Annotated in this window: 197 protein-coding genes, 2 tRNA genes, 1 rRNA gene, 1 pseudogene and 2 riboswitches (1 of these 203 cut by a window edge); of the genes and pseudogenes, 88 read left to right on the top strand and 113 right to left on the bottom strand. The window is 70.3% G+C overall.

Annotated elements, in window-relative coordinates; translation table 11 throughout:
- Together O1W71_RS01005 and pyrR are read right to left on the bottom strand one after the other, a co-directional pair.
- A protein-coding gene (locus O1W71_RS01005) for an aspartate carbamoyltransferase catalytic subunit (RefSeq protein ID WP_112614878.1) crosses the window boundary here: on the bottom strand, positions 1-626 show its 5' portion. It extends 340 nt beyond the left edge of the window; the window shows 626 of its 966 coding nt (coding positions 1-626); its start codon is at positions 624-626; the stop codon falls past the left edge of the window.
- Entirely contained in the window at positions 623-1,153 is a 531-nt protein-coding gene (gene pyrR / locus O1W71_RS01000) for a bifunctional pyr operon transcriptional regulator/uracil phosphoribosyltransferase PyrR (protein WP_269266176.1), read from the bottom strand. The genes O1W71_RS01005 and pyrR overlap by 4 nt, the downstream gene beginning before the upstream one ends.
- A 143-nt stretch (positions 1,154-1,296) precedes the next feature.
- On the opposite strand from pyrR, the gene mvk reads away from it, so the two are divergent.
- From mvk to O1W71_RS00970, 6 genes are read left to right on the top strand one after another with little or no spacing between them, the layout of a single operon-like run.
- A complete protein-coding gene (gene mvk, locus O1W71_RS00995) occupies positions 1,297-2,301 on the top strand; it encodes a mevalonate kinase (protein WP_269266175.1) in 1,005 nt (334 codons plus the stop codon).
- A complete protein-coding gene (gene mvaD, locus O1W71_RS00990; protein WP_269266174.1) occupies positions 2,298-3,266 on the top strand; it encodes a diphosphomevalonate decarboxylase in 969 nt (322 codons plus the stop codon). The genes mvk and mvaD overlap by 4 nt, the downstream gene beginning before the upstream one ends.
- On the top strand, positions 3,263-4,411 hold the full coding sequence (locus O1W71_RS00985; RefSeq protein WP_269266173.1) for a phosphomevalonate kinase: 1,149 nt from the start codon (positions 3,263-3,265) through the stop codon (positions 4,409-4,411). The genes mvaD and O1W71_RS00985 overlap by 4 nt, the downstream gene beginning before the upstream one ends.
- Positions 4,401-5,480: a type 2 isopentenyl-diphosphate Delta-isomerase gene (gene fni, locus O1W71_RS00980; RefSeq protein ID WP_269266172.1), complete on the top strand. Its 1,080-nt coding sequence runs from the start codon at positions 4,401-4,403 to the stop codon at positions 5,478-5,480. Before O1W71_RS00985 ends, fni begins: the two co-directional genes overlap by 11 nt.
- Entirely contained in the window at positions 5,477-6,523 is a 1,047-nt protein-coding gene (locus O1W71_RS00975) for a hydroxymethylglutaryl-CoA reductase (RefSeq protein ID WP_269266171.1), read from the top strand. Before fni ends, O1W71_RS00975 begins: the two co-directional genes overlap by 4 nt.
- Positions 6,520-7,674 (top strand): hydroxymethylglutaryl-CoA synthase, encoded by a 1,155-nt coding sequence (locus tag O1W71_RS00970; RefSeq protein ID WP_112614892.1) that lies wholly within the window; start codon positions 6,520-6,522, stop codon positions 7,672-7,674. The genes O1W71_RS00975 and O1W71_RS00970 overlap by 4 nt, the downstream gene beginning before the upstream one ends.
- 148 nt (positions 7,675-7,822) lie before the next feature.
- Here the strand turns inward: O1W71_RS00970 and O1W71_RS00965 are convergent, their stop codons facing one another.
- Together O1W71_RS00965 and O1W71_RS00960 are read right to left on the bottom strand one after the other, a co-directional pair.
- On the bottom strand, positions 7,823-10,729 hold the full coding sequence (locus tag O1W71_RS00965; protein ID WP_269266170.1) for a UPF0182 family membrane protein: 2,907 nt from the start codon (positions 10,727-10,729) through the stop codon (positions 7,823-7,825).
- A gap of 41 nt (positions 10,730-10,770) precedes the next feature.
- Complete coding sequence (locus O1W71_RS00960) at positions 10,771-11,895, bottom strand: YlbL family protein (RefSeq protein WP_112614896.1); 1,125 nt, start codon at positions 11,893-11,895, stop codon at positions 10,771-10,773.
- Between the two features lie 125 nt (positions 11,896-12,020).
- Between O1W71_RS00960 and O1W71_RS00955 the strand changes: the two genes are divergently transcribed.
- Complete coding sequence (locus tag O1W71_RS00955) at positions 12,021-13,430, top strand: zinc-dependent metalloprotease (protein WP_112614898.1); 1,410 nt, start codon at positions 12,021-12,023, stop codon at positions 13,428-13,430.
- Between the two features lie 747 nt (positions 13,431-14,177).
- Here O1W71_RS00955 and O1W71_RS00950 read toward each other — a convergent pair.
- Together O1W71_RS00950 and nudC are read right to left on the bottom strand one after the other, a co-directional pair.
- Positions 14,178-15,947 carry an ATP-dependent helicase gene (locus O1W71_RS00950; RefSeq protein ID WP_442923539.1) on the bottom strand — a complete coding sequence of 590 codons (1,770 nt, stop codon included), beginning with the start codon at positions 15,945-15,947 and terminating at the stop codon, positions 14,178-14,180.
- Entirely contained in the window at positions 15,929-16,831 is a 903-nt protein-coding gene (gene nudC, locus O1W71_RS00945) for an NAD(+) diphosphatase (RefSeq protein WP_269266168.1), read from the bottom strand. The genes O1W71_RS00950 and nudC overlap by 19 nt, the downstream gene beginning before the upstream one ends.
- Positions 16,832-16,896: 65 nt before the next feature.
- Here nudC and O1W71_RS00940 point away from each other — a divergent pair, with 65 nt between their 5' ends.
- Positions 16,897-18,168, top strand: coding sequence for an aminoglycoside phosphotransferase (locus tag O1W71_RS00940; protein WP_114589524.1), 1,272 nt, complete (start codon positions 16,897-16,899; stop codon positions 18,166-18,168).
- A gap of 10 nt (positions 18,169-18,178) precedes the next feature.
- Here O1W71_RS00940 and O1W71_RS00935 read toward each other — a convergent pair whose 3' ends face one another.
- Both O1W71_RS00935 and O1W71_RS00930 read right to left on the bottom strand, forming a co-directional pair.
- Positions 18,179-21,460, bottom strand: coding sequence for an ATP-dependent DNA helicase (locus O1W71_RS00935; protein ID WP_269266167.1), 3,282 nt, complete (start codon positions 21,458-21,460; stop codon positions 18,179-18,181).
- Positions 21,457-24,528, bottom strand: a complete 3,072-nt coding sequence (locus tag O1W71_RS00930; RefSeq protein ID WP_269266166.1) for an ATP-dependent helicase — start codon at positions 24,526-24,528, stop codon at positions 21,457-21,459. The genes O1W71_RS00935 and O1W71_RS00930 overlap by 4 nt, the downstream gene beginning before the upstream one ends.
- 140 nt (positions 24,529-24,668) lie before the next feature.
- Between O1W71_RS00930 and O1W71_RS00925 the strand changes: the two genes are divergently transcribed.
- Positions 24,669-24,893 carry a DUF3107 domain-containing protein gene (locus O1W71_RS00925; RefSeq protein ID WP_064956528.1) on the top strand — a complete coding sequence of 75 codons (225 nt, stop codon included), beginning with the start codon at positions 24,669-24,671 and terminating at the stop codon, positions 24,891-24,893.
- 2 nt (positions 24,894-24,895) lie between these two features.
- Positions 24,896-25,186, top strand: coding sequence for a hypothetical protein (locus tag O1W71_RS00920; protein WP_114589527.1), 291 nt, complete (start codon positions 24,896-24,898; stop codon positions 25,184-25,186).
- A gap of 12 nt (positions 25,187-25,198) precedes the next feature.
- On the opposite strand, the gene O1W71_RS00915 is transcribed toward O1W71_RS00920, so the two are convergent.
- Positions 25,199-25,915 (bottom strand): ferritin-like fold-containing protein, encoded by a 717-nt coding sequence (locus O1W71_RS00915; RefSeq protein ID WP_023950553.1) that lies wholly within the window; start codon positions 25,913-25,915, stop codon positions 25,199-25,201.
- 130 nt (positions 25,916-26,045) lie between these two features.
- Between O1W71_RS00915 and O1W71_RS00910 the strand changes: the two genes are divergently transcribed.
- Positions 26,046-27,500, top strand: a complete 1,455-nt coding sequence (locus O1W71_RS00910; protein ID WP_269266165.1) for a DEAD/DEAH box helicase — start codon at positions 26,046-26,048, stop codon at positions 27,498-27,500.
- A gap of 30 nt (positions 27,501-27,530) precedes the next feature.
- Here the strand turns inward: O1W71_RS00910 and O1W71_RS00905 are convergent, their stop codons facing one another.
- Positions 27,531-28,409, bottom strand: coding sequence for a PHP domain-containing protein (locus tag O1W71_RS00905; protein ID WP_112614912.1), 879 nt, complete (start codon positions 28,407-28,409; stop codon positions 27,531-27,533).
- 58 nt (positions 28,410-28,467) lie between these two features.
- Between O1W71_RS00905 and O1W71_RS00900 the strand changes: the two genes are divergently transcribed.
- From O1W71_RS00900 to O1W71_RS00890, 3 genes are all read left to right on the top strand, one after another.
- The gene (locus tag O1W71_RS00900; RefSeq protein WP_269266164.1) at positions 28,468-29,487 is read left to right on the top strand and encodes an endonuclease/exonuclease/phosphatase family protein; all 1,020 of its coding nucleotides are present in this window, start codon (positions 28,468-28,470) and stop codon (positions 29,485-29,487) included.
- Positions 29,488-29,526: 39 nt separating this feature from the next.
- A complete protein-coding gene (locus O1W71_RS00895; RefSeq protein ID WP_269266163.1) occupies positions 29,527-30,963 on the top strand; it encodes an aminopeptidase P family protein in 1,437 nt (478 codons plus the stop codon).
- A gap of 62 nt (positions 30,964-31,025) precedes the next feature.
- A complete protein-coding gene (locus O1W71_RS00890) occupies positions 31,026-32,747 on the top strand; it encodes a gamma-glutamyltransferase family protein (RefSeq protein ID WP_269266754.1) in 1,722 nt (573 codons plus the stop codon).
- 16 nt (positions 32,748-32,763) lie between these two features.
- Here O1W71_RS00890 and O1W71_RS00885 read toward each other — a convergent pair whose 3' ends face one another.
- On the bottom strand, positions 32,764-33,423 hold the full coding sequence (locus O1W71_RS00885) for an alpha/beta hydrolase family protein (protein ID WP_269266162.1): 660 nt from the start codon (positions 33,421-33,423) through the stop codon (positions 32,764-32,766).
- Between the two features lie 8 nt (positions 33,424-33,431).
- On the bottom strand, positions 33,432-34,157 hold the full coding sequence (locus tag O1W71_RS00880; protein WP_269266161.1) for a general stress protein: 726 nt from the start codon (positions 34,155-34,157) through the stop codon (positions 33,432-33,434).
- A gap of 50 nt (positions 34,158-34,207) precedes the next feature.
- Here O1W71_RS00880 and O1W71_RS00875 point away from each other — a divergent pair, with 50 nt between their 5' ends.
- The 3 genes from O1W71_RS00875 to O1W71_RS00865 are packed head-to-tail and all read left to right on the top strand — an operon-like array spanning position 34,208 to position 37,145.
- Positions 34,208-35,479, top strand: coding sequence for a magnesium transporter MgtE N-terminal domain-containing protein (locus O1W71_RS00875; protein ID WP_112614920.1), 1,272 nt, complete (start codon positions 34,208-34,210; stop codon positions 35,477-35,479).
- Positions 35,479-36,012 (top strand): DUF1003 domain-containing protein, encoded by a 534-nt coding sequence (locus tag O1W71_RS00870; protein ID WP_112614922.1) that lies wholly within the window; start codon positions 35,479-35,481, stop codon positions 36,010-36,012. Before O1W71_RS00875 ends, O1W71_RS00870 begins: the two co-directional genes overlap by 1 nt.
- On the top strand, positions 36,009-37,145 hold the full coding sequence (locus O1W71_RS00865) for an Mrp/NBP35 family ATP-binding protein (RefSeq protein ID WP_269266160.1): 1,137 nt from the start codon (positions 36,009-36,011) through the stop codon (positions 37,143-37,145). The genes O1W71_RS00870 and O1W71_RS00865 overlap by 4 nt, the downstream gene beginning before the upstream one ends.
- Here the strand turns inward: O1W71_RS00865 and O1W71_RS00860 are convergent, their stop codons facing one another.
- Complete coding sequence (locus O1W71_RS00860; protein ID WP_240309858.1) at positions 37,146-37,541, bottom strand: Sec-independent protein translocase TatB; 396 nt, start codon at positions 37,539-37,541, stop codon at positions 37,146-37,148.
- Between the two features lie 71 nt (positions 37,542-37,612).
- Here O1W71_RS00860 and O1W71_RS00855 point away from each other — a divergent pair, with 71 nt between their 5' ends.
- On the top strand, positions 37,613-38,248 hold the full coding sequence (locus O1W71_RS00855) for an O-methyltransferase (protein WP_269266159.1): 636 nt from the start codon (positions 37,613-37,615) through the stop codon (positions 38,246-38,248).
- Positions 38,249-38,314: 66 nt separating this feature from the next.
- Here the strand turns inward: O1W71_RS00855 and O1W71_RS00850 are convergent, their stop codons facing one another.
- The 3 genes from O1W71_RS00850 to dapE form a co-directional block, all read right to left on the bottom strand.
- Positions 38,315-38,488, bottom strand: coding sequence for a DUF3117 domain-containing protein (locus tag O1W71_RS00850; RefSeq protein ID WP_023950528.1), 174 nt, complete (start codon positions 38,486-38,488; stop codon positions 38,315-38,317).
- 73 nt (positions 38,489-38,561) lie between these two features.
- On the bottom strand, positions 38,562-39,767 hold the full coding sequence (locus O1W71_RS00845) for a hypothetical protein (RefSeq protein ID WP_269266158.1): 1,206 nt from the start codon (positions 39,765-39,767) through the stop codon (positions 38,562-38,564).
- Between the two features lie 10 nt (positions 39,768-39,777).
- The gene (dapE, locus tag O1W71_RS00840) at positions 39,778-40,854 is read right to left on the bottom strand and encodes a succinyl-diaminopimelate desuccinylase (protein ID WP_269266157.1); all 1,077 of its coding nucleotides are present in this window, start codon (positions 40,852-40,854) and stop codon (positions 39,778-39,780) included.
- Between the two features lie 43 nt (positions 40,855-40,897).
- Between dapE and dapD the strand changes: the two genes are divergently transcribed.
- Positions 40,898-41,848 carry a 2,3,4,5-tetrahydropyridine-2,6-dicarboxylate N-succinyltransferase gene (gene dapD / locus O1W71_RS00835; RefSeq protein WP_114589533.1) on the top strand — a complete coding sequence of 317 codons (951 nt, stop codon included), beginning with the start codon at positions 40,898-40,900 and terminating at the stop codon, positions 41,846-41,848.
- Between the two features lie 25 nt (positions 41,849-41,873).
- Here the strand turns inward: dapD and O1W71_RS00830 are convergent, their stop codons facing one another.
- Entirely contained in the window at positions 41,874-43,481 is a 1,608-nt protein-coding gene (locus tag O1W71_RS00830) for an L-lactate permease (protein WP_269266156.1), read from the bottom strand.
- A 92-nt stretch (positions 43,482-43,573) separates the two neighbouring features.
- On the opposite strand from O1W71_RS00830, the gene ppk2 reads away from it, so the two are divergent.
- Entirely contained in the window at positions 43,574-44,374 is an 801-nt protein-coding gene (gene ppk2 / locus O1W71_RS00825) for a polyphosphate kinase 2 (protein ID WP_269266155.1), read from the top strand.
- Positions 44,375-44,501: 127 nt separating this feature from the next.
- Here ppk2 and O1W71_RS00820 read toward each other — a convergent pair whose 3' ends face one another.
- The 6 genes from O1W71_RS00820 to O1W71_RS00795 form a co-directional block, all read right to left on the bottom strand.
- Positions 44,502-45,794, bottom strand: a complete 1,293-nt coding sequence (locus O1W71_RS00820; protein ID WP_094261455.1) for a citrate synthase — start codon at positions 45,792-45,794, stop codon at positions 44,502-44,504.
- Positions 45,795-45,895: 101 nt separating this feature from the next.
- A complete protein-coding gene (dapC, locus tag O1W71_RS00815; protein ID WP_269266154.1) occupies positions 45,896-47,002 on the bottom strand; it encodes a succinyldiaminopimelate transaminase in 1,107 nt (368 codons plus the stop codon).
- Positions 46,999-47,325: a ferredoxin gene (fdxA, locus tag O1W71_RS00810; protein ID WP_023950512.1), complete on the bottom strand. Its 327-nt coding sequence runs from the start codon at positions 47,323-47,325 to the stop codon at positions 46,999-47,001. Before fdxA ends, dapC begins: the two co-directional genes overlap by 4 nt.
- 9 nt (positions 47,326-47,334) lie before the next feature.
- Positions 47,335-47,736 (bottom strand): histidinol dehydrogenase, encoded by a 402-nt coding sequence (locus O1W71_RS00805; RefSeq protein ID WP_114589536.1) that lies wholly within the window; start codon positions 47,734-47,736, stop codon positions 47,335-47,337.
- A 9-nt stretch (positions 47,737-47,745) separates the two neighbouring features.
- Positions 47,746-48,060 (bottom strand): AzlD domain-containing protein, encoded by a 315-nt coding sequence (locus O1W71_RS00800; protein WP_269266153.1) that lies wholly within the window; start codon positions 48,058-48,060, stop codon positions 47,746-47,748.
- Complete coding sequence (locus O1W71_RS00795; protein WP_269266152.1) at positions 48,057-48,779, bottom strand: AzlC family ABC transporter permease; 723 nt, start codon at positions 48,777-48,779, stop codon at positions 48,057-48,059. The genes O1W71_RS00800 and O1W71_RS00795 overlap by 4 nt, the downstream gene beginning before the upstream one ends.
- A gap of 49 nt (positions 48,780-48,828) precedes the next feature.
- Between O1W71_RS00795 and O1W71_RS00790 the strand changes: the two genes are divergently transcribed.
- Positions 48,829-49,170: a DUF2200 domain-containing protein gene (locus O1W71_RS00790; RefSeq protein WP_269266151.1), complete on the top strand. Its 342-nt coding sequence runs from the start codon at positions 48,829-48,831 to the stop codon at positions 49,168-49,170.
- 82 nt (positions 49,171-49,252) lie between these two features.
- On the opposite strand, the gene typA is transcribed toward O1W71_RS00790, so the two are convergent.
- From typA to O1W71_RS00740, 10 genes are all read right to left on the bottom strand, one after another.
- Positions 49,253-51,166 carry a translational GTPase TypA gene (gene typA, locus O1W71_RS00785; RefSeq protein ID WP_269266150.1) on the bottom strand — a complete coding sequence of 638 codons (1,914 nt, stop codon included), beginning with the start codon at positions 51,164-51,166 and terminating at the stop codon, positions 49,253-49,255.
- A 109-nt stretch (positions 51,167-51,275) separates the two neighbouring features.
- The gene (locus O1W71_RS00780; RefSeq protein WP_269266149.1) at positions 51,276-52,931 is read right to left on the bottom strand and encodes an ABC transporter ATP-binding protein; all 1,656 of its coding nucleotides are present in this window, start codon (positions 52,929-52,931) and stop codon (positions 51,276-51,278) included.
- Entirely contained in the window at positions 52,928-53,971 is a 1,044-nt protein-coding gene (locus tag O1W71_RS00775; RefSeq protein WP_269266148.1) for an ABC transporter permease, read from the bottom strand. Before O1W71_RS00775 ends, O1W71_RS00780 begins: the two co-directional genes overlap by 4 nt.
- Positions 53,968-55,488, bottom strand: a complete 1,521-nt coding sequence (locus tag O1W71_RS00770; RefSeq protein ID WP_269266147.1) for an ABC transporter permease — start codon at positions 55,486-55,488, stop codon at positions 53,968-53,970. The genes O1W71_RS00775 and O1W71_RS00770 overlap by 4 nt, the downstream gene beginning before the upstream one ends.
- A gap of 112 nt (positions 55,489-55,600) precedes the next feature.
- Entirely contained in the window at positions 55,601-57,325 is a 1,725-nt protein-coding gene (locus O1W71_RS00765) for an ABC transporter substrate-binding protein (protein ID WP_269266146.1), read from the bottom strand.
- 235 nt (positions 57,326-57,560) lie between these two features.
- Positions 57,561-58,115 (bottom strand): PH domain-containing protein, encoded by a 555-nt coding sequence (locus O1W71_RS00760; RefSeq protein WP_269266145.1) that lies wholly within the window; start codon positions 58,113-58,115, stop codon positions 57,561-57,563.
- Between the two features lie 11 nt (positions 58,116-58,126).
- Positions 58,127-59,851 (bottom strand): dipeptide ABC transporter ATP-binding protein, encoded by a 1,725-nt coding sequence (locus O1W71_RS00755; RefSeq protein ID WP_269266144.1) that lies wholly within the window; start codon positions 59,849-59,851, stop codon positions 58,127-58,129.
- Positions 59,848-60,798: an ABC transporter permease gene (locus O1W71_RS00750; protein WP_269266143.1), complete on the bottom strand. Its 951-nt coding sequence runs from the start codon at positions 60,796-60,798 to the stop codon at positions 59,848-59,850. The genes O1W71_RS00755 and O1W71_RS00750 overlap by 4 nt, the downstream gene beginning before the upstream one ends.
- Positions 60,788-61,717 (bottom strand): ABC transporter permease, encoded by a 930-nt coding sequence (locus O1W71_RS00745; RefSeq protein WP_269266142.1) that lies wholly within the window; start codon positions 61,715-61,717, stop codon positions 60,788-60,790. Before O1W71_RS00745 ends, O1W71_RS00750 begins: the two co-directional genes overlap by 11 nt.
- A gap of 115 nt (positions 61,718-61,832) precedes the next feature.
- Positions 61,833-63,443 (bottom strand): peptide ABC transporter substrate-binding protein, encoded by a 1,611-nt coding sequence (locus tag O1W71_RS00740; RefSeq protein WP_269266141.1) that lies wholly within the window; start codon positions 63,441-63,443, stop codon positions 61,833-61,835.
- 374 nt (positions 63,444-63,817) lie between these two features.
- Between O1W71_RS00740 and O1W71_RS00735 the strand changes: the two genes are divergently transcribed.
- The 4 genes from O1W71_RS00735 to O1W71_RS00720 are packed head-to-tail and all read left to right on the top strand — an operon-like array spanning position 63,818 to position 67,685.
- Complete coding sequence (locus O1W71_RS00735) at positions 63,818-64,978, top strand: M24 family metallopeptidase (RefSeq protein WP_269266140.1); 1,161 nt, start codon at positions 63,818-63,820, stop codon at positions 64,976-64,978.
- Positions 64,979-64,980: 2 nt separating this feature from the next.
- Complete coding sequence (locus tag O1W71_RS00730; RefSeq protein ID WP_269266139.1) at positions 64,981-66,345, top strand: M20/M25/M40 family metallo-hydrolase; 1,365 nt, start codon at positions 64,981-64,983, stop codon at positions 66,343-66,345.
- Positions 66,342-66,890 (top strand): Lrp/AsnC family transcriptional regulator, encoded by a 549-nt coding sequence (locus O1W71_RS00725; RefSeq protein WP_023950488.1) that lies wholly within the window; start codon positions 66,342-66,344, stop codon positions 66,888-66,890. Before O1W71_RS00730 ends, O1W71_RS00725 begins: the two co-directional genes overlap by 4 nt.
- 39 nt (positions 66,891-66,929) lie before the next feature.
- The gene (locus O1W71_RS00720) at positions 66,930-67,685 is read left to right on the top strand and encodes a CPBP family intramembrane glutamic endopeptidase (protein ID WP_442923533.1); all 756 of its coding nucleotides are present in this window, start codon (positions 66,930-66,932) and stop codon (positions 67,683-67,685) included.
- Positions 67,686-67,781: 96 nt separating this feature from the next.
- On the opposite strand, the gene gcvP is transcribed toward O1W71_RS00720, so the two are convergent.
- From gcvP to O1W71_RS00700, 4 genes are all read right to left on the bottom strand, one after another.
- Positions 67,782-70,661, bottom strand: a complete 2,880-nt coding sequence (gene gcvP / locus O1W71_RS00715) for an aminomethyl-transferring glycine dehydrogenase (protein WP_269266137.1) — start codon at positions 70,659-70,661, stop codon at positions 67,782-67,784.
- Positions 70,658-71,041, bottom strand: a complete 384-nt coding sequence (gene gcvH, locus O1W71_RS00710) for a glycine cleavage system protein GcvH (RefSeq protein ID WP_269266136.1) — start codon at positions 71,039-71,041, stop codon at positions 70,658-70,660. The genes gcvP and gcvH overlap by 4 nt, the downstream gene beginning before the upstream one ends.
- Positions 71,038-72,150 carry a glycine cleavage system aminomethyltransferase GcvT gene (gene gcvT, locus O1W71_RS00705; protein WP_269266135.1) on the bottom strand — a complete coding sequence of 371 codons (1,113 nt, stop codon included), beginning with the start codon at positions 72,148-72,150 and terminating at the stop codon, positions 71,038-71,040. Before gcvT ends, gcvH begins: the two co-directional genes overlap by 4 nt.
- Before the next feature lie 50 nt (positions 72,151-72,200).
- Positions 72,201-72,290: riboswitch (glycine riboswitch) on the bottom strand.
- A 1-nt stretch (position 72,291) separates the two neighbouring features.
- Positions 72,292-72,383: riboswitch (glycine riboswitch) on the bottom strand.
- A gap of 75 nt (positions 72,384-72,458) precedes the next feature.
- Positions 72,459-73,631, bottom strand: a complete 1,173-nt coding sequence (locus O1W71_RS00700; protein WP_269266134.1) for a MarP family serine protease — start codon at positions 73,629-73,631, stop codon at positions 72,459-72,461.
- A gap of 108 nt (positions 73,632-73,739) precedes the next feature.
- Between O1W71_RS00700 and O1W71_RS00695 the strand changes: the two genes are divergently transcribed.
- The 8 genes from O1W71_RS00695 to O1W71_RS00660 all read left to right on the top strand — a co-directional run bounded on the left by O1W71_RS00695 (position 73,740) and on the right by O1W71_RS00660 (position 82,777).
- Positions 73,740-74,435, top strand: coding sequence for an NUDIX hydrolase (locus O1W71_RS00695; RefSeq protein ID WP_269266133.1), 696 nt, complete (start codon positions 73,740-73,742; stop codon positions 74,433-74,435).
- A 10-nt stretch (positions 74,436-74,445) separates the two neighbouring features.
- Entirely contained in the window at positions 74,446-75,759 is a 1,314-nt protein-coding gene (nadA, locus tag O1W71_RS00690; protein WP_269266132.1) for a quinolinate synthase NadA, read from the top strand.
- Positions 75,756-77,333 carry an L-aspartate oxidase gene (gene nadB / locus O1W71_RS00685; RefSeq protein ID WP_269266131.1) on the top strand — a complete coding sequence of 526 codons (1,578 nt, stop codon included), beginning with the start codon at positions 75,756-75,758 and terminating at the stop codon, positions 77,331-77,333. Before nadA ends, nadB begins: the two co-directional genes overlap by 4 nt.
- Positions 77,333-78,190 (top strand): carboxylating nicotinate-nucleotide diphosphorylase, encoded by an 858-nt coding sequence (nadC, locus tag O1W71_RS00680; RefSeq protein WP_269266753.1) that lies wholly within the window; start codon positions 77,333-77,335, stop codon positions 78,188-78,190. Before nadB ends, nadC begins: the two co-directional genes overlap by 1 nt.
- Positions 78,190-79,320, top strand: coding sequence for a cysteine desulfurase family protein (locus O1W71_RS00675; RefSeq protein WP_269266130.1), 1,131 nt, complete (start codon positions 78,190-78,192; stop codon positions 79,318-79,320). The genes nadC and O1W71_RS00675 overlap by 1 nt, the downstream gene beginning before the upstream one ends.
- Positions 79,317-80,273 carry a glycosyltransferase family 2 protein gene (locus tag O1W71_RS00670; protein ID WP_269266129.1) on the top strand — a complete coding sequence of 319 codons (957 nt, stop codon included), beginning with the start codon at positions 79,317-79,319 and terminating at the stop codon, positions 80,271-80,273. Before O1W71_RS00675 ends, O1W71_RS00670 begins: the two co-directional genes overlap by 4 nt.
- A 144-nt stretch (positions 80,274-80,417) precedes the next feature.
- The gene (locus O1W71_RS00665; protein WP_269266128.1) at positions 80,418-81,926 is read left to right on the top strand and encodes a DHA2 family efflux MFS transporter permease subunit; all 1,509 of its coding nucleotides are present in this window, start codon (positions 80,418-80,420) and stop codon (positions 81,924-81,926) included.
- A gap of 302 nt (positions 81,927-82,228) precedes the next feature.
- Positions 82,229-82,777 (top strand): type 1 glutamine amidotransferase domain-containing protein, encoded by a 549-nt coding sequence (locus O1W71_RS00660; protein ID WP_269266127.1) that lies wholly within the window; start codon positions 82,229-82,231, stop codon positions 82,775-82,777.
- A gap of 49 nt (positions 82,778-82,826) precedes the next feature.
- On the opposite strand, the gene O1W71_RS00655 is transcribed toward O1W71_RS00660, so the two are convergent.
- The gene (locus O1W71_RS00655; RefSeq protein WP_269266126.1) at positions 82,827-83,741 is read right to left on the bottom strand and encodes an alcohol dehydrogenase catalytic domain-containing protein; all 915 of its coding nucleotides are present in this window, start codon (positions 83,739-83,741) and stop codon (positions 82,827-82,829) included.
- Positions 83,742-83,908: 167 nt separating this feature from the next.
- Here O1W71_RS00655 and O1W71_RS00650 point away from each other — a divergent pair, with 167 nt between their 5' ends.
- On the top strand, positions 83,909-84,307 hold the full coding sequence (locus tag O1W71_RS00650) for a glucose-6-phosphate dehydrogenase (protein WP_269266125.1): 399 nt from the start codon (positions 83,909-83,911) through the stop codon (positions 84,305-84,307).
- Between the two features lie 391 nt (positions 84,308-84,698).
- Here the strand turns inward: O1W71_RS00650 and O1W71_RS00645 are convergent, their stop codons facing one another.
- Entirely contained in the window at positions 84,699-84,959 is a 261-nt protein-coding gene (locus O1W71_RS00645; RefSeq protein WP_269266124.1) for a hypothetical protein, read from the bottom strand.
- Positions 84,960-85,151: 192 nt separating this feature from the next.
- Here O1W71_RS00645 and O1W71_RS00640 point away from each other — a divergent pair, with 192 nt between their 5' ends.
- Together O1W71_RS00640 and O1W71_RS00635 are read left to right on the top strand one after the other, a co-directional pair.
- On the top strand, positions 85,152-85,514 hold the full coding sequence (locus O1W71_RS00640; RefSeq protein ID WP_112614994.1) for a hypothetical protein: 363 nt from the start codon (positions 85,152-85,154) through the stop codon (positions 85,512-85,514).
- 66 nt (positions 85,515-85,580) lie between these two features.
- The gene (locus tag O1W71_RS00635) at positions 85,581-86,621 is read left to right on the top strand and encodes an alcohol dehydrogenase catalytic domain-containing protein (RefSeq protein WP_269266123.1); all 1,041 of its coding nucleotides are present in this window, start codon (positions 85,581-85,583) and stop codon (positions 86,619-86,621) included.
- Between the two features lie 87 nt (positions 86,622-86,708).
- On the opposite strand, the gene O1W71_RS00630 is transcribed toward O1W71_RS00635, so the two are convergent.
- The 3 genes from O1W71_RS00630 to ychF all read right to left on the bottom strand — a co-directional run bounded on the left by O1W71_RS00630 (position 86,709) and on the right by ychF (position 88,922).
- Complete coding sequence (locus O1W71_RS00630; protein ID WP_269266122.1) at positions 86,709-87,248, bottom strand: Dps family protein; 540 nt, start codon at positions 87,246-87,248, stop codon at positions 86,709-86,711.
- A 98-nt stretch (positions 87,249-87,346) separates the two neighbouring features.
- Entirely contained in the window at positions 87,347-87,790 is a 444-nt protein-coding gene (locus O1W71_RS00625; protein WP_269266121.1) for a hypothetical protein, read from the bottom strand.
- Between the two features lie 52 nt (positions 87,791-87,842).
- Positions 87,843-88,922: a redox-regulated ATPase YchF gene (gene ychF / locus O1W71_RS00620; protein ID WP_269266120.1), complete on the bottom strand. Its 1,080-nt coding sequence runs from the start codon at positions 88,920-88,922 to the stop codon at positions 87,843-87,845.
- 109 nt (positions 88,923-89,031) lie between these two features.
- Here ychF and O1W71_RS00615 point away from each other — a divergent pair, with 109 nt between their 5' ends.
- Complete coding sequence (locus O1W71_RS00615) at positions 89,032-89,628, top strand: exonuclease domain-containing protein (RefSeq protein WP_269266119.1); 597 nt, start codon at positions 89,032-89,034, stop codon at positions 89,626-89,628.
- A gap of 73 nt (positions 89,629-89,701) precedes the next feature.
- Complete coding sequence (locus O1W71_RS00610; protein ID WP_269266118.1) at positions 89,702-91,096, top strand: HNH endonuclease signature motif containing protein; 1,395 nt, start codon at positions 89,702-89,704, stop codon at positions 91,094-91,096.
- A 250-nt stretch (positions 91,097-91,346) separates the two neighbouring features.
- Here the strand turns inward: O1W71_RS00610 and O1W71_RS00605 are convergent, their stop codons facing one another.
- Positions 91,347-92,009, bottom strand: coding sequence for a DUF6226 family protein (locus O1W71_RS00605; RefSeq protein ID WP_269266117.1), 663 nt, complete (start codon positions 92,007-92,009; stop codon positions 91,347-91,349).
- Between the two features lie 99 nt (positions 92,010-92,108).
- On the opposite strand from O1W71_RS00605, the gene O1W71_RS00600 reads away from it, so the two are divergent.
- Positions 92,109-93,356: a DNA recombination protein RmuC gene (locus tag O1W71_RS00600; RefSeq protein WP_269266116.1), complete on the top strand. Its 1,248-nt coding sequence runs from the start codon at positions 92,109-92,111 to the stop codon at positions 93,354-93,356.
- A 39-nt stretch (positions 93,357-93,395) separates the two neighbouring features.
- Here O1W71_RS00600 and O1W71_RS00595 read toward each other — a convergent pair whose 3' ends face one another.
- Together O1W71_RS00595 and glpX are read right to left on the bottom strand one after the other, a co-directional pair.
- Positions 93,396-93,578 (bottom strand): UDP-N-acetylmuramyl pentapeptide phosphotransferase, encoded by a 183-nt coding sequence (locus tag O1W71_RS00595; protein ID WP_240309861.1) that lies wholly within the window; start codon positions 93,576-93,578, stop codon positions 93,396-93,398.
- Positions 93,579-93,709: 131 nt separating this feature from the next.
- Positions 93,710-94,699, bottom strand: a complete 990-nt coding sequence (glpX, locus tag O1W71_RS00590) for a class II fructose-bisphosphatase (protein ID WP_114589611.1) — start codon at positions 94,697-94,699, stop codon at positions 93,710-93,712.
- 210 nt (positions 94,700-94,909) lie between these two features.
- Here glpX and fbaA point away from each other — a divergent pair, with 210 nt between their 5' ends.
- Positions 94,910-95,938, top strand: a complete 1,029-nt coding sequence (gene fbaA, locus O1W71_RS00585; protein ID WP_269266115.1) for a class II fructose-bisphosphate aldolase — start codon at positions 94,910-94,912, stop codon at positions 95,936-95,938.
- A 71-nt stretch (positions 95,939-96,009) separates the two neighbouring features.
- Here fbaA and O1W71_RS00580 read toward each other — a convergent pair whose 3' ends face one another.
- Both O1W71_RS00580 and O1W71_RS00575 read right to left on the bottom strand, forming a co-directional pair.
- Entirely contained in the window at positions 96,010-96,591 is a 582-nt protein-coding gene (locus O1W71_RS00580) for a DUF6264 family protein (RefSeq protein ID WP_269266114.1), read from the bottom strand.
- A complete protein-coding gene (locus O1W71_RS00575; protein WP_269266113.1) occupies positions 96,588-97,649 on the bottom strand; it encodes a 4-hydroxy-3-methylbut-2-enyl diphosphate reductase in 1,062 nt (353 codons plus the stop codon). The genes O1W71_RS00580 and O1W71_RS00575 overlap by 4 nt, the downstream gene beginning before the upstream one ends.
- Before the next feature lie 58 nt (positions 97,650-97,707).
- On the opposite strand from O1W71_RS00575, the gene xseA reads away from it, so the two are divergent.
- The 7 genes from xseA to O1W71_RS00540 are packed head-to-tail and all read left to right on the top strand — an operon-like array spanning position 97,708 to position 103,636.
- On the top strand, positions 97,708-99,018 hold the full coding sequence (gene xseA, locus O1W71_RS00570; protein WP_269266112.1) for an exodeoxyribonuclease VII large subunit: 1,311 nt from the start codon (positions 97,708-97,710) through the stop codon (positions 99,016-99,018).
- Positions 99,019-99,028: 10 nt separating this feature from the next.
- On the top strand, positions 99,029-99,262 hold the full coding sequence (locus O1W71_RS00565) for an exodeoxyribonuclease VII small subunit (protein ID WP_023950420.1): 234 nt from the start codon (positions 99,029-99,031) through the stop codon (positions 99,260-99,262).
- Positions 99,262-99,903, top strand: a complete 642-nt coding sequence (locus O1W71_RS00560; protein WP_269266111.1) for a DUF4245 family protein — start codon at positions 99,262-99,264, stop codon at positions 99,901-99,903. Before O1W71_RS00565 ends, O1W71_RS00560 begins: the two co-directional genes overlap by 1 nt.
- The gene (locus O1W71_RS00555; protein WP_269266110.1) at positions 99,900-100,577 is read left to right on the top strand and encodes a carbonic anhydrase; all 678 of its coding nucleotides are present in this window, start codon (positions 99,900-99,902) and stop codon (positions 100,575-100,577) included. Before O1W71_RS00560 ends, O1W71_RS00555 begins: the two co-directional genes overlap by 4 nt.
- A gap of 29 nt (positions 100,578-100,606) precedes the next feature.
- A complete protein-coding gene (locus O1W71_RS00550; RefSeq protein WP_269266109.1) occupies positions 100,607-102,001 on the top strand; it encodes a class II fumarate hydratase in 1,395 nt (464 codons plus the stop codon).
- Positions 102,002-102,011: 10 nt separating this feature from the next.
- Entirely contained in the window at positions 102,012-102,986 is a 975-nt protein-coding gene (locus O1W71_RS00545) for a sensor histidine kinase (protein WP_269266108.1), read from the top strand.
- A complete protein-coding gene (locus tag O1W71_RS00540; protein ID WP_269266107.1) occupies positions 102,983-103,636 on the top strand; it encodes a response regulator transcription factor in 654 nt (217 codons plus the stop codon). Before O1W71_RS00545 ends, O1W71_RS00540 begins: the two co-directional genes overlap by 4 nt.
- 39 nt (positions 103,637-103,675) lie before the next feature.
- Here the strand turns inward: O1W71_RS00540 and O1W71_RS00535 are convergent, their stop codons facing one another.
- Together O1W71_RS00535 and O1W71_RS00530 are read right to left on the bottom strand one after the other, a co-directional pair.
- Positions 103,676-105,031, bottom strand: a complete 1,356-nt coding sequence (locus O1W71_RS00535; protein WP_378718814.1) for a PhoH family protein — start codon at positions 105,029-105,031, stop codon at positions 103,676-103,678.
- A 192-nt stretch (positions 105,032-105,223) separates the two neighbouring features.
- Positions 105,224-106,000, bottom strand: coding sequence for an isoprenyl transferase (locus tag O1W71_RS00530; RefSeq protein WP_112618024.1), 777 nt, complete (start codon positions 105,998-106,000; stop codon positions 105,224-105,226).
- Positions 106,001-106,096: 96 nt separating this feature from the next.
- Here O1W71_RS00530 and trhA point away from each other — a divergent pair, with 96 nt between their 5' ends.
- Positions 106,097-106,789 carry a PAQR family membrane homeostasis protein TrhA gene (gene trhA, locus O1W71_RS00525; protein ID WP_269266751.1) on the top strand — a complete coding sequence of 231 codons (693 nt, stop codon included), beginning with the start codon at positions 106,097-106,099 and terminating at the stop codon, positions 106,787-106,789.
- A gap of 34 nt (positions 106,790-106,823) precedes the next feature.
- Here the strand turns inward: trhA and O1W71_RS00520 are convergent, their stop codons facing one another.
- Positions 106,824-107,069: a hypothetical protein gene (locus tag O1W71_RS00520; RefSeq protein WP_269266106.1), complete on the bottom strand. Its 246-nt coding sequence runs from the start codon at positions 107,067-107,069 to the stop codon at positions 106,824-106,826.
- 80 nt (positions 107,070-107,149) lie between these two features.
- Between O1W71_RS00520 and O1W71_RS00515 the strand changes: the two genes are divergently transcribed.
- Both O1W71_RS00515 and greA read left to right on the top strand, forming a co-directional pair.
- Positions 107,150-107,545 (top strand): DUF4307 domain-containing protein, encoded by a 396-nt coding sequence (locus tag O1W71_RS00515; RefSeq protein ID WP_269266105.1) that lies wholly within the window; start codon positions 107,150-107,152, stop codon positions 107,543-107,545.
- 84 nt (positions 107,546-107,629) lie between these two features.
- Positions 107,630-108,121, top strand: coding sequence for a transcription elongation factor GreA (greA, locus tag O1W71_RS00510; protein ID WP_112618021.1), 492 nt, complete (start codon positions 107,630-107,632; stop codon positions 108,119-108,121).
- A gap of 25 nt (positions 108,122-108,146) precedes the next feature.
- Here greA and ilvA read toward each other — a convergent pair whose 3' ends face one another.
- The 4 genes from ilvA to O1W71_RS00490 all read right to left on the bottom strand — a co-directional run bounded on the left by ilvA (position 108,147) and on the right by O1W71_RS00490 (position 111,740).
- Entirely contained in the window at positions 108,147-109,373 is a 1,227-nt protein-coding gene (ilvA, locus tag O1W71_RS00505; RefSeq protein ID WP_269266104.1) for a threonine ammonia-lyase, read from the bottom strand.
- Positions 109,370-110,551, bottom strand: coding sequence for an AI-2E family transporter (locus O1W71_RS00500; RefSeq protein WP_269266103.1), 1,182 nt, complete (start codon positions 110,549-110,551; stop codon positions 109,370-109,372). The genes ilvA and O1W71_RS00500 overlap by 4 nt, the downstream gene beginning before the upstream one ends.
- A gap of 64 nt (positions 110,552-110,615) precedes the next feature.
- Positions 110,616-111,182 (bottom strand): LemA family protein, encoded by a 567-nt coding sequence (locus O1W71_RS00495; protein ID WP_112618018.1) that lies wholly within the window; start codon positions 111,180-111,182, stop codon positions 110,616-110,618.
- A 78-nt stretch (positions 111,183-111,260) separates the two neighbouring features.
- Entirely contained in the window at positions 111,261-111,740 is a 480-nt protein-coding gene (locus O1W71_RS00490; protein WP_269266102.1) for a MarR family winged helix-turn-helix transcriptional regulator, read from the bottom strand.
- A gap of 42 nt (positions 111,741-111,782) precedes the next feature.
- Between O1W71_RS00490 and O1W71_RS00485 the strand changes: the two genes are divergently transcribed.
- Positions 111,783-112,691 carry an EamA family transporter gene (locus tag O1W71_RS00485; protein WP_269266750.1) on the top strand — a complete coding sequence of 303 codons (909 nt, stop codon included), beginning with the start codon at positions 111,783-111,785 and terminating at the stop codon, positions 112,689-112,691.
- Here the strand turns inward: O1W71_RS00485 and O1W71_RS00480 are convergent.
- From O1W71_RS00480 to O1W71_RS00435, 10 genes and pseudogenes are all read right to left on the bottom strand, one after another.
- A tRNA-Leu gene (locus O1W71_RS00480) sits at positions 112,651-112,723 on the bottom strand. The two genes, O1W71_RS00485 and O1W71_RS00480, sit on opposite strands and share 41 nt — an antisense overlap.
- Before the next feature lie 178 nt (positions 112,724-112,901).
- Positions 112,902-114,338, bottom strand: coding sequence for an NAD(P)/FAD-dependent oxidoreductase (locus tag O1W71_RS00475; protein ID WP_112618016.1), 1,437 nt, complete (start codon positions 114,336-114,338; stop codon positions 112,902-112,904).
- Between the two features lie 43 nt (positions 114,339-114,381).
- Positions 114,382-115,647 (bottom strand): S8 family serine peptidase, encoded by a 1,266-nt coding sequence (locus O1W71_RS00470; RefSeq protein ID WP_269266101.1) that lies wholly within the window; start codon positions 115,645-115,647, stop codon positions 114,382-114,384.
- Positions 115,644-116,114 (bottom strand): DUF501 domain-containing protein, encoded by a 471-nt coding sequence (locus tag O1W71_RS00465; protein WP_269266748.1) that lies wholly within the window; start codon positions 116,112-116,114, stop codon positions 115,644-115,646. The genes O1W71_RS00470 and O1W71_RS00465 overlap by 4 nt, the downstream gene beginning before the upstream one ends.
- A gap of 104 nt (positions 116,115-116,218) precedes the next feature.
- Entirely contained in the window at positions 116,219-116,689 is a 471-nt protein-coding gene (locus tag O1W71_RS00460) for an FtsB family cell division protein (protein ID WP_240309863.1), read from the bottom strand.
- Between the two features lie 31 nt (positions 116,690-116,720).
- Positions 116,721-118,001 carry a phosphopyruvate hydratase gene (gene eno, locus O1W71_RS00455; RefSeq protein ID WP_023950384.1) on the bottom strand — a complete coding sequence of 427 codons (1,281 nt, stop codon included), beginning with the start codon at positions 117,999-118,001 and terminating at the stop codon, positions 116,721-116,723.
- A gap of 98 nt (positions 118,002-118,099) precedes the next feature.
- The gene (locus tag O1W71_RS00450; RefSeq protein ID WP_269266745.1) at positions 118,100-118,777 is read right to left on the bottom strand and encodes an O-methyltransferase; all 678 of its coding nucleotides are present in this window, start codon (positions 118,775-118,777) and stop codon (positions 118,100-118,102) included.
- Between the two features lie 99 nt (positions 118,778-118,876).
- A pseudogene (locus tag O1W71_RS00445) lies at positions 118,877-119,413 on the bottom strand (SGNH/GDSL hydrolase family protein); the annotation flags it as partial.
- Between the two features lie 280 nt (positions 119,414-119,693).
- Positions 119,694-120,950, bottom strand: coding sequence for a histidine--tRNA ligase (hisS, locus tag O1W71_RS00440; RefSeq protein WP_269266743.1), 1,257 nt, complete (start codon positions 120,948-120,950; stop codon positions 119,694-119,696).
- 31 nt (positions 120,951-120,981) lie between these two features.
- Entirely contained in the window at positions 120,982-121,641 is a 660-nt protein-coding gene (locus tag O1W71_RS00435) for a MazG family protein (protein WP_269266100.1), read from the bottom strand.
- 117 nt (positions 121,642-121,758) lie between these two features.
- Here O1W71_RS00435 and O1W71_RS00430 point away from each other — a divergent pair, with 117 nt between their 5' ends.
- The 3 genes from O1W71_RS00430 (at position 121,759) to O1W71_RS00420 (ending at position 127,381) form a co-directional block, all read left to right on the top strand.
- Entirely contained in the window at positions 121,759-124,431 is a 2,673-nt protein-coding gene (locus tag O1W71_RS00430; protein ID WP_269266099.1) for a phosphoenolpyruvate carboxylase, read from the top strand.
- Positions 124,432-124,509: 78 nt separating this feature from the next.
- Positions 124,510-125,868: an NADP-specific glutamate dehydrogenase gene (gdhA, locus tag O1W71_RS00425; protein ID WP_269266098.1), complete on the top strand. Its 1,359-nt coding sequence runs from the start codon at positions 124,510-124,512 to the stop codon at positions 125,866-125,868.
- Positions 125,869-125,917: 49 nt separating this feature from the next.
- Positions 125,918-127,381 carry a basic amino acid/polyamine antiporter gene (locus O1W71_RS00420; RefSeq protein ID WP_269266097.1) on the top strand — a complete coding sequence of 488 codons (1,464 nt, stop codon included), beginning with the start codon at positions 125,918-125,920 and terminating at the stop codon, positions 127,379-127,381.
- A gap of 31 nt (positions 127,382-127,412) precedes the next feature.
- Here O1W71_RS00420 and mfd read toward each other — a convergent pair whose 3' ends face one another.
- From mfd to O1W71_RS00390, 6 genes are all read right to left on the bottom strand, one after another.
- Complete coding sequence (gene mfd / locus O1W71_RS00415) at positions 127,413-131,009, bottom strand: transcription-repair coupling factor (protein ID WP_269266096.1); 3,597 nt, start codon at positions 131,007-131,009, stop codon at positions 127,413-127,415.
- A gap of 58 nt (positions 131,010-131,067) precedes the next feature.
- Positions 131,068-131,649, bottom strand: coding sequence for an aminoacyl-tRNA hydrolase (pth, locus tag O1W71_RS00410; protein ID WP_269266095.1), 582 nt, complete (start codon positions 131,647-131,649; stop codon positions 131,068-131,070).
- A 65-nt stretch (positions 131,650-131,714) separates the two neighbouring features.
- On the bottom strand, positions 131,715-132,353 hold the full coding sequence (locus O1W71_RS00405) for a 50S ribosomal protein L25/general stress protein Ctc (protein WP_269266094.1): 639 nt from the start codon (positions 132,351-132,353) through the stop codon (positions 131,715-131,717).
- A 310-nt stretch (positions 132,354-132,663) separates the two neighbouring features.
- Positions 132,664-133,677, bottom strand: a complete 1,014-nt coding sequence (locus O1W71_RS00400) for a zinc-binding dehydrogenase (protein ID WP_269266093.1) — start codon at positions 133,675-133,677, stop codon at positions 132,664-132,666.
- Positions 133,678-133,692: 15 nt separating this feature from the next.
- Positions 133,693-134,460 carry an SDR family oxidoreductase gene (locus tag O1W71_RS00395; protein WP_269266092.1) on the bottom strand — a complete coding sequence of 256 codons (768 nt, stop codon included), beginning with the start codon at positions 134,458-134,460 and terminating at the stop codon, positions 133,693-133,695.
- A gap of 43 nt (positions 134,461-134,503) precedes the next feature.
- Positions 134,504-135,892, bottom strand: coding sequence for a GntP family permease (locus tag O1W71_RS00390; protein ID WP_269266091.1), 1,389 nt, complete (start codon positions 135,890-135,892; stop codon positions 134,504-134,506).
- A 163-nt stretch (positions 135,893-136,055) separates the two neighbouring features.
- Here O1W71_RS00390 and O1W71_RS00385 point away from each other — a divergent pair, with 163 nt between their 5' ends.
- A complete protein-coding gene (locus O1W71_RS00385) occupies positions 136,056-136,751 on the top strand; it encodes a FadR/GntR family transcriptional regulator (RefSeq protein WP_269266090.1) in 696 nt (231 codons plus the stop codon).
- On the opposite strand, the gene O1W71_RS00380 is transcribed toward O1W71_RS00385, so the two are convergent.
- Both O1W71_RS00380 and O1W71_RS00375 read right to left on the bottom strand, forming a co-directional pair.
- Positions 136,726-137,682, bottom strand: a complete 957-nt coding sequence (locus tag O1W71_RS00380) for a phosphoglycerate dehydrogenase (RefSeq protein WP_269266089.1) — start codon at positions 137,680-137,682, stop codon at positions 136,726-136,728. The genes O1W71_RS00385 and O1W71_RS00380 overlap by 26 nt on opposite strands.
- Before the next feature lie 8 nt (positions 137,683-137,690).
- On the bottom strand, positions 137,691-139,133 hold the full coding sequence (locus O1W71_RS00375) for a gluconokinase (protein WP_269266088.1): 1,443 nt from the start codon (positions 139,131-139,133) through the stop codon (positions 137,691-137,693).
- A gap of 96 nt (positions 139,134-139,229) precedes the next feature.
- On the opposite strand from O1W71_RS00375, the gene eda reads away from it, so the two are divergent.
- Both eda and gndA read left to right on the top strand, forming a co-directional pair.
- Positions 139,230-139,892 carry a bifunctional 4-hydroxy-2-oxoglutarate aldolase/2-dehydro-3-deoxy-phosphogluconate aldolase gene (gene eda / locus O1W71_RS00370; RefSeq protein WP_269266087.1) on the top strand — a complete coding sequence of 221 codons (663 nt, stop codon included), beginning with the start codon at positions 139,230-139,232 and terminating at the stop codon, positions 139,890-139,892.
- A 69-nt stretch (positions 139,893-139,961) separates the two neighbouring features.
- Positions 139,962-141,554 (top strand): NADP-dependent phosphogluconate dehydrogenase, encoded by a 1,593-nt coding sequence (gene gndA / locus O1W71_RS00365; protein ID WP_112618001.1) that lies wholly within the window; start codon positions 139,962-139,964, stop codon positions 141,552-141,554.
- 76 nt (positions 141,555-141,630) lie between these two features.
- Here the strand turns inward: gndA and O1W71_RS00360 are convergent, their stop codons facing one another.
- Positions 141,631-142,644: a magnesium and cobalt transport protein CorA gene (locus O1W71_RS00360; protein WP_269266086.1), complete on the bottom strand. Its 1,014-nt coding sequence runs from the start codon at positions 142,642-142,644 to the stop codon at positions 141,631-141,633.
- A gap of 88 nt (positions 142,645-142,732) precedes the next feature.
- Between O1W71_RS00360 and O1W71_RS00355 the strand changes: the two genes are divergently transcribed.
- The 4 genes from O1W71_RS00355 to O1W71_RS00340 all read left to right on the top strand — a co-directional run bounded on the left by O1W71_RS00355 (position 142,733) and on the right by O1W71_RS00340 (position 146,936).
- Positions 142,733-143,464, top strand: coding sequence for a response regulator transcription factor (locus tag O1W71_RS00355; RefSeq protein ID WP_112618000.1), 732 nt, complete (start codon positions 142,733-142,735; stop codon positions 143,462-143,464).
- Positions 143,461-145,044 (top strand): sensor histidine kinase, encoded by a 1,584-nt coding sequence (locus tag O1W71_RS00350; RefSeq protein WP_331282635.1) that lies wholly within the window; start codon positions 143,461-143,463, stop codon positions 145,042-145,044. The genes O1W71_RS00355 and O1W71_RS00350 overlap by 4 nt, the downstream gene beginning before the upstream one ends.
- Positions 145,041-145,460: a hypothetical protein gene (locus tag O1W71_RS00345; RefSeq protein WP_269266085.1), complete on the top strand. Its 420-nt coding sequence runs from the start codon at positions 145,041-145,043 to the stop codon at positions 145,458-145,460. Before O1W71_RS00350 ends, O1W71_RS00345 begins: the two co-directional genes overlap by 4 nt.
- A 99-nt stretch (positions 145,461-145,559) precedes the next feature.
- Positions 145,560-146,936, top strand: coding sequence for an HNH endonuclease signature motif containing protein (locus O1W71_RS00340; RefSeq protein WP_269266084.1), 1,377 nt, complete (start codon positions 145,560-145,562; stop codon positions 146,934-146,936).
- Between the two features lie 51 nt (positions 146,937-146,987).
- Here O1W71_RS00340 and O1W71_RS00335 read toward each other — a convergent pair whose 3' ends face one another.
- The 7 genes from O1W71_RS00335 to O1W71_RS00305 form a co-directional block, all read right to left on the bottom strand.
- The gene (locus O1W71_RS00335; protein WP_112617998.1) at positions 146,988-148,535 is read right to left on the bottom strand and encodes an FAD-dependent oxidoreductase; all 1,548 of its coding nucleotides are present in this window, start codon (positions 148,533-148,535) and stop codon (positions 146,988-146,990) included.
- Positions 148,532-149,404 carry an FAD:protein FMN transferase gene (locus O1W71_RS00330; RefSeq protein ID WP_269266083.1) on the bottom strand — a complete coding sequence of 291 codons (873 nt, stop codon included), beginning with the start codon at positions 149,402-149,404 and terminating at the stop codon, positions 148,532-148,534. Before O1W71_RS00330 ends, O1W71_RS00335 begins: the two co-directional genes overlap by 4 nt.
- The gene (locus tag O1W71_RS00325; RefSeq protein ID WP_269266082.1) at positions 149,401-149,895 is read right to left on the bottom strand and encodes an FMN-binding protein; all 495 of its coding nucleotides are present in this window, start codon (positions 149,893-149,895) and stop codon (positions 149,401-149,403) included. Before O1W71_RS00325 ends, O1W71_RS00330 begins: the two co-directional genes overlap by 4 nt.
- Positions 149,896-149,982: 87 nt before the next feature.
- A complete protein-coding gene (locus O1W71_RS00320; protein ID WP_269266081.1) occupies positions 149,983-152,691 on the bottom strand; it encodes an HAD-IC family P-type ATPase in 2,709 nt (902 codons plus the stop codon).
- Positions 152,692-152,769: 78 nt separating this feature from the next.
- Positions 152,770-153,804 (bottom strand): ribose-phosphate diphosphokinase, encoded by a 1,035-nt coding sequence (locus tag O1W71_RS00315; RefSeq protein WP_269266080.1) that lies wholly within the window; start codon positions 153,802-153,804, stop codon positions 152,770-152,772.
- The gene (gene glmU, locus O1W71_RS00310) at positions 153,779-155,251 is read right to left on the bottom strand and encodes a bifunctional UDP-N-acetylglucosamine diphosphorylase/glucosamine-1-phosphate N-acetyltransferase GlmU (protein WP_112617993.1); all 1,473 of its coding nucleotides are present in this window, start codon (positions 155,249-155,251) and stop codon (positions 153,779-153,781) included. The genes O1W71_RS00315 and glmU overlap by 26 nt, the downstream gene beginning before the upstream one ends.
- Position 155,252: 1 nt before the next feature.
- A tRNA-Gln gene (locus O1W71_RS00305) sits at positions 155,253-155,324 on the bottom strand.
- Positions 155,325-155,423: 99 nt separating this feature from the next.
- On the opposite strand from O1W71_RS00305, the gene O1W71_RS00300 reads away from it, so the two are divergent.
- A complete protein-coding gene (locus tag O1W71_RS00300) occupies positions 155,424-155,942 on the top strand; it encodes a MarR family winged helix-turn-helix transcriptional regulator (protein ID WP_269266079.1) in 519 nt (172 codons plus the stop codon).
- Between the two features lie 59 nt (positions 155,943-156,001).
- Positions 156,002-157,819, top strand: coding sequence for an ABC-F family ATP-binding cassette domain-containing protein (locus O1W71_RS00295; protein WP_269266078.1), 1,818 nt, complete (start codon positions 156,002-156,004; stop codon positions 157,817-157,819).
- Between the two features lie 57 nt (positions 157,820-157,876).
- Here the strand turns inward: O1W71_RS00295 and O1W71_RS00290 are convergent, their stop codons facing one another.
- The 8 genes from O1W71_RS00290 to O1W71_RS00255 form a co-directional block, all read right to left on the bottom strand.
- Positions 157,877-158,794, bottom strand: coding sequence for an ABC transporter substrate-binding protein (locus O1W71_RS00290; protein WP_269266077.1), 918 nt, complete (start codon positions 158,792-158,794; stop codon positions 157,877-157,879).
- A 54-nt stretch (positions 158,795-158,848) separates the two neighbouring features.
- Complete coding sequence (locus tag O1W71_RS00285; protein ID WP_269266076.1) at positions 158,849-159,562, bottom strand: ABC transporter permease; 714 nt, start codon at positions 159,560-159,562, stop codon at positions 158,849-158,851.
- Positions 159,559-160,242, bottom strand: a complete 684-nt coding sequence (locus tag O1W71_RS00280; protein ID WP_269266075.1) for an ABC transporter permease — start codon at positions 160,240-160,242, stop codon at positions 159,559-159,561. The genes O1W71_RS00285 and O1W71_RS00280 overlap by 4 nt, the downstream gene beginning before the upstream one ends.
- A 1-nt stretch (position 160,243) precedes the next feature.
- The gene (locus O1W71_RS00275; RefSeq protein WP_114589291.1) at positions 160,244-161,065 is read right to left on the bottom strand and encodes an ABC transporter ATP-binding protein; all 822 of its coding nucleotides are present in this window, start codon (positions 161,063-161,065) and stop codon (positions 160,244-160,246) included.
- Between the two features lie 4 nt (positions 161,066-161,069).
- Positions 161,070-161,360: a DUF427 domain-containing protein gene (locus O1W71_RS00270; RefSeq protein ID WP_112617988.1), complete on the bottom strand. Its 291-nt coding sequence runs from the start codon at positions 161,358-161,360 to the stop codon at positions 161,070-161,072.
- 114 nt (positions 161,361-161,474) lie between these two features.
- The gene (locus O1W71_RS00265; RefSeq protein ID WP_269266074.1) at positions 161,475-162,788 is read right to left on the bottom strand and encodes a GNAT family N-acetyltransferase; all 1,314 of its coding nucleotides are present in this window, start codon (positions 162,786-162,788) and stop codon (positions 161,475-161,477) included.
- A complete protein-coding gene (locus O1W71_RS00260) occupies positions 162,785-163,726 on the bottom strand; it encodes a 4-(cytidine 5'-diphospho)-2-C-methyl-D-erythritol kinase (protein WP_112617986.1) in 942 nt (313 codons plus the stop codon). The genes O1W71_RS00265 and O1W71_RS00260 overlap by 4 nt, the downstream gene beginning before the upstream one ends.
- Positions 163,723-164,793: an aldo/keto reductase gene (locus tag O1W71_RS00255; RefSeq protein ID WP_269266073.1), complete on the bottom strand. Its 1,071-nt coding sequence runs from the start codon at positions 164,791-164,793 to the stop codon at positions 163,723-163,725. Before O1W71_RS00255 ends, O1W71_RS00260 begins: the two co-directional genes overlap by 4 nt.
- A gap of 198 nt (positions 164,794-164,991) precedes the next feature.
- On the opposite strand from O1W71_RS00255, the gene O1W71_RS00250 reads away from it, so the two are divergent.
- Positions 164,992-166,515 (top strand): stealth conserved region 3 domain-containing protein, encoded by a 1,524-nt coding sequence (locus O1W71_RS00250; RefSeq protein WP_269266072.1) that lies wholly within the window; start codon positions 164,992-164,994, stop codon positions 166,513-166,515.
- Here O1W71_RS00250 and O1W71_RS00245 read toward each other — a convergent pair.
- From O1W71_RS00245 to hemE, 10 genes are all read right to left on the bottom strand, one after another.
- Positions 166,460-167,380, bottom strand: coding sequence for a phosphodiesterase (locus O1W71_RS00245; protein WP_269266071.1), 921 nt, complete (start codon positions 167,378-167,380; stop codon positions 166,460-166,462). The two genes, O1W71_RS00250 and O1W71_RS00245, sit on opposite strands and share 56 nt — an antisense overlap.
- A 100-nt stretch (positions 167,381-167,480) precedes the next feature.
- Positions 167,481-168,326 carry a 16S rRNA (adenine(1518)-N(6)/adenine(1519)-N(6))-dimethyltransferase RsmA gene (rsmA, locus tag O1W71_RS00240; protein ID WP_269266070.1) on the bottom strand — a complete coding sequence of 282 codons (846 nt, stop codon included), beginning with the start codon at positions 168,324-168,326 and terminating at the stop codon, positions 167,481-167,483.
- A 58-nt stretch (positions 168,327-168,384) separates the two neighbouring features.
- The gene (gene hemL, locus O1W71_RS00235; protein ID WP_269266069.1) at positions 168,385-169,704 is read right to left on the bottom strand and encodes a glutamate-1-semialdehyde 2,1-aminomutase; all 1,320 of its coding nucleotides are present in this window, start codon (positions 169,702-169,704) and stop codon (positions 168,385-168,387) included.
- Entirely contained in the window at positions 169,701-170,696 is a 996-nt protein-coding gene (gene hemB / locus O1W71_RS00230) for a porphobilinogen synthase (protein ID WP_269266068.1), read from the bottom strand. The genes hemL and hemB overlap by 4 nt, the downstream gene beginning before the upstream one ends.
- Positions 170,693-171,463 (bottom strand): uroporphyrinogen-III synthase, encoded by a 771-nt coding sequence (locus O1W71_RS00225; protein WP_269266067.1) that lies wholly within the window; start codon positions 171,461-171,463, stop codon positions 170,693-170,695. The genes hemB and O1W71_RS00225 overlap by 4 nt, the downstream gene beginning before the upstream one ends.
- On the bottom strand, positions 171,460-172,440 hold the full coding sequence (gene hemC / locus O1W71_RS00220; RefSeq protein WP_269266066.1) for a hydroxymethylbilane synthase: 981 nt from the start codon (positions 172,438-172,440) through the stop codon (positions 171,460-171,462). The genes O1W71_RS00225 and hemC overlap by 4 nt, the downstream gene beginning before the upstream one ends.
- Positions 172,437-173,651 (bottom strand): ferrochelatase, encoded by a 1,215-nt coding sequence (locus O1W71_RS00215; protein WP_269266065.1) that lies wholly within the window; start codon positions 173,649-173,651, stop codon positions 172,437-172,439. The genes hemC and O1W71_RS00215 overlap by 4 nt, the downstream gene beginning before the upstream one ends.
- Positions 173,651-174,340, bottom strand: a complete 690-nt coding sequence (hemQ, locus tag O1W71_RS00210) for a hydrogen peroxide-dependent heme synthase (protein WP_269266064.1) — start codon at positions 174,338-174,340, stop codon at positions 173,651-173,653. The genes O1W71_RS00215 and hemQ overlap by 1 nt, the downstream gene beginning before the upstream one ends.
- Positions 174,340-175,743 (bottom strand): protoporphyrinogen/coproporphyrinogen oxidase, encoded by a 1,404-nt coding sequence (locus tag O1W71_RS00205; protein WP_269266063.1) that lies wholly within the window; start codon positions 175,741-175,743, stop codon positions 174,340-174,342. Before O1W71_RS00205 ends, hemQ begins: the two co-directional genes overlap by 1 nt.
- Complete coding sequence (gene hemE / locus O1W71_RS00200; protein WP_282502583.1) at positions 175,740-176,762, bottom strand: uroporphyrinogen decarboxylase; 1,023 nt, start codon at positions 176,760-176,762, stop codon at positions 175,740-175,742. The genes O1W71_RS00205 and hemE overlap by 4 nt, the downstream gene beginning before the upstream one ends.
- Positions 176,763-176,926: 164 nt before the next feature.
- Between hemE and O1W71_RS00195 the strand changes: the two genes are divergently transcribed.
- Together O1W71_RS00195 and O1W71_RS00190 are read left to right on the top strand one after the other, a co-directional pair.
- On the top strand, positions 176,927-178,243 hold the full coding sequence (locus tag O1W71_RS00195) for a glutamyl-tRNA reductase (RefSeq protein ID WP_269266062.1): 1,317 nt from the start codon (positions 176,927-176,929) through the stop codon (positions 178,241-178,243).
- Positions 178,240-179,217 (top strand): LacI family DNA-binding transcriptional regulator, encoded by a 978-nt coding sequence (locus tag O1W71_RS00190; protein ID WP_269266061.1) that lies wholly within the window; start codon positions 178,240-178,242, stop codon positions 179,215-179,217. Before O1W71_RS00195 ends, O1W71_RS00190 begins: the two co-directional genes overlap by 4 nt.
- Before the next feature lie 4 nt (positions 179,218-179,221).
- Here the strand turns inward: O1W71_RS00190 and O1W71_RS00185 are convergent, their stop codons facing one another.
- Genes O1W71_RS00185 through O1W71_RS00175 form a run of 3 tightly spaced genes read right to left on the bottom strand, consistent with a single transcriptional unit; the run spans position 179,222 to position 182,807 of the window.
- Positions 179,222-180,160: a TatD family hydrolase gene (locus O1W71_RS00185; protein ID WP_269266060.1), complete on the bottom strand. Its 939-nt coding sequence runs from the start codon at positions 180,158-180,160 to the stop codon at positions 179,222-179,224.
- A 2-nt stretch (positions 180,161-180,162) separates the two neighbouring features.
- The gene (gene metG, locus O1W71_RS00180; RefSeq protein WP_269266059.1) at positions 180,163-181,731 is read right to left on the bottom strand and encodes a methionine--tRNA ligase; all 1,569 of its coding nucleotides are present in this window, start codon (positions 181,729-181,731) and stop codon (positions 180,163-180,165) included.
- A 59-nt stretch (positions 181,732-181,790) separates the two neighbouring features.
- Entirely contained in the window at positions 181,791-182,807 is a 1,017-nt protein-coding gene (locus O1W71_RS00175; RefSeq protein WP_269266058.1) for a LacI family DNA-binding transcriptional regulator, read from the bottom strand.
- A gap of 200 nt (positions 182,808-183,007) precedes the next feature.
- Between O1W71_RS00175 and O1W71_RS00170 the strand changes: the two genes are divergently transcribed.
- From O1W71_RS00170 to O1W71_RS00155, 4 genes are all read left to right on the top strand, one after another.
- A complete protein-coding gene (locus O1W71_RS00170; RefSeq protein ID WP_269266057.1) occupies positions 183,008-185,029 on the top strand; it encodes a beta-galactosidase in 2,022 nt (673 codons plus the stop codon).
- Positions 185,030-185,174: 145 nt separating this feature from the next.
- Complete coding sequence (locus O1W71_RS00165; protein ID WP_269266056.1) at positions 185,175-186,410, top strand: sugar ABC transporter substrate-binding protein; 1,236 nt, start codon at positions 185,175-185,177, stop codon at positions 186,408-186,410.
- A 61-nt stretch (positions 186,411-186,471) separates the two neighbouring features.
- Positions 186,472-188,100: an ABC transporter permease subunit gene (locus O1W71_RS00160; protein ID WP_269266055.1), complete on the top strand. Its 1,629-nt coding sequence runs from the start codon at positions 186,472-186,474 to the stop codon at positions 188,098-188,100.
- Positions 188,100-188,993 (top strand): sugar ABC transporter permease, encoded by an 894-nt coding sequence (locus tag O1W71_RS00155; protein WP_269266054.1) that lies wholly within the window; start codon positions 188,100-188,102, stop codon positions 188,991-188,993. Before O1W71_RS00160 ends, O1W71_RS00155 begins: the two co-directional genes overlap by 1 nt.
- Positions 188,994-189,079: 86 nt before the next feature.
- On the opposite strand, the gene rsmI is transcribed toward O1W71_RS00155, so the two are convergent.
- Entirely contained in the window at positions 189,080-189,904 is an 825-nt protein-coding gene (gene rsmI / locus O1W71_RS00150) for a 16S rRNA (cytidine(1402)-2'-O)-methyltransferase (protein WP_269266053.1), read from the bottom strand.
- A 22-nt stretch (positions 189,905-189,926) separates the two neighbouring features.
- Here rsmI and O1W71_RS00145 point away from each other — a divergent pair, with 22 nt between their 5' ends.
- From O1W71_RS00145 to O1W71_RS00085, 13 genes are all read left to right on the top strand, one after another.
- Positions 189,927-191,522, top strand: a complete 1,596-nt coding sequence (locus O1W71_RS00145; RefSeq protein ID WP_269266052.1) for a dolichyl-phosphate-mannose--protein mannosyltransferase — start codon at positions 189,927-189,929, stop codon at positions 191,520-191,522.
- A gap of 33 nt (positions 191,523-191,555) precedes the next feature.
- Positions 191,556-192,602: an FHA domain-containing protein gene (locus tag O1W71_RS00140; protein ID WP_269266051.1), complete on the top strand. Its 1,047-nt coding sequence runs from the start codon at positions 191,556-191,558 to the stop codon at positions 192,600-192,602.
- Positions 192,603-192,708: 106 nt separating this feature from the next.
- The gene (locus tag O1W71_RS00135; RefSeq protein ID WP_269266050.1) at positions 192,709-193,860 is read left to right on the top strand and encodes a serine/threonine-protein kinase; all 1,152 of its coding nucleotides are present in this window, start codon (positions 192,709-192,711) and stop codon (positions 193,858-193,860) included.
- A 1-nt stretch (position 193,861) separates the two neighbouring features.
- A complete protein-coding gene (locus O1W71_RS00130; protein WP_269266049.1) occupies positions 193,862-199,804 on the top strand; it encodes an Ig-like domain-containing protein in 5,943 nt (1,980 codons plus the stop codon).
- A 30-nt stretch (positions 199,805-199,834) separates the two neighbouring features.
- A complete protein-coding gene (locus tag O1W71_RS00125; protein ID WP_269266048.1) occupies positions 199,835-200,800 on the top strand; it encodes an AAA family ATPase in 966 nt (321 codons plus the stop codon).
- Positions 200,797-202,152, top strand: a complete 1,356-nt coding sequence (locus O1W71_RS00120) for a DUF58 domain-containing protein (RefSeq protein ID WP_269266047.1) — start codon at positions 200,797-200,799, stop codon at positions 202,150-202,152. Before O1W71_RS00125 ends, O1W71_RS00120 begins: the two co-directional genes overlap by 4 nt.
- Positions 202,149-204,644: a transglutaminase domain-containing protein gene (locus tag O1W71_RS00115; protein WP_269266046.1), complete on the top strand. Its 2,496-nt coding sequence runs from the start codon at positions 202,149-202,151 to the stop codon at positions 204,642-204,644. The genes O1W71_RS00120 and O1W71_RS00115 overlap by 4 nt, the downstream gene beginning before the upstream one ends.
- 51 nt (positions 204,645-204,695) lie before the next feature.
- Positions 204,696-206,003 carry an FHA domain-containing protein gene (locus O1W71_RS00110; protein WP_269266045.1) on the top strand — a complete coding sequence of 436 codons (1,308 nt, stop codon included), beginning with the start codon at positions 204,696-204,698 and terminating at the stop codon, positions 206,001-206,003.
- The gene (locus O1W71_RS00105; RefSeq protein WP_269266044.1) at positions 206,003-206,857 is read left to right on the top strand and encodes a PP2C family protein-serine/threonine phosphatase; all 855 of its coding nucleotides are present in this window, start codon (positions 206,003-206,005) and stop codon (positions 206,855-206,857) included. Before O1W71_RS00110 ends, O1W71_RS00105 begins: the two co-directional genes overlap by 1 nt.
- Positions 206,850-208,316 carry a serine/threonine protein kinase gene (locus tag O1W71_RS00100; protein WP_269266043.1) on the top strand — a complete coding sequence of 489 codons (1,467 nt, stop codon included), beginning with the start codon at positions 206,850-206,852 and terminating at the stop codon, positions 208,314-208,316. The genes O1W71_RS00105 and O1W71_RS00100 overlap by 8 nt, the downstream gene beginning before the upstream one ends.
- The gene (locus O1W71_RS00095) at positions 208,313-209,095 is read left to right on the top strand and encodes a hypothetical protein (RefSeq protein ID WP_269266042.1); all 783 of its coding nucleotides are present in this window, start codon (positions 208,313-208,315) and stop codon (positions 209,093-209,095) included. The genes O1W71_RS00100 and O1W71_RS00095 overlap by 4 nt, the downstream gene beginning before the upstream one ends.
- A gap of 31 nt (positions 209,096-209,126) precedes the next feature.
- Entirely contained in the window at positions 209,127-213,080 is a 3,954-nt protein-coding gene (hrpA, locus tag O1W71_RS00090) for an ATP-dependent RNA helicase HrpA (RefSeq protein ID WP_269266041.1), read from the top strand.
- Between the two features lie 20 nt (positions 213,081-213,100).
- Positions 213,101-214,042 carry a quinone oxidoreductase family protein gene (locus O1W71_RS00085; protein WP_269266040.1) on the top strand — a complete coding sequence of 314 codons (942 nt, stop codon included), beginning with the start codon at positions 213,101-213,103 and terminating at the stop codon, positions 214,040-214,042.
- 94 nt (positions 214,043-214,136) lie between these two features.
- Here O1W71_RS00085 and mmsB read toward each other — a convergent pair whose 3' ends face one another.
- The 5 genes from mmsB to O1W71_RS00060 all read right to left on the bottom strand — a co-directional run bounded on the left by mmsB (position 214,137) and on the right by O1W71_RS00060 (position 220,089).
- Positions 214,137-215,366 (bottom strand): multiple monosaccharide ABC transporter permease, encoded by a 1,230-nt coding sequence (mmsB, locus tag O1W71_RS00080; protein ID WP_269266039.1) that lies wholly within the window; start codon positions 215,364-215,366, stop codon positions 214,137-214,139.
- Between the two features lie 23 nt (positions 215,367-215,389).
- On the bottom strand, positions 215,390-216,919 hold the full coding sequence (mmsA, locus tag O1W71_RS00075; protein ID WP_112617952.1) for a multiple monosaccharide ABC transporter ATP-binding protein: 1,530 nt from the start codon (positions 216,917-216,919) through the stop codon (positions 215,390-215,392).
- Positions 216,920-217,016: 97 nt separating this feature from the next.
- On the bottom strand, positions 217,017-218,144 hold the full coding sequence (gene chvE / locus O1W71_RS00070; protein ID WP_181574275.1) for a multiple monosaccharide ABC transporter substrate-binding protein: 1,128 nt from the start codon (positions 218,142-218,144) through the stop codon (positions 217,017-217,019).
- Positions 218,145-218,207: 63 nt separating this feature from the next.
- Entirely contained in the window at positions 218,208-218,924 is a 717-nt protein-coding gene (locus tag O1W71_RS00065; protein WP_404568559.1) for an L-ribulose-5-phosphate 4-epimerase, read from the bottom strand.
- Between the two features lie 157 nt (positions 218,925-219,081).
- Positions 219,082-220,089: a LacI family DNA-binding transcriptional regulator gene (locus O1W71_RS00060; RefSeq protein ID WP_269266038.1), complete on the bottom strand. Its 1,008-nt coding sequence runs from the start codon at positions 220,087-220,089 to the stop codon at positions 219,082-219,084.
- Between the two features lie 187 nt (positions 220,090-220,276).
- On the opposite strand from O1W71_RS00060, the gene O1W71_RS00055 reads away from it, so the two are divergent.
- Positions 220,277-220,789: a hypothetical protein gene (locus tag O1W71_RS00055; protein WP_269266037.1), complete on the top strand. Its 513-nt coding sequence runs from the start codon at positions 220,277-220,279 to the stop codon at positions 220,787-220,789.
- On the opposite strand, the gene O1W71_RS00050 is transcribed toward O1W71_RS00055, so the two are convergent.
- Positions 220,782-222,113: a M20/M25/M40 family metallo-hydrolase gene (locus tag O1W71_RS00050; protein WP_269266036.1), complete on the bottom strand. Its 1,332-nt coding sequence runs from the start codon at positions 222,111-222,113 to the stop codon at positions 220,782-220,784. The genes O1W71_RS00055 and O1W71_RS00050 overlap by 8 nt on opposite strands.
- A gap of 51 nt (positions 222,114-222,164) precedes the next feature.
- Here O1W71_RS00050 and O1W71_RS00045 point away from each other — a divergent pair, with 51 nt between their 5' ends.
- Entirely contained in the window at positions 222,165-223,178 is a 1,014-nt protein-coding gene (locus O1W71_RS00045) for a Gfo/Idh/MocA family protein (protein ID WP_112617948.1), read from the top strand.
- Between the two features lie 6 nt (positions 223,179-223,184).
- Here the strand turns inward: O1W71_RS00045 and O1W71_RS00040 are convergent, their stop codons facing one another.
- On the bottom strand, positions 223,185-224,714 hold the full coding sequence (locus tag O1W71_RS00040) for a CitMHS family transporter (RefSeq protein WP_269266035.1): 1,530 nt from the start codon (positions 224,712-224,714) through the stop codon (positions 223,185-223,187).
- Positions 224,715-224,866: 152 nt separating this feature from the next.
- On the opposite strand from O1W71_RS00040, the gene O1W71_RS00035 reads away from it, so the two are divergent.
- Both O1W71_RS00035 and O1W71_RS00030 read left to right on the top strand, forming a co-directional pair.
- Positions 224,867-226,540 (top strand): sensor histidine kinase, encoded by a 1,674-nt coding sequence (locus O1W71_RS00035; RefSeq protein WP_269266034.1) that lies wholly within the window; start codon positions 224,867-224,869, stop codon positions 226,538-226,540.
- Complete coding sequence (locus tag O1W71_RS00030) at positions 226,537-227,190, top strand: response regulator (protein WP_269266033.1); 654 nt, start codon at positions 226,537-226,539, stop codon at positions 227,188-227,190. The genes O1W71_RS00035 and O1W71_RS00030 overlap by 4 nt, the downstream gene beginning before the upstream one ends.
- On the opposite strand, the gene O1W71_RS00025 is transcribed toward O1W71_RS00030, so the two are convergent.
- Positions 227,169-227,564, bottom strand: coding sequence for a DoxX family protein (locus O1W71_RS00025; RefSeq protein ID WP_269266032.1), 396 nt, complete (start codon positions 227,562-227,564; stop codon positions 227,169-227,171). The genes O1W71_RS00030 and O1W71_RS00025 overlap by 22 nt on opposite strands.
- A gap of 67 nt (positions 227,565-227,631) precedes the next feature.
- Here O1W71_RS00025 and O1W71_RS00020 point away from each other — a divergent pair, with 67 nt between their 5' ends.
- A complete protein-coding gene (locus tag O1W71_RS00020) occupies positions 227,632-228,759 on the top strand; it encodes a class I SAM-dependent methyltransferase (RefSeq protein ID WP_269266031.1) in 1,128 nt (375 codons plus the stop codon).
- Positions 228,760-228,764: 5 nt separating this feature from the next.
- On the opposite strand, the gene O1W71_RS00015 is transcribed toward O1W71_RS00020, so the two are convergent.
- The 3 genes from O1W71_RS00015 to rrf form a co-directional block, all read right to left on the bottom strand.
- Positions 228,765-229,787: a 1-aminocyclopropane-1-carboxylate deaminase gene (locus O1W71_RS00015; protein WP_269266030.1), complete on the bottom strand. Its 1,023-nt coding sequence runs from the start codon at positions 229,785-229,787 to the stop codon at positions 228,765-228,767.
- A gap of 25 nt (positions 229,788-229,812) precedes the next feature.
- Entirely contained in the window at positions 229,813-230,469 is a 657-nt protein-coding gene (locus O1W71_RS00010; protein WP_269266029.1) for a GntR family transcriptional regulator, read from the bottom strand.
- A 99-nt stretch (positions 230,470-230,568) separates the two neighbouring features.
- Positions 230,569-230,685: ribosomal RNA gene (rrf, locus tag O1W71_RS00005) — 5S ribosomal RNA — on the bottom strand.
- Position 230,686 lies beyond the last annotated feature (1 nt).

The following is a 230,686-nucleotide window of genomic DNA, read 5'->3' as shown; positions in this document are numbered from 1 at the left end:
CGGACCGGCCAGGCCGACACATCCTGCGGCACGAGGGTCGGCGGTGCGACGAGGGTCACCTCGGCACCCAGGGTCGTCAGCAGCCAGACGTTCGACCGCGCGACGCGCGAGTGCAGGATGTCGCCGACGATCGTCACCCGGAGACCGGCGAGGTCGCGGCCCCGGCTGGCCTCGCCGAAGAATCGCTTGCGGATGGTGAATGCGTCGAGCAGGGCCTGCGTCGGATGCGCGTGCGTGCCGTCACCGGCGTTGACCACACCGGCGCTGATCCATCCGCTGCCGGCCAGGGTCTGCGGTGCGCCGGAGGCGCCATGGCGGATCACGACGGCGTCGGCCCCCATCGCCTGCAGCGTCTGTGCCGTGTCCTGGAGCGACTCGCCCTTGGAGACCGACGAGCCCTTAGCCGAGAAGTTGATGACGTCGGCCGAGAGGCGCTTGGCGGCGGCCTCGAACGAGATCCGGGTGCGCGTGGAGTCCTCGAAGAAGAGGTTCACGACGGTCTTGCCTCGGAGCGTGGGGAGCTTGCGGACCTCGCGCTGCTGCGTAGCCGCCATGTCCTCCGCGACGTCGAGGATGCGCAGGGCGTCGCGCCGATCCAGGTCCTTGGTGTCGAGCAGGTGCCTCATGCTCCGATCGTCACCTCCTCGATGCCGTCGACTTCGCGCAGGCGCACATTGACCCGCTCGTCGCGGGCGCTGGGCAGGTTCTTGCCGACGAAGTCGGGTCGGATGGGCAGTTCGCGGTGGCCGCGGTCGACGAGAGTCGCGAGTCTGACGGCCGCGGGGCGACCGATGTCCTGCAGCGCGTCGAGGGCCGCGCGGATCGATCGTCCGGAGAACAACACGTCGTCGACGAGGACGACGACCTTGCCGTCGATGCCGCCCTCCGGAATCTCGGTCGGCTGCGGTGCCCTCGTCGGGTTTCGGTGCAGATCGTCGCGGTACATCGTCACATCGAGTGCTCCGACCGGGACGACCGTCCCGGAGATCTCCGCGAGGAGAGAGCCGATGCGTGCAGCGAGGGGAACGCCCCGCCGCGGGATGCCGAGGATGACGAGGTCGGCGGGTCCCCTGTTCGACTCGAGGATCTCGTGGGAGATCCTCGTCAGGGCCCGCGCGATGTCGGCTTCATGCAGCACGGTGCGCGTGCTCATCCGCCGCTCCCTTCTCCGCCTCACAGGACGGGGTTAAAGGTTGCTGGGTGCGGCGCCCATGATAGCGCTCGGAGGCCTCCGGAGCACATCCATGGCCACTCAGGCCTCGCCCGGGGGCGGACTGTTACGCTCGACGAAATTCCATGACTGCACCGACCGACGTCCCCATCGCACCGGACGCCCGTCTGCACGTGGCAACGCACGGCTCGGCCGCGGAGCCCGGAGCGACGGGCCGCGCCGGTGCGAAGGCTATCCTCCTCGGCGAGCACGCCGTCGTGTACGGCCGCCCGGCGATCGCGATCCCGGTCAACGCTCTCGGAGTCGAGGCGCACGCGCAGCCCGCCGAAGGCCGCGGTCACCTCGCCAGCACGCTCTTCCACGGCCCCATCGCCCGAGCGCCCGAGCGGCTGCACGTCACGCTGACGGCCGTGCGCGCCGCACTCGCCGCGGCGGGCAGGCCGGGCGCCGCGCTCGACATCTCGATCGACAGCAGCATCCCGGCCGAGCGCGGGCTCGGCTCGAGCGCCGCCGTGTCCGCGGCGGTCATCGAGGCAGTGCTGGGAGCGTGCGGCTTCGCGGCCGACGACGAGACGATGCACGAGCTCATCCAGACGGCCGAGCGCGCCGCCCACGGCGCACCGAGCGGACTGGACGCGCGCACCGTGCGCGCTCGGGCGGCCGTGTGGTTCGATCAGGGCCGCATCGAGCCCGTCTCCGTCGGGCGCGATCTCGTGTTCGTCATCGCGGACACCGGAGTCCGGGGGCGCACCCGTGAAGCCGTCGCCGCCGTCGCCCAGCGGCGGGAGAGCGATCCGCGCGCGGTCGAAGCCGCCTTGGACGAGCTGGGCGCGCTGGCGACCGACCTCCGCAGCGACGTCTCGACGGGTGACCGCGAGGCGATCGGAAGCGCGATGAGCCGCGCCCACGTCCTCTTGACGGGCCTGGGCGTCGGCGATCCGGCGCTGGACCACCTCGTGCAGGCCGCGACCGCCGGCGGCGCCCTCGGCGCCAAGCTGACCGGCGGCGGCCGGGGCGGCTGCGTCCTCGGCCTCGCTCGAGACGCCGCATCCGCCGCCGAGCTCGGCGACCGACTCACCCGCGCCGGCGCCGCCGCGGTCTGGACCACCACAGTCGAAGGAGCGGCATGAGCACCGCGACAGCCATCGCGCACCCGAACATCGCGCTCGTGAAGTACTGGGGCAAGCGCGACAGCGCACTGAACCTCCCCGCAACGGGCAGCCTGTCGATGACGCTGGACATCTTCCCCACCACGACGACCGTCAGCCTCGACGAGGGAGCGTCCGGCGACGTCCTCGTCTTCAACGGCGAGCAGCGCGTCGACGGACCCTCCGAGCGGGTCACGCGATTCCTCGACATCGTGCGCGAGATGGCGGGCAGCACGCTCTCCGCTCGCGTCGAGACGGTCAACACCGTGCCGTCGGCCGCCGGTCTCGCGTCGTCCGCTTCGGGCTTCGCCGCGCTGGCCGTCGCCGCTTCCGCGGCTTACGGGCTGGACCTCGATACCCGCTCCCTGAGCCGACTCGCCCGCCGCGGCTCGGGATCAGCGTCGCGCTCGGTCATCCCCGGATTCGCCATCTGGCACGCCGGCGACAGCGATGAGGACTCGTTCGCCGAGCCCGTGGCGGCACCGGATCTCGCGATGGTCGTGGCGATGGTGGAGAAGCGCGAGAAGCCGGTGTCCAGCCGTGAGGCGATGCGCCGCACGGTGCTCACCTCGCCCTTCTACCCCGCATGGGTCTCATCGACGGCCGAGAGCCTCGAAGCGGCCGCGGAAGCATGCCGCGACGGCGATGTCGAGCGCCTCGGCCGCATCACGGAGGTCAACGCCCTGCGGATGCACGCCCTGATCCAGTCATGCGACCCGCCCATCCGCTATCTGAGCCCCGTGAGCGTCGAGATCTTCGACCGCATCTCGGCCCTGCGCGAGTCCGGCGTCGAAGCCTGGGCGACCGCCGATGCCGGACCGAACGTCGTGATCCTGACGCGGCCCGCGTCCGTCGATGCGGTCACTGCCGAGCTCGACGGTCTCGCCGAGCTCGCTGTCGCCCACCCCGGACCCGCCGCAGCTCTCGTCTCGCGAGCGGGCGAATGACCACCGTCGACTCGACCCGCGCGATCGTCGCGCGTGCGCCCGGCAAGCTGTTCGTGGCCGGTGAGTATGCGGTGGTCTCACCGGGTGAGCCATCCGTGCTCATCGCCGTCGACCGCTACCTGACGGTGTCGCTGTCCGAGAGCGTCGACGCCGGCAGCATCCACTCGCCGGAGTACAGCCGGATGCCGGTGCGCTGGACCCGGGGGCAGGACGGGCTGACGCTCGATCGCGAGCACCACCCCTACGACTACGTCATCGCCGCGATCGAGGTCTCCGAGCGTCTGCGCGCCGAGCGGGGCTTGCGTCCCCGCTTCTTCGACCTCTTCATCGAGAGCGGGCTCGACGACCCCAGCGGACGCAAGTTCGGCCTCGGTTCGTCGGCTGCCGTCACCGTCGCGACGATCGCCGCGATCGACCGGTTCTACGGATTCGACCTGGGCACACGCGGCCGCTACGAGCTCGCCATGCTCGCCACGATCGCCGTCGCCCCCCATGCTTCCGGCGGTGACGTCGCCGCGAGCACCTACGGCGGTTGGATCGGTTACCGCTCCCCCGACCGCGACCGCCTGCGCGCGGCGCGCGCGGAGCACGGCGTCGCCCGTGTCCTGGGTTCGGACGCGTGGCGAGGAACGGAGATCACACGTCTCGCGCCTCCCGCGGGACTCGACCTGCTCGTCGGCTGGACGGGGCACCCCGCGTCGACGGAGCGCCTGGTCAGCGGTGTCTCGCGCGGCACCGACGTCGCGGACGGCGCGCATACGGGCTTCCTGGATGCCTCTCGCGCCTGCGTGGAGGATCTGTGGCGCGCGCTCGCGGCTTCGCCGCCCGGAACGACACCGCCCCGCGCTGCCTCCGACGACGCGCTCGCGCTCGACGCGATCCGGCGCAACCGTCGCCTGCTGCAGGCGCTCGGAGCACGGACGGGTGTGACGATCGAGACCGACCGCCTGAGGATCCTCTGCGACGCGGCCGAGGCGATCGGCGCGGCAGCCAAGCCGTCCGGGGCGGGCGGTGGCGACTGCGGCATCGTGCTCGCGCCCGCGGGCGCTGACGTCGCCGGCATGCTCCGGGTCTGGGAGACCAACGACATCCGACACCTCACGATCGGCGTGCACCCGCCGGAAGGAGAGCATCATGCCGGCTGAACTGGCTTCCGAGCGCAAGGACGACCACGTCCGCCTCGCCGCCGCACAGCAGAAGGAGGCGCCGCAGCCGAACGGCTGGGACGACGTCCGCTTCGTCCACCATGCCCTCGCCGGTGTCGACGCCGAGCGCGTCGATCTCGGCGTCGAGGTCGCCGGTGCCCGCTGGGCGCTGCCGTTCTACGTCAACGCCATGACCGGCGGCAGCGCTTCGACCGGTGCGATCAACCGCGACCTCGCCATCGCCGCGCGTGAGACCGGCGTCGCGATCGCATCGGGCTCGTTGAGCATCGCGCTGGACAACCCCGACCTCATGGGGACGTTCCGCGTGATCCGCGACGAGAACCCGGATGGCTTCGTCATGGCCAATGTCGGGATCGAACGGTCTCCCGAAGACGCCCGGCGCGCCGTCGACGCCCTCGAGGCGAACGCTCTCCAGGTGCACGTGAACGCCATGCAGGAGACCGTGATGCCCGAGGGCAGCCGCTCGTTCTCGAGCTGGCCGGCCTCGCTCGAGGCCATCGTCGCCGCCGTCGAGGTGCCCGTCGTGGTGAAGGAGGTGGGATTCGGTCTGAGCGCCGCCACGCTGTCCCGTCTGGGGAACCTGGGCGTGCGCTTCGCCGACGTGTCCGGCGTCGGCGGCACCGACTTCATGCGCATCGAGAACGACCGGCGCTCGGGCCGCGACTACGCGTACCTGGCCGGGTGGGGACAGTCCGCGGTGGAGTGCTTGCTTGAGGCCCCGGCCGACGCGCCGGTGCTGTTGGCGTCCGGCGGCGTCCGCACGCCCCTCGACGTCGCACGCGGCCTCGCGCTCGGCGCGCGTGCGGTCGGCGCCTCCGGATCGTTCCTCTCGGTCGTGCTCGACGGCGGCGCGGAGGCGCTGATCTCTCGCATCCGGGAATGGTCTGACCACCTCACGGCGTTGCACTCCCTGGTGGGGGCGACCCGTCCGGACGATCTCCGCCGTACCGACCTCATCATCCACGGACGCGCGGCGGAGTTCGCGCGAGCCCGCGGTGTCGATATCGACAGCCTGGCGCGTCGCGCCGGCGGGAAGGACGCGCGATGAGCGCCGAGTTCACCCCGATCCCCCTGCGGTGGGTGGGACCGCTTCGGCTCACCGGAGACGTCGAGACCGAGCAGGAAGTCCCGCTCGCGACCTACGAGTCGCCGCTGTGGCCCTCGGTCGGCCGCGGCGCGCGCATCTCGCGGCTCGTCGAGGACGGCATCCGCGTGACGGTCGTCGACGAACGGATGACGCGCTCGTCACTGTTCGTCGCCCAGTCGGCGGCGGCCGCCGTGGCTGCCTCGCGCGCCATCGTGGCCCGCTTCGACGAGCTTGCCGCCGCCGTCTCGGAGCGCAGCCGCCACGCCAAGCTCATCGACCTCGATACCGAGGTCGTCGGAAACCTCCTCTACCTCCGCTTCGCGCTCACCACCGGCGACGCCTCGGGCCACAACATGGTGACCTTCGCCGCGGAGACGCTCATGGAACGCGTGCTCTCGTGGCACCCCGAGCTCTCGTACGGCTCGATCTCGGGCAACTACTGCACCGACAAGAAGGCCACGGCGGTCAACGGCATCCTCGGACGCGGGCGCAACGTCATCGCCGAGATCGTGATCCCCGCAGACCTCGTCGAGAAGCAGCTGCGGTCGACCGCGCAGCGGATCGTCGATCTGAACGTCCAGAAGAACCTGGTCGGCTCGACGATCGCCGGAGCGCTGCGCTCCGCCAACGCGCACTACGCCAACATGCTGCTGGCTTTCTACCTGGCTACGGGTCAGGACGCCGCGAACATCGTCGAGGGCTCGCAGGGCTTCACCTGGGCCGAGGTCCGCGGCGACGGCGACCTGTACTTCTCGTGCACGCTGCCCCACCTCATCGTCGGCACCGTCGGCAACGGCAAGGACCTGCCGGCCGTCGACGACGCCCTCGCGCGCCTGGGTTGCCGTGAGGAGCGTCCCTCCGGCGAGAACGCCCGACGCCTCGCCGGGCTGATCGCCGCCACCGTCCTCTGCGGCGAGCTCTCGCTGCTCGCCGCCCAGACCAATCCCGGGGAGCTCATGCAGTCGCACCTGCTCCTCGAGCGCCGGAAGGATTCCACGAAGTGACCACCATCGGCATCCACGACCTCGCTGTCGCCACGGCCTCGCACGTCGTCGAACTCGACGACCTCGCCGCACGCGCGGACATCGACCCCGCGAAGTTCCGCATCGGGCTCGGCCAGGAGCAGATGAGCATCCCCGGCCTCGACGAGGACATCGTCACGATGGGCGCCGCGGCCGCGCAGCGCATCATCGACCGGCACGGTGTCGACGGCATCAGGACCCTGTTCTTCGCCACCGAGACCGGCATCGACCAGTCGCGCGCTGCCGGGGTGCACGTCCACGAGCTGCTCGGCCTCCCCCGCTCGGTCCGCGTCGTCGAGCTGAAGCAGGCCTGCTACTCCGCGACGGCCGCCCTTCAGGCTGCGGCCGGTCTCATCGCGCGCAACCCCGACGAGCGCGTCCTGGTCATCGCCAGTGATGTCGCCCGGTACGAGCTCGACACCGCGGCTGAGCCGACGCAGGGTGCAGGGGCGGTCGCCTTCCTCGTGTCGGCTGAGCCGGCGCTCGCCGTCCTCGAGACCGCCGCCGGCGTCTACACTGCGGAGGTCGACGACTTCTGGCGTCCCAACGACAGCGTCACCGCCGTCGTCGACGGCAAGCTCTCCGTCAGCGCTTACCTCGACGGTGTCGCAGGCGCGTGGGACGACTACCGGTCGCGCGGCGGCGTCGACATCGATCAGATCGACTGGTTCTGCCACCACCAGCCGTTCACCAAGATGGCCGTGAAGGCGCATCGCGCGCTCGGTCAGCATGTCGGCGTCGAACTCGACCCCGAGCTCGTGACCGCGACCACCGGCTACAACCGCCGGATCGGAAACTCCTACACGGCGTCGCTCTACATCGCTCTCGCAGCGCTCCTGGACGGCGAGAACGACCTCACTGGTTCGCGCATCGGGCTCTTCAGCTACGGCTCGGGGTCGGTCAGCGAGTTCTTCACCCTCGTCGTCCAGCCCGGCTACCGTGAGGCGACCCGCGGCGCGGAGACCGAGGCCATCCTCGCCGCACGGACCGCCGTCGATGTCCCCACCTACCGTGAGCTCCACGACGCGACGCACCGCGACAGCACCGTCGACGTCGAGATCGCGGCCGCCTCCCCCGGCCCGTTCCACTTCGCCGGCCTCGCAGGGCGCGCCCGCCGCTACACCCGCGACTGACGCCCCGCGCTTCGCGAGAGCGCACGAACGCACGGTCCCAGCCCCTGGGCACCGTGCGTTCGTGCATTCTCGGCGGTGAGAGGAAGCCGGACACGACGAAGAGAGGGCCCCGACCGAGGTCGGGGCCCTCTCTTCGTTGCAGGTGGGGTCAGTTCTGGCCCTGCTCACCGAGCTCGAGCAGACGCGAGATCGCCTCCGTGAGCTTGGCATCTGCGGCACCGTACGCCGCCCAGTCGGCGTTCTGCATCGCCGTGTTGCGCTCGGCAAGAGCATCGCGCGCCTGGTCGAGCGCCGCCTGGTAGTCCGCGGCCGGAGTCGTCGGCGCCGTTCCGCCGTCGCCGGTGCCCGGAGTCGCCTCGTCGCCGGGGCTGGGCTCGGGAACGACATCCGTGTCTCCGGTGCTCGCACCCGAGTCGCCGCCGAACAGCTTGTCGAGCGCCTCCTGCAGGGTGTCCTCGAAGGCGACCTGGTCGCCGAAGCCGACGAGCACCTTCTGGAGCGTCGGCAGCTTGGTGGCTCCGGACGACTGCACGAAGACGGGCTGGACGTAGAGCAGACCGCCGCCCACGGGCAGTGTCAGCAGGTTGCCGTTGATGACCTCCGACTGACCCTGACGCAGGATGTTCGAGAACGACGACACGACGGGATCGGCGTTGAACGTGTTCTGCACCTGGCCGGGACCCGGAACCGGCGTCTCGGCATTGACCTCGAGCATCCGGAGCTTGCCGTACTCACCGCTGACGACACCAGCTTCGGAACCGGCGTCGGAGTCGACGGACAGGTAGCCCATCAGGACGTTACGAGTGTCCTGACCGCCGGGGATGAACGATGAGAACATCGAGTACGACGGGGCGTCCTGGCCGGGCATCTTCATCGTCAGGTAGTACGGCGGCTGCAGCTGTGTGTCCTGCTGCGGGTCGTTCGGCGTCTTCCAGGCGTTGTCGCGCGAGTAGAACGACTGCGCCGTGTCGACGTGGTAGGTGCCGAGCATGGCGCGCTGCACCTTGAACAGGTCGGTCGGGTACCGCACGTGGCTCATCAGGTCGCCGCTCATGTCGCTGATCGGCTTGAGCGTGTTGGGGTAGACCTTCTGCCAGGCCTGCAGCAGCGGGTCGGTCTCGTCCCACGCGTACAGCGTCACCTCGCCCGAATACGCGTCGACTGTCGCCTTGACCGAGTTGCGGATGTAGTTGATGTTGTCGAGCGCGACACGGGGCTGCGGGTTCGACGAGTCGGAGATCGCGTCGCTGAGGCTGACGATCGACGAGTACGGGTAGTTCGCACTCAGCGTGTAGCCGTCGACGATCCAGACGATGCGTCCGTCGACGACGGACGGGTACGGATCGTTGTCGAGCTCGAGGTAGGGCGCCACCTTCTGCACGCGCGTCGCCGGGTTGCGGTCGTAGAGGATCTGCGAGTCCTCGTTGATGGCGTCCGAGAACAGGATGTCGGTGGACTGGAACTTCAGCGAGTAGATCAGGCGGTGGAAGACGTCGCCGATGGACGGACCACCGTCTCCCTCGAACGTCGTCTTCGTCTGGCTCTCGCCCTCCTGCCCGCGCGGATAGTCGAGCTCGATGGGAGACGACCCCTCGGGCGCCCCGACGATCGAGTACGTGGGCGAGAACTCGCCGAAGTACACGCGCGGCTCGTACTCCTGGCCGTTCGTCAGCTCACCGGATGCCGGGATGCCTCGCTCGACGAAGACCGGGTTGCCGTCGGCCGTGCGCTCATTGCCCTTCGCCGCGACCATGCCGTAACCGTGGGTGTAGACGAGCGTCGTGTTGTACCAGGACGCCGCGTCGCCGAGCTGATTCACGTTGAGCTCGCGGACCGAGACCACGGTGTCCTGCGACTGCCCGTCAATCTCGTAGCGGTCGACGTCGAGCGGCTCGGCGAACTGGTAGTACGAGCGGTACTGCTCGATCTGCCGCACCGTCGGTCCGATGATCGCGGGGTCCATGATGCGGATCGAAGCGGTCGTGTCGGCATCGGCCCGCAGCTGACCCGGCTCGACGTCGGTCACGGCCTGGAAGTCGGTCTTCTCGAGGCCGGAGATGCCGTAGGCCGCCTTCGTGCCCTCGATGTTGCGCTCGTAGTACTGCGACTCGAGGGTCAGCTGGTTCGGCCGCACCTGCACGTTGTTGACGAACCACGGGTAGGCGACGCCGACGACGAGCGAGGTGACGACCAGGAGGCCGGTGCCGATGAGCGGGAAGCGCCAGCGGCCGATGATCGCGGTGACGAAGAACAGCACCGCCACGATCGCGGCGGCGATCGCGAGGATCGTCTGCCCCGGGATGACGGCGTTGACGTCCACGTACCCGGCCCCGGTGATGCGGTCATTCGGGGTGACCAGCGTGCGATAACGGTCGATCCAGATGCTCACGCCCTGCACCAGAAGGTAGATGCCGGCGATGACGGCGAGCTGGATGCGCGCCGACTTCGAGATCCGCAGCTCGCGCTGGCCGACGCGGACCGAGCCGTAGAGGTACGACACGAGGGCGGTGACCAGGAGGCACACGATGACGATCGCCGACACGAAGCCCACGGCCGCCGAGAGGAACGGCAGCGTGAAGAGGTAGAAGCCGGTGTCGAGCCCGAACTGCGGATCGGTGGTGCCGGTGGTGCCGCCGTTGAGCCAGAGGGCCACCGTCTCCCACTGCGCCGAAGCGGCGAAGCCGGCGAAGAAGCCGAAGAAGGTCGGGATGCCCCACATGCCCAGACGACGCAGCGGCTCGACGACCTCCTGATAGCGGTCGAGCTGCGAGCTCAGGCGGGCATAGACGGGCCGCAACCGGTAGGCGAGCTGGATCGAGAGCCAGACGGGCACCGCCATCGCGACGAAGCCGACGACGAACATGATCGCGCGGGCGGTCCACTGAGTCACCAGGACACCGTCGAAGCCGAGCTGACGGAACCACAGCCAATCGGCGTAGAGGCTCGCGAAGATGAAGAAGGCCACCACCACGGCCGCGATGACGGCGAGGGTGATGCCGACGGCGCGGCGGGATCTGCTGGGTGTGGCCGGGTTCGGCGCTGAGGTCGTGGTCACCCCTCCATCCTAGGCGCCGCCCGCTGGGGGGACGCCGAGCCTCAGCCCGCGGTGCAGGTCGGAAGAGCGTCGAGATCGCCGCCCGTGCTGACGGTCTCGACCACCGAAAGGGCGTCGTCGAGGTCCGCGACGGAGAACACGCGGAGGCCATCAGGGATGTGACCCACGACCTCGTTGCAGTTGCGCTCCGGGGCGAGGAACCACTCGGCTCCGGCATCCTTGGCGCCGTACAGCTTCTGCCGGATACCGCCGATCGGGCCCACGGTGCCCGTCGCATCGATCGTGCCGGTCCCGGCGAAACGCTCCCCGCCGGTCAGCTCTCCGGGGGTGAGCGTGTCGATGATGCCGAGGGCGAACATCATGCCCGCACTCGGGCCGCCGACGTTGTCGAGCTGAAGCGTCACGTCGATCGGGAAGTCGAAGTCCTGCGCGATCGTGACGCCGATGACCCACCGGGTCTCGCCGTCGACCGTCATCTGCTTCGGGGTGACCTCGACCGACAGCCGCTCGCCCGCGCGATCGACCTCGAGCGTGAGGGGGCGTCCGCCCGCGGCGTTCACGGCGTCTCGCAGAGCCGCCGTGGTCGCGACGGACTCCCCGTCGACCGAGCGGATGACGTCGTCGGGCTCGAGGAGACCGGCCGCCGGCGAGTCGTCGGCGAGCTGGAAGACACGGACGAGCGACGTGACGTCGTACCCGAGTTCGGAGAGGGCGGCGGCGGTGGCCTCCTTCTGGGAGTCCACCATCAGCGCGGCGTTCTCGTCGTTGCGCTGCTCGGTCGTCACGCCCGCGGGGAAGATCTCGTCGATGGGCACGACCGCGCGGGCCGGATCGAACCAGGCGGCCGCCAGCTCCAGCCACGAGGGCGTGCGCTCGCGGTTTCCCAGAACCTCGACCGTGAGCAGGTCGAGCGAGCCCGACGTCGGGAACGTCTCCGCACCCGACACGCTGATGAGAGGGCGCTGCTCGCCGTCGCCGGCGGCCACGGAACCGAGCGTGTCGTAGACCGGCCCGGGGCGCTGGATCACGAAGGACGTCGGCACGACGGTGAGGATGAGCAGTGCGATGAGGGAGAAGGACACCGCCCACAGACCCGCGAGTGAGGCGCGGCTCATGCGGCGGCGCCGGGGCGCGGGTGCGGGTGCGTTCTCGTCGAAAAGTGACACGTGCTGCTTTCTGGTCCCGGTCGTTCGCGACCGGCGAAAGCGAACGAGGTCCGTTCGCGCCGTGCGACGAGGTCGTGCGGCTAGCGTAGAACGCGAGCTGACCGCCCTGCTGAAAGGCGCCTGACATGGCTGATGACGACCGCTCTCCCGAGGACGAGTTCCAGGAGCTGCTCCGCAGCCTGCTGGGCCAGGGCGGCACGCTCGGGCCCGAGCAGCTCGAACGCCTGTCGGCAATGGGCGTCGACCCCGCGATGCTGCAGCAGATGGTGCAGCATCTCCAGGGCGCTTTCGCCGCGGGCGGCGACGGCGGCGTCGACTGGAGCGCGACGCGGACGCAGGCGCTGCACCTGGCCAATAAGGACGGTCACGGCATCAGCGCAGGCGACAAGCAGGACTTCTCCGAGGCGTTCGCGCTGGCCACGCTGTGGCTGAGCGAGGCGACCACGATCTCGGATCTGGCCACGCCGCCGCGAGCCCTCACCCGCGGGGCCTGGGTCGAAGCGACCCTCCCGGTCTGGCAGGAGCTCGCCGAGCCGGTCGCAACCTCGGTCGCCGACGCGCTGACCGCGGCCCTGGAATCGCAGGCTCCGGAAGACATGCAGGGCATGATCGCCGGCGCTGGTCGCCTGATGCGGACGGTCGGCGGCTCGCTCTTCGCCGCGCAGCTGGGCGCGGTCGTCGGAAAGCTGTCACTCGAAGTCGTCTCCGGCGGCGACGTCGGCATCCCCGTCATGCCGGACGGCGAAGCCGCGATCCTGCCCCAGAACTTCGCCGACTTCGGTCGCGACCTGGGCATCGACGACGAGCAGCTCGCTCTCTCCCTCGCCACCCGCGAGCTCGCCCACGCTCGGCTCTTCCGACACGCCCGCTGGTTGCGCCTGCACGTGATCTCGCAGGTGACGGACTTCGCACGCGGCATCCACGTCGACACCGACGCCCTCGAGGAGTTGGCCTCGCGCTTCGATCCTTCTCAGCCCGAGGAACTCCGCCAGGCGCTCGAGAGCGGCGTGCTCCTCCCCCAGCGATCCGAGGCCCAGTCCGCCGCGCTCACGCGCCTCGAGCACCTGCTCGCCACGATCGAGGGCTGGGTGGACGTCGTGTCCGCGGACGCGACGACGCGTCTTCCCGCCGCGGACCGCATTGCTGAGGCTGTGCGTCGTCGCCGTGCCGTCGGCGGGCCCGCCGAACAGGCGATGGCGTCGCTGGTCGGACTCGAGCTGCGGCCGCGTCGCCTGCGCGAGGCGGCGGCGATGTGGCGCGCGATCACGGATGCCGTCGGGCGCGACGCCCGCGACAGCCTGTGGGACTACCCGGACCTCATGCCGGCGCCCGCCGATGTCGACGATCCGTCGGCTCTCATCGCGCGTCTGCAGGCGCGGGCACGCGGCGAGGCACCCGAACGCGACGAGATGGACGACGCGCTGGACGCGCTGCTGGCCTCCGCGGCCGAGGGCGACGATTCGACGCACGAAGCCCCGGAAGAGGATCGGACGCGGCGGGACGACGACGGACCCGGCGGGCCTTCGCCCGTCTGAGCGGCCTCGTCTCCTCCCCACTCCTTCTTCGTCAGTCCGACGCGACGCTTCCTGTGGAGACCGCCCCCGGGACCACGGCCCGAGCCGAGAATCGAGGCATGATCCGTCTCGCGCCCTCCGCTGCGCCGCTGTGGCGCTCCCCCACCGCCGTGCAGCTCGGCCACGAGCCGGGAAGCATCGTGCTGGAGCCGGTCGAATCGTGGCACGAGCGCCTGCTGCACGCGCTGGTGACCGGCATCCCCGACGAGCTCTTCGACACGATCGCTCGAGAAGGCGGCGCGAACCCGGCTCAGATCGAACTCCTGCGCGAGTCGCTGGGTCCCGTGCTGGTTCGGCCCCGGCCCCCCGTGTCCGTCACCGTGTCCTTCGGCGACGAGGTCGCGGCCGCAGATCGGGCCGCGGTGGACCAAGCGTTCGCGGCGGCCGGTGCACGGCTGCGGGCGTCAGCGAACCCGGACTCCACCGGTGTCGTCATCCTCGTCGCCTCCCGGCTGGTCGAGCCACGCCGGGCCGCATCCCTCGTGGCCCGCGACATCCCGCATCTCGCCCTCGAGCTCGCCGGCGACCAGGTCACCGTGGGGCCGCTCGTCGTTCCCGGTCGCACCGGATGTCTGGCGTGCCTTCACGAACACCGTCGCGCTCAGGATGCCGCGTGGCCGGTGCTTGCCGCGCAGCTGCTCGCCCGGCCCTGTTCTCCCACCGAGCCCGCCGCCATCGCCGCGGCATGCGCCACGGCGATGCGTCTGATCAGCGCGCCGGTGACGGAGCGGACCCGCTCGCTGACCGTGCTGGCGTCGACCGCCGAGGCGGCGTGGCGCGACCACGAACCTCATCCAGCGTGCTGGTGCCGATCTCCCGGACGAAGCGCGACACCTGGCGTTCATACCGTCCCGACGCCCGGGCCCACGACATCGTCAGCGTGCGCGCTGCCCGCGTGACCCCCACGTAGGTCAGGCGCCGTTCCTCGTCGATCTGCTCGAAGGTCGTGGCGTAAGCGATGGGCAGCAGTCCCTCCGCCAGGCCGACGAGGTGAACGTGGTCCCACTCCAGCCCTTTCGCGGCGTGCAGCGTCGACAGCGTCACCGTGCGGGTCGGGATCTCGTGCTGGTCCTTCGCGCGCACCTGGAGCTCGTCGGTGAAGGCCCGCATCGTGGTGCCCGCCGGCGCTTCTTCGGCGAGACGGAGCAGCGCCGCGCGCGCCTCCCAGGCATCACGGAGCGGCCCGCCCGCCGGCGGCGGCTCGTCTGTCAGCCCGAGCGAACGCAGGATCGAGCGGACGTCTGCGACGAGGTCGCCCGACGACGGGGCGACCGACGCGCCCCGCAGCGCCATGACGGCCTGACGCACCTCGGGGATGTCGAAGAAGCGCTTCCCTCCGAGCACCGCCGCGGCGATGCCGCGCCGAGCCAGGGCCGCCAGGAGTGGTGCGGATTGCGCGTTGACGCGGTACAGGACGGCGACGTCGCGCGGATCGATGCCCCGAGCGATCTGGTCGGCGACTGCTTCCGCCACGCCGTCGGCTTCCGCGCTGTCGTCGGCGAACGCACGGATCGTCGGGCGGGGATGGTCGGGTGTCGCCCGGTTCGCGGTGAGCTCGAGCGCGCCGGGACGACCCCGCATGAGCGAGTTCGCCACGGCGACGACGCCGGCCTCTGATCGATAGTTCCGCTCGAGTCGCAGCACGCGCGCATCGGGATGGCGCACCCCGAAGTCCAGTAGATACGACGGGTCGGCACCGGCGAAGGAGTAGATCGTCTGGCTCGCGTCGCCCACGACGCAGAGATCGCGGCGCTCACCGAGCCAGAGCTCGAGCAGCCGGTGCTGGACGGGTGAGACGTCCTGGAACTCGTCGACCGTGAAATGCCGGTACTGTTCGCGAACCTCGGCGGCGACACGCGGCTCGGCTTCGAGCATTCCCGCGCAGGCGAGGAGGACGTCTTCGAAGTCGAGCTGCCGGCGCTCGTCCTTGAGCTGCTCGTAAGCGCGCTGCAGCGCGACGACGGCGTCCAGCGAGAGAGACCCCACCGGCTCGGGACGATCGAGCGCATAGCGTTCGATAGAGCGCATCGTGATCTTCCGCCACTCGATGCGTGTCGCGACATCGCGAAGCACCGCCGGGTCCGGATCGACGCCGATGGTGTCGGCAGCCTGAGCGAGCAGCCGTACCTTGCTGCCGAGGATCGTGGGGGCCGCGTCACCGGCGAGCTGCGGCCAGAAGTAGTTCAGCTGCGCGAGGGCGGCGGCGTGGAAGGTTCGGGCGGCCACGCCTCCGACGCCGAGCGCCCGGAGGCGGCCCCGCATCTCGCCCGCGGCCTTGGCGGTGAAGGTCACCGCCATCACCCGGCTCGGCGAGTACGCCCCGGTCTCGACGCCATGGGCTATCCGGTGCGTGATGACCCGGGTCTTGCCCGACCCGGCGCCCGCGAGGACGCAGACGGGGCCACGCAACGCCGACGCGGCCTCGCGCTGTTGTTCGTCGAGGCCGGCGAGCGAGTCGCTCACGCCGGGTCCCCGCACCAGTCCGCGATGAGCCGACGGGCGATCGAGGCGGTGCCGGGAAGATTCACCGGCCCGGCGCCGGCGAGCGAACTGCGGATCTCCTCGCGGTCGAACCATCGCACGGCGACGATCTCCTCGCCGTCCGGCCGGGCCGCCGGTGCATCTGCTGCTACGGCGTGGAACCCGAGCATCAGCGAGCGCGGATAAGGCCACGCCTGCGAGCCTCGATAGACGAGATCGTCGACGACCACGCCCGCTTCTTCGGCCACCTCGCGGCGGATGGCCGTCTCGAGTGACTCACCCGCTTCAACGAACCCCGCGAAGGTGGAGAACCGGTTGTCCACGGCCCAGGCCGCGTTCTGCCCGAGCAGCAGTCGCTCGTCGCGAACGTCGCGAACCGCGACGATCACCGCGGGATCCGTCCGTGGAAACTGTTCACGACCGCACCCGCTGCACGCGCGGGACCACCCCGCCGACCGCAGCCGTGCGGGGGAACCGCAGCGCGGGCAGAACCGGAAATCCGAGAACCAGCGTCCGAGGGCCACAGCAGTCACGAACGCACCCGCGTCCTCGTCGACCAGGTCGCCCCCCGACATCCGCAGCGACGCCCACGCGCCCGCGTCATCGCCGTCGACCGGCGACGCGACAGCCGCGACGAGCCGCGCCGAACCGTCGACGGCACGTCCGAGGAAGCCCCATTCGATGGCGTCCCCGGCCTCTTCGACGGCCGCGGGCTCGTCCCAGACGAGTCGGTTCCCCCGAACACGGGCACGGTCACCGTGTATCTGCACGACGCGGGTCGCCGGGTCGGCACGAAGACGATCGATGAGCGTCTCATCGGAGCGCTCTTCCGGTGACGGTTCGAAGACGGACCGGGCCAGCGCCGGCGGCTGCATTCGCATCTCGGGGACCTCTCTCGCGGGCGTGGCGCGTCGGCCTGCGCGGCCGCCCGACCTACCCTGATGGCATGGCTCGCTCTCCCTTCACTCTAGCCGCGTCCGTCAGTTCGGCTCTCCCCGGGGCTGCCGTCGTGAATGCCGCGGAGCTCACCGAGCGCGCCGAGGGCCGATACGACAGCGCCCTGGTGACCCTCGAGGACGGCCGGAGAGTCGTCGTGCGCGTGCCGGTCGACGTCGACGCCGACCTCGAACTCGTCGCCGACACCCGCGCGCTGCGCGCCCTGACGCCGGGTGTGCGCGGCCTGCTTCCCTTCGAGGCCCCCGCGGTTCTCGGCACAGCCCGGATGGGCGGGTTCACCGCGGTCGTGCAGGATTACGTCCCCGGCTACCGTGTCGAAGCGGGCCACATTCCGCCGGGCCGCGGCGCGGCCTGGTCGCTCGGCTCGGCCATAGCGCGCGTCCACGCCCTCCCCCACGCGGTCGCGCGCGACGCCGGCCTGCGTATCCGCACGAGCGCCGACGTGCGCCAAGACGCCGAACGTCTGCTCGACCGCGCCGAGGCCACCGGCTCGCTGCCTTTCGGTCTCCTCCGACGCTGGAGCACGGCACTCGGCGAGGACCGTCTCTGGCGCTTCGAGGCGACGGTCACGCTGGGCGGGGTCGACCCGGGCCGCTTCGTCCTGAGTGACACCGCCGCCGGCCCCACTGTCACGGGTCTTCTCGCCTGGCACGGTCTCGGCGTCGGCGACCCTGCCGAGGACCTCCGCTGGCTCGCTTCGGCTCCGGATGCCCGCGACGACGTGCTCGCCGCCTACGCCGAGGCCGCGCACCACACGCCCGACGCCGCTCTCGCTGCGCGCTCGCGTCTGTACGCGGAGCTCGAGTTCGCGCGGTGGCTCGCACACGGCCACGAGACCGGTGCTGCCCGGGTCGTGGAGGATGCCGTCGCGCTGCTGAACGCGCTCGACGAGGGCGTGCGCGACGAGCCTCTCCTGCCGGAGGACTACAGCACCGTCGACGACGCGCTCGAGCTGCTCGGCCGCACGCCGGCTGCGGTGGCTGCCGGCGACACCTCCATGCAGACCGACACCTACGACCCGGCACTTCTGGCGGCGTACCTTGCCGACCAGGACACCGCTGAGCAGGCCGACATCGAAACGGTTCCGATCGACCTATCCGACTGGACGCCCGACGGCGCCTCGAGCGACCGGCGCGGGGACACCGGTGCCGCACCGACCGTCACGCCGACCTCTGCGACAGGACAGCAGGAGGACGGCGACGATCCCGACCACGCGGAAGCCGCGCGCAACGCGTTGCGGCGCTGGTCCACCGCCGACTGACGAGTCGCGCTCAGCCCCGCAGGACGAGGTCGTCGGCCACGTAGAACAGCGCGACATCGATCTCGGATTCGGGAATGCCGTGGCGGATCGAGTACGCCCGGCGATAGAGCTCGAGCTGAAGCATCCGCTCGGACCGCTCCGCCGGTGTTCGCGGCGGTCGCCCCGTCTTCCAGTCGACGATCTCGATGCGCCCATCTCGGTCGGCACGGCGGTAGACCGCGTCGAGCTTGCAGATGATGACGTGCGGGTGGCCGTCGCCCAGCATCCGGTCGTCGGCGAAGTCGATCTCGGTCTCGACCTCGATCGGCTGCAGCTCGGCCCATTCAGAGCGCAGGAAGTTCTCCTGCAGACGGCTCAGATCGTCGTCCGCGCCACCGCCCGAGTCATCGGCGGGGTCATCGACCTCCCACAGCGGCGCATCGGGTTGCGGCCCCCGTGCGGTGAGACCGGACCGCTGCTCGACCCAGGCGTGGAAGCGCGTACCCAGCCGCGTCTCACGGTATGGACGCTCCGGCATCGGCCGCAGAGTCGCCTCCACGGCGGAGTCGTAATCGGCGGCGAAGTCTTTGAAGCGCGACGCGGGGATGCGGGTGGGGGCGACCCGTCGGACGCCTCCGGCCCTCTCCTCACGTTCCGCCAGCAAGAGGGCGAGGTCGCGCTCGGGCTGATCCCGCCCGCCCGCGTCGCAGGCGTCGCGCACACGCTGCGCAGCCGCCTCGACCCGCGCGCGCCGCGCGCCCAGGGGATCCAGCGGCCACTGCATCGTCTGACGACGATCGAGGTAGGGGTTCTCCCCCGGTTCGGCATCGGCGAGGTCGTGTTCGAGCGCGGTCGCGATCTCGCGCAGGAACGGGCTCGGACCGCGGGGGTTGCGAGTGCCCGACCACGGTGACCCACTGAGCAGAAGCGCGTCGCGAGCGCGGGTCACGGCGACATATGCCAGACGACGCTCCTCTTCGCGCTGTCGATCGGCGTTGTCTTCGGCGAACTTCGCGAACGCCGCCTTGAGGTCCTGCTGGCTCGGCGCCACGTGCGCCTCCCACCCGAGGTCGGGCAGCCAGCGCGCATCACCCCGGAAGGCGTACGGCAAGACCCCGAATCCGAGCCACCCTTGCTTGTCGCGCGGCCGAGCGGGGAGTTCGTCGGCGACGACCCGGCCGACGGCGACAGCATCCCACTCCAGTCCCTTCGATCCGTGGATCGTGAGGATCTGCACGACGTCATCCTCGGGGGGCTCGGTGCGCGGGGCGAACTCGTCCTGCCGCTCGGCGTGGTCGAGCCAGGCGAGCAGGCTCGGCAGCGATCCCGACTCATCGGTCGCGAGGAAACCCTGCAGCTCGTCGACGAAGGCACGCAGCTGATCCGAGGCGACCCGAGCGGGGCCCCGGCTCTCGTTCGCGGCGAGTTCGACGTCGAGGCGCAGTTCCGCCTCGATCAGTCGCACGAGTTCCGGGATGGGCATCGACGACGCGCGCCGCAGCCCGGCGAACGTGGCCGCCGCCTCGCGGAGACGCTCACGGCCGGGTGCGCTGAAGTCAGCCAGCCAACCGTGATCGGGGCCGACGCGCACGAAGAAGTCGAGCGCGTCGATCAGCGACGCGTTCTCTTCCGTCGTGTGCTCAGCCGCCAGCGGCTGCAACCCGACGTCGGAACGCGCGAGTCGGCGCCCGAGCTCAGCGAGCGAACGCAGGTCGCGAAGACCGATCGACCAGCGCGGCCCGCCGAGCAGTCGGAGCAATGCCGACCCTGCCGTCGGATCGCTGATGACACGCAGGGCCGAGACGACGTCGACGACCTCGGGGGTGCTCAGCAGCCCGCCCAGTCCGAGGATGCGATGCGGGATGCCGCGCCGCGCGAGGGCGTCGGCGAAGCGCACCATGTGCTTCTTGCTGCGCAGCAGGATCGCCGCGCTCGTGGGAAGACCGCGCCGCTGCCGGTCCGCTCTCACTTCCTCGAACCATGCCGCGACGCGCTCGGTCTCGGCGTCGAGATCGGTCTCGAAGACGATGTCGACCCCGCCTGCGGGGGCGTTCGGCCGCGGCCGCAGCCGGTCGACCGGCACCGGCGATCGCTGGGCGAGGGGGGCGAGCACGGCGTTGGCGGCATCCAGGATGCGCTCGCTGTTCCGCCAGCTCGTCGCGAGCGAGTACCTGCCCGAGCCGCCGTCGGGCGCGAAGGCGGCCGCGAAGTCGCCCAGGTTGCCGGCGCTCGCGCCGCGCCAGCCGTAGATCGACTGGTGCGGGTCGCCGACCGCCATCACCGCCGTACCGGCGAACACGGCGCTCAACAGCTCGGTCTGGACGACGGAAGTGTCCTGATACTCGTCGAGGAGGACGACGGGATACCGCGCGCGGAGGTCGGCGGAGACGGTTGCGTGGGCACGGACGATCGTCAGAGCCCCGGCCACCTGGTCGGAGAAGTCGATGACACCCGAGCGGAGCTTGCGACGCTGGTACTCCACCGCGAGGTCGGCGAGCAGCGGCAGGCCCGACACCTGCTCCGCCGCCCGCGCGACATCGGCGTAGACGGTCGTGCCGCTGCGGGTCGACGGGCGTTCCAGGACATCCTGGAACGCCGCCCCGAAACGCGCGAGCTCGTCGAAGTCGACGAGGTTGTCGACGCCGTCGCGCGCGATGCGGAGAGCCCCGTCGATGATGCTGCGAAGCGCGTTCTCCCGCGTCTCGAGACGCTCGTCATCCGACTCGAGCACGACGCGCCGCATCAGCAGCCACGCGGCGGATTCGCTGAGCACGGCCGCCTCGGGATCGCGCCCGATGCGCACCGCGTTCTCGCGCACGATGCCGTCGGCGAAGCTGTTGTAGGTCGACACCGTCGGGCGCTCGAGCAGCGAGTCCGTCGCGGGTCCGAGCGTACGCGCACCGGTGTCGTCGACGAGGCGGCGCTGCGCGGCGTGACGTCGCGCGCCGCCCGGGTCGCCCGCTCGCTCGAGTTCGCCGAAGACGTCCAGTGCTCCCCGTCGGTGCAGTGCGTCGAGATGCGGCAGCAGGCCCGCGTCCTCGAACTCCGCGAGGCGATCGAGTCGCCGCCGGATGCGTTCGCTCAGCTCGCCTGCCGCCTTACGGGTAAAGGTGAGGCCGAGGATGCCGGAGCGCGGGACGTGTCCGTTCGCGACGAGCCACACGACGCGGCCCGCCATCGTCTCGGTCTTGCCGCTGCCGGCGCCGGCGACGACGAGCGCCGGCGCGAGCGGCGCGGCGATCACCGCGCTCTGCTCCGGGGTCGGTGGGAACTGACCGAGGGCGGACGCCAGGGCTGCAGGCGAGACGATCATGTCGCACTCACCGCCGCGATCGTGTGGATGCGGCAGAGTCCGAACGAATGATCGTCCCGGCAATGCTCCTCGAACGGAGCCTCGAAGCTGCTCCCGGCCATGACGCGTGCGGCGCCGCGCACGCGGCCGAGAAAGGCGACGCGCTCGTCGTCGCCGAAGGGCGGCTGGCGAGGCGCGGCGTAGTCCTTCGTCGCGGCCGTCGGTCGCAGCACGAGCAGCATCGCACCCCCGGGCGGCAGGCCCGCGGCCGCGGGGATCGCACCGTGCTCGTGTGCGAGCTGGTACGCCGCGAGCTGCGCGTGATGGGTCACGGCACGGTCGGTCTGCGGCTCGCGCTTCCCGGTCTTGAGATCGACGATGACGACGCTGCCGTCGGCACGCAGCTCCACGCGATCGACCGCGCCGCTGAGGACGATGCGCCCGTCGGCGTCGTCATGGGCGAGCTCCACCTCGAAACGCGGCTCGGCCCCCAGCAGACGGCCGCCGTCGCGTTCGAAATCCCGGAGATAGCGGGCGAGCCGTCGCACGAGATCACGGGCGCGCATCCGTTCCGCGCGCTCGCGCCAGGCGGACTCGAACTCCAGCTCGCTCCACCGCGCCGACACGGCCTGCCAGAGCGACTCTTCGTCGGGAGACGCGATCTCGAGGGCGCTGTGCACGATCGTGCCGATACCGGCTGTGGCGCTCGACGCGTCACCGCCGAGGTCGGCGATCACCCAGTTCAGCTGACACTCCTCGAGGGTCTCGAGGCGTGAGGGCGAGACGCGGATCGTCTCGACCTCGCGGTCGCGCAGCGGCGCCGTCGTGGTCGGCGGACGGATGCCGAACCACTCGTCGGGATCGGCGCCCGCGACACCCGCATCGGCCAGGAGCGCGAGCTGCCCGGCCGCGCGTCGGCGGTCGTTCTCCGCGGTGCGCGGATCCGTGAGGGCACGTCGGTGCCGTGCGACGAGACCGCGCAGGGTCAGCGGGTGCGCCGCCTCCGGCGGGGCCCCTTCCGCCTCGGGCAGCAACTCGAAGAACGGACTCGGTCCCGTGTCGTCGTCATCGACGGCCGTGACCACGACGAGCTCGCGCGCTCGCGAGACCGCACGCGCGAAAAGCCGCAGCTCGTCGTGCAGGACACCGCGACGGCGATCGAGCGCGTCCGCGACCGCGGGGTCGTCGAAGGGCAGTCGCCAGGTGTCGAGCAGGCCGCCGCGCACGCGAAGGTTCGGCCAGATGCCCTCCTGAACCCCGGCCACCACGACGGTGTCGAACTCGGTGCCCAGAGCCGCGGCCGGTGTCAGCACCCGCACCGCTCCGCTCACCGGCGGCGGAACGAATCGGTCGTCGCCGACGTCTGCGTCGAGGATGCCCCGCAGGAAGACGACGGGGGTCGTGCCGTCCTCGCGCTCGCCGTGGCGTTTGGCGGCTTGGAACAGGGCGACGACCGCGTCGAGATCTCGATCCGCCTGCGCGGCCAGCGGCCCATGGCCGCGAGCGGCTTCGCGCAGGGCTCGTTCCCGGCCTGACCCCTCCCACGACGCCCAGAGCAGCTCGTGTGCCGTCGCACCGTCGGCGATGAGGTCGGCGACGGTCCTCAGAGTGTCCGCAACACGCGCCGCCCGACGCGCCTCACGCAGATCGAGCAGTGCGAGCTCGGCGGGGTGGAGCATCGCCGAGCGCAGCAGCTCCCACGCCGACACCGGCTCGCCCTCGCGCGGCGGGAACGCCTGACGGAGCGCAGACCGGAGCCGGCGCTGGTCGACGGCGTCGAGCCCGGCGCCGGAGAGTGCGGCGATGACCTCGTCGCGCTCCCAGGTCTCGCCCGGACGTGCCGCCAGATCGACGAGCCGCAGCAGGTCGCGGACGACGGGCGATTCCCCGAGCGAGGTACCAGTGCCGGAGGTCGCCGTCGGGACGTCGCGCGCAGCCAGTTCGGCCTCCAGCGCCGTGACCTGACGACTGTCGTGGGCGATGACCGCGCACTCCTCCCAAGGGACACCGTGGTGCACGTGCCGCTCGCGAAGCAGCCGCGCCACGGCGTCGAACTCCTCCGAGCGCGATCGCAGCGCCAGCGCCCGGACACCGACCATGGGAGCATCCGGTTCTGGAGCCCGTCGATGCGCCACCAGCCCGACCGCGCCGATGCGGGCGGTGATGGCGGAGACGAGCGGGGCGTGGCGGGCCTCGGCCCGGTGGACCGTGTCGAGCACGACGACGTCGCGGCCCGCGGCGAGACGGGCGAAGTTCTCGGGCGTCGCGCCTCGGAACGCACCGGAGCCGACATCGGGGTCACCGAACGCAACGACGGCGATGTCGCGAGCGCGACAAGCCTGGAGGAGGTCGACGCCGCCGGCGGTCAGCTCCTGCGCGTCGTCGACGAGCACGACCCGCAGCTGCGGGATCCCCCGATGGGAGACGATCTCGACCGCCTCACGGATGAGCCCGGCTGCGTCACGGTGGGCGCCGCGCATGGCGTCGCGGACCGCGAAGTACTCGGACATGAAGGACGCCGCGGCCCGCCAGGCCGGTCGCCCCTCGCGAAGGGCGCGGGCGGCGAGAGCGCTCGGGTCGATGCCCGAGGCCGTGCACTCCGCGATGAAAGCGCGCAGTTCGGCGCGGAAGCCGCGCGAGTCGCGCACGTGCGCGGGAAGCTCGTCCGGCCACCGCGACCGCCCGTCGCGCTCGTCCTCCGCGTCGCCGTCGAGAAGGTCGCGGATGATCGCGTCCTCGTCGCCGCCCGTCAGCAGACGCGGCGGTTCGACGCCGCGTCTGACCGCTTCGGCACGCACGATCTGGAAGGCGAAGGCCGGAACCGACCGGGCCAGGGGGCCGGCCGTCGCCACGCCGACGGCGACGGCGAGGTCGTCGCGCAGGTCCGTGGCCGCCTGGCGCGTGGCCGTCAGGACGACGAGCGCGTCGGGGTCGAGTCCGTCGACGACCAGCCGTCGCACCCGTTCGACGATGGTCCGCGTCTTACCTGTGCCCGGCGCGCCGACGACGACGGCGCTCGCCTGGGCCGGGAGCTCGAGCGCGAGCGACTGCGCGGCGTCGGGCACGACGCCGACGGAGACCTGACCCATGTCTTCCACGCTAACCGGCACCGCCGACACCGGTTCGCCGTCTGCGTTCGCCCAGGGCGTGACCCGGCCGGCATCCCGGTCCGACCGGTGTCGTAGAGTCGAAGAGCGCCCGACGCACGGGCGCGGAGGAGGATGTATCCGTGGAGATCCGTATCGGCATCGCGAACACCGGCCGCGAGCTCAGCCTCGAATCCAACGAGTCGGCGGACGCCGTTCGGGCGACCGTTTCCGAGGCCCTCACCTCCGGCGCTCCCTTCGTCGAGCTCAGCGACGCGAAGGGCAGCTCCTACATCGTGCCGACCGCGGGCATCGCATTCGTCGAGGTCGGCACCGACCAGACCCGCCGCGTGGGCTTCGTGGCCTGACCGTGCAGATCGTCCTGGCGCTGATCATGGGCGCCGCGATCGGCCTCGCCGCCGAGTTCGCGATTCGCGGGCGCGAGGCCCGTGGTGCCGCGCTCGCGCCTGTTCTCGGCGCCGTCATCGGCGGCGTCGCGTGGGCAGTGATGACCTGGGCCGGTCTCGCGGTCGACAACCCCGTCATCTGGGTCGTCGCCATAGTGACTCCGGCTGTGCTGGTGCCCGCTGTCCTCCTGCTGCTGACGCGCTCGCGGGCCCGGACGGATGCCGCGGAGCGCCGTCGCCTCCGGATCGGCTGACCGCCCGAGGCGTCAGGCCTCGAGGCCCATCGCGGCCATGCGGCGCGAATGAGCGGCCATCACGTCGGCGTAGGTGGGCTCGACCCTCTTCTCGTCCGCGGGCTGCAGCGATGTCGACCGCAGCGCCGCCCGGGCGATCAGCAGCGTGTCCCCGACGAGGCGGCGGCCCCAGAGCGACAGCAGTCCCCGCCACTGCTCGTCCGCGGCGATCGCATCGGTGATGATTCGCACCAGAGCACTGCGATCGTCGTGCGCCCGCAGGATGACGGCGACCTGCCGGCCGGTGTCGCCGTAGCTCGCCGACAGCGCGAGGTAGAAGTCGTCGAGCATGCCGGCCGTCAGGTGCACCGAGAGCATCGTCTCGAGTGGCCGTGCGCCGTGCGTCGCGCGGCGGAAGGCATCGAGCGGCTCACGGAAGGGCAGCATCAGCTCGAGCGGGTCGGCGCCGCGATCGCGGATCACGCCGACGAGCTCGCGGTGCTTGAGCAGGGCCGTGCCCGCCGCCAACGACAGCGACTCCTTCTGCGACAGCTCGGGTGTCGAGGCGATCAGGTCGCTCAGCGTCTCGAAGTAGCCGAGCTGCAGATACGCGGCCTGACCGAGGAAGGTGTCGACATCGGGAGCGAGCTCCTCGAAATCGACGCGACGGACATCCCCGTAGTCGCCTCGGGATCGCAGCCGCAGGGTGCGACCGACAGGACGCTTGCGCTTGAAGAACCAGCTCACCACGGGTCCAGCCTAGGGTCGCGGTAGGCTGGATGCGCCCCGGCATCGGACCGGGGCCCCGCGCCTGTGGCTGAGTGAAGGGCGTGGACCCACATCACCGGCGGCTTCTCACCGCCAGACAGGCACGTCACCCATGACCACATTCGCTGACCTCGGCGTCGACCAGGACATCGTCGACGCCCTCGCCGACAAAGGCATCGTCGACGCCTTCCCCATCCAGGAGCAGACGATCCCGCTGGGCCTGCCCGGCCAGGACATCATCGGCCAGGCCAAGACCGGCACCGGCAAGACCTTCGGTTTCGGCATCCCCGTCGTGCAGCGCCTGGGTCTCGATCCCGCGCCCGGCGTGAAGGCCCTCATCGTCGTCCCCACCCGCGAGCTCGCCGTCCAGGTGTTCGAGGACATGGACATGCTCACCCGCAACCGGTCCACGAGTGTCGTGGCGATCTACGGCGGAAAGGCCTACGAGGGCCAGATTGACCAGCTGAAGGCCGGAGCGCAGATCGTCGTCGGCACCCCGGGCCGCCTGATCGACCTCGCGGGCCAGCGTCTGCTCGACCTGTCCAACGCGACGGAGGTCGTGCTGGACGAGGCCGACAAGATGCTCGACCTCGGCTTCCTCCCCGACATCGAGAAGATCTTCCAGAAGGTCGCTCCCGTCCGTCACACGATGCTCTACTCGGCGACGATGCCGGGACCGATCGTCGCGCTGGCGCGCCGGTTCATGTCGAACCCGATCCACATCCGCGCGACCGACCCCGACGAGGGCCTGACCCAGGCGAACATCAAGCACCTCGTCTACCGCGCGCACTCGCTCGATAAGGACGAGGTCATCGCCCGCATCCTCCAGGCCGAAGGCCGCGGCAAGACCGTCATCTTCACGCGCACCAAGCGCGCGGCCCAGAAGCTCGTCGACGAGCTGAACGACCGCGGCTTCAACGCCGGCGCGGTCCACGGCGACATGAGCCAGGAAGCGCGGGAGCGCTCGATGGCCGGGTTCAAGGCCGGCAAGAAGGACGTCCTGATCGCGACCGACGTCGCCGCGCGCGGCATCGACGTCGACGACGTCACCCACGTCATCAACCACACCATCCCCGACGACGAGAAGACATACCTGCACCGCGCGGGCCGCACCGGTCGCGCCGGCCGCACCGGCATCGCGGTCACCTTCGTCGATTGGGAAGACCTGCACAAGTGGGCCCTCATCAACCGAGCGCTCGAATTCGGTCAGCCCGAGCCCGTCGAGACCTACTCGTCGAGCCCGCACCTCTTCGAGGACCTGAACATCCCCGCGGGAACCAAGGGACGCCTCCGCAAGCTGCCCACGACGCAGAGCGTCAAGACGGTCTCGACGGAATCGTCCGACGGCGATGCGAAGCGTCCCCGTCGCCGCCGCTCGCGCGGCTCGGGCGACGGTGCGGCGGCCGCTGAGGGCTCGGCGGCCGCGTCGACGGATGCCGGGACGGGCACGCACGATGGTGGCGGATCCGAGCACCGCGATGGCAAGACCTCCCCCCGCCGGCGTCGCCGTCGTCGTGGCGGATCGGGATCCGGCGCGGCAGGCTCGACCGCTCCCGCCGCAGGCTGATACGGCCATCTCACGCGCAACGGCGCCCGACTACGCGTAGACGGGCGCCGTTCCGCTTGCCCGGGCGATGATGCGCGCGACCATGTCATCGTCGGTCGTGTTCTCACCGGGCTGATTCGGCTTGCCGAGACCGTGGTAGTCGCTCGATCCCGTCACGATGAGGTCGAGCTCTGCGGCGAGAGCACGCAGGACGCGCTTGCCGTCCGCTGTGTTCTCGCGGTGCCCGACCTCGAAGCCCGCGAGGCCGTGGGCGACGAGCTCGCGGAGCACCGCGGGCGGCATCATCCGCTCACGTCCGCTCGGCGACGGATGCGCGAGGATCGGCACTCCCCCGGCGGCGACAACGAGCTCCACCGCGGTGACGGGGTCGGGAGCGTAGTGCGGCGTGAAATGCCCCTGACTGGGGTGCAGGATGCCGGCGAACGCCGCCGCGCGATCGACGGCGAGGCCGCGCGCGACGAGAGCGTCGGCGATGTGGGGCCGTCCCACCGTGGCGCCGGCACCGGTCTGCGCGAGCACGTCGTCCCACGTCAGGTCGTGCGAACGGGCGATGCTGCGGACGATCCGTTCGGCCCGGCCGATGCGGTCCTCGCGGATGCGCTCCATCTCCGCGCGCAACCGCGGATGGTCGGGATCGAAGAGGTACGCGAGCAGGTGCACGGTTCGCCACTCGTGGCGGGCGCTGAGTTCCATACCCGGGAGGAAGGTCATGTCGAGCGACGCCGTGGCCTCAGCCGCTTCGGCCCAGCCGGCCGTCGTGTCGTGGTCGGTGAGCGCCATCGTTCGCACACCCGCACGGTGGGCGGCTTGCACGACTCCGGCAGGAGGCTCCGTCCCGTCGGAGCGGACCGAGTGCAGATGCAGATCGCTGGGGCCGTGGAAGCCGTGCGCGCGCTCTGCCGTACCCATCCTCCACAGCGTAGCCGTGCCCGGCGATCGTCCAGGCTCGCTCTCTTAGAGTCGAGGCGTGAAGCGCGTGTTCGGAGCCCTCGTGGTGGCCCTGTTCGCAGCGGCGGCCATCGTGGCCACCTGGCCGGAGCTTCTCCGCCTCGAACGCCAGTTCCCGTTCGCGCAGGCGGTCGCGCTGCGTCCGTTCCTGATCGGCGCCTTCGTCGCGATCGCCCTGATCTTCCTCGTCCTCTCGCTCGGCCGCCGCATCCGTGCCTTCTGCCTGTGGGTCGTGCTCGTCTCCGTGGTCGTCGCCATCGGCGGCGCGGGAACCCTGGCGGTGAGGGGGCTCGGCGCGGAGACGCTGCCGCCGAAGACGGAGGACAGCATCCGCGTCATGACCTGGAACACCGCCGGTCCCGCCACCGATGCGCAGACCATCGCCGAGACCGCCGTGGCGATGCAGGCCGACATCGTGGCGCTGCCCGAGACGACGATGGACACCGGACGCGCGGTCGCGGTGGCGATGCGCGAGCGCGGGCGCCCGATGTGGGCGCACGTCGACAGCTACGAGGGGCCGGACAGCTGGGACGCGAACTCGACGGCCCTGCTGATCTCACCCGAGCTCGGCGACTACGCGGTCATCGAGTCCGAGGCAGCCGGTACGTCCAACACCACCATCGTCCCGAGCGCCGTCGCCATGCCCGTCGACGGCGACGGCCCCGTGGTGGTGGCGGTACACGCGGTCGCCCCACGGCCGGAGGAGATGGCGAGCTGGCGCAGCGACCTCCAGTGGCTGGCCGACCAGTGCGCCACGGACGATGTCATCATGGCCGGCGACTTCAACGCAACGCTCGATCACATGGCGCGTCTCGGCGTCGACGACGCCGATCTGGGTCGCTGCCACGACGCCGCCCGGTCCACCGGCAATGGCGGTATCGGAACCTGGCCGACCGACCTGCCGGCTCCGCTCGGAGCGCCGATCGACCACGTCATGGCAACCGCGTCCTGGAAGCCCGAAGGCTCGGTCGTCATCTCCTCGCTCGATCATTCCGGCAGCGACCATCGCCCGCTGGTCGTGCAGTACACGCGGCGCTGAACCGTCGCGGCGGCCGCCTCCGGGTGCGAGACTGGAGGCATGACCACGAGCGAGACCGAGACGACCGCAACCGACACGATCGGAACCGCGACCGCCGAGACCGAAGCGCCCGCCGAGAACACCAACCGGCGTCAGCCGTTCCCGCAGGGGTTCCTCGACACGATCTCCGAGGGCTGGGGATCGCGGCCCGAGACGACGACGCCGCCCCGCGACGCGGCGCGCTTCGCCGCCGCTCGCCGCGAACGGCTCTCACGCGAGTTCCGCGGTCGGCGCCTCGTCATCCCCGCGGGCTCTCTCAAGCAGCGCTCGAACGACACCGACTACCCCTTCCGCGCGCACTCCGCGTTCTCGCATCTGACGGGCTGGGGCAGCGACGCCGTACCCGACTCGGTGCTCGTCTTCGAGCCCACCGCCGAGGGACACGATGTCACCCTGTACCTCCGCGACCGAGCCGATCGCACCACGGCCGAGTTCTACGCCGACGCCTCGGTCGGCGAGTTCTGGATCGGACCGCGCCCGGCGCTCGCCGACGTCGCCGCCGATCTCGGTGTTGCGACCGCGCATCTCGCGGATGTCGAGCTACGCGCCGATGACCTGGTCGTCGAAGCAGATCCCGACCTGACGCGGGCCGTGTCCGAGCTGCGGCTGACGAAGGACGAGTACGAGATCGAGCAGATGCGTCTCGCTGTCGCGGCGACCGCACGTGGCTTCGACGACATCGTGGCCGACCTCCCCCGCATCATCGCCACCCCCCGGGGCGAGCGCGTCGTCGAGGGCGTGTTCCACCTGCGCGCGCGCACGGATGGCAACGGCGAGGGCTACGACACGATTGCCGCCTCCGGGCCTCACGCCTGCTACCTGCACTGGACGCGCAACGACGGGCCCGTGGTGCCCGGCGACCTCATCCTCGTCGATGCCGGCGTCGAGGTCGACAGCCTCTACACCGCCGACATCACGCGCACGCTGCCCGTGTCGGGACGCTTCACCGAGATCCAGCGCCGCATCTACGAGACCGTTCGCGAGGCGGCCGACACCGCGTTCGCCGCTGCCCGGCCCGGTGTGACGTTCCGCTCGATCCACGAGGCCGCCATGACGGTCATCGCCGCCCGCGTCGCGGAGTGGGGTCTGCTCCCCGTCACGGCGGACGAGGCGCTCGACGCCGACCGGGGCGGCCAGCACCGGCGCTACATGGTCCACGGCACGAGCCACCACCTCGGGATCGACGTGCACGACTGCGCGCAGGCGCGCCGTGAGATGTACTACGACGGCATCCTCGAGCCCGGCATGGTGTTCACGATCGAGCCCGGTCTGTACTTCCAGATCGACGATCTCACCGTGCCCGAGGAGTACCGCGGTATCGGGGTCCGGATCGAGGACGACATCCTCATGACCGAGAGCGGACCCGTCAACCTCTCTGCGGACATCCCGCGCACAGCTGACGAGGTCGAAACCTGGATCGCACGCGCGACCTCGTGACCGATCGGTTCTCGCCGCCGCCCGCTCAGACGACGCGCCCGCTGCTGACCGGCACGTTCGGGATGGCCGCGGCGACCCATTGGCTCGCCACCGCCACGGCCCAGGCTGTGCTCGAACGCGGGGGCAACGCCTTCGACGCCGCCGCAGCGGGCGGCTTCGTCCTGCAGGTCGTCGAACCCCACCTCAACGGGCCCGGGGGCGATCTCGTCGGCCTCTTCCACGCGGCCGAGGATCCGCGGCCCCGCGTGCTCATGGGCCAGGGGCCGGCGCCTCGCGGCGCGACGATCGAGCACTACCGCGCGGAGGGGCTCGAGACCGTGCCGGGCGCTGGCGCCCTCGCGGCCGCGGTGCCGGGAGCAGTCGACGCCTGGCTCGTCCTGCTGCGCGACTACGGCACGTGGGAGCTCGCCGACGTCCTCGCTTTCGCGATCGGCTACGCCCGCGACGGGCACCCTCTGCTCGCGTCCGCGTCAGCGACGATCGCACGCGTCGCGCAGCTCTTCCGCGACGAATGGCCGTCCTCGGCCGATCTGTGGCTGCCCGGGGGCACCGTGCCGCGGGCCGGCGATGTGTTCCGGAACCCCGCGCTCGCCGCGGTGTTCGAGGGTCTCGTGGCGGCGGGACGAGACGCCGCAGACCGGGCCGCGCGCATCGAGGCTGCTCGCACCGAGTGGCGGACGGGCACGGTCGCGCGCGCGACGGCCGCGTTCGCGGCCCGGCCCCACCGGCACTCGACCGGAGGCCACCACGCCGGGGTGATCACGGAGGCCGATTTCGCCGACTTCTCCGCAGGGTACGAGGAGCCTCTCACGACGACCTTCCGCGGACGGACCGTGGTCAAGGCCGGCGCGTGGACGCAGGGTCCCGCACTGCTCGAGGCGCTCGCCCTGCTCGATCCGCTGCCCGATGAGCGCCTCGACCCCGCGACTGCGGAGGGCGCGCACACGATCGTCGAGGCCTTCAAGCTGGCCCTCGCGGACCGCGACGCGCACTTCGGCCACGACAGCGTGGTCAGCGAGCTCCTCGACCCCGCCTTCCTCGCCGCGCGTCGTGCGCAGCTGCTCCCGGATGCCTCGCACGAATGGCGCCCGGGTACCGTGGCGGGGCGCGCACCGCATCGTCCGCCGCTCGTGCGTCCCGACGGGACGAGCGTCGCCGGCACGGGCGAACCGACGGTCGGGCGAGCGGGCGAGACGCGCGGCGACACCTGTCACATCGACGTCGTCGACGAGTGGGGCAACATCATATCGGTGACGCCGTCCGGCGGCTGGCTGCAGTCGTCCCCCGCGATCCCGGAACTCGGTTTCGCGCTGGGCACCCGCCTGCAGATGACCTGGCTCGACGAGACGTCGCCCGCCGCACTCCGCCCGGGCGCCCGCCCGCGTACGACCCTCTCCCCGACCCTCGTCATGACCGGCGACCGGGCCGACATCGCGATGGGGACGCCGGGAGGCGACCAGCAGGACCAGTGGCAGCTGCCGATGCTGCTGCGCATGCTGGTCGGGGGCTGGGACGCGCAATCGGCGATCGATGCGCCGACGCTTCACACGACCGCGATGATCGACTCGTTCTGGCCGCGCACCTGGACGCCCGCAGGAGTGGTGATGGAAGACCGGCTCGGCGACGAGGTCGCCTCGGGCCTGCGCGCGCGGGGGCACGACGTCACCGTGGTCGGGCCGTGGAGCCTCGGACGTCTCTCGGCCGTCGGCATCGACCGCTCGCGGGGACTGCTCTGGGCGGCGTCGAACCCGCGCGGGATGCAAGGCTACGCCGCCGGTCGCTGAAGCGGAGCGCCCGCCCTCATTGCGACAACCGGCGGTGGCACCACGGCGCGACCAGCTCGGCCACGGCGCCGCCGACCTCCTCGGCATCCCGTTTGCGTCCCGCGACCTCGAAGGAGTGGCGGGCGCCCTCGACCCAGAGCAACTCCGCGTCGGCGCATCCGGCGACGACGCTCTCGAGGTCGGTCACCGGGTCGACGAACGGATCGCGGGTCCCGGACACGAACAGCTGAGGCGACGTGACCTCCGGCAGATGAGCCGCACGCGGGCGATCGGGCCGACCGGGCGCATGCAGCGGGTACCCGAGGTAGACGAGCAGTTCCGGGTCGATCGCTCCGGAAGCGGCCGCCATCGATGCCATCCGGCCGCCGTACGACTTCCCCGCCGCGACGATGGGCACCCCGGCATGCGCGTCGGCGATGGCGCGGAAGACCGCCGCCCACGACGCGATGGCGTCACCGGCGGCGCCGGGCAGTCGGCGGCCCGCCACCACAGAGGGGAACGGAAAGCGCACGACATCGATCCCGGCCGCCGCGCCGGCATGCGCGAAACCGCCGAGGAACGGATGCTCGGGTCCGGCGCCCGCGCCATGAGCGAGGATCATCACAGCGTCCGCACGCTCAGCGCGGTCGTACGTCAGCGGCAGGTCGACGGTCCCGGCCGCGATGTCGACCGGCACCGCGTCGATCATCGCTGCGGATCGGTCGCCGGGGGCTCGGGCATACCCGGAGTCTGCGGACCGGGAGCCTCGCCGCCGGGCACCGGGCCCACGGCCGGCGGCAGCGGGGCGTCGGCGGGGGCGGGGGATCCCGACGGCGGCGCGACCGGGTTGCCTGCGGGTGCCGCCGGACCGGGGGCGGGCCGATCGCCCGACGGAGCGGGCACGGGGTCGATGCGCTCGCCGTACCGGGGCGGCCCGTCCGGCACCGGCGTGGCCGGCACCGCGGGCCGGGCCGGCGCGACGTTCAGCGCGCCACGGGCGCGATGGATGCTGCTCGCCTGCACGGTCACCTCGTAGTGGTCGGCGACGACCTGCGTCACCGATGCGAAGTCGCGACGACGGCGCACGAGAGCGAACATGACGAGGCTCATCATCATGCCGATCGCGACGCCGACCAGCATCACACCGAGGAAGAGCTGAATGGCGGCGTCAGGAGTGCCGAAGACGAAGATCAGCGAGAAGATCAGCCCCAGGAGGATGCCGTTGATCGCCCCCGTCCGCGCCGCCGTCGCATAACCGAGCCGGCCCGTGACCGTCTCGACCGACCTCAGTCCGTAGCCGACGATGGCGATCTCACGGGCCGGGATGTCGGCCGAGATGAGAGTCGACACCGCCTTCTGCGCGGCCTCGTACGTTGCGTACTCGGCGACCTTCTCACCCGTGACCGCGGGCGTCCCGCCCATCATGCTCATTCCGTCATTGTGTCACGGCCACCTTCGCGGTCGCCGACTACGCTGGAGCGGTGAGTACGCAGAGGGTTTTCGTCGCGCGCCTGGTCGGGTGCGTCGTGTTCGATCCCGCCGGCGACCGTCTCGGCAAGGTCCGCGACGTGGTCGTGATCTTCCGTAAATCGGACCCTCCGCGAGTCATCGGCCTCGTCGTCGAGATCCCGGGCAGACGCAACGTCTTCCTCTCCATCGGCCGTGTCACCTCGATCGCGACCGGCCAGGTGATCACCACCGGTCTCATCAACGTGCGGCGCTTCCAGCAACGCGGCGGTGAGGTGCGGGTCATGGCCGAGCTCCTGGGTCGGAAGGTCTACCTGCGCGACGGGTCGGGCGGCGCGGTGATCGAGGATGTCGCGATCGAGCGCAACCGGCTCGGCGAATGGGACATCGGCCAGCTCTTCCTCCGCCGCCCCAAGACGAGTGCGTCGCCGTTCGCCAAGGGGCCGACGACCTTCGCGGCCTGGAAAGACGTGCGCGAGGACCAGTCCTCGGGCGCCGCCCAGTCCGCCGAGCAGCTGGTCGCGACATATTCGGAGCTCAAGCCCGCAGACCTCGCCAACACGCTGCTCGACCTTCCGGAGGAGCGCCTGCTCGAAGTGGCCGAGGAACTCCCCGACGAGCGCCTCGCCGACGCGCTCGAGGAGATGCCCGAGGATGAGCAGGTCCACATCCTCGAGCGGCTCGGCGACGAGCGCGCCGCCGACATCCTCGACGCCATGGAGCCCGACGACGCGGCGGACCTGCTCGGTCAGCTCCCCGAAGGCCGCATCGAGCAGCTGCTCGACCTCATGGAGCCGGAGGAGGCCGAGGACGTCCGCGCCCTCCTCGAGTACGGTCCCGACACCGCGGGCGGCCTCATGACGAGCGACCCGATCGTGCTGTCGGCGGAGGCGACGGTGGCTGAGGCGCTCGCGCTCATCCGTCGGCACGAGCTGCATCCGGCCCTCGCCGCATCCGTCTTCGTGACGCTCCCCCCGTACGAGACGCCGACGGGGCGACTTCTGGGCACCGTGCACTTCCAGCGGATGCTGCGCTACCCGCCTCACGAGCGACTCGGCGCGATCATCGACGACACCGTCGACCCGGTCGCGGCGTCGTCGTCCGCGGCCGAGGTCGCACGCATGCTGGCCAGCTACAACCTGGTCTCGGTTCCCGTCGTCGACCAGGCCCGCCGGCTCGTCGGCGTCGTGAGCGTCGACGATGTGCTCGATCATCTGCTTCCGGACGACTGGCGGTCGCAAGACGTCGAGCCCCAGGATGCCGCTGCGATGCGGGGGCGCCGCTGATGGCCCGCTCGTCGAAGACCCCCTCGCTCGAGGCGCCCCGTGGACGGCGCAGCGGTGTCAGCGGTGTGCTCGGTCAGCGGACGTCGCAGCCGTCCCGCGACCGGTTCGGTCGGTTCACCGAGTGGATCGCCCGGGCGATGGGCACGCCCGGCTTCCTCGTCGCGCTCTCGCTGTTCTGTGCGGCGTGGCTCGCCTGGAACACGCTCATGCCCGTCGAGCTCCGGTTCGACTCCGCGGCCAACGGCTTCACGGCGTTGACGCTCATGCTCTCGCTGCAGGCGTCGTACGCCGCGCCCCTGATCCTGCTCGCGCAGAACCGGCAGGACGACCGCGACCGCGTGCAGATCGAGCAGGACCGTCAGCGTGCCGAGCGGAACCTGGCCGACACGGAGTACCTGGCACGCGAGGTCGTCGCCCTGCGCATGGCGATCTCCGACCTGACCGACGGACTCGTCACCAAAGAGACGCTGCGCGCCGAGCTGCGTACCGCGCTCGACCGCCTCGACTCCGACGAGCGCCCGGACACGCGATGAGCACGGACGCCGTCCGCGCGGCCGTCGCGGCGGTGCGCGATCCCGAGTTGCGCAAGCCCCTGGGCGAGCTCGACATGGTGCGGGACATCGCCGTGGATGGCGCCCACGCTCGTGTCGGCATCGCGCTGACCATCGTCGGCTGCCCTGCAGCCGATCGGATCGAGCGCGACGTCCGGGATGCCGCGCTGTCCGCCCCGGGCATCGAGACGGTCTCGGTCGAGGTCGGGGTGATGACCCCGGCGGAGCGCGCCGCACTCACCGAGCGGCTACGCGGTGGGAAGGCCGCCCGCGAGAACCCGTTCGGTCCGGACTCGCTCACACGCGTCATCGCCATCACGAGCGGCAAGGGGGGCGTCGGCAAGTCGACCCTCACCGCGAACCTCGCTGTCGCCCTCGCGCAGCGCGGCCTCGCCGTCGGGCTGATCGACGCCGATGTGCACGGTTTCTCGATTCCCGCGCTGCTCGGTCTCGTCGATGCCGACGGCCTGCCACCGCAGCCGACGCGTATCGACGGGCTCATGATCCCGCCCATCGCGCACGAGGTCCGGACGATCTCGATCGGCATGTTCCTGCCGCGTGATCAGAAGAGCCCCGGCGCAGTCGCCTGGCGCGGGCCGATGCTGCATCGCACGGTCTCGCAGTTCCTGACCGACGTGTTCTTCGGCGACATCGACGTCCTCCTGATCGACATGCCCCCCGGCACCGGCGACGTGGCCATCAGCGTGGGTCAGCTGCTCCCGCACGCCGACGTCGTGGTCGTCACGACTCCGCAGACGGCCGCCGCCGACGTCGCGGTGCGCAGCGGCCTCGTCGCCCGGCAGACCGGCCAGCGCGTGATCGGGGTCATCGAGAACATGTCGGCGATGACGCTTCCCGACGGGACATCGCTCGACCTCTTCGGCAGCGGCGGCGGGATGCGGGTCGCCGAGGCCCTGTCGACCGACCAGCCGGTGCCGATGCTCGGCTCCGTGCCGCTCAGCCCGGCTCTGCGCAGCGACGCCGACAGCGGAGTCCCGGTCGTCGTCGCGCATCCCGACGACGCCGCCGCCGAGGCGATCGCGCGCATCGCCGACACCATCGCAGGCACCGGACGCGATCTCCGCGGCCGCCCGCTGCCTCTGCGTGTGGGCTGATCAGGTCGCTTCGTCGTCGAACGGAACGTCGGCACCGCGCTCGAATCGCTTCGCCGCCTCGCCCGCAGCATCCATCCCGACGGCGGTCGCCGTGCTGATCGCCGCACCCGCGGCGGCCGCGCGCACCGTCGGTACGGGGGCGTCCTCGAGGAGAGCGTCGCGGATGATGCGACGCGGGTCGTACTGCCGAGGGTCGAGCTTGCGCCATTCGACGTCGGAGAAGTCCTCTCCCATCTCGTCCTTGACGCGGTCCTTCGCGCCGTTGACCCAATCACGTGCCCGGACCGTGAAACGCGCGAGCATCTCGGCGAGCTGCGGAAGGCGCTCGGGTCCGAGGAGCAGGACAGCGGCGACCCCGATGAGGATGAGCTTGTCCCCGTCTAGGCCGAAGAACATGACCCCAGATTACCCGTGCGCCTCAGCGGCCGGAGCCATCCGCGCGCCTACGCTGGAACAAGGAGGAATGCATGGGTGATCAGGAAGCGATCCGCAGGTTCGCGATGGAGGCGACGGTGGAACCGGAGCACATCTCTCGCGCGCGTGCACACGCCCTCGAGATCGGAGCCGCGCCGATCAGTGCGCCGGTGGGCGCGCAATGCGCTGTGCTCGCCGCCGCGACGGGCGCACTCAACATCGTCGAGATCGGTACCGGCGGCGGCGTCTCCGCGCTCTGGCTGCTCCATGGGGCGCCACGCGCCACGCTGACCACGATCGACATCGAGCCCGAGCATCTGGCCGTCGCCCGGCAGTCCTTCACCGAAGCGAGGATCCCTCCGGCTCGTGCCCGCTTCATCACGGGCCGCGCGGCTGATGTGCTCCCCCGCATGAATGAGGCCTCGTACGACATCGTGCTGGTGGACGCCGACCCCGACGGTGTCATCGACTACGTCGAGCACGGGCTTCGGCTCGTACGCCCGGGCGGGATGGTCCTCGTGCCCCGTGTGCTGGCAGGTGGGGCCGTCGCCGATCCCGTCCGCCGCGACGACGTCACCCGCGCCTACCGCTCGCTCATCCACGAGACGCAGTCGTCGCCGGCGGTGCTCGGCGCGCTGTCGATCGTCGGAGAGGGACTGTTGCAACTCACGACGGCAGCCACCGCCTGACGGCGGCTCAGCGGCAGAGACGAAACGGCCGGCCCCAGAGGGACCGGCCGTTTCCGTGCAGCATCGTCAGGCTGCGCCGACGACTCCGCTCAGCACGCTGTGGAGCTCCTTGGCCTCTTCATCATTGACCGAGACGACCAGACGCCCTCCGCCTTCGAGGGGGACGCGCACGATGATCAGGCGCCCCTCCTTCACGGCCTCCATCGGTCCGTCTCCGGTTCGCGGCTTCATGGCTGCCATCGCGGCTCCCTTTCGTCATGAGGACTACCTGAAGAGTTTATCGTGCGGCGCAGGCACAGCGCGGACACGTCCCTCAGGGAATCTGAGCGAAGGTGCTTCCGAGCGCATACATCGTGTGGATCCACCACCACTGCGCGGCGATACCGAGCACCAGCACGCTGATGCGCCACCAGAGCGCGCGGGGCAGCGCGACGGCGCCCCAGAGCGGTGACAGCGGGACGAGCAGTCGGAACGTGCTCGACTGGGGGAAGAAGACCGCCAGCAGGTAGAGGACGTACGCGGCCGACCACAGACGTATCGGAACACCGAGGCGACGCACGCGGCGATCAGCGACGAGCAGGAGCGTGGCGAGAACCACGATCGCCGCAAGCCCCGCGAGACACACCCATGCCGGAATTCCCCAGATTCCAGACCACAGCACGGCGGCCTGCATTGTGCCGTCGAAGGGCACGAACCCCCCGTGATCCCCGATCCAGGATCGTCGCCACGCGAGTTCCGTCTGCAGGTAGGCCCCGGGATCACCCGTCACGATGCCGGTGATGACGGGCCAAGCGTATCCGCAGGCGGCCGCCAGCAGGCCGCTCGCCACGACGTGGGCGATCTCCCGCGGTTGCAGGTCGTCGTGCTGACGCCGCAACCACCGCCAGATCCCGTACAGCGCGAGCATCAGCGAGAAGGCGAGGACACCGGGCCGCGTGAAAGCCATGAGCGGGATCCACAGGTACAGCCACCACCACCGGCGGCGCTCCACGGCGAGGAGCGCGAGGAGCAGCCAGAGCTGGAAAAGCGATTCCGCGTAGCCGAGCTGGAACAGCGCGGCCATCGGGCCCGCGAAGCTGAAGAAGGCGACCGCCCACATCGCTGCCGCGCGGCCGATGCGGCGGCGCAGCAGAGCGAAGAGGACGAGACACGCGAGATAGCCGGCCGTTGCCGACACCAGGGGCGCAGCGACCGGGAATCCGCCGACGACCCACCCCACGGCGCCGGTGATGACGGGGTAGACCGGCATGAACGCCCACGCGTTCTGGGCGACGTGGCCCGCCGCGTCGAGCGGCAGCTCGGCGGGATATCCGCTGAACGCGATGAGCCAGTACCACTGCGCGTCCCACCCCATCGTCAGAGTGCCCAGAGTCGCGTCGGCGCCGAAGCGGGACCGGGGTCCGCTCAGCTCGGCCGCTCCGAGCAGGAAGCCCGTCGTGACAGCGCGCGAGAGCAGGTACGTCAGCGCGATCGCAACCGCGGGCGGCAGCGCGATCGCGGCGCGACGCAGCGACCTCATGCGCGCCGGGTCACCGGTTCGAGAGCCAGGTGCGCAGGCCGCGCTCGACGGCGTCGATCTGCTCGACCGGCACCCGCTCCTGGTCGTGGTGCGCGAGCGAGGGGTCGCCCGGGCCGTAGTTGACGGCGGGCACTCCCAACGCCGAGAACCGGGCGACATCCGTCCAGCCGTACTTGGGGCGAGGCTCGGCTCCCACCGCGGCGACGAACTCCTGGGCGAGCGGCGCATCCAGGCCCGGTCGTGCACCTCCGGCGAGGTCGACCACCTCCACCTCGAAGCCGTCGAAGAACTCGCGGACGATCGCGACGGCCTCTTCGGGCGAACGGCTCGGCGCGAAGCGGTAGTTGACCTCGACCTCGCAGAGGTCGGGGATGACGTTCCCGGCGATCCCGCCCGAGATGCGGACGGCGTTGAGCCCCTCGCGATAGACGAGTCCTTCCACCTCGACATCGGCGGGCGTGTGCTCCGACAGTCGGTGGAGGATCGGGGCCGCGTGGTGGATGGCGTTGTCGCCGATCCACGCGCGAGCGCTGTGGGAACGCACCCCGTGCGTCCGCACGATCGCGCGCAGATTGCCGTTGCAGCCGCCCTCGACCTGACCGTTGGAGGGCTCGCCGAGGATCGCGAAGTCGCCCGCGAACAGGTCGGGACGGTTCGCCGCGAGCCGCGTCAGGCCGTTGAGCTCGGCGGCGACCTCCTCGTGGTCGTACCACATCCACGTGATGTCGACGCGCGGGTCGACGAGCTCCGCCGCGAGCTTCAGCTGCACCGCGACGCCCGCCTTCATGTCGACGGTCCCTCTCCCCCACAGGAACTCCTGGCCGTCCTCGACCATCTCGCGAACGGGCAGGTTCGCGTTGATGGGAACGGTGTCGATGTGACCGGCGATGACGACGCGCTGCGCGCGACCGAGCTGCGTGCGCGCGACGATCGTGTCGCCGTCGCGGATGACCTCGAGGTGCGCCAACGGCGATACGGCGGCGAAGATGGCGTCGGCGAGGGCCGTCTCGTCGTCCGACACGCTGGGGATGTCGCACACCGCCCGAGTCAGATCGGCGCTGGACACGGTCAGATCGAGCTCGGGCATGCGGCGATTCTATCGGCGGCGACCGCACCGATAACCTGGAGCCATGAGCGAACGGTGGGCATGGGGCGTGGGACTCGCGACCTCGAGCAGCGATGGCACGACACTCGACACCTGGTTCCCGGAGCCCGCGCTCGGGACACCGGCGGCCGCCGAGTCCGCCGCCGCGATGGTGACCTGGGCGCCGCTCGCAGCGGACGACGAGCGCCGGGGCGTGACGGTCGAGGCCGTCACCATCTCGATCGACCTCGATGCCGCGCCGGCGTCGACCCCGGATGCGTACCTCCGCCTGCACGTGCTCTCACACCGCCTCGCCGCACCGAACACCGTCAATCTCGACGGGATCTTCGGGCACCTCCCGATCGTCGCCTGGACGACCGCGGGCCCGATGCACCCGGATGACGCGACGCGCCGTCGGCCGTTGCTCCAGCGCGACGGCATCCAGGTGCACAGCCTCGACAAGTTCCCCCGTCTGCTCGACTACGTCACTCCCCCCGGAGTGCGCATCGCCGACGCCTCCCGCGTCCGCCTGGGCGCGCACCTCGCACCGGGCACCACCGTGATGCACGAGGGCTTCGTGAACTTCAACGCCGGCACGCTCGGCGCCTCCATGGTGGAGGGTCGCATCTCGCAGGGCGTCGTGGTCGGTGACGGGAGCGACATCGGGGGCGGCGCCTCGATCATGGGCACGCTGTCCGGCGGCGGCAGCCACCGGGTGTCGATCGGCCGTCGCACGCTGCTCGGCGCCAACGCCGGCATCGGCATCTCGCTCGGCGACGACTGCGTGGTCGAGGCCGGGCTCTACGTCACGGCAGGGTCGAAGATCGTCCTCGCCGACGAGCCCGCCACGGCCTCGGGTGCGCGTCCGAGCGTCAAGGGCGCAGAGCTGTCCGGGCGCGACGGCATCCTGTTCCGCCGGAATTCGCTGACCGGCGCGATCGAGGCTGTTCGCCGCGCGGGGGTCGGAGTCACGCTCAACGAGGCTCTGCACGCCTGATCGCGTCGCGTGATCCGGGCGGCGCTCAGAGCAGGAGCGCCGAGAGCAGACCGCCCCACAGGCACACCACGGCGAGCATGCCGAGGCTGTACCAGAGCGACGCCCGGAGGATCTCCGACTCGCGTCCGGCGAGTCCGACCGCGCCGGCCGCGATCGCGATCGACTGAGGCGAGATGACCTTGGCGGCTGTGCCGCCTGCCGTGTTCGCAGCGACGAGCAACCCGGGGTCGACGGAGATCTGCTCGGCGGTAGCGACCTGGAGGGGCGCGAACAGCGTGTTGTTGTTGACGACCGACCCCGTCAGGAAGACGCCGATCCAGCCGATGATCGGTGCGAGCAACGGGAAGAGCGGCCCGACCGCCGCCAGAGCCGTGCCCATCGAGGCCGAGCCGCCCGAGTAGTTCGCGACGTTGGCCAGGACGAGAATGATCGCGATGAGCAGCAACGCGCGCCAGAGGCCGCGCACCGTCTCCACCAGTGCCCACACCAGGTCGGCCGCGCGCAGGCGCGGCGTCGTCCAGAACGACACGATCACCGCCAGCAGGATCGCCGTGCCCGTCGCGTTGATGGGAGTGAAGCCCCACGTCGCCGTGACGACATCACCGCCGGGGGTCTGCACGCTGCCGGTGAGCCCGGGCATCGGAACCGCGAACACCAGCGCGGCCAAGGGCCCGCCCGCGGCGAACAGATTCTTGAACACCGGCAGGCTCCAGACCAGGATGACCGCCGTGAGGATGTAGAACGGGCTCCATGCCGCGATCACCTCACGTACATTGGCGCTGTGCGGCTCCGGCTCGGGCGCGCCGACTTCACGATGGACCCGCCGAGGCTGCCAGACCCGGCCGAGGAGGAAGAGCGCGACCATCGCAGCCAGGCCTGCACCGAGGTCGGCGAGCTCGGGGCCGAGGAACCACAGCACGCCCGCCTGCACGCCGCTGAAGACGATGGTGACCAGCAGCGTGGCCGGCCACGTCTCACGCAGCCCGCGGAAACCGTCCAGGATGACCACGAGCAAGAACGGGATGAGCAGCGTCAGGGGCTGCAGCACCAGCACCATTGCACGCGACAGCTCCTGCACCTCGAGGCCGCTGACCTGCGCACCCACGATCACGGGGATGCCGATGGCGCCGTATGCCCCCGCCGCCGCGTTGGCGACGAGCGAGATCATGGCCGCCCGCAGCGGGCGGAACCCCAGCTGCACCAGGAGCGCGGCGCAGATGGCGATGGGCACGCCGAACCCGGCGGCGCCCTCCAGAAAGGCGCCGAAGGAGAAGCTGATGAGGAGCACCTGGATCCGCTGATCTTTCGAGATGCCCCCGATCGATGAACGAATGACGTCGAAGCGACCGCTCGCGACAGCGAGCTTGTAGAGCCACACCGCCATCACGATGATGTAGGCGATCGGCCAGACCGCCGTGAGCAGGCCCAGCAGGCCCGCACCCCCGACTGCCGTGAGCGGCATCCCGAATCCGAGTGCGGCCACCAGCAGCTGCGCGACGAGCGCGATGAGACCGGCGAGGATGCCGCTGAGGCGAAGCCCGACGAGCGCGACGAGGAAGACGATGATCGGAATGGCGGCGACGAGGGCCGACAGCGCCAGCGAGCCGAGCGGATCGGTCGTCTGCATCCACATGCTTCGCTCCCCTGCTCGTGCGTGCGGCCCACCCTAGACCGGGCCGCACCCCCGCGCGAGGGGGGCGTATGCTCGCGTCAGGAGGTGGCTCGATGGCCGATCGCTTGCCGAAGAAGGTGTACGAAGCCGAGTTGCGGCGGCTGCAGGCGCAGCTCGTCGACATGCAGGCCTGGGTGCAGGCCACCGGCGCCCGCATCGTGGTGATCTTCGAGGGGCGCGACGCCGCGGGCAAGGGATCCACCATCAAGCGCGTCGCCGAGTATCTCAATCCTCGGGTCGCGCGCATCGTCGCGCTTCCCGCGCCGACCGAGCGCGAACGCTCGCAGTGGTACTTCCAGCGATACGTCGCGCATCTGCCGGCCGCCGGCGAGATCGTCCTCATGGACCGGTCCTGGTACAACCGCGCCGGCGTCGAGCGGGTCATGGGCTACTGCACCAACGAGGAGTACCACCGGTTCCTGCACCAGGCGCCGATCTTCGAGCGGATGCTCGTCGAGGACGGCATCCTGCTGCTGAAGTACTGGTTCAGTGTCTCGGATGTCGAGCAGGAGAAGAGGTTCCGGTCGCGCAACGAGGAGCCGATGCGGCGGTGGAAGCTCTCCCCCAACGACGTGCTCTCGATCACCAAGTGGGAGGACTACTCGCGCGCGAAGGACACGATGTTCGTGCACACCGACATCCCGGAGGCACGCTGGCACGAGGTCGACAACGAGGACAAGCGCCGAGGCCGGATCAACATGATCCACCATCTGCTCGGACAGATCCCCTACGAAGTGGTCGAGCGGCCCGAGATCGAGATCCCACCGCGCCCGCCATCCGGTGGTTACGACCGCCCGCCGCAGCAGCTCGACGGATACGTCCCCGACTACGCGGCGACACTGATCGACAAGTGACACCCGGGGTGCCCCGGTCCAGCGGCACCCCGCGGACGTCGAGGTAACGTGGCGCGATCCGCGACCGCATGGCAGAGGCCGGCACATCGCTGTGATGTGCCGGCCTCTCGTGATCGTCGAGCCCTGTTCAGGAGGTGGGGTAGTCCCGCTCCGCCGAGCCGATGTACAGCTGCTGCGGACGCCCGATCTTCGTCTGCGGGTCGTTCTGCATCTCGCGCCAGTGCGCGAGCCAGCCGGGCAGCCGACCGATCGCGAACAGCGGCGTGAACATGCGCGTGGGGAATCCCATCGCCTTGTAGATGACGCCCGTGTAGAAGTCGACGTTCGGGTACAGGCGACGCTCGCGGAAGTAGTCGTCACTCAGGGCGATCTCCTCGAGCTCCTTCGCAAGATCGAGCAACGGGTCGACGACGCCGAGCTCGTTGAGGACCTCGTCCGCGGACTCCTTGACGAGCTTCGCGCGCGGGTCGTAGTTCTTGTAGACCCGGTGCCCGAAGCCCATGAGCTTCACGCCGTCTTCCTTGTTCTTCACGCGGGCGACGAAGCGCTCGACGCTCTCGCCGGAGTCCCGGATGCGGGCCAGCATGTCGAGGACGGCCTCGTTCGCGCCGCCGTGCAACGGTCCGTAGAGCGCGTTGATACCGGCCGAGATCGAAGAGAACTGATTCGCACCGGTCGACCCGACCAGGCGCACGGTCGAGGTCGAGGCATTCTGCTCGTGGTCCTCGTGCAGGATGAGCAGACGCTCGAGCGCGCGCGAGACGACCGGGTTGACCTCGTAGTTCTCCGCGAGGACGCCGAAGTTCAGGCGCAGGAAGTTGTCGACGAAGCTCAGCGAGTTGTCGGGGTAGAGGAAGGCCTGCCCGACGCTCTTCTTGTGCGCGTACGCGGCTATCACGGGCAGCTTCGCGAGGAGCCGGATCGTGTTGAGCTCGACGTGCTCGGGGTTGTTCGGGTCGGACTGGTCCTCGTAATACGTCGACAGGGCCGCGGTGGCGGCGGACAGCACCGACATCGGGTGCGCGGTGTGCGGCAGGGACGAGAAGAAGCGCTTGAGGTCTTCGTGCAGCAGCGTGTGACGACGGATGCGGTCGTCGAAGTCCGCCAGCTCGTCAGCCGTGGGCAGGTCGCCGTAGAGCAGGAGCCAGGCCACTTCGAGGTACGTCGAGTGCTTGGCGATCTGCTCGATCGGGTAGCCGCGGTAACGCAGGATGCCCTGGTCACCATCGATGTAGGTGATGGCGGACCGCGTGGCCGCGGTGTTGACGAAGCCGTAGTCGAGGCTCGTGTGGCCCGTCTGCTTGGTGAACGTCGAGAAATCGACGCTCGGAACTCCGTCGGTTCCGTGCAGCACCGGCAATTCGGCGGTGCGGTCACCGATGGTGACGGTGGCCTTCTGCGGGGTGCCCGTGTCGTTCACGAAGCCTCCTTGCGATCGTCCGGTGCGGTCATTACAGCCTATCGGGCGCACGGGCCTACTCCGTACGGCGCCAAAGGATCAGCGGATCGGTAGGAGAGAACCTACGAACCCGTCAGGCGTGCGGCAGCGGCGTCGATCCGCTCCTGCGACGCGGTCAGCGAGAAGCGCACGTGCTGCGGGAACTGCGTTCCGTAGAAGTGGCCGGGGCCCGCGAGGATGCCGAGTTCGGCGAGCCGGCCGAGCGTCTTCCACGCGTCCTCTTGCGCCGTCGCCCACAGATAGAGTCCCGCTTCGCTGTGATCGATACGGAAGCCCGCGCGCTCGAGCGCCGGTCGGAGCACATCGCGACGGCGGCGGTACAGGTCCTTCTGTCGGGCGACGTGACCGTCGTCGCCCAGGGCTGCGACCATCGCCTGCTGCACGGGCAGGGGCTGCATCAGTCCCAGGTGCTTCCGCGCGGTGAGAAGCCGGGCCACGATCGTCGGGTCGCCGGCCAGGAACGCCGCCCGATAACCCGCGAGGTTCGACTGCTTGCTGAGCGAGTACACCGACAGCAGACCGCTGACGTCGCCTTCGCTCACCCGCGGGTCGAGCACGCTCGGCACCGTCTCGCTCGCCCAGGGCCCGTCCCAGCCGAGCTCGGCGTAGCATTCGTCCGAGACGACGACGGCGCCGAGCTCGCGTGCGCGGGCGACGATCCGCCGCAGCTCCGCGACGTCCAGCACGCGTCCGTCGGGGTTTCCGGGCGAGTTGACCCAGACGAGTCGGGTGCCCTCCGGGTAGTCGGCCGGGTCGTCTGCAGCTGCCGGCGTCGCACCGACCAGGCGGGCGCCGACCTCGTACGTCGGGTAGGCGGCGCGGGGATGCACGACGACATCGCCGGCACCGAGGCCGAGCAGCAGCGGGAGGAGCGCGACGAGCTCCTTCGACCCGATCGTCGGCAGCACGCTGTCGGGGGCCAGACCGGTGACACCGCGGCGACGCTCGTACCACCGCACGATGGCCTCCCGAAGCGCGGGGGTGCCGACGGTCTGCGGGTACGCATGCGCGTCGGTCGCTTCGCGCAGGGCGCGGGCGACGACCTCAGGCGTCGGGTCGACCGGCGACCCGATGGACAGGTCGACGATGCCGTCCGGGTGGCGGCGGGCCTTCTCGGCGTAGGGCGCTACGGCGTCCCAGGGGTAGTCGGCGAGGTCGCGGACGCTCAATGCCCCTCCCCCTGCGGCGGCAGCGCGGCCACGAGGGGGTGGTCCTTCGCGATGACGCCGACCTTCGCGGCACCTCCGGGAGATCCCAGGTCGTCGAAGAACTCGACGTTCGCGGTGTAGTAGTCCTGCCACTCGTCCGGCAGGTCGTCTTCGTAGTAGATCGCCTCGACCGGGCACACCGGCTCGCATGCGCCGCAGTCGACGCATTCATCCGGGTGGATGTAGAGCGAGCGCTCACCCTCGTAGATGCAGTCCACGGGGCATTCGTCGATGCAGGCGCGGTCCTTCACGTCCACGCACGGGAGGGCGATCACATAAGTCACATGACGAGTCTAGTTCGTGCGATCGGACGCGGCCGCCCGGCGTGCTCCCGCGAACGAGGGCCAACCGACCACGACGGCCACCATGACCGGCACAGCGAACGTCCAGATCAGCCCGGTGCTCAGCTGCCCGTCCGGCGGGGCAGGCACGACGACCGAGCCGCCGGGCCCGCGTCCGGAGAAGACGACGGTTGCGACGAGAGCGCCCAGCCCGCAGGCCAGCGCCGTCCACCGGTCGTCGGTGAGCAGCCGCAGCCCCGCGACGAGGGCGGTCACGCCGGCGACAGCGACGATGAGCCCCACCGGCAGCACACCCCAGGAGTACGCCTGGGTGATCGTCCCCGCGACACCGTAGACGGCTCCCGCGATCGCGGCGACGAGCCACCCGGCGAAGCGGGTCCAGGTCTGATTCACCGAGCCAGTCTAAGCGGCCCATCCGCACGCCCGAAGCACCGCCGCCACCAGCGCCGCCCCCGCCACGACCACGAGGAAGGGGGCGCGCGCGGCGAGCAGGACGGCGGCCACCGCCACGGCAGGCAGGCGCGCGTCCACCACGATCGCGGCGCCCGCGCCGAGCGTCTGCACGACGACCAGCGCGGAGAGCAAAGCGATCGTCAGCTGGTCGATGATGCGCTGCGCGCGTTCCCCGTCGAACCATCGCGGCGGAAGGAGGTATCCCAGCGCCTTCAGCGCCACGCAGATGAACGAGGCGACGAGGATGCCGGTCCACGGGCTCATCGGGCCTCCCCCGTCGTCTTCGCGTCATCGCCCCGCGACGAACGCCGGCCCGGCATGGCCGCGGCGACCACGATGGCCACGACGCCGGCGATGAGGACGGGGATCCCGGGCATCGTGAGGGGCGTCGCGACACCGGCGACGACTCCGGCGGCCACTCCGACGACGACCGCGTCCAGCCGGCGGAGCCGCGGCCACAGCAGCGCGAGGAAGGCTGCCGCGGCGGCCGCGTCGAGTCCATAAGCCCGGGGGTCGCCGAGGACGTCGCCGAGCAGCGCGCCGAGGAGTGTGAAGAGGTTCCATCCGATATAGATGCCCACTCCGGTCACCCAGAAGCCGATGCGGCGTGCGCGGGGGCCCGACTGCGCGAGGGCGACTGCCGTCGACTCGTCGATCGTGAACGGGAAGGCGCTCAGCCGCCGCGCGATGCTCCCGCCGACCACCGGCGCCATGCGAAGACCGTATGCCACATTGCGAACGCCCAGGAGCGCTGCGGAGGCGATGGCCGCGGGCAGCGCCGCCCAGCCACCCGTCGCGACGACACCGACGAAGGCGAACTGCGAGCCGCCCGTGAACATCAGGAGACTGAGCACGCAGGTCTGCCAGACATCGAGCCCCGCGGCGACCCCGAGCGCGCCGAACGATACGCCGTAGGCGCTCGTTGCGACGGATACGCCGATCCCATCGCGCCACGCGCGCCGCATCGCGGCATCCTGCTCCATCGCTCCGATGCTATCGACCCGTGCTCGCGACGCCGGATACGCTGACGGCATGAGTCGCGTGTTCACGATGAGCGTCGCGTCGGTCTACGTCCACTATGTGGCCAAAGCCGAGCGAAAGGGCCGCACCCGCGCCGACGTCGATGAGGTCACCCGATGGCTCACCGGTTTCAGCCAGACGGAGCTCGATGCCCATCTCGCCGCCGGGACGACGTTCGAGGACTTCTTCGCCGATGCCCGGATGAATCCCGAGGCCACGAAGATCACCGGTGTCATCTGCGGCATTCGCGTCGAGGAGATCGACGATCCGCTGATGCAGCGCATCCGCTATCTCGACAAGCTCGTCGACGAGGTCGCCCGCGGCAAGCAGATGTCGCGCATCCTGCGCGGCTGAGGGCTGGACGCGCCGGGAACGCCACGACCCCGGGGCCGAGGGTCGGCGCTCCGGGGTCGTGGGCGGGCTTCGGGAAGCCGGATCAGGCGTTGGCGTCCTGGCGCTTCGCGCGTGACGCGGCGCGGCCGCGCTCGGTCGCATCCAGCACGACCTTGCGGATGCGCACCTTCTCGGGGGTCACCTCGACGCATTCGTCGTCGCGTGCGAACTCGAGCGACTCCTCCAGCGTGAGCACGCGCGGGGGCGTCATCGACTCGAAGGAGTCCGAGGTCGACGAACGCATGTTCGTGAGCTTCTTCTCCTTCGTGATGTTGACGTCCATGTCATCGGCGCGCGAGTTCTCGCCGATGACCATGCCCTCGTAGACCTCCTCGGTGGGCTGGACGAAGAAGCTCATGCGCTCCTGGAGCGCGATCATCGCGAAAGGCGTGACGACACCGGAGCGGTCGGCGACGATCGAGCCGTTCTGTCGGGTCGAGATGGCGCCGGCCCACTCGTCGTAGCCGTGCGAGATCGCATTGGCGATACCGGTGCCGCGCGTGATCGTGAGGAACTCGCTACGGAAGCCGATCAGACCGCGCGACGGAACGACGAACTCCATGCGAACCCAGCCGGTGCCGTGGTTCGTCATCGTGTCCATCCGCCCCTTGCGGGCCGCCATGAGCTGCGTGATCGCGCCGAGGTGCTCCTCGGGGGCGTCGATGGTCAGGTGCTCGAACGGCTCGGTGAGCTTGCCGTTCTCGTCGCGCCGCGTCACGACCTGCGGCTTTCCGACGGTCAGCTCGAAGCCCTCGCGGCGCATGTTCTCGACGAGGATCGCGAGCGCGAGCTCGCCGCGGCCCTGCACCTCCCACGCGTCGGGCCGCCCGATGTCGACGACCTTGAGCGAGACGTTACCGATGAGCTCGCGGTCGAGCCGGTCCTTGACCATGCGCGCGGTGAGCTTGTGCCCCTTGACCTTGCCCATCAGCGGCGAGGTGTTCGTGCCGATCGTCATCGAGATCGCCGGGTCGTCGACGGTGATCGCCGGCAGCGGACGGACGTCCTCCGGGTCGGCGATGGTCTCACCGATCGTGATGTCCTCGATACCCGCGATCGCGACGATGTCGCCGGGGCCGGCGGACTCGGCCGGGAAACGATCCAGCGCCTTCGTCTTGAGGAGCTCAGTGATGCGTGCGTTCGAGTGCGAACCGTCGTGGCGGACCCACGCGACCGTCTGGCCCTTCTTGAGCGTGCCGTTGAAGACGCGCAGCAGGGCGAGGCGTCCGAGGAACGGGCTCGAGTCGAGGTTGGTGACCCAGGCCTGAAGCGGGGCCTCGTCGTCGTAGGACGGCGCCGGCACGTGCTCGAGGATCGCCTCGAAAAGCGGCTCGAGGTCGTCGTTGTCGGGAAGCGCGCCGTTGTCGGGACGGTTGCGCGACGCCGCGCCCGCGCGACCCGAGGCGTACACGACGGGTACGTCGAGCAGTGCATCGACGTCGAGATCGGGCACGTCGTCGACGAGGTCGCCGGCAAGTCCGAGCAGCAGGTCGTGGGCCTCCTCCTCGACCTCCGCGATGCGGGCGTCGGGACGGTCGGTCTTGTTGACCAGCAGGATGACGGGGAGCTTGGCCTCGAGCGCCTTGCGCAGCACGAAGCGGGTCTGCGGCAGCGGACCCTCCGACGCGTCGACGAGCAGCACGACACCATCGACCATCGACAGGCCGCGCTCGACCTCTCCGCCGAAGTCGGCGTGGCCCGGGGTGTCGATGACGTTGATCGTCACCGGCACGTCGGTGTGGGCGCCGTTGTAGGTGATCGCCGTGTTCTTGGCGAGGATCGTGATGCCCTTCTCACGCTCGAGATCGTTCGAGTCCATGGCACGTTCCTCGACGTGCGCGTGGTCGCCGAACGAGCCGGTCTGGCGGAGCATGGCATCGACGAGCGTCGTCTTGCCGTGGTCGACGTGCGCGACGATCGCGACGTTGCGGAGGTCAGGACGAAGGGCATGCGCCATGAAGGGGGTCCTCAGGATGAAGGGAAAACGCCGGGATGCCGACGGGACAGTTTAACGCAGGCGCCCTGCGAGTTCGCGGGGCGCCTGCGAAAGGGTCGAAGCCGAGGCCTCAGGATGCGTCGAGAGCCGCGCGACGCTCCTCGCGGCGCCGGCGCTGTTCGATCGGATCCGGAACCGGCGAGGCGGCCAGCAGCTCACGGGTGTAGGCCTCGCGGGGCTGCAGCAGCACCTGCGACGTCGGCCCCTGCTCGACCGTTCGCCCCGACTTGAGCACGAGGATCTGATCGGACAGCTGGTCGACGACCGCGAGGTCGTGGCTGACGAGGATGCAGGCGAACGAGTACGTCTCCTGCAGCTCCTTCAGCATGTCGAGCACCGCGGCCTGAACCGACACGTCGAGCGCCGACGTCGGCTCATCGGCGACGAAGAGCTTCGGCCGCAGTGTGAGCGCCCGCGCGATCGAGACGCGCTGACGCTGACCGCCCGAGAGCTCGTGCGGGTAGCGCTCGAGGACGTCGCGCGGCAGCCGGACGGCGTCGAGCAGCTCGCGGGCCCGATCGAGCCGCTCGGCCTTGGTCCCGACACGGTGGATGGCCATCGGCTCGATGATGCAGTCGCCGATCGGGAACCGCGGGTCGAGGGATGCCGCGGGGTCCTGGAAGACCACGCCGATGTCGCGTCGGACGTTCTTCGCTTTGCGGCCGCGCAGCTTCGCGAGGTCGCGTCCGCCGAGGCTGAGCGTCCCGTCCGCGACCGGCATCAGCCCGAGCACCGCGCGCGCGATCGTGGACTTGCCCGAACCGGATTCGCCGACAATGCCGAGCACCTCGCCGGCGGCGAGGTCGAACGAGACGTCTTCGACCGCCCGGAAGGTCTTGCCGCGTCCCGCGTACTCGAGCACGAGCCCCTGAGCTTCCAGCACCACGTCGCGCGTGGCGCTGGCGGCGACTCGCGCCGTCAGCTCGGGGTCGAGACGGGGAACGGCGGCGAGCAGCTTCTTCGTGTAGGGATGCTGCGGCCGGGTGAGGACGTCCTCGACGTCGCCGACCTCGACCAGGTCGCCCCGGTACATCACCGCCACGCGGTCGGCGATGTCGGCGACGACGCCCATGTTGTGCGTGATCAGCAGAATGCCCGCGTCGCGATGATCCTTCAGCCGCCGGAGCAGGTCGAGGATCTCCGCCTGGACGGTGACGTCGAGGGCGGTGGTCGGCTCGTCCGCGATGATGACCTTGGGGTCGAGCGCGATCGCCATCGCGATGACGATGCGCTGACGCTGACCACCCGAGAACTGGTGCGGGTACTGCTTGATGCGCCGCTCCGGCTCGGGGATGCCCACGTCGCGCAGCAGGCCGATCGACCGGTCCCGCGCGTCTTCGCCGTAGGCGACGTCGTGGAGCTCGAAGATCTCGGTGAGCTGACGCTCGATCGTGAGCACCGGGTTGAGCGCCGTCATCGGCTCCTGGAAGATCATCGCGATCTCGCTGGCACGGAGCTTGCGCATGCGCTCGTTCGGGAGCCCGATGACCTCGGTCTCGCCGACCGTGATGGATCCTCGCGTGATGGCGTTCTCCGCGAGGAGCCCCATGGCGGCGAGAGAGGTCACCGACTTTCCGGAGCCGGACTCGCCGACCACGGCCACGACCTCGCCCGGGCGCACCTCGAGCGAGATGCCCTTGACGGCGTTGACATCGCCCGATCCGGTGAGGAACGTGACCGAGAGGTCGGTGAACTTCAGTGCGGTACGCGTGGCGGTGACGCTCATGCGCGGTTCCTCCTCTTGATCTCCCGACGCACGCTGCGCGACTGGCGCGGGTCGTACGCGTCGCGGATGCCGTCGCCCAGGAAGTTGATGGACAGGGCGATCGCGAGGATCATCATGCCCGGCCACCAGAACAGCCAGGGCCTGCTGGTGAAGCTGCCCTGATACTGACTGATCAGCAGGCCCAGCGACGTCTCCGGGGGGACGACGCCGAATCCGAGGTAAGACAGCGAGCTCTCGAGCAAGATCGCGCCGGCGATCGCGAACGTGGCGTTGACGGCGATGACGCCCACGACGTTCGGCATGAGGTGTCGGAAGATGATGCGCGCTCCCCCGGCGCCCGAGGCGCGAGCGGCGAGCACGAAGTCGCGCTCACGGAGCGAGAGCACTTCACCACGAACGAGACGCGCGAGACCGGTCCAGGTCAGGAGCGACAGCATGAAAGCCAGCACGATCGGGTTCTTGCCGATGTTCCCCGCGATCTGACCCACGACAGCTGCGAGGGCGAGCAGCGGGATGACGATGAACAGATCCGTGATGCGCATCAGGATGGAGTCGACCCAGCCTCGGTAGTAGCCGGCGACAGCGCCGACGATGCTTCCGATGACGGTCGACGAGATTCCGAGCACGAGGCCGAGCAGGATCGAACGCTGCGTGCCCATCATGGTCAGTGCGAAGAAGTCCTTGCCCGTGTTCTCCTGCCCGAACGGGTGCTCGCCGATGCGGATGCCGTCGCCACCGAGCCACTCGGGGATCAGGCTCAGCGTCGGGGCGCCCCCGTTGACCACGTCACCGGCGGCGCGGTAGTCGTGCGGCCACCATCCCGGGATGCCGAAGAAACCGACCGAGGTGAAGCTCAGGAGCGTCAGGAAGATCAGGATCACCGCGGAGATCGTCGCCGCGCGGTGCCGCAGGAAGCGTCCCCAGACGATGCGGGCCTGTGAGCGGGGCGCGGCCGTGCTCTTCGCGAGCGCAGCGTCCTCGGCCTCCGCGACCGAGAGGACCGACGTCGTGGTCGGCACGTTGTCGTTCGGGTTCGTCATACTCGGATCCTCGGGTCGATGACGGCGTAGAAGATGTCCGCCAGCATGTTGAAGACGATCGCGGCGAGGCCGGTCACGAGGAAGAAGGCCATCACGGGGTTCGGATCGACCTCGCGCAGTCCGGTCGCGAACAGGTCACCCATGCCTTTCCAGCCGAACACCTGCTCGGTGACCACGGCCCCGCCGATGAGTCCGGCGAAGTCGAACGCCGCAATCGTCGCGATGGGTATGAGGGCGTTGCGGAATGCATGGCGGAAGATGACCAGCCGCTCCGGCACGCCCTTCGCCCGCGCCGTGCGGATGAAGTCCTGGTTGCCCACCTCGAGCATCGACGTCCGCGTATAGCGGCTGTACGACGCCAGCGAGATGACCGTCAGCAGCAGCGTCGGCAGCAGCATCTGCGTGCCGATATCGAGGAAGGTCTGCCAGAACGTCCCGTCGAAGTTCGGCGTCTGCGCGCCGATCGTCGAGATCGGACGCGGCTTGCGCTGCAGGAACGAGGGCCACACGCGGAAGAGCGCGTCCACGACCGTCAGGAGGGCACCGCCGAAGATCGTGACGAACGCGACGACTGTCGCCGGCCCTCGGAAACGCCCGCCGAAGAACCGTCCGATGAGGAACGGTACGATCATCGCCAGCAGTGCACCGCCGGCGAGCACGCCCCAGTTCATGTAATAGATGAACACGTTGGTCAGCGCCAGGTGCATGACGACCACGAGTCCTGCGCTGGCCAGGCCGATGACGAGCACCCGCCGGTTGTGCAGTCCCACCGATGCCACTGTCGCGCTGAGCGCGAGCAGAACGGTGAGCACGGCCACACCGATGACGGTGAGGCGCGGCTCGCGGAACGCGTTCGTCGCCAGCATGAGGGGCAGCGCTGCCCCCAGAACCGCGGCGGTGGCGGCGAAGGTGATCGCCCGGCGCTTCAGCGAGCCACCGCCGAGCACCTGCACGACGAAGCCGATGACGACGGCGATCACGATGATCTGTATCGGCGAGAGCTCCGGATCACGGATCCAGTCGTTGTATCCGATCGCGAGGTACTCCTTGAAGAGCACCGCCGCCCAGAAGACCGGCAGCGAAAAGAAGAGGAACGTCAGGAACGTCACCGCGTAGTCCAGGCCGGAGTACTGCCGGATCGCGGTGATGATGCCGATGGCGATGCCGATGATCAGCGCCAGGATCGTGGCGAGCAGGACGAGCCTCAGCGTCGAGGCAGCCGCCTGTCCCACGAGCGTGGTGACCTCGACGCCCTGCCGGGTGAGTCCGAGATCGCACTGGCCGATGAGGCACTTGCTCGCGCCCACGAGCCAGCCGAGATAGCGCTGGAGCCAGGGCTGGTCGAGGTTCATGTATTCGATACGCCGAGCGATCAACTGTTCGCGGTTGTCCGCGTTGCTCTCTCGCAAATCGGCGAGAGGGTCGCCGGAGTTGATCGTCAGGACGTACATCAAGAGGGATGCGGCGAGCATGATGCCCACCGCTGCCGCCAGACGGCGGATGATGAATTTCAGCACGGAAGTCGAGGTCCCTTGGTCGTACGCGGGGCACGCATGTGCCCCTCACGGGAGTGTGGGCCGTCACCGCAGCGACGGCCCACACTCTGGTCGTGTCAGAGACAGAATACGTTTATTCTGCGCGCGACCACTTCTCGGCGTTCCACATGATGCCGCTCTGGCCCACCGAGTGCTGTGCGTTCTCAATGTCGGCGGCAGCAGCGTCGACACCGGGGTGAGCAAACAGCGGGATGCCGAAGAGGTCGTCCCACAGCTGCTTCTCGATGATCTTCGTCTGCTCGAGGTGCACCGACTCGTCGAGGCTCGTCGCGAGCGTCTCCCACGCCTGGTCGACGACCGGGCTCGAGTAACCGCCGTAGTTCTGCGGCTTGTCGGTGGCGTAGATGTTCTGGCCCGAGGTGATCTGGCCGGAGCCGGCCCAGGCGAACAGAGCCACGTCGTAATCGCCGCGCTCCTGGGTGCCACCGGGCTGGAAGAAGTCGGCGTTGCCGACATCCTGGATGTCGAAGCCGGCCTGGTCGCAAGACGACTTGATGAGAGCGACCTCGTCAGCACGGCGCGGGTTGGGCGCCGAGTAACCGATGCGCACGACGGTGCCGGCAGCGCCGGCGGCGTCGACGAGAGCCTTGGCCTCTTCGAGGTTCGGCTCGTCGTAGCGGCCGTCGTACGCGGCCGAGACGACCTCGTCGTAGTTCTCCTGGAAGGGGAACACCTCGCGCGCGTTCATGACCTCGGCGTCCGAGCTGACCGGCTTGATGAGGTTGTCGACGATCTGCTGGCGCGGCACGCACATCGCGAATGCCTGACGCAGCTCGAGGCTGTTCGCGAGCGACGCGTTGCCCTTGAAGTTGAAGTCGAGGTGCTCCCAGGTCAGCGTCTGGCCGGTGAGCAGCTGAGCGGCGTCGCCGAGCTCCTCGATCTGCGAGACGGTGTCGACCGTGGGCTGGGGGGCGATGACGTCGAGGTCGCCGTTCTGCAGCGCCTGGACCATCGCGTCCTGCGCGACGAAGCGGATGACGAGCTCGTCATTGGCTGCCTGCGTGCCGTAGTAGTTCTCGTTGCGCTTGAGGGTCACCGACTGGCCGGCCTCCCACGACGAGAGAACGTACGGGCCGGAGCTGGGGATGAGCGCCTCGTCCGGCAGCGTGCCGGGGGCGGTGTTCCATCCGGTGTTCCAGAACTCGGCCGCGTCTGCGAGAGCAGCGGCGTCGCCGCCGCGGATCGCCTCGACGAGCTCCTCGGTCGACAGACCGCCCTGCTCGGCGACGACGTGCGCGGGGCTGAGCATCCAGGTCTGGATCTGCCAGTCGGGGTCGGGCGCGGCGAACTGGACCGTGAACGACTTGGCGTCAGCGTCGCCCTGCGGGCCCTCGGGGACGGTGTCGCCCAGGTCCTGCGAGACGGAGTTGAAGAGCGGGCCCTCGGCGCCGGCGAGGTTGGGGTTCTGGACACCCCAGGCGAGAACGGCGTCGGCCACCGTGATGGGCGTGCCATCGGACCACTCGGCATTGTCGGCGATCGTGTACTCGACGACCATCGGGTCTTCCGAGATCAGCTCGTACGAGCCCAGATCGGTGTTCGGCTGGATGGCGCCGACCTCGTCGAAGTAGCTGAAGCCCGCGAGGAGCCGGTCCACGATCGCCGAGTTGTACGTCGAGTACGTCTCGGGCGTGAAGCCGTTGTAGCTGATGAAGTCGTTCGGACCGACCGAAACGGCGATGGACTGGCTCGCCGTCGTCGTCTCCTGTTCGCCGCCGTCCGCCGGCGCGCAGCCGGCGACGACGAGCGCCAGGGCAGCGGCGCTCGCGCCCGCCATGGAGATACGCGTGAAACGCATTCCCACTCCTGTTCTCTTGATGATCCGGGCGACGGAAGACCTTTCCGCTCCCCGCTCGGCGACACCGCCGCCGAGTTCAGATGACCACTACCCTTGCGTGCGTTCGTTTCCAACGTGTTGCGCGAAACGAGTTCGTTAGCAAAATGTGTCCTACGCATGCCGCCGTCGGCGCACGCCTTGCTCATCGCGGCGCGCGGGGGCTGAGCACATAGCCAGGCGCGGCCTCCGGTCGACCTCAGCCGCCGAAAGCGAGGGCGAGAGCCGCCCAGAGCACGATGACGGCGAGCGGCAACAGAACCGCGCGGTTCCACGTGACCGAGATCGCCTCATCCGGCGCTTCGGGCGCGTGCTCTTCCCACGCCGAGCGGATCTCCTCGAGCTCGCGGACGGCGGCCGGCATCCGCTCCGCCTCTTCGCGGACGCTGGACCACGCACCACGGCCGACGCGGGACGGCCGGCTCGGCGACGGACCGCCGAAGGCGGCGATAGAGCGGCCCTCGGCCGTGTCGACGGTCACCTGCCAGCGCAATCGGATGTCGGTGACGGACGGCCAGGGCACACGCGTCACCCGGAGCGGGTTCGCTATGACGATCGCGTTCTCGTCGGTCGCGATGAACGGCGCGTAGAGCAGCGTGTAGATGAGCCAGACCGCCAGGAGGACCCAGGGGGCCAGCAGCAGACCCTGCACGACGCCGCCCCGGACGAAGGCGTCACCGAGGAGGAAGGCCCCGAGCAGACCGGCGCCGGCGACCGCGATGGTCGCCGACGCCGGTCGGAAGGTCTTGCGCATGCTGCGGAGGGTCAGACGCCGAACTGGAACCCGGCGCCGGGAATGGCCGCGAGCAGTTCGCGCGTGTAGTCCTCGGTGGAGTGGTCGAAGACCTCGTCGGTCGTCGCCGACTCCACCAGGCGACCCTGGCGCATGACCGAGACGTTGTCCGCCACGAGACGCACGACCGCGAGGTCGTGGGTGATGAACAGATAGGTCAGGTCGAGCTCCGTCTGCAACTCCGTCAGCAGGTTCAGGATCTGACCCTGCACGAGCACATCGAGCGCCGAGACGGCCTCGTCGAGGACGAGCACGTCGGGCTTCAGAGCGAGTGCGCGCGCGATCGCCACGCGCTGCCGCTGACCGCCAGAGAGCTCGCTCGGGTAGCGGTCCTTCGCCGCCGACGGCAACGACACCTGGTCGAGCAGCTCGCGCACGCGCGCCGACCGCTCCTTCTGAGTGCCGAATTTGTGGACCCGCATCGGCTCGGCGATCGTGTCGCCGACGCTGTACTGCGGATCGAGGGTGCCGTACGGGTCCTGGAAGACCGGCTGGACGCGACGCCGGAAGGCGAGCTCCTCGGCGCGGTTGAGCCCGCCGAGCTTCTTGCCGTCGAAGCGGATCTCGCCCGAGGTCAGCTGCTCGAGTTGCAGGAAGAGCTTCGCCAGGGTCGACTTGCCCGACCCCGACTCGCCGACGATCGCGGTCGTCGTTCCCTTCGCCACCTGGATGCTGACGTCGTCGACGGCGACGATCTCCTTCGAGGAGAGCCCGCCCGTCCGCACCTTGTAGACGCGCCGCGCGTTGCGGATGTCGATGAAGTCGCTGCGTGCTGCCGCCGTCTCGGCTTCGGCCTCGCGCTCCTCGGCCCGCGCGAGGAACTGCTCCCCCGCGCCGAAGACGTCGACGTTCTCGTGGTGGCGCACCGCCTGGATGCGACGCGAGGCCAGGCTCGGGGCCGCCGACACGAGTCGCTTCGTGTACGGGTGCTTCGGATCGGCGAGGATCTCCTGCGACGGACCCGACTCGACCACGCGACCGCGGTACATGACGACGAGGTGCTCCGCGCGCTCGGCTGCGAGGCCGAGGTCGTGGGTGATGAAGAGCACCGACGTGCCGAAGTCCGTCGTGAGGGTGCCCAGGTGGTCGAGGATCTGTCGCTGCACCGTCACGTCGAGCGCCGAGGTCGGCTCATCGGCGATCAGAAGCTTCGGACGCGCCGACAGACCGATCCCGATGAGCGCCCGCTGGCGCATACCGCCGGAGAACTGGTGCGGGTACTGCCGCATCCGGTCGGCGGCATCGGGCAGCCCGGCCTCGGTGAGGACCTCGACGGCGCGGTCGCGGACCGCGGCACGACCGGTCGCGCTGCGGTTCGAGCGGACGGCCTCGCGCACCTGGAACCCGACGGTCAGCACCGGGTTGAGGTTCGACATCGGGTCCTGCGGGACGTAGCCGATCTGCGCGCCACGCACGGCCTGCAGCTCACGGTTCGTCAGCGCCGCGAGATCGCGGCCCTCGAACATGATCTGACCATCGGTGATGCGTCCGGTTCCGGGGAGCAGACGGATGATCGCCTGCGCCGTGGTCGACTTGCCCGAACCCGACTCGCCGACGATCGCGACCGACTGGCGGGGGTAGATCGTCAGGTCGACGCCGCGGACGGCCGGCACGAGTCCAGCCTTCGTCTGGAACCCGACGTGGAGGTTGCGGATGTCCAGCAGCGGCGTGGCATCCGACGAGGTGGTGTCGCTCATCGGCGTGCACGCTCCTTCGGGTCGAGGGCGTCGCGCACGACGTCACCCAGCATGAGGAAGGACAGGACCGTCACCGACAGCGCGGCGGCGGGGTAGATCAGGACCATGGGGCTCGTGGTGAGCGACTGGCGCGCGGAGTTGATGTCGTTGCCCCAGCTCATCACCGTCCCGGGCAGGCCGATACCGAGGAACGACAGCGTCGCCTCCGCGACGATGAACGTTCCGAGCGACACCGTCGCCACCGCGATCACGGGTGCGATCGCGTTCGGCAGCACGTGACGCAACAGCACACGCCAGCGCGAGACGCCGAGCGCGATGGATGCCACGACGTAGTCGGCCTGCTTCGCCGTCAGAACCGCGCCGCGCATGATGCGGGCGATCTGGGGCCACGCGAAGACCGCGATGACCAGGGCGACGACGAGCGGCGTGCGCTCCGGGACGACCGACATGAAGACGATCGCGCCGAGAACGGTGGGGATCGCGAAGAAGATGTCGGCCACGCGCGAGAGGATCGCGTCGAGGATGCCGCCGTAGTACCCGGCCAGGGCGCCGACGATCGATCCGAAGATCGCCACCACCAGAGTGGCGATCACGCCGACCATCACCGAAGACTGCGTGCCGTAGATGACGCGCGCGTAGACGTCGCAGCCCTGACGGGTGAAGCCGAAGGGATGCCCCGCGGCCGGCCCGGCGTTGCTGTTGGCCAGAAGGCAGTTGGCGGTCGGCGACACCGGCGAGAAGAGCCCGGGGAACATGGCGACGACGAGGATCAGCACGATGAGCACGGCAGAGACCCAGAACATCGGGCGACGGCGCATCGACTGCCAGGCGTCACCCCAGACGGTGCGCGGCTTGTCGTCGGTCGAGACGGCGTCGATCGCCTGGAGCGGCGTCTCTTCCTCGGGAGCGACGAAGTGTTCCTGATTCCGGCGGAGATTACTTGGCATAGCGGATCCTCGGGTCGAGCCAGGCGTACAGGAGATCGACGAGCAGGTTCGCCAGCATGATGATGATGACCATGATGGCGACGAAGGACACGACGGTGGGTCCCTCGCCGATCGTGATGGCGCGATAGATCGTGCCGCCGACGCCGTTGATGTTGAAGATGCTCTCGGTCACGATCGCGCCGACCATGAGCGATCCGAGATCCACGCCCAGGTAGGTCACCACCGGCACGAGCGAGTTGCGCAGGACGTGTACGGTGACGACGCGCGGCCGGCTGAGGCCCTTCGCGGTGGCCGTGCGGACGAAGTCGGCGGACAGGTTCTCCGCAACAGAAGAACGGGTGAGCCGGACGATGTACGCGAACGAGACCGTCGCGAGCACGATCGCCGGCAGGATGAGCTCGTTCCACGGCGCGCCCGCGCTGACGGTGGTGCGGAACCAGCCGAGCTGGATGCCGAGGACGTACTGCAGCACGAAACCGATGACGAAGGTCGGCACCGAGATCAGCAGCAGGCTGACCACGAGAGCCGTGGCGTCGAAGAGCTTGCCCTTACGCAGGCCGGCGATGAGGCCGACGACGATGCCGAAAACCGCTTCGATGCCGAGCGCCAGGACGGCGAGCCGAAGCGTGATCGGGAAGGCCTGGGCCATGACATCGATGACAGGGCGGCCCGAGAAGGTCGTGCCCCAGTCGCCCTGCAGCAGGGCTCCGATGTACAGGAAGTACTGCACGATGAACGGCTTGTCGAGGTTGTACTGCGCGCGCACGGCCTCAATCGCGGCGGGCGACGGTTGACGGTCGCCGTAGAGAGCGGCGATCGGGTCTCCCGGGAGCAGGAAGACGAGGGCGTAGATGAGAAGGGTCGCCCCGAAGAAGACGGGGATCAGCTGCAGCAGCCGTCGACCGATGAACCAGAGCATCGACGAATAGTTCCTAAATGGGTTCGGGTAGTGAGGGCAAGAGGCCCGGTCAGCACGGTGTCCGGGACGCGAATGCGCCCCGGACACCGTACTCGATGATCGTCAGGAGCCGAACTCAGCCCTTGGTGATCTGTTCGTAAAGCGGAACCGAGTCCCAGCCGAAGACGACGTTGTCGACGCCCTCGCTCCAGACACCCACGGCGTTGGCGTACCACAGCGGGATGCTGGGCAGGTCACGCATGAGGATCTCCTGCGCCTGCTCGTAGAGACCAGCTGCGTCCTCCACCGAGGGAGCCGCCGCGGCCTGCGCGAGCAGTCCGTCGAACTCGGGGTTGGTGTAGCCCTCGTAGTTCGAGCTGCCACCGGTGCTGTACTGCGCCGAGAGGAAGTTGCCCTGCGAGGGGTAGTCCGCCTGCCAGCCGGCACGCGTCGCGCCGGTCAGGGTGCCGGTCGTGCGCAGGTCGAGTGCCGCGGCGAACGTCGGGAACGGCAGACCGCTCGCCTCGATGCCCAGCGTGTTCGAGATGCTGTTCGCGACCGCGTCGACCCAGGCCTGGTGGCCGCCGTCCGAGTTGTAGGCGAGGGTGAACGGACCGGTGTAGGGCTTGATCGCCTCGGCCTCGGCCCACTTGGCCTTCGCCTCTTCGGGGTTGTACTCGAGGACCTCGGATCCGGGCAGGTCATCGCTCCAGCCCTCGACGACGGGCGACGTGAAGTCGGTCGCCGGCGTGCGGGTGCCCTGGAAGATCGTGTCGGTGATCTCCTCGCGGTTGATCGCCATCGAGATCGCGGCGCGGCGCAGCTGGCCCTCTTCGTCGTTGCCGAAGTCCGGCAGGTAGAAGGGGATGTTGAAGCCCTGGTAGATCGCGGCGGGCTGGTTGACCGAACGCTCGGGGAAGTCGGTCTCGTACGTCGCGAACGCGGTGTCGGGCACCGTGTCGAGAACGTCGAGGTTGCCACCCTGCGCGTCGGCGTACGCCGACTCGAGCGAGGTGTAGAACACGAAGTTCAGACCGTCGTTCTTGACCTCGCGGACACCCTTGTAGTCGGGGTTGGGGACGAGGTTGATGCCCTCGTTGTGACGCCAGGCGCCCTCACCGTCGAGCATGTAAGGACCGTTGCCGACAGGGTTCTCGCCGAACGCCTCGAGGTCTTCGAATGCGACGGACGGCAGCGGCATGTAGGCCGTGTAGCCGAGGCGCAGCGGGAAGTCCGCGTCGGGAGCCTTGAGCGTGACCGTGAAGGTCATGTCGTCGACGACCGCGAGACCGGTCGGAGCGGTGCTGCCGTCGTCGGTCGCACCCTCGATCGTGTAGAACCAGTACGCGCCGTTGGCATCCTGCGCGCCGGCGGTCCAGGTGTCGACGAACGTCTGCGCGGTGATCTCCTCACCGTTGGTGAACTTCCAGCCGTCGGCGACGGTGATCGTCCACACGACGTTGTCGTCGCTCTCGATCGAGGAGGCGACCTCGTTCTGGATGGTGCCGTCGGCCTTGTAGCTCACGAGGCCCGCGTAGAGCGACGTGAGGATGCGGCCACCACCGGTCTCGGTGGTGCCGAAGGTCAGCAGCGGGTTCTGCGGCTCGGTGCCGTTCGCGGTGATGATCGCGGAGGCGTTGGAGCCCCCGCCCGTGTTGCTGTCGCCGCCGGCCGAGCATCCGGCCAGCGTGAGCGTGACGGCGGACACCAGCGCGATCGCGCCGACTCCCCAACGTCGTCTCGACATGTTTCCTCCTGGGTGACGGGTACGCGCTCACGGTCGACGGTGGTGAAGACACACCGGTGTCCGGAGCACGGGATATACCCCCGACGATAAGCGCGCTCCCGCCCTGTGACCGCATCCAGGCCCAAACCGTTACATGTCGGCAACAATCGCGCCCGTGGGGTTGTCATCGTGCACCGGGTGAGCCTCGCCCTCTGCGCGGTGCGCCAACCGGGACGCCGGGCGGCCGATGGCAACCATCCGCGGGAACCTTCCACTTCACTCGCGAGAGCGCACGCAAGCTTTGGATCACAAGGCGAAGGGGCGCAAGGACCACTCTGATGTAAGGTCGAGTCGTTCCGGATCCCACCGGAACTCACGACCGAAGGAGAGCCGCTGTGGTGGACGACGCCATCCTCATCTACGCGAGCACGCTGGCCGCCGACATGCGACACGTCATCCCCCACGACGTGCACGACCCGTTCCTCTACATCGAGGTCGACGGCGCGCCGCACGTGGCCATCAAGTCGCTCGAGGCGGCGCGCATGCGCGACGTGCCGGGTATGACCGTGTTCCCCCTCGATGAGCTCGGCTTCGACGACTTCCGCGCCGCAGGCCAGGACCCCGACCTCGCGGAGCTCTCCACTCTCGTCGCCGCCTGCCGCAGGCTCGGCGTGACACGCGCCGCCGTGCCGCCCACCTTCCCGCTCGAGGTGGCGGATCACCTGCGCGCCAACGGGGTGGAGGTCCGCGTGGACCGCGACCTGTTCGTGCAGCGCCGTCGCGTGAAGACTCCGCACGAGCTGGCGGGCATCCGCCGGGCGCAGGTCGCCGCCGAGGCGGGCGTCTCGCTCGTCGCCGATGCCATGGACCGCGCCACCGTCGACGCAGACGGCGGCCTTCTGCTCGACGGCACGCCGCTGACCTGCGAGGACCTCAAGGACCGCATCCGGTCGGTCTTCCTCCGCAACGGCTGCGAAGACGCGGGCATGATCGTCGCCCACGGAGCGCAGACGTGCATCGGGCATCACGCGGGATCCGGTCAGATCTTCGAAGGCGAGCCCGTCACGGTCGACATCTGCCCGCGCGACATCGCCTCGGGCGGGAACTCGGACATGACCCGGACCTTCGTCAAGGGCGACATCGACGACGAGCTCGCCTTCTACTACGACATCGTCAAGAAGTCGTTCGACGCGACGCTCGCGGCGATCCGTCCGGGGCTGCCCGTGGCGGAGCTGCACCGCATCTCGTGCGAGCCCATCGAAGCCGCCGGCCAGCCCACCCAGCTGACGAAGAAGCCGGGCGAGGTGCTCGACGAGGGGTACTTCCACTCGCTCGGACACGGCGTGGGCCTCGAGGTGCACGAACCCCCGAGCCTCAACCAGAACGACGCCGTCCTCGTCGCCGGTGACGTCATCGCCATCGAGCCGGGCTGCTACCGCCAGGGCTTCGGCGGCGTTCGCCTCGAGGACATCGTCCTGGTGACCGAGGACGGCTACGAGCTCATCTCGGACTACCCGTACGACCTGGTCCCCGTCTCGCTGCCCCGGGGTAAGTGAGGATGGCACGCGACCCCCGGATCGACGACCGCGCCGACGAGATCGTCGCGAGCTGGCGGGAACTCTGCCGGTTCCCGACCGTCGCCGGTCGACTCGACGCGATCGCAGCGGCCGCCGACTGGATCGAGGAGCGCCTCGCGCCGCTGATGGATCGCGTCGTGCGCTACGACATCCCCGGTTATGGTCCCGTCGTGGTCGGTTTCCGAGCCGGAGCGAGCGATGCGTCGCTGCTGCTGTACAACCACTACGACGTTCAGCCCGAGGGCGATCCGTCGCGCTGGACCTCGCCGCCGTACGCCGCGGAGATCCGCGACGGCGCGATGTACGCGCGCGGTGCGTGCGACGACAAGGCCGACGCCGCGGGCCGCCTCGCCTCGCTCCGCCTCTGGATCGAGGACCACGACGGGCGCACCCCGTTCGGCGTCATCTACCTCGCCGACCCGTGCGAGGAGATCGGCAGCCCGGGCCTGGACGCGGTCCTCGCCGCGCACGCGGCTGAGCTGCGCGCCGACGCGTGCCTGTGGGAGAGTTACCTCCGCGAGGAGGACGGGCGCCCCGCCGTCGGGTTCGGATGCCGGGGCTCGCTCGAGATCGAGCTGTCGCTCGACGTCCTCGCTGCGGCGCAGCATCCGTCGTATTCGTCGATCCTCCGTTCGGCTCCGCTCGAGCTGATGGCTGCCATCTCGTCGATGCGCACCGAGGACGGCCGGATCGCGGTCGCCGGCGTGCGGGACGAGGCGATCGTCCCGGACGAACGCGCGCGTCGCCGAACGGCGCACATCACCTTGCCCGGCGCGTCCATCGCCCGCGACGGCGTGACACCGTATCTACCGGGAACGGAATCGGAGCTCTCGACGCGGTTCGTCTTCGAGCCGTCGATGAGCCTCTCCGGGTTCGACCTCGACGACGGCGTGCGGCAGAGCATTCCGGCGTCGGCGTCTGCACGCGTGCGCTTCGGGCTCGTCCCCGGGATGCAGCCGGAGCGCGTGGTGGATGCTGTCCGCGCCCACCTCTCCGCACGGCATCCGGACATCTCGGTATCCGTCATCCGCGCCCTCGCGCCCGCGTACTCACCCGTCGAGTCCGCCTTCGGCGAGGCCGTCGTGCGCGCTGCCGGGCATGCCTTCGGCGCCGACGCGGTCGTCTACGACGTGATGACGGGAGCGGGTCCCGGCGCGCTGTTCCTCGAGCACCTCGGAGCCCCCATCATCTCCCCCACGGGCACCCTGCGACCGGCCGGGAACATGCACGGCTACGATGAGCACGGCTACGTCGAAGACTTCCTCGACCACGTCCAGTTCACCCTCGACGTCCTCCGGGAGCTCGAACGCAGCGGCTTCGCCGACACACCCCGGGGAGGGGCATGACGACCGATCCAGCGCACCTGCGCTCGCTGCTCGAACCCGAGCGCGAGGTCCTCGAGATCGACGACGTCGACCGGCGGATCCTGCATCGCCTGCACGAGGACGCCCGCGCGTCGATGCGCAGCATCGCGGCGGACGTCGGGATGTCGGCTCCGGCGGTAGCGGAACGCATCGCGCGGATGGAACGCGGGCACGTCATCCGCCGGCACACGATCGAGCTCGACTGGGCGGCGCTGGGCTATCCGATGCTCGTCGTGATGCCGTTACGGCTGACCGGGAACGCCGACGCTGCCGCAGTGCTGACCGCGCTCAAGGCGATCGACGCCATGACCGAGGTCATCGTCCTGGCGGCCGGGTACGACCTGATGGCGCGGTTCCGCGTCCGCGACCACGCCGATCTGCAGCGACTGCTCGTCGAGCAGGTCTGGCCGATCCCGGGCATCGACCGCGTCGAGACCATGCTCGCCATCGGCCGCCTCGCCGATCCCGAGCCGCTGCAGCACGTCCTGGCGACCGAGACCCCCGCGCGCAAACGCCGCCGCCCGTGACCCGCCATCCCCCGGCTTAACATCGACCCGGGAGGAAGAATGACGCACGTGTCACGGACCCGACTGTGGTGGGAGATCGCCCTCGTTCTGGCGCTCTCGGTCGGCCGGTCGGCGTTCTTCTCGGTGCTGTCGTTCCTCGAGGCGGTGACGAGCCCGGTGAGCCTCGGCGACCAGTCGACCTCGCTCAATCCCGGTGCAGCGACCGTCGACCCGTGGCAGGTGGTGTCGCAGGTCTTCTCGAACCTCTTCAACCTCGCGCCCGTCGCGTTGGCGATCTACTTCCTCTGGGAGCCTGGCCGCTCGGCGCTGCGCCGGATCGGTCTGGACTTCCGGGTGTTCGGAAAGGATGCCGGGGCCGGCATCCTGCTCGTCGTCATCATCGGTGTTCCGGGCCTCGGGCTCTACGCGCTCGGACGGGCGCTCGGGATCACCGTCCAGGTGGGGGCCGCACCGCTCGACGGCGGCTGGACCGCCGTCATGCTCCTCGCGCTGGCCGCCCTGCGGGCGGGACTCACCGAGGAGGTCATCTTCATCGGTTACCTGTTCGACCGGCTTCGCCGTGTCGGCTGGAGCACGTGGACGATCATCCTGTCGACCGCCGCGCTCCGCGGGATGTACCACGCGTACCAGGGCGTCGGCCCGATCTTCGGGAACATCGCGATGGGCGTGGTCTTCGGGTGGGTTTACCACCGTTGGGGCCGGGTCATGCCGCTCGTCGTCGCGCACGTCGTGATCGACCTCATCGCGTTCATCGGCTACCCGCTGGCCGCATCGTGGTGGCCCGGGCTCTTCTGACACGTCGCGCTTGCCGAGAACGCACCCCCGCGTCGAGCACGCACGCTGAACGGTGCGTGCTCGGCGGGACGGTGCGTTCTCGCGACGCCGGGGGCGTCAGGCGAAGGCCTCCGGCGGCGGGCAGGCGCACACGAGGTTGCGGTCGCCGTAGGCCTGGTCGATACGACGCACCGGTGGCCAGTATTTGCCGCGGACGAGGGACCGCACGGGATAGACGGCCTCTTCGCGCGAGTAAGCGTGCGACCAGGCCGACGCGACCGCCGCTTCAGCCGTGTGCGGCGCGCCGACGAGCGGGTTGTCATCGGCGGGCCACTCCCCCGCGGCGACCCGGTCGGCTTCGGCGCGGATGGCGATCATCGCCTCGACGAACCGGTCGATCTCGGCGAGGTCCTCCGACTCCGTCGGCTCGACCATGAGCGTCCCCGCCACCGGGAACGACATCGTCGGCGCGTGGAAGCCGTAGTCGATCAGCCGCTTCGCGACGTCGTCCACGGTGATGCCGGTGCGCTCCCGCAGAGGACGCAGATCCAGGATGCACTCGTGCGCGACGAGTCCGCCTTCGCCGGCGTAGAGCACCGGATAGTGCTCGCGTAGCCGCGCCGCGATGTAGTTCGCCGCGAGCACCGCAGCTCCCGTGGCCGCCCGCAGCCCGGCTGCCCCCAGCATGCGCACGTACGCCCACGAGATCGGAAGGATGGATGCCGAGCCGTAGGGCGCGGCCGAGACCGGACCGCCGTCGAAGACGAACCCGCCCGCGTGCTCGGCCCGCTGGGCGTGCGGGTGCGAGGGCAGGAACGGCGCCAGGTGCGCCTTGGCCGCCACGGGGCCCACACCCGGACCGCCGCCCCCGTGCGGGATGGCGAACGTCTTGTGGAGGTTGAGATGCGAGACGTCGCCGCCGAGGTCGCCGAAGCGAGCGAAACCGAGGAGGGCGTTGAGGTTGGCGCCGTCGACGTAGACCTGACCGCCCGCCGCGTGCACCGCATCGGTGATCGCGAGCACCTCGTGCTCGTACACGCCGTGGGTCGACGGATAGGTGATCATCAGGGCGGACAGCGCCGCAGCGTGCTCATCGATCTTGCCGCGGAGATCGTCGAGGTCGACGTTTCCCGCTTCGTCGCAGGCCACGACCACGACGCGCATACCGGCGAGCACGGCAGACGCGGCGTTGGTGCCGTGCGCCGACGACGGGATGAGGCAGACGGTCCGGTCGTCGTCGCCTCGCGACCGGTGATAGCCGCGGATCGCGAGCAGCCCCGCGAGCTCGCCCTGCGAGCCGGCATTGGGCTGCAGCGACACGGCGTCGTAACCGGTCACCTCGGCGAGCCACCCCTCGAGCTGCTCGATGAGCTCGAGATAGCCGCGCACGTCGTCGGCGGGTGCGAACGGGTGCACGCGGGCGAACTCCGGCCAGGTCACGGCGGCCATCTCGGTCGCGGCGTTCAGCTTCATCGTGCACGACCCGAGCGGGATCATGCCACGGTCGAGCGCGTAGTCGCGGTCGGCGAGGCGCTTGAGGTAGCGCATCATCGCCGTCTCGGAGTGGTGGCTGTTGAACACCGGATGGGTGAGGTACTCGTCCTCGCGCCGAAGCGACGCCGGTGCGTGCCGGTCAGCCCACGTCGATCCGCCGCTGAATGCGAATGCGCGCTGCTCGGGACCGCCGAACGCTCGGACGATCGCGTGCAGATCGCTGACGGTCGTCGTCTCGTCGACGGCGACACCGACCGTGTGGTCGTCGCGGTGCCACAGCTGGTAACCGGATTCGCGGGCCGCCGCGACGACGTCTGCTGCCCGGCCCGGCGCGCGCACCACGAGCGTGTCGAAGAACGCATCATGCTCGACCTCGACCCCCGCATCGGCCAGCCACTCCGCGAGAAGGGCCGCGTGACCGGCGACGGACTCGGCGATGCGCCGGAGCCCGTCCGGGCCGTGGTACACGGCGTACATCGACGCCATGACCGCCAGCAGGACCTGTGCGGTGCAGATGTTCGACGTCGCCTTCTCGCGACGGATGTGCTGCTCGCGCGTCTGGAGCGAGAGCCGGTAGGCGGGATCGCCCGCCGCGTCGACCGAGACGCCGACGAGCCGTCCGGGCAGCTGGCGCTCGAGGCCGGCACGCACCGCCATGTACCCGGCGTGGGGTCCCCCGAAGCCCATCGGCACGCCGAACCGCTGGCTGGTGCCGACGGCCACGTCCGCCCCGAGCGAGCCGGGCGATCGCAGCAGGGTCAGCGCGAGGAGATCCGCCGCCACGACGACGAGACCGCCCGCAGCCTGCACCTCCGCGATGACCGTGCTCGGATCCCACACACGGCCGGACGCACCGGGATACTGCACGAATGCACCGAAGACCGGCTCGTCGGACGGGGTCGTGCCCGCGCCGCCGGCGAAGTCGATCTCGCGCAGTTCGATGCCGAGCGCCGCCGCTCGATGGCCGAGCAGCGCCTTCGTCTGCGGCAGCGCATCCGCGTCGACGAGGAACACGTTGCTGCGCGACTTCGAGGCCCGCCGTGCGACGAGCATGCCCTCGACGACGGCGGTGGCCTCGTCGAGCATGGACGCATTCGCCGTCGCGAGCCCAGTCAGGTCGGTGACCATCGTCTGGAAGTTGATGAGCGCTTCGAGGCGGCCCTGCGAGATCTCCGGCTGGTACGGCGTGTACGCGGTGTACCAGGACGGGTTCTCGAGGACGTTGCGCTGGATGACGGCAGGCGTGAGCGTGTCGTAGTACCCCAGGCCGATCATCGCCCGTGCCGGACGGTTGCGCGATGCCAGCTCGCGCAGCTCCGCGAGCGCCTCGTGCTCGGCGGCCGCGGCCGGGATCACGCTGTCGGGCACCGCATCGACCTGGATGGCGGCGGGCACGGCTCGGGCGAGCAGAGCGTCGACGTCCGGGTAACCGAGGACCTCGAGCATGCGCTGCTGCGCGGCGCCGTCGGTGCCGATGTGACGGGCGGCGAAAGCGGAGGTCATCGGTCTCCGCCGGTGAGCTCGACGTAGGCGGCGCGGTCGAGCAGACCGTCCGCGTCGGCGGGATCGATCTCGATGCGAACGAGCCACCCGTCGCCGAACGGCCCGGCGTTCACGAGCGACGGGTCGTCGACGACGGCCTCGTTGACCTCGACGACGGTTCCGCTCAGCGGCGCGTAGAGCTCGCCGACCGACTTGGTCGATTCGATCTCGCCGCAGACGGCATCGGCGGTCACCGCGGTTCCGACGGCAGGGAGATCGACGAACACCACGTCACCCAGCTTCTCGGCGGCGTAGTCGGTGATGCCCACCGTCGCGGTGGCGCCCGAGAGGGCGACCCACTCGTGCTCGGCGGTGTACTTCAGGGCGTCGAGATCGGTCATTTCTTCCTCCGGTAGAACGGCAGCGTGGTGACGGTGGCGGGAATGCGGGTACCGCGGACATCGAGCGCCAGCTCAGTGCCGAGTGCCGCGTGTCCGGGTGCGACGTAGGCCATGGCGATGGGATGCCCGAGGGTCGGGCTCAGGGCGCCGCTCGTGATCACACCGACGCGCTCGCCGTCGGGGCCGAGCACGGCGTAGCCGGCGCGGCCGGCGCGGCGGCCCTCCGAGACGAGACCGACGAGCACCGGCCCGCCCGAGGAGTCGCGGGACTCGAGGCCCTCGCGGCCCACGAAGGCGCCCTTGTCCGTGGCGACGACGCGGCCGAGACCCGCCTGCGCAGGAGCGACGTCGCGCGAGAGCTCGTGTCCGTACAGCGGCATCCCGGCTTCGAGCCGCAACGTGTCGCGCGACGCGAGGCCCGCCGGAGCGAGCCCGAGCGGTGACCCGGCCGCGAGCACGGCATCCCAGAGGGCTTCGGCCGCGCGGGCCGGGATCATCAGCTCGAATCCGTCTTCGCCGGTGTACCCGGTGCGTGCGAGGAGCAGCGGCTCGCCCGCGAACTCGCCGGCGGTCCACGCGTAGTACCGCGTGTCCGCGAGCGCGACGTCGGGCGTCGACAGGCCCGGGGTGGACTCGAGGACCGCCAGCGCCGCCGGGCCCTGGACGGCCAGGAGCGCGTAGTCATCGGTGAGGTCTCGCACCTCGACGTCCCAGCCTTCGGCACGCTCCTGCAACGCCGCCCACACGGGCTCGCGGTTGCCCGCGTTCGCGATGATGAGGAAGCGGTCGGCGCCGAGGCGGTAGACGATGACATCGTCGATGATCCCGCCGTCGTCGGCGAGGACGAGCGAGTACTTCGCCTTCCCGACGGCCATCGTCGAGATCCTGCCGGCGAGGGCGGCGTCGAGGCAGTCCCCGGCGACCGAGCCGGTCACCTCGAACTCCGCCATGTGCGAGATGTCGAACAATCCGGCTGCGGAGCGCACCGCGTGGTGCTCGGCGAGGTCGGACGTGTAGCGGACGGGCATGAGCCAGCCGCCGAAGTCGGTGAACGATGCGCCGAGCGCAGCGTGACGATGGTGCAGGACGGTGGAGCGGGGATCTGACATGAGTTCTCCCGTTGCGGGCGGGCGGCTGCCACGGCTGCGGCATCCGGAACTCCCCCTCTGTCTTGGGCCTGAGAGTTTCACCAGGGCGAACCCGGCTTTCACCGTCGGCGGATCCCCGAGGGGATCGCTTTCCAGAGCGGCCGGACGCGCGCGGTACGCGGACCTGAGAGATTGGCGGGGAGGCTTGCTCCTTCGGTGCCCGGAATTCTCCGGGGCTCTCCCGCGTGCGTCATGCGGCCTGTCTTCAGTTGCGCGATCAGCATAGCGTCACCGCGCGAGACTGCGCAGGCGCCGCTGTACTGGGCCGCTCAGCGCGTGCAGCTCCCCGCCGTCACGGCCGGAGCGTCCGCAGAGGCGCCCGCGAGCACCGGAAGCAGCTCCGTCGTCGTCATCGCGTAGCCCCGCCGCTCGTCCTCGGCGCCGCGCGCGAACACGACGCCGGCGACCTCACCGGCGTCGGTCAGCAGCGGCCCGCCGGAGTTGCCCGGGCGGACGTCGGCATCGAGCGCGTAGATCTCGCGCGGAGCGCTGGACTCGTCGTAGATGTCGGGGACGGGGGCCGAGCCCACCGAGAGGACGAAAGCGGCTCCGCTCGTGAAGGGCCCACCCAGCGGGTATCCCTGCACCGCGACGGCTGCTCCCGCGGCGACCGGCGGAACGACCGGCAGGGGCGCCACGCCCAGGTCCGAGACCGCGATGACGGCGAGGTCGTCGATCGGGTCGAAGTACACCACGCGCCCTTCACGCGCGTCGCGGCCCGGCAGCTCGACGACGGGGGTGTCGACGCCCGCCACGACGTGGGCGTTGGTCACGATGAGGTCGTCGGCGGCGACGAATCCGGACCCGGTCATCGACACGCCGCAGGCGTAGGCCGTGCCGCTGATGCGGGCGACGGATGCCGCCGCGCGCTGCAGCTCGGGATCATCGAGCGCGACGGCGGGCGCGGTCGGCGCGACCTCGGGCCGGAGAAGCTCGCCGATGCGGGGGATCCCCTCGTCGACGACGAATCCGCGCACCTCGGCGAGCGCGCTGTCGACGGGGTCGGGGGTGAGACCGTCGATGAACGAGAGCACGCGCGATGAGGCCACGGCGGTGGATACGAGCGGCATGCCGCTCGCCGTGACCGCGCCGGCGCCGAGGAGGAGGACGAGTCCGCCGGCGATCGTCGCCCCGCCGGCACCCAGGATGCGGTCGAGGATGCGCAGCTTGGCTCGGTCGACGCCGCGGCGCAGCGCCGCACCGACAGCGGTGCCGAGCGCGGTGCACAGGATGATGATCGCGATGGCGCAGATGGCGAGCACGAGCGACCGGTACTCCCAGTCGGCGACGCCGGGCGCGATGAGGGGCACAGCCCATACGGCGAGGAGCGAGCCGATGACGAGCCCGGCCAGCGAGCCCGCGATCGCGACGAGGCCTCGTGTCACGCCGATGGCGAAGAAGCCGACGAGGAGGATCACGACGATGACGTCGACCAGCAGCACAGGACCTCCTCGGGAACGGAGGCCAGCGTACGGCGTCCCGCTGTGAGTCCCCCGTTTTGCGCTTCGTGTCGCGATGACTATAAGATCGGTGCGACAGTTAGGGTCGCAATGACACGAACCACCGCGGATGGGCCGCAGGACGACATCCGGGTCGCCGTCTCGACGGTCATCTTCAGCCTGCGCCACGACGGCGGCGAGCTTCCCTCCGTCGTGCTCCCCCTGGTGCGTCGCACGCGCGATCCCCACGCCGGACAGTGGGCGCTCCCTGGCGGATGGCTCGACGAGTCCGAGAACCTCGAGGCTGCCGCATCCCGGACCCTGGCCGAGACGACCGCGCTGGCTCCGAGCTATCTCGAGCAGCTCTACGTCTTCGGCGACGTCGGCCGCTCTCCCTCGCGAGTGGTGTCGATCGTCTACTGGGCGCTGGTGCGCGAGGACGTCGCATCGACACCGCTGCCCGAGGACGAGAACGTCGCGTGGTTCGACGCCGCCGATCTGCCGGAGCTGGCGTTCGACCACCGGAGCATCATCGAGTACGCGCTCTGGCGGCTGCGCAACAAGGTCGGCTACAGCCGTATCGCGCATGGGCTTCTGCCTGACCTGTTCACCCTCGCCGAGCTTCGCGAGGTGTACGAGGCCATCGGCGGCAAGCGCCTCGATCCGGCGAACTTCCGCCGCCAGGTCGAGGGGTCGGGCACCCTCATCCCGACACGCGAGTTCCGCACCGGCAGCCACCGCCCCGCCCGGCTCTACCGCTACAACCACGACGTCGAGCTCGCCGACCGCGGGCCGCTCCCCCGATGAAGGAACGCGCATGACCACTTCTCCGCTCACGCTGTCGCCGCGACCGATCGACCCGAGCGTCGATCACGGGATCCAGGCGATCGTCGCCGGCGCGTCGAACGCCGAGACGTGCAACACCGATCTCGCCGCGGGACCGTGGAGCTTCGACGCACGGCCGGGGTATGGCCCGGGCTCGTCGATGGGCGACGTCATCCCGACCGGGGCGCCGCGCCAGGGCGAGCTCCCGGAGTACTACCGGACCGCCGACGAGGACGAGCTGCACGAGCGCATCTCCGCCGCGAAGGCCGCGCTCGGCGACCGGGTCGTCGTCCTGGGGCACTTCTACCAGCGCGAAGAGGTCGTGCGGCACGCGGACTACGTGGGCGACTCGTTCCAGCTCGCCGAAGCGGCGAGGGCCCACCCCGAGGCCGAGGCCATCGTCTTCTGCGGCGTCCACTTCATGGCCGAGACCGCCGACCTGCTGTCGCGGCCCGAGCAGTCCGTCATCCTGCCCAACCTCGCCGCCGGATGCTCGATGGCCGACATGGCGTCGATCGACGAGGTCGAGGAGTGCTGGGAGCAGCTCGGCGAGATCTACGGCGACCTCGGCGGCCCCGACGCCGAAGGACTTCTCCCCGTCATCCCCGTCACGTACATGAACTCCTCCGCCGCCATCAAGGGCTTCGTCGGCCGGCACGGCGGAATCGTGTGCACCTCGTCGAACGCCCGCACCGTGCTCGAGTGGGCCTTCGCAGGCGGCCGCCGGGTGCTGTTCTTCCCCGACCAGCACCTCGGACGCAACACCGCCAAGGCGATGGGGGTCACGCTCGACCGCATGCCGATGTGGAACCCCCGCCGCCCGCTCGGCGGCAACGACGAGGCGTCCCTGCGCGATGCTCGGGTCATCCTCTGGCACGGCTTCTGCTCGGTGCACCGCCGCTTCACCGTCGAGCAGATCGCGCAGGCGCGTGCGGAGAACCCGGGCGTCCGCGTCATCGTCCACCCCGAGTGCCCGATGCCGGTCGTGGACGCCGCGGACGAGGCGGGATCGACGGAGTACATCCGCCGCGCGATCGACGGCGCGACCCAGCCCACAGTCTTCGCGGTCGGCACCGAGATCAACCTCGTCCAGCGGCTCGCCGCGCAATACCCGCAGCACCGCATCTTCTGCCTCGACCCCGTCGTCTGCCCGTGCTCGACGATGTACCGCATCCACCCGGGCTACCTGGCGTGGGTCCTCGACGAGCTCTGCGCGGGACGGACCCCCAACCGCATCCGGGTCTCCGACGACGTCGCCGTGCCGGCACGGGCCGCCCTCGAACGGATGCTGGCGGCGCGGCCATGACCCGGCGTGTCGTGGTCGTGGGCTCCGGTCTCGCCGGCGGTATGTGCGCCCTGCGCGCCGCCGACGCCGGCTGCAAGGTCGTCCTGGTCACGAAGGGAGCGCTCGGCGACGGCAACACCGCCTACGCGCAGGGCGGCATCGCCGCCGTGACGGCCACAGGCGACTCGGTTCTCGCCCACGTCGACGACACTCTGCGCGCCGGCGCGGGCCTCGGCGAGCGCGACGCCGTGCACACGCTCGCATCGGCGGGGCCGGCCGCCGTCGCGACGCTCGAGGCGATCGGGGTCGCGTTCGACCGCGACGACAGCGGCGCGCTGCGACTCGGCCTGGAAGGTGCGCACCGGGTTCCGCGAATCCTGCACGCCGGCGGCGATGCGACCGGAGCCGCGATCCAGCGCGCTCTGAACCGCGCGCTGGCTCTCGCGCCCGTCCAGATCCGCTCCGACGCTCTCGTCACCGACGTCGTGGTCTCCGACGGGGCGGCGCGGGGCGTGCAGGTGCTCTCGGAGGGCCGCACCGAGATGCTGGCCGCGGATGCCGTGGTCCTCGCGACCGGTGGGGCGGGACAGCTGTACGCCCACACGACGAATCCCGCGGTGGCGACCGCCGACGGGATCGCGCTCGCCCTGCGCGCCGGCGCGACCGTCGCCGACCTGGAGTTCGTGCAGTTCCACCCCACCGCCCTGACCGATGGGACGCTCGTGTCAGAGGCCGTGCGCGGCGAGGGTGCGGTGTTGATCGACGAGCGCGGGCACCGCTTCTGCGTCGATGCGCATCCCGATGCGGAACTCGCTCCACGAGACGTCGTGGCCCGCGCGATCGCGGCGGCGATGGCGCGTCAGGGCGGCCGGCCGGTGCTGCTCGACGCGACCGGTCTGCGCGAGACTCCGTCGGCGACGGCTGCCTTCCTCGCCCACCGGTTCCCGACGATCGACGAGTCCGTGCGGGCGCGCGGATGGGATTGGTCGCGGCATCCGGTTCCCGTCACTCCCGCCGCGCACTACCTCATGGGCGGCGTCGTGACCGATCTCGACGGTCGGACCGACGTCGGCGGGCTGTTCGCGGTCGGCGAGGTCGCGCGCACGGGCGTGCACGGTGCCAATCGGCTGGCCTCCAACTCGCTGCTCGAAGCCGTCGTGTTCGGCCTGCGCACCGCGGATGCCGTCGTCGACGGCGACCCGCGGGCCGCCACGGCGTCTCCGAGCGTCTTGTCGTCACCTCGCGCCGTGGCGGGCCGGTCCTGTGCGCCGCGACGGATACCGGCGAACGGACCGTTCAGCCGGGCGGCCCTGCAGTCGCTCATGTGGCGGCACGTCGGACTCGAGCGGGACGCCTCCGGGATCGCTCTCGCGCTCGACATCCTCGATGAGTGGTCGCGCGCCGCAGTCGCACCCCGCTCCCGGCGCGAACACGAGGACGCCAACCTGCTCCTCGTCGCGAGCTCGATGACCACCGCCGCGCTCGCACGCACCCGGTCGATCGGCGCACACCACCGCAGCGACGACACGACCGCTCGTCCGCTGACCGCCGACGAATCCGTCCGACCCGCCGCCGCTCCCGAGAAGGTCGCATGATGCTCACACCCCGACAGATCGCTGCCATCGTCGGCCCCGCTCTCGACGAGGACGCCCCATGGGGCGATCTCACCAGCACCGCCTTCATCCCCGGGGCGGCGCGCGCCACGGCCGCGCTCGTCTCGCGCGTCGACGGCATCCTCAGCGGCGGGGCAGTTTTCGCCGCGGCTTTCGCGCTCTCCGATCCGAGCTGCGACGTCGTGATCGACGTGCCCGACGGCTCGCGCATCCGCCCCGGTGACACGCTGGCCACCGTCCGCGGTCCGGCGCGCGCCGTGCTGACCGCCGAACGCGTCGGATTGAACTTGACCCAGCGGATGTCGGGGATCGCGACGCTGACCCGTCGCTACGTCGACGAAGTCGCGGGGACCGGTGCCCGCATCGTCGACACCCGCAAGACGACACCGGGGCTGCGTCTGATCGAGCGGCAGGCCGTCCGGGACGGCGGCGGCCGCAACCACCGGTTCTCCCTGTCGGATGCGGTCATGCTCAAGGACAACCACCTCGGTGTCATCACCGCCGATGGGACGGGGCTGACCGAAGCGCTGCGACGCGCGATGGATGACCTTCCTCACACGACCCACGTCGAGGTGGAAGTCGACCGCATCGATCAGATCGAGCCCGTGCTCGCCGCCGGCGTGGACACGATCATGCTCGACAACTTCTCGCTGGACGATCTGCGCCGCGGGGTCGCCATCGTCTCCGGTCGCGCGGTCGTCGAGGCGTCGGGCGGAGTGTCGCTCGAGAGCGTGCGTGCGATCGCCGAGACCGGTGTCGACGTGATCTCCGTCGGAGCGCTCACGCACTCCGCACCCTCGCTCGACCTCGGGCTCGACCTCGTCGTCGACGCGCGCTGATGCTGTACCTCGACCACGCCGCGGGCGGTCCGGTGCGTCGCGAGGTGCTCGAGGCGATGGCACCGTTCCTCACCGGGCGATTCGGCAACCCGTCGAGCATCCACACGGTCGGTGAAGACGTCGCCGGCGCCCTCGACGACGCGCGGCGGCGGGTGGCGGCGGTGCTCGGCATGCGCGCCGGCGACATCGTCTTCACGTCCGGAGGAACCGAGGCGAACAACCTCGCGATCGCGGGCACCGCCCTCGGGGCCCGCGGACGCGCTCCCGGCCACATCGTCACGACGGCGGTGGAGCACGATTCGGTATTGGCGGTCTGTCGTTACCTCCAGCGCATGCATCGATACGACGTCGACGTCCTGCCCGTGGACTCGCTCGGACGCGTCGACCCCGACGCCGTCGCCCGAGCCGTGCGCGATGACACCGCCGTCGTGAGCATCGGCTACGCCAACAACGAGGTCGGAACCGTTCAGGATGTCGCGGCGATCGCGCGAGCAGCGGGTTCGGTCCCGGTGCACACCGATGCCGTGCAGGCGGCCGGGTGGCTTCCCCTCACCGGCACGGGCGCCTCGGCTCTGTCGGTCGCGGGCCACAAGATCGGCGCGCCGCAGGGCATCGGTGTGCTGGCGGTCCGCGGCCGGCTCCCCCTCGAGCCCGTGATCCACGGCGGCGGCCAGGAGCGCGGCCGGCGCTCGGGCACGCAGAACGTCGCGGGGGCGGTGGGCCTCGCGCTCGCGCTCGAGCTGGCCGAGCGCGAGCGCCCCGAGGCCGCTGCGCGGGCCGCGGCGGCGCGGGACGCATTCACGAGCCGCGTGCTCGGCACCGTCCCCGGATCGCGCGCGACCGGCGACCCTGATCGGAGGCTTCCGGGCCTCGCATCGTTCACGTTCGCCGCGACCTCGGGCGAGGCCGTGCTCCTCGAACTGGAACGGCGTGGAATAGTCACGAGCAGCGGGTCGGCATGCGCCGCGGGCAGCGACGAGCCGTCGCACGTCTTGACGGCGATGGGTCTCGACGCCGATGACGCCCGCACCGCGGTGCGGTTCAGCTTCGATCGCGCGACGGTGCCGGATGCGGGAGCGCTCGCGGGCGCGGTGGCCGACGCCGTCTCGGCAGTACGATCGGGGTCGTGAGCTCGCCCGTCGTCACCGTCATCGTCCCCGGCCGCGACGTCGCCCCCTACGCCGAGGAAGCGCTGGCTTCCCTGAAGGCCCAGACCCTCGGCGAGTGGACCGCGATCCTCATCGACGACGGATCGCGCGACACGACCGGACGCATCTTCGCGGAAACGGCCGCGTCGGACGAGCGGTTCCGCGTGATCGCACACGATCGCGCCGTCGGGCTGGGTGCCGCACGGAACGCGGGGCTCGATCGGGTCGACACCCCGTTCGTCGCCTTCCTCGACGCGGACGATGTCCTCACCCCGTCGGCCCTGGAGCGCTGGATCGGAACGCTCGACGCTTCGGGCTCCGACTTCGTCGCCGGGGCCTACGTGCGACTGCGTCCGACCGATGAGGGCTACGTCCCGGGCCCCGTGCAACCCTGGGTCGCGGCATCCACTCGGCCTGCCCGCATCGGGACCACCCTCGCCGACCATCCCGAGGCATCGGGGAACATCGTCGCGTGGTCGAAAGCGAGCCGCATCGAGTTCTGGCGACGTCACCGACTGCGCTTCCCCGAGAACCGGCTGTACGAGGACCAGCTGGTCGCACAGCAGATGTACACCCGCGCCCGAGCGTTCGACGTGATTCCGGACGTCGTCGTGCACTGGCGTGAGCGGGCGGACGGGTCGTCGATCACGCAGCACCGTGCCCAGCTGCCCGTGCTCATCGACTATCTCGACGCGCTGCGGTCGGGCCTGGCGGTGCTCGACGCCGCCGACGCCCGTGCCGCAGCCGCGGCCCGGGTCCGGCTCGTGCTCGACATGGACGTTCCCCCGCTCGTGCGCATCGCCGCGACTCATCCCGATCCCGAGTACCGTCGGCGGATCGGCGGGCTGGTCCGCGACTTCCGGGAACGAGCACCGGGTCACCGGGCCGCCGACCCGGCAGCCGCGGAGTTGTGGGACATCGCCCGCCTCTGGTGATCCACCGCGCGCATCCGCGTCGACCGACCGGAGGCGGATGCTGGCGCCGTGTCGCCGGCCCCGGGAATAATCGATCCGTCGGGGCGTTGGCCCTGCGGAGTCCGCCCTCGGGTGACGACCGATCTTCCGACCGAGGAGTTGCCCATGGCCGTCGCGCCGTCGTCTACGAACGCCCCCGCACCCGCCGCATCGCCCGCCGTGCCCACCGTCGTGACCGCCGAGGCGAACCGGGTGATCTGGCTCCTGCTCGTCGCCGCCTTCGTCGCGATCTTGAACGAGACGACCATGGGCGTCGCGATCCCGCACCTGATCACCGACTTCCGCATCACGGCGGTGGCGGCGCAGTGGCTCACGACCGCGTTCATGCTCACGATGGCGGTGGTCATCCCGATCACCGGCTTCCTGCTGCAACGTCTGACGACGCGGGCGGTCTTCACCGCTGCGATGAGCCTGTTCTCGACGGGAACGCTGATCGCCGTCCTGGCGCAGAGCTTCGGGTTCCTCCTCGTCGCGCGTGTCGTGCAGGCCTCGGGGACCGCGATCATGATGCCGCTGTTGATGACGACGCTGATGACGGTCGTGCCGCCGCACGCTCGAGGCCGCATGATGGGGCGGGTCAGCATCGTGATGTCGCTCGCTCCCGCGATCGGGCCGACGCTGTCCGGGTTCCTCCTCGACACCCTCAGCTGGCGCTGGATCTTCGGCGTCGTCCTCCCGATCGCCCTGGTCTCGCTCGCGATCGGCGTCCGCTGGATCCACAACCTCGGCGAGACCCGGCGCGCGCCACTCGACGTCTTCTCCGTCGTGCTCTCGGCCTTCGGTTTCGGAGGCCTCGTGTTCGGACTCAGCCAGATCGGCGCCGGAGGCCACGGCGGCGGGGATGCCGCGGCCGCGGCGCCCGCGTCGAACCTGCCGCTCATCATCTCCCTGTCGGTCGGGATTGTGGCGCTCGGCGCGTTCGTCTGGCGTCAGCTCGTGCTGCAGCGCAATGACGAGGCGCTGCTCGACCTGCGCGTGTTCCGCTCGGCCAACTTCTCGCTCTCGGTGGCCCAGCTGGGCGTCATGTCCATGGCGTTCTTCGGCGCGATCACCCTGCTGCCGCTGTACATGCAGAACGTCCTCGGGCTCTCCGCGCTCGAGTCCGGACTGATCGTCCTGCCGGGCTCTCTCGCGATGGGCATCGCCGGCCCGTTCATCGGGCGCATCTACGACCGCTGGGGCACGCGCGTGCTTCTCGTCCCCGGAGCCGTCATCGTCACCGGCATCCTGTGGAGCTTCACCACCCTCACCGAGAACACGTCGGTATGGCTGCTGCTCACGCTGCAGACGTGTCTCTCGCTCGGCCTGGCGATGTCGTTCACGCCGCTGTTCACGGCATCCCTCGGCTCTCTGCAGCCGCGGTTCTACTCGTACGGCAGCGCGATCGTCTCGACCATCCAGCAGGTCGCTGGCGCCGCGGGCATCGCTCTGCTCATCACGGTGATGGCCGCTGCCGAGGCCGGGGCCGCCGATCCGGGGACGACGGCGGCCGGCGCCGCGGGCGCGCGGGCGGCCTTCTTCGTGGCCGCGATCATCGCGTCGCCGCTGATCATCGGGGCGCTGCTCATCCGCAAGCCGGCCGACAGCCCCGAAGGCGTGCCCGCGGCGCACTGAGCCGGCCTCGCCGCCATCGCGCGAGAACGACGAAGCCGCCGGGTGCGTCATGCACCGGCGGCTTCGTCGTACGCCTCGAGGCGAGGTTCAGGAGGTCGAGCAGCATCCTCCGCCGCAGCAGGAACCTGCGTCGTCGTTCGCGGTGACCAGCAAGTTCTTCTCATCGGGAACCGGCTGCAGTGTCTGAGGCTGGGGCGTGGATGCTGTGGACATATCGCCATCGTAACCCCGCAGCGGACCATGCGTCGCGGAGCGTGTCAAGCGCGTCGCAGCCGCCGTCGGCCGCGCGTAGTGTCGGCGACATGAGCACTCTCGATGGCAAGAAGATCGCATTCCTGGCAACCGACGGCTTCGAGGACAGCGAGCTGACCTCGCCCTGGCAGGCCGTCTCCGACGCGGGCGCGACCGTCGTCATGATCGCCCCCGAATCGGGCGAGATCACCGGCAAGAACGGCCACACCCAGAAGGTCGACGTCGTCACGGCGGATGCCGAGGCCGACGAGTACGACGCGCTCGTGCTTCCGGGCGGCGTCGTCAACGCCGACAACCTGCGACTCGACGCGAACGCGGTCGACTTCGCGCGCGCGTTCTTCGAACAGCACAAGCCCGTTGGCGCGATCTGCCACGCGGCGTGGATCCTGACCGAGGCCGACGTCCTCTCGGGCCGCACCCTGACGAGCTTCCCGAGCCTGCGCACCGACCTCGTCAACGCCGGTGCCACCTGGGTCGACGAGGAGGTCGTCGTGGACCAGGGCCTCGTCTCGAGCCGAACGCCCGATGACCTCCCGGCCTTCAACGCGAAGGTCGTCGAAGAGATCGAAGAAGGCAAGCACTCGGGCCAGACCGCCTGACCTGTCCGCCTCCCGCGCCGCCGCTGCGGCGTCGATCGCCCCCGCGAGCTCAGGCTCCGGGGGCGATCGCCACGCGCAGGTGGCGACCCGACCGGGCAAGCTCGATCGCGTCGTCGAGCCGGTCGAGCGGCAAGGGCGTCGAGACGAGGTCGGCGAACGGGTAGCGGCGGGTGCCCGGGGCGCGCATGAAGGCGACGGCAGCCTCGAGGTCGGCGGATGTCGGCACGCCGACCCGCAGGGTCGTTTCCGATGAGGCTTCGCTCGCGGTACGGAAGCGCGCGCTCAGATCCGTCTCGGGCACGTGCTCGGGGGCCAGCGCAGCGCCGAAGCGCTCGGCTCGGGCGCGGACCCGCGGATCGGCTGAAGCGAGCCGCGCTCGTCCACCCCGCTCGGCGATCATGGCGGACAGCGCGAGCGGATCGGCGCCGGTGCCGGCGATGGTCACGAGGAGGTCCTCCGGATCGGCGATCTCTTCCAGCCGTCGCACGAGCCCGGCCGCTCGCGCGACCGCGCCCGACACGGGGGCCAGGATGCAGGCGGGGAGCGCCTCGCCCACACGGACGATCGGCGTGCCCGTGACCAGATGCACGTGCGTCGCGAAGCCGCCCACGAGTTCGCGATGGGCTCCGATGCGCTCATGCGGTCCCACGGCGCTCACGACGCGCTCCCCGAGCTCGAGCGGAATGCCGTCCGCCGCCGCGACCGCGCCGCCGAGCGCCGCGACCCTGCCGACGAACTCACGGCCGAGGACCGTCGGCACCGGGCATTGCTCCTCGCCGTCCGTGATCGCGATGTCGTCCTCGGTGATCGTGACGAGCTCGACACGGACGAGCACCTCGCCCGGCCCGAGCACGACGCCGGGCACGGCGATCGTCTCCTGGTCGCGGCCCGGCCCCATCCATGCGCGCGCCAGTGCAGCAGGACGCAGCAGCACGTCCATCGGTGCCGGGGTCGCCAGTTCCATTCGCGCCCTCTCGCCCGTGGTGACCCCCTCACTGTCGCAAAGGCCGCCGGGCCCGCGGCGCGGCGGCGCACGCCGTTTCGCGAATGTTCACCGGATGGTGGGCGGACCGCCTCCCCGGCGCCGCGGGTACGCTGGAATCCGGCGCGCGAGTGCCGGAGAGGACCACCATGAGAATCGTCGACTCGGCCGACTGGCGCGATCGCCTCACCTACGAGACGCCCTACCGCGTCGCCGACGTCATGCCGGGTGATCCCGCGAGATGCGCTGCCTGCCCCGCCGACGCCGGTGCCCATGATCGCGACCACCTCTGGGCGGTCAAGCACCGCCACCCGACCAACCACGGCGGCTTCGTCCGGTTCTACTGCGAGTCGCACGTTCCGGAGCGCAAGCAACCCGTCGCGGTCGCGACACGTTCGGCACCCGCGCGACGTGCCGCGCCCCGCGCTGCAGCGCCGCGCACTCCGAAGGCGCCCGCTCCCTCGGATGTCGTCCGCGCGATGTGCCCGGACTGCTTCGTCGAGGTGTCCGCCGCGGGCGAGTGCGGCGTCTGCGGCATCCGGATCTGACGGCGTGAGCGAACCGGCCGCCGCGAACTATCCGACCGCGCTGTGGTGCCGGTCCCGCCGCGGATCGGCATTGTGCACCCGCCCAAGGGGACACGCGGGGCTGCACAACCGGCTCGGAACGTCGCAGATGTGGTCGGACGCGCAGGCCGATCCGCCACGATGCGCGGGCAGCGGTGAACCTGCGCAGCCGTCGCCGACACTGCCCGGCGGGTTTCCCTTCGGACGGGGACTGTGCCCCGTGTGCACGGCCTTCGTCGAATTGAGCGAGGGTCGCATCGACCGCCACGACGCCTTCCGCGGCACGACGGATGCCGCCGAGGCCGAGGCCCGGGCTCAGTGGTTCAACACCGTCGGGTGGAACTGACCGCCCGCGCCAACAGACGGTGGAGTGTCAGGCGCCCGCTTCGTCGTCGCGCCACGGCAGATTGAGGTCTTCGGCGGGCACATCGACGTCGCCGACATCGTCGGGACCGCCGGTTCCCGGACGCGCACGCACGAGATCGTCGTCGACGTCCGCGTCGGGGCTGGTCGGGGCCTCGTCCTGCTTCTCACGGGTTTCGGTGTCGCTGGCCGGGCTGTAGCGCATGTCCTTCCGGACCGCCTCCGGCTCGGAGAGCGGTTCCTGGTCGGTCGCCGGGTCCTGCTGGCTCATCACGTCTCCCTCGCTGTCGGCGCGCCGATTCCGACGCTCTCGACCACGCTAGGCAGCGCCGCCGATCGCGTCAGGCGCGTTGACCAGCCGGGAGCCTCGTGCAATGATCCTCGGCCGATGCGAGCCGTATCCGATGACGATCGTCAGCGCAAGTGCGATGTGCCCGGCGGCGCTAGCCGACACAGTGTTGTCATGAGACGAATCACGTACGCGGGCGACACGGTGATCACGACGGATGACGTTGCGGAGGCACTGGTGGAGCTCACGGCGGCGGTCGCCAATTACGGCCGCGCCGAAGCCGTGCGGATTCCGATCGTGCTCGAACCGAGCGGGCGTGTCGATGAGGCCGAACTCGTCATCGGGGTCGGCAACGACGTGCTGTCCGCCCCCATCGACTGGGACGCCGATGAACCGGACTTCTCCGAGGGGGCGGAAGACCTTCGAGCGCACGAGAGCTACCCTCAGCGCCGTTCCGAGGGCGCTCACCTCTATGCCCTCGACGACGAGGCACCCGCACAGTGGGATCCCGACCTCGAGGGCTTCCGCGACGCCTGACCTTTCGCGTCACACTGCCGTCGACCGTGCGGCGCTGACTCGCTCGATGGCGTAGCGTGGCCGAACGTGCGAGCGATGGTCATGGACAGCATCCGCGGGCCGGTGACGGTTCGCGAGGTGGCCGATCCGAGCGTCCCCGCCGACGGGGTGGTGGTGTCGGTGCGCGCCACCGGCCTCTGTCGGAGCGACTGGCACGCCTGGGCCGGCCACGACGACATCGCACTCCCCCACACCCCCGGGCATGAGTTCTCAGGTGTCATCTCCGAGGTCGGTGCGGAAGTCGCGGGCTGGCAGGTGGGTGATCGCGTCACGACGCCGTTCGTGATCGGCTGCGGTCGATGCGAGTGGTGCGCACGCGGCGATGCTCAGGTCTGCCCGCACCAGCAGCAGCCCGGCTTCACCTACGCCGGCTCGTTCGCCGAGCGGGTGATCGTGCCGGCCGCCGACGTCAACCTCGTCGGCATCCCCGACGGTGTCTCGTTCGAAGCCGCGGCGGCGCTGGGATGCCGCTTCGCCACGGCGTACCGCGCGCTGATCGCCCGGGCGACCCTGAGCGGCGGCGAGTGGATCACGATCGTCGGCGCGGGCGGGGTGGGCCTGAGCGCGGTGATGATCGCACGTGCGCTCGGGGCGCGCGTGATCGCGATCGACCGCTCGACCGCCGCTTTGCGGACGGCGTCGGAACTCGGCGCTGAGCATGTTCTCGCTGCAGACGGTCGCGACATCCCTGCGCTCGTCCACGAGCTGACCGGCGGCGGCAGTCACGTCTCGGTCGACGCCGTCGGCAGCGAGCAGACGGCATCCGATGCCATCCTGAGCCTTCGACGCCGCGGACGTCATGTGCAGATCGGGCTGTTGCCCTCGGCATCCGGTCGCAGCGCCGCTCCCCTGGCCCGGGTCATCGCCTGGGAGATCGATCTGCTCGGCAGCCACGGCATGGCCGCCGTGGACTACCCCGGGATGATGGCGCTGATCAACGACGGCAGCCTGCGCCCGCAGGACCTCGTGCAGCGAGTGGTCGGGCTGGAGGATGGTGCGCGACTGCTGCCGGACATGGATACCGCGGCGGCGGCGGGCATGACGATGATCGATCCGCGGCTGGCCTGACGCGCGCGGTATGCGAAGACCCCGCCCGGGCCGGATGGTCGCGAGGCGGGGTCTTCGGCGCCGGGTCTGCCCGGCCGGGGCTTTCGCTCAGCCCTGGGGCTTGCGGTTCTCGGCGCTGACCATCCAGGCGAGCTGCTCGAGACGCTCGAGGATCGAGTGCAGGATGTCGGCGGTCGTGGGGTCTTCCTCGTCGACCTCGTCGTGGACCTCGCGGCAGGTGCCGATCGTGGCCTCGAGGCGCTCGGTGATCAGGTCGATGACCTCGGCGGTGTCGATCTCGCCCTGCGGGAACTCGGGCAGCGTCGTGGTCTCGGCGACGGTGTCGCTGCGGCCGTCCGGGAGGGCGTGAAGCGCACGCATGCGCTCGGCGACGGTGTCGGCGAACTCGCGAGCGGCGTCGATGATCTCGTCGAGCTGGAGGTGGGTGTCGCGGAAGTTGCGTCCGACGACGTTCCAGTGCGCCTGCTTGCCCTGGAGCGACAGCTCGATGAGGTCGACGAGCACCTTCTGGGTGTTCTCGCTGAGCTTCTGCGAGGCGCGGAAGCCGCTCTCGGCGTTCTGCTCGTTCGTCAGACCGGCGCCGGAAGCGCGGCGCTTGTTGCGCGTGGTGGTGGTGTTCGTGGCCATAGTATTGCCTCCTCGAGTCGAGATGACATCCACGCTAGGCAGGGCGAGGGCGCGGCGCCCACCGGTTGATGGAACGTGCGGGGGCTGGTAACGGGTGTTCAGAAGTCTTCGTCACGAAGACCGAGTTCGAGCCAACGACGAGCGGCGACGTCTCCCTCGAGCCATCGCACGCCGAACGTCTGCGACGCACCCCACCTCGCTGAGAGCCAGTGGCGGCCCAACAGACGCCGCTCGTGCACCGTGCTTTGCAGGTGGTAAGCAAGGTACCCGGCCTCGAGCTCACGAACCGTGTGCCATCCAGGACCGTAGTCCTCGAAGGGGAGCTCACGCGATCCATCGGGCCACACGACGGTGAACCACAACCAGCGCTGCCTCGACGGAAATCGCATCTCGCGGACGACGCTCGCCACATGACCGACGACCTGGTCTTCGATCACGAGCGCTCCGATTCGTCGGTCGTACGCCCGCAGAGTGTCATCTGTGGGCGTGTCGACACCGGGCGACCCGTCGTACTGCGGATCTCCGGCGCGCTCGCGTGCCATGCCTCGATTGTGCCAGCCGTGGGCGGTCGGCTTCACCGATAGCGGCAGGGCGTCAGACGTTGAAGCGGAACTCCACGACGTCGCCGTCCTGCATGACGTAGTCCTTGCCCTCGAGGCGCGCCTTGCCCTTCGCGCGGGCCTCGGCGACCGAGCCGGTCGCGACCAGGTCCTCGAACGAGATGACCTCGGCCTTGATGAAGCCCTTCTCGAAATCGGTGTGGATGACGCCAGCAGCCTGCGGAGCCTTCCAGCCCTTGCCGATCGTCCAGGCGCGCGCTTCCTTCGGACCCGCGGTCAGGTAGGTCTGCAGGCCCAGCGTGTCGAACCCGATGCGCGCGAGCTGGTCGAGGCCCGACTCGTCCTGACCGGTCGAGGCGAGCAGCTCGGCTGCTTCCTCGGGGTCGAGGTCGATGAGCTCCGACTCGATCTTCGCGTCGAGGAACACCGCCTGGGCGGGAGCGACGAGCGCGGCGAGTTCCGCCTTGCGCGCCTCATCCGTAAGTACGGCCTCGTCGACGTTGAAGACGAAGATGAAGGGCTTGGCGGTCAGCAGGCCGAGCTCCTTGATGGGCGAGAGGTCGATCTTGGAGTCGGCTCCCGACAGCAGCTCGCCGCGCTGAAGGGCATCCTGAGCCGCCTTGGCGGACTCGAGCACGGAAGGATCGAGCTTCTTGCCGCGAACTTCCTTCTCGTAGCGCGTGATCGCCTTCTCGAGGGTCTGGAGATCGGCGAGCTGCAGCTCGGCGTTGATGGTCTCCATGTCGTTCTGCGGGTTCACGGCGCCCTCGACGTGCACGACGTCGTCGTCTGCGAAGCCGCGGACGACCTGCGCGATGGCGTCGGCCTCACGGATGTTCGCGAGGAACTGATTGCCCAGCCCCTCGCCCTCCGACGCACCGCGCACGATGCCGGCGATGTCGACGAACGACACCGCGGCGGGAAGGATGCGCTCGGAGTGGAAGATCTCGGCCAGCACCTTCAGGCGCGGGTCGGGGAGGTTCACCACGCCGACGTTCGGCTCGATCGTCGCGAACGGGTAGTTCGCCGCGAGAACCTGGTTCTTGGTCAGGGCGTTGAAGAGGGTCGACTTGCCGACGTTGGGCAGTCCTACGATTCCGATGGTGAGAGCCACGGGCATCCAGTCTACGTGGCCCTCCGACATCGCCTCCGACCTCTTCGGATCGCCCGGCTCGGCGGCGCGCCTCCCTTCTCGTGCTCCGGACACGGGTGACCCTTGTCCCGTGGCACTGGACTTCACCGCGATCGACTTCGAGACGGCGAACTCCTCCAGCGCATCCGCGTGCTCGGTCGGACTCGTCCGCGTTCGCGACGGTGAGGTCGTCGCCTCGGACGGCTGGTTGATCCGGCCGCCGTCGGGCCACGACCGCTTCTTCGACATCAACGTCTCCATTCACGGCATCACCGCCGATGCGGTGGAGCATGCCCCCGGCTGGGTCGCACAACTCCCCCGCCTTCTCGACTTCATCGGCGACGACGTACTCGTGGCACACAACGCCGGATTCGACATGGCCGTGCTGCGCCGCGCGTGCGAGGCGACGGATGCCGCACTCCCGGCGATCCGCTCAGTGTGCAGCGTGCAGCTGGCACGGAAGACGTATCAGCTCGATTCCTACCGGCTGCCGCTCGTTGCTGCTGCCGTCGGGTTCCTCGACTTCGCGCATCACGATGCTCTCGCTGACGCGCTCGCGTGCGCACACATCACCATCGACGCGGCTCGCCGGGCCGGCGCGCACGATCTCGTCGAACTCGCGATGCTGCTGGGGGTGCGCGTGCCCGAGCACGAGCCGATCGGGGCTTCGCAGCTCAGCCCGGCCTGACGGAGTCTATGGTCGTTCGCGGGCCTGTGGAAGGTTCCGGCACGATGTCGGAGGTCCATGACATGATTCGAACATGCATTCGAATGGCGGACTCGGCGGCAGGATGGGCAGCGACGCAGACGTCGACGCCCTGGCTCAGCTGGTCGCGGATGCCGAGGGCATAGCGGATGCCGCACGCGCGGCACAGGTCCGCGAGGTCCGTCTCCTCGCTGCCGCCGGCCAGCTGGCCGAGTCCCAGTCCGCCGGAGCACCGGAGAAGGTCAAGGCGCGCGAGATGGCTCTGCGCGGCATCGCGGCTGAGCTCGCCGGAGTCTTCGTGGCGACCGACCGGACCCTGCAGCGCCGCATCGACGAAGCCCGGGACCTGGTCGAGAACTACCCGGTGACGATGGCGGCCTGGGAGGCCGGACGAATCGTCCGCGGGCATGTGCGGGTGATCCAGGAAGTCGGATGCCTCGTGCCCGTGGAGGATCGCGAGGATTTCGAACGGATCGCGGTCGAGCGGTGCGAGGGCGAGACCCCGAACCGGGTGCGCGACGGGTTGCGGATGATCGCGGAGCGGATGCAGCCGCGCACGTTCACCGAGCGGCACAAGGAGGCCGCGGCCGGGCGGTGTGTGCGGGTGCAGGCCACCTCGGATGGGATGTCCGATCTCATCGCGACGCTGCCGACGGTGATCGCGGACGGGATCGTGGACCGGCTGACGCGGCAGGCGCGGGAGATCATCAACGCGCGGGCTCAGGCTGGTGCGCCTGGCACGCCTGACACTCGAGCCGACTCAAACGGCGGCTCACCCGATGCCGACACGACGATTCGCGACGGGTCGTCGTTCGTCGACGACGGCCGCACTATCGACCAGGTCCGCGCCGACGTGTTCTCCGACCTCCTCCTCGCCGGGTCGCCGGCCCTCGACCCGACTGGCACCGGTGACGGCAACGGAACGCTCGGGGCGATCCGCGCGCACGTGCAGGTGGCCGTGTCGGCACTCACGCTGATGGGCCAAGATGAAGGGCCCGCGGATCTGGCGGGGCGCTCCCCCATCGACGCGAACACCGCACGCGAACTCGCGGGCAACGCGACCTCGTGGGACCGGCTGCTCACCCACCCCGTCACCGGGACGGTGCTCGAATGCGACACCTACCGGCCCACCGCCGCCATGGTGCGACTGCTACGGGCACGGGACCGGCACTGCCGGTTCCCCGGATGCCGGCAACCCGCGATCCGGTGCGAGTTGGACCACACCATCGCAGCATCCGACGGAGGGGCGACGCACGTGTGCAACCTCGCGAACCTCTGCAAGAGACACCACGACGTCAAACACCACACCCGATGGCACGTCCGACAACTCCCGGGTGGCCGGCTCGTATGGACCTCACCCACCGGCCGGATCTACCGCGAAGACGCACCACTACCCCTCGTCGCCTTCACCACCACAGACCCACCCGACACAGGACCACCGCCGTTCTGACCAGTCGGCCGTCCGGTCGGCGCTGGCCGCACGGTCAACGTGCACGGGACGCGGGTTCGGCTTGCGCTTGCTCGCGGACTCGGGCGTGCGCAGCTCGCCGCTCCGTCGTACCGGTCACCGATTCAGCGTGCACAGACCCACCCGACCCCGACTTCCACGGTTCTGACGAGACCATCGTTCGGGCAGCGGTGGTCGCCGGCTCGGCGTGGCCGTTTCGTGGCTCCGTGTCGGCGCCCCGCGGGGGTGCGGACTACGCACCGCCCACCAGCGACTCCTGAGAACGCGGCCACGGCTCCCACCCGTCCGCCACTGTGCCGAGCACCTCACGGGCCCGGGCGAGCCGTTCTGGCGGAAAGCCCTCCGCACGCGATTGGCCGGACGCGCCTCCCTCCGGGAAGGTCAAGGCGTGCTGCACCGGAAGCTCGACGTCAGGCACGACGGCCTCGCGGAAGTTGCCGGTCACGACCGCGAAGACGTGCTGCTCGAGTTCGCCTGCGACCGTCTGCCATTCCTCGTCGCACGCATCGCAACCGCAGAGCGGGTAGTGAGCGTCGAACAGCAGTCCCGAGTGCACCGAAAGCCCCGGATACGCGTCGAACACGAAAGTGACGGGCGCGCACCGCGGATCGGCCGGGCGCAGGCGCACCGCACGGAGCACATCGAAGGAGCTGGGACTGTTCAGATCTTCGGCGACGTGGACGCCGTCCTCGACCTCGATCTCGAAGGTCTCGCGCAGGTACGCGATGAGGGCATCGGCGACGGCGTGCAACGGCGCGAAGCGCTCCGGATGCGTGTCGACCGAGTATGTCTCTTCGGGTGGCGAGCCCGGCCAACGGTTGCCGTACGGGATCACCTCCCCGTCGGCATCGCGGAACACCGGCGTGTCGATGGCCGGACGCACGTAGCCGTTCATACCGACATCCTCGCGCAACCGGCCGCCCCGGCGCGGAAAGTGCCGCTCCGGGGCGGCCCGCCTCCGGGCGATGTCGGAGGCACCCGGCATCCTGGACACATGGACGCCGCTCTCGTCTTCATCATCATCGTCGTCGCCGCGATCGCGGCCGCCGGCGGCTGGTTCGCGGGCACCGCTCGCGCCTCACGCGAGGGAGCAGCCGACCGAGTCCGTCTCGAGGCTCGCGCGGCCGTCGCGGAGGCCGAGCGCGACGCCCACGCCGAGCAACTGGAACGACAGCGCGAACTGCAGCGCGAGCTGGGAATCCAGGCGCGGCTCGACCAGGCCGCTCGCGACGAACGCGAACGCCGCGAGCAGGCGGTCTTGCGAGCGCTCGCCCCCGTCCAGGAGTCGCTGCAAGCGATGCAGGCCAAGGTCGAGCTCCTCGAACGCGAACGCAGCGAGCAGTTCGGTTCGGTCGCGGAACAGCTGCGACTCGGACGCGAGACCGACGAGGCGCTGCGTTCGACGACGGAGTCGCTCGCCGGCGCCCTGCGCTCGAGCGCGGCCCGCGGCGTCTGGGGCGAGACGCAGCTGCGACGCATCGTCGAGTCCGCCGGCCTCACCCGCTACGTCGACTTCGAGCTGCAGTCCAGCATCTCGTCCGACAGCGGCGCGGGGCGCCCCGACCTGATCGTCCGCCTTCCCGGCGACAAAGCGCTCGCGGTCGACGCCAAGGTGCCGCTCGACTCCTACCTCGAGGCGAGCGCTATCCCCGTGACGGCACAGGGCGAGGACGCTCGGCGCCGAAAGGCGCTGCTGACCGCCCACGTCAAAGCGGTGCGCGCCCACGTCGACGCGCTGGCGAAGAAGGCCTACTGGCAGGGCCTGAGCTCGAGTCCCGAGTTCGTCGTGTGCTTCATCCCGAGCGAGTCGCTTCTCGCCGCGGCGCTCGACGAAGACCCCGCGCTGCTCGACTACGCCTTCAGCCGGCGCGTCGCACTCGCATCACCGGTCAACCTGTGGGCGGTGCTGAAGACCGTGGCATACACCTGGACTCAGCAGGATGTCTCCGACGAAGCCCGGCGCCTGTTCGACCTCGGCAACGAGCTGTACCAGCGTCTCGGCGGGCTCGCCTCTCACGCCGGCGACCTGCGCCGTGCGATCGAGCGGACGGTCGAGTCCTACAACAAGTTCGTGGGCACGCTCGAGAGCAGGGTGCTCGTGACGGCGCGGAAGTTCCCGGGGATCGACGAGACACGGCTCGAGGCAACGAGCGCGCCGAGCCCGATCGAGACGTCGACGCGGATGACGACGGCTCCCGAGCTGCTCAGCGCGGACGTCGGCGAGCTTCGCGAACGGCTGTGACGCGGCGGCGGCGCCGGGGAAGGGAAGCGAGCTGTCCGGTCAGGCCGGGAACATGTTGACGAGGCCGACGACGGCGACGGAGACGGCGAGGAAGGCGCCGATCATCCACCAGGCACTCATCTGATGTCCCTCGGGGTGGCGCCGACGCAGCAGCACGTCCGGACGTCGAGCGGGGTCGATCGTCACCGCGACCTGGCCGGTCGGCGGGTTGTTTGCTGTCATCGACATGGTTCTCCCGGGTGCTGACATGAGGGTGGTCATCGCCGTTGATACCGCTGCCCATTGTGACAGAGCCTTGCTGAGAGCATCAGTGGTTGACACGCAGTCGTGTCGTGATAGTTACCCGCCCGAGTTCAGAGCCACTTGGATGTGAGGTGCTCCGAGGTGATCCGGCGCAGCGTCCCCGACGCGCCGCGCAGCACCACGCTCTCCGTATACACGTAGTCGCCTTCACGCCGAACGCCCCCGACGAGCTCGCCGTTGGTCACACCGGTCGCGACGAAGATCGTGTTCTTGCCGCGGACGAGATCGTCGGCCTCGTAGACGTGACCGTCGAGGCTGAGCCCGGCGTCGATGCCGCGCTGCTTCTCGTCGTCGTCGCGCGCCCACAACCGGCCCTGGATGTGACCGCCGAGGGCCTTGATGGCGCACGCGGTGACGATGCCCTCCGGACTGCCGCCGACGCCCACGCACATGTCCGTGCGCGCGTTGTGCCGCGCCGCGTTGATCCCACCCGCGACGTCGCCGTCGCTCATCAGCCGCGTGCCCGCGCCGGCATCCCGGATCTCCTGGATCAGCTGCGCGTGACGCGGACGGTTGAGGACCGAGACCACCAGTTCGTCGACAGGCTTGCCGAGAGCCTTCGCGAGCCGCCGGATGTTCTCGGCGATGGGCAGTCGGATGTCGACGACGCCGACACCCGCGGGGCCGGTGACGAGCTTGTCCATGTAGAACACCGACGAGGCGTCGAGCATCGCGCCCCGGTCGGCTACCGCGATGACCGAGAGCGCGTTGTTGCGACCCTCCGCGGTGAGGGTCGTGCCGTCGATCGGATCCACGGCGATGTCGGCCTGGGGTCCGCGACCGGTGCCGACCTTCTCGCCGTTGAAGAGCATGGGTGCGGCATCCTTCTCGCCCTCGCCGATGACGATGACGCCGTCGAAGTTCACCGTCGTGAGGAACGCGCGCATCGCGTCGACCGCAGCTCCGTCGGCGAGCTCCTTCTGCCCGCGGCCGATGAACGGCACCGAACGGATCGCCGCCGCCTCTGTCGCGCGCACGAGCTCGAGCGCGAGGTTTCGATCGGGATGCAGCGGACTCATGTCGGCGGTCAAACTCACCATGCGCCACAGCATAGGTGCGGGCAGGCGCGAGGATCCGCCGCTTTCGGCCGCGCCCCCACGAAGGAATCGGGATTCTTAACGAATCCGTACATCCAGCCGCGTCGCGAACACGTGACAACAAGCAGCGTCGTTTCTCCGGCCGCCCCGCGGACGGCGAGGGCGGCCTTCGATAAAGTGGGCTCGGTAACACCGCCGATTTGAGGAGCTCTCATGCCCATCGCCACCCCCGAACAGTACGCAGAGATGCTGGATCGCGCGAAGGCCGGTGGTTTCGCCTACCCCGCCATCAACGCCGCCAGCTCGCAGTCCATCAACGCCGTTCTCCAGGGCCTGACCGAGGCCGGCTCCGACGGCATCATCCAGGTCACGACCGGCGGCGCCGACTACTTCGCCGGACACACCGTCAAGGGCCGAGCGACCGGTGCGCTCGCCTTCGCGAAGTTCGCCCACGAGGTCGCCAAGAACTACCCCGTCACGGTCGCGCTCCACACCGACCACTGCCCGAAGCCCGCCCTCGACGACTTCCTGCTGCCGCTCATCTCGGCATCCGAGGAGGCCGTCGCCGACGGCGGTCAGCCGATCTTCCAGTCGCACATGTGGGACGGCTCGGCCGTGCCGCTCGCCGAGAACATCGAGATCGCCAAGGAGCTGCTGCCCCGCATCAAGGCGATCCGCGCGATCCTCGAGGTCGAGATCGGCGTCGTCGGCGGCGAAGAGGACGGCGTGCAGCACGAGGGCTCGAACGACGCCCTCTACACCACGACCGGTGACGTCTCCCAGGTCGTCGAGGCTCTCGGGCTCGGTGACCAGGGCCGCTGGATCGCCGCTCTCACCTTCGGCAACGTCCACGGCGTCTACAAGCCGGGCAACGTCAAGCTCAAGCCCGAGCTGCTCGGCGAGATCCAGGCCGGCATCGCGTCGAAGTTCGGCACCGGCGAGAAGCCCCTCGACCTCGTCTTCCACGGCGGCAGCGGCTCGACCGACGAGGAGATCGCCCTCGCCGTCGCGAACGGTGTCGTGAAGATGAACATCGACACCGACACGCAGTACGCATTCACGCGTTCGGTCGCCGGTTTCATGTTCCAGAACTACGACGGCGTCCTGAAGGTCGACGGCGAGGTCGGCAACAAGAAGGCCTACGACCCGCGCGCCTGGGGCAAGAAGGCCGAGTCGGCGATGGCCGCTCGCGTCGTCGAGGCGACGAAGCAGCTCGGCTCGTTCGGCCAGTCCCAGAGCTGACCGGCGACCACACGAAACGGCGCCTCGCGAACTCGTTCGCGGGGCGCCGTTCTGTCGTTCTGGGGTGCGCGTCAGCGTCCGGCCGAGAACCCGTCGAGCACAGCCGGGTCGGACAGCAGCGGCACCGCCAGCAGCAGGCTCACGATGATGACTGTCACGATCGCGCCGACGAGCGGGATCCACCACGACAGCCGCCGCAGCGACAGCGACCACCACGACAGCACCGCGGTCAGCAGCCACCCCGCACCGTAGACGACGGCGGCGGCGATGCCCCACGCCCGTCCGCCCGCCGGGTCCGCGAGCGTCCCGTCGATACCAGCCATGTCCATCCACGTCTGCGCGAAGCCCGTGAAGTCGACCAGCTGCGGGATGGCTCCGAGCACCGTCACCAGGCCGTACGCGAGCAGCGCGACCGTGATGATCCGGTCGGCGAGCCGCGTGGGGCGCGCAGCCGACGTGGTCGGGCGCGGCGAGGGAAGCTGCTGTCGTGCGGACTCGTGGGGACGGGGCGCCGCTGAGGCGGCCGGCACGTGCGCCGTCTCGACCACATCGGGGTGCGGTGCTTCCCCGCCCAGGGCCGCGATGCGGGCGCGTTGCTCCTCGGGGGTGGCGTACTCGCCGTACTGCGGGCGCGGACGTTCCTGCTCGCTCATGACCGCCCCCGTCCGCCTCGTGCGCGGGCGTCCTGCTTCCCGGCGGCATCCGTCCGCAGCTCCTTCGGCAGGGAGAACATGAGGTCTTCCTCGGCCGTTCGGATCTCGTCGACGTCGGCGTAACCGGCATCCGCGAGACTGGCGAGCACCTGCTGCACGAGCACCTCGGGTACCGAAGCGCCGCTCGTGATCCCGACCGTCCGGACGCCGTCGAGCCACTCCTGCCGGATCTCATCGGCATAGTCGACGCGGTACGCGGCGCGAGCGCCGTACTCGAGCGCGACCTCGACGAGCCTCACACTGTTGGACGAGTTCGCCGACCCCACGACGATCACCAGGTCGGTTTCGGCGGCGATCTTCTTGATGGCGACCTGGCGGTTCTGGGTCGCGTAGCAGATGTCGTCCGAGGGCGGATCCTGCAGTTCGGGGAACCGCACGCGCAGCCGCCGAACGGTCTCCATCGTCTCGTCGACGGAGAGCGTGGTCTGCGAGAGCCAGACGACCCGCGACGGGTCGCGCACCTCGACGGTGTCTGCGTGTTCGGGCGACGTCACGATCGTGATGTGCTCGGGCGCCTCGCCGGCGGTCCCCTCGACCTCCTCGTGCCCCTCGTGGCCGATGAGCAGGATCTCGCGGTCGTCGCGCGCGAACCTCACGGCCTCACGGTGCACCTTGGTCACGAGCGGGCAGGTCGCGTCGATCGCCTGCAGCCCCCGATCGGACGCCGCCGAGACCACCGCGGGAGACACCCCGTGCGCGCTGAAGACGACGTGCGCGCCCTCGGGCACCGCGTCGACCTCGTCGACGAAGACGGCGCCGCGCTCCTCGAGCTCGCGCACGACGTGGATGTTGTGCACGATCTGCTTGCGCACGTAGACGGGCGCGCCGAAGCGTTCCAGCGCCTTCTCGACCGCGACGACGGCGCGGTCGACTCCGGCGCAGTATCCTCGCGGAGCTGCCAGGAGCACCCGCTTGGCGGCGCCCACAGGGATATCCTGGAGACGGCCGTGACGCCCCGGCACGCGGGGAACGGGCAGCCGGACGGCGGGAGTGCTCACTCCTCGATTCTACGAGGCGCATCCTGCCAGCCGCTCGGAACCGGCCGTGAGGAGCCCCATGCCGTCGTTCGAGACCGCGCCCGATCAGACGCCGCCGCCGGATGCCGTTCATCCTCGCGACTCCTCACCGCAGACGCCGACCTCGATCTCGCGGCTCAACGAGACCATCCGCGACTTCGTGCAGCGGTGGAACGCCGTGTGGGTCGAGGGCGAGATCACCTCCTGGAACCTCCGCGGCGGTCATGTCTTCGGCCGCCTGAAGGACGCCGAAGCGGATGCCGCGCTCTCGTTCCGCCTCTGGTCGAGCACCCTGCAGCGCCTCGGCTCGAGCCCGCAGGTCGGCGACCGCGTCGTCGCGTGCGTCAAGAGCGACTACTTCGTGAAGTCTGGCGACTTCTCCTTCACGGTGTCGGCCATGCGACCGACAGGTCTCGGCGATCAGCTCGTCCAGCTCGAGCGTCTACGCGCGAAGCTGCGGGCGGAAGGTCTGTTCGATCCGTCCCGCAAGCGGAGCCTGCCGTTCCTCCCCCACATGATCGGCCTGATCACGGGTGAGCGCAGCGACGCGGAACGCGACGTGCACCGCAACGCCGAGCTGCGCTGGCCGCACGTCGCCTTCCGCACGGTGCACGCGGCGGTGCAGGGCGATCGGTGCGTTCCCGAGACGATCGCGGCTCTGCGCGCCCTCGACGCCGACCCGGAGGTCGATGTGATCGTCATCGCGCGCGGCGGCGGCGACCCGCAGACGCTCCTCGGTTTCAGCGACGAGAGGCTGCTGCGGGCCGTGGCCGCGGCGACGACGCCGGTGGTGTCGGCGATCGGCCACGAGAACGACCATCCGCTCCTCGACGACGTCGCCGACCTCCGCGCGTCGACGCCGACGGATGCCGCCAAGCGGGTCGTGCCCGACGTCGTGGAGCAGCGCGCGCTCGTCGAGCAGCTGCGCAGCCGCGCCCGTACGCGCCTCACGCAGCGCGTCTCGCACGATCTCGCGCAGCTCGAGCAACTGCGATCGCGGCCGGTGCTGCGCAATCCGGAGTCGCTCATGACGACCCGCGCGCACGAGCTGCACGTCCTCACGGCGCGCGGTCGAGACGTCGTGACGCGCCGAATGGATGCCGCGGGCCACGACATCTCCCGGCTCCGCGCTACTCTCCGGGCGCTGTCGCCGGGCGCCACACTCGACCGTGGCTACGCCATCGCTCATCTCGATGCGGGAGTCATCATCCGAGACGCCGCGCAGGCCCCGGCGGGCTCGCACGTCACCGTCACCGTCGGCCGCGGCGCGTTCGCGGCGCGCTCCGAAGGCGTCGTCGACGACGGGGCCGCGCCCGCTGAGGCGGCGGGCGCACCGGCGGACCCGTCCTAGAATGGCTGACATGACTCCGCCGGCCGAAGGGCTCTCCGCCGACGTCGAGACCCTCAGCTTCGAACAGGCGCGCGACGAGCTCGTGCGCGTCGTGGCCGAGCTCGAACAAGGTGCGCCGACTCTCGAGCAGTCGCTCGCCCTGTGGACGCGCGGCGAGCAGCTCGCCGCACGATGCGAGGAATGGCTGCTCGGCGCCAAGCGCCGGCTCGACGAAGCGCGCGCCACGCGCGCGGACGACGCGTGATGGCCAAGGGGCCCCGCGTCGTCGCGGAGCTCGGCCGCCCCGAGACGCCCGACGAGACCGCCGCCCGCAAGGCGGCGTCGTCGCAGGTCTACCGCTCGAGCCAGAACGTGCGGAACCTGCTCGCCGCCCTCATCGTCACGGTGGCCGTCGTCGCGGTCATCGTGTTCGCCGTGCCGCGCGGCTCGGTCCCCGAACAGCCCGGCATCGACGTCGCCGCGGTCGCGACGGACGTCGGCTCGGGCATCGGTCGCCAGCTCGTGGCTCCCGAGGTGCCCGAAGCGTGGCGCGTGAACAAGGCGGAGCTCGCCGGTGACGACGTCCAGACCTGGGAGATCGTCTACGCGCCCGCCAGCGGATACGTCAACGTGCAGCAGGCGTTCGACGCCGACGCCGGCTGGGCGTCGCGGCAGATCAGCGGCTCGCGCACGACGTCGACCGAGACCATCGACGGCGTGTCGTGGGAGGTCTTCGAGATCCCCGACCCTGCGCGCGCCGGGAACATCTCGTATGCCCTGACGACCCAGGCGGGAACCGACACCATCCTCGTCTACGGCGGCGGGGCCATCGACGCCGAGACCGTGCGCACCGCTGCGCGCGGCCTCGCGACCCAGATCGTCGAACTGCAGGAGGAGACACCATGACGTCGACCGCGGCCGCTCCGGCATCCCCCACGCCCCAGGAAGCCTGGGACGAGATGCGCGCGGGAAACATCCGATTCGTCGAAGGCACTCCGCGCCACCCCCGGCAGGACGTCGAGCGCCGCCACGAGATCGCCGGCTCGCAGACTCCGCGCGCCGCGCTCTTCGGCTGCTCCGACTCGCGCCTCGCGGCCGAGATCATCTTCGACGAGGGCCTCGGCGACCTCTTCGTGATCCGCAACGCCGGTCAGGTCATCTCCGACTCGGTCGTCGGCAGCCTCGAGTACGCCGTCGCCGTGTTGAACGTGCCGCTGATCGTCGTCCTCGCGCACGACGCCTGCGGCGCCGTGCGTGCCGCGATCGACAGCACGGGCATCGACGCTCCCCCGCTGCCGCCGCTCATCTGGCGTCAGATCTCCCCCATCGTGCCCGCCGTGCGCCGCGTCCTGCGGGCAGGAGCCGACGCCGGCGTCACCGCCGAGAACGTGGACGCCGAGGTCGTGGGCCGGGAGCACCTGCGCGACACGGTCGGTCAGCTGCTCCACGCGTCCGAGCTCATCAGCACCGCCGTCGCCGAGGGCCGACTGGCCATCATCGGAGCGAACTACCGCCTCGGCGAAGGCGCCGCTGAGGCTTCCATCATCCTCGGCGACGTCCACGACGACGCCGCATCCTGACGACATCCCACCGAGAGAGGAACAACGACGTGACCGACATCGAGTACCGCATCGAGCACGACACCATGGGAGAGGTCCGCGTCCCGAAGGACGCCCTCTACGCCGCGCAGACCCAGCGCGCGGTCGAGAACTTCCCGATCTCGGGCTCGGGGCTCGAGTCGAGCCAGATCGCCGCACTCGCGCGGATCAAGAAGGCCGCCGCGCTCGCCAACAAGGAGCTCGGCACGCTCGACCCCGCCATCGCCGATGCGATCGCCGGAGCAGCCGATGAGGTCGTCACCGGGCGCTACGACGCGCACTTCCCCGTCGACACGTACCAGACCGGTTCCGGCACGTCGTCGAACATGAACATGAACGAGGTGCTGGCCACCCTCGCGACCCGCGCGCTCGGCAGCACGGTGCACCCGAACGACCACGTCAACGCGTCGCAGTCGTCGAACGACGTCTTCCCGACGTCGGTGCACATCGCCGTGACCCAGGCGCTCATCGACGACCTCATCCCCTCCCTCGACCACCTGGCGGTCGCTCTCGAGACGAAGGCCGAGGAGTGGAAGGACGTCGTGAAGTCCGGTCGTACGCACCTCATGGATGCCACGCCCGTGACCCTCGGTCAGGAGTTCGGCGGCTACGCACGCCAGATGCGCCTCGGCATCGAGCGCGTCCAGGCCGTGCTGCCCCGCGTCGGCGAGGTCCCCCTCGGCGGCACCGCCGTCGGGACGGGCATCAACACGCCCCTCGGGTTCCCGCAGAAGGTCATCGAGCTGCTCGCGGCCGAGACCGAGCTTCCGATCACCGAGGCGAAGGACCACTTCGAGGCGCAGGCCAACCGAGACGGCCTCGTCGAGGCATCCGGCGCCCTGCGCACGATCGCGGTATCGCTGACGAAGATCAACAACGACATCCGCTGGATGGGCTCGGGCCCGAACACCGGTCTCGGTGAGCTCCACATCCCCGACCTCCAGCCCGGCTCGTCCATCATGCCCGGCAAGGTCAACCCGGTCGTTCCCGAAGCCGTGCTGATGGTGTCGGCCCGGGTCATCGGCAACGACGCGACGGTGGCGTGGGCCGGGGCATCCGGCTCGTTCGAGCTGAACGTCGCCATCCCGGTGATGGGCACGGCGCTGCTCGAGTCGATCCGCCTGCTCTCGAACGCCGTGCGCGTGCTCGCCGACAAGACGGTGGCCGGTCTGCAGGCCAACGTCGAACGCGCCGCCGCGTTCGCAGGCATGTCGCCGTCGATCGTCACCCCGCTGAACAAGCTCATCGGGTACGAGGCCGCGGCGAAGATCGCCAAGCACTCCGTCGCCAAGGGCATCACGGTCCGCGAGGCCGTGATCGACCTGGGATACGTCGAGCGGGGCGAGCTGACCGAGGCGCAGCTCGACGAGAAGCTCGACCTGCTCTCGATGACGCACCCTGGTTGATAATCGGAGGGTGAACCCGTCGCGGTCGGAAGCCCGGCGCGCACGCATCCTGGGGATCGTCCTCGCGATCGTGTGCGCCGGCTTCGTCGTCGCCGCGATCGGCTCGCTGCTGGTGTTCCTGCTGCTCGGAGTCGAGCTCCCCTGGGCGGCTGTTCTGGTCTTCGCCGTGGCCGGCGCCGGCACTCTCGTGACGGTATGGCTCGTCGGCTGGCCGCTCCTGGCCACCCCGCCGCGCGAGGCGGCGGCTCAGGACGCCTTCGACGCGGCGGTCGAGGCCCAACGACGTCTGCTCGACGACGTGCGTCACGAGCTCAAGACACCGATCGCCATCGTGAGGGGGCACCTCGAACTCGTCGATGCCGATGACCCGGCGGATGTCGACGCCGTCCGCGAGATCTCGATCGGCGAACTCGACCGCATGACCCGCCTCATCGGTGACATCGATCTCTTGGCCTCGGTCGAGGGCGAGCGGTTCGCCCTCGACGAGGTCGACATCGAGAGCCTGACCCAGCGCGTGGTCGACCTCGTCACCGTCATCCCCGGGCACGATTGGGCCGTCGAATCGACGCAGCGCGGGATCATCCACGGCGACGCCGACCGCCTGCTCCAGGCATGGCTGCAGCTGGCCGACAACGCCGCCAAGCACACCCCGGTGGGAACCGCGATCGAGCTCGGCAGCGGCATCTACGCGAGCGCCTTCCACCTCTGGGTGCGCGACCACGGCCCCGGCATCCCGCCCGCGGCGCGGCATCGCATCTTCCGCAGATTCGATCGCGGCGGTCGCCGGCGGTCGGTCGGCGGCTCGGGTCTCGGCCTCGCCATCGTCGATGCGATCGCGAAGGGCCACGGCGGTTCCTGCACGGTCACGGAGACCGCGGGCGGCGGCGCTACCTTCACCATCACGATCCCGCTCAGCTCGGCCCGGCGCCTCCCCGCGCCGGTGCGGGCCGACGAGGTCGTCCTCCAGCGCAAGGAGATCGGATGACCCGCATCCTGCTCGTCGACGACGAGCCCCACATCATCGGCCTCCTGGAGCGTGCGGTACGTACCGCCGACATGGAGCCGCTCGTCGCCGAGGACGGTGAGACGGCGCTCGACCTGCTCGAGGGCGAGGAGATCGACCTCGTCATCCTCGACGTCGGGCTTCCGGGAATCGACGGGTTCGAGGTGCTGCGCCGCCTCCGCGCGTCCGGATCGGCCGTGCCCGTCATCATGCTCACCGCTCGGAGCGGAACGAACGACACCGTCGAAGGGTTGGATGCGGGGGCGAGCGACTACGTGTCCAAGCCGTTCGTCGTGGCCGAACTCCTCGCCCGGGTACGCTCGCGGCTGCGCGAGAGCGCGGGCCCGACGACCGTGATCACCCGCGACGGCGTCAGCCTCGACATGCTGACCCGACGCGCGACCGTCGACGGTCGCGACATCGACCTCTCCGCACGGGAGTTCGCGCTCGCTGAGCAGTTCCTCCGCCATGCCGGCGAGGTGCTCAGCCGCGAGACACTGCTGAGCCGCGTCTGGGAGCTCGACTTCGACCCGGGGTCGAACGTCGTCGACGTTTACGTGCGCTACCTGCGGGGCAAGGTCGGCGCCTCGCGCATCGTCACGGTACGCGGCGAAGGGTACCGCTGGGATTGAGGTCGGCCCCGGTATTTCCGAGGCCGACCTCATCCGGGATCAGCTGAGTTCGCCCGCCTCGAGCAGATCCGTCACGAGCGCCGCGATCGCCGACCGCTCCGAGCGCGTGAGCGTCACGTGGCCGAATAGGTCGTGGCCCTTGAGCGTCTCGATCACGGAGGCGATGCCGTCGTGCCGGCCGACCCGCAGGTTGTCGCGCTGGCCGACGTCGTGGGTGAGGACGACGCGGGAGTTCTGACCGATGCGGCTGAGGACCGTCAGCAGCACGTTGCGCTCGAGCGACTGGGCCTCGTCGACGATGACGAAGGCATCGTGCAACGAGCGACCGCGGATGTGCGTCAGCGGCAGCACCTCGAGCAGCCCGCGCGCGATGATCTCCTCGACCACGTTGCCCGAGACGACCGAGCCCAGAGTGTCGAAGATGGCCTGACCCCAGGGGTTCATCTTCTCCTGGGCGTCGCCGGGAAGGTACCCGAGCTCCTGACCGCCGACGGCGAAGAGCGGGCGGAACACGATGATCTTGCGCTGCTGCTGCCGTTCGAGCACCGACTCGAGGGCAGCGCACAGCGCGAGCGCAGACTTTCCCGTGCCCGCGCGACCGCCGAGCGAGACGATGCCGACATCCGGGTCGAGCAGGAGGTCGATCGCGATCCGCTGCTCCGCCGAGCGTCCGTGCAGTCCGAACACGTCACGATCGCCGCGCACGAGGCGGAACGAGCCCGGCCCCGTCACGCGCCCGAGGGCAGACCCCCGCTCGGAGTGGATGACCAGCCCGGTGTTGACCGGGACGCCGCGCACCTCGTCACTCGTGGCGACCTCGCTCTCGTAGAGATCGCTCATCTCGTCGCCGGAGAGGTCGATGTTCGCGATGCCGGTCCATCCGGAGTCCACGGCCTGCTCGGCGAGGTACTCCTCCGCGCTGATGCCCAGCGAAGCCGCCTTGACCCGCATCGGCAGGTCTTTCGAGACGACCGTGACCGGCTGCCCCTCCTGAGCGAGGTGCATCGCGACGGCGAGGATGCGCGTGTCGTTGTCACCCAGCCGCATCCCGGCAGGGAGCACCGAGGGGTCGGTGTTCGTCAGCTCGACCCGCAGGGTGCCGCCCTCGCCGACGGGAACGGGGAAGTCGAGCCGGCCGTGCTCGACTCGCAGGTCGTCGAGGTGGCGCAGCGCCTGGCGGGCGAAATAGCCGATCTCGGGATCGTGCCGCTTGCCCTCGAGCTCGGTGACGACCACGACGGGGACGACGACCGAATGCTCGGCGAAGCGGAACAATGCTCGCGGATCACTCAGCAGGACCGACGTGTCCAGCACGTAGGTGCGCAGCTCCTGGTCGAGCTCGTCACCTCCGCCGTGGATGACGCGACGCTGCTGCTCTGTTGCTCGTGCGGCCACAACCCACTCCCCGCCTCGGGTGTCTCACCCGATTCACACGAGTCGACCAGGGGTCACGAGTCGTGAGAAGGCCGACTCGAACGGGCGCCGTGCCCGTTGCGATGACAGTACGGCGGGCGACCGGCAGCCCGCCAGCGCGACACGCCCCTGAAGGTTTCGCGAACGTGAACTCTGCGTGCCGGCCTCCGCGCGTCAGCCGCCGAAGCGGCGGTCGCGCGTCGCGAAGTCGCGAATCGCGCGCAGGAAGTCCACTTCACGCAGGTCGGGTCCGAGCGCCTCGACGAAGTAGAACTCGCTGTGCGCCGACTGCCAGAGCAGGAAGTCGCTGAGGCGCTGCTCGCCGGAGGTGCGGATGACGAGATCGGGGTCGGCCTGGCCACCGGTGTAGAGGTGCTCGCCGATCTGCTCGGGCGTCAGACTCTCCGCGAGCTCCTCCATCGATCCGCCGCGCTCGTGGTGGCTCGTGATGATGCTCCGCACCGCATCCACGATCTCGCCCCGCCCGCCGTAACCCACGGCGAGGTTGACGTGCAGACCGGTGTTCTCGCGCGTGCGGTCCTCCGCCTTGGCGAGCACGCGGGCGAGATCCTCGGGCAGCTGGCCCGCGCGGCCCACGTGCTGCACGCGCCACCCCGGCTCGCTCGAGAGCGTCTCGGCCAGCTCGGCGATGATCTCGAGCAGGTCGGCGAGTTCGCGCGAGTCGCGCTTGGCGAGGTTGTCGTGCGAGAGCAGATAGAGCGAGACGACGCGGATGCCGAGCTCGTCGCACCAGCGCAGGAACTCGTGCATCTTCGCGGCTCCGGCGCGGTGGCCCTCGGCGGGCGTGGGGTAACCCGCCTGGCGCGCCCACCGACGGTTGCCGTCGATCATCATCGCGACGTGATGCGGAACGGTCTCCGGCGTCAGGTGCCGGCGCAGCCGGGACGCATACAGGCGATAGAGGGGTCCTCGTCCGCGGTTCGCAGCCACTCCCCTACGTTACTCCTCGCCCTCATGTGAACGCCGGCATATGCCAGAGCGTACGCTCGTGTTGTGACCCGACCCGCACCCGATGAGGGCGTCGAGATGCCCCAGCTTCCCCTACTGGACGCCGCTGCCGTCAGCGCTCAGGTCGAGCTGCGCCCGTCGTGGCGGGGCTGGATCCACGCGGCGACCTTCCCCGTCGCGATCGCCGCAGGCATCGTTCTGATCGTGCTCGCACAGGGCGCGCCTGCCAAGTGGGCGAGCGCCGTGTTCATGACCACCTCGCTGCTGCTGTTCGGCAACTCCGCGCTCTACCACCGGTTCGACTGGAAGCCGCGCACCAAGGCGATCCTCAAGCGGATCGACCACGCGAACATCCTTCTCCTGATCGCCGGAACGTACACGCCGCTGGCGGTGCTGGCCCTTCCCACCGAGCAGACGGTGCTGCTGCTGTCGCTGGTGTGGGGCGGAGCGATCGCGGGCATCTTCTTCCGCGTGTTCTGGATACACGCACCGCGCTGGCTCTATGTCGCGCTCTATCTCGCGCTGGGCTGGGCCGCGGTGATGTACATCGTTCCGCTGTTCCAGGCCAACGCCGCCATGATGATCCTGGTGATCATCGGCGGCCTGCTCTACAGCAGCGGCGCGGTGGTCTACGCGCTGAAGAAGCCGAACCCGTGGCCGGGCCACTTCGGCTTCCACGAGATCTTCCACGTCTGCACGGTCCTGGCATTCCTCTGCCACTGGACGGCGTGCCTCCTCATCGCGCTCGAGCCCGCGTATCACGCGGGCTGAGGTCGCGGAGGGACGAGGCCGACGGCCCCGTAGGTCAGCGCGTATCGGCGTCCCGTTCGCCGCGAGCTGCGGCATCCTCTTCGTCGAGCTGCTCGCGCACCTCGGCACGGTATCGGCCCCGACGTACCCGTCGCAGCATGTCGAGCAGGAGGAGCACGACGGCGATCGTCAGGACCACGATCGCTCCGAAGCCCCACGGGCCGGGCGTGACCGACGTGGGGTCGACCGTGATCTCGGGGAGCGGTGTCGCCGCCGACGTGAGCCACAGGAGGGAGTTCATGGTTCCTCGATCTGCGCGAGAAGCGCTTAGCCTGGAACTACCAGCCTAATCCCGTCAGAACCACCCCGGAGACCGTCGTCATGACCACGCAGCTCAAGCTCGACCAGCGCTACGGTCGGACGCGTGAGAGGCGGTCCCGGCGGATTCTGATCGGTGCCGCTGCGGTGGTGGGGGCAAGCGTTCTCGGGCTCGTGGCCTGGACGACCGTGACCGGCGCCATCGACTCCGTCGACACCGACGCGACCGGGTTCCAGGTGATCGACGAGCACTCGGTGGTCGTCTCGTTCCAGGTCAGCGGCGCGCGAGACAAGCCGCTCGCGTGCGCCCTCGAGGCCCAAGACACCGAGCACGGCGTCGTCGGGTGGCGGGTCGTCGAGTATCCGGCCGCTGACGGTGTCTCACGAGCGTTCACCGAGACCATCCCGACCGTGGCGCTGGCGACCAATGGTTTGGTGACCTCTTGCTGGATCCCGTAGTCTAGGCATTTCTTGTGCGCCCCGGTCGGATGCCGGGGCGTTCGCCATAGGCGGCTGTGCGCCGCGCCAGTCCAAGGAGATCACATGTCGAACGACGCTCCCGTCACCTTCCTCACGCAGGACGCCTACGACCGTCTCGTCGCGGAGCTCGAACACCTCTCGACGACCGGCCGCGAGGAGATCGCCAAGCGCATCGAGGCCGCGCGCGAGGAGGGCGACCTGAAGGAGAACGGCGGCTACCACGCCGCGAAGGATGAGCAGGGCAAGCAGGAAGCGCGCATCCGCACGCTGCAGCAGCTGCTCAAGGACGCGACCGTCGGAGAGGCTCCCGAATCCGACGGCACCGTGCTCTCGGGCACCGTCGTCACCGCGCTCGTCGCCGGCGGCGAGGAGGTCTTCCTCCTCGGCAGCCGCGAGATCGCGGCCGGCTCGGAGCTCGATGTCTACAGCGAGGCGTCACCGCTCGGCGAGGCCATCCTCGGCCTCAAGGAGGGCGACAAGACCTCGTACACCGCGCCGAACGGGCGCGACATCTCCGTCGAGATCGTCAAGGTCGAGACCTACTCGGGCCAGTGACCCGCGAGCTTCGCGCCGGCGTCCGTCAATCGGCGACGACCGTCGGCGCGAAGCCGGCATCCTCGAGAATCGCGATGACCTGAGCGCGGTGCTCCTCGCCCCGCGTCTCGACGCTCAGCTGGAGGATCACCTCGCTGATCTGCAGCCCCTGCCCGTGGCGGGTGTGCAGCACCTCGATGACGTTCGCGCCCGCGACCGACAGGAGCTCCGAGACGCGAGCCAGCTGGCCGGGGCGATCGGGAAGCGGGATCTGCAGCGTCATGTACCGACCGGATGCCGCGAGGCCGTGGGCGACGACGCGCTGCAGCAGCAGCGGGTCGATGTTGCCGCCCGAGAGCACCGCGACCGTCGGGCCCGACGCCGTCACCTTGCCCGCGAGTATGGCCGCGACACCCACCGCACCGGCGGGCTCGACGACCTGCTTCGCGCGCTCGAGCAGCACCAGAAGCGCACGGGCGATGTCGTCGTCCGAGACCGTGACGACCTCGTCGACGAGCTCGCGGATGACCGCGAACGTCTCGTCGCCGGGGCGGGCGACCGCGATGCCGTCGGCGATCGTCGGGGTCGTCTCGACCGCGAGCGGCATCCCTGCAGCCAGCGACGATGGATACGCAGCCGCGTTCTCCGCCTGCACCCCGATCACGCGCACGCGACGCCCCTCGGCGGCGGCGCGGCCCTTCACTGCGGCGGCGACGCCGGCGATGAGACCGCCTCCCCCGATCGGGATCAGGAGGGTCTCGATGTCAGGCACCTGGTCGACGAGCTCGAGTCCGAGAGTCCCCTGCCCCGTGATGACGTCGGGGTGGTCGAACGGATGGATCAGCACGGCACCGGTGCGCTCGGCGAACTCGGCGGCCAGGCGGAGGGGCGTCTCGACCGTCGCGCCCTCGAGCACGACATCGGCGCCGTACCCGCGGGTGGCGAGGAGCTTGGGGACGGGGACGCCGAGCGGCATGAAGATCGTCGCCCGGATGCCGAGCTTCTGCGCTGCGAGCGCGACGCCCTGGGCGTGATTGCCCGCCGACGCCGCGACGACCCCGCGGGCGCGTTCCTCCTCGCTGAGACGCGAGAGGCGGTAGGTCGCACCGCGGATCTTGAACGAGCCGGTGCGCTGCAGGTTCTCGAGCTTCAGGTGCACGGGCACGCCCAGGAGATCCGAGAGGTGCTCGGAGTACTCCATCGGCGTTCGGGTCACGACGCCGTCGAGCACGGCCGCTGCGGCGTCGAGGTCGGCCGGAGTGGGTCCGGTCATGCGTTCTTCCTCCGGTCTCGGGGCACGGTGCTCCAGATCATCTCATCGGGCCGCGGGGCGACCCCGGTCTCCCACGAACGTCGCGAAACGTAGAGCACGACGACGTTGACGAATGCGGCCAGCGGAACCGCGAACAGGGCCCCGGGGATCCCGGCAATCATCGCACCGCCGGCGACGACGATGACGACGGCGAGCGGGTGGACCTTCACCGCCGAGCCCATGAGGAGCGGCTGCAGGATGTGCCCCTCGAGCTGCTGCACGCCGAGCACGATGACGAGCATCCACAGCGCGATCCAGGGGCCGTTGTAGACGAGCGCGAGGAAGACGGCGAGGGCGCCCGTGACCACGGCCCCCACGAAGGGGATGAAGGCGCCGAGGAACACGAGCACGGCGATCGGGGCCGCGAGCGGCACACCGAGGAAGAGGGCGCCCAGGCCGATACCGGTCGCATCGATCGTGGCGACGAGCAGCTGGGTGCGCGCGTAGGTCACGACGGTTCGCCACCCCGTTCGGCCAGCACCGTCGACGGCCGGACGGGCTTGACGGGGAAAGAGCCGGACGACCCAACGCCAGATGCGCCCGCCGTCGGCGAGGATGCACAGCAGGATGAAGAGCACGAGCAGTGCTCCGGTCGCGACGTGCCCCACGGTGGAGCCGATGGCGAGTGCCCCCGACCACAGGAGAGACGCCTGCTGTTCCAGGAAGCCCCAGCCCTGCTGGAGCAGACCGTCGATCTCGGTCGAGGTGAGATGGAGCGGACCGTCGATGAGGTACTGCCGAAGTTGGCCGACGGCTTCGACTGTTCTCGCCTGAACCGAAGGCCACTGCCGACTGATCTGCCAGATGGCGAGCCAGAGGAGCCCCGAGATGACGGCGATGGTCGCGAGCACGCTCACCACGATTGCCGCCCAGCGCGGCACGCGGTGCTCCAGCATCCACAGCAGACCCGGCCAGAGCAGTGCCGCGATCAGGATCGCGATCAGCAGCGGGATGACGAGCAGCTTGAGCTGGATGATGATCCAGATGGCCACTCCCGCGGCAGCGGCGACGACGAGCAGCCGCCAGGAGTACGCCGTGGCCAAACGCAGACCCCGGGGAATTCCCGTCGACGTCTCGGTGGCAACGGTTCGGGTGCGGAGGGCGTCGAAGAAGGACCGCCCGACCTTGTCGTCGCTCATCCGGCCAGTCTAAGACTGCGCCGCGGGCGCGTCCGACCGTCGGGGGCGGTCTCAGAGCGTGGGCTCAGAACTGCACGCGCGGCGGCTCCGCGATCGCCGCGCCGTTCTGAACCTCGAAGAACTCCCGCTCGGAGAACCCGAGGCTGCGCGCGAAGAGGTTGTTGGGGAACACCTTGATCTTCGTGTTCAGTTCGCGCACGCCACCGTTGTAGAAGCGACGCGACGCCTGGATCTTGTCCTCGGTGTCGACGATCGCCTGCTGCAGCTGCAGGAAGTTCTGGCTCGCCTGAAGCTGCGGGTACGCCTCGGCGACCGCGAAGAGCGACTTCAACGCCTGCTGGACGTGCCCCTCGGCCACCCCTGCCTCAGCGGGCCCGTTCGCCGACAGGATCTCGGCACGAGCACGGGTGACGTTCTCGAAGACCGCCTTCTCGTGCGCGGCATAGCCGCGCACCGTGTCGATGAGGTTCGGGAGGAGATCGGCGCGCCGCTTCAGCTGGACGGTGATGTCGCTCCAGGCCTCGTCGACGCGGACGTTCAACGCCACGAGCGAGTTGTAGGTCGCCCACAGGTAGATGCCGATCACGGCAAGCAGTGCGACGATGACGATGACCGGGATCAGCCACTCCATTGCATGTCCCCCTTCTCCGCGACCAGTCTAACCAGGGCGTATCCTGCCGAACCGGCCGCGCGCGGGAACTCGCAGGTCTTACCCACCCGGGGCGAGCCGGGACAGGAGCGAGGCGAGCTGGGACCGTTCGCTCTCCGTGAGCTCCGCGAGCACCGCACGCTCGGTCTCCAGATGGTCCGGAAGCACGCGGTCGACCACCCGGAGTCCCTTCGGGGACAGGCGCACGATCTTCCCCCGTCCGTCCGCGGGGTCGGGATGGCGGCTGACGTAGCCGAGCCCCTCGAGGCGGTTCAGGCGCTGGGCGACGGCGCTCGAGGTGATCATGGCATCCGCCGCGAGCTCAGCGGGAGTCAGCTCATAAGGTCTCCCCTGCCGGGTCAGCGTCGCAAGCACATCGAAGGTCGCCGCGTCGATGCCGTGACGCGCGAACGTGGCCGTGAGGCGCGCATCGACGGCGGCCGCCGCCCGCCCGAGCCGCCCGATGACGGCCATCGGGCTCACGTCGAGGCCGGGCCTCTCACGCGCCCACTGTTCCAGAATCCGGTCCACGCGGTCCATGTCCTCGATCCTACTGGCTAAGCACTGAGCTATATTGACTAAGTGCTTAGCAATCGGACCGCATTCGTTCCCCTGACCGCCATCGCGCCCCTGGTCTGGGGAACCACGTACCTGACCACGACGACGTTCCTTCCGCCGGGGCATCCGCTGCTCATCGCGACCGTGCGAGCCCTGCCGGCCGGGCTAATCCTGCTTCTCGTGGCCCGGCGGCTGCCTACCGGGTCGTGGTGGTGGCGCGCCTGGATCCTCGGAGCCCTCAACTTCACGGTCTTCTTCGGGTGTCTCTTCGTCGCCGCCGACCGCCTCCCCGGCGGCGTCGCCGCCGTCGTCGGGGGGATCCAGCCGCTCATCGTCGCGATGCTCGGCTGGTGGATCCTGTCCGAGCGGCTCACCGTACTGACGTCGATCGCCGGAGTCGCCGGCGTCATCGGCGTCGGGATGATCGTCGCGCCCGGAGGCGCCGACCTCGACCCGATCGGTATCGCCGCGGCGCTCGGCGGCGCAGTCTCGATGGCCGTGGGCACAGTCCTGACGAAGCGCTGGGGCGCGGGGCAGCCGCCGCTCACAATGACAGCGTGGCAGCTCGTCACGGGCGGGATCCTGCTCGCGGTGCTCACGGCGTTCCTCGAGCCACTGCCGGGCGCGCTTCCTACCGCGCCCGAACTCGGCGCCTATGCGTGGCTCGCGCTCATCGGCACCGCGCTCGCCTACCTGCTGTGGTTCCGTGGCGTGCGGGCGCTGCCAACGCGCCTCCCGGCGTTCCTGGGGCTGTTGAGCCCCGTCGTCGCGGTCCTGCTCGGGCTGCTCGTCGCCGGCGAGACGCTGAGCGCCCTACAAACCGCCGGCCTCGTCACGGTGCTCGCGTCGGTGACCGCCGCCGTCGCACAGCGACGCCCGAAGTCACCGGCCGTACCCCCGGTGGGACTCGAACCCACACTGAAGCGATTTTAAGTCGCCTGCCTCTGCCATTGGGCTACGGGGGCCTGGTCCCACGTTACCGGCCCCCGGGCGGCCGCTCGGGCCGCGGGTGACCCTTCACCTGGCAGCACACGCCCACTCGCACCCCACGAAGCGGCGCAACCTGCCAACTGAGCGCTCTGCGCAGAAACGACGAGGCCCCCGTCACCGTGCGGTGCGGGGGCCTCGTCGTGACGGGCGAAATCAGTTCGCGTCGACCTTGTTGTCCTTCTCGGCGGGAGCGACCGCTGCGGCGCCCTCGTCCTTCGCGACGCTCTTCGGGTCGATCGGCGGCTGCGGGTTCTCCGCGGCCGGCTGAGCGGGACGCGGACGCGCGGCGAACTCCTCGAACGCGGCGCGCGGGGTGAGCGTGCCCTGGAGCGCGACGTTGTCGCGGCCGAGCCAGAAGTTCATCCACCAGTCGCCGACGACGCGCCACTTGCGCTCCCACGACGGCATCGCGAGGCCGTGGTAGCCGCGGTGCGCGACCCAGGCGAAGAAGCCCTTGATCGCGATCTTGCCCGACTGGAAGACACCGTTGCCGAGGCCGAGACCGGCGACTGCGCCGAGGTTCTTGTGGAAGTACTCGCGAGGCGTCTCACCGCGAAGGACCGCGACGAGGTTCTTCGCGAGCAGCTTTGCCTGGCGTACGGCGTGCTGCGCGTTGGGCACGCAGTACCCGCCCACGCCGCCGCCGGTGAGGTCGGGAACGGCCGAGATATCACCGGCAGCCCAGGCGCCCTCGACGATCTCCTCGGGCGTCCCGACGCGGAGGTCGGCGCGCGTACGGATGCGACCGCGCTCCTCGACGGGCAGGTCGCTGCCGCGGACGACCGTCGGGTTCGCCATGACGCCGGCGGTCCAGATGATGACGTCGGTGGGAATGACCTCACCCGTCGACAGCGCGACGTTGCCGCCCTCGGCGCCCTGCACCTGCGTGTCGAGGTGCACGTTGGCACCCTTTTTCGCGAGGTCCTTGAGGACCCACTGGCTGGTCTCGAGGGAGACCTCGGGCATGATGCGGCCCATCGCCTCGATGAGGTGGAAGTGCGTGTCCTCGAAACGGAGCTGGGGGTAGCTCTTGAGGAGCGACGACGCCATCGCGCGCAGCTCGGCGAACACCTCGATGCCCGCGAAGCCGCCGCCGACCACGACGACGGTCAGCAGGCGGTCGCGCTCGGGACCGGCGGGCAGGTTCGCCGCGCGGTCGAAGTTCGTGAGGATGCGGTCGCGGATGGCCATGGCCTCTTCGACCGTCTTCAGGCCGATCGCGTTGTCCGCGATGCCCGGGATCGGGAACGTGCGCGAGACAGCACCGGCGGTCACGACGATCTGGTCGTAACGGTGCTCCCACGGCTCGCCCTGAGCGGGGGTGATCGTGGCGACCTTGTTCGCGTGGTCGATCTTGGTGACCTTCGCGTTGACGACGTTCGTGCGCTTGAGATGACGACGGAGGCCGACGACGACGTGGCGGCCTTCGATCTCACCGGCCGCGACCTCGGGGAGGAACGGCTGGTAGGTCATGTACGGCAGCGGGTCGACGATGGTGACCTCGGCCTCACCCTTGCGGAGGTGCTTCTCGAGCTTCCACGCAGTGTAGAAGCCGGCGTAGCCGCCACCGACGACGAGGATCTGGGGCACAGATGTGGACACGTTCGGAAGAACTCCTTGATCGGGGGCTCGGCTAGCGCGACGCGCGGGCCGATCGGATGCGCCGGACAGCAGCAGTGACGCCGAGCGCCACCAGTATAGCGGCGATGGTCACACCCACGAGCGGGACGGTCCCGTACAGGAGCGTGTTCAGGCTCGGCAGCAGCGGCGAACCGGCCTCGGACGGCGGATCCGCTGCCGGGAGCTCCGGAAGCGCGACCGGCGATGACGAGGGTTGCGGCGCCGGCGCCTGCTCGGCCCGGCGGTAGATGCGCACCCACTCGGCGAGATCACCCATCGGGTTCTCCGAGACCGCCGGAACGGCCGTGTTCACCGCGGCAGCGGCATCCAACAGTCCGTAGCCGTAGAGCGGGTCGGGCTTCGCCGAGACGCCGGGCACCGCGCGCGCGGTCTTGATGATGCGGTTGATGACGTTGTTCGCGTCGAGCCCGGGGTGCGCCGAGCGCACCAGGGCCGCGACGCCCGCGACGATGGGGGCTGCGCCACTCGTGCCGTCCCACACGACGATGCGGCCGTCGGCGGAAACCCCGAGCAGCCCCTCGCTCGGCGCGGAGATGCCGATCGTGATGCCCTGCGTCGACGCCTCCTGGCTCGCGACCCCGCCTCGGTCGACGCCGCCCACCGTGAGCACACCCGGAATCGTCGCCGGCGCTCCCACACGGTCGGTTCCGGTCCCCCGGTTGCCCGCGGCCACGACGACCACGACGTCGTGGTCGTAGGCGTACTGAAAGGCCGTGTCCCACGACGGATCCCATTCGAGCAGGTTCGTCGTGAACGACAGGTTGATGACGTCGGCCCCGTGGTCGACGGCCCATGTCATGGCATCGGCGACCTGCGTGGCGAACGGGATGTCGGAACTGCCGCCGAAGCCGATCGAGAGCGACAGCAGCTTCGCCTCGGGAGCCACGCCGATCATCCCGGTGTCCGGGCCGGTGCCGCGGGATGCCGCGAGCGAGGCGACCCAGCTGCCGTGGTCGCGGTCGTCGCCTCCCACAGGAGTGCGGCCGTCGGCGCTGCCGGAGCCCGAGAAGTCCGCTCCGGCGGTGACCGCCCCCTCGAACTCGGCCGGTCCGCGTCCGATGCCGGTGTCGATGACCGCGATCGTCGTACCTGCACCGCGCGTGGTCTGCCACGCCGTGCGGATGCCGTAGTCCTCGAGCCAGTACTCCGCCTGACGCGCGGGGTCTGTCGGAGGCACCACCGCACCGGCCGTCGCCGTGGTGACGACGAGCACGCCGACGACGGCCGCGCGCAGAAGCCGCCCGACGCGCCGCGTCACGCGGCCACCCGGGGGTTCGCGCACGTGCACCGCTCGGGCGACCAGGTGGATCGCTCCAGCGCGAGGTCGCCGATGGGGTTGACCCCCGGCCCCGACGCGAGGGCGTGGGCTGCGACGGCGTGCAGGCACTTGACGCGCGTCGGCATGCCCCCGGCGGAGATCCCCGCGATCTCTTCGACCTGACCGTACGCGGTGCGGTCGGCGAGGTACTTCTCGTGGGCACGCTGATAGGCCGCGGCGATGTCGGAGTCGTCGGCCAGCAGGTCGGAGAGCTCGCGCATGACGTGGGTCGCCTCGAGGGCCGACATCGCGGCGGTGGCACCGGGGTGGGTCAGGTAGTAGAACGTCGGGAACGGCGTGCCATCGGGCAGCCGCGGCTCCGTCGACACGACCGTCGGGTTGCCGCACACGCAACGCGCCGCGATCCCCACCACGCCGCGCATCGGGCGTCCCAGCTGCTCACGCATGACCTCGAGGTCGGCGTCGGTCGCGGGCGTCAGAGCGGGAGCAGTCACTCTGACAGGCTACCGTCCGCCGCTGGCCGACTCCTGGGGCGGCACGGCAGCGGTGCTCAGGGGCCGGTGGCTGCCGTTCGAGCGGATCCGCTGGTCACGACCGAGCGCACGAACTGCGACATCCAGTCGGTGCGGGTGCGTTCGACGTCGCTCGAGACTGCGGCCGGATCATCGGGCAGGGCGGATGCCGGCAGATCGTCGTCGATGAGGTAGACGACCTCTCCGGGACGGACGTAGTACAGGCGCTCGCGCGCCTGCGTCATGATGAAGGCCGGATCACGCCACTGCTCGCGCTCCGCGGAGAGGGCGTCGACCTCTTCCTGGCTGACACGGACCGATTCCTCCAGCGCTGCGATCTGAGCGCGCTGATCGAGGTAGGTGCTGACCGAGGGGACGAGCACGCACGCGGCCAGCACGACGAGCCCGAGCATGATGAAGGCGAAGCCCGACACACGGATGCCGCCCATCCACTCGCGGACGTCCACCCGCCGCCGGGAACGAGGAGAGGGAGCCGTCGTCTTGACCACGGCTCCCCCTCTCGTCACGTTTCAGCGCAGATCAGCCCTGGAATCGCGGGAACGCAGCGCGGCCGATGAACTCCGCGGCGTCACCCAGCTCCTCCTCGATGCGCAGAAGCTGATTGTACTTCGCCACACGCTCCGATCGCGCGGGCGCGCCGCTCTTGATCTGACCGGCGTTGACCGCCACCGACAGGTCGGCGATGGTCGTGTCCTCGGTCTCACCCGAACGGTGCGAGAGCATCGTCGTGTAGCCCGCACGGTGAGCGACCGCGATCGCGTCGAGCGTCTCGGACAGCGTGCCGATCTGGTTGACCTTCACCAGCAGCGAGTTGGCGGCCTTGCGGCGGATGCCGTCGGCCAGGCGCGCCGGGTTGGTGACGAAGAGGTCGTCGCCGACCAGCTGCACCTTGTCGCCGAGCTTCTCGGTGAGGGCGGTCCAGTTGTCCCAGTCGTCCTCGGCGAGGGCGTCCTCGATCGTGACGATCGGGAAGTCGTTGACGAGCTGCACGTAGTAGTCCGTCAGCTGCTCGGCGTTCCAGTCCTTGTTGTCGAGGCGGTAGACGCCGTCGTTGAAGAACTCGGTCGCCGCGACATCGAGGCCGAGGGCGATCTCGGAGCCGGGCTTGAAACCGGCCTTCTCGATCGCCTTGACGAGGAACTCGAGGCCCTCGCGGTTGCTGGGCAGGTCGGGCGCGAAGCCGCCCTCGTCGCCGAGACCGGTGGCGTAGCCGGCGGCCTTCAGCTCGCCCTTGAGGACGTGGTAGACCTCGGTACCCCAGCGCAGCGACTCGCTGAAAGTCTCGGCGCCGATCGGCGCGAGGAAGAACTCCTGCATGTCGATGCCGTTGTCGGCGTGCTCGCCGCCGTTGATGACGTTGAACAGCGGCACGGGCAGGACGTGCGCGTTCGGGCCACCCAGGTAGCGGAACAGCGGCAGGTCGGCCGAATCGGCGGCCGCCTTGGCCACGGCGAGCGAGACGCCGAGGATGGCGTTCGCGCCGGTGCGCGACTTGTTCTCGGTGCCGTCGGTCTCGATGAGGATCTCGTCGATGATGCGCTGCTCGCTCGCGTCGACGCCCTCAATGGCGGGGCCGAGCTCGTCGATAACGGCGGTGACGGCCTTGAGCACGCCCTTGCCGCCGTAGCGGCTCTTGTCGCCGTCGCGGAGCTCGTACGCCTCGAACGCGCCGGTGGATGCGCCGGAGGGGACGGCCGCGCGCTGGACGATGCCGTCGTCGAGGAGCACCTCCACTTCGACGGTCGGGTTGCCACGCGAATCCAGAATCTCGCGTGCGCCTACAGCCTCGATCAGTGCCACAGGGGTACTCCTTGCTTGTGGAGGGTGAGTCGTGGAGCGTCGTCGGTCCACTCTGAGTCTAGTGATGACCGGAGCCGCCGCCACCGGGTCTGCCGGGACTATGACGCGGGGTCGACTCGCAGCGCGATCGCGAGCCCGTCCCAGCCCTTGAGATCGAGCGTCTGCAGCGCGGTCGCCTCGAAGCGCGGATCACGGGCGAGCATCTCAAGTCCTCGGCGGGTGCCGGCCACCTGCTCGTCCTCCGTCGCCGGGTCGCTGACGCGGCCCGCACGCACGACGTTGTCGACGACGACGATCGCGCCGGGCCGGGTCAGCCGCGCGGCGTGATCGAGGTAGATCGTGTTGGATTCCTTGTCGGCGTCGATGAAGACCAGATCGAACTCCTCATCGACGTCGGGGAGCACGTCCGCGCCGCGCCCGACGCGCACCTCGACGCGGTCGTCGACGCCGGCGCGCGCGATGCTCGCTCGGGCGACCTCCGCGTTCCGGGGCTCGGCCTCGATGGTCAGCAGCCGTCCGTCCGCCGGCAGGACGCGCGCCATCGCGATCGTCGAGAAGCCGCCGAGCGTGCCGATCTCGAGGACCCGGCGAACGCCACCGATCCGGATGAGCAGCTGCAGAAGCTTGGCACTGAGCGGTGAGACCTCGATGGCGGGAAGCCCGGCCTCGCGTTGATCGGTGAGGGCGGCATCCAGATCCGCATCGGGCGTGACGAGAGTCGCCGTCAGGTACGCGTCGGTACGCCGCCAGCTGTCGGGAGTGGGGTCGGTCGTCATGCTCTCAGCCAACCGCACGGCGTCCGCGCGCGCCAGCATCCGCTCCGCCATCACCTCGTCGAGGGCGGCGGCGACCGCCGGGAGCAGCGCGTCACCGGTGCGCCGGTACCCGAGTGCGCTCGGGTGGAATCGGTCGAGGGAGAACATCTCGTCCGGATTGTCGACGAACACCGGTCCCACAGCGCGGCGGAGTGAGACGACCCGCGCGCCGGCTGCCCGCGCCGCGGTCTCCTGAGCCTCTGCGAGCGCCCGCGACGCGCGTGATGCGAAGCTCCGCAGCGGCTGCGGGACCGGTCGGAGGGCCCCGAGGTCCGGACAGGTGCCCACGACGACCGCGCACCCTCGAGCGCGGAGCGCCTCGACGGCGTCGGCGAGGCTGCGAGCCGCGTCAGCGGCGGGGATGCGGTGCGTGACGTCGTTGCCGCCGACCACGATCACCGCGACATCGGCTGCGGCATCGCCGCCGAGGGCTGCGATCTGGTCCGGCAGCGTCGATGACTCCGCGCCCACGACGGCGCCGGTCCGGAGCCGCACGGGGCGGCGCGCCCGCTTCGCCAGTCCGCGCGCGAGCCGTCCGCCGAGAGTGTCTTTCCGACGCTCGGCCCCGAGGCCCGCGGCGAGCGAGTCGCCGAGCATGACCAGACGCACGGGCTCGCCCGCATAAGAGCCGCGCCACAGCCGGTCGGCGTCGAGGGCGAGCTCACCCAGGGGCTTGCCGATTCGCTCTCGCGCGAGCGCGGCCTGCCGTGCCAGCACGAGGCCCGAGGCCAGCGCGACGGCTCCAGCCGAGAGAACGGCGCCGCCGACGGCCGCGGCGATGCGCACGACAGGTGTGGTCATGACGCCAGCACAACACCGTCGAGTGAACGGGCGCGGAAGACTATCCGACGCTCGCGCGAACGACGTCGGGAGTCCCTCAGCCGATCGGGCGTGGCTCGACCGATCCGACGTCCTCCCCCGCACGCAGCGTGACGAAGGCGGCGTAGCCGTCGGCAGCGGCGCGCTCGAGCAGCGCCTTGAGGTTCTTCGGGCGCTGCTCGAGCCGCACCCGCGAACCGGTCGCGAGAAGGAACGCCTTCGCGGCGAGGAGTTCGGGCAGCGGCACGTCACGATCGTGGACGAGCACGACGCCGGTGCGGTCATCGCCCGCCGACGAGCCCAGCAGGTCGACGAGCCTTTCGAACCCCAGCGAGAAGCCCACGGCCGGCACGTCCGAGCCGAGGAACCGGCCGATCATGCCGTCGTAGCGGCCGCCCCCGCCGAGCGAGTACGACACCGAGGGGTGCGCTAGCTCGAAGATCGTGCCGGTGTAATAGCCCATGCCCCGCACGAGGAACGGGTCGAAGACGAGCGGCACCTCGGTCGCCCCGCCCCGCGCCGACCGCACGGCCTCGCCGATGCCGACGAGGTGCGAGATCACGTCGTCGCCCACGCCCTCGGGGAGTCGCGAGCGGATGCCGTCGGCGTCGAAGGCCGCGGCATCCGACTGCGGGCGGCGAAGGAACGCCTCGAACGCGTCCGCGGCGGCCGGGGTCGCACCACGCTCGCGCAGCTCCGCTACGACGCCGTCCGTCCCGAGCTTGTCGAGCTTGTCGATCGTGATGAGCACTCCCGGGCGCTCGGACTCGGCGAAGCCGAACGTCGCGAGCATCGCATCGAGCACGCGCCGGTCGTTGATGCGCACCGACGCACCGGTCAGCCCGAGCGCGTCGAGAGCGTCGAGGCTCGCCGTCATCAGCTCGGCCTCCGCACGCGAGGTCGCGTCGCCGATGATGTCGATGTCGCACTGCACGAACTGCCGGTAGCGACCCTTCTGCGGCCGCTCGGCGCGCCACACCGGCGCGATCTGGATCGCGCGGAACACCGTGGGCAGCTCGGCACGGTGCGAGGCGTAGAAGCGGGCGAGCGGCACCGTCAGGTCGTAGCGCAGCCCCAGATCGGTGAGCGCGGCAGGGTCGTCCGCCGCGGCACGGATGCCGTCGGCGTCGAGTCCGCGCGCGAGCACGTTGTAAGCGAGCTTCTCGTTGTCGCCGCCGATTCCGGCGTGCAGACGTCCGTACTCCTCCATGACGGGTGTCTCGATCTCGTCGAAGCCGTGCGCTCGGTAGCGCTCGCGGACGACGGCGAGAACGCGCTCGCGGCGGGCTTTGTCGGCGGGAAGGAAGTCGCGCATGCCGCGCGGCGGGTTCACGGTGGGCACCGTCCTATCCTTCCAGGTCGGCGGCGGCGCCACTGGTGCCCTCGGCCTCGCGGATGTCGGCGCCCAGGGTGCGCAGTCGTTCGCGCAGGGCGCGCTCGGCATCCCAGCCCTGGGCGCGGCCGTGAGCGACGAGCGCGAGCAGTGCGTCACCGAGCCCGGCCTCGTCGGCGGGCGATTCCGCGGGTGGCGCCGGTGCGGCCGACAGGACGGACTCCGACTTGGCGAGCATCTTCTGGGCCAGGGCGAGCGTCGGCATGTGGGCGGACACTCCGTCGAGCACACTCGTGCGCGCGCGCTTCTCGGCCGACTTCGCAGCGTTCCAGAGCACGAGCACCTGCTCGGGAGTCTCGGCCGTCGCGTCGCCGAAAACGTGGGGATGCCGCCGCACCATCTTCTCGGTCAGACCCCGGGCGACGTCGTCGATGTCGAACGGGTCGGATGCCGACCGCGACGCGATCTCAGCGTGGAAGAGCACCTGCCACAGAAGGTCGCCGAGCTCTTCGCGAAGGTCAGCCGCGGTGCCCGCTTCGACGGCATCCACCACCTCTGCCGACTCCTCGATGAGGTACGGGACGAGATCGCGATGAGAGATCTGCGCCGTCCACACGCATCGCTCGCGCACGGCGCGCATCGTCTCGGCGGCGTCACGCAGCGGATCGGACATCGGGCTCCTTCGTACGGGGCGGTCCCAGGCTAGTCCCGCCGTAACACAGCGGCGCCCGACGCCGCGTGTATGACGCCCGTGTCAAAGCGCGGTCGCGCGTGCCAGTACTTTGGAGGCATGCGCGAGCTGACCCGAACCGAAGCCATCGATCTCGTCGGCCGATACGAGGCCGAGCAAGAGATTCCCGAGGCGATGCGCGCCGATGTCCGGATGCTCGGCTCGATGCTGGGCCAGGTGCTGCGAGAGAGCGGCTCGCCCGGCCTCTTCGACGACGTCGAGCGCCTGCGAGGCGCCACGATCCAGGCGTACACCGACGACTCGCCCGAAGCGTTCGAGCGCGCGGCGGCGATCGCCGAGTCGTTCAGTGTCTCGCGTGCGGACGAGGTCGCGCGCGCCTTCACCGTGTACTTCCACCTCGTGAACCTCGCCGAGGAGCACCAGCGTGTCCGTCTGCTGCGCGAGCGCGCGGGCATCTCCGACCAGGACAGCGCGAGCGACTCCATCCCCGCCGCATACGCGCAGCTGTCGTCCGAGGTGGGCGAGGACGAAGCGGCGCGCCGGCTGCGCGAACTGCGCTTCCACCCCGTCTTCACGGCGCACCCCACGGAGGCACGTCGCCGCGCGGTCTCGCAGAGCATCCGGAGGCTCGTGACCCTGCTCGAGACGCTCGAGAACTCCGCTGCCGGTGGCGCCGAGCACCGACGGGCCCGCCGCCGCATGCTCGAGGAGATCGACACGCTCTGGCGCACGTCGCCGCTGCGCGCCGAGAAGCCGACGCCGACCGACGAGGTCCGCGCCGTCATGGCCGTGTTCGACGACACCCTCTACACGACGATCCCGCTGGTCTACCGTCGTCTCGACGACGCCCTGCAGGGCGAGGTCGCCGGCAGCCGTCCCCCGGTGGTGGCGCCGTTCGTGCGTCTGGGTACATGGGTCGGCGGCGACCGTGACGGGAACCCCTTCGTCACCGCGTCGGTCACGAAGAAGGCCGCCGGCATCGCCGCCGAGCACGTGCTTCTCGGCCTTGAGCGCAGCACCGAGCGCGTCGGCCGCGGATTGACCATGTCGGGAGACACGACGCCCCCGAGTCCCGCGCTGCGAGCACTGTGGGATCGCCTCGCCGCGTCCGACGACGAGGGCGCCGCCGACGCCGTGAAGCGCGCCCCCGGGGAGCACCACAAGCGCGTCATGATGCTGCTCGCACGCCGCATCCGCGCCACCCGTGCGCGCAACGCCGACCTCGCCTACAGCGACCCCGAGGAGTTCCTCGCCGACCTGCGTGTCGTGCAGAGCTCGCTCGACGAGGCCGGCGCCAAGCGCCAGGCCTTCGGCGCGCTCCAGCAGCTGATCTGGGCCGTCGAGACCTTCGGCTTCCACCTCGCGGAGCTCGAGGTCCGGCAGCACTCCGCCGTCCACGCCAAGGTTCTCGCCGAGTGCGAGGCGGGCGGCGAGCTGAGCGATCTCGCGAACGAGGTCCTGGAGGTCTTCCGTACCATCTCGCAGGTGCAGAAGCGCTTCGGCCCGCGGGCCGCGGGCCGCTACATCGTGTCGTTCACGCAGTCGGTGGACGACCTCGCGAACGTGCACGCCCTCGCGCGTCACGCCGTCGGTCCCGACGGGACCCCGCCGGTCCTCGACGTCATCCCGCTGTTCGAGACCTTCGCCGATCTGCAGGCAGCTCCCGGAATCCTCGCCGAGATCATCGACCACCCGGCGTTCGCCGCGCGCCTCGAAGCCACCGGCCGGCGCCTGGAGGTCATGCTCGGCTACTCCGACTCGTCGAAGGACGTCGGACCGGTCGCAGCCAACCTCGCCCTCTACGAGGCGCAGGCACGCATCGCCGCATGGGCGCAGGAGCAGCGCATCGAGCTCACTCTGTTCCACGGCCGCGGCGGCGCTCTCGGCCGCGGCGGCGGGCCCGCCAACTCCGCCATCCTCGCCCAGCCGCCGCACTCGGTCGACGGTCGCTTCAAGCTCACCGAACAGGGCGAGGTCATCTTCGCCCGCTACGGCGACCCCGACATCGCCCTGCGTCACATCGATCAGGTGGCCGCCGCGATCCTGCTCGCTTCCGCACCGTCGATCGAAGAGCGCAACAGCCGAGCCGCCGAGCGGTATGCCGACGTGGCGGCGACGATGGATGCCGCCTCGCGCGAGCGCTTCTTCTCCCTCGTGAAGGCACCCGGGTTCGCCCCGTGGTTCGCCGCCGTCACGCCGATGGAGGAGATCGGCCTCCTCGCCCTGGGCTCGCGCCCGGCGCGCCGCGGGTTGTCCGTCGAGTCGCTCGAAGACCTGCGCGCGATCCCGTGGGTCTTCGCCTGGACGCAGGCGCGCATCAACCTCGCGGGCTGGTTCGGGCTCGGAACCGCACTCGAGGCGGTTGGGGACGAAGCGCTGTTGCGTGAGGCGTACCAGCAGTGGCCCCTGCTGCGCACGGTCATCGACAACGTGGCGATGAGCCTCGCGAAGGCCGACCCGCGCATGGCTCGTCGACACCTCGCGCTCGCCGACCGCGATGATCTCGCACAGCTCGTCGTCGACGAGATGCTGCTCACCCGCGACTGGGTCGTGCGCATCGCGGGAGGCGACGGTCTGCTCGCCAACAAGCCCGTGCTCCAGCGCGCCGTGAAGATGCGCAGCCCGTACGTCGACGCCCTCTCGCTCCTGCAGCTGCGGGCGCTGCGTGTGCTCCGCTCGACCGAGCAGGACGCACCCACCCCGCCCGAGTGGCAGCGCCTGCTGCTCATCACCGTCAACGGCGTCGCAGCGGGCCTCCAGAACACCGGGTGATCGTCATATGGCCGGGCAGGCTCCGTCGTGCCCGCTAGCGTGGATCGGGTCCCGCCCGCTCGGCCAGAAAGCTCCACCATGACCGAACACCACGCTCCCCTGCCCTCCTCCGTTCAGCCGGTCTTCGACACCGTCCTCCAGCGCAATCCGCACGAGCCCGAGTTCCAGCAGGCCGTGCACGAGGTGCTCGAGGCGATCGCGCCGGTCGTGGAGGTCCAGCCCGAGCTCGCGCGCGACGGCATCCTCGAACGTCTGGTCGAGCCCGAGCGACAGATCATGTTCCGCGTGCCGTGGCTCGACGACGCCGGCACCGTTCGCGTCAACCGCGGCTATCGCGTGCAGTTCTCCTCGGTGCTCGGACCGTATAAGGGCGGGCTGCGCTTTCACCCGACCGTGAACCTGTCGATCGTGAAGTTCCTCGGCTTCGAGCAGATCTTCAAGAACGCCCTCACCGGTCAGGGCATCGGCGGCGCCAAGGGCGGCAGCGACTTCGACCCGCACGGTCGCTCGGATGCCGAGATCATGCGCTTCTGCCAGTCGTTCATGAACGAGCTGTACCGCCACCTCGGCGAGCACACCGACGTCCCGGCCGGCGACATCGGCGTGGGTGCGCGCGAGATCGGGTATCTCTTCGGGCAGTACCGCAAGATCACCAACCGCCACGAGTCGGGCATGTTCACGGGCAAGGGCGTGCAGTGGGGCGGGGCCGAGGTCCGCACCGAGGCGACGGGCTACGGCGCGGTCTTCTTCGCGCAGGAGATGCTCGCCGTCGCGGGCGACTCGCTCGAGGGCAAGCGCGTCGCGGTGTCGGGCTCGGGCAACGTCGCGACGTACGCCATCGAGAAGGCGTACCAGCTCGGTGCGACCCCGATCACGGCATCCGACTCGTCGGGCACCATCGTCGACGAGGACGGGATCGACCTCGCCGTGCTCAAGCAGGTCAAGGAGACCGACCGCCGACGCGTCTCGGCGTACCTGGATCACCGGCCCCGCGCGACGTTCATCGAAGGTGGCCGCCCGTGGCGCACCGCGGTCGACGTCGCCATCCCGTCCGCGACGCAGAACGAGCTCGACGGAGACGACGCCCGCGCGCTCGTCGACAGCGGCGTCCGGGTCGTCGTCGAGGGAGCCAACATGCCCTCGACCCCCGAAGCGGTCGACGCGTTCCGGGCGGCCGGAGTGCTCTTCGGCCCCGGCAAGGCGGCGAACGCGGGCGGTGTCGCGACATCCGCGCTGGAGATGAGCCAGAATGCGTCGCGCCAGCGGTGGGGCTTCGCCGACAGCGAGAACAAGCTCCGCGAGATCATGAAGAACGTCCATGACGCCGCATTCGCGGCCGCGGAGCGCTACGGCCACCCGGGCGACTACGTCGTCGGGGCTAATGCGGCCGGGTTCGAGCGCGTGGCACGCGCGATGCTCGCCCAGGGCGTCATCTGACGCTGCCGCGCGGCCGGACGGGTTACGAGCCGGGTTAGGCTTTCACCCCGTGCCTTCCGATCCCTCCTCCCCCACGGAGTCCGCTCTCACGCGCCCCGCAGCCCGCCCGGCGACCGTGTCGATGCTCACCCTGTCGACCTTCGTCATCGGGTCGATGGTGGGAGCGGGCGTGTTCTCGCTCCCCGCTGGTTTCGCGGCCGAGACCGGGGTCGCCGGGACGCTCATCGCGTGGGCGGTCGCGGGCGGGGGCATGCTCGCGCTCGCCTTCGCGTTCCAGCTTCTGGCCAACCGTCGGCCGGATCTCGACGCGGGTGTCTACAGCTACGCGCGAGCCGGTTTCGGGAGGTACCTCGGGTACTTCTCGGCGTTCGGCTACTGGGCCAGCGCGTGCGCGGGCAACGTCTTCTACTGGGTGTTCATCACCTCCACCCTCGGAGCGGTGTTCCCGGCCCTCGGTGCAGGCGATACGGTGGCAGCCGTGGCCGTGTCGTCGGCGGGGCTCTGGCTGTTCTTCATTCTGATCCGCCGCGGAGTGCGATCGGCGGCCGCCGTCAACCGCGTCGTCAGCATCGCGAAGACGCTGCCGATCGTCGTGTTCGTCATCCTCTGCGCCACCGTCTTCGATCCCGCGGTGTTCGCCGCCAACTGGGCGGGCCCGTCGGGCGCTCCGCTGTGGGATCAGATCCGCGCCACGATGCTCGTCACCGTCTTCGTCTTCATCGGTCTCGAGGGCGCGAGCGTCAACTCGCGGCACGCCCGGTCGCGCCGCGACGTGGGCCGCGCGACCCTCCTCGGCTTCCTCAGCGTGCTCGCAGTGTTCGCGTCGGTGACCATCGTCTCGTTCGGCGTGCTGCCGCGGGAGGAGATCGCCGCTCTGCCCGAGCCGTCGCTGGGCGGAGTCCTGGAGACGATCGTCGGCCCGGCCGGTGCGGTCTTCATCGGCGCATCCCTCATCGTCGCCGTTCTCGGCGCGTACCTGTCGTGGACCCTGATGGCCGCGGAGGTCCTGCTGGAGGCGTCGCGGTCGGGCGATCTCCCGAGATTCCTCTCGCGGACCAATGCCGACGACACCCCGGTCGGTGCGCTCCTCCTGTCGACGACGCTGGTGCAGGTGCTGCTGGTCGTGGTCCTCTTCGCCGAGAACGCGTTCTCGGTGGCACTCGATCTGACGAGTGTCCTCGTGCTGATCCCGTTCGTCCTCTCGGCCGGGTATGCGCTCAAGCTCACCATCACCGGCGAGACCTACCGCCCGGGCGATCGTGCGCGGATGCGCGACCTCGTCGTCGCCGTGATCGCGACGGCGTACACGACGTTCCTCCTGATCGCTGCCGGTGCGCACTACCTCCTGCTCTCGCTGCTGATCATCGTGCCGGGCACAGCACTCTTCGCCGCGGCGCGTCGGCGCGCCGGAGCCCGCGTCTTCACGCGCATCGAATGGCTGATCTTCGGCGCGTCGGTCATCGGTGCCGCATGCGCCGTCGTCCTGCTGGCGACGGGCCGCATCACCCTCTGACGGGCCCTCCCGACGAGGAGGCCGAGACGCGTCAGGACGTCGCGGCGGGCGTCGTCGGCGCGGCGGCGGGGAAGAGCTGCTCGAGCAGCTGACCCGTCCACGCGATGAGATCCGCATCGCCGAGCACGGTGCCGCCTGCCGTCGGCAGCGGGACCACGAGGGCTTCGCCGCCGGCGAGGAGCTTGGCCTTGGGGTACAGCCGCTGCAGTCGGATGCGCATCGACTCGGGCAGGCGCGCCGGCGCGACCCGCAGGTTCGGCCCCATCGCGACGACGTCGGTGAGCCCCGACTGGGCGGCCCGTCGACGCAGACGAGCGACCGCGAGCAGTCCCTCCACTTCGGCCGGCGGGCGGCCGTACCGGTCGGTCAGCTCCTCGACGACGAGATCGATTGCGTCGTCCTTCGCGCTGACCGCTGCCGCAGCCGACAGCTTCTGATAGGCCTCGAGGCGCAGGCGCTCGCTGTCGATGTAGTCCTCGGGGATGCGCGCCGCCACGGGGAGCTCGAGCCGCAGCTCGGCCGGCCCGTCGACCTCCTCGCCCCGGAAGGTCGAGACGGCCTCGCCGATCATCCGCAGGTAGAGGTCGAATCCGACACCGGCGATGTGACCGGCCTGCTCGGCGCCCAGCAGGTTGCCCGCGCCACGCAGCTCGAGGTCTTTCAGCGCGACCTGCATGCCCGAGCCGAGGTCGTTGTTGACCGCGATCGTCTCGAGGCGGTCGGCGGCGGTCTCGCTCAGCGGCTTGTTCTCGTCGTACAGGAAGTACGCGTAAGCGCGCTCGCGCCCGCGCCCGACCCGGCCGCGCAGCTGGTGCAGCTGGCTCAGTCCGTACTTGTCGGCACGGTCGATGATGATGGTGTTGGCGTTCGAGATGTCGAGTCCGGTCTCGACGATCGTCGTCGAGACGAGGACGTCGGCACGCCGCTCCCAGAAATCGTCCACGACCTGCTCGAGCTGGTGCTCCCCCATCTGGCCGTGCGCGACGGCGATGCGCGCCTCGGGCACCAGCTCACCGAGCTGCGCCGCGACCCGCTGGATCGACTGCACGCGGTTGTGCACGAAGAACACCTGGCCCTCGCGCAGCAGCTCGCGTCGGATGGCCGCCGCGATCTGCTTGTCGCTGCGGGGTCCGACATAGGTCAGGATCGGATGCCGTTCCTCGGGCGGGGTCGCCAGGGTCGACATCTCGCGGATGCCGGTCACCGCCATCTCGAGCGTGCGCGGGATCGGCGTCGCGCTCATCGCGAGGATGTCGACGCCGGTCTTCAGCTTCTTCAGCGAGTCCTTGTGTTCGACACCGAACCGCTGCTCCTCGTCGATGATGAGGAGCCCGAGATCCTTGAAGGCGACCTTCTCGGTCAGGATGCGGTGGGTGCCGATGACCATGTCGACGGTGCCGTCGGCGAGCCCGTCGACCGTCTCGCGGGCCTGCTTCGCGGTCTGGAACCGCGACAGGGGGCGCACCTTGACCGGGAATCCGGCGAAGCGCTCGGTAAACGTCTCGAGGTGCTGCTTCGCGAGAAGCGTGGTCGGGACCAGCATCGCGACCTGCTTCCCCTCCTGGATCGCCTTGAACGCGGCGCGGACGGCGACCTCTGTCTTGCCGAACCCGACGTCGCCCGAGAGCAGGCGATCCATCGGGATCGGCTTCTCCATGTCGGCCTTGATCTCGTCGATCGTCTGCAGCTGGTCGGGCGTCTCCGCGAACGGGAACGCCTCTTCGAGCTCGCGCTGCCACGGGGTGTCGGGCCCGAACGCGTGACCCTTCGACGCCATGCGGGCCGAGTACAGCTTGACGAGCTCGACGGCGATGTCACGCACGGCCTTGCGCGCCTTGCCCTTCGCGGCCGCCCAGTCGCTGCCGCCCATCTTCGAGAGCACCGGTGCCTCACCGCCGACGTAGCGCGAGAGCTGGTCGAGCTGATCGGTCGGCACGAAGAGCTTGTCGCCGGGATAGCCGCGTTTGGCGGGCGCGTACTCGAGCACGAGGTACTCGCGCTGCGTCTTCACCGCGTTGCGCCCGCCACTCGATACCTCGCGCTGCACGAGCTCGACGAACTTTCCGATGCCGTGGGTCGAGTGGACGACGACGTCACCGGGCTTGAGCTGCAACGGATCGACGACGTTGCGCCGTCGCGTCGCGAGCTTCTTCACCACGCGGCCGTCATTGCCGATCGTGCGCCCGTAGAACTCGCTCTCGGTCAGGACGGCGAGCTTCGCCTCCGCCGACTCGAAGCCGCGCTCGAGCGACGCCACGACGCAGACCGCGACGGCCTCGTCGGCCAATTCGGCGACCCCATCGCTCGTGCGTGCGGCGATGCCGCGCTCGGCGAGCACGTCGCGGGCACGGTCGACGAGCCCAGGACCGGACGCGCACACCACGACGCGCCAGCCGCGCGAGAGGAGGTCACCGATATGAGCAGTGGCGCCGTCGACGTTGCCCTGGAAAGACGGCACCGCACTGCCGTCGATGCGCAGGTCGTCGCCCGCGTCGGTCAGCCCCTCGTCCGCGGCATCCGCTGCGCCCGAGTCGAACGCGCTGAGCGTCCACCACACGCCGGAGCGTTCACGCATCGCCTCGCGCAGCGCGGGGAGCGTCAGGAAGTCGCCCGCGCCGAGATCGACCGGGCTGTCCGCCCCGGCGGTGGCCGCGCTCCAGGCCGCCTCGAGGAACTCACGGTTCGTCTCGCCGAGCGTGCGCGCCCGGGTGCGCGAGCGCTCGGGATCGACCAGCGCGATCGCGGAGCCTCGGGGCAGGTAGTCGACGAGCGGCACGACCCCCTCCGCCAGCGCGGGCAGGAGCGACTCCATCCCCTCGACGGGGATGCCCTGCGACATCTTCTCGAGCATGCCGGTCAGGCTGGGGAACGTCGGTGCCATCGCCGCGGCGCGCTCGCGAACGGCCGGCGTCAGGAGCAGCTCGCGGGCCGGAAGCAGCTCGGCCTTCTCGACCTCGCCCGGGAGCGACCGCTGGTCGGCGATCGAGAACGCGCGGATCTGGTCGACCTCGTCGCCGAAGAAGTCGATGCGCAGCGGGTGGTCGGCCGCGGCCGGAAAGACGTCGAGGATGCCGCCGCGCACCGCGAACTCGCCGCGGCGGGAGACCATGTCGACACGGTGATAGGCGAGTTCGACGAGACGGCGGACGACCTGCTCGAGGTCGCTCCCGCGTGTGCCCAGCGTGAGCGAGATCGGCTCGGCGTCGGTCAGGCCCGCGGCAAGCGGCTGCAGAGCGGCGCGCACCGAGGCGGTGACGATCAACGGCGTGCCGCCATCATGGGCCGCTGCACGGCGGAGCACGGCGAGCCGACGCCCCACCGTCTCGGGGCTCGGGCTCAGACGTTCGTGCGGCAGCGTCTCCCAGGCGGGGAAGTGAACGATCTCGGCCTCGGGGACGAGACACTGCAGCGCAGCACCGAGCGTCTCGGCGCGACGACCGGTGGGCGCGACGGCGAGGACGACAGCGGGTCGGCCCTCGCTCCGGCGCTGTTCGAGCAGCGCGGCGAGGAGCGGGGCGTCGAGGCCGTCGGCCAGCGAGTAGTCGACGCTGCCGACCGCACCGGATGTCACCGCCTCCCGGAAGGAGTCAGCCTGCGAAAGGGCGCGCACGATCCCGGGAACTGTCACCACAGAAGCCTACCGCCGGCCGCCGACACGGGCGCCTCGCCGTGCGCGGGCAGCGTGCTCAGCGCGGCGCGTGAAAGCGCTGCTGCGCGGCGAGGAGCCCCTCACCCACGACCGCCTCGACCGCGTCGGCAGCATCCGAGACGAGGATGCCGAGCGTCTTGCGCTCGGCCGCCGAGAACGGGTCGAGCACCCAGTCGGCCGGATCCTGGGACCCCGTGGGCCGCCCGATCCCGACGCGGACACGCGCGAACTCGGGGGTGCCGAGCGCCTTGGCGATGTCTCGGACGCCGTTGTGGCCGCCGTGGCCGCCGCCCGTCTTGAGCTTGATGGTGTCGAAGGGGATGTCGAGCTCGTCGTGGACCACGACGACGTGGTCCGGGTCGACGCCGTAGAAGGAGGCCAGCGCGGCCGCGGGGCCTCCCGAGACGTTCATGAACGTCTTCGGCTTGGCCAGCACCATCTTGGCGGCACCGGGCCGGAGCCAGGACTCGGCCGCCCAGGCGTTGGCCTTGTGCGAACGAAGCGTCTCACCGCGCCGGCTCGCCAGTTCGTCGATGACCATCTGGCCGACGTTGTGCCGGGTCGCCTCGTAGCGCGGCCCCGGATTGCCGAGACCGATGATGAGCCAGGTATCCGCCATGGCGCGCCTTTCGAACGACGGAGCCCGTCCTCACGAGGTGAGAACGGGCTCCGCAGGGGTGAGTATTACTCGGACTTCTCGTCGCCCTCAGCCTCGTCGGACTGCTCGGCGGCGGTCGCCTCGTCGGCGGCCTCGATCTCGTCGACGGCGGCGAGCGTCGCTGCGGGGACCGACACGGCGACGACGAGCGTCTCGGGGTCGGTCACCAGCGTGGCGCCGCGGGGCAGCGTCAGGTCCGCGGCCGTGATGCGCGCGCCGTCCTCGAGGCCTTCGACGTCGACCTCGACGTTGGTGGGGATGTGGGTGGCCTCGACCTCGAGCGTGATCGACGACGCGTCCTGCGTCGCGATGGTGCCCGAGAACGGCTCGCCGGTCACGACGACGGGAACGTCGACCTGGACCTTCTCGCCCTTCTTCACGACGAGGAGGTCGATGTGCTCGATGATCTGACGCACGGGGTCGCGCTGGACGTCCTTGACGAGGACCAGCTGCTCCTTGCCGTCGATGGTCAGCTCGATGACGGCGTTCGCGCGGCGGACGAGCAGCAGCATCTGGTGGCCCGGCAGGGCGACGTGCACGGGGTCGGTGCCGTGCCCGTAGATGACGGCGGGGATCTGGCCGGCGGCACGCAGACGGCGGGCGAAGCCCTTGCCGAAGTTGGTGCGCGTCTCTGCAACGACCTTGGTGTCGGTCTCGGTGGACATGCGTTTCTCCTTGTGGGCCCGGGGCCCTGCTCAGCGGTATGCGGGTTCGACGCGAACGCGAGCGCGTGGAGAGGAAACGTCCTGCACACACCCTCGTCGATCACGGATCCCGGTTCCCGCACAGCGGGCACGCGGCATCCCTCGCCGAAGTACACCCCTACTCTACCAGCGCTGGGTAGGGTGGGTGAGACGTCGTCTACGCCCGGAGGAAAAATGGAATACGGCTGGTTCTCTCACGTGCTTCTGTGGGTCATCGGAGCGATGACGCTCGGGTCGATCGTCTCCGTCAGCCTCGCGCTTTCGTGTCGGCTCAGCCGGGCCAGACCGCGACGACGACCTTGCCGGACGTCTCCGAGTCCTTCGCCGTCGCGAACGCCTCGACGATGTCGGCGGCGTCGACCACGTGGGTGATGACCTGCTCGATCTCGGGACGCTCGTCGAGGAGGCGCACCGCCTCGTCGATCTCGTCCTTGAAGCGGAACGTGCCGACGTAGACGACCTCCTTGGAGATGAAGGGCGCCAGGTTGACCGGTCGCGGCTCGTTGGGGACCATGCCCACCTGCACGACGCGCCCCGCCGGCCGCACCGCGCGCAACGCGGCGGACACCGACGCCGCGACGCCCGAGCACTCCAGCACGACGTCGTAGGCGTCGGCCGGCGGCTGCTCGCTCGTCACGTCGAACGTCGTCGTCGCACCGAGTCGTCGCGCGCGCTCGAGCGGGCCGGCGAGCACGTCCGTCGCATGCACCTCCCCCGCACCGGCGGCGATCGCGGCGGCCACCACCAGCAGCCCGATGGGTCCGGCGCCGGTCACGAGAACCCGCGCGCCCGCGATCTCGCCCGCCTTCCCCAGCCCGTGCAGGGCGACCGCAAGCGGCTCGGCCAGCACCGCCCGCCGGGTCGGCAGCGTCGACGGAAGCGGCCGCACCATGGCGCGGTCCGCGACGATGAGCTCGGCGAGGGCGCCCTGCGTGTGCGGCGTCGTCGAGGCGCTGCCGAGGTAGGCGCCACCCGGCCAGAGGTGCGGGTCGTCCGCGATCGCCGCCACCTTGCGACCGAAGGTGGCGGGGTGAAGCGTCACGGGCGTGCCGGGCTCCCACTGCCCCGTGGGGTCGAGATCGATGCGGCCGCTGAGCTCGTGCCCTGGGATCAGCGGCTCCTTCACGACGAAAGCCCCGTTGGCGCCCTCGTAGTAATAGTGGAGGTCCGACCCGCAGATGCCGACGAAGTCGACGCGGATGCGCACCTCTCCCTCGCCGGGTGCCGGCGCGGGGACGTCCGAGATCTCGATGTGCTGTTTTGCATGGATGTGCGCTGCGCGCATGGCGGTCCTTCCGGATCAGACGACGGCGGTCATGCCGCCGTCGACGAAGATGTTCTGCCCCGACACGAAGCTCGAGGCATCCGAGCAGAGGAAGAGCAGGGCCCCGTCGAGCTCGCTGAAGTCACCCCAGCGCTGTGCCGGGGTGCGCTGCGTGAGCCACGCGCTGAAATCGGCGTCGTCGACGAGGGCGCGGTTCATCTCGGTCGCGAAGTAGCCGGGCGACAGCGCGTTCACCTGCACGTTGTGCCGAGCGAGGTCGGCCGCCATCCCCTTCGTGAGCTGCGCTACCGCGCCCTTGGTCGCCGAGTACGGCGCGATCGTCTGGCGCGCCAGCGCCGACTGCACCGAGGCGATGTTGACGATCTTCCCCGACCCGCGCTCGACCATTCCCGGCGCCACGAAACGCGCGACGTAGAAGACGCCGTTGAGGTTGGCCGCGACGATCTCGTCCCAGTCGGACACCGAGAACTCCGCGAAGGGGGCGCGCCGCTGGATTCCCGCGTTGTTGACGAGGATGTCGGGCACCCCGACCTCGGTGACGATGGCCGCGACCCCCGCCTCGACGGCAGCGGCATCCGTGACGTCGAAGACCGCCGCCACCGGCTCGGGCGAGCCGGCCTCGGCGGCCTCACGCCGCGTGCGCTCGACCGCCTCGGCATCACGGCCGTGGACGACGACACGTGCGCCCGCCCGGGCCAGGGCGAGTGCGAGGGATCGCCCGAGCCCGCGCGACGAGCCCGTCACGAGGGCGACGCGGCCGGTCACATCGAACAGAGAGGACATCGGAACTCCTTGTCGTCCGGAAGGGAACAGTCGTCGGGTGGACTCAGATGAGGGACGCGAGCCCGAACAGACCGAGCACGAGCACGAACGCCAGCACCGACTCGATCGCCTGCTGCACGGTCCACGTCTTCAGGGTCGTCTTCACGTCCATGCCCATGAGGCGGCCCACGAGCCAGAAGCCCGAGTCGTTGACGTGTCCGGCGAACACCGAGCCGGCCGCGGTGGCCAGGACGATGGCGGCCACCTGGAGCGGGTTGAAGTCACCCGCAGCGACAGCCGGCGCCGCGAGGCCCGCTGCCGTCACCAGAGCGACGGTGGCCGCCCCCTGCGCGAGGCGGATGATGACGGCGATGACGTATGCGGCCACGATGATCGGCAGGCCGAGGTCGGACAGCGTGTCGGCGAGCGCGTCACCGATGCCCGAGGCGCGCAGGACGCCGCCGAACATGCCGCCGGCGCCGGTGATGAGGATGACCGAGGCGACAGGACCGAGAGCCGAGTCGACGACCTTCTCGAGCGCCGTGCCGTTCTCACCGCGGCGCGTGCCCAGCACGAAGGTCGCGACGATGACGGTGATGAGCAGAGCCACGAAGGAGTTGCCGAGGAGCACCAGCACCTGGACCCACAGGTCGTCCGTGGACACGGCGCCGGCGGAGGCGAGGGTCGTGAGCCCCGTGTTCATGAAGATGAGGAACATCGGCAGGAGCAGGAGCAGGACGATCGTCAGCGGACGCGGCGGGTTCGCCGGCTGGTCGTCATCCTTCTCGCCGAAGAGAGCCGGCACCGGCAGCGGGATACGCGCGGCGATGAACTTGCCCCACAGGTAACCGGAGACGTACCAGACGGGGAAGACGATGACGAGGCCGAGGAGCAGGACGAGGCCGAGGTTCGCCCCGTACGCCTCGGTCGCGGTGACGGGGCCGGGGTGCGGCGGCAGGAAGACGTGCATGACCGAGAACGCCGCAGCGGCGGGGATGCCGAACAGCAGGACGTTCGCCTTGGAGACGCGGCGGGCGATGGCGAAGATGATCGGGAGCATCATGACGAGCCCCGCATCGAAGAACATCGGGAAGCCGAGGATGAGCGACGCGATGCCGAGCGCGAACGGGGCGCGCTTCTCGCCGAAGATCTCGACGAACTTGTCAGCGAGCGCTTTGGCGCCGCCGGAGTGCTCGATGAGCCTGCCCAGCATCGCACCGAGGGCGACGAGGAGGGCGACGCCGGCGAGTGTCCCGCCGAAGCCATCGGTCAGGGTCTTCGCGATCGCTGAGACCGGCACCTGCGCGACGAACGCGGTGAGCAGCGAGACGATGATCAGCGTCAGGAAGGCGTGCACCTTGCAGACGATGATCAGGAACAGGATGAGGGCGATCGCGCCGACTGCGATGAGCAGCAGCGGTCCGGCACCCAGGGTCTGGGTCCAGTCTTCCATCGGTATCTCCGTTGATGTCGGGAAGCGGACGACCGGGGGCTGAGCCCCGCGGATCGTCCCGCGTTAGGATTCGAGCTGCCCCGTGCCACGGCAGCGGAGCAGAGCGATCCTCGCACAATGATCGTATTTTTTACAACCACTGATCGTATTTATCGGAGGCGTCATGGCGCAGGCATCCCACGGATCCGTGCTCGACGCGCTCGGCCTGCGCATCGCCTCGGGCGAACTCGCCCCCGGATCGGTGTGCACTCTGGCCGACCTCGAAGCCGAGTTCGGGGTCTCCCGCACCGTCATCCGCGAAGCGGTTCGGGTGCTGGAGGCGATGGGGATGCTCTCGTCGCGCCGGCGCGTCGGTCTCACCGTGACGCCGACGAACGAGTGGAGCGCGCTCGATACCCGCCTCATCGGCTGGCAGCTCGCATCACCGCGCCGCGACCACCAGATCGTCGTGGTGAACGAGCTGCGGTCCGCCGTCGAGCCGATCGCCGCGCGACTGGCCGCCCAGCGCGGCACCGACGTGCAGCGCTCGGAGCTCCTCGGCCTGGCGGCGCGTCTCGAGGAGCTCGGTCGCAGCGGCAAGGGCGCATCGCCGGAGTACCTCGAGGTCGACATCCAGTTCCACGACCTCATCCTCGACATGAGCGGCAACCTCATGCTCGCCGCGAACAAGGCGGCGATCGCCGCCGTCATCGCCGGGCGCTCCGACGTGGGACTCACTCCCGCGATCCCCTACGAAGCGGCGCTCGACAACCACGTGCGCACCGCCGCGGCGATCGCGCGCGGCGACGCCGACGGTGCGGAGCGCCACACCCGTGGCTACGTCGACGCGGTCCTCAGCGAGGTCCGGGCGCTGGTGTGACCAGGCCGTCGGGCTGCTCGCCGCGCAGCGCCGCCAGCAGCGCATCGATCGACTGATCCGTCATTCGCTGCACGGCACCACTCGTGTGCCCTCCCGCATGCGGCGTCGCCACCACGCCGGGATGCCCGACGAGCGGCGAACTGGACGGCGGCTCGGTCTCGTAGACATCCACGGCGACGCCGTGGAGGCGCCCCTCGTCGAGTGCGCGGCGCGCCGCGGCCTCGTCGAGCAGGCCGCCTCGCGCGGTGTTGACGACGATCGCTCCCGGCGGCAGCAGGGTCAGTCGACGCGCATCGAGCAGATGACGGGTCTCGGGCAGCAGCGGGACGTGCAGGCTCACCACATCGCTGCGGCGGCACAGCTCGTCGATGCCGACCCGCTCGACCCCGGCCTGCGCGAACGCCTCGTCGGGCAGCATCGGGTCGTACGCGATCGCCGTCATGCCGAGGCCCCGCGCACGCTCGGCGACCAGGCGGCCGATCGCCCCGAAGCCCACGACCCCGGCGGTGCCGCCCGTGAGTTCCTTGCCCTCGAGGCGCGGCCACTCCCCCGCACGCACCGCCTCGTCGAGCCGCGGGATGCCCCGCGCTGCGGCGAGCACGAGGCCGATCGCGAGCTCTGCGACCGCGATCGCGTTGGCGCCGGGCGTCCGCGTCACGACGACGCCCCGCGCCGCCGCGGCATCCAGGTCGACCCGGTCGACGCCCACGCCGTAGCGCGCGAGGACGCGCAGACGGGGCGCAGCCTCGAACACGGCGGCGTCATAGTCGTCGAGCCCGGCGATGATGCCGTCGACGTCGGCGACGAGCGGGACGAGCTCCGCCGCCGTGAGTGGCCGCCCGTGAGGATTGAGGATCACCTCGCCGACCTGCTCACGGAGGCGGCGCAGCGATGCGCCGTGCGGGTCGCGGCACAGAGACGTCGGCGTCACCAGGACCTTCATCGCGCCGCCTCGGACGATCCGGGCACAGTGCGCTGATACTGATCGAGGTACCGGGCGAACCCCTCGTCGTATCGATCTCGGTGCTGCTCACGAGGCGTGATCGTCCGCACCTCGACGTCATCGAAGGCCGGATGCCGCAGGTCGAGCCCGCTCGCGAGCATCCCCATCCGCACCGCACCGACGATCGAGGTGTGCTGCTGCGCCGAGACCTGCATCTCGACCCCGAACACGTCGGCCGTGAGCTGCGTCCAGAACGGCGACGACAGGACGCCGCCGGAGAGGACGATGCGACGAGGCGTCCCACCGAGGGCGGTGAGCTCCTTGTAGCAGTGGTAGAGCGAGTACACGATGCCCTCGAGCACCGACTGGTACATGTCCACGCGCGAGTGTGCCGGCGCGAGATCGACGAAGCCGCCGCGGCGCTGGTCCTGCCAGCCCGGGCTCCGCTCGCCGAACAGGAAGGGCAGGAAGACGGGCAGGTCGACCCGGTCGGTCGACAGCGACGGCTCGATGTCGAGGTAGTCGGTCGAAGCCCCGAACAGGCGGTCGCGCGCCCAGTCGACGCAGTTGCCGCATCCCGAGGTCGCTGCGCCGCTCAGCGCACCGAGCGGCGAGCGGTACGACCAGGTGCTCAGCGTGGGCGAGAACGCCGGATGACGCGACGCGACGCGGAGCGCGCCGCTCGTCCCCATCGAGAAGGTCATCTCGCCGGGCTCGGTCGCGAGGTCGCCGATCTGGTTCAAGCCGCCGTCCGGGCCGGGGGTGAGCACCGGGATGCCCGCGGCGAGTCCGAGGAGCACAGCGGCCTCGGCCGACAGGGGCGCCGTGGCAGTGGTCTCGTGCAGCTCGGGCAGCCGGACGCGACCGAGATCGAAGCGGTCGATGACCTCGCTGTCCCACGTCGCATCGGTGGCGGAGAGCAGCCCGCTGCCTGAGGCCAGGGAATCGTTCGTCCAGACCTCACCCGTCATCCGAGCGAAGATGAGGCTGGCCTGGTCGAGGGCCAGCAGCCCGTCGATGTCGAGCCCCTGCGCACGGAGGTGCTGAAGTTTGAACACGGGATAGATGGCATTGACCATGCAGCCCGTGCGCTCGTAGAACCACCACGTGAAGTCGTCGTCCGCACGGAGGGCGGCGCTGAGGTCCTGCGCGCCGGTGTAGGGCCACTCCATCACCGGGGTGACCGCCGAGAGGTCGTCGGAGCGAAGGGTGAGGCCGTGCCACGTGCCGCTCAGCACGATGAGGTCGATCCGCTGGCCGGCTGCGGCCTCGCGACCGAGGGCCATGAGCTGGATGTAGATCGCGTCGGCATCTCGGACGGCCGAATCGGGCCCATCGACTTCGAACCGGCGGCTGCGAACGGCGACCGCGCCGGTATCCGTGTCGAAGAGCATGGTCTTCGCCGAGGTGGTGCTGGCTTCGAGAGCGAGGATCTTCATAGGGGCCCATCGTCGGGTGTCCGGCGGGCAGCAGCGTCGCCGAGACCCAATGATATGATCATTCGGCCGACGATGGACACCCCGAGGAGAAACATCATGGTCGCTGTTCTCGATCAGATCGCCCGCCACCGCCTCGTTCCGGTCGTCGTGGCCGACACCGCCGACGAGGGCCTGTTCATCGCCGCTGCGCTCGCCGAGGGCGGGCTCCCGGTGGCCGAGATCACTTTCCGCACCCCCGCAGCACCGGCCGCCATCGAAGCCATCGCCGAACGAGGCGACGTGCTCGTCGGCGCGGGCACGATCGTCTCGCCCGCCCAGGTCGACACCGCCGTCGCCGCCGGTGCCCGCTTCCTCGTCTCCCCCGGCTTCCACCCCGCGGTCGCCGACCGCGCCGCCGACCTCGGGGTTCCCCTCATTCCCGGAGCCGTCAGCGCGAGCGAGATCATGGGGGCGCTCGCCGCCGGGATCACCACCGTCAAGTTCTTCCCCGCAGAGACCTCGGGCGGCCTCCCCGCCCTGCGTGCTCTCGCCGGCCCCTTCGGCGACCTGCGGTTCGTGCCGACCGGCGGCATCGACGCGACGAACCTCGACGCCTATCTCGCGCACCCGCAGGTGACCGCCGTCGGCGGTTCGTGGATGCTGCCGCGGACCGCCGTCCGAGCACGCGATGCCGCCGCCATCGTCCGCGCCGCATCCGACGCGGTCGCACGTGTCGACGCCTTGTCGCAAGCCGCTCCGGCCGGCCTGCCGAACGGATAAAGTGGCGAGAGAGCCGGGCTCTCTCGCAGCACCTGGCCACCCCACCCGCACGCGAACCTGGAGCTACGCATGGCGTCGACCCCCTCACCGACAGGACCCTCGACCGATCAGGATCAGGCGCCGCACGAAGCGGCCACGGTCCACGAGGGCGCCCCGCGTCCCGAGGAGGTCGACCGCCCGACCCCCGACGAGAGCAGCGCTCCCGCCGAGGCCGGGTCCGGCTCCGCGAACATCGGTGTGGTCGGACTCGCCGTCATGGGCTCGAACCTCGCCCGAAACCTCGCGAGCCGCGAAGGGAACACGGTCGCCGTGTTCAACCGGTCGCGTTCGAAGACCGACGAGCTCATCGAGACCCACCCCGAGGCAGGCTTCATCCCCGCCTTCTCGTACGAGGAGTTCGCGGCGAACCTGCAGAAGCCGCGCACCGCGATCATCATGGTCAAGGCCGGTCGCCCCACCGACGCCGTCATCGACGAGCTCATGCGGGTGTTCGAGCCGGGCGACATCATCGTCGACGGCGGCAACTCGCTGTTCACCGACACCATCCGTCGTGAGAAGGCGGTCCGCGAGGCCGGCTTCAACTTCGTCGGCATGGGCGTCTCCGGTGGTGAGGAGGGTGCCCTCCTCGGGCCCTCGCTCATGCCCGGAGGCCCCGACGAGTCGTGGGTGACCCTCGGCCCCATCCTGAAATCGATCGCCGCGGTCGCCGAGGGCGAGCCGTGCGTGACGCACGTCGGCCACGACGGCGCCGGCCACTTCGTGAAGATGGTGCACAACGGCATCGAGTACGCCGACATGCAGCTCATCGCCGAGGCCTACGACCTCATCCGCCGCGGCACCGGCAAATCGCCCGCCGAGATCGCCGACATCTTCGCCGAGTGGAACCGCGGCGAGCTCGAGTCGTACCTCATCGAGATCACCGCCGAGGTGCTGCGTCAGACGGATGCCGCCACCGGTCAGCCCCTGGTCGACGTGATCGTCGACCAGGCCGGTGCCAAGGGCACGGGCGCGTGGACCGTGCAGACCGCGCTCGACCTCGGCGTGCCCGTCTCGGGCATCGCGGAGGCCGTCTTCGCGCGTTCGCTGTCGAGCCACCGCGAGCAGCGCGACGTGTCCGGCTCGCTGCCCGGCCCTGACGACGCCTCGTTCACGGTCGAGGACGCCGACGCCTTCATCGAGCAGGTGCGCCTCGCGCTCTACGCCTCCAAGATCGTCGCCTACTCGCAGGGCTTCGACGAGATCCGTGCCGGCGCTGCCCAGTACGGCTGGAACATCGACCTCGGCGCGGTGTCGAAGATCTGGCGCGGCGGCTGCATCATCCGCGCGCAGTTCCTCAACCGTATCGCCGACGCGTACGCGACCGGCGACGAGCTCCCCGTCCTGCTGACCGCGCCGTACTTCGTCGAGGCGCTCGGCCGCGCCCAGGACGCGTGGCGCCACGTCGTGCAGGCCGCGGCCGGCGCCGGCATCCCCGCTCCCGCCTTCAGCTCGTCGCTGTCGTACTACGACGGCCTGCGTGCGGAGCGCCTGCCGGCAGCCCTCATCCAGGGCCAGCGCGACTTCTTCGGTGCGCACACCTACAAGCGCATCGACAAGGACGGCACCTTCCACACGCTGTGGTCGGGAGACCGTTCCGAGGTCGAGGCCGAAGACACGCACTGACCCCACTCCTGAGGTCACGAGGCCCCGTCGAGCATCTCCGCTCGGCGGGGCCTTCGCCGTACGCGACGACGAGACGTCAGAGCCAGTCGTTGCGCTTGAAGATCCCGTAGAGACCGGCGCTCAGGAGCACCATCAGCCCGAGCGCCATCGGGTAGCCCCACGGCTGGTCCAGCTCGGGCATGAATCTGAAGTTCATGCCATAAACGCTCGCGACGAACGTCGGGGCGAATCCGATCGCCGCCCACGACGAGATCTTCTTGACCTGTTCGTTCTGGCGCACCTGGACGACGGTGAGGTCGGCCATCTTCTCGTCCAGCCGCTGGTTGACGAGGGTCGCGTGGATCGTCAACGCGTCGTCGAGCGTGTGCCGCATCGACTGCACGCGCTCCGCCACGTACTGCGCGCGGCCGCGGACGTCGTCCCATCCGGCCGGTTCGGCGCCGGCCGCGGCATCCGTGAGGGTCGAAGCGAGCCGCGTCAGGACGTCCGGCAGTGGCGTCGTGGCGTGAGCGAGGTCGATCACCTCCCGCTGCAGGTCGAAGATGCGCCGCGACACTCCGGGGTCGTCGCCGAACAGCTGATCCTCGATCTCGTCGATGTCGTTCTCGACGCCGTCGAGCACGGCGCGGTAACCGGTCGTGACGAGTTCCGCGAGTACCCACATGACGGATGCCGGGCCGCGGCGGAGCAGGTCCGGGTGGCTGTCGAGACGACCCTGGAGCTCGCTGAGGTCGATGCGATCCGAGCGCGTCACGGTCACGATGAGGTGCGATGCGAGGAACACGTCGATCTCGTCGCAGCGGACCGTCTCGGAGGCATCGTCGTAATGCGCGGGCTGCAGCACTACGAAGGCGTGGTCGCCGTACCGCTCTAAGATCGACCGCTGATGCGGGCGGAGGGCTTCCTTGACGGCGATCGGGGGCAGGCCGAGTTCGGCCGCGCGGCTCTCGATCTGCGCGGCGTCGACGTCGATCAGCGCGACCCACGCGAAGCCGCCCCGCTCTCGTGCGAGCACCGCGGCGTCGCGCGGCGCGAGACCGTCGCCGATCCGCGACCCGTCGAGATACACCGCCGCCTCAACGTTCGTCATGACGTCACCGTATGCCACATCCCGACCTCACAGCGCGCACATAGCATCGTCCATAGCTTTTCCATAGCGAACGCCTCACAATGGGCTCATGACCACTCCCGCTCCCACGGCACTGCAGCGTCCCGACGGCTCCCCGCTGCGCATCCTCGTCGTCGACGACGAGCAGATGCTCACCGATCTGCTCTCGATGGCGCTGAAGATGGAGGGCTGGGAGGTCCGCTCCGCGGCATCCGGCTTCGAGGCGCTCTCGCTCGCCCGGGAGTTCGAGCCGGACGCCATGGTGCTCGACATCATGATGCCCGACCTCGACGGGATGTCGGTGCTGCAGCGCCTTCGCCAGTCCGGTGACGACGTTCCCGTGCTGTTCCTCACCGCGAAGGATTCTGTGGGCGACCGCGTCGCGGGGCTCACAGCGGGCGGCGACGATTACGTCACGAAGCCCTTCAGTCTCGAGGAGGTCGTCGCACGGCTGCGGGGCCTCATGCGGCGCGCCGGAACCGCGACCGCCGGTGGCGCCGACCCCGTGCTCCGCGTCGGCGACCTGACGCTCAACGAGGACTCGCACGAGATCGAACGCGGCGGGACGAGCATCGAGCTCACCGCCACCGAGTTCGAGCTCCTGCGCTACCTCATGCGAAACCAGCGCCGCGTGGTGTCGAAGGCCCAGATCCTCGACCGCGTGTGGAACTACGACTTCGGCGGGCGATCCTCGGTCGTCGAGCTCTACATCTCGTACCTGCGCAAGAAGATCGATGCGGGTCGCGAGCCGCTCATCCACACCGTCCGGGGTGTGGGCTACATGATCAAAGCTCCGCAGTGACGCCTTCTTCGGATGCCGCCGTCGGGCGTGGGTGCGCGGGCCGGCCGCCGGGCAAGCGCTGGACCTTGCAGACCCGGCTCATGCTCACCGTCGTCAGTATCGTGGCGCTGACCCTCGTCGCCAGTGCGGTCGGGCTCGCGACCACCATCGGGACCGTCCTCGTCACGACTGTCGACACGAACGCGAAATCTCTCACACGGAGCTTGAAGCTCTTCGACAGCAGCGGCTACGTCGTGCGTGTTCGTTCTGCGGAGGAGACGATCGCCGGCACCACGGGGCTCCCCTACGGTTACACGCTCCTCGTGCGCGACCCCCGCGGTGTGGTGACCGGGGCGACCTCCGACAGCGAGGAGGGCGTCCGGAGCCTCACTGCCGCCGAACTCGACGATCTGGCCGCGGCTGACGTTAGCGCCCCGGCGGCGACTGTAGAGATCGGTGACCTCGGCGCCTACCGAGTCGTACCGTTCGTCGCGGGAGACATCAGCGGACTCGGCGCTCTTCCACTCGCGCAGGTCGACAATACAGTCGCTACCGTCGTCACCACGATCACCATCGTCACCGTTGGCGGCCTGCTGCTGCTCAGCGCAGCGATCGCGGTTGTCATCCAGCGCTCGCTCCGGCCGTTGCGCGTTGTGGCTGACACGGCGACGAGGGTCGCGTCGCTCCCCCTCGCCCAGGGCGCTGTCTCCATCACCGAGCGCGTGCCCGCAGAGGAGACCGACGACCACGATGAGATCGGCCGCGTGGGCGCAGCTCTCAACACGCTGCTCGACCATGTCGACGCATCCCTCATCGCACGTCAGCGCAACGAGGAGCGCATGCGGTCGTTCGTCGCCGACGCGAGCCACGAGCTGCGAACTCCGCTCGCGTCGATCCGCGGATACTCGGAGCTCTCGTTGCGCGCGATGCGCCAGGGCATGCCCGGGGTCGAAGAGACGACGACGGCCGCCCTCGAGCGCATCCAGGCGCAGTCACTCCGCATGACCAGCCTCGTCGAGGATCTGCTGCTGCTCGCGCGACTCGATGAAGGCCAGGAACTCGTCTACGGCACCGTCGACCTGACCGCGCTTGCGGTCGACGCGGTCGCCGATGCGCAGGCCGCGGGTCAGGATCACGAGTGGCGACTGGACGTGGGGGACGAGCCGGTCATCGTGGCGGCGGATGCCACTCGCGTCACGCAGGTCGTCGCGAACCTCTTGGCGAACGCCCGCGTGCACACCCCTGCGGGCACCACCGTCACCACCTCGGTCCGCGTTGCTGACGGCACCGCGATCCTGTCGGTGCACGACGACGGCCCGGGTATCGACCCCGCGGTGGCGGACGAGATCTTCGAACGCTTCTCACGCGGTGATCGCTCCCGCGCGCGTCAGACCGGCGGCACGGGGCTGGGTCTGTCGATCGCACGCGCGATCGTCGCCGCGCACGGAGGCTCGCTCACCGTAGAGAGCGAGCCCGGCTCGACCACCTTCGAACTGCGCCTCACCGCGCGGCCGGCCGCCCCGGCGGCGGGCGAGCCCTCGGATGCCGACATGAGCCCGACCGCGACCGAACAGGCGGGCGGAACCGAGGACTCGCTATGACGATCGGGCAGCCCTGGATCGTCGCGGTCCGCCGCGGGCGGGTGCAGCCGTCCAGCTCATGGATCTACGTCTGGGTCGACGCGGCGACAGGCGACATCGCCTACGTCGGCGCGACACCGTACGACCCAGCGCTCCGCACTCACCTGCACCTCGAGAGCGACGATGCGCAGCTGGGCCGAGTACGAGCGACCGTAAACGGATATGCGGAGCGCGACTTCGACGTTCTCGCTTTCGAGCTCACCGCCGACATCGAACGCGCTGAAGCGAAGGACCTCCTGAAGCGCCGTCTCCGCGGGGATGCCAGCCCGTCGCCGACGGATGCATCGACGGCGCTGTGGCGCGCGGTGGATGACATCGTACGTGCTGTCGAACACCGTTGTTCCGAGATCGACGGGCGCGGTCGGGCGGGCGGCTGAGCCGGTCGGCGATTCCTCCCCAGGGGTGGGGTCTGACGGGTTTTGCAGTTCGTAGCTACGTTCGATGTGAATGTCTGACCCCGCTGACACAATGGGAACATGTCAGCGAACAGGGGTTGCGGCTCGGACGAGATCGAGGTCTCGCCGCACGGCCCCGCGATCGCGGCTTACGGCGAGGCGCTCGCGCTGGTGCATGACGCGGATGTCGCTTCGGTGCGGGCTCTGGCCGAGCTGGGCCGGTCCGCGTTGCGTGAGGCGCGTCGTGACGGGGTTCGTGGGATGGCGTCGGACATGGAGCTGCGGTCGGTCGCGGCCGAAGCCGCGGGGCTTGCCCGGCGGACCGACCGGCGCCTGCAGGCCGACATCGACCATGCGCTGACGGTCGTCGACGATTACCCGACCGTGTTCTCGGCGTGGGAGGAGCGGCGGATCACCCGCGACCACGTCGACGCGGTCGTCACAGCGGGGACCGGGCTGCCCGATGAGGTGCGGGGCGAGTTCGAGGTCGCGGCGATCGCGGTGTGCGAGCGCGACATCGCCACCCGGGTGAAACCGGCCCTGCGGTCCCTGGCTGAGAGGCTGCACGAGCGCACGTTCACCGACCGGCACCGCGAAGCCGCCGCCGGACGGTGCGTGCGGGTCGCACACGGGGCGGATGGGATGTCGGATGTCACCGCGACAGTCCCGACAGTGATCGCGGTAGGGATGCTCGACCGGCTCACGCAGATGGGACAGTCCGTCAAGGACGCCCGGACCGCGGATGCGGCTGCGGGTGCGGGGGCGGATGCCGCCGGGGCGGGCGAGCCCGCCGATACGCGAACGATGGATCAGCTGCGGGCCGACATCCTGGGCGACCTGGTGCTCGGCGGGGCGCCGGTCGTTGACCCGACGTACGGGACGGACCGGGCCGGTGGGCTCGGGGCGATCCGGGCACGTGTTCAGGTGGCGGTTACCGCCGAGACGTTGATGGGGCGTGACGAGAACCCCGCCGAAGTCGTCGGGGGTGCGCTGATCGATGCTGATACGGCACGCGAGCTCGCCGGGCAGGTGTCCGAGTGGGACCGGCTGTTCATCGACCCCGTCACCCGGACGCCGGTTGAGATCGACATGTACCGGCCGACCGCGTCGATGAAGAAGCTCCTGATGGCCCGGGACCAGCACTGCCGATTCCCGGGATGCCGCCGAGCCGCGATCCGCTGCGAACTCGACCACACGATCGATTACGCCCTCGGCGGGCACACCCACATCTTCAACCTCGCCCACCTCTGCCAACGACACCACTCGATGAAGCAATTCACGAAGTGGAAAGTCAGGCAGGTCGGCGGCGGGGTCCTCGAATGGACCTCACCTCTCGGCCGGGTCTACCGCGAAGACGTTCCCATACCCGCGGTGTGCTTCACCATCGACACCTCCGGCCCACCGCGATCTCGCGTCGGAACCGGCGGGCCGCCGCCGGATCTCGCTCCACCCTTCTAATGCGTCGCGACCCTTCTGATGCGTCGCGCGATCTCGACACGCACTGCGAATTCAGTATCCGGCGAAGGCGTCCGTGGTGAGCGACCGCGCTTTCGAGAGCGCCGGGGCGAGGTCGGCGATGAGCCGCGGCGGTCCCGAGATGAACGCGTGCCGTTCGGTGAGGTCCGGCACGAGCGTGGCGAGAGATGCCGCGGTCAGCCGCGCCCCGCCCGTCCACGTCCAGTGGTCGGGCAGGTTCCGAGGCTCGTCTCGCGTCACGACCATCACCGGGATCTCCGCAGCGATGATGTCATCGCGGAAGGCCAGCTCGTCGGCATCCGATGCCACGTAGACCATGACGACATCCCGCCGCTCCCCCGCCAGACGCATCTCGCGCAACTGCGACACGAACGGGGTCACCCCGATGCCGGCCGCGACGAGCAGCACCTTGGCATCGGTCCGTGCGGGCAGCACGAAATCGCCCCACACGCCGGTGACGGGCAGATCGCGACCGGGCTCGACCAGCGCGAGCGCCTTCTTATAGCTCGACTGCGAACCCTCGCGGATAGCGATCCGCACCTCCGGCAGCTCCGCGGGCGCCGAGACGATCGAGAACTCGCGTCGAGTCCCCCGCGCATCGGGGCGACGGTGCGGCACTTCGAGCTCGAGGTATTGACCCGGGCGGAATCGGAAACCCCGGTGCGCCCGAAAGGTCAGCTCGCGAACGGACGGAGTCAGGGCTGTGCGCTCGACGAAGGTCAGCCGCACCGCGGCGCGGTACGCGAAGAAGAACGCCAGCAGGTTGCCGATCAGCAGCGCACGCTCCTGCCCGAGGCTCACGTCGCCGACGAGGATCGGCCATCCCGCGAGAGCCCCCACGAGAGCCGCGACCGCGTACTGCTGCCGCCGACGCGGCGGCAGGGTCAGCGGCTCCGACAGCATGAACGCGCCGAGGAACAGGAACGGCGACGACCACAGCACCTGCCCGATGACGGACGCGTCGACGGGGAGCGACACCTGCGCGTACTGCACGAACGTCCGCACGAGCGCGACGGCCACCGCGACGATGAGGAAGACCGCGACCACCCGCACCTTCTCCGTGCGCACGAGCACCAGCCCGCCGAGCACGATGACCGGCACGGCCAGCACAGGCGAACCCACCCACCATGCGGATGCGCCGAGATCGGGGAACGGGATGCTGAGCACCGTCAGCACGGTCGCGCCCGCCGCCGCGGGGTTGAAGATGTGCCGCCCGCGCCAGGCCAGCAGGTACTTCGAGGCCGAGGCCACCGCTCCCGCGACGGCGAGCCCCAGAAGTCCGACCGGCTCGAGCGTCGGGCGCAGGACGAACAACAGGATGAGCGCGGTGATGAGCGCCGACTCGATGCGCCAGGTGCGACCGAGCATCCGCTGCGCAACGGCATCGACCGCGATGATCGCGACGGCCAGCACGATGAGCGACACCGGCAGCGCGAGCGGGTCGCCGGCGATCTGACCCACGAGGGTGAGCACGAAAGCGATCACCGCCAGCGCGGAGAGTGCGACGAGGACGAACCGGTACATCGACACCCGCCCGAGCGCGCCGACGGTCCGATTCCGAAAGGCTGTCAGGGACGTCATACGAACAACTCCGCTTCGCAGTGAGGTGACCATTCGACGGAACCGTCGGTGCGCATCCGCACCCACGATGCCCCCTGCGCCTGCGCGAACCGCGGGCCGCCGTCGAAGAAAAGGGCGGTGGCGACGGCATCCGCCGTCATCGCATCGGCAGCGACCGCCCAGGTCGCCGCGTACTCCCGCACCGGCTCGCCGGTACGAGCGTCCAGCACGTGGTGCAGCCCGTCGCCCCACGCGCGGCGGTTGGTCGCCGACGCGCATAGCGCCCCGGCATCCAGCGTCCAGACACCCAGCGCTCGCGACGGATCGTAGGGATGCTCGAGCGCGACGCGCTGCCGCACCCCGTCGACCGCCAGGTCGCCGCTCGCGTCGACGACGAGCCACCCCGTCGTCCGCCGCCGCAGTTCTGCGCGGACGAGATCGACCAGGCGCCCCTTGCCGAGGGCGCCGACATCGATCGTGGCGGGGCTGTGCAGGGTGAGGCTGCCGCCGGAGAGCTCGACGACCTCGCGCCACCGCTCCGGCGCGGCCGACGCGCCGCCGTCTCGCATCGAGTACGAGGCATCGTAGCCGCGTCGGGCGACCGCGTCACCGACGAGCGGGTTGACGGAGCCGTCCGTGGCATCCGCCAGCTCGTCGTACAGCCCGAGCATGGCCTCAGCATCTCGCGGCGCCGCTACCGTCCCACCCGTCGCGAGCCGACTCACGGTCGAGTCCGCGCGGAACCGCGACCAGTCCCGGTCGAACGCGTCGACCAGCGCCAGGACGGCCGCACGATCGGCGTCTCGCACCGGCGCCTCGCTGTCGATGCGCCACGCCGTGCCGATGGCGTCGAAGTCCCACCGGCCGGGCGCGACAGGCGCGGGGATCATGCCGCTGCGTCGGTACGGATCTCCTCGACAGCGGCGTTGAAGCCACCGCTCGTGAGCGATGAGCCAGCAACACGGTCGACCTTCACCTCGTCGAGGTTCTTGCCGACGACAGCATCCGAGATGCCGCCGATGAACTGCGACTGGTACTGCTCGCTCTCGCGGCGGGTCGGCTCGCCCGTGACCTCGACCGCGGTCACGGCATCAGACGCGATCGTGAGCTCGACGGTGATCGTCTCGGGCCCCTCGGGCGTCTGGTAGGTGCCTTCGGCCGTGTAGGTGCCGTCAGTGTACGTGCCGCCCGTCGCGCCCGTCCCGCCGGACGAGCCGGTCGATCCGGTCGCCGGTGTCGCGTCCGCGGACGGGTTCGAGCCGGAAACAGGCTGCTCGGCATCGGCCTGTCCGGCGCAGCCCGCGAGAAGAGCGAGGCCGGCGACGGATGCCGCCGCGGCGGTGACGCGAAGCGAACGGGGTACGGCAGTGGCGCGGATCATGGCGGGTCCTCCTGTGTCGTGCCCCTCCGGGGGGAGGTGGGCTGATCTCACGCTAGCGGCCGATCTCATGGCTCCCCTCTGCGATTCCTATGCGTTTGCATCGAGTTGCTCGCGCGACCGGCGCAGGGCCTTCAGCCCCTCCACCGCGAGGAAGATCGCGATGGCGAACCCGAGCGGCAGCAGCCAGTCCTGCACCGCGAGCGGGCGCGAATCGAACAGCGCGTTCATGAACGGCACGTAGGTGTAGATGAGCTGCAGCACGATCAGGGCCGCAGCCGACCACCAGATCACCCGGTTCCCGCGCAGCACGTCGGCGGTCAGGCTCGACCGGGTGAGGAACCGGCAGTTCAGGAGGAACGCCAGCTGCCCGAGCGCCAGCACGGACACTGACACCGTGCGTGCGACCTCGAGGTCTGCGCCCGTCGCCCGGCTGATCGCGAAGGCGGCGAGCGTCGCTCCCCCGATCAGCACCGATACGACCAGGACGAACATCAGCTCGCGCAGCGAGATGATCGATCCTCCGCTCGCTCGTGGCGCACGGGACATGATCCCTGGCTCCGCCGGTTCGTACGCCAGCGCGAGCGACAGCGTCACGGCGGTCACCATGTTGACCCACAGCACCTGCACCGGCGAGAGGGGAAGAGCGAGCCCGAACATTACCGCGACGAGGATGACGAGCGACTGCGCGCCGTTGGTGGGAAGCAGGAAGACGATCGACTTCCGCAGGTTGTCGTAGATCCGCCGCCCCTCGCGGATGGCCGAGCGGATCGTGGCGAAGTTGTCATCGGCCAGTACGATCTCGGCTGCTTCCTTGGTCGCCTCTGTGCCCTTGATGCCCATCGCGACCCCGACATCGGCTCGCGTCAGCGCCGGAGCGTCGTTGACGCCGTCTCCCGTCATCGCGACGACTTCACCATGCGACTGGAGTGCGCGAACGATGCGGATCTTGTGCTCGGGACTCGTGCGCGCGTAGACGTCGACGTCGCGGACGACATCCTTCAGCTTCTCCTGGCTGAGCGACTCGAGCTCGCTGCCGGTCAGGACACGAGGCGCATGGTCCGAGACCAATCCCATCTCGCGGCCGATCGCCACCGCCGTCCCCGCGTGGTCGCCCGTGATCATCTTCACGCGGATGCCGGCATGATGGCAGTCGGCGATGGCCTCGATGGCCTCGGGACGCGGCGGATCGACGATGCCCCAGAGCCCGAGGAACTCGAGCTCGTCGACGTCGTCGATGGCGACCTCGTCGAGCCGCGAGGGCTTGCGCGCTGCAGCGAGCACACGCAGACCCTCCGCGCTCAGCTCGGCGACAGCGGCTTCCCAGAAGTCGCGGTCGAGCTCATCCGACCCCGCTGCCCCGCGCTGGCGCGTCGAACGATCGAGCAGTCGGTCGGGCGCCCCCTTGACGAGCAGCGCGCGCGAGCCGTCCGCGCCCTCGTTCAGCGTCGCCATGAACTTGTTCGCCGAGTCGAACGGCAACACGTCGATGCGCTTGACCCCCTCGGCATCGCCGACGCGTCCACCCTTCATCGCCACGACGCGCAGCGCGCCCTCGGTCGGCTCGCCGACCAGCTTCCAGCCGTCGTCATCCGCCACCACATCGGCGTCGTTGCACAGATCGGCGACCGCCAGCAGGGCAGCGAGGTCGGTGCCCGAGACGCCGCCGCCGTCGGCCCGCGTGATCTCCCCCGCGGGCTCGTAACCGAGACCCGAGACCTCGTAACGAGCGATCGGGGTGATGATGCGGCGAACCGTCATCTCGTTCTTCGTCAGGGTGCCCGTCTTGTCCGAGCACACGGTCGTCACCGAACCCAGCGTCTCGACGGCGGGCAGCTTGCGCGTGATGGCCCGACGGCGGGCCATCTGCTGGACGCCGATCGCCAGCGTGATCGTCACGAGCGCCGGAAGGCCCTCGGGAATCGCCGCCACCGCGAAGCCGATGGTCGCCGACACGAGCTCACCGAACGGCATCCCGTGCGCGAACCGGCCGATGAGCATCATGGCCGCGGCCATCCCGAGAATGACCAGGGTCAGGATCCTGCCGAAGGCGTCGAGCTGCTTGGTCAGGGGCGTGGCGAGCGAACCCGCTCCCCCGACGAGCTCCTGGATCCTGCCGATCTCGGTGCGTGCGCCGGTGCCCGTGACGATGCCGCGCCCCTGACCCGCAGCCACGATGGTGCCCGAAAACGCCATCGACGCGCGGTCGCCGACGCCGGCATCCGCATCGACAGGGTCGGTCTGCTTCGACGCGGGCACCGACTCTCCGGTCAGCGCCGCCTCGTCGACGCGCAGCTGGCTTGCCTGCAGGAGCCGGATGTCGGCGGGCACCTTGTCGCCCGGCGAGAGGCGCACCACATCGCCCGGCACGAGGTCAGCGGCGGCGACGCGGCGCCAGGCCCCGTCCCGACGCACGCTCGCCTCCGACGACAGCATCCCGCGGATGCCCGCGAGAGCCTTCTCGGCGCGTCCTTCCTGGACGAACCCGATCACCGCGTTGATGATCGCGACAGCAAGGATGACCCACACGTCGAGCCAGTCGCCCATGACGGCCTTGATCGCCGCGGCGGCCAGCAGGATGTAGATCAGCGTGTCGTTGAAGTGCGACAGGAACCGCAGCCACGCGGGCGTGCGCTTCGCCTCGGGCAGGAGATTGGGCCCGACCCTCGCCAAGCGCCTCGCCGCCTCGTCCGCGCTCAGTCCGTCGGTGCCGGTGCCGAGCGCCGCAGCGACCTCGTCTCCGGCGTGGGCGTATGGGTGAGGCGACTCGAGGTCCGCCTCGGAGACAGGGGCAGCCATGCGGCCGATCCTACGGCGTGCGGCCTCGCGAAACACCGGAGCCCGCCGCGCAAGGCCCGAAGCCGGGCGCGACGGGAATCAGGCGGCGCCGTCGAACATGCTCGTGACGGAGCCGTCCTCGAAGACCTCCTTGATCGCGCGCGCCAGGAGCGGGGCGATCGGGAGGATCGTGAGGCCGGGGAAGCGCTTGTCGTCACCGAGCGGGATCGTGTCGGTGACGACGACCTCGTCGATCGCGGCATCCTGCAGACGCTCGACCGCGGGGTGACTGAAGACGGCGTGCGTCGCCGCGACGATGACGCGCTCGGCGCCGTTGTTCTTCAGGGCCTGCGCGGCCTTGACGATCGTGCCACCCGTGTCGATCATGTCGTCGACCAGCAGGCAGACACGACCCCGGACATCACCGACGATCTCGTTGACGGTGACCTGGTTGGCGACGTTCGGGTCGCGCCGTTTGTGGATGATCGCGAGCGGAGCGCCGAGGCTGTCGGACCAGGTGTCGGCGACGCGGACGCGGCCGGTGTCCGGCGACACGACGGTGAGCTTCTCGCGGTCCTCCGGGCTGAGCGTGCGCTCGAAGTGCTCGAGCAGGACCGGCTTGGCGAACAGGTGGTCGACGGGACCGTCGAAGAACCCCTGGATCTGCGCGGCGTGAAGGTCCACGCTCATCACGCGGTCGGCACCGGCCGTCTTGAACAGATCGGCGACGAGACGCGCGCTGATGGGCTCGCGGCCGCGACCCTTCTTGTCCTGCCGCGAGTAGGGGTAGTACGGCGCGACGACGGTGATGCGCTTGGCGGACGCGCGCTTGGCGGCATCCAGCATGATCAGCGTCTCCATGAGCCACTCGTTGACCGGCGGTCCGAACGATTGCACCAGGAAGAAGTCGCATCCGCGGATCGACACCTCGAAGCGGGTGAGGATCTCGCCCGATGCGAAGGTGCGGTGCTCGGTCGGGACGAGCTCCGTGCCGAGCTGCGTTGCTACATCGGCCGACAGCGCGAGGTGCGAGCCACCGGATGCCACGACGAGACGCTTCTTGGTCTTGGCGACCAGTCCCGGGGCGATGCCCCGCGAGACGTCGAGGTCAACCGTGTTCTTCTTGCGAGCCATCGTCCGCTTCCTGTGAAGACCGCACGCGTGCCGCTGCTGCGGCGGCTGCAGTACCGGGTCTGTTCTTCTCGACCCACCCTGCGACATTGCGCTGGGGGGCGACGCTGAGCGCGAGAGCACCGGCCGGGACGTCCTTGCGGATGACCGCTCCGGCGCCCGTCTTGGCGCCCTCACCGATCTTAACCGGCGCGACGAAGACGTTGTGCGAGCCGGCGTGGACCTCGTCGCCGATCACGGTGCGGTGCTTGGCGAGGTCGTCGTAGTTCGCGGTGATGGCACCCGCCCCCAGGTTCACGCCGCGGCCGATCTCGGCGTCGCCGACGTACGACAGGTGCGGGACCTTGCTGCCTTCCCCGATGACGGCGTTCTTCGTCTCGACGAACGTGCCGATCTTGCCGCGCTCGCCGAGCTGCGTGCCCGGCCGGATGTACGAGAAGGGCCCCACGGTCGCGTCGGCCCCGATGACGGCGAGGGTCGCGTCGCTCCGGGTGACGGTCGCGCCCGCGCCGACCTCGCAGTCCGAGAGGGTGGTGTCGGGCCCGATCGTCGCACCCTCCGCGATCACCGTGGCACGCAGGATGTGCGTGTTCGGCAGAACGGTCACGTCGGGGGCCAGCGTCGCCGTGACGTCGATCCACGTCGTGGCGGGGTCCTGCACGGTCACCCCCTCGAGCTGCCAGCGGCGCACGGTGCGGGCGTTGAGCAGGCGCCCGGCCTCGGCCAGCTGCACCCGGTCGTTGACGCCGACGATGAGATTCGCGTCCGCGACGAGCTGCGCGGCGACCGCGAGCGCGTCGTTGCGGAGCATGCCGACGACATCGGTGAGGTACTTCTCGGCCTGCACGTTGGCGATGCTGATGCGGCCGAGCCGCTCGCGCAACGGCGCTGCCTGGAAGACGTAGACCCCGGCGTTGACCTCGTCGACGGCGCGCTCGGCATCCGACGCGTCCTTGTGCTCGACGATGCGGTCGACGCTGCCCGCGGTGTCACGGATGACGCGACCGTAACCGGTCGGGTCGCTCAGGCGTGCGCTCAGCATCGTGGCGGCGGCGCCCGATGCACGATGGGTGCGCAGCATCTCGCCGAGCGTCGCGTCATCGAGAAGGGGGACGTCCGCGCTGAGCACGAGCACGTCACCGTCGAAGTCCGGCAGCTGGTCGAGAGCGACCTCGACGGCCCGGCCGGTGCCGGGGATCTCGTCCTGGTCGACGACGACGACCTCGGGCGAGACGCCGAGCACGGCCTCGGCGACGCGATCGCGCTCGTGCCGGACGACGACGAGCACGTGAGCGGGTGCGAGGTCGCGCGCCGTGTCGAGCACATGGCCGACGAGGGGGCGACCGCCGATGCGGTGCAGCACCTTCGGGAGGGAGGACTTCATCCGCGTTCCCTGCCCCGCGGCGAGGATCACGACAGCGAGACGGGGGTCGAGTGGGGTGTCGCTCATGCTCCGCCGCCAGGACTCGAACCTAGACCTCACAGCTCCAAAGGCTGTCGTGCTGCCATTACACCACGGCGGAACGCCGCACGCAGGTGCAGCCCGACAAGTCTGCCAGAGCGCGCGGGGTCGCGTCTGCGCCGCGGCTGAGTCCCGCCCCGCGGGTCGGGATAATGGTGCCATGGCACACGAGACCGACGAGGTGGACCGCATCGTCGGTGCGTGGTCGTTGCAGCGCCCCGACCTCGACTTCTCCCCCCTCGAGGTGCTCTCGCGCGTCGACCGGCTATCGCGTCACCTCGACCGGGCGCGCCGCGAGGCGTTTCGCCGCAGCGATCTCGAGCCGTGGGAGTGGGACGTGCTCTCGGCCCTGCGCCGTGCGGGCGAGCCCTACCAGCTGAGCCCGAAGCAACTGCTGCAGCAGACCCTCGTCTCGAGCGGCACGATGACCAACCGCATCGACCGACTCGTCGCACGCCGGCTCGTCCGGCGCGAGGCCGATCCGGGTGATGGACGCAGCGTCCTGGTGACCCTCACCGACGACGGACGCATCCGCGTGGATGCGGCCATCACGCGTCTCGTCGACGCGGAAGCCGTGCTTCTGTCGGGCCTGTCGAAGGGCGACCGAGACCGCCTGGCGTCGCTGCTGCGCAAGCTGTCGCTGGGGTTCGACGGCTCTCCCCCGCCGGCGTCCCCCTGACGCATCCCGCTCCGGCTGACAGCGGCCCCGCCGCGGGCGTGGCCTAGCCTGGAAGCAATATGGCGCATCTTCTGGGAGCCGAGGGCCTTCGCCTCGAGTATCCGACCAAAGTGGTGTTCGACGGGGTCTCCCTCGGAGTCGACGAGGGCGACCGCATCGGCATCGTGGGCCGCAACGGCGACGGCAAGTCGAGCCTCCTGCGCATGCTCGCGGGGCTCGTCGAGCCCGATTCGGGCCGCGTGACGGTTCGCGGCGGCATCCGGGTGGGCGTCCTGGCACAGGCGGACGACCTCGACGACGACCTCCGGGTGCGCGACGCGGTGGTCGGTGACCTCGCTGATCATGAGTGGGCGGGCGACGCCCGCGTGCGCGACGTCATCGCGGGCCTTCTCGGCGACCTCGACTGGGAAGGTCCGATCCGCGGGCTCTCCGGTGGTCAGCGCCGTCGCGTCTCGCTCGCCGCGCTCCTTGCGGGCGATCACGACGTCATCTTCCTCGACGAGCCCACCAACCACCTCGACGTCGAGGGCATCTCGTGGCTCGCCGAGCACCTCAAGCGCCGCTGGTCGGCCGGTTCCGGTGCGCTCCTCGTCGTGACGCACGACCGCTGGTTCCTCGACGAGATCTGCACCGCGACGTGGGAGGTCCACGACCGGATCGTCGAACCGTTCGAGGGCGGCTACGCGGCGTACATCCTGCAGCGGGTCGAGCGCGACCGGCAGGCGGCCGCCATCGAGGCCCGACGGCAGAACCTCGCCCGCAAGGAGCTGGCGTGGCTGCGCCGCGGCGCCCCCGCCCGCACATCGAAGCCGAAGTTCCGCATCGACGCGGCGAACGAGCTGATCGCCGACGTTCCCGAGATCCGCGATCGGGTCGCGCTGCAGTCGCTCGCGGTGTCGCGACTGGGTAAGGATGTCGTCGACGTCCTCGACGCCGGTGTCAGCTACGGCGATCGCGTCGTGCTCGAGAAGGTCGAGTGGCGCATCGCGCCGGGCGAGCGCACCGGCATCCTCGGCGTGAACGGCGCGGGCAAATCGACGCTCCTCGGGCTCATCTCCGGTACCGTCGAGCCGACCGCGGGACGCGTCAAGCACGGCAAGACCGTCAAGGTCGCGACCCTCTCCCAGCGCATGAGCGAACTGGACGAGCACCTCGACCAGCCGGTCCGCGTCGTCATCTCGAATCTGCGGACGAGCTACACGATCGGCTCGGGATCGAAGGCGCAGGACCTGACCCCGGGGCAGCTCCTCGAGCGCATGGGGTTCAGCTCGGCGCAGCTCTCGACGCCGGTCAAGGACCTCTCCGGCGGGCAGAAGCGGCGTCTCCAGCTGCTGCTCATCCTTCTCGACCAGCCGAACGTGCTGATCCTCGATGAGCCGACCAACGACCTCGACACCGACATGCTGGCGGCCATCGAGGACCTGCTCGACTCGTGGGCCGGCACACTCATCGTCGTCTCGCACGACCGTTACTTCCTCGAGCGCGTGACCGATCAGCAGTACGCGATCCTCGGCGGGCGGCTGCGACACCTTCCCGGCGGTGTCGACGAGTACCTGCGGCTGCGACGGGAGCAGCCCGGGCGCACGGGGTCGACCTCAGCGGCATCCGCTCCGGCATCGGGTGGCGGGGCGGCGAGCCCGGCGGCCCCCACTCTGAGCGGCGCTGAGCGGCGAGCGGCCGAGAAGGAGATCTCGGCGATCGACCGCCGTCTCGAGAAGATCCAGGGCGAGATCGCGGCCGTCGACGCCCAGCTCGCGGAGGCTCACGACGACTTCGAGCGGATCATGAGCCTGCAGCGCCGGCGCGATGAACTCGTCGCCGAGACGACGACCCTCGAGGAACGCTGGCTCGAGCTCGGCGAGGCCATCGACGGCTGAGTGCACGCCGCACGACGAAGCCCCCGGCGCTCTGCGCACCGGGGGCTTCGTGGTGGATCAGACGAGTCCGTTGTCCTCGAGGAACTTCTTCGCGATCGCGGCCGGCTCGAGCTTGTCGACCGTGCTCTGGACGTTCAGGGCGACCAGGGCCTCGGGGGTGAGCTTCGCGCTGACGGCGTTGATGGTGTCCTCGACCTCGCCAGCGAGTTCCTTGTTGACGACCGGGACGACGTTGGACGCGAGGAAGAGCCCCTCGGGGTCTTCGAGCACGACGAGGTCGTCGGTCTGGATGCGCGGGTCGGCCGTGAAGACGTTCGCGACGTTGACGGCGCCGGCGACGAGGTCGTCGACCGTGGTCTCGCCGGTCGCCTGGAAGCCGACCTCGATGCCGTAGGTGTCGGCGAGGCCCGTCGGGCCGTAGGGACGCTGCTCGAGTTCGGCCGGGCCGCCGAGGGTCAGCGGCTCGGTGACGTTCGCGAGGTCGGCAATTGTGGTCAGGTTCCACTGCTCGGCGAATGCCGCCGTCACGGTGTACGAGTCCTGGTCGCTCGCGGTCGCCTGGTCGAGCACCGTGAGGTTCTCGGGGAGCGCGTCGGCGAGAGCGGCATACACGTCCTCGGAGGTGCGGGCGGTGGTGTCCTCGTCGAAGTACTGCAGCAGGTTGCCGGTGTACTCCGGGAACAGCGTCAGCGAGCCGCTCTCGAGCTCGGGCAGGTACGCCTCGCGCTGGCCGGTCGTGAACTGACGGTCGACGGTCTTGCCTGCGCCCTCGAGCGCCTGGGCGTAGATCTCGGCGATGATCTCGTTGGAGTAGTAGTCCTGCGAGCCGATGACGATGGTGCCGTCGGCGGGGGCCGCCGACTCGCCCCCGCCTTCCGCGAGCGGGTCGGAGCTCGCGCATCCGGCGAACAGGGTGGTGGCGGCGAGCACGCCGACACCGGCCGTCAACAGGCGGCGGGTGGTGAAGCGGGACATGGGTTCCTCTTTTCGATGGTGCGGGAGTTCGGTGCTGTGGGTCGGGAAGGTCGGTCAGGCGGTCGCGGCGACGGGCCGGCGGTTCCGCTGCGGGGCATCGGCGGCGCGCACACCGCGTGGCGCGCTGAGACGTTGCAGGAGGGCGAAGACGGCGTCGAGCAGGAGGGCGAGCAGCGCGAGGATCAGTGCGGCGCCGAGCACCTGGTCGATCGCGCGGAGGTCGATGCCCTGGATGATGCGGAAGCCGAGCCCCCCGAGGTTGGTGTACCCCGCGATCGTCACGGTCGCCACCACCTGCAGCACCGCGGAGCGCAGTCCGCCGATGAGGAGCGGCAGGCCCAGAGGAACCTCCACGCGCCAGAGGATCTGCCACTCCGTCATGCCGACGGCCCGAGCGGCGTCGATCGTGCGGCGATCGATCGCCTGCAGTCCGCTGTAGGCGCCCGCGAGCAGCGGCGGAATCGCCAGCACGACGAACGTGATGAACGCCGCCTCGGTCTTCTGGGTGACGCCCAGCAGCAGGATCAGCAGGATCAGCAGTCCGAACGAGGGGATGGCGCGGGCCGCTCCCGACACGGCCACGGCGAACTCGCGCCCCTTCCCCGTGTGGCCGATGGCCCAGCCGATCGGAACGGCGATGAGCGCGGCGATCAGGACCGAGACGAAGGTGTAGAACAGCTGCTGGCCGATCAGGAACGGCACCGAGTTGCTGCCCGTGTACTGGGCGGGGTCGAGGACCCAGGCGATCGCGTCGACGAAGACGTTCATGCGGTCGCCTCCCGTCGGCGGCGCGCGCGACGATCGCGGCGGGCCGAGCCCGCGTGCGCCCACGGCATCACGAGGCGTCCGATCACCACGAGCAGCCCATCGATGACGAGCGCGATGATCGCGACCGCGACGATGCCGGCGAACACCTCTTCGAGCAGGCGGCGCTGAATGCCGTTGGTGAAGAGGTAGCCGAGGTTCGTGACGCCGACGAGGATGCCGACCGTCGCGAGCGACACCGTCGAGACGGCCATCACCCGCAGGCCGGCGAGCAGCACGGGGCCCGACAGCGGCAGGTCGACTGCCCAGAAACGCCGGAACCCGCCGTATCCCATCGCTGTCGCCGCCTGCCGGACGCCGGGGTCGACCGAGTCGAAGCCGTCGGCGACCGAGCGGGTCTGGATCGCGATGGCGTAGATCGTCAGCCCGACGATGAGGTTCGTCTCGGTGCGGATGCCGTACCCGAGCGCGCTCGGCAGCAGGACGAGCAGCGCGAGCGAGGGGATCGTGTAGAGCAGTCCCGTCAAGGTGATGACCCAGCCGCGCAGCAGGCGATAGCGCCACGCGACCCACCCGAGCGGCACCGAGAGCACGAACCCGAGCACGATCGCGATGACGCTCTGCCGGATGTGATCGAGAGCGAGCGAGAAGATGAGGTCGAGATTCGACCAGATCCACGACACGTCAGGCGTCGCCTTCGACCAGGGTGCCCTGCGTGCGCCCCTCGGAATCGACGAGAACCGCGCCGTTGGCCGTCCGCTCGACGCGCAGGGCGCGCTTGCCCCGGTCGACGCCGATGAAGCTCGCGACGAACTCGTCGGCCGGGTCGCGGATGATCTCGCTGGGCGAGCCGACCTGCAGCTTCCGGGCGCCGGCCGCGAGGATCACGACCTGGTCGCCGAGGAGGAACGCCTCGTCGATGTCGTGGGTGACGAAGACGACGGTCTTGCCGAGCTCGCGCTGCAGACGCAGCAGCTCTTGCTGCAGCTCGTCACGCACGATGGGATCGACCGCGCCGAACGGCTCGTCCATCAAGAGGATGTTGGGGTCGTTCGCGAGGCCCCGGGCAACTCCCACGCGCTGCTGCTGGCCGCCCGACAGCTGACTCGGGTAGCGATCGGCCATCCGGGTGTCGAGACCGACCGTCTCCATCAGCTCGAGCGCCCGGCGACGCGCGTCACGCCGGCTCGTGCCGGTCAGCACGGGCACCGTGGCGATGTTGTCGGCGACGGTGAAGTGCGGCAGCAGCCCCGAGTTCTGCATGACGTATCCGATACGGCGGCGCAGATGCACCGGCGAACCGGTCGCGACGCTCTCGCCGTCGATCTCGATGGCTCCGGAGGTCGGCTCGACCATGCGGTTGATCATGCGGAGCAGCGTCGTCTTGCCGCATCCCGACGATCCGACGAAGACGGTCGTCTTGTGCGAGGGGATGACCAGAGAGAAGTCCTGCACCGCGCGGGTGCCGTCGGGGAACTCCTTGACGACGTCGCGGAACTCGATCACGCGTTCAGCTCTCGATGACGACCGAGCGGTCGAATGCGACGTAGCCGGAGAAATCTGTGCCGACGCGCTCGATCGCAGTCGGGTACGGCGTGGGGTAGGACCACGCCTTGTCCGAGGAACCGGCGACGTCGAAGTACTGGGCGTCACCCTTCCATGCGCACGTGTACGCGGTGTCGCTCTCGGTCAGGACGCCCGGAGCGATGCTCCGCGGCGGGAAGTACCAGTTGCCCTCGATCCGGACGAGATCGCTCTCGTCGGCTTCGGCGATGATCGTGTCGCCCAGTCGTGCACGCATGGCGCCGCCCTCCGTTGTGGTCTCTCACGCTAGCGTTCGGAGCCGACACTCGGGCCGTGTTGCGTCATGTCGCGAAATGGACTAGAACAGCGCATCACGGCCCGGGCGGAGCGATCAGTACCAGAGGCCGACGCGGGGAACGATCGTCGATGCGAACATGCGCGAGGATGCCGCGAGGTCGGTGCCGGTCAGGCGTCCAGCGCGCCCGAGAGTCTCGGGCGACACACCGCCGAGATAGACGGCCGCGAGCTCGACGACCGACAGCTCGAGCACATCGGCGCCGGCCCTATCGGCATCCGCCGCCGTCGCCACCGTGCCCTCGCCGTCGTCATCGACCGTCAGGAGGTACTCGCCGGTGGCGATCCCGAGCGGGTCGCTCACGCGCAGCAGCACGCGCCCCGCGGAGCCGTAGGTGCGCGCGCGGAGAGCGGCCGGCACGTCGAGGATGCGCAGGTACTGGTGGTCGAACACCGAGACCGAGGCGGCCCGCCGATCGCCGATCATCCACAGCACCGCCTCGTCGACCGAGCACAGCTCCGCGCGGACGTGGGCCACCAGGTCGAGCTCCAGCAGGAACCGCCAGAGCGCCGCGTACGCATCGTCGGTCTCGGCGATGAGGATCGTCACCTTCGCGGTGCCCTTGACGATGTCCCGCTCATGAGGCGCGAGCGAGTAGGTCAGGATGCCGCGCACCTCGCCCGCGGCGTCGCGATACTGCACGCAGCGGATCGCTCCCCCGTCCTTCTCGTCGGGATCGGTGCCGGTGAAGCGGTCGCCGTGTCCCGGCGGCAGTGCGATGTCGCCGGGGGTGCGGTGACGCGTGCGCTCGTGCAGCGTCGCCACGAGGTCGCGTGCGGCCGTCCGATCGATGAAATCGAGGCGCCCGTCGGGCGTGGGACCCGCCCAGCGCACCCGGCGGGTGTCGATGTCGAGGATCGCGGCGGAAGCCGCCGAGGCGAAGCCGTAACGGCCGTAGAGCGTCGACTCGGTCACTGTGAGCATGGCGATGGGAAGCCCGGCCGCCGCGACGGTGCGCACCTCGCCCTCCAGGAGCGCCCGCGCGATGCCTCGGCGCCGGTGCGTCTGCGCGACGGTGACGGCGCTGATCGCACCGGCGGGGATCGTTCCGCCCGGCACGGTGAGCTCGGAGGGCCACGACGCGATCGTGCCGACCGCCACCTCCGGCATCGGCCCGCTCTCGTCGAACACGCCGGTCAGGCGCCGACCGCTGTTCCTGCCGCGTGCGCCGGCGATCTGCTCGGGCGAGCGCTCGCCGTCCTGGAAACCGCGCGAGACGGCCTGGATCCAGCCCTCGAACGTCGGTTCGCCGGCGGGCACGGTCCGGTACGTCAAGCCGCGCTCGGCGAGCGCGCGATGCGACGCCTCGTCGACGTCACGGTTCAGCAAGGAGGTCTGGGGCTCGGTCATCGGGTCACCACTTTCGCGCCCGTCACCGGGCCGGAGATGTGACGGGCACGGTGGCCCATCGCGGACAGGTTCTGCTCGATGCCGCGCGCCGCGTCGGCGTCGGCGGCGAGGAAAGCCAGCGTGGGGCCGGAGCCCGACACGAGGCCGGCCAGCGCGCCGATCTCGACGGCGCGATCGAGCAGCTCGCCCAGGTCGGGGCGCAGCGCGCACGCGGCATCCTGCAGATCGTTGCGCAACGCGCCCGCGAGCAGGTCGGGGGAACCCGAACGCAGGGCCTGCAGGACGACCGGGTCGACCTCCGGCGGCTCGGGCCGTGGCGCGATGTCGGGACGGCGTTCGGCTCGCAGCCGGTCGAGCTGCGCGTACACCTCGGGGGTGGAGAGTCCGGCTTCGTCGATCACCACGACCCAGTCGAAGCGGGCCCGCCCCAGCGCCGGGCTCAGGCGATCGCCGCGTCCCGTCCCGACGGCACTGCCGCCCATGAGGGAGAAGGGGACATCGGCGCCCAGTCGCGCTGCCAGCTCCTGCAGTGCCGGGGAGGTGAGCCCGGCGCCCCACAACGCGTCGCAGGCCACGAGGGCGGCGGCGGCATCCGCCGAGCCTCCGCCCATGCCGCCGGCCACCGGGACCGCCTTGCAGATCTCCAGGTGCACGCCGCCGAGATACCCCACCTCGCGCGCCACCATCCGTGCGGCGCGCAGAGCGAGGTTGCGATCATCGAGCGGAACGCCGGGCACGGGCGCACCCGCCTCATCGACGACGCTCACGCTGAAGTCGTCCGCCGGTGTGGCGACCAGGTCCTCGTACAGCGAGACGGCTTGATAGACCGAGGCGACGTCGTGGTAGCCGTCGTCCTGGACCGACCCGACGTCGAGGAACAGGTTGATCTTGCCGGGAGCCCGCACACGCACGCGGTCGGGGACGGCGCTGAGGCTCATGAGCCGTCCGGCCCGTCCCAGATCGAGCCGATGCGGGAGGCGATGTCGTCGATCCGCTCGAGCTCGTCCTCGGTGAGGTCGGGCCCGTCGAGCGCCGCCAGGTTCTCGTCCAGCTGAGCGGTGCGCGATGCGCCGATGAGAGCCGAAGCGACCACCGGGTCACGCAGCGTCCACCGGATGGCGAGCTGCGCGAGAGTCTGCCCACGATCGCGCGCGAGGTCGCCGAGCTCGCGCAGGCCCGCCAGTGCCGACGCCGACAGCCGCCCGTCGTCGGGCAGCGAGAAGCGCTGCATCGACCGCTCGGACGTGCCGTCGTCGAGATACCGCCCCGTCAGCAGACCCTGCTGCAGCGGCATGAAGCCGATGGCGCCCATCCCGTCTCGGCGCAGCTGGTCGGTCAGGCCGTCCTCGATCCAGCGGTTGAGGATGGAGTACGAAGGCTGGTGGATCACCAGCGGCGTGCCGAGGTCGCGGGCCACCGCGGCGGCTCGAGCGGAGTTCTCGGCCGAGTACGACGAGATCCCGACGTAGAGCGCCTTGCCCTGACGCACGAGCGCGTCGAGCGCTCCCACCGTCTCCTCGATCGGGGTCGTGTCGTCCTCGCGGTGCGAGTAGAAGATGTCGACGTAGTCGACGCTCATCCGCTTCAGCGACTGCTCGGCGCTCGCGATCAGGTACTTCCGCGAGCCGTGGTTGCCGTAGGGGCCGTCCCACATGTCGTACCCCGCCTTCGACGAGATGATCAGCTCGTCGCGGTAGGGCGCGAAATCCTCGCGCATCATGCGTCCGAAGTTCGTCTCGGCCGAACCGTAGGGCGGCCCGTAGTTGTTGGCGAGATCGAAGTGCGTGATGCCGCGGTCGAAGGCGTGGCGCAGCACCTCGCGCTGACGGTCGAAGGGGATGTTGTCGCCGAAGTTCCACCACAGCCCGAGCGAGATCGGCGGCAGGAACAGTCCGGAGGCCCCGACCTGGCGGTACCCGCTGCTCTCGTAGCGATCGGGGGCTGCGGTATAGGGACGGTGCAGGTCTCCGCCGCGCGAGGCGGAGAAGCGGGGCGAGGCGGTCACCGTCCGAGCCTATCGAGCGCGCACCCGCCTGCGTCCTCATTCGCGCAGAGTCTCCGAGGTGCGCGGAAACACCGATGTAACGGAGAATGTCTAGTCTGCCTACCGAGACAATCATCCCCCGAGGAGGAAACCCTGGCCCTTTCCGCTCTGCCCCGCCGCGAGAACCCCTGGATCGATCTGCCCGCGAGCCGCGACGACGTGATCCTCGACGAAGGCGTCCTGCGCCTCGTCCACGAGACCACGACGCCGGACGGCGCCCGCACCGCCGACCTGCTGCTGATCGCCGACGCGCTCGAGTCCGCCGGCATCCGCACGCTGCTCATCCGGCACGATCTCCACACGCCCGCGCTCGCGATCGACCTCGCGGACGCGCACAGGACGGGGGCGACCCTGCGCAGTCTCGGTCAGCGCGAGCCGCTGTATCTCAAGGCGAAAGGCACGGCCCCTGTTTTCGCGGCCGATGCGGACATCCCCGATTCCGCACCCCACGCGCTCCGGGCCTACCGCCCCCGCGTCAGCGCTGGCGGAGGCCGGCGGTACGACCACGAGTACGGCGTGCGCGTGGAGTTCTGGCGGTTCGGCGAGACGGCCGTCGAGGCTCCGCAGGCGAATGCGCTCATGCGGCGCATCACGCCGGCGCAGGACGTGCACATCGTGAGCGGGTCGCGGTACGGACGCGAATGGCAGACGGTGGTCGGAATGCTCGACCCGCACCCCCGCGAGGTCACCCACGACATCGACATGGTGTTCTCGTGGGTCGACGGCTCGGCGAGCGAGTTCCAGCGGCAGCGCGCCGCCCAGCTCTCCGAGTACGTCGTCGGCGAGGGAGATGACGGTCCGGCCCGCTATCGGCACGTCGACGAGCTCCGCTACGCCCTGCGGAGCGTGCACATGTACGCGCCGTGGGTGCGGCGGATCTTCATCGCGACGGACTCCCCCGCGCCCGCATGGCTCGCCGACCACCCGAAGGTGACGATCGTGCGCAGCGAGGAGTTCTTCGCCGACCCCTCCACTCTGCCCACGCACAACTCGCACGCGGTCGAGGCCCAGCTGCACCGCATCGACGGGCTGGCCGAGCACTTCCTGTACTCGAACGACGACATGTTCTTCGGTCGCCCCGTGCGTCCCGAGCTCTTCTTCTCGCCCGGCGGCATCTCGTCGTTCGTCGAGTGCGACGTGCGCATCGGCGCGGGCGACCCGCGCCTGGAGCGCTCGGGCCACGACAACGGCCTGCGCGTCAACCGAGCCCTGTTGCAGGAGCGCTTCGGGCGCGTCATTGTCCGCGACCTCGAGCACTGCGCCGCTCCCCTGCGCCGCAGCGTCATGCAGGAGCTCGAGGAGACGTTCCCCGAGGACTTCCGCCGCACCGCGGCATCCCGCTTCCGCGCTGCGACCGACATCTCCGTGACCAACTCGCTCTACCACTACTACGCGATGTTCACGGGGCGCGCGCTGCCGACATCGGTGCCGCGCACCCGGTACGTGCAGACGACGCTCGCCCGCTCGCTCGCCGGAATGGAGCGGCTGGCGAAGCGTCGCGACATCGACATGTTCTGCCTGAACGACGGCGGCGAGACCGAGGTTCCGGAGGAGATCCGGGTCGCATCGCTGCGCGATGTGCTGGAGCGGATGTTCCCGATCCGCGCGCCCTGGGAGATCCCGGCGGTCAGCGAAGGACGGGCACGGGACGCGTCGGCGGCGCGCTCCGGCGTGAAGCGCTGACGGGCGCGATCCCGGCCTCGGCAAGCCGGCGCTGAGCCTCGCCCGCGTCGGTGTACTCGAGGGTGGCCGGCGCATCGACCGGCACGACCGAATGCACGACCGTGTCGTCGTACACGTGGACGAAGTTGAACGACTGCGCGCCGTCCTGCGGGCGCGTGCCTCCCACGGGAACCGTGAGGTCCTGCGCGTAACAGGTCGAGGACGCCACCGAGACCGGGATGCCGGCGAACGTCGCGAAGGTCGAATAGTGCAGGTGGCCCGCGATGATGGCGCGCACGTCCGAGCCCGCGAGCACAGCGGCGAGCGAGCGCTGGTCGCGGAGCTCGACGCTGGCCGCCAGCGGCAGGACGCTCGGAACCGGCGGATGATGCATGGCGAGGATCGACCCCAGCGGGGCGGGGGTCGACAGCACCTCGCGCAGCCACGCCAGCTGCGCGGGGCGCACTTCGCCGTGATGGGCGCCGGGGACGCTGGTGTCGAGTGTGATGAGCCGAAGCCCGTCGATCTCGTCGACGCGATCGGCTGCCTCAGCGGTGCCCGGCTCACGCCACAGCGTCTCGCGGAATCCCGCACGGTCGTCGTGGTTTCCCATGACCCAGAAGACGCGGGTCCCGAGACGCTCGGCGAACGGCTCGACCAGGTCGCGCAGCTCGGCGTACGCACCGCGCTCGCCGAGATCGACGAGGTCGCCGGTGAAGACGATTCCGTCGGGGCGAAGGTCGGCCGTCTCGATGGCGTCGAGGGCCCGGCGCAGGTGGGCGGCCGCGTCGACGCGGTCGAACAGCTGGGAGCCGGCCGCTCGCAGGTGGGTGTCGCTCAGGTGCAGCAGCACCCTCTCGGGTGCCGGGTACTCGGCGGTTCGCATCGTCTCTTCCGGGTCGGGTGATGCTCGCCGCGACGTTCGCGGCTCGTCCCGAATGTTACCGGCATGTTTCGGGAGAACCCGATGACGCGCTGATGAGCGTTCAGTGAACAGATGCCCCGAGCCGCACGAAATCGTCGATCGTGAGCTGCTCGCCACGCAGGGTCGGGTCGATGCCGACGGCTTCGAGAGCCGCCGACGCCGTCGCCGCGGTTCCGCCGAACAGCGGCGAGACCGCCTGGCGGAGCATCTTGCGCCGCTGACCGAATGCCGCGTCGATGATCTGGAACGTCCGGCGGCGGAGGGCTTCGTCGCCGCGCGCCTCGGCATCCCGCTCGAAGGCGACCAGCAGGCTGTCGACGTTTGGGACGGGCCAGAACACCTGCCGCGAGACCGTGCCGGCGAGACGCCACGAGCCATACCACGCGGCCTTCGCGCTCGGCGAGCCGTAGATCTTCGACCCGGGCGCAGCGGCGAGGCGTTCGGCCACCTCGGCCTGCACCATCACCACACCGCGCCGCAGATACGGGAAGGTCTCGAGGAAATGCAGCAGGACGGGAACGCTGACGTTGTACGGCAGGTTCGCGACGAGCACGGTCGGCTCGCCCGGAAGCTCGGTGACGCGCAGCGCGTCGGCGTCGACGACCGTCAGCGCGCCGTCAGCGACGCCGTGCCGGGCGGCGGTGACCGGAAGGTGCGCGGCGAGGCGGTGGTCGATCTCGACCGCTGTGACGCTCGCTCCGGCCTCGAGGATCGCGAGCGTCAGCGACCCCAGACCGGGTCCGATCTCGACGACCCGCTCACCGGGCTGGACACGGGCGGCGTGCACGATCTTGCGGACGGTGTTGGCGTCGACGACGAAGTTCTGCCCGAGCTTCTTCGTCGGCGTCACGTCGAGTTCGGCCGCGAGGGCGCGGATCTCGGCGGCACCGAGCAGGGTCACAGGCATGAGGACCAGCCTAGTTGCGCGGCGCCGCGTCGCCCGGCGGACGGCGCGGCGCCGCAGGTCATACGTCCGCGGATGCGGCAGCGGCAGTCCGAGCGGCGCCCGGCAGCGCCTCGAGGATGCGGCCGAGGGCGACGTCGTCGTGCGCCGCGGTGAGGAACCACGCCTCGAACGCCGAGGGGGGAAGCGACACCCCCGCGTCGAGCATCGTGTGGAAGAAGGCCGCGTAGGCGCCGGCATCCTGACGCGTCGCCGTCTCGTAGTCGGGGACGCCCGCGACCACCGCCGAGCCGAAGAAGACGCTGAAGAGCGTTCCCGCGCGCTGGACGACGTGCGGCACACCGGCCGCATCGAGGGCGGCCGAGGCCGCGACGGAGACCCTGTCGGCCGCTCGCGAGATGCGCGCGTAGACGTCGGCGTCGGCGAGCCGGAGGGTGGCGAGACCGGCCGCGACCGCGACGGGATTCCCCGAGAGCGTGCCGGCCTGGTAGACGGGGCCGAGGGGCGCGAGCAGATCCATGATCTCAGCGCGTCCGGCCAGCGCCGCGACCGGAAGACCACCTCCGACGACCTTGCCGAAGGTGAGCAGGTCGGGAGCGACGTCTTCGCCCGTCTCGCGCAAGACTCCCCAGTAGCCCGAGGGTCCGGACCGGAATCCGGTCAGGACCTCGTCGCTGATGAGCAGCGCCCCGTGCCGGGTCGTGAGCTCGCGGAGGAACGTCGTGAAGCCGGGCACGGGCGGGACGACTCCCATGTTCGCGCCGGCGGCCTCGGTGATCACCGCGGCGATGTTCGGGCCGTGCTCGGCGAAGACGGCCTCGAGGGCGGCCCGGTCGTTGTAGGGCACCACGAGGGTCTGCGCGGCGATCGGAGCGGGGACGCCGGCCGATCCGGGCAGGGCGAGGGTCGCGAGTCCCGAGCCGGCCTGAGCGAGGAGCCCGTCGGAGTGACCGTGATAGTGGCCCGAGAACTTCACCAGCAGGTCGCGTCCAGTCGCACCGCGCGCGAGCCGGATGGCGGTCATGGTCGCTTCCGTGCCCGTCGAGACGAGACGGATCTTTTCCGCGATCGGTACGCGGCGGCGGATCTCCTCCGCCAGCTCGGTCTCGGCGGGGGTCGACGCGCCGAACGACAGACCGCGGCGGGCAGCGTCGACGACGGCGTCGATGACCTCGGGATGGGCGTGTCCGACCAGCGCCGGCCCCCAGCTCGCGACGAGGTCGACGTAGTCGCGTCCCTCCGCGTCGGTGACATAGGGACCGGTCGCGGAAACGTAGAAGCGCGGCGTGCCACCTACCGAGCCGAAGGCGCGGACCGGGGAGTTCACACCTCCGGGGATGACAGCCCGGGCACGGTCGAACAGTTCGTCATTGCGGGTCATGCGAAGTCCTTTCCGGCGCGGATCCAGTCCGCCACCTCGCGGGCCCAGTACGTGAGGATCACATCGGCACCCGCGCGCCGGATGCCGACGAGCGACTCGGCGATCGTACGGTCACGATCGATCGCGCCGGCCCGCGCGGCCAACTCGATCATCGCGTACTCCCCCGACACCTGGTACGCCCAGACCGGCACTGTGGCGGCTTCCGCGACGCGCGCGAGCACATCGAGGTACGGGCCCGCGGGCTTGACCATGACGTAGTCGGCGCCCTCGGCGATGTCCTGCATCGCCTCGGCGAGCCCCTCACGCCCGTTGGCGGGGTCGAGCTGGTACGTACGGCGGTCGCCCTGCAGAGTCGATTCGACGGCGTCGCGGAAGGGCCCGTAATAGGCCGACGCGTATTTCGCCGAGTACGCCAGCAGCGCGACGTCGCTGTGACCGGCCTCGTCGAGCGCGGCTCGGATGACGGCGACCTGGCCGTCCATCATCCCCGACAGCCCCAGCACCTCGGCACCGGCCCGAGCCTGGGCGAGCGCCATCCGCGCGTAGACCTCGAGCGTCGCGTCGTTGTCGACCGACCCGTCGGCCGCGAGCAGCCCGCAATGACCGTGGTCGGTGAACTCGTCGAGGCAGAGGTCGGCCTGCACCGTGATGCGTCCCTGCGCCGCGTCCCGCGCGACGCGGATCGCGCGGTTGAGGATGCCGTCCTCGGCGACCGCCCCCGAGCCCTCCGCGTCACGGACAGCGGGCACGCCGAACAGCATGATGCCGCCGACGCCCGCGTCCGCGGCGTCCGTCACGACGCTCGCGATGGCCTCGATCGGATGCTGCATGACGCCCGGCATGCTGGCGATCGGCAGCGCCTCGTCGATGCCCTCCTTGACGAACACCGGCAGCACCAGCTGCGCGGCGACGAGGTGGTGCTCGGTCGACAGGCGGCGCATCGCGGGGCTGCGGCGCGTGCGGCGCAGGCGCCGCTCGGGGAAGGTGCTCATGGGGAATCCTCTGGTGCGGGTCGCGCGTCGAGCTCTGCGATGAGGGCGTCGACACTCTGCGAGTGTGCGGTGTGGTGCACGGTGTAGCCGAGCTTCTCGGCGTCGCGCGTGGTGCCGGGACCGATCGAGGCGATGAATACCTCGGGCCCGGGGATGCCGACCTGACGGCGGAGCTCGCGCCCGACGCTGAGCGACGTGAGGAGCACGGTGTCGATCTTCCCGGTGCGCACCTCCTCGGCGATCTCGGGGGTCAGGTCGACCCCGACCGTCCGGTACGCGATGCAGACGTCGACCTCGTAGCCCTGGAGCTCGAGCTCGTCGCTGATGACGGCCATCGCCAGGTCGGAGCGGAGCACGAGACAGCGCCCCGTCGATCGCGGCGAGCGTCCGCCGCACCACTGCGCGATCATGTTGGTCGCCGACGAGGTGCCGACCGGCACGAACTCGACCTCGAAGCCGGCGTCGGCCACGGCGCGCGCGGTCGGCCGGCCGACCGCGGCGATGCGCGTTCCGATCGGGATGCTCACTCGTTGGGCGACGAGCTGCTCGACGGTCGCGGCGCTCGTGATGAAGACCCAGGCGTACTCCCCCGCAGCCAGAGCGGTGAAGGCGGCGTCGCGGGCGGCGAGATCGCGCGGGGGCCGCGACTGGATGAGGGGCGCGATCACGCCGGTCGCGCCGCGGCGCTCGAGCTCATCGCGCACGCGCTCGCCCCAGGATCCCCCGCGGGGGATCAGGATGCGGCGTCCCTTCAGGCCGCCCGTCATCGGCTCGTCCCCGGCAGATCGGCGATGTCCGCGGCACCGCCGTCCAGCAGCTCGGCGACGACATCGGCGGCGACCGACTCACGCTCGCCCTCGGAGGTCAGGTCGGCGCGCAGGGCGCGCTGGGCGCGCACCGTGCGGTCGCCCCCGGGCGCGTAGACCTCGGCGACGAAGACGGACTCGGCCGCGAGCCCGGTGACCGAGATCCCCACCGGCGCGGCACACCCGGCCTCCAGGCGGCGGAGGACCGCACGCTCCAGGAGGGCGCGCGACGACGACTCGGCGTCGTCGATCAGTGCGACCGCGCGACCGATCGGTCCGTCGAGGTCGACCGTGCGGATCTCGACCGCGAGGGCTCCCTGACCGGCCGATGTCGGCCACTGGTCGAGCCCGAAGACCTCGCCGATCGCCGCGTCGCGCTCGATGCGCCGCAGCCCCGCCTCGGCGAGGACGATCGCGTCGTACTCACCGTCGCGCATCTTGCGCAGGCGCGTGTCGATGTTCCCGCGGATGTCGCGCACACGCAGGTCGGGCCGGCGCCGGAGGACCTGCGCGACGCGGCGCGGCGACCCGGTGCCGATGACGGCCCCCTCGGGCAGACCGTCGAGAGTCGTCTCCGCGCTCGGACCGCACAGCACGTCGCGCTGCGGAGCCCGCGGCGGCACGGCACCGATGGTCAGTCCCGGGTAGGGCGCGGTCGGAAGGTCCTTCATCGAGTGCACGACGAGGTCGCAGTCGCCGCGCAGCAAGGCCTCGCGCAGGGCGGTGGCGAACACACCGGTACCGCCCATCTGCGCGAGCGAGCCGGTCAGCACATCGCCGTCAGTGGTGATCTCGACGAGCTCGACGGTGATCCCGGTTGCATCCGTGATCGCGTCGGCGACGTGGCGCGACTGGGTCGTCGCGAGCAGGCTCGCCCGTGTCCCGAGACGGAGCACCGGCGCCGCGGACGTGTCGACGTCGTGTGCACCGGCTGTCACGGCGCCACCCCCGCAAGGGCCGGCTGGAAGCCCAGGCGCTTGTTCTCGCAGCATCCGGGACGGCACACGTCGTACCAGGGGCCCAGTGAGGTCACCGCGGGACGCTCCTCGACGGGAGTCCCCTCGAGCCGCTCCTCGACGAGGTCGACCAGACCCGCGACGTAGGCCGGGTGCGTGCTGGGCGACGCGGTGCGCACCGCGAACAGCCCGTGCTCCTCGGCCGTCTCCATCGCCTCGGTGTCGAGGTCCCAGAGCACCTCCATGTGGTCGCTGACGAACCCGAGCGGCACGATCAGCACGGCCTTGCGCCCCGCGGCGGGCAGCTCGGCGATCGCGTCGTTGATGTCGGGCTCGAGCCACGGCACGGACGGCGGGCCCGACCGGCTCTGGAACACCAGCTGCCACGGGCTCGTCGTGCCGAGTTCGGCCATGATCGCCTCCGCGACAGCGGTGTGCTGCGCGACGTACGCGCCACCGGGGCCGAAGCCGCGCTCGGGCGGGCCGGAACGGTCGGCGTCGGAGTTCGGGATCGAGTGCGTCGAGAAGAGGATCTCGATGTCCTCCTCGGCGATGCCGCGCTCGCGCACCTTCGCCAGGCCGTCGCGGATGCCGTCGACGAACGGAGCGACGAACCCGGGGTGGTCGAAGAACTGCCGGACCTTGTCGATCTCGACCTCGCCCGCCAGTCCGGTGGCCTCCATCGCGTCGGCCAGGTCTTCGCGGTACTGGCGGCACGACGAGTAGGAGCTGTAGGCGCTCGTCGCGATCGCGATGACGCGACGATGCCCGTCGGCGTGCAGGTCGCGCAGGGCATCGTCGACGTACGGCATCCAGTTGCGGTTGCCCCAGTACACCGGCAGCCCGAGGCCGCGCGCGGCGATCTCCGCCTCGAGGGCGGCCTTGAGCTCGCGGTTGTGCTGGTTGATCGGCGACACGCCGCCGAAGTGGCGGTAGTGGTGCGCGACCTCTTCGAGGCGCTCGTCGGGGATGCCGCGCCCGGCGGTAACGTTGCGGAGGAACGGCAGAACGTCGTCCTGACCCTCGGGGCCGCCGAAGCCGAGGAGGAGGAGCGCGTCGTACGACGTGGGCTCGCTCACGTGGGGCGCTCCCCCGCACGACGCCGGACCGGCGGCGGGAACCGCGCAGCCAGGGGCGCACGGCGGCGCGCTCTGGGCACGCGGGGGCTTGGGGCGGAACTCGTTCGCGCTCATCAGGACAGCACCTCCGCCAGCTCGGACACCTCGACGCGTCGGCCGGTGTAGAAGGGCACCTCTTCACGGACGTGCCGCCGCGCATCGGTGGCGCGCAGGTCGCGCATGAGGTCGACGAGACTGATCAGCTCGTCGCTCTCGAGGGGCAGGAGCCACTCGTAGTCGCTCAGTGCGAAGGTCGAGACGGTGTTGGCGATGACGTCCGAGAACTTCGCTCCGCGGCGGCCGTGCTGGGCGAGCATCGCCGAACGATCCTCCTCGGGCAGCAGGTACCACTCGTAGCTGCGCACGAACGGGTAGAGGCAGAGCCAGTCGCGGGCGTGCTCGCCGCGAAGATAACCGGGAACGTGCCGCTTGTTGAACTCCGCCTCGCGGTGCACGCCCATGGCGCTCCACTCGAGGTCGAAGGCGGCCAGCGCGGCCGTCCGCCGTAGTTCGCGCAGGGCGCGCTGCAGCGCCGCCGGGTCGTCGTCGGAGCCGGGGGCGGTGTGCAGCCAGACCATCAGATCGGCGCCGGCACGCATGCCGGTGACGTCGTACAGGCCACGCACCGTCACTCCGGCGTCGGGCAGTCCGGCGACGACGCGCTCGAGTTCGGCGAGGTCGGCGTCAGTGGGCGCCTGCGGCCGCGGGCGCGGGCCCGCGAGGATCGCGAAGAGGGTGTAACCGAGCGAGATCTGTTCGGTCATCAGGACTCCTTTCGAACGGAGGGAACAGCGAAGAGCTCATAGGCCAGCGCGCGGGCGTGCGGGATGACCGAGGCGAGTCCGGTACCAGCCGCGACGGCTCCGGTGACGTGGATGCCGCGGGCGGCGGCATCCATCACCGTCGCCGTCCACGCCTCGGACTCGGCCGGGACGACGGCATCGCGCCAGCGGGTGGTGATGATCTCACCGACGTCGCTTCGGTCGACGCGCGCACCGGTGAGATGCGAGATCTCGCGGGCAACGGCTGCGGCGGAGTCGAGGCCGGCGGTGTCGTCGGCACGCGCCGAGAGGCGCACGACATGCGTTCCCTCGGGCAGCGCTTCCCGGGCCCAGGCCCACTTCGCGTCGATGTGGGTGAGAGCCTTGGCCGCGGTGCGCACGTCAGGAGCGACGATGACGCCGGAGCCGACCGGCTCCGCAGACAGGTCGTCGGAGGTGACCGCCGCGGTGAGCAGGCGAACCGCGGGCTGGATCGGCGCTGTGGCGGCTGCGTCGATGGCGCCGCTGTCCTGCCCGAGCAGGGCCGCGGCGCCTCGCGGGCCGGTCGCGATGACGACGTGCTCGGCACGGATCGTCCCGCCGTCGGCGAGCGTCACCGTGACGCCGGGATGGCTTTCCGCGGCGAGCTCTGCCACCGCGGTGCCGGTGCGGATCACCGCGCCTCGCTCGGCGGCGAGGCTCGCGACAGCGTCGGCGAGCCGCCACATGCCCCCGGAGATCCCGCCCACAGCGGTTCCGCCGGGCGCGTTCGGGGCGACCTCCGCGGCCGCGGCCAGCAACGATCCGGTGCGCTCGAACGCCGCCCACATCTTCGGGTGAAGACGCGGGAGCGGAACGGCCGCGGCCGGCTGCGAGTAGATGCTGCGGCAGAGCGGATCCACGAGGGCACGGAGGAGGCCTTCGCCGAGGCGTTCTTCGACGATGTCGGCGAGCGAGGCGGTCGGGTCGATCGGGGCGTCGAGCACCTCGGCGGCGGCCCGCTCGGCCGCGCGCTCACCGATGATCGCGACCACATCCGGGGCGAGCGGATCGGCCGGGATGCCGATCACCGTGCGTCGCGGCAGCGGCAGCCGGCTCCAGCGGGCGCCGGGCAGGCCGACACCGTGCTGCGAGACCAGGTGCGCGGGGCCCGACCGCGGCGCGACGACCTCGAGCGGCAGGGCGAAGTCGGCGATGAGTCGCGGCACCGCATCGGTCCGCTTGGCGAAGGACTCCGCCCCGAGGTCGACGTCGATTCCGGCGATGCGTCCGCGGCGCAGCATCCCGCCGATCTGGTCATCGGACTCGAGGACGGTGACGCGCTTCCCCGCTGTCACGGCTTCGAGCGCGACGACCAGCCCGGCGATACCGGCCCCGACGACGACGACGTCGGTCTCGACGGTCATGCCGACCGCCAGGCGTGAACTGTCCGCACCACCGAGCTGATGGCGTCGGGATCGGCTTCCATGGGCACCCCGTGCCCGAGGTTGAACACGTGTGCGCGGGCCGCGCGCCCGGCCTCGAGGATGCGCGCGATCGCCGCGTCGCGGACCTCGGTCGGAGCGAAGAGCAACGCGGGATCGAGGTTGCCCTGCAGCGTCAGGTCGCCGCCGACCCGACGAGCGGCCTCGTCGAGGGGCACGCGGTAGTCGACTCCGAGGGCGTCGATGCCGATCGAGGCCATGTCACGCAGGATCTCGCCCGTCCCGACACCGAAGTGCACGAGCGGGATGTGGTCGATGCCCGAGCCGACGGGGACCGGGAGAGCTCGCACGGCGTCGAACGACGCCGCGGATGCCGGCAGAGCCGCCGCGCGGTAGTCCTCGGGAGGGAGACCGCCCGCCCACGAGTCGAACAGCTGCGCGGCGCTGGCGCCGGACTCGACCTGCAGCGCGAGGAACTCCCCCGTCACGCGGGCGAGCCACTCCGTCAGCGCTCGCCAGGCAGCCGGGTCCTCGTGGATCAGACGGCGGGCGGCCAGGTGGTCCTTGGACGGTCCACCCTCGACGAGGTAGGCGGCGAGGGTGAACGGGGCTCCGGCGAAGCCGATGAGCGGCAGCGGCTCGCCGCGCGACTCGGACTCCTCGGCCAGCATCCCGGTCGTCAGCTCGACGGCACGGGCGATGGCCTCGCCGCGTTCGCGCACGAGAGCGGGATCGATCTCGACGGCGCGGGCGATGTCGGCCGCCGTTCGCAGCGGCTGGGCGAAGACGGGTCCGCGACCCGCCGCGATCTCCACCTCGATGCCGAGGATCGCCAACGGCACGATGATGTCGCTGAAGAAGATCGCCGCGTCGACGCCGTGCCGGCGCACCGGCTGGAGCGTGATCTCGCTGGCGAGCTCGGGCGTCAGGCAGGCGTCGAGCATCGTGCCCTGCGAGCGCAGCGCACGGTATTCGGGCAGTGACCGGCCGGCCTGGCGCATGAACCAGACGGGGGTCTTCTCGACGCGTTCGCCGAGCAGGGTGCGCACGAGCCGGCTCGAGCCGGTGGCGTGCGTGACGAGAGGGTGGGCGGATGCCGGAATGATGATCTCCTCGAATGAGTTAATCGATATACTAGTCACGATTCCAGGGGGTTCTTCCGCACGTGCTCGTCGCTCTCACCGCGCATCAGCGCTCCACGCCGCTCGCTTCACTCGAGCGACTCTCCGTCATCGGAGACGAAGTCGGCACCCGGTTGACAGAGGCCCATGACGCCATCCAGGGTGCCGTCGTGCTCGCGACCTGCAACCGCTTCGAGGCGTACTTCGACCTGCGCGACGACGCCGACTTCCCCTCGACGATCCCGGCGATGGATGCCGCGATGGAAGAGATCGCGAAGCTGAGCGATCTTCCGTACCGGACCGTTCGCGAGACCGTCGACTTCGCTCACGGCAACAAGGTCGCCCACCACCTCTTCTCCGTCGCATCCGGACTCGACTCCGTCGCCGTCGGCGAGGACGAGATCGCCGGCCAGGTGCGCCGCGCCCTCGACGACGCGCGGCGCGGCGGACTGACCACGGCGCCCCTCGAGCACCTCTTCCAGCGGGCCACCGAGACCTCGCGCGCCGTGAAGAACAGCACGCGCATCGGCGAGTCGGGCCGCTCGCTCGTGCGACTCGCCCTCGAGCTCGCATCCTCGCGGGTGGCGGACTGGTCCACTGCACGGGTTCTGCTCGTGGGCACCGGCCGCTACGCCGCGGCATCCCTCGCCGCTCTGCGCGACAAGGGTGCCGTCGACGTCCGCGTGCACTCGCGCTCGGGCCGCAGCCGCTTCGCCCAGCGCGAGCACCTCGTCGCCGTCGACGCCGAGCACTACGCCGAAGAGGCGGCAGCCGCCGATGTCATCATCACCTGCACGACCACGACCGACACCTATGCTCTGACCGCTGCCGAGCACGCGGCACGGCGCAGCGGCGCCGACCGCACGCAGCTGATCATCGACCTCGGTCTGCCACGCAACGTCGACCCGGCGCTGCGCGATGTTCCCGACATCGAGCTGCTCGACCTCGAGACGATCCGCATCCACGCGCCGATCGACGAGTTCGCGACGCTCGACGAGGCGCGCGAGATCGTCGCGGGAGCCGCAGCACGGCACGCCGCCGCGCGTCGCGTGCACGAGGTCGCCCCGTCGGTCGTGGCGATGCGCGGCTACATCACCGGCATCCTCGACGACGAGCTCGAGCGGGCTCACCTGCGGGGCGAGTCGCCTCAGGTCGAGGCTGCGCTGCGCCACTTCTCCGGCGTCCTGCTGCATCGCCTGATCGCGCAGGGGCACACGCTCGCCTCCTCCGGTTCGGGTGCAGCCTGGGCCGATGCGGTAGCCACCGTCTTCCCCGCCGCCACCGGAGCGACCTCGCCGGGCGGCACCGTCCCGACCGAGCGCGCCCCGGGCGACGCCGAAGCAGGAGCCGGTCGGTCATGAGCCGTCAGGTGACCCTGAAAGACATCGCGCTGCGCGCGGGTGTCTCGACGGCCGCCATCAGTCAGGCGCTCAACGATCGCGGAAGCCTGCGCCCCGAGACCCGGGAGCGCATCAAGGCGATCGCCGCCGAGCTCGGCTATCAGCCGAACAAGTACGCGGCGGCGCTGCGGAGCGGCCGCACGATGTCGGTCGGCTTCGTCGTTCCCCAGGATGCCGAGCTCGACCTGTCCAAGCGCGGCGCCCTCCACCGCAGCCGGCACATCGGCGCGCTCGTCAGCGCTGCCGCCGATCAGGGCTTCACGGTCACGATGCTGCCCGCGGCACGACCCGATCTGCTCCGTGGTGCGCAGATCGACGTCGTCTACTTCGCCGAGGTGGCCGCCGACGACCTGCTGCTGCGCGAGGCCATCGCCCGCGGCATCCCCGTCGCGACCAATGACCTCTACGTCGACACCGAGCTGTCCATCACCGTCCGCACCGGCTACGACGAGGCGGTGCGCGCGGCCCTCGCCCTGCTCGAAGCCGGTGGGGCCCGGCGGATCGGGTTCCTCGTCGACGATGCGGGCTCGCCCCGCGACGAGATCGGCGAGACCGCGTACCGCGCGTGGAGCACCGTGCGCGGCCGTGAACCCCTCGTCGCGTACCTCGACGCGGAGCACGGCGCCCTCCCCCGCCGGGTCGGCGAGCTCCGCGATGCCGGCGCGGATGCCATCTTCTCGTTCGCCGAGGAGGGGCCGGCCGTCTACCTGCAGCTCGAAGAGATGGACTTCGTCATCCCGCGCGACATCCAGTTCGTCGCGCTGTGCACGAGCGACTGCGCCGTCAACACGCGCCTGGGCGTCACGCACGTCTGCGTGCACCCGGAGCTCGCCCCCGCCGCGATGTTCCAGGCGCTCAGCAGCATCCGCGATGCCGCGTCGCCCGACGTCGTCGACCTTCCGTGGGAGATCGTCCGCGGCTCGTCGACGCGATGACGCGTCAGAACTCGCCGTAGACCTCGAGCGTGTTCGCGGCGACCTGAGCGGACAGCTCCTCGACGTCGACCCCGAGCTCGGCGGCCATGAAGCGCAGCGTCACCGGGATCAAGTACGGCGCGTTGGGCCGCCCCCGGTGCGGAGTCGGCGTGAGGAACGGGGCGTCGGTCTCGACGAGGATGCGCTCGCGGGGCGTGACCGCGAGGGCGTCGCGCAGGTTCTGCGCGTTCTTGAAGGTCACGTTGCCGGCGAAGCTCAGCCAGTAACCGCGGTCGGCGGCGATCCGCGCCATGTCGGCGTCGCCCGAGAAGCAGTGGAAGACCGTGCGCTCGGGGGCACCGACCCGCTCGAGCGTCTGGAGGACCGCGTCATGCGCGTCGCGGTCATGGATCTGCATCGCGACACCGTGCTTCTTCGCGAGCTCGATGTGCGCCTCGAAGCTCTCGAACTGGGCAGGCAGCCCGTCCTCCTCGGTGCGGAAGAAGTCGAGCCCCGTCTCGCCGATCGCACGCACGCGCGGCTGCGCGGCCAGCTCGTCGATGACGGCGATGGCCTCGCCGAGCCGGCCCGCCGCAGCGTAAAGGGGCGCCTCGTTCGGGTGGATGGCGACGGCGGCGAGGACGCGCGGATGGGATGCCGCCGCCCACGCCGACCACCGCGACGAGTCGATGTCGCCGCCGGCCTGGACAACGCCGATCACACCGACGGATGCCGCGAGCTCGAGCTGCTCCGCCAGAGAGCGGGGCTCGTCACCGTCCTCGATCTCGAGATGGGTGTGGTTGTCGTAGACCGGCACCGCAAGCGGTTCCGGCGCCTCCGGCCAGCGCACATCCCGCGCAGCCTGGGAGCGCTGCCGTACGTACTGCGACACGTCATCCGTCGACTCGCCACGAAGTGACGATGCCGGGCCGGCCGGATCGGCGTTCTTCGGCGAGTCGACCATGCTCAGGCGGGCTGCTCGACGCGCGGGAACAGCGGGGCGAGGCCGTTCACCGTCGTGCCTGCGGGGAGCACACCCCAGGTGCCGGCGTCGCGCAGCGGCTGGTCCTCGAGCCGGGCGTCGATGCCGAGCGCCACCCACAGCTTGCGCGTCGACTCGGGCATCACCGGAGACAGGAGCACCGCGAGGGCGCGCAGCCCCTCGGCGGCGGTGTACAGGACGGTGCCCAGACGCGGCCGCTGGGCGTCGTCCTTCGCGAGAGCCCACGGCTCGTTCCCGGTGATGTAGCCGTTGAGCGCGTCGACGATCGTCCAGATCGCAGCGATCGCCTCGTCGGGCCGGAACCGCTCCATGGCGGCATCCGCGGCGCCGGCGGCGTCGGCGACGACGCGCTGGATCGCGAGATCGCTCTCGGTGTACTCGGCGGGCGCCGGCACGATCGCCTCGAAATAGCGCTCGATCATCGCGACCGTCCGCGATGCGAGGTTGCCGAACCCGTTGGCGAGCTCGGCCTGGTAACGCGCCGACAGGTCTTCCCACGAGAACGAGCCGTCCTGGCCGAACGCGATCGCCGAGAGGAAGTAGAACCGGTACGCGTCCGAGCCGAACACGTCGGTGATCTCGGTCGGCGCGATGCCGGTGAGCTTGGACTTCGACATCTTCTCGCCGCCGACGAGCAGCCAGCCGTGCGCGAAGACGCCGCGTGGGACGTCGAGCCCGGCGGCCATCAGCATCGCGGGCCAGATCACGGCGTGGAACCGCAGGATGTCCTTGCCCACGACGTGATACGCGGGCCAGCGCCGCGCGAACTCGTCGGGGTCGGTGCCGTAGCCGATCGCGGTGGCGTAGTTCAGCAGAGCGTCGACCCACACGTAGATGACGTGCGAGGGGTCCCAGGGCACCGTGATGCCCCAGTCGAACGCCGACCGCGAGATCGACAGGTCCTTGAGGCCCGACTTCACGAACGACACGACCTCGTTGCGCGCCGATTCGGGGCGTACGAAGTCGGGGACGGTCTTGTACAGCTCCAGGAGGCGGTCCTGGAACTCGCTGAGCTTGAAGAAGTAGTTCTTCTCCTGGAGCAGTTCGAGGGGCTTGGAGTGGATGGCGCAGACCTTGAGCCCCTCGAAGGCGCCGGTGCCGTTCACGATCTCGGCCTCGGGCTTGAACTCCTCGCACCCGACGCAGTACAGCGCCGCGTACTCGCCCGCGTAGATGTATCCGCGGTCGAACAGCGTCTGCACGAAGACCTTCACGCGCTCCTCGTGGCGCTCCTGCGTCGTGCGGATGAAGTCGTCGTTCGCGACGTCGAGGGTGCGCAGCAGCGGGAACCAGGACTCCTCGACGAGCTTGTCGACCCACTCCTGAGCGGTGACGTTGTTCGCCGCCGCGGCGCGGAGCATCTTCTGACCGTGCTCGTCGGTGCCCGTCAGCATCCACGTGTCGTCGCCCGCCTGGCGGTGCCAGCGCGCGAGCGTGTCCACCGCCACCGTCGTGTAGCCGTGCCCGATGTGGGGCAGGTCGCTCGGGTAGTAGATCGGTGTGGTGATGTAGAAGCTGCGGCCGTTGCTCACCCCGAGATTCTAGTTCGAGTGCGCGGACCGCCGCGGCCGTGTGTCGACACGGCGACGCGTCACGCGGTCTCGCGCACGATGAGGGATGTCGGCAGCACGAGCGGCTCCGGGTCGCCCCCCGCGATCACCTGCAGCACCATGTCGACCATCGCCGAGCTGATCTCGTTCCACGGCTGACGCATCGTCGTCAGGGGCGGATCGTGCGTCGCCGCGAGGCCCGAATCATCGAAGCCGGCGACGGCGATGTCGTCCGGAACGCGCCGTCCGCTGCGGCGGATGGCGGCGATCGCGCCCACCGCCATGACATCGGATGCCGCGAAGACGGCGTCGATGTCGGGCGCGCGCTCCAGCAGGCGGGTCATGGCCGCCGCGCCGGCGTCGCTCGAATAGACGTCCTGCTCGACGAGCTCGGGGTCGAACAGGTCGCCCATCTCCTCACGGAACCCCTGCAGGCGGTACCGGCCGCCCGGGGTGTCGTCGGGTCCGGTGATGACAGCGATGCGGCGGTGACCTCGCGAGAGGAGGTGGCGTGTCATGGTGCGCGCGGATTCCGATTCGTCGACCGAGACGGTGGGCACGTGCGCCCGATCGCCGAGGGGGACACCGGTGCACACGGTGGGCACACCCGCGGAGATCAGCGACGCCAGCAGCGGGTTCGACTCGTGGGACGAGATGAGCAGCACGCCGTCGACATGCCCCGCCCGGACGTAGCGCTCGACGTTCGCTCGCTCGGCCGCGGTGTCGGCGATCATGAGCACGAGGGTCATCGAACGCTGGGCCAGTGCCTCGGTCGCTCCCCGCAGCAGCAGGGCGAAGGTCGGGTCGGCGAAAAGCAGGTGCTGGGGCTCGGTCAGCAGGAAGGCCAGCGAGTTCGACCGCCCCGTCGCGAGACTCCGGGCCGCGTGGTTCGCGGTGTAGCCGGTCTCGCGGATGGCGCGGTCGACGGCGTCCCGGGCCTCGGGCGACACCCAGTGCCCGCCATTGATGACCCGCGACACGGTGCCGTGCGAGACGCCGGCCGCGGCCGCGACGTCGCGGATGGTCGGTTTGCGCGACGCGCCGGTGGAGCCGTTCACGTCGGCGAGCCTACTCCGGACGAGACCGTCGACCGTCGCGCGCCCCGGAGGACGCGCCGAGGCTGGCAGCCGCTCTGGGACCGGTCACAGTTCGATAACGGGTCGGGTCGCGGATCGGTCGCGCGTTTACAGTGGTCACACACACCCTGTGACCGGTCACAGTACGACCGGTGCATCTGAGAGACACGAGGACGCGTTTCATGCCTGCGAGCGTTTGGCCGGCCATTGACGGGATCGCCTACGGCGGCGACTACAACCCGGAGCAGTGGCCCCGTGAGGTCTGGCGCGAGGACGTCCGCCTCATGCGAGAAGCCGGAGTGAACCTCGTCAGCGTCGGCATCTTCTCGTGGGCGCTCATCGAGACCAGCGCGGGCGTCTTCGACTTCGACTGGCTCGACGAGATCATCGGCCTCCTTCATGAGAACGGCATCGCCGTCGACCTCGGCACCCCGACGGCATCCCCGCCGGCCTGGTTCTTCGCCGAGCACCCCGATGCCCGCGCCGTCAACCGCGACGGCGTGGTGATGGGCTTCGGGTCGCGCGGCATGGCGTCGCACTCCGCCCCCGCCTACCGCGAGGCAGCCGTGCGGATCGCCTCGACGCTGGCCGAACGCTACGCCGACCACCCGGCTGTCGTCATGTGGCACGTGCACAACGAGTACGGTGTTCCCGTCGGCGAGGACTACTCCGAGCACGCCCAGCGCGCCTGGCGCGGCTGGCTGCAGGAGAAGTACGGCTCGCTCGCCGCCCTCAACGCGGCGTGGGGCACCGCCTTCTGGGGGCAGCACTACGGCGTCTGGGAGCACGTCGGCGTCCCCGCTGCCGCTCCCTCGGTCGTCAACCCCGCGCAGCGGCTCGACTTCGCGCGGTTCACCGACGCCCAGCTGCGCGGCTGCTTCGTCGCGGAGCGCGACGCCATCCGGCGGTTCTCGTCGCTCCCGGTGACGACGAACTTCATGGCGAACCAGCACCACGGCTGCGACCTGTGGGCCTGGGCACGTGAGGTCGACATCGTCTCGGACGACCACTACCTGTGGGCCGCAGACGTCGAGGGCGAGATCGGCCTGGCCATCGCCGCCGACCTCTCGCGCTCGGTCGGGGGCGGCAAGCCCTGGATCCTCATGGAGCACTCGACCTCGGCGGTCAACTGGCAGCCGCGCAACGTCGCCAAGCGACCGGGCGAGATGGCGCGCAACTCGCTGTCGCACCTGGGCCGCGGGGCAGACGGCATCCTCTTCTTCCAGTGGCGTGCCGGGCGCTCGGGCGCCGAGAAGTTCCACTCGGCGATGCTGCCGCACGCCGGCACCGAGTCACGCGTTTTCCGCGAGGTCGTCGATCTCGGCGCGAAGCTGAACCGCCTCGCCGAGGTGCGCGGCTCGCGCGTCCACGCCGACGTCGCGATCCTGTGGGACTTCGAGTCGTTCTGGGCGCAGGACCTCGAGTGGCGCCCCTCGGAGGACGTCTCGCACGACGAGCGCATCCGGGCGTTCTACGAGCGCCTGTGGCGCGACAACATCACGGTCGACTTCGCCTTGCCGGGCCACGATCTCTCCGGCTACAAGCTCGTCATCGCCCCCGCGCAGTACCTCCTGCGTCAGGCTGATGCCGACAACCTCAACCGGTACGTCGAAGCCGGCGGCACGCTGGTCGTCTCGTTCTTCTCAGCCGTCGTCGACGAGAACGACGCCGTGCACCCGGGCGGCTTCGCCGCTCCCCTCGAGCCGTCCCTCGGAATCCGCGTCGAGGAGCACCTGCCGCTGCGCGCGGGCGCGACCACGACGATCGAGTTCGGCGGCGCGTCCCATACCGCCGACGTCTGGCACGAGCACCTGGTGGTGTCGGACGCGGAGACCCGCGGGACCTACGTCGACGGACCGGGCGCCGGGATGCCCGCGGTGACGCGCAAGCGGCACGGAGCGGGCACCGGCTGGTACGTCAGTACGCGACCGGATGCCGCCGGCCTCGCCGCCATCATGGCGGAGGTCTACGCCGACGCGGGCATCGCCCCGGTCGACGCGCCGGCCGGCCTCGAGATCGTCCGCCGTGCGGGCGACGCCGATGACTACGTCATCGCGATCAACCATGCGGCGACGGACGCTGAGCTCGCCCTGGAAGGTGTCGACCTGTTCTCAGGGCGCGCCGTCCGGGGCACGCTGGAGGTGAGTGCGGGCGACGTCGCCGTCATCCGCGCACCGCGCACAGCACCCGGGGGTGGTCACTGACCCACCCCGACGCCGGGAGACAGCCGACGTCTCACGGCATGCACTGAGAAAGCGCCGCCGCCACCCGGCAGCGGCATCCACATCGGTCGTGACGGAGCGACCTCGCACGAGGCCCTTCCGATCGACCACTTCGGAAGGAAGATCCATGCGCAAGATCGGGACCGGAATCGTCGCCATCGCGGCGACCACCGTCCTGCTCGCCGGTTGCTCCGGCGGCAGCACCCCCACCGACAGCGGCAACGCCGACGGCGGCTCGGCCGGCGGCTCGCTCGTCGTCTGGACCGACGCCAACCGCGCGCCGGCCATCGAGGCGGCGGCGAAGGCCTTCGAAGACGAGACCGGCACCAAGATCGAGCTGGTCCAGAAGAACTTCGAGGACATCCGCAACGACTTCATCAACCAGGTGCCGACCGGCGAGGGCCCGGACATCACGGTGGGCGCCCACGACTTCCTCGGCTCCTTCGTCTCGGCCGGCGTCGTCGACACGATCGACCTCGGCGACAAGGCCGACCAGATCGAGAAGGTCGCCGTCGACGCGTTCACCTACGACGGGCAGCTCTACGGCTTCCCCTACGCGCTCGAGACGATCGCGCTCGTGCAGAACACCGACCTCGTCGGCGAAGAGGCGCCGTCGTCCTTCGACGACATGATCGCCCGCGCCCAGACCGCGGGCGCCGAGCGTCCGTTCGTCATCAACACGGCGGGTCAGAAGGGCGACGCGTACACGATGTACGGGTTCCAGACGTCGTTCGGCGCCCCGGTGTTCGTGCAGGACGCCACCGGCTCCTACACGACCGAGGTCGGCATGGGCGGCGCGGGCGGCGAGGCTTTCGCCACCTGGCTCGGCGCGCACGGCGAGGCCGGCTCCGGCGAGATCTCGACCACGATCGACTATGACACCAACAACGAGCTCTTCGCCGCCGGTACCGCCGCGTACACGGTTCAGGGCCCGTGGGCGATCGACGCCCTCACCGCCAACGGTGTGAACGTCAAGGTCAACCCGATCCCGTCGGCCGGCGGCGAGACCGCCGCGCCGTTCGTGGGTGTCCAGGGCTTCTACATCAGCTCGGAGAGCGCGAACAAGCTGCTGGCCCAGGAGTTCCTGACCACCTACCTCGCAACGGATGATGCGCAGCGCGCCCTCTACGAGGCCGACCCGCGCCTGCCCGCGTGGAAGACCCTCGCGGCCGAGGTCTCGTCCGACCCCGTCGTCGCCGGCTTCCTCGCCTCCGCCGCGAACGGCGTGCCGCAGCCCTCGATCCCCGAGATGGGTTCGGTCTGGGACCTGTGGAACGCCGCACAGGTGCAGATCATCAAGGGCGGCGACCCCGTCAGCACCTGGAACACCATGGTGACCGACGTCCAGGCCGCGATCGGCTGATCCCCTCCGGGGGCGGAGCACACCGCTCCGCCCCCGGACCTCTCTCGTGAAGGAGATGCACATGTCGGTCCCCCAGGGAACCGTGAGCGAGAGCGCACCGCCGCCTCGCTCCCCCGACCGCTCGCAGCAGTCAGAACCGCATGGCCGACGCTGGTCGGGCATCGGCTGGGGCTTCGTCGTGAAGCTCGTGCTGATGGCGATCGTCAACGCCTTCGGCCTGATGGGGGTGTTCGCCGCCGTCCAAGCCGAGTCGTGGCTCATCGCGACCGCGGCGGCCGTCCTGCTCGTCGCCGCCGACATCGTGTACTTCACCAAGCGCGCGCTGCCGCTGAAGTACCTGCTCCCGGGACTCGCCTTCCTGCTGGTGTTCCAGGTCTTCATCTTCGGCTACACGGCGTACATCGCCTTCACGAACTACGGCGCCGGCCACGTCGGTTCGCAGGACCAGGCGGTGGCCGCTGCCCTGGCCCAGGGCGAGCGACGCATCGACACCTCGCCCTCGTACCCGCTCTCGGTCGTCGAACAGGGCGGCGAGTACGGCTTCGCGATCGTCGACGACGGCGAGATCAAGGCCGGGTCCACCGACCGGCCGCTCGAGGTCGTCGGTGACGCGTCGGGCTCGGGCGCCCCCACCGACGTTCCCGGCTGGAACGTCGTTCCCCGCGGCACCTTCCTCGGCGACCCCGCGCTGCAGGAGCAGATCGTCGAGCTGCGCGTACCGGTCTCGGACGACCCCAACGACGGCTCGATCCGCACGCGCGACGGCTCGACCGGCGCCGTGTACCTCTCGACGCTGACATGGGATGCCGACGCGCAGACCATCACCGATACGGCATCCGGTGCCGTCTACACGGCAACAGACGACGGCCGATTCGTCTCAGCGGACGGAGCGGCCCTGCCCACCGGCTGGGTCGTGAACGTCGGGTTCGACAACTTCCTGCGCCTCGTCACAGACCCGGGCCTGCTCGAGCCGCTCGCGCTCGTCACGCTCTGGACGTTCGTCTGGGCGGCGCTGTCGGTGCTCATTCCGTTCGCGATGGGGCTCGTGGTGGCGCTCATCTTCAACGACCCGCGGGTGAAGGGCCGCAAGATCCTTCGGACGCTGTTCATCCTCCCGTACGCCTTCCCGGCGTTCATGTCGGCCCTGCTGTTCCGCGGCATGTTCAACGCCGAGTTCGGTGTCATCAATGAGTTCTTCTTCGGCGGCGCGAACATCGACTGGCTCGGCGACCCGTGGCTGGCTCGCATCGCGGTGCTCTTCGTCAACGTGTGGCTGACCTATCCGTACTACTTCCTCGTGTGCACGGGCGCGCTGCAGGCACTGCCGTCCGACACGCTCGAGGCCGCGTCGATCGACGGCGCGGGCCGGTTCCGGCAGTTCCGTGCGATCGTCCTCCCCCTCGTGCTCGTCGCGACCGCCCCGCTGCTGATCTCGTCGTTCGCCTTCAGCTTCAACAACTTCACCGTCATCTACATGTTCAACAGCGGCGGGCCGGCGATCCCCGGCGCGCCCTATGCGCTCGGATCCACCGACATCCTGATCTCCGCGATCTGGGACATCTCGGGAGTCTCGGGCGGCGCTGCCGACTACGGCCTGGCCAGCGCCCTGTCGATCCTCGTGTTCATCGTGGTCGGCGCGATCTCCGCCCTGGCGTTCCGCCAGACCCGCAAGCTGGAGGAGTACCAGTGATGTCCGCAACCACCACCGTCGCCACCCCGCCCAGCCGCGTCGGCGCTCGCCGCCGCCGGTGGCTGCTCGAAGTCGGCTGGAAGTACCTCGTCGCGCTGGTCATCCTCTTCTACGCGATGTTCCCGCTGCTCTACGTCATCTCGGCCGCGCTCAACCCGCGCGGCAGCCTCGCCGCGAGCAACCAGCTGTTCGGCGTCTTCGACCTCGCGAACTTCGCCTCCCTCAGCGGCACGTCGTACTGGACCTGGTACGGCAACACGCTGATCGTGAGCGGGGCGTCGGCGGTCGGCGCCGTCCTGATGGGGGCCGCGGCAGCGTACGCGTTCTCCCGGTTCCGCTTCCGCGGTCGCCGTCCGGGCCTCACGGCCCTGCTCATCATCCAGATGTTCCCGCAGGCGCTCGCCTTCGTGGCGATCTTCCTGATGCTCCTCGCCCTCGGCGAGGTGTTCCCCGCCCTCGGCCTGAACTCGAAGATCGCGCTCATCTGCGTCTACCTCGGCGGCGCCCTGGGTGTGAACACCTTCCTCATGTACGGGTTCTTCAACACGATCCCGATGGAGCTCGACGAGTCGGCCAAGATCGACGGCGCAACGCACGCCCAGGTGTTCTGGCGGATCATCATGCCGCTCGTCACCCCGATCCTCGCGGTCGTGGCCCTACTGGCGTTCATCGCATCGTTCGGCGACTACATCATCTCGAAGATCGTGCTGGTGTCGCAGGACAACTGGACCCTCGCCGTGGGCATGTACCAGTGGGTGTCGAACCAGCTCGCGAGCAACTGGGGCCTCTTCGCGGCGGGTGCGGTGCTCGCCGCGATCCCCGTGCTCGCACTGTTCCTCGGCCTGCAGCGCTACATCATCGGCGGGCTGACCGCCGGCTCCGTCAAGGGCTGACGCGAGAACGCACCATCCCCGCGAGAACGTGCCCGATACAGTGCGTTCTCGCAGGGTCGGTGCGTTCTCGCGCGAACGCGCCCGCGTCAAGACCCGGCGCGAGCGGCGAGAGCGGCCTGATACAGGTCGCGGGACGACAGGCCGGTCGCGGCCGCGACCTCGGCGGCGGCCTCCTTGAGCCGGATGCCGTCGGCGACGAGCCGCTGGACCTGCGCGAGCGCGTCGGCGGGGTCGATCTCGCGCGCCCCGGCGCCCTCCACCACGATGACGATCTCGCCGCGGACGCCGTCGGCAGCCCACGCGGCGAGCTCATCGAGCGTGCCGCGCGCCACCTCCTCGTGCAGCTTCGTCAGCTCGCGGCAGACGGCCGCTCGGCGGTCGCCTCCGAACGCCTCGGCCATCGCCCGAAGCACCTCGGCGATGCGCGACGGCGCCTCGAAGAAGACGAGCGTGCGCTGCTCGCCGGCCAGCTGGTCGAAGAGCCGGCGCCGGTCCCCCGGCTTGCGGGGCGGGAAGCCCTCGAAGGCGAACCGGTCCGTCGGAAGCCCGGAGACGGCGAGCGCGGCGAGCACGGCGCTCGGACCGGGCAGGACGGTCACGGTGACCCCCGCTGCCGCCGCCGCGGCGACGAGCCCGAACCCGGGGTCGCTGACCGTGGGCATCCCGGCATCGCTGAGGACGAGGACGTCCTCGGTACGGGCGCGCTCGACGAGCTCGACGGCTCGCTGCTTCTCGTTGTGGTCGTGAAGGGCGATCAGACGGGGACGATTGGTCGCCCCGAGGGCCTGGAGCAGGCGCTGGGTCGTGCGCGTGTCCTCGGCCGCGATGGTCGTCGCCTGTTCGAGCGCGGTCACGAGCCGCGTCGTGGCGTCGCCGAGGTTGCCGATGGGCGTCGCGGCGAGGATGATCACCGCCCCAGCATAGGCTGGCGACGTGACGACGACCGCTGAGCCGCTGCTCCCCGAGAAGCGTCGGCCGACCCTTCTCGACCGGTGGCACGCCCGCTTCAGCGGCGACCCGATCTTCGCGCGGCGGATGGCCTGGATCGCACCGCTGGTGATCACGCTGATCGCCGCCGTCCTGCGGATGTGGAACCTGGCTCATCCCCACGACGTGGTCTTCGACGAGACCTATTACGTCAAGGACGCCTGGAGCCAATGGGTGCTCGGGTACGCCGCAACCTGGCCGGACGGCGCCGACGAACGCTTCCTCGCGGGCGAGACCGACATCTTCACGACGACGGGCAGCTTCGTCGTGCACCCCCCGCTCGGCAAGTACCTCATCGGTCTGCCGATGGCCCTGTTCGGCGCCGACTCGACCTTCGCCTGGCGCCTGGGCACGGCCCTCGCCGGCACGGCGTGCGTGCTCGTGCTCTACCTCCTCGCACGCAGCCTCACCGGCTCGATCGTCTTCGCGTCGCTGGCATCCGGCCTGCTCGCGATCGACGGCCTCGGGATCGTGATGAGCCGGGTGGCGCTGCTCGACATCTTCCTGACGTTGTTCACCCTGCTGGCGTTCTGGTTCGTCGTGCTGGACCGCGAACGCAGCCGGGTCGTTCTCGCCGAGCGCATCGCGGCGCGATGGGACGACGTCGGCGCCCCCGCCTGGGGACCGGTGCTGTGGAACCGCCCGTGGGTGATCGCCGCGGGTGCGGCGGCCGGCGCGGCGACCGCGGTGAAGTGGTCGGGCGTCTGGGTGCTGGCAGCGATCGGCATCTATCTCGTCGTCAGCGATGCCCTCGCCCGCCGCAGCGCCGGCATCCTGTTCTGGCCCGCCGACGCGACGGTCCGGCAAGGGGCGGTGTCGTTCGTGTTGCTCGTGCCGGTGGCGCTCGTGGTGTACCTCGCGTCGTGGACCGGCTGGTTCGTGACCGACGGCGGGTACGACCGACACGCTGCGGACGCGAACCCCGCGACCGGATTCTGGTCATGGGTACCCCTGTCGCTGCAGAGCCTGTGGCGATATCACGAGTCGATGTACGGGTCGACGGCCGGGATGTCGACTCCCCACGCCTACGCGAGCCCCGCGGCGCAATGGCCGCTCCTTCTGCGCCCGACCTCGATGTACGCGGGCAGCACGCCCGGCGGCACCGGTTCGTGCACCGACCCCAACGGCTGCTGGGAGATCCTGTACAGCATGCCGAACCCCATCGTCTGGTGGGCGGGCGTCGCGAGCGCGCTGTACCTCGTCTACCTGTTGTTCCGCACCCGTGACGGCGCGTACGGCATCGTCCTGACCGGTGTCGTCGCGACGTACTCGCCGTGGCTGCTCTTCCCCGAGCGCACGATCTTCCAGTTCTACACGGTCCTGATCCAGCCGTTCCTCCTGCTCGCTCTGGTCTTCGTCATCCGATCGGCGGTCCGGTCCGCGCGTCGCGATCGAGGAACCACCCGCGGCGTCGAACGCGTCGTCGTCGTGTTCCTCGGCCTCGTCCTGGTCCTCGCCGCATTCTGGTTCCCGCTGTGGTCGGCGATCTCGGTGCCCTACGAGTTCTACCGGCTGCACAACTGGCTGCCCGGCTGGGTCTGACGCCCACCGCGCGCGGCACCGTAGGCTAGGCGCGTGTTCCGCTACCCGACGCCCGACGACACCCGCGGCGCGGGGTTCGCGATGGTCACCGATCGCTTCGCCCTGCTGCTCGGTCCGGGTGCCGGCGAGGCGCTCGCCGCTGCGGTGTGGGAGGCGATGACGGGAAGGGATGCCGCGTTCGAGGACGTCCTCTCGGCGATCGCGGCCGTCGGCATCGGAGCCCTGCCCGATTTCGCCCTCGTCGAGGTCGTCGACGCCGGATCGAGCGCGGTCTCGGTCGCCGTCCGCGGCGCGGCCACGATCGACCTGCACGGTCCGCAGCGCAGCAGCTATGCCGGAACCGGCGTCGGGACGTGGGTCGAGGGATCGGCTCAGCACGTGGCCGGCATCTCGCTCGGGCTCGGCACCGAGCCCGGTCGCTCACTGCTCCCGATTGGTCGGGGCGTCGTCCGCACCGACGCCCTCGAATGGGGCGCGACCGCACGCGCCGCCGTCGCGGCGATCCCGGCTTCCGCCGCATCCTCCGCGGCCCCCGTTGCCGCGCTCGAAGACGCCGACCCGCTCGAGACCGTCGCCGTCGACCGACGCGCGCTGACCCCGCCCTTCGGGCCGCGACGGCGCCCGCAGCCCGAACCCGAGCCCGAACTGGTATCGGAACCGGAGTCACCTCGGGAGGCGGAGGTCGACGACAGCACCGTCCTCGGGTCCCGCCGCGCCCCCGCACCCGTAGCCGACGCACCCGCATCCCACCGGTATGTCCTGCGTCTCGAGCCCGGCGGCGACTACCCGCTCGACCGCCCCATCGTGCTGGGGAGGGCGCCCCGTGCGGCGCAGCATCCCGGCGCCCGGATCGTTGCCGTGCCCTCGCCACGCAAGGAGGTGTCGGGAACTCACGTGGAGGTCCGGCTCGACGATGGCGCGCTCGTCGTGCGCGACCTCGGCTCGACCAACGGCACCATCGTGCGCGACGCTTCGGGGGAAGCCGGCCTGCTGCGGAGCGGCGCTGCCTCGCGCGTCTCCCCCGGGGCCGTGCTCGATCTCGGCGACGGGATCCGCGCGACTTTCGAGTCGCTCTCGTGAGGCGACGACAAGCGATTTCCCGGCCCGACCTCGGTGTGTTAGAAAAATCTCACCGGATTCGGATTCCGGGGGACGATGACATCGTGCCCCCGTTGACAGGGGGTGCATGACTGTGGCGTCGAGACTGCCCTCCGCGCCGCCCGGTCTTGCGGGATTCACCTACGTCCGCCCCCTCGGAACCGGTGGGTTCGCCGATGTCTTCCTCTTCGAGCAGAACCTCCCGCGCCGTCCTGTCGCCGTGAAGGTGCTCCTCGAGGACATCGTCGACGAGAGCCTGCTCCGCATGTTCAATGCCGAAGCCGACGTGATGGCGCGTCTGAGCTCGCATCCCTCGATCCTGACCATCTACGAGGCCTCGATCTCCTCCGATGGTCGGCCCTACATCGTGATGGAGTACTGCCCCACCTCCCTCACCAATCGCTACCGCCGCGAGGTGATCCCGGTCGCGGAGGTGCTGCAGCTCGGCGTGAAGATCGGCTCGGCGCTCGAGACCGCGCACCGTTCCGGACTGCTCCACCGCGACATCAAGCCGTCCAACATCCTCATCACGACCTTCGGCACTCCGGTGCTGTCGGACTTCGGCATCGCCGCCGCCATCTCGGGCCGTTCCGATGGCGACGAGGTGTTCGCGATGTCGGTGCCCTGGAGTGCTCCTGAGATCATCGACGAGCGCATCTCGGGCTCGGTGACGGCCGAGGTCTGGGGGCTCGGGGCGACGCTGTACTCACTCCTCGCCGTCCGCAGCCCGTTCGAGCGTGCCGGCAGCGGCCAGAACAGCCGCGAGCAGCTGAAGTCGCGCATCCGGAAAGCGTCGTACACACCGATCGGCCGCGGCGACGTGCCCGAGCGCCTGGAACAGGTCCTCGCACGCGCGATGAGTCGCGATCCGGGTGCGCGGCACGCCACGGCAGCCGACCTCGCCCACGACCTGCAGCTCGTCCAGCACGAACTCGGACTCCCGCACACTCCGATGGAGGTCGCCGTCGACGAGTGGGCCGCGGCTGGCGCCAGCGTCGACTTCGCCGATGACCGTGCGCGCGGACCCGTCCGTCCGTCGGTGGCATACGAGTCGCGTCGCCCGGCGCGGGCAGCAAAGGCGGTCGACCGTCGCCCCGATGAGGGAACGATCCTCGCCGGGGCCGAGCCGACCCGCCGTCTCGGCACCGCCGCGCGGGTCGCGCTGATCGCCGGCGGCGCTCTGCTGGTGGCCGGAGCCGGAGCGGCGACGACGCTCCTCATCGTCGGCGGAGGGTTCTGAGATGGCGCGGCGCGAGAGCACACGACCCCGCGTGCGCCGGAGCACCTGGATCGCCGCGGGCGCGGTGACGGCGGTCCTCGCGGTCACGGCGACCCTGGCGGTCGTGTGGCCCGGATACGACGCGCAGCAGACGCCGCCCGACGACCCGACCGTGTGGGCGCTGCAGAACGGCGCCGGCAGCGGATACGCCCGTGTCAACCTCGAGCTCGGCGAGATCGACACCGTGAAGCAAGTCGACAACGGCAGTGCGGTCGCGCAGACGACGGACCGCCTATTCGTCTACAGCGACGGAGCCTCCCAGTTCTCCGATGTCGACATGGGACGCCCCGCCGACCTCACGGACGACGCGGAGGACGCCTTCACCCCGACGCCTCCGGGAACCGCCGACATCGCCGTGACCGGCGACGCGATCGCGTACCGGACGGACGCCGGCGCCGTGTTCGGGTCGAGCCTGTCCGGCGGCGGCGAAGGCATCCCGATCGATCCGTACGCCGACGCCGAGGTGCCCGAGGGCGAGGAGCGGCCCCGCTTCGTCGCCACCGCCGTCGCCGTCGACGCGGCAGGCGTGGTGTATGCCTATTCGGCCGACGAGGGTCGTGTGGTCCGCGCCGACTCACGCACGGGCAGCATCCTCGGCGAAGACACCGGACCGGCGGAGCTCGAGACGGCGCAGCTCAGTGTCGTCGGAACCCGCTGGGTGCTCCTCGACGAAGCGACCGGCGACGTCTGGCTGCGCGGCCGCGACGAGCCCATCACGACCGACCTCGCCACCGGCGCGCGGCTGCAGGATGCCGCTCCCGAGGGAGACCGGGCTTACGTCGCCGACGCCGAGGGCGTCGTGGCCGTCGACATCTCCGGCGGCACCGCATCGCGGGTGCTCGACCGCCCCGGCGCCGGCACCCCGGCCAAGCCGGCCGTGCTCGACACGACGGTGTACGCCGCGTGGCTCGGCGACGGTGAATCCGCCGGCTCGCTGTGGTCGAGCGCCGATCCCGGCGCCGTGACCGACCTGGATTACCGGGGCGCTGACATCGGCGACAACGTCGACCCGGCATTCGTCGGCAACGGCACCAGGCTCGCACTCAACGATCGCCGCTCCGGCTGGGTGTGGAACGTCCCGGACGGGGCCCTCATCGCATCGTCGCAGCAGTGGGACCTTGATCGCCAAGTCGAGGTCGAGCAGCAGGATGATGCCACCTCGGAGCGCGTGGTCGACCCCAAGCCGCCGGTGGCCGTCGACGACGCGTTCGGCGTCCGCGCCGGCTCGGTGACGCTCCTGCCCGTCCTGCTCAACGACCACGACCCGAACGAGGACGTGCTGAGCATCGACCCGGCCTCGCTCGAGAACCTCGATCCGGCATTCGGCACGGCCTCCATCACGGGCGCGCAGCAGCAGCTGACGGTCGCGGTCTCCCCCGAGGCCGCCGGCACGGCGACACTCCGCTACCGCGTGACCGACGGCACCGCCGCCGACGGCCTGCTCTCCGAGGTCGCCACCGTCACCCTCACGGTCGTCCCCGACGATCAGAACAGCCCGCCGGTGTGGTGCGGCGTCGAGGGATGCCTCGCGACGTGGCCATCGCTCACGGTGGCTCCCGGCGGAACCGTCTCAGCGGAGCTGCTCGAGGGCTGGGTCGATCCGGAGGGCGATCCGGTCTTCCTCGCCGGCGCGACCAACGACACCGGCGTGGGAACCGTGACGACGTCGCCCGAGGGGACGCTCACTTACCAGCATCCCGATCCCAACACGACGGAGGGATTGGCCGTGACCATCACGGTCACGGTCTCCGACGCGCGCGGAGCGACGGTGACGCAGCCGCTCACGATCACCGTGACCCCGACGCCCGAGCTCACCGCTGAGTCGTTCGCCGTTACGGGAGTCGTCGGTGAGCCCCTGGATGTGTCCGTGGCGCCGTACGTCACCGGCGCCGCCGGGCCGGTCTCCCTCACCGGCGTCGTCCCGCTCAACGAGGCGCAGACGACGGCGGCGGCGAACCCTGCCGCCCTCAGCATGGTCGTGAGCGCCTCGGCCCCCGGTTCGTATCTTGTGCAGTACAACGTGCGGGATTCGCTGACCGAGGCGACCGCGATGGTGCGCGTCACGATGCTCGCGCCCGAATCCGCGGGCATCACGACCCCGCCTCTCACGGCGTTCGTGCGGCCGAACGAGGACGCGACCATCGACGTCGCCTCGGCGGTGTCGAACCCCGCCGGTTCGGTGCTGCTGCTCAGCGACATCCGCCCCGAGAGCGATCCCTTCGCATCACTGGGCGTCGACCTGGTCGGGCAGAGCCTGCTGCGGGTCAGCGGGACGACCGACTCGGGAGAGCCGGGGCGCCTCGGCGTCGTGCGGTACACCGTCTCGGACGGGACCGGCAGTGCAGCCGCGACAGCCCAGGGCGAGCTCACGGTGGTCCTGCTGCCCTCGGCCAGTGCCGAGCCTCCCATTGCCGTCGACGATGCTGTGACGGTGCGAGCGGGCACACAGATCGACATCCCCGTGCTCGCGAACGACACCGCCCCGTCGGGCGCGCTCATCGCGATCGACCCGTCGTCGATCGTGAACGAGACCGGCGGCGGACTCGCCTTCGCCACCAGCCGCCTGCTGCGCTACCTCGCGCCCGAGCAGGCCGGGACGTACGCGCTGACCTACACGGTCTTCCGGCTGGGCTTCCCCGAGGTCACCGATACGGCGCGCGTGACGGTCACGGTCGTGGGCGACGAGTCGAACCAGGCTCCGCTCCCGCGCACGCTCGTCGGCCGTGTCCTCAGCGGGCAATCGATCAGCATCCCCCTCGACGGTTACGCAGTCGACCCCGACGGCGACCCGGTCGTGCTCGATCGGATCGTCGCGCAGCCCGAGCAGGGGTCGGCGACGATCTCCGCAGACGGCTCGGCCATCATCTACACGAGCCCGGACGGCTTCAGCGGTCAGGTCAGGTTCCCGTACGCCGTCCGCGACCCCAGCGGTGCAACCGGCACGGCGGACGTTCGCGTCGGTGTCATCGACACGCAGACCGACCCGAGCCCGGTCACCTACAGCGACTACCTCCAGGTGCAGGTCGGCGCCGAGAGCACGGCGGTCGTGCGGCCCACCGACAACGACATCGACCCCGCGGGGAGTGACCTCGAGCTGATCGACGTCGCCCCCAACGCTCAAGAAGGCTCGACCGAGTACGAGACCCTGCAGAGCCTGATCGGAACCGTGGAGAACGGCGCCGTGACGCTGCGGGCCGGCGACGTGCTCGGCACCTTCTCGTACACCTACACCGTGAGGAACGAGCGCGGCGACACCGCCATCGGACTGATCGTCGTCAAGACGGTGCGTGAGCCGGTGCCCGACTATCCCGTCGTACGCGACACCGTGCTGACGCTCGAGAACCGTGAGGACTTCCCGCAGGGCGTCGATGTCCTCGATGGCCAGGTGTCGTGGAACACCGGCGATGTCTCGGGCCTGCGTCTCTCGCTCTGGGGCGAACCGACGGATCTCGACGTCGACGGCTGGAAGATCTCGGGTGAGCTGCCCGAGCGATCACGCCTCATCCCCTTCGAGGTGACCGGAACCGCCTTCGACGGCACCGAGGTCACGTCCTACGGATTCCTCCGCGTGCCCGGTGAGGCCGACGTCCGGCTCGCGCTGCGTGAAGGCTTCCCGCCCCTGCAGGTGCGCGAGAAGGAGAGCGTTGAGGTCGACCTCGCCGACGCGGTGCGCGTGCCCCGCGGCGCGACCCTGGTCATCGACGACGGCATCCGCACGGGCGGCGCGCGCGGCGAAGCCGTCTGCAGCGTCGTATCGGGCACCACGATCCGGTACGCCGCGGGCGCCGGTGCGCCGTGGACCGACAGCTGTATCGTGCCCGCTCGGCTGAGCACGCAAGAGGACCCGACCTTCCTCACGCTCCGCGTGACCGTCGAGGCCGAGATCCCGCAGCCGACTCTGCGGAGCGCGTCGCTGACCGTCAGCCCGGGGTCGACGCAGACCTACGACCTCGCGCAGATGGTGCAGTGGGCCGGCCGCGCCGACTGGGACTCGGTCCGCTACGCCGGTTCGTACGGCGGAGACCAGTTCACCGTCACGGTCGACGGAAACACGGCGACGGTGACGGCAGCGGATGCCGCGCGCCCCGGTCGCCAGGAACCCGTCGCGATCTCGCTCCCGAGCCACTCCGACGCCGCACCGGCGAATCTCCTCCTGACCGTCGGTCCGGCACCGTCGACGCTCCCCAAGGGCGGGTCGGCGGTGCAGACCTGCTCGCAGTCCGGCGGCGCGACTTCGTGCACGATCGAAGTGATCGGCGGCGCCGGCGAGGTCAATCCCCTGCCCGGCACTCCCCTGCGGCTCGTCGGCGCCAGCGGCCCCGGCAACTGCACCGGGGTGTCCTTCTCCCGGGCGAGCGACACCGCGGTGCGCGCGACGTGGAGCGCGGATGCACCGGGAGCGGCCGAGTGCACGGGGAGTTTCACCGTCGAAGACGCGCAGGGGCGGCAGTCCAGCGGTGCGCGCAACGGACAGGTCATCCTCGACCTGCAGGGCCTTCCGGCGAACCCCGCCCGCATGGAGTGGACCGCGTACACCGGCGACTCGGTGAGCCTGCGTGTGACCTCCGATGGCGGCTCCTACCCCGCAGTCCAGGGCTACCGCATCACGGCAGACGGTCGCGAGGTCGCCACCTGCCCGGCATCCGGGTCGTGCTCGCCGATCTCGGCGCCCGTCGGCGAGAAGATCACGTACGAGGCCCGCGCGTACAGCTCGGTCGGCGAATCGCGATCGACCGTCCGCGCGCAGGCCTGGTCCTACCGCCCGCCGGCACAGCCCGCGGGATCGTCGTTCGAGCCGATGCCCAACGGCCGCGACGGCGGACGCGCGACCATCACCGTGACGGGACTGGATGCCACCACCGGCAGCGTCCGTCTGACGGGCGGGCGCGCCGGATCGCACACGCGTCCCGTCGTCGGCGGCACCGCGACCTTCACCAACTACGACGTCGGATCGAACTCGGCGACCACTCTCACCGCGACGCCGCTGACGACCTTCGACCTGCCGCCGATCGCGGCGGGCTCGAGCGAAGGGCAGTCGCGCGCGGTGACCGCCCACGGCGTCGGCGCTCCGGGCCTGACCCTGTCGGAGACCAACACGTCGAACTCGATGCGCGTGACCGCATCGGTGTCGGCCAACGGCGACGGGACGCAGACCCTCATCGGGTTCAGCGACGTCTCGGCCGACGCGTGCGTCCCCACCGGTTCGGCCACGAGCCAGCAGTTCGAGGCGCAGGCGTTCAAACGCAAGACGGTGTGGGCGTGCGCGGAGCACACGTTCAACGGCAAGCGGGGCTTCGGGGTCACCGGCGCCGAGATCTCGGCGCGTCCCGTCGGCAACGTCGAGGCGCCCGCGGGAATGACGTTCCGGGTGTCGTCCACGGCGAGCGGAAACGCTCAGAGCGGCTACACCTACGCCCTGCAGGGCACGCACAGCGATCCCGGCGCCAAGCCCTTCGACGACGCCCGACTCGTCTACTACGTCAACGGCAACCGGCGCGACTCGTTCTCGCCGGAGTTCAACCGTCCCGACGATCAGTGGACGGCCAAGTGGTGCGACAGCTTCCTCGGGTTCGACAACAACTGCTCCGACCCGATCGCGATCTCGCCCTCCTCCGGGAGCGCGTCGAGCCCCGTCTCTGTGGCGATCCAGAACCCCCCGACGTGCCGGAGCACGGACAAAGCGGCTGCCCCCTGGGACCCCCGCTGGACCGGCCTCTCGTACGAGGTCACGTCGCAGATCGGCGGCGCCGCCGAGGCGATCACGCACGTGGACTACACCGTGACCTGGACCGGCAAGCTATCGCCGCTGGAGCCGATCACCGTGCGCCAGACCTGCGAGCAGATCGCCGCACCGGAACCGACTCCCACCGACCCCGCCGGCGGTGCCGGCGACGGCACCCCCTGACCCCGCCGCACGGCGAAGCGAGAGGACCCCATGAGCATCACACCGGAGCAGACCGCCTGGTTCCAGGAGACGTTCGCGACGCTCGTCGACAACGTCGAGAAGGTCGTCCTCGGCAAGCGGCATGTCATCGAGCTCGCGTTCACCGCGATGGTCTCCGAGGGGCACCTGCTGCTGGAGGACTACCCCGGCACCGGCAAGACCTCGCTCGCCCGGGCCATGGGGCAGACCGTGCAGGGCACGAGCAGCCGCATCCAGTTCACCCCCGACCTGCTGCCCGGCGATGTCACCGGCATCACGGTCTACGACCAGAGCCGCGGCGAGTTCGAGTTCCACCAGGGCCCGATCTTCGCCAACGTCGTGCTCGCCGACGAGATCAACCGCGCCTCGCCCAAGACGCAGTCCGCACTGCTGGAGGTCATGGAAGAGGGCCAGGTCACCGTCGACGGCGTCAGCCGCCGGGTGGGTGTGCCCTTCCTCGTCGTCGCGACGCAGAACCCCGTCGAGCAGGCGGGCACCTACCGGCTGCCGGAGGCACAGCTCGACCGCTTCCTGATGAAGACGACGCTCGGATATCCCGACCACGCGGCAACGGTGCGCATCCTCGAGGGTGCTGCCGAGACCCGCCGCGAGGTCTCCCCCGTCATCACCCCCCAGGGCGTCGTGAGCATGGCCGACATCGCGCGCGGGGTCTACCTCGACGCGCTCGTGCTCGACTACATCGCCCGTCTGATCGAGGCCACCCGCCTCGCCACCGAAGTGCGCCTCGGGGTGAGCGTCCGCGGCGCGATCGCGCTGACGAAGGCGGCGAAGACCTGGGCGATCGCCCACGGTCGCAGCTACGTCACGCCCGACGACGTGAAGGCCCTCGCCGAGCCGGTGCTCGCGCACCGGCTGATCCTCGACCCCGAGGCCGAGTTCGACGGCGTGACGGCCGGCGCCGTCATCGGGCAGGTGCTCCTCGACACGGTGCCGCCCAGCCAGAGAGAGACCGTGTGAGCTTCGACACCGAGTCCCGCCTCACCCGCACCTCCTTCTCGGAGGGCACGGGTTTCGCGCGCACGCGGTTCGGCACGACCGGCCGCACCACCGTGCTCGCGGTGCGCGGCGTGCAATCGTGGCGGCGTCTGCGACGCGCAGCGACGGCCACGGCGCGATGGATCTCCGAGACGGTCACGGTGGCCGGGTGGCTCATGGTCATCACCGCTGTCGTCGGGCTCGGTGTCGGACTGCCGCTCGGTCTCATGGAGCTCGCCGCCGCCGGTGTGGCCGCCCTCGTGCTCCTCGCACTGTCGGTGCCCTTCCTCTTCAGCGCACGCGCCTACCAGGTCGACCTGCAGCTCGAGCACGACCGGGTCGTCGCCGGAACGCAGGTCGAGGGGACGCTCGTCGTGACCAACGTCGGCACAGCGCCCGCCCTGCCCGGTCGCATCGACGTCCCGGTGGGCGACGGCATCGTCGATGTGCACGTTCCCCTGCTGCGCCACGGACACACCCACACCGAACAGGTCGTGGTGCCGACGCACCGGCGCGGCATCATCACGGTCGGCCCCGCTCGCACCGTGCGGGGCGACCCCCTCGGCATCCTCAAGCGGGAGGGGACGTGGGACGACGTGCACACGCTCTACATCCACCCCGTCACCACCACGCTGCGCAGCACCACGACCGGTTACATCCGCGATCTCGAGGGCAGCGCGTCGCGCACCGTCGTCGACGCGGACTTCTCCTTCCATGCCATCCGGCCGTATGTCGCCGGTGACTCGCAGCGCCAGATCCACTGGAAGTCGACGGCGAAGACCGGCACCCTCATGGTGCGCCAGTACGAGGAGACCCGGCGCAGTCGTATGGTCATCGCCCTCGCGGTCGGTGACGACGAGTACGCCTCCGACGACGAGTTCGAGCTCGCCGTCAGCGCCGCCGCCTCACTCGGCATCCGCGGCATCCGCGACGGCCGCGACGTCGACGTCGTCGTCGGCGGCGAGGTGCCCGAGTTCGCACGTCGGCGCATCCGCACCATCCGCGAGCTCACCACCATCACGACCCGCACGCTGCTCGACGACCTCGCCGGGCTCGACCGCATCGAGCATGTCAGCCCCCTGCGCGATGCCGCGTCGCTCGCTGCGGAGAGTCACCCCGACGTGTCGATCGCGTTCCTCGTCTGCGGCTCGACCCTGACCGCCGCGCAGCTGCAGTCCGCCGCGCTGGCGTTTCCCGCCGACGTGGGCGTCATCGCGGTGACCTGCGCGCTCGAGGCCGAACCCGGCTTCCGAACCCTCGGAGCGATGTCGGTGCTCTCCATCGGGCTTCTCGACGACCTCCGTCAGCTGCTGTCGCGGGCGGCGCAGTCGTGAGCGCCCCGGCACGGCGCGACCTGAGGGCTCGACGCACCCCCCGAACCGCGTGGCGATTCCTCATCGCGCAAGCCGCGGTCCTCCTGCTCGTGATCTCCGTGGGCGCTCTCGCGGCCTGGCCGATCTATCGCAGCGCCGCGTTCGTCATCGTCGTCGTCGCCGCGATGCTCGCGGGGACGGCCCTCGCAGCAGCCGGCCTGCGCTGGCGCCTGAACGGCTGGTGGCTCGCGCTCGCGACGATCGCGACGTACGTCGTCCTCGGCCTCCCGCTCGCGGCCCCCGGCTCGCTCGGCTCGGTGTCTCAGGCCCTTCAGGGACTGCGGGGAGTCGTGACGGCCCCGGTCACCGGATGGAAGGACCTGCTGACGCTCGAGCTGCCGCTCGGCAGCTACCAGGCGACACTCGCACCGGCCTTTCTGGTCTTCCTCGCTGTGACGGTGCTCGCCCTCTCGATCGCATGGCGGGGCGGACGATGGTGGCCGCTGGCCGTCGTCACGACACTCCTCCCGACCGTCTTCGGAATCGCCTTCGGCGCCACCGCACCGATGCCGGGCCTGAGTGTCGGGCCGGTGTCGCTGAGCCGGGAGGCGCTGGTCGGAATGGCTGCGCTCGTGATGGCTCTCGTCGCGATCGTGTGGCGCACCACGGCGGATCGCCGACGCGCGATAGCGGCCGCGACGGCCGCGACGGGGGTGCGGAGCGGAAACCGCCCCTTCCGAGGGCTCGCCGGCCGCGCCGCGACCGCGGCGGGAATGGTCGCCGTCGGGCTGGTCGCGGCGACCGTCGTCGCGCCGTGGGCGCTCGCCGGCACCTCGCGCGACGTTCTGCGAGCCGAGGTCGACCCGCGACTCGAGATCGCCGCCGAGCTGAGCCCCCTCGGGCAGTACCGCACCTGGTTTGGCGACGACCGGTTCGACCAGACGATGTTCCGCGTGGCCGCGCCGGCGGGTGTCGATCGCGTGCGCCTGGCCACGCTGCCGTACTACGACGGCCGCTCGGCGCGGGTCGTCGACCCCGCCGCAGCGCCGGGCGACACGCGCTCCTCCTTCACCCGGGTCCCGTCGGCGCTGCCTGCCGATCCCGGCTCCGCGGCCGGTGCGGGACGCATCGTCATCGAGGGGTGGGACGAGGTCTGGATGCCGACGCTCGGCGCCGTCGCCTCGGTCGACTTCGACGGCACGGATGCCGCAACCCTCGGCGACGGCTTCTACTACAACGCCGAGACGGCCGCGGGCGTCCAGCTGGCCGCGCCGGGGCTCGCGCCCGGGGCGGAGTACCGACTGGGCACCGCGTATCGCGAGGATCCGCCGACTCTCGGCTCGCTCGAGCCGGCACGGTCGGGCCCCACCCTCGGCGAGGATGTCGTGCCCGAGACTCTCGTGCGGTGGGTGGACGAGCACGCGAGCGGGTCCGGAGGCGCCGGCCTCGAACAGCTCGTGGAGCTGCTGCGCGCGCGGGGCTTCCTCAGCCATGCGCTCACGATCGATCCGGCGGCACCGCCGGCGTGGACTGCCGAGCTGGGCGACTACGCGTTCCAGCCGAGCCGGGCCGGGCACTCCACCGATCGCATCGACCAGCTCTTCGCGGATCTCCTCGCGCGCGAGGACGAGGTGGGCGGTGACGACGACGCGGCGCTGGTCGCCGCGGTCGGCGACGACGAGCAGTTCGCCGTGGCGGCGATGATGATCGCCGATCGGCTCGGCTTCGACGCCCGGATCGTCATGGGCGCGCGGCTGGATTCGACCGACGACACGCTCGCGACCTGTGACGAGGGGGTCTGTGCGGCGGGCGACATCTCAGCCTGGCTGGAGGTGCGCGGCGTCGGCCCCGAGTGGGTTGCCGTCGACGTCACTCCCCAGCACGCGGTGTTCCCCTCTCCCGATACGCAGCAGCGGCAGGACCCGAAGATCCCGACCGACGTGCGGCAGGAGCAGGCCGAGACGGTGCAGCCCGCCGACGCGAATCCGAGCGACGGCGGGCGGAGTCCGAACGACGATTCCGCGACCTCGCAGGACCTCACCGCCCTGTGGACGGCGCTTCGCATCGGCGGGGTCTCGCTGCTCGTCCTGCTGCTGCTCTTCGGACCGTTCGTGCTCATCGTGCTGGTCAAGCTCGCGCGGCGCAGGGGACGCCGCGCGAGCACCGACCCCGTCGCGCGGTTCACCGGCGGCTGGCAGGAGTTCGTCGATTCCGCGGTCGACCACGGCCTCCCCGGCCCCGGCTCACGGACGCGGCACGAGCTCGTCACGGCGTACGGCGGAGCAGCCGAGCTGGCGACGCTCGCGGACCGTTCGGTGTTCGATGTCGCGCCGCCCGATGAGGACGACGCCGAACGCTTCTGGCGGATCGTCGAGTCGGAGCGCTCGCGGCTCGACGAGGGGCTGAGCTTCTGGGCTCGGCTCCGCGCGCGGGTGTCGCTGCGTTCGCTGATGCGACGGGAACGTCGCATCGGCCGTACGCAACGACTGCCGCGCAGCCGACGGGATCGATAAGGTGGCACGCGGCACGCGCGGGATGCACCGCGCTCGAGGGCAGGAGAACAGGTGAAGGCACACGGCTTCACGATCGACGCTGCGACGACGGTCATGGCGCTCGGCGGTGGGAACGGCGGGCCCTCGGGCGCGTTCGCGGCGCTCGGAATCGTCCAGGTGGTGCTCGGCATCGGCATCTATGTGTGGACCGCGCTCGCGCTGACGGCGGTGTTCCGCAAGACCGGTGTCGATCCCTGGCGGGCGTGGGTCCCGGTGCTCAACTTCTGGGAGCTCTACGTCCTCGCCGGCATGCGCGGCTGGTGGGCGGCGGTGCTGGCAGGCGGTGCCGTGCTGGTCACGATCATCTCGGGGGTCGTCGCCGGGCTTTTCGCTGGGATCGCCCTGAACGCCGGCTTCGGCGGCGACGCCGGAAGCGCCGCCGGCGCACTCGCTGCCGCGGCGGTCGTGCCTGCTCTCATCTGGCTGGGCTTCCTCGCCTTCGCGCTCGTGATCCAGATCCGGATGCTGCGCTCCCTGTGCCGCGGGTTCGGCCTGGGCACGGGGTTCGTCGTGCTGGGCGCCCTGCTCTTCCCGGTATGGGCGAGCGTCGTCGGCTGGGGATCCGCCCGGTGGCTCGGCCGCGAGGCGCCCGCTGAGCCGGCGCCCTTCCGCAGTCCCCCGACGGATGCCGGTGTCCCCTCCGCCCCGGTCACGGCCGCTCTCGCGTCGCCCGCACCGGCCGCGCCACCGGCACCGCCGCTCTTCGCTCCCGCGAGCGCCGCGCCGTCGAACGCCGCGCCCGGCGCACCGACGCCCGCCCCCGCAGCCGAGCCGATCAGCGCGAGCCCCTGGGCTCCGCCGCCTCCGCCCGCCGGACCCGGCGTTGCGGATCCGGCCCCCCAGTCGTGGTCCGCTCCGACGGCTTCGCCTTCGCCGGCACCGCAGCCGGTTGCGCCACCGGTCGTGCAGGCCGCGCCGTTGGCCGCGCCGGTGGCCGCGCCGGTGGCCGCGCCCGTCGACGATGAGGCGGATGTCGATGAGCGCACCGTGCTCGCGGCCCGCCGCGGACCGCAGGCCACGCTTCGTCTGCCGAACGGGTCGTCCGTCGCGCTCTCCGCTGCGGCCGTCGTCCTCGGCCGGAACCCCGTCGCCCCCGACGCAGCGCCCGACGCGCAGATCATCGCGATCGACGATGTCACCCGCACGGTGTCGAAGACGCACGCGCTGTTGCAGCACACCGGTACGGTCTGGACGATCACCGACCTGGCGTCCACCAACGGCGTCTTCGTCGGTCCCGACGACGTCGAGGCTTCCGGGCCTACGCCGGTATCGGGCATCTTCCACTTGGGCGACGCCGAGCTCCAGCTCACCGAGGCCTGATGACCACCGCCACTCCTCCGATCGACGTCCATGTGACCAGCGGCAGCCGCACCGACACGGGGCGCCGCCGGTCGGTGAACGAGGACGCTCTGCTGGCCGAGTACCCCGTGTTCGTCGTGGCCGACGGCATGGGCGGACATGATGCCGGCGATCGCGCATCTGCCGCGGTCATCGAGGTGTTCCGGCCGCTCGTGGGCCGCGACGACCTGCGCCCCGAGGAGGTCGCCGACGCTGTCGAACGAGCCCATTCCGCGGTGTCCGTCGTCGCCGCCGGAACCTCCCGCGGTGCGGGCTCGACCCTGTCCGGCGTCGTCGCCGTGCAGCAGGGCGGGGTACGGCGCTGGCTCATCGTCAACGTCGGCGACTCGCGCGTCTACCGTCTGCTCGCCGAGCGCCTCGAGCAGTTGACGATCGACCATTCGGTCGCGCAGGAGCTCGTGGATGCCGGGCAGCTGACCCGTGATCAGATGTCGACGTACGAGGGCCGCAACGTCATCACCCGAGCGATCGGCGGCGAGCGCAGCCGCGCCGATTTCTGGCTCATCCCGATCGTCACCGGTGAGCGCATCGTCGTCTGCTCCGACGGGCTCACCGGAGAGCTCTCCGACGAGGCTCTTCGCGCGGGGCTCATGATGGGCGGCTCCCCCGCGCAGACCGCGGAGTCCCTCGTCACGCAGGCCTTGGCTCACGGCGGCCGCGACAACATCAGCACGATCGTCCTGGACGTCGTCGCCGGCGGCATCAGTCCTCGGCTCGAGGACACGACCGGCGGCTTCATGAACAGCGAGTCCGTCACCGCGACGGTCGAGGTCGCCACGGCGCGCTCTCGACGTCGCCGAGCGGACCATGGCTGAGTTGCGTCGTCGGTCCCGCCCGCCGGTCCCGGTCCCTGCGGCGATCGACGGCCGGAACCCCGACCGGGTGCTGTCGTCGAGCGACCGCGCGGACGTTCACCTGTATCGGGATGCCGCCGGCAGGAAGCCGGTAGCGGTCAAGGTCTTCCGCGATCCGCTCGGGGAGCGCGAGCGCACGGCGTTCGCCGCAGCCGCAGCGCGCTTGATCGCCCTGACGACGCATCCGAGCGCGGCGACGGTGCACTCCGCTGACACGACCGACGACGGCAGACCGTACCTCGTGATGGAGTACTGCTCGCGCGCCGCCCTCGCCGAGACCACCTCGCGGCGTCCGATGAGCGTGCCCGAGACCCTTCGGCTGCTCGTCCGCCTCTGCGGCGCTGTCGAGACCGCCCACAGGAGCGGAATCGCCCACGGCCGCATCCGTATCGAGAACGTTCTGACGACCGATTACGGCTGGCCCGCCATCGTCGGCTTCGACAGTGACGATCTGCTTCTTCGCGACGGGCATGACGTGTCACCTCGTGCCCGAGCCACCGATGTGCACGGCCTCGCCGTGGCGGCCACCGAGCTCTTGACGGGGCGCCCCGTCGCCGACACGGCATCGCCGCTCGAGGGAATCGACTCGGTTCCTGCTGAACTGGAGACGCTCGTCCTCGCGACCCTCGAGTCGACGGAGGCGGGGCGAGGTCCGTCTGCCGCCGAGTTCGGTCTCGAGCTGCAGCGCATCGAGTCGGACTGTCACCTCCCGGTCACGCACCTCGACGTCCGTGAGCCGGTCGAAGAGGATGCTGCGGCTACGGCGGACGCTCCGCCCGACGAGGACGAGCGGACCGTGCTGGCGAGTCGGCGCCGACCCGAAGGCGACGACGACGACGACGACCACACCGTGCTCGCCGACCGCACCGTGCTCGCCGAACGCCGCCGCGGCCCGGTCGACGACTATTCCGACGAGCGCACCGTGCTGGCCGCGCGGCGCACCGGCCCCGACGACGACCGCACCGCTCTGGCCGTCCGTCACGCCGCCGAGGCTGACGACCGCACCGTCCTGTCGGCCCGGAGCAGCGACCCCGACGACGATCACACGCGTCTGGTGTCGCGGTCCCTCCCCGGCGTGCAGGGATCCCGGCCGCCGCAGGACCTCCCCCTGGCTGGTCCCGACAGCGAGCCGACGGCCCTCGTGCGGCGAGCGCTGCGGGATGAGGTGGTGCGCGGCCGAGTCGACACCGAGCGTCTCGCGGTCGGGCCGGATGCCGACGGCGAGCGCTACCGGGCCCGCGCGCCGCGCGAGGTCCCCGAGGTCGCGCGCGTCCGCGTGGAGGCGCCCGTCCGCCAGCCCGCGGCGACCGCCGCGAAGCGCCGCGGGAACGGCACGGTCATCGCGGTCGTCGGGGCCGGGGTCATCCTCCTCGGCGCCGCCGCGACGGCCATCGTGATGATCATCGGAGGAGGAGCATGACAGCCATCGAGCACGACACCGACGAGCACGACCGCGAGGAGGTGGGCGCCGCCGCCGGCGAGAACGCCGAGAGCGTCGCGATCGAGTTCTGCGGCGAGTGGTTCCGTCCGGTCGCGGGGACCACCTACGCGATCGGCCGCGACGCCGACCTCGTCATCGACACGAACCCGTACCTGCACCGTCGGCTGCTCGCCATCGATGCCGAGCACGGCCTGTGGTGGCTGTCGAACATCGGACAGTCGATCTCCGTCAGTCTCGCCACTCCCGACGGCGCCTATCAGGCCGTACTCGGCCCGGGAGCGCGGGTTCCCCTCGTGTTCCCCGCTCTCGTGGTCATGTTCACGGCCGGCGCGTACACCTACGAGCTGACGGTCCACACCGACGGGTCTCGATTCACCGTCCGTGACAGCTTCCCCCGCACGACGGACGACCACGTCGGCACGACGACCGTGGGCGCCGTCGCGCTGACCTCCAGCCAGCGTCTGCTGCTGCTGGCATTGTGCGAGCCGATCCTCCGGGGAGGCATGGTCGGCTCGAGCCAGGTGCCGACGTCGGCTGCGGCGGCGGAGCGTCTCGGCTGGCCGCTGACGACGTTCAACCGCAAGCTCGACAACGTCTGCGACAAGCTCGACCGTGAGGGCGTGCGCGGCCTCCGCGGCGGCGTGGGCAAGCTGGCCACCAATCGGCGGGCGCGACTCGTCGAGCACGCGGTGCTCTCACGCCTCGTGACCGCCGCAGATCTGCCACTGCTCGACGAGATCCGCAGCGAACAGGCCTGAACCGCGCCGGAGCGCCGTACGATGGAGGGCTGTGTCCTCGCCCGCCCCTGTGATCTCCTTCCCGCCTGAGCTGCCCGTCAGCGGGGCACGGGAAGAGATCGCGCGCGCCATCCGAGACCACCAGGTCGTGATCGTCGCGGGTGCCACCGGGTCGGGCAAGACCACTCAGCTGCCGAAGATCTGTCTCGAGCTCGGACGCACGAGCATCGCCCACACTCAGCCGCGTCGGATCGCCGCGCGGACGGTGGCCGAGCGCATCGCCGCCGAGATGGAGGTGCCCCTCGGCGGCGCCGTCGGCTACAAGGTGCGGTTCACCGACCAGGTCTCCGCCGACACGCAGGTGGCGCTGGTCACCGACGGCATCCTGCTCAACGAGATCCACCGCGACCGAATGCTGCGCCGCTACGACACGATCATCATCGACGAAGCGCACGAGCGTTCGCTCAACATCGACTTCCTCCTCGGCTACCTGCGCCGCATCCTCCCCCGCCGCCCCGACCTGAAGGTCATCGTCACCTCTGCGACGATCGATCCGGAGAGCTTCGCCGCGCATTTCGCCGACGCCCAAGGCGCCCCCGCGCCGATCATCGAGGTCTCGGGTCGCACCTACCCCGTCGAGGTGCGGTACCGGCCGCACGACGACAACGGCGAGGACGAGAGGACCGCAGACGATGTCGACGGGCTCATCGCGGCCCTGCGGGAACTCGACCGCGAGGCCGACGGCGATGTGCTGGTCTTCCTCCCCGGCGAGGCGGAGATCCGCGACGCGATGGACGCCGTGCGCTCCGCATACGCGAAAGACGCACGCCCCACCGAGGTGCTCCCCCTGTACGGGCGACTCTCCGCCGCGGAACAGCACCGCGTCTTCGAGCCCTCGCGGGTCGCCGGAGTCCGGCGCCGGGTCATCCTCGCGACCAACGTCGCCGAGACGAGCCTCACCGTCCCCGGCATCCGCTACGTCGTGGACGCCGGAACGGCGCGCATCTCGCGCTACAGCAACCGGTCGAAGATCCAGCGGCTGCCGATCGAGGCCGTGTCGCAGGCCTCCGCGCAGCAGCGCGCCGGGCGTGCCGGCCGAACCTCGGCGGGTATCGCGATCCGCCTCTATGCCGAGGACGATTTCATCTCGCGACCCGAGTTCACCGAGCCGGAGATCCTGCGGACATCGCTCGCGTCGGTGGTGCTGCAGATGCTCGCGCTCGGGTTCGGCGACATCGCCGACTTCCCGTTCCTGACGCCGCCGGACTCCCGCGGTGTGAAGGCGGCCTTCGATCTGCTCGTGGAGCTGCGGGCGGTGCGCCGCGACGAGAAGGGCGCCTGGCGCCTGACGGACACCGGCCGCGAGATCTCGCGTCTTCCGATCGATCCGCGTTTCGCGCGCATGCTCGTCGAGGCACGCACCCTCGGCGTGACGCGCGACGTCCTCGCGATCGTGGCGGGCATGTCGATCCAGGACGTGCGGGAGCGCCCCGAAGAGCGGCGCGAGGAAGCCGACCGGCTGCATGCCCGGTTCACCGATCCGACGAGCGACTTCCTGACGCTGCTCAATCTGTGGAACCACCTGCAGGACCAGCAGCGCGAGCTCGGTTCCAGCGCGTTCCGCCGCACCTGCCGCGCCGAACACCTGAACTACGTCCGCGTGCGGGAATGGTTCGATGTCCACCGCCAGCTGAGCGCGCTCGCCCGCGGAGACCGCGACCGCGGGAAGCGCGGACGCGACGAGCCCATCGCGACGACGGGCGCCGCGCAGCCCGACCATGTGCACCGTGCGATCCTGGCCGGTCTCCTCTCGCAGATCGGCATCCTCGACACCCGGAGCACCTCGGCCACGCGGACCGCGGCCGGTCGAAGCGGCGGCGGCAAGCCCCAGCGCTCCCGTGCCGAGTACCGCGGCGCCCGCGGCGCGAAGTTCGCGATCTTCCCCGGCTCGGGTCTGCGCAAGGCGTCACCGGACGCCGTGATGGCCGCTGAGCTCGTCGAGACCTCGCGCCTGTACGCCCGTACGGTGGCGGCGATCGACCCCGCCTGGGCCGAAGAACTCGCCGGAGATCTGGCGCACCGCTCGATGAGCGATCCGCATTGGTCGAAGGATGCCGGAGCCGCCGTCGCCGCCGAGAAGGTCACCCTCTTCGGGGTCGAGATCGTGCCGCGCCGGCGAGTGCAGCTGGCCGGGCGCGACCGTGAGCTCGCCCGCGAGCTGTTCCTCCGGCACGCGCTCGTCGAGGGCGACTGGAACTCCGCGCACCTCGACAAGCGCCTGACGGCGTTCGAGCGCCGCAACCTCGAGCTGCGGCGACGCCTGGAGAAGATCGAGGAACGCGAACGGCGTCGCGATATCCTCGTGGGCGACGAAGCGGTGTTCGCGTTCTACGACGCCCGCATCCCGCGCGACGTGTTCGATGTCCGATCCTTCGAAGCGTGGTGGCGCGACGCCGCCGCCCGCACGCCGCGTCTGCTCGACATGACCGAGAGCGACCTCGCCGGGGACGCCGCGGGCAGCGACGAGCGCGCCTTCCCTGCCCGCTGGCGCCAGGGCGATCAGGTGCTGTCGCTCGCGTACCGATTCGAACCCGGCGCGCCCGACGACGGCGTCAGCGTGGTCGTCCCCCTCGCGCTGCTCGCCTCGCTCCGCCCGGACGGGTTCGACTGGCAGGTGCCGGGGCTGCGCGACGAGGTGATCGCGGGCCTCCTGCGCGCTCTCCCCAAGGCGATCCGCCGGCACGTCGTGCCCGCCGCGGACTGGGCTTCCCGGTTCGCCGAGGAACTCGCCGGCGATGGACCCGAGTCGCGGAACGGCCTGCCCGCCCTGACGCTGCGCGACGCGCTCGCTGCGCGCATCCAGCGGGTCGCGAATCAGCCGGTCACGTCATCGGACTTCGACCTCGAACGCGTGCCGGCGCACCTGTCGATGTCTTTCCGCGCCGTCGACGAGCGCGGGCGCCCGCTCGGCTCGTCGCGCGACCTCGCCGAGCTGCAGCAGCGACTCGCGAACCGCAGCCGGGCCTCCGTCGCCCGCTCCCTCGCGAAGGCCGCCCCGCGTCCCGGCGCCCAGCCCGCCGCGGCGTCACCGGCCGCGCCGACGGGTGCCGGACGGGAAGGCGACCAGCGGACCGGGATCGTCGAGCAGACCGGCCTGACCGACTGGACCTTCGGCGATCTTCCCGGGCTCGTCGACACCAGGGTCGCCGGCGGCGTCGTGCGGGGGTATCCCGCCCTCGTCGACGAGGGAGCATCCGTCGCCTTGCGCATCGAGGCGACCCCCGAGCGGGCCCATCGCCTGACCCGCGCGGGCGTCAGGCGACTCGTCCTGCTCTCCGTCCCCTCTCCGGCCACGTACGTCCTCGACCACCTCACTGCGCCCGAGAAGCTCGCGCTCGCGGCATCCCCGTACGCGTCGGCGAAGGCTCTCATCGAGGATGCGCGTGTCGCCGTCGCGGATGCTGTCATCGACCGCACCGCGGCATCCGTCCGCACGCCGGCGCAGTTCCAGGCGGTGCGCGCCGCGTTCTCGGCGGCCGTGGTCGAGGAGCTGTTCCAGACCGTCTCGCTGAGCGCGCGGATCCTCACCCTTCAGCGCGACGTCGAGCGGGCGATCCGCAAGGAGAACTCGATGGTCCTGCTCGCCGCTCTCGGCGACGTGAAGCAGCAACTGGCCGGCCTGGTGTTCCCCGGCTTCCTGTCGCGGACCGGCACGTCCCGGCTCGCGCACCTGCCGCGGTACCTCCAGGGCGCTCTCGAACGGGTGTCGTCCTTGAGCGACAACCCCGGACGCGACCGGCAGCGCCTCACCGAGTACGAGCGCGCCGCGACGCTGTTCACCGAAGCAGGCGGGACGATCCCACCAGCGGACGACGCTCCGCCGAACCTGCGACACGCGCGCTGGCTGCTGGAGGAGTACCGCGTCAGCCTCTTCGCACAGCGTCTCGGCACCGCCGAGCCCGTGTCGATCCAGCGGATCACCAAGACGCTGGCCGGCACGGGCTGATCAGTCGGTAGCGTGGCCCCATGGCTCACGCAGTGACGTATTCCGAGTTCGGCGGACCCGAGGTCCTCACCCTCAGCGAGATCGAGGTGCCCGCTCCGGGCCCCGGTCAGGTGGGTGTACGCGTGACAGCGGCCGGTGTGAACCCGATCGACCACAAGCTGCGGGCGGGCCTGCGGCCGTCGGCCACGATCTCGAAGCCGCGGCGCGTCGGTAATGACGGCGCCGGCGTTGTCACGGCGGTCGGCGCGGATGTCGACGGCTTCCGTGTCGGGGACGAGGTCGTGGTCTTCGGGGCGAGCGGCGTCTATGCGACCGACATCGTCGTCACGCCCGACAAGCTGACGCCGCTCCCCGCCGGGGTCTCCCCCGCGGTCGGCGCCGCTCTCGGCATCCCCGTGGCGACGGCGTATCAGTCGCTGCGCTCGCTCGACGTCGGACCCGCCGACACCCTGCTGCTGCACGGCGGCAGCGGCTCGGTCGGTCAGGCGGCGATCCAGTTCGCCCGACTGAGGGGAGCTGCTGTCATCGCCACGGCGAGCGAGGCCCGCTCGGACCGTGTCCGCGATCTTGGCGCGACACCCGTCGGGTACGGCGACGGCCTCGCCGACCGTGTCCGCGCGGCCGCCCCGCAGGGGGTGACCGTGGCCCTCGACTGCGCCGGCACCGGCGAAGCGCTCGACGTCTCGCTCGAGCTGGTCGGCGACCGCTCCCGCATCGCGACGATCGTGCGCGGAGCGGATGCCGCGGGGCTCGGCATCCGCGCGTTCTCCGGGGGAAGCCCCGAGCCGCTCACCGAGCAGCAGGTGGCCTGGCGGGCCGAGGCGATCCCGGTGGCCGCGGCGCTGCTCGCCGCCGGCGCCTTCCGCGTCGAGCTCGGACCCGAACTGCCCCTCGCCGAGGCCGCGGAGGCGCACCGTCTCGTCGCCGCACACACTCCGGGCAAGATCACGCTCCTGCCCTGACCGGCAGCTCCCCCGACCACAGCGAAGCGGCGCCCGCACCGGCGATCCTCGGAAGGATGCCGGCGCGGGCGCCGCTTCGCTCAGGCGCGGGTCGTCAGTTGCCCGAGCGCCGCTTGTTGTAGACGTCGAAGGCGACGGCCAGCAGCAGCACCAGACCCTTCACGGCCTGCTGCCACTCGATGCCGATGCCCATGATCGACATGCCGTTGTTCAGCACACCGATGATCAGACCACCGATGATCGCGCCGCCGATGGTGCCGACACCACCCTGCACCGCCGCACCGCCGATGAAGGCCGCGGAGATCGCCTCGAGCTCGAATCCGTCACCGGCCTTGGGCCCGGCGAGGTTCAGTCGGGCGGTGAAGATGAGACCAGCGAGAGCGGCGAGCACGCCCATGTTGACGAACAGCCAGAAGTCCGCGCGGCGCGTCTTGATGCCCGAGAGCTCGGCCGCGTGGCGGTTGCCGCCGATCGCGTAGATGTGACGGCCGAACACGGTGCGGTTCATGACGATGCCGTACACCAGCACCAGCACCGCGAGCACGATCAGGGTGACGGGGATGCCCTTGTACGAGGCGAGGGCCCACGTGAACCACCCGATGACGACCGCGATGAGCGCGAGCTTCGCGACGAACCAGACGAGCGGCTCGACGTCCTGCGAGTACTTCTGGCGTCCGGCGCGAGTCCGCCACTGCTGCACGATCAGCGCGACGATGCCGAGCGCACCGATGACGAGGGTGAAGAGGTCGGGATCGGATTCACCGAAGATGCCCGCCAGGAAGCCGTTGCCGAGCGCTCGATACTCCGTGGGGAACGAGCCGATGTTCGCGTTGCCCAGCACCACGAGCGCGAGCCCGCGGAAGATGAGCATGCCCGCCAATGTCACGATGAACGCGGGTATGCCCACGTAGGCCACCCAGAAGCCCTGCCAGGCTCCCACGAGCGCGCCGATCAGGAGGGACAGGACGATGGCGAGCCACCACGGCATCCCCATCTTGACCGCGAACACACCGGACACGGCGCCGATGAAGGCTGCGACCGAGCCGACGGAGAGGTCGATGTGGCCGGCGATGATGATCATCACCATGCCGATCGCCAGCACCAGGATGTAGCCGTTCTGCACCACCAGGTTCGACAGGTTCTGCGGGCGCAGCAGGATGCCGTTGGTGAGGATGGCGAACAGGGCGACCACCGCGATCAGCGCGATGAAGATGCCGTTCTTGCCGAGGTCGGCGAGGATGTGTCCGATCCAGCGTGTGAAGCGGTTCTCGGTCGGGTTGAGCCCGCCGCCGGCGGCGGTTTCAGGGGCGTTGTTCTGAGACATTCGAGGATCTCCTGCGGCCCCGCTCAGCGGGGCTTCTCCATGGTCATGAGTTTGAGGACCGACTCGGGAGTCGCGTCGGCGATGGGCAGCTCACCGGTGATGCGCCCCTCGGAGAGGGCGTACACACGGTCGGAGATGCCGAGCAGTTCGGGCAGCTCGGACGAGATCACGATGATCCCCTTCCCCGCTGCGGCGAGCTTGTTGATGATCGTGTAGATCTCGTACTTCGCCCCCACGTCGATGCCGCGCGTGGGCTCGTCGAGGATGAGCACCTCAGGGTCGGAGTAGATCCACTTCGACAGCACGACCTTCTGCTGGTTGCCGCCCGAGAGCTTCCCGGTCTTGGCAAGGACGGTCGGCGCCTTGATGTTCATGCTCTTGCGGTACTGGTTCGCGACGGAGAACTCCTCGTTGTCGTCGACCAGACCCGCCTTCTCGAGCTTCTTCAGCGACGCCATCGAGATGTTGCGCTTGATGTCCTCGATGAGGTTCAGCCCGTAGGTCTTGCGATCCTCGGTGGCGTACGCGAGCCCGTTGGCGATGGCCTCCGAGACGGTGCGCGTGCGGATCTCCTTGCCGCGCATGAACACCTTGCCCGAGATGCGGGTGCCGTAGCTGTGGCCGAACAGGCTCATCGCGAACTCGGTACGTCCGGCGCCCATGAGCCCGGCGATGCCGACGATCTCGCCCGCACGGACCGTCACCGAAACGTCGTCGACGACGACGCGGGTGGGGTCCTGCGGGTGGTGCGCGGTCCAGTTCTCGACCCGCAGCAGCTCGTCGCCGATCTGCGGCTCGTGATCGGGATAACGGTGCTCGAGGTCGCGCCCCACCATGTCCTTGATGATGCGGTCCTCGGTGACGTCGTTCTTCGAGATCGTCTCGATCGTCTTGCCGTCGCGGATGACCGTGACGGTGTCGGCGACCTTCTTGATCTCGTTCAGCTTGTGGCTGATGATGATCGACGTGATGCCCTGCTCGCGCAGGCTCAGGATCAGATCGAGCAGGTGGTCGGAGTCCTCGTCGTTGAGCGCGGCGGTCGGCTCGTCGAGGATCAGCAGCTTGACCTCTTTCGACAGGGCCTTGGCGATCTCGACGAGCTGCTGCTTGCCGACGCCGATCTGGTTGACCTTCGTCGTCGGGTTCTCCTTGAGCCCGACGCGACGCAGCAGCTCGGCCGCGGCGAAGTTGGTCTTGTTCCAGTCGATGAGGCCGCCGGCGCCCTTCCGCTCGTTGTTCAGGAAGATGTTCTCGGCGATCGACAGGTACGGGCTGAGCGCCAGCTCCTGGTGGATGATGACGATCCCGCGCGCCTCGCTGTCGCGCAGATTCTTGAACTCGACGGTGTCGCCCGCGTAGACGATCTCGCCGTCGTAGGTGCCGTGCGGGTAGACCCCGGACAGCACCTTCATGAGGGTCGACTTCCCCGCGCCGTTCTCACCGCAGATCGCATGGATCTCGCCGCGCTGGACGGCGAGATTGACATTCGAGAGGGCCTTGACGCCGGGGAAGGTCTTGGTGATCCCGCGCATCTCGAGGATGGTTTCGCTCACGTCTCCGACTTCCTTGTGGGGGTGGATGATTTCTCGGGTGCGGCGGCGGGAGCGGTTCGCTCCCGCCGCCGTTCCGAGGATGGGCGGATGCCGCGGCTCAGAGACCGAGCTCTTCGGCGGTCCAGTAACCGGTGTCGACGAGCGACGACTCCACGTTGTCCTTCACGACGGGAACCGGCGCCAGCAGGAAGGAGGGCACAACCTTGACGTCGTTGTCGTACGTCTCGGTGTCGTTGACCTCGGGCTCCTCGCCCTTCAGGGCGGCGGCGGCCATGTCGGCCGCGACCTTGGCGAGCTCGCGGGTGTCCTTGAAGATCGTGGCGTACTGCTCTCCGGCGAGGATCGCCTTGACCGAGTCGACCTCGGCGTCCTGGCCCGAGATGATCGGCCACTCGGCGCCGGTGGAGTATCCCGCACCCTCGAGCGCGGAGATGATGCCTCGCGAGATGCCGTCGTAGGGCGAGAGGACGGCGTCGACCTGCGTGCCGTCGGAGTAGTTGGCCGTCAGGATGTCCTCCATGCGGCTCTGGGCAGTCTCGCCGTCCCAGCGCAGCGTTGCGGCCTGCTCGATGTCGGTCTGACCCGACTTGACCACGAGGGTGCCGTCGTCGATCAGCGGCTCGAGGACCTCCATTGCGCCGTCCCAGAAGAAGAACGCGTTGTTATCGTCGAGCGAGCCGGCGAACAGCTCGATGTTGAAGGGGCCGGCCGGCGCGCCGTCGAGCGGCTTGCCCTCGAGGTCGGTCAGCCCGAGGCCGTTCAGGACCGTCCAGGCCTGCTGACGGCCGACGAGCGCGTTGTCGAACGTCGCGTAGTAGTCGACGTTCTCGGTGCCCTTGATCAGTCGGTCGTAGGCGATGACGGGGATCTCGGCGTCGGCGGCGTTCTGCAACGCCTCGGTCAGCGTCGTGCCGTCGATCGAGGCCACGATGAGCGCCTCGGCACCCTTGGTGATCATGTTCTCGATCTGCGAGACCTGGGTCGGGATGTCGTCCTCGGCGTACTGGAGGTCGACCTGGTATCCCTGGTCCTCCAGGGCCTTCTTGACGGCGTTGCCGTCCTGGATCCAGCGCTCCGAGCTCTTGGTGGGCATCGCGACGCCGATGAGGCCGCCGTCTCCGCCGCCCTCACCGCCGCCGGCGCCGCCGCCGGTGCTGGAGCATGCCGAGAGCGCCAGGGCGCCGACGGCGAGCGTCGCTGCTGCGTACAGGAACTTCTTGTTCACTGTGTGTCCTTTCCAGTGACTTCACTGTCTTGCGGGAAATGGTGACCGCGCCCCGGTGCGGGGCTACCGGCGGTCGTCGGTGGTCTGTCCGTAAACGTTCTGATACCGGTCGTACAGCGCATCGATCGCGTCCTGCGGAATCGGGAGCAACTCCCCCGCCTGCCGGGCGATATGGACCGTGCGAGCCACGTCCTCCACCATCACCGCAGCCTTGACCGCATCCTTCGCGCTCGACCCGATCGTGAACGGCCCATGGTTCTGCATCAGCACCGCCCGGGAACGATGCCCCCGAAGCGTGTCCACGATCCCCCGGCCGATCGAGTCATCACCGATGATCGCGAACGGACCCACCGGGATCGGCCCCCCGAACTCATCAGCCATCGCCGTGATCACACACGGGATCTCCTCACCCCGCGCCGCCCACGCCACCGCATACGTCGAATGCGTGTGCACCACACCACCCACCTCGGGCATGTTCCGATACACATACGCATGCGCCGCCGTATCACTGGAGGGCGACCGGTCACTGCCCGGCGTCCCCGGCACCACATTGCCGTCCAGATCGCACACGATCATGTTCTCCGGAGCCAACTCGTCATACGACACCCCCGACGGCTTGATCACGAACAGATCAGCCCCCGGAACCCGCCCCGACACGTTGCCACCGGTCCACACGACCAGCCCGTAACGCACCAGCTCCGCGTGCAACGACGCCACCTCGGCCCGAACCCGCGCCACCGCGACTTCGACCTTCACGCCGTCGACGTACTCGCTGCTGATCGCTGCGTTGCGTGCCACTCGAGTGCTCCTTCGCCCGGCCACCATCGGCGGGCCTCGATCGTGTGACGATCGATGTGACCGTTCACATTGCGACACTATAGCCACGGTCCGAACGGGGGTGTCAACTCCCGGCGTGTCTCGGATCGATAACGACGACTCAGCGGCGCGGGCCGGTGGACGAGCGAACGACCAGCGCGGGCACGAGCACCGCCGGGTCCACCTCGCCTGAGCCCTGGCCGAGCAGCAGATCCACGCAACGGCGCCCCAGCTCGGCGAAGTCCTGACGCACGGTCGACAGCGGCGGCCAGAAGTGCGCGGCCTCGGGGATGTCGTCGAACCCGATGATGCTGATGTCGCGCGGGCAGTCCAGCCCCTCATCGCGGATGGCGTGCAGGAGCCCGAGCGCCATCTGATCGTTCGACGAGAAGATCGCGGTGAAGTCACGGACCCGGAGCAGCTCGCGCCCGGCGTAGTAGCCGAATTCGGCCGTCCAGTCCCCCAGCACCGGCGCCGTCGTCGGGATGTCGGAATCGCTCATCTCCTCGAGAAATCCGCGCATCCGCGCCTCAGCCTCGATCCAGTCCTGGGGGCCGGCGATGTGGTAGATCGACCGGTGGCCGAGCTCGATGAGGTGCCGTGTGGCCAGTCGGGCGCCGGCGATCTGGTCGACCGACAGGGCGTGGCCGGGATCCACCTCGGTGGACTGTAGGGTGACGTACGGGATGCCGATCGGCTGGGCGGCCAGGGCACGGAACACGCGCACCTGCGGCGCGATCACGACGAGTCCCTCGACCGCCTGGGCCACCAGGTGCGCGAGCCCGGCCTGGATCGAGCTCGGATCCCGGGCGTCGACGTTGGCGGTGGACACCCAGTAACCGCGTTCGCGCGCGGCCGCCTCGATCGCCGCGATCGAGGACGCGGGACCGTACTGGGTCGCCGACGACGTCAGCACTCCGATCGTGTGCGACCTGCTCGTGACGAGCGCGCGGGCCGCCCGATTGGGGCTGTAGTCGAGTTCCGCCATGACCGCGAGCACGCGATCCTTCGTCTCCGCGCGGATGCTCGGATGATTGTTGAGCACGCGCGAGACCGTCTGATGCGATACACCGGCCAGACGCGCGACATCGCGAATGCTCGGGCGACGGCCCGTAGCGTCTTCGCTCATGGTTCCTCCGGCCCGATGCGCACGTTCACATCGGCTCGTGCCCATTATGCACCGCGGGTTTCGAAAACACGTGGTCCGCTCTATGTGACAGTCACACGGAGCGCTCCGCGGCCATGTGACGACCGCGGTTCGCGTCACACCCGAGGCGAGAAGCCCTCCCGCCCCGACACCGCCGTATGCTGACCGCATGTCCGACCTGGCGCGCTTCCTGCCTTTGAGTCACCGGTCGGCGGATGACGCCGCGGCGGCCCCCTCCGACCGTCGTGGGCAGATCGCGACGGTGGTCGTCCTCGCAGCCTCCGCGCTCGACGGTGCTCCATTCGATCGCCGCCGCGCCTTCGTCGACGAAGCAGGCCTGTCGGGCGACGACGACGGCGCTTCCCTCGCCGAACTCGCCGGCCGTATCGCGCGGGGGCGACGGCGCAGCGTCCGAGAACTCACGGCGGTCGCGCGCGCCTACCTCCGTTTGCCGAGCGACCGGCGTCCGCTCCCGTTCGATATCGCGGGCGCGGTCGCGCTCGCGGCCTCGACGAGCGCCCCGTTCGCACGACGGGCCGCCATCGCAGGCCACACCGTGCGCGCGACCGACGCCGGCTGGACCTTCGGTCGCGGACCCGAGATCTCGGCGAGCGCCGACGAGATCGTCGCGTTCCTCACCGGCGTCTCCGATTCGCCGCCCCGGCGTTCCCCCGTCAGCTGAGTCGCAGCAGGTCGCGGTAGAACTCGATCCCGCGAAGCCACACGTGCACACGGATCCGCTCGTCGTGCGCGTGAAGCGCTTCGCGCTCGGAGGCGGTCAGCCGGAACGGCGCGAATCGGTAGACGTTCTCGCAGATCGCGGTGAACCACCGACTGTCGCTCGCCCCGAGCTGCAGGTACGGCGTGGCGACGACGTCCTCGCCGAGAGCGGAACCGACCGCACGCGCGATCCGGCGCCATCCCTCGCCGCGCCAGGGTGACACGGGCGATGGGTCCGAGCCGTGGCGAACCTCGATCTCGATCCGGGGATCGGCGATCGCTCGCCGCGCGCGCTCGGTTGCCGCAGCAACCGAGTCGCCCGTGAGCAAGCGGATGTTGACGGCTGCGCGAGCAGCCGTGGCGAGCACGTTCTCGCCATCCGCCCCGTCGAGCTCCGTCACGACCGCGGTCGTCCGCACCAGTGCGTTGGTCTCGGCGCCGAAGCGAGGCAGCGCCCGCGCGAGCAGCGCTCCGGTGACGGACAGGTTGGTGAAGATGGAGCGGAACGGCTCGCGGGCGAATGGCGCCAGGGTGCGGAACATCGCCCGCACCGGCGGCACGAGCCGCACGGGCGCCGGGTGTCGACGCAACCGGTCGATCGCCCGCGCCAGTCGCGCGGTGGCCGGCAGCGGGGGCGGAGTGGACGCGTGCCCTCCCGCCTCGCGCGCCGTGAGCCCGAGCGTCATCACCCCGCGCTCGGCGACGCCGATCATCGCGGTCTCGGAGTCGACGCCGGGCACGGCACCCGCGACGACTGCCCCGCCCTCGTCGAGGACGAGCGCCGGCCGGACGCCACGGGAGCGCAGCACCTCCACGATCGCGGGAGCACCGAGACCGGCGACCTCCTCATCGTGCCCGAAGGCGAGATACACGTCGCGCGCCGGCCGCCATCCTTCCTCGACGAGAGCCTCGACGGCTTCGAGAATCGCCACCAGTGAGCCCTTATCATCGATCGCACCGCGCGCATGGATCGTCCTCTCCTCGCCCTCGCCGGCCAGGACGGCGTCGAATGGCGGATGCCTCCATTCGCCGGGAACGACCGGAACGACGTCGTAGTGCGCCATGAGTACGAGCGACGCGTCCGAGGCATGGCCCCGCCACCGGTAGAGCATCGCGTGCTCCCCCACCGTCTCGTACTCGAGCTCGTCGTGCAGGCGCGGGTAGAGCCGACGCACCGCTTCGCGGAAGCGCACGAGCTGAGCCCCATCGGACGAGGCCGGCTCCGCGTGCGAGACGGTGGGGATCCGCAACAGCTCGCGGAAGCGATCGACGGCAGCGGTGTCCACCCTGCGAGCCTACGCCGCGCGGGTCGGTCAGCCGCTGGCTAGGCTCGCGTTATGACGAATCAGACGACGTCCGGCAGCTCCGACACCGGCCTGCGATGGGGCATTCTGGCGACCGGCGGAATCGCCCACGCGTTCACCCGCGATCTGCGAACAGCGGGCCGCGAGGTCGTGGCCGTCGGCTCACGCACACAGGACTCGGCGACGCGCTTCGCCGAGGAATACGGCATCCCCCACGCTCACGGCTCGTACGAGCAGCTCGCGGCCGACCCCGACGTCGACATCATCTACATCGCCACCCCGCATCCGGGTCATCGCGACGCCGCCGCGCTCGCGATCCAGCACGGCAAGCACGTGCTGGTGGAGAAGCCGTTCACCCTCAACCGTGACGAGGCCGTGGCGCTGCGCGATCTGGCAGCCGACGCGGGCGTCCTCGTCATGGAGGCGATGTGGACTCGCTACCTCCCGCACATGGTCCGCCTGCGCGAGATCGTCGCCGCCGGAACCCTGGGCGAGGTCCGGACGGTGTTCGCCGATCACACGCAGCGGATCTCCGACGATCCCACGCACCGTCTCAACGATCTCTCGCTGGGTGGCGGCGCGCTGCTCGACCTCGGCATCTACCCCGTGTCGTTCGTCTGCGACCTCCTCGGGCTCCCGACGCAGGTGAGGGCGCTCGCGCGGCTGATGGAGACGGGTGCCGACGCCGAGGTCGCGACGGTCATGACCCACCCCTCGGGTGCGGTCTCGACGACCGTGTCGTCTTCCCGCGGGGCCGGGCCGAACACCGCTCACATCGTCGGGACCGAAGCGCGGGTCGAGATCTCGGGCGTCTGGTACGCGGCTACCGACTTCCGCGTCGTATCGCACGACGGCACGATCCTCGAGGAGTACCGCTCGGAGATCGAGGGGCGCGGCATGCAGTTCCAGGCCCTCGAGGCGGAGGCCCTCGTCGCCGCCGGACGGACCGACGGCGACGTTCTGCCGATCGCAGAGACCGTCGCGATCATGGGCGTGCTCGACGATATCCGCGATCAGATCGGCGTGCGCTACCCGCAGGAAGGGTGATCCCGCTCAGGCGGCAAACGGCACCACGCCCACGAGCACCGCGACGGCGAGCATGACGAGCGACACGATCGACGCACGCCACAGCACCTTCTTGTGGTGGTCGCCCAGATTCACGTTCGCCAGCGACACGAGGAGCAGGATGGCGGGCACGAGCGGGCTCTGCAGGTGGACAGGCTGCCCCGTGATCGACGCACGCGCCATCTCGACCGGCTCGATGCCATAGGTCGCGGCGCTCTCGGCGAGGATCGGGAGGATGCCGAAGTAGAACGCGTCGTTCGACATGAAGAACGTGAACGGGATCGACAGGACGCCCGTGATCACTGCGAGGTGCGGTCCGAGCTGCGACGGGATCACTTCGGTGACCCACGAGGCCATCGCGGCCACCATCCCCGTACCGTTCAAGACGCCCACGAGCACGCCCGCCGCGAGCACCATCGAGACCACGCCGACGATGGAGGGAGCGTGGGCGATGATCTCGTCCGCCTGCTGCTTGAGCTTCGGGAAGTTGATGACGAGGGCGAGCGCCGCGCCCACCATGAACACGTACGCGAGCGGGAACAGGTCGAGGACGAGCAGGACCATGACCACGAGCGTGAGCGCGAGGTTGACCCACACCAGGCGCGGACGCAGTGTCGCCCGATTCGGGTCGAGCATCGTGTCGGCCATAGCGGTGTCGCGCTCCTCGACCCACTGCGCCGCCGGAACGGGCTTCCGGCCGCGCACGGTCACGACGTTCCCGGTGCGCAGCGTTGCCAGCGCGCCCGGTCGCGGGTCGGCACCGCGGAAAAGCTTGGGCCCACCGAGCACACCGTCTCCCCCGCCGAGACGGGACGTGTCGATGCTGCCGGCGAGCCGTCGACGCTCCGAAAGTCCCAGGAACCAGGCGAAGGTCAGCGAGACGACGATGCCTGCCGCGAGCGAGGGCAGCATCGGCACGAACACGTCGGTCGGCTGCAGACCGAGCGCCGACGCCGCACGCACGGTCGGCCCGCCCCACGGGACGATGTTCATCGTGCCGTTCATCAGGCCCGCGACGCAGGTGAGCACGACGGGACTCATGCCCAGGCGGAGGTATATGGGCAGCATCGCCGAGGTCGTGATGATGAACGTGGTCGAGCCGTCGCCGTCCAGCGAGACCACCGCCGCGAGCACAGCGGTCCCGAGCACGACCTTGGCGGGATCGTCCTTGAGCACGCGGGTGATCACCCGGATGAGGGGGTCGAAGAGCCCCACGTCGATCATGATGCCGAAGTACATGATCGCGAACATCAGCAGAGCCGCGGTCGGCGCCATGCTCGTGATGGCGTCGATGATCATGTCGCCGAGCCCCAGGCCGGCGCCGGCGAAGAGGCCGAATGCCGTCGGCACGATGATGAGCGCGACCATCGGGGTGAGCCGGCGCGTCATGATGAGCGCCATGAAGGTCAGCACCATCGTGAACCCGAGCGCGACGAGAACGCCCTCGGGCGGGATGAAGGCGAGGTCGTACCCCTCTTCGGCCGCGGCGGCGGCCACGAGGTTCACAGGATTTGTCATGTCGACTCCTTCGTCGGCGGGCGCACGGACCCACGGTGCGATCGGTCGAATCTAGGTCGCTTCGCCGTCGACCCGCGCGCTTGGGCTCATTCCGGCGACTTGAGCGCGTAGCGTGTGTTCTGCGCATTCTGCGCGCGAGCAAGGGGGGTCGGATGCGCTTCACGACGCGGCTCTTCCTCGTGCAGCTCGGCGTCGTCGCGACCGTGCTGCTCGTGTGCACGGCGGCGTTCGCGGTGATCGCGGTGACGCAGGTGCGAAACGCCGCGGAAGAGAGCGCACTCAACATCGCGCGCTCGGTCGCAGCGACCCCGGAGGTGCGCACCGCCGTCGCCCGGTGGTCCGACGACCCCGGTACCCCGGATGCTGCCGACCTCGTCGGCGGATCGTTGCAGAGCACGGCTCTCTCGATCGCCGAGCGCACGGACGCGCTCTTCGTCGTGATCACCGACGACCACGGCATCCGGCTCGCCCACCCCGATCCGCGTCGTCTCGGCGAGACCGTGTCGACCCCGTTCGACCGCGTTCTCGGCGGCGAGGAAATTGTCGACTGGGAGGTCGGAACCCTCGGGCGCTCCGCACGCGCCAAGGTGCCCGTCCTCCCGCCCGACGGCGGCGAGCCGGTGGGTGAGGTGAGTGTGGGTTTCGAAGAGGGCAACGTGCTCGACGACCTGCCGTCCGTGCTTCTCGCGATCGGGATCGCCGCGCTTCTCGCACTCGGCATCGGCATCGCCGCGGGCTCGGTTCTGCGACGCCGCTGGGAGAAGACGACGCTCGGGCTGCAGCCCGAGGAGCTGACCGCGCTGGTGCAGCAGCAGAGCGCGGTCCTCGACGGCATCGGAGACGGCGTGCTCGCCCTCGACGAGAGCGGTGTCGTGCGGGTCGCGTCGACGACTGCCGAACAGCTGCTCGGTCTCGAGCGCTCCGTGGGGCAGCCGCTCTCCGCTCTGCCCCTGCCCGCGCCTGTCGTCTCCGCGATCATGGAAGGGCTTCCGCTGCACCGTGTCGTCGTAGGCCACCGCGTGCTGGCCGTTGACGTGCATCCGGTGCGGCGCGGTGACCGCGAGCTCGGGGACGTGGTGATCGTTCGGGATCACACGGATGTCGCCGAGCTCGGCGAACAGCTCTCGTCGGTTCAGACCGTGACCGGGGCGCTGCGGGTGCAGCGGCACGAGTTCTCGAACCGCCTGCATGTCGCCGCAGGCCTGATCGACGCCGAGCGGGTCGGCGACGCCCGAGCGTTCCTCGACGAACTCCTCGAGCGCGGCAGCGTTCCGATCGCCGTCGCCGGCATCGAGCGGGTGGACGACCTGTTCCTCCAGGCGCTCCTCGCGGCGAAAGCGACCGAAGCAGCCGCGAACGGAGTGAGCATCGCCGTCGGCGACGACACCCTCGTCCTCGGAGAGCTCGCGCGTGTCGAGGATGCCGCAGCCGTCATCGGGAATCTCATCGACAACGCCGTCGCCGCCGCGGCGCGCGAAGCCGAACCCCGCTGGGTAGAGGTCACCTTCTTCGGCGACGGCGACGCGCTCGTGACGACCGTCGCCGACTCGGGGTCCGGTGTGGCGGACGGCCGCGATGTCTTCGCGCCGTCTGCGGAACCGGGCGACGACCGCGTCCGCGGGCGCGGGATCGGACTGCCGCTCTCGCGAGAGCTGGCGCGCCGTCTCGGCGGCGACGTGTGGCTGATCGATCCGGGCGGCCGCGGCTCCGCGGCATCCGGAGCGGTTTTCGCGGCCCGGCTGCCGGGCGTGCTGCGCACCGCGGCGCCCGACACGACCGCGACTACCGAGCCGACCGCACCCCGCCCCGAGGAGGACGATTCATGACCACGACAGCCCCGCTCCGGGTCCTCGTCGTCGACGACGACTTCCGCGTCGCGGATCTCCACCGCGACGCCGTCGACGCGGTTCCCGGGTTCCGCGCGCTCGAGCCGGCCCGGTCGATCGGCACGGCTCGCTCCGCGATCGCCGAGCACCGCCCCGACCTCGTTCTCATCGACAACTACCTGCCCGACGGCGAGGGCGTCGAGCTCGTGCGCTCGATCGACACCGATGCCATCGTGCTGTCGGCGGCCTCCGATGCCGAGACGGTGCGCCGCGCCCTGCGTGCGGGGGCCATCGGCTACCTGATCAAGCCGTTCGATTCCCGCGCTCTCCGCGAGCGCCTGGAGCGGTACGCCCGCTACCGGAACGTCCTCGACACCGCCGACGTGGAGCAGGACGACATCGATCGCGCCCTGTCGATCGTCCATGGCGGTCCCGCCACCACGACGCGCTCGGCGACCGAGCAGATGATCCTCACGACCCTCGGGGCGCGGGAGGCATCGGCGGGCGAGATCGCGACCGAATGCGGTATCTCACGGGCGACGGCTCAGCGCCACCTCGCGGCGATGGCCGCGCGCGGGGTCGTCGACGTGCGGTTGCGTTACGGATCGACGGGCCGCCCGGAGCACCGTTACGCGGCGTCGCGCGGTTGACGCGTCGACCACCAGGCCCACGCGACGAGAACGGGCTGGAAGAAGAGCCGGACGAATCGACGCCGATCGGTGTCGAGCCCGAAGGCGCTGCGTCCCTTTCGCCACTGATCGACGTTGCCGGGGAAGACGGCGATGAAGAACGCGGCGAGCAGCGCGCCGATGCGCGAGCGCTCGCGCGGCAAGGCGAGCAGCGCCACCCCGAACAGTGCCTCCACCGCTCCGGAGGCGACGACGACGCCATCACGATCGATCGGGAGCTTCTCGACGACCGCGTCAGGCACCTGGGCCTGGAAGTCAGGGCGCGCCCAGAACAGGTGGCTCAGGCCGGCGAAGATCATGGCGCCGGCGAGCAGCCAGCGGAGCGCGGTTCTCATGCGTTCAGTCTGCGCGCTCCACGGCCGCCCGGCGAACCCTTGCTTTCTCCGCACTAGGCTTACCCGGGTGTCCGGCGCGCTCGATCTTTCCCTTCTCCGCCGCTGGCCCGACGTCGAAGCGCCCGGTCTCGTCGCCGCCGATGCCGCCGATCTCCTGATCCTGGATGAATCGGAATCTGCCCGCGCCGAAACGGGCCCCGACGAGGTCACCGTCATCGGAGACAGCTACGGCGCGCTCACCCTGGGCGCTGCGGCCGCCGGGGCCGAGGGCATCCGAGTCCACCAGGACCCCCTCAGCGGCGAGGCCGCTCTCGCCGCGAACGCGAAGCGTCTCGTCCCCCAGGCGACATTCACCTCTCTCCCGCTCGATGCCGCGCTCGTCGCGGGCGCGCGAGTCGTGCTGCTTCGGCTGCCACGCTCGCTCGATGCTCTCGCCGACATCGCCGCCACCATCGCGGCGGCGGCCTCCCCCGACGTCGTCGTCTACGCCGGAGGGCGAATCAAGCACATGACGGTCGCGATGAACGACGTTCTCCGCGGCTCCTTCGAGCGCCTCGACGTCACGCATGCGCGTGGGAAGTCCCGGGTGCTCGTCGCCCGCGGTCCACTCCCGCAGACGACGCTTCCCGAGGCGCGATCTGGACGCAGCGACGGGATCGAGATCCGTGCGTACGGCGGCGCGTTCGCGGGTCCGCGCCTCGACATCGGGACACGACTCCTCCTCGCGAACCTGCCCGAGACCGCGCCGGGCGGAACGGCAGACGACCCGTGGATCGACTTCGCCTGCGGCACGGGAGTCGTCGCGGCCGCGTGGGCCACCCGTCACCCCGACGTCCGCGTGTATGCCTCGGATCAATCGGCCGCAGCCGTGGCGTCCGCGGCGGCCACGATGCGGGCCAACGGTGTGTCCGAGCGCGTCGAGGTGGTACGCGATGACCTGCTCGCCCGGCGCCCGGATGCGAGCGCGTCGCTGATCGCGCTGAACCCGCCGTTCCATTCCGGTGCCGCGGTGAGCGACCGCATCGCCCCGCGCTTGTTCCGCGATGCGGCGCGTGTGCTGCGGCCGCGCGGCGAACTGTGGTGCGTCTGGAACTCCGCGCTGCAGTACCGAGCGGAGCTCGAGCGCGTTGTCGGCCCCACCCGGCAGGTGGCCCGAGACCCGAAGTTCACGGTCACGGTGTCCACGCGCCGCTGACCGTCTCAGTGGTAGCGGCCGCTGTAGGCGTTGATCGCCTGCTGCCCGCCGAGGTGCGCATAGAGCACGTTCGAGTCAGCGGGGATGTCGCGGGATGACACGAGGTCGATCAGTCCCGCCATGGACTTTCCCTCGTAGACCGGGTCGAGGATGACTCCTTCCAGGCGCCCCGTGAGGTAGATCGCCTCATCCGTCGAGTCCACGGGTATGCCGTAGCGCTCCCCCGCCCAACCCTCGAGAACCTGGATCTCATCCTCGCGCAGCTCACGGCCGACACCGATCAGCTCCGCCGTGCGACGCGCGATCCGGCCCACCTGGTCACGGGTCTTGTCGATCGTGGCCGAGGCGTCGATGCCGAGGACCCGCCGGCGACGGTCACCGAAGTTCTCCGCGAGGTCGGCGAACCCGGCCACCATTCCGGCGTGGGTCGACCCCGTCACGGTGCAGACGACGATCGTGTCGAAGAACACACCGAGCTGCTCTTCCTGCTGGCGCACCTCGTGCGCCCAATTGGCGAACCCGAGTCCGCCGAGGCGGTGATCGCTCGCGCCCGCGGGAATCGCATAGGGCTTGCCGCCGGCGGCCTCCACGTCGGCGATCGCTTCCTTCCACGAGTCTCGGAATCCGATGTCGAAGCCCGCGGGCGACAGCCGGACATCCGCTCCCATGAGCCGCGAGAGCAGGATGTTGCCGACCCGGTCGTTGACAGCGTCCGGCCAGTCGACCCAGTTCTCCTGAACGACGACGGCCTTCAGCCCCACGTGCGCCGCGACCGCCGCCACCTGGCGAGTGTGGTTCGACTGGATCCCGCCGATGGAGACGAGCGTGTCGGCGCCCTGAGCGAGAGCATCCGGAATGATGTACTCGAGCTTGCGAGTCTTGTTGCCGCCGTATGCGAGGCCGCTCGACACGTCTTCTCGCTTCGCCCAGACACGGGCACCCCCGAGATGGGCTGAGAGGCGATCCAGCGGGTGCACGGGGCTGGGTCCGAAGGTGAGCGGGTGACGCGGGAAGTCTGCGAGGGACATCGGTTCTCCTGGAGTCGGGTGGGGCTCAGGCGGGATCGGGATGGGTCAACAAGCGTTCGAGCGTCAGCCAGTTCTCGCGCGTCGCTGCAGCGGCCGCCTCGCCCTCGCCGGTGGCGCAGAGCTCGATGATGCGGGCATGGGCCGCCACCGAGTCGCGGCCGGCGAGGCTCGAGAACCGAGCACGCTCCAGGCGTCGCAGAAGGGGTGTCACCTGCTCGAGCAGAGTGCCGAGAAGAGGGTTGGCACTCGCCGAAACCGCGACGCGATGGAAGTCGTCGTCGGCCGCGAGCGCTGCGTCGATGTCATCCGCGCGCAGTGCGTCCGCGAACCGGTCGTTCGCAGCACGCATCGCATCGAGGTCCGACGCCGTGAGCTGGCGCACTCCCTCGCGCACCGCCAACTCGTGCAGTGATGCCGCGATACGCTGCGCCGAGAGAGCCTCGCGCTCATCGAGCGGTGCCACCTCCGTGGCCTTCGCCCGCCGCGTCCGGACGAGCCCCGCGGCCTCCAGCCGTGCAATCGCCTCACGGATCGGCGTACGGCTGACCCCGAGCCATTCCTCGAGCTCGCTATCGCGGAGACGAGCGCCCGGCTCGAGCCTGCCACTGACGATCGCATCGCGAAGCGCCGTGTACGCATGGTCGCGCAGAGACGCTGGACGAGAGACGGGAACGAGCGGCATGCAATATATTGCACACTACCTGGCTCCCTACGTCAAGCGAACGGCCCCGGGGGCACGAAAAAGGGCCACCCAGCATTGGGTGGCCCTCTTACGAAAGAAGTCCGGCGGTGTCCTACTCTCCCACAGGGTCCCCCCTGCAGTACCATCGGCGCTGTGAGGCTTAGCTTCCGGGTTCGGAATGTAACCGGGCGTTTCCCTCACGCTATGGCCGCCGAAA

It is taken from the genome of Microbacterium sp. H37-C3 (assembly GCF_027157935.1).
Classification (GTDB): Bacteria; Actinomycetota; Actinomycetes; order Actinomycetales; family Microbacteriaceae; genus Microbacterium; species Microbacterium plantarum.
The sequence above is the reverse complement of the archived record's forward strand: the minus strand, read 5'-3'. Positions and strand labels throughout refer to the sequence as shown.

What these genes read in the sequence shown, in the direction of transcription:
- O1W71_RS00345 (WP_269266085.1), top strand. Translation starts at nt 145,041, where the DNA reads ATGACGATCGGGCAGCCCTGGATCGTCGCGGTCCGCCGCGGGCGGGTG.
- O1W71_RS00800 (WP_269266153.1), bottom strand. Translation starts at nt 48,060, where the DNA reads ATGAGCCCGTGGACCGGCATCCTCGTCGCCTCGTTCATCTGCGTGGCG.
- O1W71_RS00315 (WP_269266080.1), bottom strand. Translation starts at nt 153,804, where the DNA reads ATGGCTCGCAAGAAGAACACGGTTGACCTCGACGTCTCGCGGGGCATC.
- O1W71_RS00385 (WP_269266090.1), top strand. Translation starts at nt 136,056, where the DNA reads ATGGCGCAGGCATCCCACGGATCCGTGCTCGACGCGCTCGGCCTGCGC.
- O1W71_RS00165 (WP_269266056.1), top strand. Translation starts at nt 185,175, where the DNA reads ATGCGCAAGATCGGGACCGGAATCGTCGCCATCGCGGCGACCACCGTC.
- O1W71_RS00205 (WP_269266063.1), bottom strand. Translation starts at nt 175,743, where the DNA reads ATGACCGTCGAGACCGACGTCGTCGTCGTCGGGGCCGGTATCGCCGGG.
- eda (WP_269266087.1), top strand. Translation starts at nt 139,230, where the DNA reads ATGGTCGCTGTTCTCGATCAGATCGCCCGCCACCGCCTCGTTCCGGTC.
- O1W71_RS00335 (WP_112617998.1), bottom strand. Translation starts at nt 148,535, where the DNA reads ATGACGTCCCTGACAGCCTTTCGGAATCGGACCGTCGGCGCGCTCGGG.
- gcvT (WP_269266135.1), bottom strand. Translation starts at nt 72,150, where the DNA reads ATGTCAGATCCCCGCTCCACCGTCCTGCACCATCGTCACGCTGCGCTC.
- O1W71_RS00860 (WP_240309858.1), bottom strand. Translation starts at nt 37,541, where the DNA reads ATGTTCTTCGGCCTAGACGGGGACAAGCTCATCCTCATCGGGGTCGCC.
- O1W71_RS00490 (WP_269266102.1), bottom strand. Translation starts at nt 111,740, where the DNA reads ATGGACCGCGTGGACCGGATTCTGGAACAGTGGGCGCGTGAGAGGCCC.
- dapE (WP_269266157.1), bottom strand. Translation starts at nt 40,854, where the DNA reads ATGCCCGAGCTCGATCTGACCGTGTCCAGCGCCGATCTGACTCGGGCG.
- hemQ (WP_269266064.1), bottom strand. Translation starts at nt 174,340, where the DNA reads ATGACCGAACAGATCTCGCTCGGTTACACCCTCTTCGCGATCCTCGCG.
- fbaA (WP_269266115.1), top strand. Translation starts at nt 94,910, where the DNA reads ATGCCCATCGCCACCCCCGAACAGTACGCAGAGATGCTGGATCGCGCG.
- O1W71_RS00625 (WP_269266121.1), bottom strand. Translation starts at nt 87,790, where the DNA reads ATGGCACGCGAGCGCGCCGGAGATCCGCAGTACGACGGGTCGCCCGGT.
- O1W71_RS00515 (WP_269266105.1), top strand. Translation starts at nt 107,150, where the DNA reads ATGACCACGCAGCTCAAGCTCGACCAGCGCTACGGTCGGACGCGTGAG.
- O1W71_RS00655 (WP_269266126.1), bottom strand. Translation starts at nt 83,741, where the DNA reads ATGGAACTGGCGACCCCGGCACCGATGGACGTGCTGCTGCGTCCTGCT.
- gcvH (WP_269266136.1), bottom strand. Translation starts at nt 71,041, where the DNA reads ATGACCGATCTCGACGCCCTGAAGTACACCGCCGAGCACGAGTGGGTC.
- O1W71_RS00045 (WP_112617948.1), top strand. Translation starts at nt 222,165, where the DNA reads ATGACGAATCAGACGACGTCCGGCAGCTCCGACACCGGCCTGCGATGG.
- dapD (WP_114589533.1), top strand. Translation starts at nt 40,898, where the DNA reads ATGAGCGAACGGTGGGCATGGGGCGTGGGACTCGCGACCTCGAGCAGC.
- greA (WP_112618021.1), top strand. Translation starts at nt 107,630, where the DNA reads ATGTCGAACGACGCTCCCGTCACCTTCCTCACGCAGGACGCCTACGAC.
- hemB (WP_269266068.1), bottom strand. Translation starts at nt 170,696, where the DNA reads ATGAGCACCTTCCCCGAGCGGCGCCTGCGCCGCACGCGCCGCAGCCCC.
- fni (WP_269266172.1), top strand. Translation starts at nt 4,401, where the DNA reads ATGCCGGCTGAACTGGCTTCCGAGCGCAAGGACGACCACGTCCGCCTC.
- O1W71_RS00105 (WP_269266044.1), top strand. Translation starts at nt 206,003, where the DNA reads ATGACCACCGCCACTCCTCCGATCGACGTCCATGTGACCAGCGGCAGC.
- O1W71_RS00135 (WP_269266050.1), top strand. Translation starts at nt 192,709, where the DNA reads ATGACTGTGGCGTCGAGACTGCCCTCCGCGCCGCCCGGTCTTGCGGGA.
- O1W71_RS00595 (WP_240309861.1), bottom strand. Translation starts at nt 93,578, where the DNA reads ATGACAGCAAACAACCCGCCGACCGGCCAGGTCGCGGTGACGATCGAC.
- trhA (WP_269266751.1), top strand. Translation starts at nt 106,097, where the DNA reads ATGCCCCAGCTTCCCCTACTGGACGCCGCTGCCGTCAGCGCTCAGGTC.
- O1W71_RS00375 (WP_269266088.1), bottom strand. Translation starts at nt 139,133, where the DNA reads ATGAAGATCCTCGCTCTCGAAGCCAGCACCACCTCGGCGAAGACCATG.
- O1W71_RS00745 (WP_269266142.1), bottom strand. Translation starts at nt 61,717, where the DNA reads ATGCTCTGGTTCATCGGTCGACGGCTGCTGCAGCTGATCCCCGTCTTC.
- O1W71_RS00095 (WP_269266042.1), top strand. Translation starts at nt 208,313, where the DNA reads ATGACAGCCATCGAGCACGACACCGACGAGCACGACCGCGAGGAGGTG.
- O1W71_RS00435 (WP_269266100.1), bottom strand. Translation starts at nt 121,641, where the DNA reads ATGTCCGATCCGCTGCGTGACGCCGCCGAGACGATGCGCGCCGTGCGC.
- hemL (WP_269266069.1), bottom strand. Translation starts at nt 169,704, where the DNA reads ATGACCCGCAATGACGAACTGTTCGACCGTGCCCGGGCTGTCATCCCC.
- pth (WP_269266095.1), bottom strand. Translation starts at nt 131,649, where the DNA reads ATGGCGGATACCTGGCTCATCATCGGTCTCGGCAATCCGGGGCCGCGC.
- mmsB (WP_269266039.1), bottom strand. Translation starts at nt 215,366, where the DNA reads ATGTCTCAGAACAACGCCCCTGAAACCGCCGCCGGCGGCGGGCTCAAC.
- O1W71_RS00845 (WP_269266158.1), bottom strand. Translation starts at nt 39,767, where the DNA reads ATGAGGTCGCTGCGTCGCGCCGCGATCGCGCTGCCGCCCGCGGTTGCG.
- O1W71_RS00640 (WP_112614994.1), top strand. Translation starts at nt 85,152, where the DNA reads ATGAGACGAATCACGTACGCGGGCGACACGGTGATCACGACGGATGAC.
- hisS (WP_269266743.1), bottom strand. Translation starts at nt 120,950, where the DNA reads ATGCGCGACTTCCTTCCCGCCGACAAAGCCCGCCGCGAGCGCGTTCTC.
- O1W71_RS00360 (WP_269266086.1), bottom strand. Translation starts at nt 142,644, where the DNA reads ATGACGAACGTTGAGGCGGCGGTGTATCTCGACGGGTCGCGGATCGGC.
- O1W71_RS00185 (WP_269266060.1), bottom strand. Translation starts at nt 180,160, where the DNA reads ATGGTCGACTCGCCGAAGAACGCCGATCCGGCCGGCCCGGCATCGTCA.
- O1W71_RS00405 (WP_269266094.1), bottom strand. Translation starts at nt 132,353, where the DNA reads ATGTCCACCGAGACCGACACCAAGGTCGTTGCAGAGACGCGCACCAAC.
- O1W71_RS00060 (WP_269266038.1), bottom strand. Translation starts at nt 220,089, where the DNA reads ATGAGCGAAGACGCTACGGGCCGTCGCCCGAGCATTCGCGATGTCGCG.
- O1W71_RS00935 (WP_269266167.1), bottom strand. Translation starts at nt 21,460, where the DNA reads ATGATCGTCTCGCCTGCAGCCCTGGCGTCCGCCCTCGGTCAGTTCCCA.
- O1W71_RS00340 (WP_269266084.1), top strand. Translation starts at nt 145,560, where the DNA reads ATGTCAGCGAACAGGGGTTGCGGCTCGGACGAGATCGAGGTCTCGCCG.
- O1W71_RS00295 (WP_269266078.1), top strand. Translation starts at nt 156,002, where the DNA reads ATGGCGCATCTTCTGGGAGCCGAGGGCCTTCGCCTCGAGTATCCGACC.
- O1W71_RS00645 (WP_269266124.1), bottom strand. Translation starts at nt 84,959, where the DNA reads ATGAGCCAGCAGGACCCGGCGACCGACCAGGAACCGCTCTCCGAGCCG.
- O1W71_RS00010 (WP_269266029.1), bottom strand. Translation starts at nt 230,469, where the DNA reads ATGCCGCTCGTTCCCGTCTCTCGTCCAGCGTCTCTGCGCGACCATGCG.
- O1W71_RS00015 (WP_269266030.1), bottom strand. Translation starts at nt 229,787, where the DNA reads ATGTCCCTCGCAGACTTCCCGCGTCACCCGCTCACCTTCGGACCCAGC.
- xseA (WP_269266112.1), top strand. Translation starts at nt 97,708, where the DNA reads ATGCCGTCGTTCGAGACCGCGCCCGATCAGACGCCGCCGCCGGATGCC.
- nadA (WP_269266132.1), top strand. Translation starts at nt 74,446, where the DNA reads ATGACCACTTCTCCGCTCACGCTGTCGCCGCGACCGATCGACCCGAGC.
- O1W71_RS00170 (WP_269266057.1), top strand. Translation starts at nt 183,008, where the DNA reads ATGCCTGCGAGCGTTTGGCCGGCCATTGACGGGATCGCCTACGGCGGC.
- O1W71_RS00780 (WP_269266149.1), bottom strand. Translation starts at nt 52,931, where the DNA reads ATGAGCGTCACCGCCACGCGTACCGCACTGAAGTTCACCGACCTCTCG.
- O1W71_RS00730 (WP_269266139.1), top strand. Translation starts at nt 64,981, where the DNA reads ATGGCACGCGACCCCCGGATCGACGACCGCGCCGACGAGATCGTCGCG.
- O1W71_RS00400 (WP_269266093.1), bottom strand. Translation starts at nt 133,677, where the DNA reads ATGCGCGCAGCGCACATCCATGCAAAACAGCACATCGAGATCTCGGAC.
- hemE (WP_282502583.1), bottom strand. Translation starts at nt 176,762, where the DNA reads ATGCGCCAGGCCGGCCGGTCACTGCCCGAATACCGTGCGCTGCGCTCG.
- O1W71_RS00880 (WP_269266161.1), bottom strand. Translation starts at nt 34,157, where the DNA reads ATGAGCATGATGGGCGGGACGCCCGCGGTCACGGGTGAGAAGGTCGCC.
- O1W71_RS00450 (WP_269266745.1), bottom strand. Translation starts at nt 118,777, where the DNA reads ATGACGACCGACCCCACTCCCGACAGCTGGCGGCGTACCGACGCGTAC.
- O1W71_RS00555 (WP_269266110.1), top strand. Translation starts at nt 99,900, where the DNA reads ATGACGTCGACCGCGGCCGCTCCGGCATCCCCCACGCCCCAGGAAGCC.
- O1W71_RS00265 (WP_269266074.1), bottom strand. Translation starts at nt 162,788, where the DNA reads ATGACCGAGCCCCAGACCTCCTTGCTGAACCGTGACGTCGACGAGGCG.
- O1W71_RS00125 (WP_269266048.1), top strand. Translation starts at nt 199,835, where the DNA reads ATGAGCATCACACCGGAGCAGACCGCCTGGTTCCAGGAGACGTTCGCG.
- O1W71_RS00665 (WP_269266128.1), top strand. Translation starts at nt 80,418, where the DNA reads ATGGCCGTCGCGCCGTCGTCTACGAACGCCCCCGCACCCGCCGCATCG.
- O1W71_RS00500 (WP_269266103.1), bottom strand. Translation starts at nt 110,551, where the DNA reads ATGAGCGACGACAAGGTCGGGCGGTCCTTCTTCGACGCCCTCCGCACC.
- O1W71_RS00030 (WP_269266033.1), top strand. Translation starts at nt 226,537, where the DNA reads ATGACCACGACAGCCCCGCTCCGGGTCCTCGTCGTCGACGACGACTTC.
- O1W71_RS00870 (WP_112614922.1), top strand. Translation starts at nt 35,479, where the DNA reads ATGGCCCGCTCGTCGAAGACCCCCTCGCTCGAGGCGCCCCGTGGACGG.
- O1W71_RS00905 (WP_112614912.1), bottom strand. Translation starts at nt 28,409, where the DNA reads ATGGGTACGGCAGAGCGCGCGCACGGCTTCCACGGCCCCAGCGATCTG.
- O1W71_RS00100 (WP_269266043.1), top strand. Translation starts at nt 206,850, where the DNA reads ATGGCTGAGTTGCGTCGTCGGTCCCGCCCGCCGGTCCCGGTCCCTGCG.
- O1W71_RS00975 (WP_269266171.1), top strand. Translation starts at nt 5,477, where the DNA reads ATGAGCGCCGAGTTCACCCCGATCCCCCTGCGGTGGGTGGGACCGCTT.
- O1W71_RS00390 (WP_269266091.1), bottom strand. Translation starts at nt 135,892, where the DNA reads ATGGAAGACTGGACCCAGACCCTGGGTGCCGGACCGCTGCTGCTCATC.
- O1W71_RS00495 (WP_112618018.1), bottom strand. Translation starts at nt 111,182, where the DNA reads ATGGAGTGGCTGATCCCGGTCATCGTCATCGTCGCACTGCTTGCCGTG.
- nadC (WP_269266753.1), top strand. Translation starts at nt 77,333, where the DNA reads ATGCTCACACCCCGACAGATCGCTGCCATCGTCGGCCCCGCTCTCGAC.
- O1W71_RS00035 (WP_269266034.1), top strand. Translation starts at nt 224,867, where the DNA reads ATGCGCTTCACGACGCGGCTCTTCCTCGTGCAGCTCGGCGTCGTCGCG.
- O1W71_RS00855 (WP_269266159.1), top strand. Translation starts at nt 37,613, where the DNA reads ATGGGTGATCAGGAAGCGATCCGCAGGTTCGCGATGGAGGCGACGGTG.
- O1W71_RS00695 (WP_269266133.1), top strand. Translation starts at nt 73,740, where the DNA reads ATGACACGAACCACCGCGGATGGGCCGCAGGACGACATCCGGGTCGCC.
- O1W71_RS00600 (WP_269266116.1), top strand. Translation starts at nt 92,109, where the DNA reads ATGGACGCCGCTCTCGTCTTCATCATCATCGTCGTCGCCGCGATCGCG.
- O1W71_RS00775 (WP_269266148.1), bottom strand. Translation starts at nt 53,971, where the DNA reads ATGACGAACCCGAACGACAACGTGCCGACCACGACGTCGGTCCTCTCG.
- gcvP (WP_269266137.1), bottom strand. Translation starts at nt 70,661, where the DNA reads ATGACCTCCGCTTTCGCCGCCCGTCACATCGGCACCGACGGCGCCGCG.
- O1W71_RS00325 (WP_269266082.1), bottom strand. Translation starts at nt 149,895, where the DNA reads ATGATCCGCGCCACTGCCGTACCCCGTTCGCTTCGCGTCACCGCCGCG.
- O1W71_RS00155 (WP_269266054.1), top strand. Translation starts at nt 188,100, where the DNA reads ATGTCCGCAACCACCACCGTCGCCACCCCGCCCAGCCGCGTCGGCGCT.
- O1W71_RS00790 (WP_269266151.1), top strand. Translation starts at nt 48,829, where the DNA reads ATGAGTCGCGTGTTCACGATGAGCGTCGCGTCGGTCTACGTCCACTAT.
- rsmA (WP_269266070.1), bottom strand. Translation starts at nt 168,326, where the DNA reads ATGCCTGTGACCCTGCTCGGTGCCGCCGAGATCCGCGCCCTCGCGGCC.
- O1W71_RS00465 (WP_269266748.1), bottom strand. Translation starts at nt 116,114, where the DNA reads ATGCGTGAGCAGCTGGGACGCCCGATGCGCGGCGTGGTGGGGATCGCG.
- O1W71_RS00215 (WP_269266065.1), bottom strand. Translation starts at nt 173,651, where the DNA reads ATGAGCGCGAACGAGTTCCGCCCCAAGCCCCCGCGTGCCCAGAGCGCG.
- O1W71_RS00930 (WP_269266166.1), bottom strand. Translation starts at nt 24,528, where the DNA reads ATGGGTCAGGTCTCCGTCGGCGTCGTGCCCGACGCCGCGCAGTCGCTC.
- nadB (WP_269266131.1), top strand. Translation starts at nt 75,756, where the DNA reads ATGACCCGGCGTGTCGTGGTCGTGGGCTCCGGTCTCGCCGGCGGTATG.
- mvk (WP_269266175.1), top strand. Translation starts at nt 1,297, where the DNA reads ATGACTGCACCGACCGACGTCCCCATCGCACCGGACGCCCGTCTGCAC.
- O1W71_RS00650 (WP_269266125.1), top strand. Translation starts at nt 83,909, where the DNA reads ATGAGAATCGTCGACTCGGCCGACTGGCGCGATCGCCTCACCTACGAG.
- O1W71_RS00260 (WP_112617986.1), bottom strand. Translation starts at nt 163,726, where the DNA reads ATGAGCCTCAGCGCCGTCCCCGACCGCGTGCGTGTGCGGGCTCCCGGC.
- O1W71_RS00760 (WP_269266145.1), bottom strand. Translation starts at nt 58,115, where the DNA reads ATGCGCAAGACCTTCCGACCGGCGTCGGCGACCATCGCGGTCGCCGGC.
- O1W71_RS00580 (WP_269266114.1), bottom strand. Translation starts at nt 96,591, where the DNA reads ATGAGCGAGCAGGAACGTCCGCGCCCGCAGTACGGCGAGTACGCCACC.
- O1W71_RS00025 (WP_269266032.1), bottom strand. Translation starts at nt 227,564, where the DNA reads ATGAGAACCGCGCTCCGCTGGCTGCTCGCCGGCGCCATGATCTTCGCC.
- O1W71_RS00675 (WP_269266130.1), top strand. Translation starts at nt 78,190, where the DNA reads ATGCTGTACCTCGACCACGCCGCGGGCGGTCCGGTGCGTCGCGAGGTG.
- O1W71_RS00085 (WP_269266040.1), top strand. Translation starts at nt 213,101, where the DNA reads ATGGCTCACGCAGTGACGTATTCCGAGTTCGGCGGACCCGAGGTCCTC.
- O1W71_RS00610 (WP_269266118.1), top strand. Translation starts at nt 89,702, where the DNA reads ATGCATTCGAATGGCGGACTCGGCGGCAGGATGGGCAGCGACGCAGAC.
- O1W71_RS00190 (WP_269266061.1), top strand. Translation starts at nt 178,240, where the DNA reads ATGAGCCGTCAGGTGACCCTGAAAGACATCGCGCTGCGCGCGGGTGTC.
- O1W71_RS00985 (WP_269266173.1), top strand. Translation starts at nt 3,263, where the DNA reads ATGACCACCGTCGACTCGACCCGCGCGATCGTCGCGCGTGCGCCCGGC.
- nudC (WP_269266168.1), bottom strand. Translation starts at nt 16,831, where the DNA reads ATGCGAATGCAGCCGCCGGCGCTGGCCCGGTCCGTCTTCGAACCGTCA.
- O1W71_RS00865 (WP_269266160.1), top strand. Translation starts at nt 36,009, where the DNA reads ATGAGCACGGACGCCGTCCGCGCGGCCGTCGCGGCGGTGCGCGATCCC.
- gndA (WP_112618001.1), top strand. Translation starts at nt 139,962, where the DNA reads ATGGCGTCGACCCCCTCACCGACAGGACCCTCGACCGATCAGGATCAG.
- typA (WP_269266150.1), bottom strand. Translation starts at nt 51,166, where the DNA reads ATGGCGCATGCCCTTCGTCCTGACCTCCGCAACGTCGCGATCGTCGCG.
- O1W71_RS00910 (WP_269266165.1), top strand. Translation starts at nt 26,046, where the DNA reads ATGACCACATTCGCTGACCTCGGCGTCGACCAGGACATCGTCGACGCC.
- O1W71_RS00890 (WP_269266754.1), top strand. Translation starts at nt 31,026, where the DNA reads ATGGCCGCGGCGACCCATTGGCTCGCCACCGCCACGGCCCAGGCTGTG.
- O1W71_RS00560 (WP_269266111.1), top strand. Translation starts at nt 99,262, where the DNA reads ATGGCCAAGGGGCCCCGCGTCGTCGCGGAGCTCGGCCGCCCCGAGACG.
- O1W71_RS00605 (WP_269266117.1), bottom strand. Translation starts at nt 92,009, where the DNA reads ATGAACGGCTACGTGCGTCCGGCCATCGACACGCCGGTGTTCCGCGAT.
- O1W71_RS00320 (WP_269266081.1), bottom strand. Translation starts at nt 152,691, where the DNA reads ATGGCTGCCCCTGTCTCCGAGGCGGACCTCGAGTCGCCTCACCCATAC.
- O1W71_RS00245 (WP_269266071.1), bottom strand. Translation starts at nt 167,380, where the DNA reads ATGCGAACCGCCGAGTACCCGGCACCCGAGAGGGTGCTGCTGCACCTG.
- O1W71_RS00040 (WP_269266035.1), bottom strand. Translation starts at nt 224,714, where the DNA reads ATGACAAATCCTGTGAACCTCGTGGCCGCCGCCGCGGCCGAAGAGGGG.
- O1W71_RS00725 (WP_023950488.1), top strand. Translation starts at nt 66,342, where the DNA reads ATGACGACCGATCCAGCGCACCTGCGCTCGCTGCTCGAACCCGAGCGC.
- O1W71_RS00290 (WP_269266077.1), bottom strand. Translation starts at nt 158,794, where the DNA reads ATGTCCCGCTTCACCACCCGCCGCCTGTTGACGGCCGGTGTCGGCGTG.
- O1W71_RS00160 (WP_269266055.1), top strand. Translation starts at nt 186,472, where the DNA reads ATGTCGGTCCCCCAGGGAACCGTGAGCGAGAGCGCACCGCCGCCTCGC.
- O1W71_RS00660 (WP_269266127.1), top strand. Translation starts at nt 82,229, where the DNA reads ATGAGCACTCTCGATGGCAAGAAGATCGCATTCCTGGCAACCGACGGC.
- pyrR (WP_269266176.1), bottom strand. Translation starts at nt 1,153, where the DNA reads ATGAGCACGCGCACCGTGCTGCATGAAGCCGACATCGCGCGGGCCCTG.
- O1W71_RS00270 (WP_112617988.1), bottom strand. Translation starts at nt 161,360, where the DNA reads ATGCGTGCACGACTGGGCGACACGATCATCGCCGAAGCCGACGAGAGC.
- O1W71_RS00720 (WP_442923533.1), top strand. Translation starts at nt 66,930, where the DNA reads ATGACGCACGTGTCACGGACCCGACTGTGGTGGGAGATCGCCCTCGTT.
- glmU (WP_112617993.1), bottom strand. Translation starts at nt 155,251, where the DNA reads ATGAGCGACACCCCACTCGACCCCCGTCTCGCTGTCGTGATCCTCGCC.
- O1W71_RS00355 (WP_112618000.1), top strand. Translation starts at nt 142,733, where the DNA reads ATGACCACTCCCGCTCCCACGGCACTGCAGCGTCCCGACGGCTCCCCG.
- O1W71_RS00740 (WP_269266141.1), bottom strand. Translation starts at nt 63,443, where the DNA reads ATGTCGAGACGACGTTGGGGAGTCGGCGCGATCGCGCTGGTGTCCGCC.
- O1W71_RS00225 (WP_269266067.1), bottom strand. Translation starts at nt 171,463, where the DNA reads ATGACGGGCGGCCTGAAGGGACGCCGCATCCTGATCCCCCGCGGGGGA.
- O1W71_RS00395 (WP_269266092.1), bottom strand. Translation starts at nt 134,460, where the DNA reads ATGTCCTCTCTGTTCGATGTGACCGGCCGCGTCGCCCTCGTGACGGGC.
- O1W71_RS00630 (WP_269266122.1), bottom strand. Translation starts at nt 87,248, where the DNA reads ATGGCCACGAACACCACCACCACGCGCAACAAGCGCCGCGCTTCCGGC.
- O1W71_RS00850 (WP_023950528.1), bottom strand. Translation starts at nt 38,488, where the DNA reads ATGGCAGCCATGAAGCCGCGAACCGGAGACGGACCGATGGAGGCCGTG.
- O1W71_RS00940 (WP_114589524.1), top strand. Translation starts at nt 16,897, where the DNA reads ATGGCTCGCTCTCCCTTCACTCTAGCCGCGTCCGTCAGTTCGGCTCTC.
- O1W71_RS00430 (WP_269266099.1), top strand. Translation starts at nt 121,759, where the DNA reads ATGCGCGAGCTGACCCGAACCGAAGCCATCGATCTCGTCGGCCGATAC.
- O1W71_RS00750 (WP_269266143.1), bottom strand. Translation starts at nt 60,798, where the DNA reads ATGCCAAGTAATCTCCGCCGGAATCAGGAACACTTCGTCGCTCCCGAG.
- mvaD (WP_269266174.1), top strand. Translation starts at nt 2,298, where the DNA reads ATGAGCACCGCGACAGCCATCGCGCACCCGAACATCGCGCTCGTGAAG.
- gdhA (WP_269266098.1), top strand. Translation starts at nt 124,510, where the DNA reads ATGACCGAACACCACGCTCCCCTGCCCTCCTCCGTTCAGCCGGTCTTC.
- ilvA (WP_269266104.1), bottom strand. Translation starts at nt 109,373, where the DNA reads ATGACCGGACCCACTCCGGCCGACCTCGACGCCGCAGCGGCCGTGCTC.
- glpX (WP_114589611.1), bottom strand. Translation starts at nt 94,699, where the DNA reads ATGGTGAGTTTGACCGCCGACATGAGTCCGCTGCATCCCGATCGAAAC.
- O1W71_RS00285 (WP_269266076.1), bottom strand. Translation starts at nt 159,562, where the DNA reads ATGAACGTCTTCGTCGACGCGATCGCCTGGGTCCTCGACCCCGCCCAG.
- ppk2 (WP_269266155.1), top strand. Translation starts at nt 43,574, where the DNA reads ATGGCCGATCGCTTGCCGAAGAAGGTGTACGAAGCCGAGTTGCGGCGG.
- O1W71_RS00300 (WP_269266079.1), top strand. Translation starts at nt 155,424, where the DNA reads ATGGCACACGAGACCGACGAGGTGGACCGCATCGTCGGTGCGTGGTCG.
- O1W71_RS00765 (WP_269266146.1), bottom strand. Translation starts at nt 57,325, where the DNA reads ATGCGTTTCACGCGTATCTCCATGGCGGGCGCGAGCGCCGCTGCCCTG.
- O1W71_RS00955 (WP_112614898.1), top strand. Translation starts at nt 12,021, where the DNA reads ATGGCTGATGACGACCGCTCTCCCGAGGACGAGTTCCAGGAGCTGCTC.
- O1W71_RS00565 (WP_023950420.1), top strand. Translation starts at nt 99,029, where the DNA reads ATGACTCCGCCGGCCGAAGGGCTCTCCGCCGACGTCGAGACCCTCAGC.
- O1W71_RS00540 (WP_269266107.1), top strand. Translation starts at nt 102,983, where the DNA reads ATGACCCGCATCCTGCTCGTCGACGACGAGCCCCACATCATCGGCCTC.
- O1W71_RS00130 (WP_269266049.1), top strand. Translation starts at nt 193,862, where the DNA reads ATGGCGCGGCGCGAGAGCACACGACCCCGCGTGCGCCGGAGCACCTGG.
- O1W71_RS00755 (WP_269266144.1), bottom strand. Translation starts at nt 59,851, where the DNA reads ATGAGCGACACCACCTCGTCGGATGCCACGCCGCTGCTGGACATCCGC.
- O1W71_RS00055 (WP_269266037.1), top strand. Translation starts at nt 220,277, where the DNA reads ATGTCCGACCTGGCGCGCTTCCTGCCTTTGAGTCACCGGTCGGCGGAT.
- O1W71_RS00830 (WP_269266156.1), bottom strand. Translation starts at nt 43,481, where the DNA reads ATGTGGATGCAGACGACCGATCCGCTCGGCTCGCTGGCGCTGTCGGCC.
- O1W71_RS00895 (WP_269266163.1), top strand. Translation starts at nt 29,527, where the DNA reads ATGACCACGAGCGAGACCGAGACGACCGCAACCGACACGATCGGAACC.
- O1W71_RS00330 (WP_269266083.1), bottom strand. Translation starts at nt 149,404, where the DNA reads ATGATCCCCGCGCCTGTCGCGCCCGGCCGGTGGGACTTCGACGCCATC.
- O1W71_RS00520 (WP_269266106.1), bottom strand. Translation starts at nt 107,069, where the DNA reads ATGAACTCCCTCCTGTGGCTCACGTCGGCGGCGACACCGCTCCCCGAG.
- O1W71_RS00795 (WP_269266152.1), bottom strand. Translation starts at nt 48,779, where the DNA reads ATGGAGCAGGATGCCGCGATGCGGCGCGCGTGGCGCGATGGGATCGGC.